204 protein-coding genes, 2 tRNA genes, 1 other RNA gene, 4 pseudogenes, 2 riboswitches and 1 other annotated feature (1 of these 214 running past the window's edge) are annotated in these 226,175 nt (G+C 69.3%); of the genes and pseudogenes, 116 read left to right on the forward strand and 95 right to left on the reverse strand.

Annotated elements, in window-relative coordinates; all coding sequences use genetic code 11:
* Positions 1–189: pseudogene (locus ABIC70_RS18965) on the forward strand (methyl-accepting chemotaxis protein); the annotation flags it as partial.
* Positions 190–643: 454 nt separating this feature from the next.
* Here ABIC70_RS18965 and ABIC70_RS18970 read toward each other — a convergent pair.
* Positions 644–1,594, reverse strand: a complete 951-nt coding sequence (locus tag ABIC70_RS18970; RefSeq protein ID WP_354440583.1) for an SGNH/GDSL hydrolase family protein — start codon at positions 1,592–1,594, stop codon at positions 644–646.
* 261 nt (positions 1,595–1,855) lie between these two features.
* Between ABIC70_RS18970 and ABIC70_RS18975 the strand changes: the two genes are divergently transcribed.
* From ABIC70_RS18975 to ABIC70_RS18985, 3 genes are all read left to right on the forward strand, one after another.
* A complete protein-coding gene (locus ABIC70_RS18975; RefSeq protein ID WP_354440587.1) occupies positions 1,856–3,133 on the forward strand; it encodes a lipase family protein in 1,278 nt (425 codons plus the stop codon).
* A 147-nt stretch (positions 3,134–3,280) separates the two neighbouring features.
* Positions 3,281–4,708, forward strand: coding sequence for a hypothetical protein (locus ABIC70_RS18980; protein ID WP_354440589.1), 1,428 nt, complete (start codon positions 3,281–3,283; stop codon positions 4,706–4,708).
* A gap of 259 nt (positions 4,709–4,967) precedes the next feature.
* Entirely contained in the window at positions 4,968–6,185 is a 1,218-nt protein-coding gene (locus ABIC70_RS18985; protein WP_043346491.1) for a flagellin N-terminal helical domain-containing protein, read from the forward strand.
* A gap of 554 nt (positions 6,186–6,739) precedes the next feature.
* On the opposite strand, the gene ABIC70_RS18990 is transcribed toward ABIC70_RS18985, so the two are convergent.
* Positions 6,740–7,816: a hypothetical protein gene (locus ABIC70_RS18990; RefSeq protein WP_354440591.1), complete on the reverse strand. Its 1,077-nt coding sequence runs from the start codon at positions 7,814–7,816 to the stop codon at positions 6,740–6,742.
* A gap of 638 nt (positions 7,817–8,454) precedes the next feature.
* On the opposite strand from ABIC70_RS18990, the gene ABIC70_RS18995 reads away from it, so the two are divergent.
* The 6 genes from ABIC70_RS18995 to ABIC70_RS19020 all read left to right on the forward strand — a co-directional run bounded on the left by ABIC70_RS18995 (position 8,455) and on the right by ABIC70_RS19020 (position 14,563).
* Positions 8,455–8,826, forward strand: coding sequence for a hypothetical protein (locus ABIC70_RS18995; protein WP_354440593.1), 372 nt, complete (start codon positions 8,455–8,457; stop codon positions 8,824–8,826).
* Between the two features lie 986 nt (positions 8,827–9,812).
* A complete protein-coding gene (locus tag ABIC70_RS19000; RefSeq protein ID WP_246410595.1) occupies positions 9,813–10,010 on the forward strand; it encodes a hypothetical protein in 198 nt (65 codons plus the stop codon).
* A 329-nt stretch (positions 10,011–10,339) separates the two neighbouring features.
* Entirely contained in the window at positions 10,340–10,564 is a 225-nt protein-coding gene (locus ABIC70_RS19005) for a ribosome modulation factor (RefSeq protein ID WP_043346489.1), read from the forward strand.
* Positions 10,565–10,728: 164 nt separating this feature from the next.
* Entirely contained in the window at positions 10,729–12,807 is a 2,079-nt protein-coding gene (locus tag ABIC70_RS19010) for a sensor histidine kinase (RefSeq protein WP_354440596.1), read from the forward strand.
* A gap of 13 nt (positions 12,808–12,820) precedes the next feature.
* Entirely contained in the window at positions 12,821–13,486 is a 666-nt protein-coding gene (locus tag ABIC70_RS19015; protein WP_043346486.1) for a response regulator, read from the forward strand.
* 84 nt (positions 13,487–13,570) lie between these two features.
* Positions 13,571–14,563, forward strand: coding sequence for a DUF808 domain-containing protein (locus ABIC70_RS19020; protein WP_354440598.1), 993 nt, complete (start codon positions 13,571–13,573; stop codon positions 14,561–14,563).
* Positions 14,564–14,731: 168 nt separating this feature from the next.
* Here ABIC70_RS19020 and ABIC70_RS19025 read toward each other — a convergent pair.
* The 3 genes from ABIC70_RS19025 to ABIC70_RS19035 all read right to left on the reverse strand — a co-directional run bounded on the left by ABIC70_RS19025 (position 14,732) and on the right by ABIC70_RS19035 (position 16,088).
* Positions 14,732–14,806: transfer RNA gene (locus tag ABIC70_RS19025), tRNA-Gly, on the reverse strand.
* 108 nt (positions 14,807–14,914) lie between these two features.
* On the reverse strand, positions 14,915–15,379 hold the full coding sequence (locus ABIC70_RS19030; RefSeq protein WP_043378448.1) for an NUDIX domain-containing protein: 465 nt from the start codon (positions 15,377–15,379) through the stop codon (positions 14,915–14,917).
* A 13-nt stretch (positions 15,380–15,392) separates the two neighbouring features.
* Positions 15,393–16,088, reverse strand: coding sequence for a fumarylacetoacetate hydrolase family protein (locus ABIC70_RS19035; RefSeq protein WP_043758285.1), 696 nt, complete (start codon positions 16,086–16,088; stop codon positions 15,393–15,395).
* A 137-nt stretch (positions 16,089–16,225) separates the two neighbouring features.
* Here ABIC70_RS19035 and ABIC70_RS19040 point away from each other — a divergent pair, with 137 nt between their 5' ends.
* From ABIC70_RS19040 to ABIC70_RS19050, 3 genes are all read left to right on the forward strand, one after another.
* Positions 16,226–17,674 (forward strand): FAD-binding oxidoreductase, encoded by a 1,449-nt coding sequence (locus ABIC70_RS19040; protein WP_354440601.1) that lies wholly within the window; start codon positions 16,226–16,228, stop codon positions 17,672–17,674.
* 258 nt (positions 17,675–17,932) lie between these two features.
* Positions 17,933–18,226 carry a DUF2218 domain-containing protein gene (locus ABIC70_RS19045; RefSeq protein ID WP_043352813.1) on the forward strand — a complete coding sequence of 98 codons (294 nt, stop codon included), beginning with the start codon at positions 17,933–17,935 and terminating at the stop codon, positions 18,224–18,226.
* A gap of 162 nt (positions 18,227–18,388) precedes the next feature.
* The gene (locus tag ABIC70_RS19050; RefSeq protein ID WP_354440603.1) at positions 18,389–19,981 is read left to right on the forward strand and encodes an ABC transporter substrate-binding protein; all 1,593 of its coding nucleotides are present in this window, start codon (positions 18,389–18,391) and stop codon (positions 19,979–19,981) included.
* A 16-nt stretch (positions 19,982–19,997) separates the two neighbouring features.
* Here the strand turns inward: ABIC70_RS19050 and putA are convergent, their stop codons facing one another.
* A complete protein-coding gene (gene putA / locus ABIC70_RS19055; protein ID WP_354440605.1) occupies positions 19,998–23,684 on the reverse strand; it encodes a trifunctional transcriptional regulator/proline dehydrogenase/L-glutamate gamma-semialdehyde dehydrogenase in 3,687 nt (1,228 codons plus the stop codon).
* 404 nt (positions 23,685–24,088) lie between these two features.
* Between putA and ABIC70_RS19060 the strand changes: the two genes are divergently transcribed.
* Positions 24,089–26,008: a hypothetical protein gene (locus tag ABIC70_RS19060; protein WP_354440607.1), complete on the forward strand. Its 1,920-nt coding sequence runs from the start codon at positions 24,089–24,091 to the stop codon at positions 26,006–26,008.
* A 37-nt stretch (positions 26,009–26,045) separates the two neighbouring features.
* Here ABIC70_RS19060 and ABIC70_RS19065 read toward each other — a convergent pair whose 3' ends face one another.
* Positions 26,046–26,858: a polysaccharide deacetylase family protein gene (locus tag ABIC70_RS19065; RefSeq protein WP_354440609.1), complete on the reverse strand. Its 813-nt coding sequence runs from the start codon at positions 26,856–26,858 to the stop codon at positions 26,046–26,048.
* Positions 26,859–26,999: 141 nt separating this feature from the next.
* Between ABIC70_RS19065 and ABIC70_RS19070 the strand changes: the two genes are divergently transcribed.
* A complete protein-coding gene (locus tag ABIC70_RS19070; RefSeq protein ID WP_354440611.1) occupies positions 27,000–28,046 on the forward strand; it encodes a saccharopine dehydrogenase family protein in 1,047 nt (348 codons plus the stop codon).
* 51 nt (positions 28,047–28,097) lie between these two features.
* On the opposite strand, the gene ABIC70_RS19075 is transcribed toward ABIC70_RS19070, so the two are convergent.
* The 5 genes from ABIC70_RS19075 to ABIC70_RS19095 all read right to left on the reverse strand — a co-directional run bounded on the left by ABIC70_RS19075 (position 28,098) and on the right by ABIC70_RS19095 (position 34,523).
* On the reverse strand, positions 28,098–29,621 hold the full coding sequence (locus ABIC70_RS19075) for a UxaA family hydrolase (protein WP_354440613.1): 1,524 nt from the start codon (positions 29,619–29,621) through the stop codon (positions 28,098–28,100).
* A 35-nt stretch (positions 29,622–29,656) separates the two neighbouring features.
* Entirely contained in the window at positions 29,657–30,967 is a 1,311-nt protein-coding gene (locus ABIC70_RS19080) for an MFS transporter (protein ID WP_043352792.1), read from the reverse strand.
* A 107-nt stretch (positions 30,968–31,074) separates the two neighbouring features.
* Positions 31,075–32,145 carry a malate/lactate/ureidoglycolate dehydrogenase gene (locus tag ABIC70_RS19085; protein ID WP_354440615.1) on the reverse strand — a complete coding sequence of 357 codons (1,071 nt, stop codon included), beginning with the start codon at positions 32,143–32,145 and terminating at the stop codon, positions 31,075–31,077.
* Between the two features lie 120 nt (positions 32,146–32,265).
* The gene (locus tag ABIC70_RS19090; RefSeq protein ID WP_354440617.1) at positions 32,266–33,774 is read right to left on the reverse strand and encodes a M81 family metallopeptidase; all 1,509 of its coding nucleotides are present in this window, start codon (positions 33,772–33,774) and stop codon (positions 32,266–32,268) included.
* Between the two features lie 32 nt (positions 33,775–33,806).
* Positions 33,807–34,523 carry a DUF1194 domain-containing protein gene (locus ABIC70_RS19095; RefSeq protein ID WP_043352785.1) on the reverse strand — a complete coding sequence of 239 codons (717 nt, stop codon included), beginning with the start codon at positions 34,521–34,523 and terminating at the stop codon, positions 33,807–33,809.
* 243 nt (positions 34,524–34,766) lie between these two features.
* Between ABIC70_RS19095 and ABIC70_RS19100 the strand changes: the two genes are divergently transcribed.
* Positions 34,767–34,988, forward strand: coding sequence for a hypothetical protein (locus ABIC70_RS19100; RefSeq protein ID WP_043758316.1), 222 nt, complete (start codon positions 34,767–34,769; stop codon positions 34,986–34,988).
* A gap of 20 nt (positions 34,989–35,008) precedes the next feature.
* Here ABIC70_RS19100 and ABIC70_RS19105 read toward each other — a convergent pair whose 3' ends face one another.
* The 9 genes from ABIC70_RS19105 to ABIC70_RS19145 form a co-directional block, all read right to left on the reverse strand.
* Positions 35,009–35,776 carry a DUF1223 domain-containing protein gene (locus ABIC70_RS19105; protein ID WP_051975901.1) on the reverse strand — a complete coding sequence of 256 codons (768 nt, stop codon included), beginning with the start codon at positions 35,774–35,776 and terminating at the stop codon, positions 35,009–35,011.
* 7 nt (positions 35,777–35,783) lie between these two features.
* Positions 35,784–36,800: a lipid A biosynthesis lauroyl acyltransferase gene (locus ABIC70_RS19110; RefSeq protein WP_354440620.1), complete on the reverse strand. Its 1,017-nt coding sequence runs from the start codon at positions 36,798–36,800 to the stop codon at positions 35,784–35,786.
* A gap of 139 nt (positions 36,801–36,939) precedes the next feature.
* Positions 36,940–37,962, reverse strand: coding sequence for a zinc-binding dehydrogenase (locus ABIC70_RS19115; RefSeq protein WP_043352778.1), 1,023 nt, complete (start codon positions 37,960–37,962; stop codon positions 36,940–36,942).
* 11 nt (positions 37,963–37,973) lie between these two features.
* Entirely contained in the window at positions 37,974–38,291 is a 318-nt protein-coding gene (locus ABIC70_RS19120) for an SH3 domain-containing protein (protein ID WP_078947411.1), read from the reverse strand.
* 3 nt (positions 38,292–38,294) lie between these two features.
* Positions 38,295–39,062 (reverse strand): SDR family oxidoreductase, encoded by a 768-nt coding sequence (locus ABIC70_RS19125; RefSeq protein WP_354440622.1) that lies wholly within the window; start codon positions 39,060–39,062, stop codon positions 38,295–38,297.
* The gene (locus ABIC70_RS19130; RefSeq protein ID WP_043378480.1) at positions 39,059–40,342 is read right to left on the reverse strand and encodes a beta-ketoacyl-ACP synthase; all 1,284 of its coding nucleotides are present in this window, start codon (positions 40,340–40,342) and stop codon (positions 39,059–39,061) included. The genes ABIC70_RS19125 and ABIC70_RS19130 overlap by 4 nt, the downstream gene beginning before the upstream one ends.
* Before the next feature lie 187 nt (positions 40,343–40,529).
* Complete coding sequence (locus ABIC70_RS19135) at positions 40,530–41,795, reverse strand: Zn-dependent hydrolase (protein WP_354440624.1); 1,266 nt, start codon at positions 41,793–41,795, stop codon at positions 40,530–40,532.
* A gap of 107 nt (positions 41,796–41,902) precedes the next feature.
* A complete protein-coding gene (locus ABIC70_RS19140; RefSeq protein ID WP_043351693.1) occupies positions 41,903–42,364 on the reverse strand; it encodes a tellurite resistance TerB family protein in 462 nt (153 codons plus the stop codon).
* 667 nt (positions 42,365–43,031) lie between these two features.
* Positions 43,032–44,549, reverse strand: coding sequence for a CYTH and CHAD domain-containing protein (locus ABIC70_RS19145; RefSeq protein ID WP_354440627.1), 1,518 nt, complete (start codon positions 44,547–44,549; stop codon positions 43,032–43,034).
* A 360-nt stretch (positions 44,550–44,909) separates the two neighbouring features.
* Here ABIC70_RS19145 and selB point away from each other — a divergent pair, with 360 nt between their 5' ends.
* Positions 44,910–46,847: a selenocysteine-specific translation elongation factor gene (gene selB, locus ABIC70_RS19150; RefSeq protein ID WP_354440800.1), complete on the forward strand. Its 1,938-nt coding sequence runs from the start codon at positions 44,910–44,912 to the stop codon at positions 46,845–46,847.
* Positions 46,848–46,891: 44 nt separating this feature from the next.
* Here the strand turns inward: selB and ABIC70_RS19155 are convergent, their stop codons facing one another.
* The 3 genes from ABIC70_RS19155 to ABIC70_RS19165 all read right to left on the reverse strand — a co-directional run bounded on the left by ABIC70_RS19155 (position 46,892) and on the right by ABIC70_RS19165 (position 48,857).
* Entirely contained in the window at positions 46,892–47,191 is a 300-nt protein-coding gene (locus ABIC70_RS19155; protein WP_354440629.1) for a hypothetical protein, read from the reverse strand.
* A gap of 156 nt (positions 47,192–47,347) precedes the next feature.
* Positions 47,348–47,626 carry an MSMEG_0570 family nitrogen starvation response protein gene (locus ABIC70_RS19160; RefSeq protein WP_043351680.1) on the reverse strand — a complete coding sequence of 93 codons (279 nt, stop codon included), beginning with the start codon at positions 47,624–47,626 and terminating at the stop codon, positions 47,348–47,350.
* Entirely contained in the window at positions 47,619–48,857 is a 1,239-nt protein-coding gene (locus ABIC70_RS19165) for an MSMEG_0565 family glycosyltransferase (protein ID WP_043351689.1), read from the reverse strand. Before ABIC70_RS19165 ends, ABIC70_RS19160 begins: the two co-directional genes overlap by 8 nt.
* Positions 48,858–49,146: 289 nt before the next feature.
* Between ABIC70_RS19165 and ABIC70_RS19170 the strand changes: the two genes are divergently transcribed.
* The 6 genes from ABIC70_RS19170 to hslU all read left to right on the forward strand — a co-directional run bounded on the left by ABIC70_RS19170 (position 49,147) and on the right by hslU (position 57,695).
* On the forward strand, positions 49,147–49,956 hold the full coding sequence (locus ABIC70_RS19170; RefSeq protein ID WP_043758336.1) for an SGNH/GDSL hydrolase family protein: 810 nt from the start codon (positions 49,147–49,149) through the stop codon (positions 49,954–49,956).
* 128 nt (positions 49,957–50,084) lie between these two features.
* Positions 50,085–50,612: an ATP-dependent protease subunit HslV gene (gene hslV, locus ABIC70_RS19175; protein ID WP_043351688.1), complete on the forward strand. Its 528-nt coding sequence runs from the start codon at positions 50,085–50,087 to the stop codon at positions 50,610–50,612.
* A 496-nt stretch (positions 50,613–51,108) separates the two neighbouring features.
* Positions 51,109–52,797 (forward strand): methyl-accepting chemotaxis protein, encoded by a 1,689-nt coding sequence (locus ABIC70_RS19180; RefSeq protein WP_354440632.1) that lies wholly within the window; start codon positions 51,109–51,111, stop codon positions 52,795–52,797.
* 135 nt (positions 52,798–52,932) lie between these two features.
* A complete protein-coding gene (locus ABIC70_RS19185) occupies positions 52,933–54,603 on the forward strand; it encodes a methyl-accepting chemotaxis protein (protein WP_354440634.1) in 1,671 nt (556 codons plus the stop codon).
* A 64-nt stretch (positions 54,604–54,667) separates the two neighbouring features.
* Positions 54,668–54,723, forward strand: a sequence feature (sul1 is cis-regulatory element that is thought to sense ions involved in sulfur or methionine metabolism; They are found in Alphaproteobacteria).
* A gap of 60 nt (positions 54,724–54,783) precedes the next feature.
* Positions 54,784–56,280 (forward strand): SulP family inorganic anion transporter, encoded by a 1,497-nt coding sequence (locus tag ABIC70_RS19190; RefSeq protein WP_354440636.1) that lies wholly within the window; start codon positions 54,784–54,786, stop codon positions 56,278–56,280.
* A 101-nt stretch (positions 56,281–56,381) separates the two neighbouring features.
* Complete coding sequence (gene hslU / locus ABIC70_RS19195) at positions 56,382–57,695, forward strand: ATP-dependent protease ATPase subunit HslU (protein WP_354440638.1); 1,314 nt, start codon at positions 56,382–56,384, stop codon at positions 57,693–57,695.
* A 6-nt stretch (positions 57,696–57,701) separates the two neighbouring features.
* Here the strand turns inward: hslU and ABIC70_RS19200 are convergent, their stop codons facing one another.
* Positions 57,702–59,396: an RNA-directed DNA polymerase gene (locus tag ABIC70_RS19200; RefSeq protein WP_354440640.1), complete on the reverse strand. Its 1,695-nt coding sequence runs from the start codon at positions 59,394–59,396 to the stop codon at positions 57,702–57,704.
* A 125-nt stretch (positions 59,397–59,521) separates the two neighbouring features.
* Here ABIC70_RS19200 and ABIC70_RS19205 point away from each other — a divergent pair, with 125 nt between their 5' ends.
* Entirely contained in the window at positions 59,522–60,409 is an 888-nt protein-coding gene (locus ABIC70_RS19205) for an EamA family transporter (RefSeq protein ID WP_354440642.1), read from the forward strand.
* A gap of 9 nt (positions 60,410–60,418) precedes the next feature.
* On the opposite strand, the gene ABIC70_RS19210 is transcribed toward ABIC70_RS19205, so the two are convergent.
* The 4 genes from ABIC70_RS19210 to ABIC70_RS19225 all read right to left on the reverse strand — a co-directional run bounded on the left by ABIC70_RS19210 (position 60,419) and on the right by ABIC70_RS19225 (position 63,972).
* On the reverse strand, positions 60,419–60,820 hold the full coding sequence (locus ABIC70_RS19210) for a PTS sugar transporter subunit IIA (RefSeq protein WP_043351658.1): 402 nt from the start codon (positions 60,818–60,820) through the stop codon (positions 60,419–60,421).
* Positions 60,821–60,995: 175 nt separating this feature from the next.
* A complete protein-coding gene (locus tag ABIC70_RS19215; protein ID WP_354440644.1) occupies positions 60,996–61,436 on the reverse strand; it encodes an HPr kinase/phosphorylase in 441 nt (146 codons plus the stop codon).
* The gene (locus tag ABIC70_RS19220) at positions 61,436–63,190 is read right to left on the reverse strand and encodes a sensor histidine kinase (RefSeq protein WP_354440803.1); all 1,755 of its coding nucleotides are present in this window, start codon (positions 63,188–63,190) and stop codon (positions 61,436–61,438) included. Before ABIC70_RS19220 ends, ABIC70_RS19215 begins: the two co-directional genes overlap by 1 nt.
* A 71-nt stretch (positions 63,191–63,261) precedes the next feature.
* Positions 63,262–63,972: a response regulator transcription factor gene (locus ABIC70_RS19225; protein ID WP_020094607.1), complete on the reverse strand. Its 711-nt coding sequence runs from the start codon at positions 63,970–63,972 to the stop codon at positions 63,262–63,264.
* Between the two features lie 304 nt (positions 63,973–64,276).
* Here ABIC70_RS19225 and ABIC70_RS19230 point away from each other — a divergent pair, with 304 nt between their 5' ends.
* The 3 genes from ABIC70_RS19230 (at position 64,277) to lepA (ending at position 67,500) form a co-directional block, all read left to right on the forward strand.
* Positions 64,277–65,062 (forward strand): HugZ family pyridoxamine 5'-phosphate oxidase, encoded by a 786-nt coding sequence (locus ABIC70_RS19230; RefSeq protein ID WP_051044813.1) that lies wholly within the window; start codon positions 64,277–64,279, stop codon positions 65,060–65,062.
* Between the two features lie 25 nt (positions 65,063–65,087).
* Complete coding sequence (locus tag ABIC70_RS19235) at positions 65,088–65,324, forward strand: hypothetical protein (RefSeq protein WP_236952957.1); 237 nt, start codon at positions 65,088–65,090, stop codon at positions 65,322–65,324.
* Positions 65,325–65,697: 373 nt separating this feature from the next.
* Entirely contained in the window at positions 65,698–67,500 is a 1,803-nt protein-coding gene (gene lepA, locus ABIC70_RS19240) for a translation elongation factor 4 (protein ID WP_043761264.1), read from the forward strand.
* A gap of 158 nt (positions 67,501–67,658) precedes the next feature.
* Here the strand turns inward: lepA and ABIC70_RS19245 are convergent, their stop codons facing one another.
* The 3 genes from ABIC70_RS19245 to ABIC70_RS19255 all read right to left on the reverse strand — a co-directional run bounded on the left by ABIC70_RS19245 (position 67,659) and on the right by ABIC70_RS19255 (position 71,099).
* Positions 67,659–67,976, reverse strand: coding sequence for a c-type cytochrome (locus tag ABIC70_RS19245; RefSeq protein WP_043351655.1), 318 nt, complete (start codon positions 67,974–67,976; stop codon positions 67,659–67,661).
* A 222-nt stretch (positions 67,977–68,198) separates the two neighbouring features.
* The gene (locus ABIC70_RS19250; RefSeq protein WP_043351653.1) at positions 68,199–69,482 is read right to left on the reverse strand and encodes a PQQ-dependent sugar dehydrogenase; all 1,284 of its coding nucleotides are present in this window, start codon (positions 69,480–69,482) and stop codon (positions 68,199–68,201) included.
* Positions 69,483–69,596: 114 nt separating this feature from the next.
* Entirely contained in the window at positions 69,597–71,099 is a 1,503-nt protein-coding gene (locus ABIC70_RS19255; RefSeq protein WP_354440648.1) for an NAD(P)/FAD-dependent oxidoreductase, read from the reverse strand.
* A gap of 191 nt (positions 71,100–71,290) precedes the next feature.
* On the opposite strand from ABIC70_RS19255, the gene ABIC70_RS19260 reads away from it, so the two are divergent.
* Positions 71,291–73,078 carry a hypothetical protein gene (locus tag ABIC70_RS19260; RefSeq protein ID WP_354440650.1) on the forward strand — a complete coding sequence of 596 codons (1,788 nt, stop codon included), beginning with the start codon at positions 71,291–71,293 and terminating at the stop codon, positions 73,076–73,078.
* 3 nt (positions 73,079–73,081) lie between these two features.
* Here ABIC70_RS19260 and ABIC70_RS19265 read toward each other — a convergent pair whose 3' ends face one another.
* The 7 genes from ABIC70_RS19265 to ABIC70_RS19295 all read right to left on the reverse strand — a co-directional run bounded on the left by ABIC70_RS19265 (position 73,082) and on the right by ABIC70_RS19295 (position 80,913).
* On the reverse strand, positions 73,082–74,311 hold the full coding sequence (locus ABIC70_RS19265) for a molybdopterin molybdotransferase MoeA (protein ID WP_354440652.1): 1,230 nt from the start codon (positions 74,309–74,311) through the stop codon (positions 73,082–73,084).
* Positions 74,308–74,799, reverse strand: a complete 492-nt coding sequence (gene moaC / locus ABIC70_RS19270; protein ID WP_043351646.1) for a cyclic pyranopterin monophosphate synthase MoaC — start codon at positions 74,797–74,799, stop codon at positions 74,308–74,310. Before moaC ends, ABIC70_RS19265 begins: the two co-directional genes overlap by 4 nt.
* 3 nt (positions 74,800–74,802) lie before the next feature.
* The gene (gene trpC, locus ABIC70_RS19275; RefSeq protein ID WP_043378522.1) at positions 74,803–75,690 is read right to left on the reverse strand and encodes an indole-3-glycerol phosphate synthase TrpC; all 888 of its coding nucleotides are present in this window, start codon (positions 75,688–75,690) and stop codon (positions 74,803–74,805) included.
* A complete protein-coding gene (gene trpD / locus ABIC70_RS19280) occupies positions 75,687–76,724 on the reverse strand; it encodes an anthranilate phosphoribosyltransferase (RefSeq protein WP_043351643.1) in 1,038 nt (345 codons plus the stop codon). Before trpD ends, trpC begins: the two co-directional genes overlap by 4 nt.
* A gap of 35 nt (positions 76,725–76,759) precedes the next feature.
* Positions 76,760–77,374: an anthranilate synthase component II gene (locus tag ABIC70_RS19285; RefSeq protein WP_043761266.1), complete on the reverse strand. Its 615-nt coding sequence runs from the start codon at positions 77,372–77,374 to the stop codon at positions 76,760–76,762.
* 110 nt (positions 77,375–77,484) lie between these two features.
* Positions 77,485–79,008, reverse strand: coding sequence for an anthranilate synthase component I (trpE, locus tag ABIC70_RS19290; protein ID WP_354440654.1), 1,524 nt, complete (start codon positions 79,006–79,008; stop codon positions 77,485–77,487).
* 3 nt (positions 79,009–79,011) lie between these two features.
* The gene (locus ABIC70_RS19295) at positions 79,012–80,913 is read right to left on the reverse strand and encodes a peptidylprolyl isomerase (protein WP_354440656.1); all 1,902 of its coding nucleotides are present in this window, start codon (positions 80,911–80,913) and stop codon (positions 79,012–79,014) included.
* 187 nt (positions 80,914–81,100) lie between these two features.
* On the opposite strand from ABIC70_RS19295, the gene tpiA reads away from it, so the two are divergent.
* Complete coding sequence (tpiA, locus tag ABIC70_RS19300) at positions 81,101–81,862, forward strand: triose-phosphate isomerase (protein ID WP_043348827.1); 762 nt, start codon at positions 81,101–81,103, stop codon at positions 81,860–81,862.
* A 144-nt stretch (positions 81,863–82,006) separates the two neighbouring features.
* Here tpiA and ABIC70_RS19305 read toward each other — a convergent pair whose 3' ends face one another.
* Positions 82,007–82,453 (reverse strand): nuclear transport factor 2 family protein, encoded by a 447-nt coding sequence (locus ABIC70_RS19305; RefSeq protein WP_354440658.1) that lies wholly within the window; start codon positions 82,451–82,453, stop codon positions 82,007–82,009.
* Between the two features lie 308 nt (positions 82,454–82,761).
* Here ABIC70_RS19305 and secG point away from each other — a divergent pair, with 308 nt between their 5' ends.
* From secG to ABIC70_RS19325, 4 genes are all read left to right on the forward strand, one after another.
* Positions 82,762–83,181, forward strand: coding sequence for a preprotein translocase subunit SecG (secG, locus tag ABIC70_RS19310; RefSeq protein WP_043348833.1), 420 nt, complete (start codon positions 82,762–82,764; stop codon positions 83,179–83,181).
* Positions 83,182–83,337: 156 nt separating this feature from the next.
* A complete protein-coding gene (gene pyrG, locus ABIC70_RS19315; RefSeq protein ID WP_043348836.1) occupies positions 83,338–84,966 on the forward strand; it encodes a CTP synthase in 1,629 nt (542 codons plus the stop codon).
* Positions 84,967–85,023: 57 nt separating this feature from the next.
* A complete protein-coding gene (locus ABIC70_RS19320) occupies positions 85,024–85,476 on the forward strand; it encodes a DNA polymerase III subunit chi (protein WP_043758368.1) in 453 nt (150 codons plus the stop codon).
* On the forward strand, positions 85,476–87,071 hold the full coding sequence (locus ABIC70_RS19325) for a S10 family peptidase (RefSeq protein ID WP_354440661.1): 1,596 nt from the start codon (positions 85,476–85,478) through the stop codon (positions 87,069–87,071). Before ABIC70_RS19320 ends, ABIC70_RS19325 begins: the two co-directional genes overlap by 1 nt.
* Positions 87,072–87,134: 63 nt before the next feature.
* On the opposite strand, the gene ABIC70_RS19330 is transcribed toward ABIC70_RS19325, so the two are convergent.
* Positions 87,135–88,493 (reverse strand): discoidin domain-containing protein, encoded by a 1,359-nt coding sequence (locus ABIC70_RS19330; protein ID WP_354440663.1) that lies wholly within the window; start codon positions 88,491–88,493, stop codon positions 87,135–87,137.
* A 166-nt stretch (positions 88,494–88,659) separates the two neighbouring features.
* Positions 88,660–88,852, forward strand: a riboswitch (cobalamin riboswitch).
* Positions 88,853–88,888: 36 nt separating this feature from the next.
* On the opposite strand from ABIC70_RS19330, the gene ABIC70_RS19335 reads away from it, so the two are divergent.
* From ABIC70_RS19335 to cobJ, 9 genes are all read left to right on the forward strand, one after another.
* A complete protein-coding gene (locus ABIC70_RS19335; RefSeq protein WP_043348844.1) occupies positions 88,889–89,071 on the forward strand; it encodes a CbtB domain-containing protein in 183 nt (60 codons plus the stop codon).
* 16 nt (positions 89,072–89,087) lie between these two features.
* On the forward strand, positions 89,088–89,825 hold the full coding sequence (locus ABIC70_RS19340) for a CbtA family protein (protein WP_354440665.1): 738 nt from the start codon (positions 89,088–89,090) through the stop codon (positions 89,823–89,825).
* On the forward strand, positions 89,818–90,219 hold the full coding sequence (locus tag ABIC70_RS19345) for a DUF1636 domain-containing protein (RefSeq protein ID WP_043348849.1): 402 nt from the start codon (positions 89,818–89,820) through the stop codon (positions 90,217–90,219). The genes ABIC70_RS19340 and ABIC70_RS19345 overlap by 8 nt, the downstream gene beginning before the upstream one ends.
* Positions 90,216–91,250: a cobalamin biosynthesis protein CobW gene (gene cobW / locus ABIC70_RS19350; RefSeq protein ID WP_354440667.1), complete on the forward strand. Its 1,035-nt coding sequence runs from the start codon at positions 90,216–90,218 to the stop codon at positions 91,248–91,250. The genes ABIC70_RS19345 and cobW overlap by 4 nt, the downstream gene beginning before the upstream one ends.
* Before the next feature lie 71 nt (positions 91,251–91,321).
* Positions 91,322–94,714, forward strand: a complete 3,393-nt coding sequence (gene cobN, locus ABIC70_RS19355; protein WP_354440669.1) for a cobaltochelatase subunit CobN — start codon at positions 91,322–91,324, stop codon at positions 94,712–94,714.
* A complete protein-coding gene (gene cobG, locus ABIC70_RS19360; RefSeq protein WP_053611470.1) occupies positions 94,711–96,051 on the forward strand; it encodes a precorrin-3B synthase in 1,341 nt (446 codons plus the stop codon). The genes cobN and cobG overlap by 4 nt, the downstream gene beginning before the upstream one ends.
* A complete protein-coding gene (locus ABIC70_RS19365) occupies positions 96,048–96,740 on the forward strand; it encodes a precorrin-8X methylmutase (protein ID WP_257787421.1) in 693 nt (230 codons plus the stop codon). The genes cobG and ABIC70_RS19365 overlap by 4 nt, the downstream gene beginning before the upstream one ends.
* Positions 96,740–97,519 carry a precorrin-2 C(20)-methyltransferase gene (locus ABIC70_RS19370; protein ID WP_043378562.1) on the forward strand — a complete coding sequence of 260 codons (780 nt, stop codon included), beginning with the start codon at positions 96,740–96,742 and terminating at the stop codon, positions 97,517–97,519. Before ABIC70_RS19365 ends, ABIC70_RS19370 begins: the two co-directional genes overlap by 1 nt.
* Complete coding sequence (cobJ, locus tag ABIC70_RS19375; RefSeq protein WP_043345289.1) at positions 97,516–98,277, forward strand: precorrin-3B C(17)-methyltransferase; 762 nt, start codon at positions 97,516–97,518, stop codon at positions 98,275–98,277. The genes ABIC70_RS19370 and cobJ overlap by 4 nt, the downstream gene beginning before the upstream one ends.
* Here cobJ and ABIC70_RS19380 read toward each other — a convergent pair.
* Entirely contained in the window at positions 98,244–99,041 is a 798-nt protein-coding gene (locus ABIC70_RS19380; protein ID WP_342140901.1) for a cobalt-precorrin-6A reductase, read from the reverse strand. The genes cobJ and ABIC70_RS19380 overlap by 34 nt on opposite strands.
* Here ABIC70_RS19380 and cbiE point away from each other — a divergent pair.
* From cbiE to ABIC70_RS19400, 4 genes are read left to right on the forward strand one after another with little or no spacing between them, the layout of a single operon-like run.
* Entirely contained in the window at positions 99,040–100,275 is a 1,236-nt protein-coding gene (gene cbiE, locus ABIC70_RS19385; protein WP_354440673.1) for a precorrin-6y C5,15-methyltransferase (decarboxylating) subunit CbiE, read from the forward strand. The genes ABIC70_RS19380 and cbiE overlap by 2 nt on opposite strands.
* A complete protein-coding gene (locus ABIC70_RS19390; RefSeq protein WP_043345283.1) occupies positions 100,254–100,676 on the forward strand; it encodes a cobalamin biosynthesis protein in 423 nt (140 codons plus the stop codon). The genes cbiE and ABIC70_RS19390 overlap by 22 nt, the downstream gene beginning before the upstream one ends.
* Positions 100,673–101,449 (forward strand): precorrin-4 C(11)-methyltransferase, encoded by a 777-nt coding sequence (cobM, locus tag ABIC70_RS19395; RefSeq protein ID WP_354440675.1) that lies wholly within the window; start codon positions 100,673–100,675, stop codon positions 101,447–101,449. Before ABIC70_RS19390 ends, cobM begins: the two co-directional genes overlap by 4 nt.
* A complete protein-coding gene (locus ABIC70_RS19400; RefSeq protein WP_354440677.1) occupies positions 101,446–102,765 on the forward strand; it encodes a cobyrinic acid a,c-diamide synthase CobB in 1,320 nt (439 codons plus the stop codon). Before cobM ends, ABIC70_RS19400 begins: the two co-directional genes overlap by 4 nt.
* A gap of 59 nt (positions 102,766–102,824) precedes the next feature.
* Here ABIC70_RS19400 and ABIC70_RS19405 read toward each other — a convergent pair whose 3' ends face one another.
* On the reverse strand, positions 102,825–103,259 hold the full coding sequence (locus tag ABIC70_RS19405; protein ID WP_078947404.1) for a helix-turn-helix domain-containing protein: 435 nt from the start codon (positions 103,257–103,259) through the stop codon (positions 102,825–102,827).
* Between the two features lie 356 nt (positions 103,260–103,615).
* On the opposite strand from ABIC70_RS19405, the gene hmuQ reads away from it, so the two are divergent.
* Positions 103,616–103,954 (forward strand): heme-degrading protein HmuQ, encoded by a 339-nt coding sequence (gene hmuQ, locus ABIC70_RS19410; protein ID WP_043758394.1) that lies wholly within the window; start codon positions 103,616–103,618, stop codon positions 103,952–103,954.
* 334 nt (positions 103,955–104,288) lie between these two features.
* On the forward strand, positions 104,289–105,794 hold the full coding sequence (locus ABIC70_RS19415) for an undecaprenyl-phosphate glucose phosphotransferase (protein WP_354440680.1): 1,506 nt from the start codon (positions 104,289–104,291) through the stop codon (positions 105,792–105,794).
* Between the two features lie 112 nt (positions 105,795–105,906).
* Here ABIC70_RS19415 and ABIC70_RS19420 read toward each other — a convergent pair whose 3' ends face one another.
* Entirely contained in the window at positions 105,907–106,392 is a 486-nt protein-coding gene (locus ABIC70_RS19420) for a Fur family transcriptional regulator (protein WP_043347562.1), read from the reverse strand.
* Positions 106,393–106,516: 124 nt separating this feature from the next.
* Here ABIC70_RS19420 and ABIC70_RS19425 point away from each other — a divergent pair, with 124 nt between their 5' ends.
* From ABIC70_RS19425 to ABIC70_RS19435, 3 genes are read left to right on the forward strand one after another with little or no spacing between them, the layout of a single operon-like run.
* Positions 106,517–106,651, forward strand: coding sequence for a hypothetical protein (locus ABIC70_RS19425; protein ID WP_257787422.1), 135 nt, complete (start codon positions 106,517–106,519; stop codon positions 106,649–106,651).
* Positions 106,648–107,448: a metal ABC transporter ATP-binding protein gene (locus ABIC70_RS19430; RefSeq protein WP_354440682.1), complete on the forward strand. Its 801-nt coding sequence runs from the start codon at positions 106,648–106,650 to the stop codon at positions 107,446–107,448. Before ABIC70_RS19425 ends, ABIC70_RS19430 begins: the two co-directional genes overlap by 4 nt.
* A 47-nt stretch (positions 107,449–107,495) precedes the next feature.
* Positions 107,496–108,320 (forward strand): metal ABC transporter permease, encoded by an 825-nt coding sequence (locus tag ABIC70_RS19435; RefSeq protein ID WP_051044682.1) that lies wholly within the window; start codon positions 107,496–107,498, stop codon positions 108,318–108,320.
* On the opposite strand, the gene ABIC70_RS19440 is transcribed toward ABIC70_RS19435, so the two are convergent.
* From ABIC70_RS19440 to ABIC70_RS19450, 3 genes are read right to left on the reverse strand one after another with little or no spacing between them, the layout of a single operon-like run.
* Complete coding sequence (locus tag ABIC70_RS19440; RefSeq protein WP_354440684.1) at positions 108,321–109,184, reverse strand: SDR family oxidoreductase; 864 nt, start codon at positions 109,182–109,184, stop codon at positions 108,321–108,323.
* On the reverse strand, positions 109,181–110,359 hold the full coding sequence (gene queG / locus ABIC70_RS19445) for a tRNA epoxyqueuosine(34) reductase QueG (RefSeq protein WP_100794098.1): 1,179 nt from the start codon (positions 110,357–110,359) through the stop codon (positions 109,181–109,183). Before queG ends, ABIC70_RS19440 begins: the two co-directional genes overlap by 4 nt.
* On the reverse strand, positions 110,356–111,048 hold the full coding sequence (locus ABIC70_RS19450; protein WP_043347569.1) for a glutathione S-transferase family protein: 693 nt from the start codon (positions 111,046–111,048) through the stop codon (positions 110,356–110,358). Before ABIC70_RS19450 ends, queG begins: the two co-directional genes overlap by 4 nt.
* Before the next feature lie 253 nt (positions 111,049–111,301).
* Between ABIC70_RS19450 and ABIC70_RS19455 the strand changes: the two genes are divergently transcribed.
* The 5 genes from ABIC70_RS19455 (at position 111,302) to ABIC70_RS19475 (ending at position 116,065) form a co-directional block, all read left to right on the forward strand.
* A complete protein-coding gene (locus ABIC70_RS19455) occupies positions 111,302–112,105 on the forward strand; it encodes an undecaprenyl-diphosphate phosphatase (protein ID WP_354440686.1) in 804 nt (267 codons plus the stop codon).
* A gap of 303 nt (positions 112,106–112,408) precedes the next feature.
* On the forward strand, positions 112,409–114,298 hold the full coding sequence (locus ABIC70_RS19460) for a methylmalonyl-CoA mutase family protein (protein WP_354440688.1): 1,890 nt from the start codon (positions 112,409–112,411) through the stop codon (positions 114,296–114,298).
* Positions 114,299–114,338: 40 nt separating this feature from the next.
* Positions 114,339–114,713, forward strand: coding sequence for a hypothetical protein (locus tag ABIC70_RS19465; RefSeq protein WP_043378588.1), 375 nt, complete (start codon positions 114,339–114,341; stop codon positions 114,711–114,713).
* 135 nt (positions 114,714–114,848) lie between these two features.
* Positions 114,849–115,298, forward strand: coding sequence for a hypothetical protein (locus ABIC70_RS19470; RefSeq protein WP_354440690.1), 450 nt, complete (start codon positions 114,849–114,851; stop codon positions 115,296–115,298).
* A 47-nt stretch (positions 115,299–115,345) separates the two neighbouring features.
* Positions 115,346–116,065, forward strand: a complete 720-nt coding sequence (locus ABIC70_RS19475) for a glutathione S-transferase (RefSeq protein ID WP_354440692.1) — start codon at positions 115,346–115,348, stop codon at positions 116,063–116,065.
* 10 nt (positions 116,066–116,075) lie between these two features.
* On the opposite strand, the gene ABIC70_RS19480 is transcribed toward ABIC70_RS19475, so the two are convergent.
* Both ABIC70_RS19480 and ABIC70_RS19485 read right to left on the reverse strand, forming a co-directional pair.
* Positions 116,076–117,833 (reverse strand): bifunctional protein-serine/threonine kinase/phosphatase, encoded by a 1,758-nt coding sequence (locus ABIC70_RS19480; RefSeq protein ID WP_354440694.1) that lies wholly within the window; start codon positions 117,831–117,833, stop codon positions 116,076–116,078.
* Complete coding sequence (locus ABIC70_RS19485; protein ID WP_354440806.1) at positions 117,830–119,368, reverse strand: YifB family Mg chelatase-like AAA ATPase; 1,539 nt, start codon at positions 119,366–119,368, stop codon at positions 117,830–117,832. Before ABIC70_RS19485 ends, ABIC70_RS19480 begins: the two co-directional genes overlap by 4 nt.
* Before the next feature lie 146 nt (positions 119,369–119,514).
* Between ABIC70_RS19485 and ABIC70_RS19490 the strand changes: the two genes are divergently transcribed.
* The 4 genes from ABIC70_RS19490 (at position 119,515) to ABIC70_RS19505 (ending at position 122,213) form a co-directional block, all read left to right on the forward strand.
* A complete protein-coding gene (locus ABIC70_RS19490) occupies positions 119,515–119,775 on the forward strand; it encodes a PepSY domain-containing protein (RefSeq protein WP_043347585.1) in 261 nt (86 codons plus the stop codon).
* A 41-nt stretch (positions 119,776–119,816) separates the two neighbouring features.
* An RNA gene (gene ffs, locus ABIC70_RS19495) (signal recognition particle sRNA small type) lies at positions 119,817–119,915 on the forward strand.
* Between the two features lie 35 nt (positions 119,916–119,950).
* Complete coding sequence (locus tag ABIC70_RS19500) at positions 119,951–121,816, forward strand: DNA polymerase III subunit gamma/tau (RefSeq protein WP_043378603.1); 1,866 nt, start codon at positions 119,951–119,953, stop codon at positions 121,814–121,816.
* A 73-nt stretch (positions 121,817–121,889) separates the two neighbouring features.
* Positions 121,890–122,213: a YbaB/EbfC family nucleoid-associated protein gene (locus tag ABIC70_RS19505; protein ID WP_043347589.1), complete on the forward strand. Its 324-nt coding sequence runs from the start codon at positions 121,890–121,892 to the stop codon at positions 122,211–122,213.
* A gap of 214 nt (positions 122,214–122,427) precedes the next feature.
* Here ABIC70_RS19505 and ABIC70_RS19510 read toward each other — a convergent pair whose 3' ends face one another.
* Positions 122,428–124,047 carry a phosphoenolpyruvate carboxykinase gene (locus ABIC70_RS19510; protein WP_043378606.1) on the reverse strand — a complete coding sequence of 540 codons (1,620 nt, stop codon included), beginning with the start codon at positions 124,045–124,047 and terminating at the stop codon, positions 122,428–122,430.
* A gap of 403 nt (positions 124,048–124,450) precedes the next feature.
* On the opposite strand from ABIC70_RS19510, the gene recR reads away from it, so the two are divergent.
* From recR to truA, 4 genes are all read left to right on the forward strand, one after another.
* Positions 124,451–125,056, forward strand: a complete 606-nt coding sequence (gene recR / locus ABIC70_RS19515) for a recombination mediator RecR (protein ID WP_053611458.1) — start codon at positions 124,451–124,453, stop codon at positions 125,054–125,056.
* Between the two features lie 104 nt (positions 125,057–125,160).
* The gene (gene def / locus ABIC70_RS19520) at positions 125,161–125,676 is read left to right on the forward strand and encodes a peptide deformylase (RefSeq protein WP_043347596.1); all 516 of its coding nucleotides are present in this window, start codon (positions 125,161–125,163) and stop codon (positions 125,674–125,676) included.
* 7 nt (positions 125,677–125,683) lie between these two features.
* Complete coding sequence (gene fmt, locus ABIC70_RS19525) at positions 125,684–126,613, forward strand: methionyl-tRNA formyltransferase (RefSeq protein WP_354440698.1); 930 nt, start codon at positions 125,684–125,686, stop codon at positions 126,611–126,613.
* Entirely contained in the window at positions 126,613–127,374 is a 762-nt protein-coding gene (gene truA / locus ABIC70_RS19530) for a tRNA pseudouridine(38-40) synthase TruA (RefSeq protein WP_287091277.1), read from the forward strand. The genes fmt and truA overlap by 1 nt, the downstream gene beginning before the upstream one ends.
* On the opposite strand, the gene dapE is transcribed toward truA, so the two are convergent.
* From dapE to ABIC70_RS19545, 3 genes are all read right to left on the reverse strand, one after another.
* Positions 127,356–128,534: a succinyl-diaminopimelate desuccinylase gene (gene dapE / locus ABIC70_RS19535; protein WP_354440700.1), complete on the reverse strand. Its 1,179-nt coding sequence runs from the start codon at positions 128,532–128,534 to the stop codon at positions 127,356–127,358. The two genes, truA and dapE, sit on opposite strands and share 19 nt — an antisense overlap.
* 82 nt (positions 128,535–128,616) lie before the next feature.
* The gene (locus tag ABIC70_RS19540; RefSeq protein WP_354440702.1) at positions 128,617–130,962 is read right to left on the reverse strand and encodes an amylo-alpha-1,6-glucosidase; all 2,346 of its coding nucleotides are present in this window, start codon (positions 130,960–130,962) and stop codon (positions 128,617–128,619) included.
* A gap of 148 nt (positions 130,963–131,110) precedes the next feature.
* Positions 131,111–132,241 (reverse strand): glycosyltransferase family 4 protein, encoded by a 1,131-nt coding sequence (locus ABIC70_RS19545; RefSeq protein ID WP_182591706.1) that lies wholly within the window; start codon positions 132,239–132,241, stop codon positions 131,111–131,113.
* Positions 132,242–132,888: 647 nt separating this feature from the next.
* Here ABIC70_RS19545 and rpmI point away from each other — a divergent pair.
* The 5 genes from rpmI (at position 132,889) to ABIC70_RS19570 (ending at position 138,170) form a co-directional block, all read left to right on the forward strand.
* Positions 132,889–133,092, forward strand: a complete 204-nt coding sequence (gene rpmI, locus ABIC70_RS19550) for a 50S ribosomal protein L35 (RefSeq protein WP_007561407.1) — start codon at positions 132,889–132,891, stop codon at positions 133,090–133,092.
* Between the two features lie 51 nt (positions 133,093–133,143).
* Positions 133,144–133,521 carry a 50S ribosomal protein L20 gene (gene rplT / locus ABIC70_RS19555; protein ID WP_043355811.1) on the forward strand — a complete coding sequence of 126 codons (378 nt, stop codon included), beginning with the start codon at positions 133,144–133,146 and terminating at the stop codon, positions 133,519–133,521.
* A 156-nt stretch (positions 133,522–133,677) separates the two neighbouring features.
* Positions 133,678–134,760, forward strand: a complete 1,083-nt coding sequence (gene pheS, locus ABIC70_RS19560; RefSeq protein WP_043378630.1) for a phenylalanine--tRNA ligase subunit alpha — start codon at positions 133,678–133,680, stop codon at positions 134,758–134,760.
* A 98-nt stretch (positions 134,761–134,858) separates the two neighbouring features.
* Entirely contained in the window at positions 134,859–137,279 is a 2,421-nt protein-coding gene (pheT, locus tag ABIC70_RS19565) for a phenylalanine--tRNA ligase subunit beta (RefSeq protein ID WP_354440705.1), read from the forward strand.
* Between the two features lie 9 nt (positions 137,280–137,288).
* Entirely contained in the window at positions 137,289–138,170 is an 882-nt protein-coding gene (locus tag ABIC70_RS19570; RefSeq protein ID WP_043758428.1) for a DUF1186 domain-containing protein, read from the forward strand.
* Here ABIC70_RS19570 and ABIC70_RS19575 read toward each other — a convergent pair.
* From ABIC70_RS19575 to ABIC70_RS19585, 3 genes are all read right to left on the reverse strand, one after another.
* Complete coding sequence (locus ABIC70_RS19575; RefSeq protein WP_354440707.1) at positions 138,159–138,944, reverse strand: HesA/MoeB/ThiF family protein; 786 nt, start codon at positions 138,942–138,944, stop codon at positions 138,159–138,161. The two genes, ABIC70_RS19570 and ABIC70_RS19575, sit on opposite strands and share 12 nt — an antisense overlap.
* Positions 138,945–139,047: 103 nt before the next feature.
* Positions 139,048–139,569: a translation initiation factor IF-3 gene (gene infC, locus ABIC70_RS19580; RefSeq protein ID WP_020092802.1), complete on the reverse strand. Its 522-nt coding sequence runs from the start codon at positions 139,567–139,569 to the stop codon at positions 139,048–139,050.
* A 208-nt stretch (positions 139,570–139,777) separates the two neighbouring features.
* Positions 139,778–141,064 carry a glycosyltransferase family 4 protein gene (locus tag ABIC70_RS19585; protein WP_236961350.1) on the reverse strand — a complete coding sequence of 429 codons (1,287 nt, stop codon included), beginning with the start codon at positions 141,062–141,064 and terminating at the stop codon, positions 139,778–139,780.
* A gap of 107 nt (positions 141,065–141,171) precedes the next feature.
* Here ABIC70_RS19585 and ABIC70_RS19590 point away from each other — a divergent pair, with 107 nt between their 5' ends.
* A complete protein-coding gene (locus ABIC70_RS19590; protein WP_354440710.1) occupies positions 141,172–141,939 on the forward strand; it encodes an alpha/beta hydrolase in 768 nt (255 codons plus the stop codon).
* A gap of 21 nt (positions 141,940–141,960) precedes the next feature.
* On the opposite strand, the gene ABIC70_RS19595 is transcribed toward ABIC70_RS19590, so the two are convergent.
* Together ABIC70_RS19595 and ABIC70_RS19600 are read right to left on the reverse strand one after the other, a co-directional pair.
* Positions 141,961–142,245: a BQ00720 family protein gene (locus tag ABIC70_RS19595; RefSeq protein WP_043354930.1), complete on the reverse strand. Its 285-nt coding sequence runs from the start codon at positions 142,243–142,245 to the stop codon at positions 141,961–141,963.
* Between the two features lie 98 nt (positions 142,246–142,343).
* Entirely contained in the window at positions 142,344–142,772 is a 429-nt protein-coding gene (locus ABIC70_RS19600) for an Hsp20 family protein (RefSeq protein WP_012320108.1), read from the reverse strand.
* Between the two features lie 407 nt (positions 142,773–143,179).
* Here ABIC70_RS19600 and ABIC70_RS19605 point away from each other — a divergent pair, with 407 nt between their 5' ends.
* From ABIC70_RS19605 to ABIC70_RS19635, 7 genes are all read left to right on the forward strand, one after another.
* Positions 143,180–143,671 carry a hypothetical protein gene (locus tag ABIC70_RS19605; protein ID WP_170861845.1) on the forward strand — a complete coding sequence of 164 codons (492 nt, stop codon included), beginning with the start codon at positions 143,180–143,182 and terminating at the stop codon, positions 143,669–143,671.
* 73 nt (positions 143,672–143,744) lie between these two features.
* The gene (locus tag ABIC70_RS19610) at positions 143,745–144,218 is read left to right on the forward strand and encodes a hypothetical protein (RefSeq protein ID WP_043354914.1); all 474 of its coding nucleotides are present in this window, start codon (positions 143,745–143,747) and stop codon (positions 144,216–144,218) included.
* A gap of 132 nt (positions 144,219–144,350) precedes the next feature.
* On the forward strand, positions 144,351–145,040 hold the full coding sequence (locus ABIC70_RS19615; RefSeq protein WP_043354911.1) for a MotA/TolQ/ExbB proton channel family protein: 690 nt from the start codon (positions 144,351–144,353) through the stop codon (positions 145,038–145,040).
* A 53-nt stretch (positions 145,041–145,093) separates the two neighbouring features.
* A complete protein-coding gene (locus tag ABIC70_RS19620) occupies positions 145,094–145,576 on the forward strand; it encodes an ExbD/TolR family protein (RefSeq protein ID WP_043354910.1) in 483 nt (160 codons plus the stop codon).
* Between the two features lie 4 nt (positions 145,577–145,580).
* Positions 145,581–146,576 carry an energy transducer TonB family protein gene (locus ABIC70_RS19625; protein ID WP_043354908.1) on the forward strand — a complete coding sequence of 332 codons (996 nt, stop codon included), beginning with the start codon at positions 145,581–145,583 and terminating at the stop codon, positions 146,574–146,576.
* A 299-nt stretch (positions 146,577–146,875) separates the two neighbouring features.
* Positions 146,876–147,205 (forward strand): hypothetical protein, encoded by a 330-nt coding sequence (locus ABIC70_RS19630; RefSeq protein ID WP_052083634.1) that lies wholly within the window; start codon positions 146,876–146,878, stop codon positions 147,203–147,205.
* 6 nt (positions 147,206–147,211) lie between these two features.
* Positions 147,212–147,472, forward strand: coding sequence for a BrnA antitoxin family protein (locus ABIC70_RS19635; RefSeq protein WP_043378655.1), 261 nt, complete (start codon positions 147,212–147,214; stop codon positions 147,470–147,472).
* Positions 147,473–147,503: 31 nt separating this feature from the next.
* Here ABIC70_RS19635 and ABIC70_RS19640 read toward each other — a convergent pair whose 3' ends face one another.
* Genes ABIC70_RS19640 through ABIC70_RS19650 form a run of 3 tightly spaced genes read right to left on the reverse strand, consistent with a single transcriptional unit; the run spans position 147,504 to position 149,283 of the window.
* Positions 147,504–148,010: a YaiI/YqxD family protein gene (locus ABIC70_RS19640; protein WP_043354907.1), complete on the reverse strand. Its 507-nt coding sequence runs from the start codon at positions 148,008–148,010 to the stop codon at positions 147,504–147,506.
* On the reverse strand, positions 148,007–148,210 hold the full coding sequence (locus ABIC70_RS19645) for a hypothetical protein (RefSeq protein ID WP_179696931.1): 204 nt from the start codon (positions 148,208–148,210) through the stop codon (positions 148,007–148,009). Before ABIC70_RS19645 ends, ABIC70_RS19640 begins: the two co-directional genes overlap by 4 nt.
* On the reverse strand, positions 148,210–149,283 hold the full coding sequence (locus ABIC70_RS19650; RefSeq protein ID WP_075380534.1) for an adenylate/guanylate cyclase domain-containing protein: 1,074 nt from the start codon (positions 149,281–149,283) through the stop codon (positions 148,210–148,212). The genes ABIC70_RS19645 and ABIC70_RS19650 overlap by 1 nt, the downstream gene beginning before the upstream one ends.
* Before the next feature lie 281 nt (positions 149,284–149,564).
* Between ABIC70_RS19650 and ABIC70_RS19655 the strand changes: the two genes are divergently transcribed.
* On the forward strand, positions 149,565–150,404 hold the full coding sequence (locus ABIC70_RS19655) for an aldo/keto reductase (RefSeq protein WP_279899212.1): 840 nt from the start codon (positions 149,565–149,567) through the stop codon (positions 150,402–150,404).
* Positions 150,405–150,417: 13 nt separating this feature from the next.
* Here the strand turns inward: ABIC70_RS19655 and ABIC70_RS19660 are convergent, their stop codons facing one another.
* The 3 genes from ABIC70_RS19660 to ABIC70_RS19670 all read right to left on the reverse strand — a co-directional run bounded on the left by ABIC70_RS19660 (position 150,418) and on the right by ABIC70_RS19670 (position 154,937).
* Positions 150,418–151,968, reverse strand: a complete 1,551-nt coding sequence (locus ABIC70_RS19660) for a diguanylate cyclase (protein WP_354440715.1) — start codon at positions 151,966–151,968, stop codon at positions 150,418–150,420.
* Positions 151,969–152,220: 252 nt separating this feature from the next.
* A complete protein-coding gene (locus ABIC70_RS19665; RefSeq protein WP_354440717.1) occupies positions 152,221–154,413 on the reverse strand; it encodes a transglycosylase domain-containing protein in 2,193 nt (730 codons plus the stop codon).
* Positions 154,414–154,553: 140 nt separating this feature from the next.
* The gene (locus tag ABIC70_RS19670; protein WP_354440719.1) at positions 154,554–154,937 is read right to left on the reverse strand and encodes an ATP-dependent helicase; all 384 of its coding nucleotides are present in this window, start codon (positions 154,935–154,937) and stop codon (positions 154,554–154,556) included.
* Positions 154,938–155,121: 184 nt separating this feature from the next.
* Between ABIC70_RS19670 and ABIC70_RS19675 the strand changes: the two genes are divergently transcribed.
* Complete coding sequence (locus tag ABIC70_RS19675) at positions 155,122–155,619, forward strand: hypothetical protein (RefSeq protein ID WP_354440721.1); 498 nt, start codon at positions 155,122–155,124, stop codon at positions 155,617–155,619.
* Between the two features lie 115 nt (positions 155,620–155,734).
* Positions 155,735–155,980 carry a hypothetical protein gene (locus tag ABIC70_RS19680; protein ID WP_043352457.1) on the forward strand — a complete coding sequence of 82 codons (246 nt, stop codon included), beginning with the start codon at positions 155,735–155,737 and terminating at the stop codon, positions 155,978–155,980.
* Positions 155,981–155,991: 11 nt separating this feature from the next.
* Here ABIC70_RS19680 and ABIC70_RS19685 read toward each other — a convergent pair whose 3' ends face one another.
* The 3 genes from ABIC70_RS19685 to ABIC70_RS19695 all read right to left on the reverse strand — a co-directional run bounded on the left by ABIC70_RS19685 (position 155,992) and on the right by ABIC70_RS19695 (position 158,388).
* The gene (locus tag ABIC70_RS19685) at positions 155,992–157,062 is read right to left on the reverse strand and encodes an acyltransferase family protein (RefSeq protein ID WP_274927013.1); all 1,071 of its coding nucleotides are present in this window, start codon (positions 157,060–157,062) and stop codon (positions 155,992–155,994) included.
* A gap of 113 nt (positions 157,063–157,175) precedes the next feature.
* Positions 157,176–157,544: an HNH endonuclease family protein gene (locus ABIC70_RS19690; protein ID WP_274927012.1), complete on the reverse strand. Its 369-nt coding sequence runs from the start codon at positions 157,542–157,544 to the stop codon at positions 157,176–157,178.
* 13 nt (positions 157,545–157,557) lie between these two features.
* Positions 157,558–158,388, reverse strand: coding sequence for an alpha/beta hydrolase (locus ABIC70_RS19695; RefSeq protein WP_274927011.1), 831 nt, complete (start codon positions 158,386–158,388; stop codon positions 157,558–157,560).
* A gap of 119 nt (positions 158,389–158,507) precedes the next feature.
* Positions 158,508–158,613: riboswitch (TPP riboswitch) on the forward strand.
* 71 nt (positions 158,614–158,684) lie between these two features.
* On the opposite strand from ABIC70_RS19695, the gene thiC reads away from it, so the two are divergent.
* From thiC to ABIC70_RS19710, 3 genes are all read left to right on the forward strand, one after another.
* Positions 158,685–160,571 (forward strand): phosphomethylpyrimidine synthase ThiC, encoded by a 1,887-nt coding sequence (thiC, locus tag ABIC70_RS19700; protein WP_043352437.1) that lies wholly within the window; start codon positions 158,685–158,687, stop codon positions 160,569–160,571.
* A gap of 764 nt (positions 160,572–161,335) precedes the next feature.
* Positions 161,336–161,677 carry a hypothetical protein gene (locus tag ABIC70_RS19705; RefSeq protein ID WP_354440724.1) on the forward strand — a complete coding sequence of 114 codons (342 nt, stop codon included), beginning with the start codon at positions 161,336–161,338 and terminating at the stop codon, positions 161,675–161,677.
* Positions 161,678–162,204: 527 nt separating this feature from the next.
* Positions 162,205–162,279 (forward strand) — tRNA-Gly (locus ABIC70_RS19710).
* A gap of 829 nt (positions 162,280–163,108) precedes the next feature.
* Here ABIC70_RS19710 and ABIC70_RS19715 read toward each other — a convergent pair.
* Both ABIC70_RS19715 and ABIC70_RS19720 read right to left on the reverse strand, forming a co-directional pair.
* Positions 163,109–163,255, reverse strand: a pseudogene (locus ABIC70_RS19715) (IS3 family transposase); the annotation flags it as partial.
* Positions 163,256–163,348: 93 nt separating this feature from the next.
* Positions 163,349–164,788: an aminotransferase-like domain-containing protein gene (locus ABIC70_RS19720; RefSeq protein ID WP_354440726.1), complete on the reverse strand. Its 1,440-nt coding sequence runs from the start codon at positions 164,786–164,788 to the stop codon at positions 163,349–163,351.
* Between the two features lie 356 nt (positions 164,789–165,144).
* Here ABIC70_RS19720 and ABIC70_RS19725 point away from each other — a divergent pair, with 356 nt between their 5' ends.
* From ABIC70_RS19725 to ABIC70_RS19765, 9 genes are all read left to right on the forward strand, one after another.
* Positions 165,145–165,627, forward strand: a complete 483-nt coding sequence (locus tag ABIC70_RS19725; RefSeq protein WP_012317268.1) for an MSMEG_0572/Sll0783 family nitrogen starvation response protein — start codon at positions 165,145–165,147, stop codon at positions 165,625–165,627.
* Between the two features lie 82 nt (positions 165,628–165,709).
* A complete protein-coding gene (locus ABIC70_RS19730; RefSeq protein WP_354440728.1) occupies positions 165,710–166,786 on the forward strand; it encodes a Nit6803 family nitrilase in 1,077 nt (358 codons plus the stop codon).
* On the forward strand, positions 166,740–167,843 hold the full coding sequence (locus ABIC70_RS19735) for an MSMEG_0568 family radical SAM protein (RefSeq protein WP_182591719.1): 1,104 nt from the start codon (positions 166,740–166,742) through the stop codon (positions 167,841–167,843). The genes ABIC70_RS19730 and ABIC70_RS19735 overlap by 47 nt, the downstream gene beginning before the upstream one ends.
* Positions 167,840–168,385, forward strand: coding sequence for an MSMEG_0567/Sll0786 family nitrogen starvation N-acetyltransferase (locus tag ABIC70_RS19740; protein ID WP_354440730.1), 546 nt, complete (start codon positions 167,840–167,842; stop codon positions 168,383–168,385). The genes ABIC70_RS19735 and ABIC70_RS19740 overlap by 4 nt, the downstream gene beginning before the upstream one ends.
* Positions 168,385–169,380, forward strand: a complete 996-nt coding sequence (locus ABIC70_RS19745) for a sll0787 family AIR synthase-like protein (protein ID WP_287090415.1) — start codon at positions 168,385–168,387, stop codon at positions 169,378–169,380. The genes ABIC70_RS19740 and ABIC70_RS19745 overlap by 1 nt, the downstream gene beginning before the upstream one ends.
* Entirely contained in the window at positions 169,377–170,552 is a 1,176-nt protein-coding gene (locus ABIC70_RS19750) for an MSMEG_0565 family glycosyltransferase (protein WP_354440733.1), read from the forward strand. The genes ABIC70_RS19745 and ABIC70_RS19750 overlap by 4 nt, the downstream gene beginning before the upstream one ends.
* On the forward strand, positions 170,545–170,826 hold the full coding sequence (locus tag ABIC70_RS19755) for an MSMEG_0570 family nitrogen starvation response protein (protein ID WP_287090413.1): 282 nt from the start codon (positions 170,545–170,547) through the stop codon (positions 170,824–170,826). Before ABIC70_RS19750 ends, ABIC70_RS19755 begins: the two co-directional genes overlap by 8 nt.
* A 37-nt stretch (positions 170,827–170,863) precedes the next feature.
* Positions 170,864–172,132, forward strand: a complete 1,269-nt coding sequence (locus ABIC70_RS19760) for an MSMEG_0569 family flavin-dependent oxidoreductase (protein ID WP_354440735.1) — start codon at positions 170,864–170,866, stop codon at positions 172,130–172,132.
* 399 nt (positions 172,133–172,531) lie between these two features.
* The gene (locus ABIC70_RS19765; RefSeq protein ID WP_502916027.1) at positions 172,532–173,545 is read left to right on the forward strand and encodes a SphA family protein; all 1,014 of its coding nucleotides are present in this window, start codon (positions 172,532–172,534) and stop codon (positions 173,543–173,545) included.
* 467 nt (positions 173,546–174,012) lie between these two features.
* On the opposite strand, the gene ABIC70_RS19770 is transcribed toward ABIC70_RS19765, so the two are convergent.
* Together ABIC70_RS19770 and ABIC70_RS19775 are read right to left on the reverse strand one after the other, a co-directional pair.
* Positions 174,013–176,544 (reverse strand): arylsulfatase, encoded by a 2,532-nt coding sequence (locus ABIC70_RS19770; protein WP_354440739.1) that lies wholly within the window; start codon positions 176,542–176,544, stop codon positions 174,013–174,015.
* The gene (locus ABIC70_RS19775) at positions 176,541–177,548 is read right to left on the reverse strand and encodes a formylglycine-generating enzyme family protein (RefSeq protein WP_502916028.1); all 1,008 of its coding nucleotides are present in this window, start codon (positions 177,546–177,548) and stop codon (positions 176,541–176,543) included. Before ABIC70_RS19775 ends, ABIC70_RS19770 begins: the two co-directional genes overlap by 4 nt.
* 456 nt (positions 177,549–178,004) lie before the next feature.
* Here ABIC70_RS19775 and ABIC70_RS19780 point away from each other — a divergent pair, with 456 nt between their 5' ends.
* Both ABIC70_RS19780 and ABIC70_RS19785 read left to right on the forward strand, forming a co-directional pair.
* Positions 178,005–178,640: a DUF938 domain-containing protein gene (locus tag ABIC70_RS19780; RefSeq protein WP_354440743.1), complete on the forward strand. Its 636-nt coding sequence runs from the start codon at positions 178,005–178,007 to the stop codon at positions 178,638–178,640.
* The gene (locus ABIC70_RS19785; protein ID WP_354440745.1) at positions 178,637–179,365 is read left to right on the forward strand and encodes an SDR family NAD(P)-dependent oxidoreductase; all 729 of its coding nucleotides are present in this window, start codon (positions 178,637–178,639) and stop codon (positions 179,363–179,365) included. Before ABIC70_RS19780 ends, ABIC70_RS19785 begins: the two co-directional genes overlap by 4 nt.
* Before the next feature lie 252 nt (positions 179,366–179,617).
* Here ABIC70_RS19785 and ABIC70_RS19790 read toward each other — a convergent pair whose 3' ends face one another.
* On the reverse strand, positions 179,618–181,048 hold the full coding sequence (locus ABIC70_RS19790) for an 8'-apo-carotenoid 13,14-cleaving dioxygenase (protein WP_354440747.1): 1,431 nt from the start codon (positions 181,046–181,048) through the stop codon (positions 179,618–179,620).
* 99 nt (positions 181,049–181,147) lie between these two features.
* On the reverse strand, positions 181,148–181,783 hold the full coding sequence (locus ABIC70_RS19795; RefSeq protein WP_182591727.1) for an NAD(P)-dependent oxidoreductase: 636 nt from the start codon (positions 181,781–181,783) through the stop codon (positions 181,148–181,150).
* Between the two features lie 213 nt (positions 181,784–181,996).
* Here ABIC70_RS19795 and ABIC70_RS19800 point away from each other — a divergent pair.
* The 4 genes and pseudogenes from ABIC70_RS19800 to ABIC70_RS19815 form a co-directional block, all read left to right on the forward strand.
* Positions 181,997–182,314, forward strand: a pseudogene (locus ABIC70_RS19800) (pirin family protein); the annotation flags it as partial.
* 349 nt (positions 182,315–182,663) lie between these two features.
* Positions 182,664–183,965 carry an oxalate/formate MFS antiporter gene (gene oxlT, locus ABIC70_RS19805; RefSeq protein WP_354440749.1) on the forward strand — a complete coding sequence of 434 codons (1,302 nt, stop codon included), beginning with the start codon at positions 182,664–182,666 and terminating at the stop codon, positions 183,963–183,965.
* A gap of 287 nt (positions 183,966–184,252) precedes the next feature.
* Positions 184,253–184,954: a GntR family transcriptional regulator gene (locus tag ABIC70_RS19810; protein WP_354440751.1), complete on the forward strand. Its 702-nt coding sequence runs from the start codon at positions 184,253–184,255 to the stop codon at positions 184,952–184,954.
* Between the two features lie 27 nt (positions 184,955–184,981).
* Positions 184,982–185,164, forward strand: a complete 183-nt coding sequence (locus ABIC70_RS19815; RefSeq protein ID WP_043347259.1) for a hypothetical protein — start codon at positions 184,982–184,984, stop codon at positions 185,162–185,164.
* Between the two features lie 395 nt (positions 185,165–185,559).
* Here ABIC70_RS19815 and ABIC70_RS19820 read toward each other — a convergent pair whose 3' ends face one another.
* From ABIC70_RS19820 to ABIC70_RS19845, 6 genes are all read right to left on the reverse strand, one after another.
* Positions 185,560–185,697 (reverse strand): hypothetical protein, encoded by a 138-nt coding sequence (locus ABIC70_RS19820; RefSeq protein WP_354440753.1) that lies wholly within the window; start codon positions 185,695–185,697, stop codon positions 185,560–185,562.
* Between the two features lie 543 nt (positions 185,698–186,240).
* Positions 186,241–187,407 (reverse strand): M24 family metallopeptidase, encoded by a 1,167-nt coding sequence (locus tag ABIC70_RS19825; protein ID WP_354440755.1) that lies wholly within the window; start codon positions 187,405–187,407, stop codon positions 186,241–186,243.
* A gap of 37 nt (positions 187,408–187,444) precedes the next feature.
* On the reverse strand, positions 187,445–188,125 hold the full coding sequence (locus ABIC70_RS19830; protein WP_075380619.1) for a GntR family transcriptional regulator: 681 nt from the start codon (positions 188,123–188,125) through the stop codon (positions 187,445–187,447).
* Between the two features lie 71 nt (positions 188,126–188,196).
* Positions 188,197–188,994, reverse strand: a complete 798-nt coding sequence (locus ABIC70_RS19835; RefSeq protein ID WP_053610066.1) for a transporter substrate-binding domain-containing protein — start codon at positions 188,992–188,994, stop codon at positions 188,197–188,199.
* A gap of 66 nt (positions 188,995–189,060) precedes the next feature.
* Positions 189,061–189,744, reverse strand: coding sequence for an amino acid ABC transporter permease (locus ABIC70_RS19840; RefSeq protein WP_354440758.1), 684 nt, complete (start codon positions 189,742–189,744; stop codon positions 189,061–189,063).
* 34 nt (positions 189,745–189,778) lie between these two features.
* Entirely contained in the window at positions 189,779–190,585 is an 807-nt protein-coding gene (locus tag ABIC70_RS19845) for an amino acid ABC transporter ATP-binding protein (RefSeq protein ID WP_043357597.1), read from the reverse strand.
* 428 nt (positions 190,586–191,013) lie between these two features.
* Between ABIC70_RS19845 and ABIC70_RS19850 the strand changes: the two genes are divergently transcribed.
* Genes ABIC70_RS19850 through ABIC70_RS19870 form a run of 5 tightly spaced genes read left to right on the forward strand, consistent with a single transcriptional unit; the run spans position 191,014 to position 195,277 of the window.
* Entirely contained in the window at positions 191,014–192,270 is a 1,257-nt protein-coding gene (locus tag ABIC70_RS19850; protein WP_287089132.1) for a Zn-dependent hydrolase, read from the forward strand.
* Between the two features lie 27 nt (positions 192,271–192,297).
* Positions 192,298–193,071, forward strand: a complete 774-nt coding sequence (locus ABIC70_RS19855) for a LamB/YcsF family protein (protein WP_354440760.1) — start codon at positions 192,298–192,300, stop codon at positions 193,069–193,071.
* Positions 193,064–193,798 carry a 5-oxoprolinase subunit PxpB gene (gene pxpB, locus ABIC70_RS19860; protein WP_043357609.1) on the forward strand — a complete coding sequence of 245 codons (735 nt, stop codon included), beginning with the start codon at positions 193,064–193,066 and terminating at the stop codon, positions 193,796–193,798. Before ABIC70_RS19855 ends, pxpB begins: the two co-directional genes overlap by 8 nt.
* Positions 193,791–194,825 carry a 5-oxoprolinase subunit C family protein gene (locus ABIC70_RS19865; protein ID WP_354440762.1) on the forward strand — a complete coding sequence of 345 codons (1,035 nt, stop codon included), beginning with the start codon at positions 193,791–193,793 and terminating at the stop codon, positions 194,823–194,825. Before pxpB ends, ABIC70_RS19865 begins: the two co-directional genes overlap by 8 nt.
* A 38-nt stretch (positions 194,826–194,863) precedes the next feature.
* Positions 194,864–195,277, forward strand: a complete 414-nt coding sequence (locus tag ABIC70_RS19870) for a VOC family protein (RefSeq protein ID WP_043357614.1) — start codon at positions 194,864–194,866, stop codon at positions 195,275–195,277.
* 71 nt (positions 195,278–195,348) lie between these two features.
* Here ABIC70_RS19870 and ABIC70_RS19875 read toward each other — a convergent pair whose 3' ends face one another.
* The 10 genes from ABIC70_RS19875 to ABIC70_RS19920 all read right to left on the reverse strand — a co-directional run bounded on the left by ABIC70_RS19875 (position 195,349) and on the right by ABIC70_RS19920 (position 205,182).
* Positions 195,349–196,944: an ABC transporter substrate-binding protein gene (locus ABIC70_RS19875; RefSeq protein ID WP_354440765.1), complete on the reverse strand. Its 1,596-nt coding sequence runs from the start codon at positions 196,942–196,944 to the stop codon at positions 195,349–195,351.
* 131 nt (positions 196,945–197,075) lie between these two features.
* Positions 197,076–198,599, reverse strand: a complete 1,524-nt coding sequence (locus tag ABIC70_RS19880) for a class I adenylate-forming enzyme family protein (protein ID WP_354440767.1) — start codon at positions 198,597–198,599, stop codon at positions 197,076–197,078.
* A complete protein-coding gene (locus ABIC70_RS19885; protein ID WP_179696956.1) occupies positions 198,596–199,408 on the reverse strand; it encodes a VOC family protein in 813 nt (270 codons plus the stop codon). Before ABIC70_RS19885 ends, ABIC70_RS19880 begins: the two co-directional genes overlap by 4 nt.
* A complete protein-coding gene (locus ABIC70_RS19890; RefSeq protein WP_043354697.1) occupies positions 199,405–199,824 on the reverse strand; it encodes a PaaI family thioesterase in 420 nt (139 codons plus the stop codon). The genes ABIC70_RS19885 and ABIC70_RS19890 overlap by 4 nt, the downstream gene beginning before the upstream one ends.
* 65 nt (positions 199,825–199,889) lie before the next feature.
* Positions 199,890–200,894, reverse strand: a complete 1,005-nt coding sequence (locus tag ABIC70_RS19895; RefSeq protein WP_502916029.1) for a quinone oxidoreductase family protein — start codon at positions 200,892–200,894, stop codon at positions 199,890–199,892.
* 43 nt (positions 200,895–200,937) lie between these two features.
* A complete protein-coding gene (locus ABIC70_RS19900; RefSeq protein WP_043354698.1) occupies positions 200,938–201,918 on the reverse strand; it encodes an ABC transporter substrate-binding protein in 981 nt (326 codons plus the stop codon).
* A gap of 64 nt (positions 201,919–201,982) precedes the next feature.
* Positions 201,983–202,798: an ABC transporter permease gene (locus ABIC70_RS19905; RefSeq protein ID WP_053610078.1), complete on the reverse strand. Its 816-nt coding sequence runs from the start codon at positions 202,796–202,798 to the stop codon at positions 201,983–201,985.
* Positions 202,789–203,559 (reverse strand): ABC transporter ATP-binding protein, encoded by a 771-nt coding sequence (locus ABIC70_RS19910; RefSeq protein WP_354440772.1) that lies wholly within the window; start codon positions 203,557–203,559, stop codon positions 202,789–202,791. Before ABIC70_RS19910 ends, ABIC70_RS19905 begins: the two co-directional genes overlap by 10 nt.
* On the reverse strand, positions 203,556–204,281 hold the full coding sequence (locus tag ABIC70_RS19915) for a GntR family transcriptional regulator (RefSeq protein ID WP_075380627.1): 726 nt from the start codon (positions 204,279–204,281) through the stop codon (positions 203,556–203,558). The genes ABIC70_RS19910 and ABIC70_RS19915 overlap by 4 nt, the downstream gene beginning before the upstream one ends.
* Positions 204,282–204,663: 382 nt before the next feature.
* Positions 204,664–205,182, reverse strand: coding sequence for a MarR family winged helix-turn-helix transcriptional regulator (locus ABIC70_RS19920; RefSeq protein ID WP_043354708.1), 519 nt, complete (start codon positions 205,180–205,182; stop codon positions 204,664–204,666).
* Positions 205,183–205,303: 121 nt separating this feature from the next.
* Between ABIC70_RS19920 and ABIC70_RS19925 the strand changes: the two genes are divergently transcribed.
* The 11 genes from ABIC70_RS19925 (at position 205,304) to ABIC70_RS19975 (ending at position 217,192) form a co-directional block, all read left to right on the forward strand.
* Entirely contained in the window at positions 205,304–206,587 is a 1,284-nt protein-coding gene (locus ABIC70_RS19925) for an amidohydrolase/deacetylase family metallohydrolase (protein WP_354440774.1), read from the forward strand.
* Positions 206,588–206,597: 10 nt separating this feature from the next.
* The gene (locus ABIC70_RS19930; RefSeq protein WP_354440776.1) at positions 206,598–207,467 is read left to right on the forward strand and encodes an alpha/beta hydrolase; all 870 of its coding nucleotides are present in this window, start codon (positions 206,598–206,600) and stop codon (positions 207,465–207,467) included.
* On the forward strand, positions 207,464–209,818 hold the full coding sequence (locus tag ABIC70_RS19935; protein WP_354440778.1) for a xanthine dehydrogenase family protein molybdopterin-binding subunit: 2,355 nt from the start codon (positions 207,464–207,466) through the stop codon (positions 209,816–209,818). Before ABIC70_RS19930 ends, ABIC70_RS19935 begins: the two co-directional genes overlap by 4 nt.
* Positions 209,815–210,684 carry an FAD binding domain-containing protein gene (locus tag ABIC70_RS19940; protein WP_043354720.1) on the forward strand — a complete coding sequence of 290 codons (870 nt, stop codon included), beginning with the start codon at positions 209,815–209,817 and terminating at the stop codon, positions 210,682–210,684. Before ABIC70_RS19935 ends, ABIC70_RS19940 begins: the two co-directional genes overlap by 4 nt.
* Positions 210,681–211,880, forward strand: coding sequence for a xanthine dehydrogenase family Fe-S subunit (locus ABIC70_RS19945; RefSeq protein ID WP_354440780.1), 1,200 nt, complete (start codon positions 210,681–210,683; stop codon positions 211,878–211,880). Before ABIC70_RS19940 ends, ABIC70_RS19945 begins: the two co-directional genes overlap by 4 nt.
* A gap of 34 nt (positions 211,881–211,914) precedes the next feature.
* On the forward strand, positions 211,915–213,063 hold the full coding sequence (locus ABIC70_RS19950; RefSeq protein WP_354440782.1) for an ABC transporter substrate-binding protein: 1,149 nt from the start codon (positions 211,915–211,917) through the stop codon (positions 213,061–213,063).
* Between the two features lie 397 nt (positions 213,064–213,460).
* On the forward strand, positions 213,461–214,333 hold the full coding sequence (locus tag ABIC70_RS19955) for a branched-chain amino acid ABC transporter permease (protein WP_043387761.1): 873 nt from the start codon (positions 213,461–213,463) through the stop codon (positions 214,331–214,333).
* Positions 214,330–215,364, forward strand: a complete 1,035-nt coding sequence (locus ABIC70_RS19960) for a branched-chain amino acid ABC transporter permease (protein WP_075380633.1) — start codon at positions 214,330–214,332, stop codon at positions 215,362–215,364. Before ABIC70_RS19955 ends, ABIC70_RS19960 begins: the two co-directional genes overlap by 4 nt.
* Entirely contained in the window at positions 215,361–216,176 is an 816-nt protein-coding gene (locus ABIC70_RS19965; protein WP_043347347.1) for an ABC transporter ATP-binding protein, read from the forward strand. The genes ABIC70_RS19960 and ABIC70_RS19965 overlap by 4 nt, the downstream gene beginning before the upstream one ends.
* Positions 216,169–216,873 (forward strand): ABC transporter ATP-binding protein, encoded by a 705-nt coding sequence (locus tag ABIC70_RS19970; RefSeq protein ID WP_043387758.1) that lies wholly within the window; start codon positions 216,169–216,171, stop codon positions 216,871–216,873. The genes ABIC70_RS19965 and ABIC70_RS19970 overlap by 8 nt, the downstream gene beginning before the upstream one ends.
* Positions 216,866–217,192 carry a Rieske (2Fe-2S) protein gene (locus ABIC70_RS19975; protein WP_081948780.1) on the forward strand — a complete coding sequence of 109 codons (327 nt, stop codon included), beginning with the start codon at positions 216,866–216,868 and terminating at the stop codon, positions 217,190–217,192. The genes ABIC70_RS19970 and ABIC70_RS19975 overlap by 8 nt, the downstream gene beginning before the upstream one ends.
* A 13-nt stretch (positions 217,193–217,205) precedes the next feature.
* Here ABIC70_RS19975 and ABIC70_RS19980 read toward each other — a convergent pair.
* Both ABIC70_RS19980 and ABIC70_RS19985 read right to left on the reverse strand, forming a co-directional pair.
* A pseudogene (locus tag ABIC70_RS19980) lies at positions 217,206–217,409 on the reverse strand (IS3 family transposase); the annotation flags it as partial.
* A 236-nt stretch (positions 217,410–217,645) separates the two neighbouring features.
* Positions 217,646–218,932, reverse strand: coding sequence for a polysaccharide biosynthesis protein (locus ABIC70_RS19985; protein ID WP_139231643.1), 1,287 nt, complete (start codon positions 218,930–218,932; stop codon positions 217,646–217,648).
* 290 nt (positions 218,933–219,222) lie between these two features.
* Between ABIC70_RS19985 and ABIC70_RS19990 the strand changes: the two genes are divergently transcribed.
* Positions 219,223–220,740: a GumC family protein gene (locus tag ABIC70_RS19990; RefSeq protein ID WP_075380635.1), complete on the forward strand. Its 1,518-nt coding sequence runs from the start codon at positions 219,223–219,225 to the stop codon at positions 220,738–220,740.
* A gap of 351 nt (positions 220,741–221,091) precedes the next feature.
* On the opposite strand, the gene ABIC70_RS19995 is transcribed toward ABIC70_RS19990, so the two are convergent.
* Entirely contained in the window at positions 221,092–222,249 is a 1,158-nt protein-coding gene (locus ABIC70_RS19995; protein ID WP_354440786.1) for a DegT/DnrJ/EryC1/StrS family aminotransferase, read from the reverse strand.
* A gap of 623 nt (positions 222,250–222,872) precedes the next feature.
* Here ABIC70_RS19995 and ABIC70_RS20000 point away from each other — a divergent pair.
* A complete protein-coding gene (locus ABIC70_RS20000; protein WP_159020337.1) occupies positions 222,873–223,034 on the forward strand; it encodes a hypothetical protein in 162 nt (53 codons plus the stop codon).
* Between the two features lie 429 nt (positions 223,035–223,463).
* On the opposite strand, the gene ABIC70_RS20005 is transcribed toward ABIC70_RS20000, so the two are convergent.
* From ABIC70_RS20005 to ABIC70_RS20015, 3 genes are all read right to left on the reverse strand, one after another.
* Positions 223,464–223,886, reverse strand: a complete 423-nt coding sequence (locus ABIC70_RS20005) for a GtrA family protein (protein WP_354440788.1) — start codon at positions 223,884–223,886, stop codon at positions 223,464–223,466.
* Position 223,887: 1 nt separating this feature from the next.
* Positions 223,888–225,459, reverse strand: a complete 1,572-nt coding sequence (locus ABIC70_RS20010; RefSeq protein ID WP_354440790.1) for a UbiA family prenyltransferase — start codon at positions 225,457–225,459, stop codon at positions 223,888–223,890.
* Positions 225,460–225,652: 193 nt separating this feature from the next.
* Positions 225,653–226,175, reverse strand: partial view of a WD40/YVTN/BNR-like repeat-containing protein gene (locus tag ABIC70_RS20015; RefSeq protein ID WP_354440792.1) — the 3' portion only. It continues 1,781 nt past the right edge of the window; only the last 523 of its 2,304 coding nucleotides appear in the window; its start codon lies off the right edge, out of view — the gene reads right to left on this strand; its stop codon occupies positions 225,653–225,655.

Below are 226,175 nucleotides of genomic sequence, written 5' to 3' on the forward strand. Positions count from 1 at the left end.
TTCCAGCAGATCGTCGCCTCGACCAACCAGCAGCAGCTCGGCATCGAGCAGGTGATGGGCGCGCTCCAGAACATCCGCCAGGCCAGCCAGCAGACTGCGGCCGGCACCCGGCAGGTCGAGGCCGCCTCCGCCAACCTCACCGAACTCGCCCAGGCCCTCATGGCCCTCGCCGAACGCTACCGGAACTGAGGCGGCGCGCCCCTTGGCCGGATCGTCCAGTCCCGGTTCTGCCGACCCGGCCCTCCGCTTCGTACGGACCGAGTGGGACCGAGTGTCGGGCCCGGGGCGGTTCAGCTGCGACGGGCGGAGCGATGGGCCGGCCGGCGGGCGCCGGCATCCGCACGCCGGCGTGCGGCCCGGACGCGCTCGATGTCGGTTATCCCGACCGGACTGGGCGGCGCGTCGTGGGTGAACGGCATGCGACTGCGGACATCGCCGTAATAGTCCGACCCCCCCATTCCGAAACTGCCCGCAATCACGGCTCCGTCCAGGCGCGTATCGCCGGCTGCTGCGCCCGTGGCGATGAGGACGAGGACAGGGGCGGCGAGGAGGAGGCGCATGGAAGCATTTGGCCGCCAATCTGCGGCAGCTTTGCGACGGTTGCCGTCACGAGCGCGTCCCGGGCTGTCGGGCCGTCTTCGGTTCAGGCTTCCGGGTCGCCGTGGGGGGAGCGGGTCGGACGCGGGTGCGGCTTCTGCCAACCCGTCCGACCTTGCGCGAAGCCGACTTCAAGAAAGTGGATCAGCGGATTGACGCCTGCGGCGCGGACATCGGCGTTGGCTTCGAGATAGCCGTCGGTGCTGAACTGTCCGCTCGGGTCTCGCCCCTCGCGCCATCCCAGATCGAGGTAGTGCCGCGCCAACCCGTGGGGATACCGACACGTGTCGGCGTACCAGCTCCTGTAATATTCTTCATCGAAACCCGGGAGCGCGCTGTCCAGGTAGGGCTCGGATTTGAAGTGCGTCCGGACTTGGCTGGCGATGCGGGCGGCGACGGCCGTGTAATCCCGCAGGTAGGTGCCATCGACGAAGGCGTCATCCTCGGCCAAGCCGAAACGGGCGCCGCGCAATCCCGCAAACGGATCGAAGAACGAGACGCCGCGGCGCACACACACAGCGCGGAGGCACTCCGAATAGACTTCGACCGCGGCAGGGTCGCGTTCCGATGCCTTCGCGGCAGGGGTCGGCGGCAACGCCGCCACGAGCGTATCGAGGGTCCAGGCCTGGAGGCGATCGACGATCCGGTCTGTCTGCTCGAAGAAGTCGTCGGTCGCCGCCTTCGACAGCGCCGAGCGGGCGCGGATGTCGTTGGTCCCGATGATCAGGACGGCGAGCAGAGCCGGCAGGGGCGCGCGCAACAGATCGAGGGCGCGGCCACAGGAGCGCGCCGTCGCTCCGGCGATGCCCGCGTTCAGGACGGGGCGCGGAACGATCGGTCGCGGCATGAGCGCCGCATGCACGTCCCCGACCAGAACGATGCAGCCGCTCGGCGCAGCATCGAAGCCAGCCTGGATGTGGCCGAGCCCGTGACGTCGGAGGGCGCCGGTGCGAAACGCTCTCAAGGCCCCCGAAAAGCGCATGCGAATCTTGAACACTGCCCCCGCGTCCCGCACCGTAGGAGGTTCAGTTTTCACAAGTCCAGTCTTTCTCCAGCCTGCCAGCGCCTTTTGACCTCGCCCCCCTTGTCATGGGAGGGAGATCCGCAGGACGTCCGGATGATGACTGATGGCTCGCGGCGGAACCGTCTTCGCCGGCGGGCTGTTGAGGAGCCCGCTCGGTCGTGCAATGGAGCGCGCGCCCATCGGCGCCGTCGACCGCCACAATGCTTTCGCGTGCTCAGGTCCTTGTCCGATCCTATGGTCCGCGGCTACTTATCGTTCACCCCATTCAAGTTGAGAGACCTTCATCCGGCACTGGTCGGGCGACGGCACGTTTTCTTCATTCACGGCTTCGACGCCCGCAGCGGGATCCGGTTTCCTGCGTTCTTCAAACGGGAACTCGGCCGGCATACGGCCCGGTTCGGAACCATGCCACGCGCGGTCTCAGAGATCCGGACCAGCGCCGACGGTCTCAGCCGGACCTGGACGGTCGGCCCGCCGGCCGATGGCGACGGCGCCGCCGTCTGTTGCGAGACCTTGATCTGGAGCGACATCGTCCACGCGGATCTCTCCCGGCCCGTGCTCCGCCAGCTGGCGCTGCTGGCAAGAAGCGTCGTTTCGGGGCTCGCACAGGGGTTGTTTTTCAAGACGGCGCGCTTCGGATGGCCCTACACCCTGCTGAGCGCTTTTCCGTTCTTCGTCGTCTTCGTCGTCCCGGCCCTGCTGATCTCGGCCGGCACGGCGCTCTTCGCCGTCCTGAAACCGTTATCGCCGATGGAAACGGTCGGGGCGGCGCTGATCTGCGCCGTGGCCGCGGGCACGGGTCTCTACGCCATCCGCAAGGCGCTGGGCCGGCTGTTCTTCTGGCATATCCTGAGCATACGCATCTTCTTCTGGCAGCATGCCACGGGCCGGCGACCGGATTACGAGGCGCGAATCGCGCTCTTCAGCGAGCGAATCCTGACGGAACTGGCACAATGGCGTGCGCATCCGGCGGAGGCGCCCGATGAGGTCATGATCGTCGGTCATTCCCTCGGTGCTGCCATGGCCGTGGAGGTCGCTGCCCGGATCCTCGCGCGCCTCGGTACGGACGATCGGCCCCTACCCCGCCTGTCCCTGGTCACGCTGGGCTCGGGGCTTCCCTTCGTCGCGTTGCCGAAGGAAGCCGTGGGGATCCGCGCACGCATCGCGTCGCTCGTCTACAGCGACCGCATCGTCTGGTGCGACTATCAGGCGCCGCAGGATTGGCTCAACTGCTACGGGTTCAACCCCATTTTCGACATCGGTCTCGAGAGACCGGCCTTTCTCGCCCACAATCCATTGATACGATCGGCTGGGGTCAAGGACCGGATACCGGAATGTGACTACAAGCGCTTGCGTCTTCGGCCGTTTCACATGCACTTCCAGTTCCTGAAAGCCAATTTCAGGCCCGGAGAATACGATTTCTTCGAGATGATCCTGGGCCGGCAATCGCTCCTGGGTCGCGCCCTCCGTCCGAACTGCCGGCGCCCCGTCGCCCCTGCGCAGGACCCGTAGGGTCGGCCCCGGTCGGATGCCGACCCACGCGCGATCCAGGCGTTCAGGCCGTCGGCAGCAGGGCCGCCTTATTCAGGTCGCCAGTCTCGGGACAGGTGCTCCGGCCGGCGTTGAAACGGACGGCGCGCATCGCGGGAGATCGTGAGAGTGAAGCCCGGTTCTGCCCTGCTCATCGGCGCCCTTTTCGCCCTGGTGCTGGCGTCGCTCGCCCTTCCGGCCCGGGTCGAGGCCGACTGGAAGGGACCCGACGCGCAGCCCCTCTTCGTCAACGAGGCGAATCCGGCCGGCTACAATTACGCGCCCAGCATCATCTCGGAGAACGGCGTCACCGATTTCTGGTGGTGCGGTCAGGGCCAGACCGATGTCATCTTCCATCGATCCTACGACCCGCAGACCGGCTTCTCGCCGGCCCGGATCGTGTTCAAGCCGACGCCCGGCTCCTGGAACCGCCAATACGTCTGTGATCCCAGCGTGATCCGGGGCCGCTTCGTCAACCCCGGGGACGGCCAGACCTACACCTATGCGATGTACTATTCGGGCGCGGACAACCAGCCTGGGAACAACAATCAGACCGGTCTCGCATTCTCGAACGACAAGGTGACGTGGGTCGACTATCCTGAACCGGTCATCAGGCCGCTTAACCCGGCGGTGGCGCAGGGCAATTACGGCACCGGTCAGCCGGCGTCGTTCACGGACGGCAAGTCCGGTCTCTTCGTTTTCACGACGGACCTCACCGGACCACAGGGCGTTGCCGGCTTCGGCGATCTCTACGTCCGTCACACCGCGGACGGCATCCATTTCGGGGCGCCGGTGCGAATCCCCAACGGGACGACCGATGGAGCGACCATCAATCCGAACTCCGATTTCGCGTACGATGCCAAGACGGGAGACGTCTACGTCATCACCGGGCTTCCGGGTCGCGTGTGCCATCAGGTGGCCTGCAAGGATCCGGCCCGCAACCCCGACCGCGAAACCTACCAGATGGGCCTGTTCAAGATGCCCTTGAAGGTCCTGTTGAGCGGGTCACCGGCACGTTGGACGCCGCTCGGCTATCTGAACTCCGACGTGACCGGCTTCTATCTCAATCACAGTCCGGGCTTCCGGCGGGACGGTACGGGGAGCCTCACGCCCTTCCTGCCTGACATCACCGTCTTCTTCTCGGGCGGCGACCCTTACCCGGGCACGTGGCGGATCGCCGAGGCGCGCGCGACCCGCGGTGCCGACCGTTTGCCCTTGCGGCGCGCCATTGGTCCCGCCGGACATTGGGTCACGACGGGCTATGTCGCGCCCGCCTACAGGGCCGAGGGCAGCGTCGGCAGCGTGCTGACGCTTTCGGCCCCCGGGACCGCAAGACTGATGAGTTGCGTGGCGGGACAGGATCACTTCCTCAGCCGGGACGTGCGCTGCGAGGGGCAGACCCCGCTGGGGCAGACCGGCTACGTCTACGAGGCCCCCAGGCCCGGCAGCCACCCCATCTACCGCTGCAATGCCGGCGGTCGCGATCACTTCGTATCGACCCTCGCGGGCTGTGAAGGGCATACGACCGAGGGCCTGCTCGGCTACGCACTCGATTGATTTTTCTTCGCGCGGCTCGCCGTACCGGTCCGACCACTGAGATATCAGGCGGCATGAGCGACCGCGCGTGATCAAGTCTCCAATCGGCCGATACCGGCCTGTGCTGCAGCGGGCAGATGAGCCTAGCGCCGGCACAGGGTTTCGGAAGGAGCGGCGGGGCGCTGAAAATACTCGCGCAGTTAATCCGTATTTAACCTTAAGCGGTATTCTTAAGCGATCCCCGAGAATCGGGTTGCTCCGGTTGGAAAGTTAGCGATCCATGTCTTCCATCACCCTGTCGGCCGCGACACGCCAGAACCTGCTCTCCCTGCAGGATACCGCCCAGCTGATGGCGACCACGCAAAACCGCCTCGCCACCGGCAAGACGGTCAACTCCGCCCTCGACAACCCGACCAACTTCTTCACCTCCCAGTCCCTCGACGCCCGGTCCTCGAACCTGAACACCCTGCTCGACGGCATCTCCAACGGCGTCCAGACGATCCAGGCCGCCAACCAGGGCATCACCTCGATCCAGAAGCTGGTCGATCAGGCCAAGTCCATCGCCAACCAGGCCCTCTCGACCCAGCTCTCCACCACCGGAACCGCCGCCAACGCCTACAGCGCCAGCACCGCCTCCCAGACGGTGCTCCTGACCATCAACGGCACCTCCGTGTCGGCCACCATCGCCGCCTCGTCGAGCATCAGCGCCACCGTCGCGGCCCTGAACGCCGCCGTCAGCTCGGCGTCGACCTCGTCCAGCGGCTCGTTCGGCGCAGGCGCGATTTTCTCGGCTGACAGCACCGGCACGAAGATCGTCCTGAACGCCCAGGCCGATGTGGAGTTTCAGAACTCCGGCAGCCAGACGGCGCTCGGCTTCACCGGATCGAGCACCACCGCCTCGACCTACGGCACCGCCGCCACCACCGTCGTCTCCAGCGACCTCTCGATCTCCGGCGTGTCGCAGCGCGCCTCTCTGGCGAGCCAGTACAACAACCTGCTCAACCAGATCACGCAGCTCGCCGGCGATGCCAGCTACAACGGCGTCAACCTCATTGCCGGCAAGGGCAATGACATGAACATCAAGTTCAACGACACCGGCAGCTCGAACCTGAACGTCGCCTCGGTGGATGCCACGTCCAGCGGCCTGGGCCTGTCGTCGATCACCAACTCGAACAGCACGTCCAGCCAGAACGGCCTCGGCAACTTCCTGTTGAACTCGGACGTCAACAAGACCCTGTCGACCCTGACGAGCGCCGGCAACACGCTGAACTCCGCGGCGAGCGCGCTCGGCTCGAACCTGTCGGTCGTGCAGAACCGCCAGGACTTCTCCAAGCAGCTGATCAACGTGCTGCAGACCGGCTCGGCCAACCTGACCAACGCCGATCTGAACCAGGAAGCGGCCAACTCCCAGGCGCTGTCGACCCGGCAGTCGATGGGCATCTCCGCCCTGTCCCTGGCCAACTCCGCGCAGCAGGGCGTCCTCCAGCTCCTGCGCTAATCCTGCGCTAAGCCTTCGTCACATCATCGCCATGACGGCCGGAGCGACGCTCCGGCCGTTTGCATGAAAAGCGTCGGACAACGACGGATTCCTCTCGAACGCCGATGGCATCGCGGGCCGCAGCCGATACGGCGTGAGAGGCTGCGCCACGCCCCGAATACCGACGCGCTTCGGCAAGCGCGTCGTCGAAACCATTCGACAGCCCGCCAGCCTGGACCGGGGCGGATCCATGGGTGCGGTCCCCGAGGATGCGGGAACCGTGTCGATTACGCTTTCAGCGGCAGGGACCCGATCGTCTCCAGGATGCATTGCGGCTTAGAGATCGGACAACCCGACGGATTTCTCGTCCGTCGGCTCGCACGGCTTCGAACAAGCCCTGTGACTGGGGCGCAGAGAAGGGATCATCTTCCCTACGGCGGGCAGGCGAGGTCGCCGCCCGGCCACCTGATCTGCGCGGCCAAGTCCTGAAGACGCTGGCGCGTCAAAGCGATCTTGCATGCCCCGGAAAGCATCGGGGCGAGGCTGCCGTTGTGCCCGGGCGTCGTGGTGTCGGCTCACGGTTGGTCGGCGTCCGGGACCGCGCCGCGGGCGCGGAAGCCGTAATATCCGCGGTCGGCGTCGAACAGGACATCGAAACCGTTCAGGACGTGCAGCCCCGTATTGACGAAGGGTTGCGGGCGCGTGGTGTTCAGAACGATGCGCTCCGGTGCGAGTCCCGTGGCGTGGTCGCCGACGGTGACCGTGTAAGCGGCGGCGGCGCCGAAGCGAAAACGCAGTCGCGTTCCGGGAAGGAGCGCACTGTGACCGGTCGCGTCGGTCTGAAGGCTGGTGGCCACCTCCGAGGGCGGCAGGGTCAGGAACATGGCGGTGACGCCGGTGTCGAGCAGTGCCCGGCCGCAGGCGCCCGGCTCCTGACCGTCGACGGAAATGCACACGGGCACGCCCAGCCAGTCGCCCGGCACGCGCGGGTGGGGATCGAGCTTGACGAAGCGGTAGCGGCCGTGGGTGTTTGCGCGCGTCAGGCCGACATGGACGCCTCGGGCGGTGAGCACGTAGCCGCGCCGGATCTCACCGGGGCCGGACGGCTCTGCATTGAGCAGGGGATTGGTGTCGGGCGTGCTCTGGCTCTGGCTGTCGTCCTCGCGGCCGAATCCGATGCCCAGCATGGCCACGTGCTCCGGCGCCTCTTCCGGGGTGCAGTGGCGGGCCTGCGCGGTGCAGGCGATGCGGTCGACCGCGAGGACCGGGATCGGTCGCGTCGCCACGCTCTCGCCGACGCGGCCCCACAGGATTACCGGGACGCGTATCCAGCGGCCGATCATGATGCGGCCGGAGCTCGTGTAGGTGATGCGCCCAGGCTGGCTGGGCAGCGTCGCGTTGTCGGGGATGCGGCTGGCCGAGACCACGATGCCGGTCGAGCCGGTATCCACCAATACGGGCCGGACCGCGCCGCCGAAGGAGAGCCCGAGCCGCGGCGACTGCGCGATGGCCTCGCCGGGTTGCGGTGCATTCAGGAAAGGCAGGAACACGCCACGCCGGTCCTCCAGATAGCTCGGGCCGTCCTCGGCGTTCGCGAACTTAGCCGGTCCGAGGAGCCCGGCCACAGCGAAACCCGCGCTCAGGACAGCCAAACCCGATCTTGCGCCGTGACGGCGCGCCTGAGCGTTGCCGCGGGGACGTTGCAAAGCCTGCCGCATGCCGGTCCTCCGCGGGACGATATCTAAGCGATCCCGCTCACATGCTCGGCCCTTCCGGGCAACGCTTCAATCCACGCGCCGTCAATGGGCGGCGAGCCAGCGCCGGCTGAACGGCAGCGCCAATCCGTGCATCCACGGTGTGACATTGTGTCCTGATCCCGCGGCGGATAACCCTGTCGTGCGCCCGAACCGGTTGCACCCCGTGTCGAGGATCATGAGCTCGGGCCGCGACCCGGGGCAGGAGGACGTTCTTGCCGAGAGCCGACCGGGATCTGCCCGGACGTCCGCCGCCCGCACCGCGATCACTCCGTTCGGCCTGATCGGCCAGAGCCGAATACGACCAGCCCGGGCAGCACCCGATCCGGCGGCCTTGGCCGAGACCGCCCACGGCGCAGCTGTGGTGATCGGCAAGAACAGCGTGAGGCAGACTACGACGGTCGGCGAAATCCTGGCGCTGCCCGTCACGGCCGGCGCGACGACCCGCCACCGCCGCGGCCACGGGAACTCGCATGGGGCGCGACCGGTGCAGGCGGGCACCGACCGATCCGCCCCCGCCCGAAGGAGGAGGTCCGATGAGCGCCCTTGAGACTGGACGGCCGGACCGGTCCCGCCGGCGTCTGCGCGTCATCCTGATCCTGATGGTCGTCGCGTGGCTGCCGGCTTTGCCCTTCGCCGCCGGTGCCGCGCTGACCAGCCTCACCGGCTGTCAAGTCAACGAGGCAAACACGTATCCCTGCCCGATCGCCGGTCACGATATCGGCGAGCTGCTGTACGGACTGATGATGACGGGCTGGGTGTTGATCGCCTTCCTGCCTTTCATGGCCCTGACCCTGCTGCTCGCCGCCGTGCAGGGCTTGCTGATGCTGGTCGGGGCGTGGCGGCGGAGAGGAGAGACGCGTCACGAGACGCACGATCGGCCGCGCCATGATCTTCGTGGAGGATAAAGGCGTCAGCGCGATTGGTCGAGGCGCCGGCTTCGCGGAGGCCGCGGGTCTCCGACGTCGGCCCGGCCGCGCCGCCGCACATGGGGTTACGAGGTCGTCCGGCGGCCGAGCACGCGGGGCATCCGCCTCGGTGACGGCTCTCCCTGGGTTCCGGCCATCCGCAGGCTTCTCCCAATTCTAAACGCCCGGCTACGCCCAGGGTCCGTTGGCCTGAGGCCAGTCCAGGCCGTGCCACCGTCTCTCGGTCCAGACCGGACTGTGCGCGCGCGGGACCTCGGAGAGATCGGACGCGAGCAGGCCGCCTCCGAATCGCGCCCAGTCCTCTAGCGTACGCGTCCGGCCGGCCTGCGGACCGTGCCGCTCCCGCGTGATCTTCAGCGGGGATCCCACGCGCCCACAACGCCGATACCAGTTCCGCGCGCGCCGCACGGGCAGGCCCACCGCCAACTTCATGCCGTTCCCCCTGGCGCGACCATGCGGCGAGGCGCCCGCAGCCCCGTCGACCGGGGCTCCCTACCGCCAAGCTAAGCCAGGCCTTCAGCGCAAGCATGTCGGGCCGACCCTGACACGTCTGCCGATCTCTCCGACTGCTGATCGGTGCAGCGGACCACAGATGGGACGGCGGGACAGTGGCGGGAGATTTCGATCTTCGTCCGCCGCCTTCGGGGCACGCGGCCGCATTCGACGGCGGCGAAGGCTCGGTTCCCCGTCCGACCGTGGCCGCACGGTCGTCCTTCCTCTTCCGTGGAGTTCAGCCCATGAAACGTCTTGCGATCACCCTCACGGCGCTCTCGAGCCTCGTTCTGTTTGCGCCGTCGAGCGAAGCGCGGCCCTACGGTCATGGCCCCGGCCTCCATCACGGGCACCACCATCTGGGCCATGGCGCCTGGAGAGGGCGACGCCACGGATTGCACCATCACCGCCTCCACCGGCACCACATCCACCGGTTCCGCCCACACCACAGGCGGTATCGTGGATATCGGGGTGTGACCTTCCGCCCCTCCGCCTATGGCTACCGGCCGCACGCCTACGGCTACAGCGGTCCCCGTGGGTACCGCGGGCCGGGTTTCGCCACCGGCCTCGGCCTTGCGGCGGCGGCTGCCGGGCCGAACCTCTATCGGCCGGTCTACAGCCGTCCCTACGGCTACCGTTACGCGCCGGCCGGCTACGGCTGCGGCTTCTAGGAAGCCCCTCAGGATCCGGGAAGCCGACGTGCGGCAGCCTCCCGGATCCGCGGGCCATGAAGGCTGTCCGGGTGCCCCCTGCGCAGGAACCGGCAAGGAACCGCGGGCGTCCCGACAGGCGTCGACGCTCAATGACCGCATGATTTGCCGCTTGGGTGCCGCTTTCGCGCAATGGTCAACGGATGATCGTCTGCACAGCGTGTCGGGATAAACCCGACACGCGTCGGTGAGAGCAGCATCGCGATCTGAAACAGCTTGCTCGACCGTTCGAACTGCGCGCTTCTCACGGTGCGGGACATCATCCCGAGCAGCCGGAGAGATCAGCGCCCATGCTCATGGACATCGTCAAACAGGGGGCCCGCGCGCGTTCCGTCGGTCGGCCCCGCGATGCCTGTCCGTATCCCGGCGAGTCGCGCGAGCGCCGCGCGTGGTTCGAAGGCTATGACGGCTCCTCCTGGGCCGTTGCGACGCGGATGCCGCATCCGGCCCGGATGCTGCCCGGATCGGCGCTGTGCGACACCACCCTCGCTTCGGACGCACTCCCGCCGGCTTGATCGCGGGGCGACTTTTCCGCGACAGAGCGCGTGGCACACGGGCCGGGACGGGGACTCGGGAGGCAGGTGGCGATGCGCTCGGGACGGCGAGACAGGAAGGCCGAGCCGCCTGAGCGATGGAGGTCTGATTCGCCTTGGCGCGCTGCGTGCCCGCGCCCGGGCCCATGAACATCCGGCCCCGCGACGCCGCCATCCACGGGTCTGAGCCCCCGCTGAGCCGCGGCAGCCGCCGGACCTTCATCGCCCTCGCCCTCGCGGCGGCCATACCGGTCCTGCTGCTGAGCGGCTGGGTCGCCACGCTCATGGCGCAGCAGCAGCGCGACCTCGCCCGGAGCGCTGCGGTCGCCAGCGCGACCCGTGTGGCCGAGCGCGTCGCCTCGGACATTGCGGCCCAGATCGCGGTTCTCGAAGCGGAGGCCGCCTCCGCCACCCTCGACCGACCGGATCTCGCGGCCTTCTACGCCGAGGCCGAGCGGCTGAGGCAGGCGCATCCGCTCTGGGAGACGGTGGAACTTGCCGGTCCGGACGGCGCTCAGATCGTCAACCTGCTCCGCTCCCTCGAAGAGGAACTGGGACCGACTTCGGACCGGCAGAGCTTCGACGCCGTGGTGCAGACGCGTCAGCCGGTGATCGGCGGCATCGGTCCGGCCGGCCTGATCTCCGGCAAGCGCCTCGTCGCCCTTCGCGTCCCGGTCATCCGCGACGGGATCCTGCGCTACGTGCTGTCGGTCCGGCTTGCCACCAACGCGGTGAGCTCGATCCTGCGGGATGCCGGTGCCCCCGAGGGCTGGGTCGGTACCATCGTGGATGCGGACGGGAACACCATCGCCCGGACCCGGGCCGAGGTCGAGGAACTCGGCCACCCGGCGAATCCCGCCTTGCAGGCGGCGATCCGGCACGCGCCCAACGGATTCTACACCGGCCCGACGCTGGAGGGCGCGAATGTCGAGGTGGTCTACCGGACGCTGAAGCACACCGGCGGCTGGTCGGTGCATTTCGGGATGCCGGTCGCCACCCTCAACGCCCCGGTGTCACGGTCGTATGTCGTGCTGGGCGGCGGCAGCTTCGTCAGCATCGGCCTCGCCCTGGCGCTGGTCGGATTGGTGGGCCGCGACATGGCACAGCGCCGTGCGGGCGAGCAGGCCCGGTTCTCCCTCGCCCTCCGGTCCAGCGAGGAGCAGGGCGCCGTCGCCGCCGAGGCCGCGGAACTCGGCACGTTGCGCTGGGACACCGTCGCGCGCCGGGTGACGGGTTCTGCGCGCGCGGCCGAGCTTCTGGGGTGGCGGGCGGCCGCGGAAGGGCGCGACAGCGCCGTGGACGCCGATACCGTCCTGCAGGCGGTCGAGCCGGAGGATCGCGGGCGCCTGAGCGAAGCCCTGCGCCGGAGCCTCGCGGAGGGTACGCCGCTCGACGTCGAGTTCCGCGTGAACCGGCTCGATCGGGAACCGCGCTGGGTCCGCGTGGCCGGTCGCGTGCCACAGCTTCACGAGGACACCCCGGATGGGCTGATCTACGGCGTGGTCTCGGATATCGAGCCGCGCAAGCGCGCCGAGGCCGAACGGTCCGCGCTGCTCCGCCGCCTCGGCGAGGCGCAGGAGAACGAGCAGCGCCGGATCGCGCGGGAACTCCACGATCAGGTCGGCCAGACGGTGACCGGCCTGTCGCTGGGCCTCAAGAGCATGGAGCGGCTCCTGGCCCGCGGTGCCACAGCCGAAGCCGGAAGGCAGATGGAGTGGCTGCAAGCGCTCGCCGGGGAGATCGGACGCGACATCCATCGGGCTGCCGTCGACCTGAGGCCGACCGCCCTCGACGATCTCGGCCTGCGCGAGGCGCTCGCGACCCTGCTGCGCGACTGGAGCCAGCGGCACGGGATCCGCGCCGATCTGGAATGCCTGAACGAGGCGACCCGTCTGCCGGCCGCCATCGAGACGGCCGTCTACCGGATCGTGCAGGAGGCCCTCACCAACGTACTCAAGCATGCCCGCGCCGCGAGCGTCAGCGTGTCGGTGGAGAAGCGCACCGCCGAGATGCGGGTCGTCATCGAGGATGACGGCGTCGGCTTCAACGCCGAGGACCTCCGAGACCGTTCCGGCAGCGATGGACAGGCCAAGCTGCGGCTGGGACTGTCCGGGATCCGAGAGCGCCTGTCCCTTCTCGGCGGGACGCTCACGCTGGAATCGTCCCCGGATGTCGGCACAACCCTGTTCGTGACCATTCCCGTACCGCACCATCCCGAACCCTGAGGAGAAGCGCCCGATGGATCGCATCCGCGTCGCCCTGGCCGACGACCACCCCATCGTCCTCGCCGGGATCCGGACGCTCCTGAACGCCGACCCCGAGATCGAGCTGGTGGGCGAGGCGACGAACGGCAGCGAGGCGCTGCCGATGATCCATGCAGCCGACCCCGACGTCGCCGTGGTCGATGTTTCGATGCCCGGTCTCAACGGGCTCGAGCTCACCGAGCGCGTGGCGGATGCGTGCCCGCGAACGCGCGTGCTGGTTCTGACGGTCCATGAGGATGCGGCCTACGTCCAGCCGCTGCTCAAGGCCGGCGCCCGGGGATACCTGCTCAAACGCTCGGCTGCGGAGGATCTGCTCCGCGCGGTCCGCGCCGTCGCCGCAGGCGGCGTCTATCTCGACCCCTCGGTGGCGAGCCATGCCCTGGCGCATCCTGCGGCAGACTCCCGGATCTCGGTGGCCGAGCCTGCCGCAGACGCGCTGAGCCCGCGCGAGACGGACGTCCTTCGCCTGATCGCCCAGGGCTTCAGCAACAAGGAGATCGCGCGCCGCTTCGATCTCAGCGTCAAGTCCGTGGAGACCTACAAGGCGCGGGCCGCCGAAAAGCTCGGCCTGCGCACGCGTGCGGAGATCATCCGTTACGCGGCCGCGCACGGATGGCTCGATGCCCTGGCCCTGCGCTAGGAGCCGCGATTCTTTGAGCGCGACGGATCAAATCGCGGCGCGGTTCGTCTGTCTGGCGGACCGAATACGGATGAGGGGAGACGTGTGAGCGTCGGATTGATTGCCCTGCTGGACGATGTCGCCTTCATGGTCAGGAGTGCGGCGGCGTCCCTCGACGACGTGGCAGGCCAGGCCGCGAAAGCCGGAACCAAAGCGGCCGGTGTCGTCATCGACGATGCGGCGGTCACGCCCCGCTACGTCGTCGGCTTCGCGGCGGAGCGCGAGCTGCCCATCGTCGGCAAGATCGCCCTCGGATCGCTCCGCAACAAGCTCCTGTTCCTGCTCCCGGGCGCCCTGGCGCTGAGCGCCTTCGCGCCCTGGGCGATCACGCCGCTCCTGATGCTGGGCGGTGCGTATCTCTGCTACGAAGGCACCGAGAAGGTCTACGAGGGCCTCTTTCCCCATCGCGCCCACGGCGACGCGGCGGACCACGCGGACGGCGCCGGTGGCGCTGCGGCCGGAGAAGAGCGCCGCGTGGCGAGCGCCATCAAGACCGACTTCATCCTCTCGGCCGAGATCATGGCCATCACCCTCGCGGCCTTGCCGGAGGGCAGCTTCTGGATGCGGGCGGCCGTCCTGGCCATCGTTGCTCTGGGCATCACCGTGGGCGTCTACGGCGTGGTCGCTGTGATCGTGAAGGCTGACGACGCGGGCTTGGCTCTGGCCCGCAGCACGGCCGGGCCGCCGCTCGGAAGCCTCGTCCGCGGGCTCGGCCGCGGCGTCGTTAAAGGCATGCCGATCCTGCTCGGTCTCCTGGCCGTCGTCGGTACGGCGGCCATGATCTGGGTCGGCGGCGGGATCCTGATGCACGGCCTGGAGACCTACGGCCTGGCATGGCCTGCGCACGCCGCCCACGATGCGGCGACGGCAGCGTCCGCGCGCCTGCCGTTCGCCAAGGGCTTCGTCGAATGGCTGGTCACAGCCCTCGCGTCGGGCCTGATCGGGCTGGTGGTCGGCGGCCTGCTGATTCCGCTGACGAGCTTCGTGCTGGCGCCGACGTGGCACGCCCTGTCGGCCCTGCGGAAGCAGACTGCCTGATCCGAGAAACGTCGAGGCCGAGCGGTACGGTGGTCCCGACGGTCACCGTATTGCTCGGCCTCCTCCGGAGCCCCATGGCCCGGCGGTCAAGGATGCTTCTGCAGGACCCAGAAACGACAAAGGCCGCAGAGCTGCGGCCTTGTAAGTCGATCGTATGGTTGGGAAAACTGGAGCGGGCGAAGGGATTCGAACCCTCGACCCCAACCTTGGCAAGGTTGTGCTCTACCCCTGAGCTACACCCGCTCACTAGTGCCGCGCCGCCTGGACTTTCGTGCCGGCGGCCCCCGGCGCGGCTCTCTAAACACCATTCCTGCGGACGACGCAAGCGCCCTTTTCGCGAACCGTGACGATTTACCAATTCGGGTCCGGCGGGAGGCCTTCGTGGATCTCGCGGAGCCGGGCGCGGGTCCCCCGGGTGGTGCCCTCGGGCAATGCGTCCAGCGCGAAGAAGGCGCATTCGGCGACCTCCCGGTCCGGCGCCTTGGGACGCAGCACCGTGAAGGCCGGCAGGACGAACAATGCGACGTGATCGCGGGGGGCGGCCACCACATTCCGGTAGAGGGCATGCAGGCGCGGCTCCCCCTGGGGCACGATCTCGGCCTCCTCGCGGAATTCCCGCACCATCGCGTCGCGCACGGCCTCGCCGCGCTCCACACCGCCGCCGGGCAGGTGCCAGCCGCTGACATAGGTGTGGCGCACGAGGGCTACACGTCCCGCCCCGTCCAGGGCGACGCCGCGCACGCCGAGGGTCATGCCCCGGGACGCGAGAGCCCCGAGGTGGAACAGGCGCCGCAGGAGCGGCCGGTCGAGGAGCATGCGGGTGCGCGGCTCAGACGACGTCGAGGGTGATCTCGCCGAGCCCGGCGATCGCCGCGACCATGCGCTGACCGCGCTGGACCGGGCCGACGCCGGCGGGCGTGCCGGTGAAGATCAGGTCGCCCGGTTGCAGGGCGAAGTAACCCGACAGGTAGGCGATCTGCTCGGCGACGGACCAGATCATGTCGGCCAGGTCGCCCTTCTGACGAATCTCGCCGTCCACCGACAGCGTGATCGCGCCCCGCGCCGGATGGCCGAAAACGGAGACCGGATGCAGCGCGCCGATCGGGCCGGACCCGTCGGCCGCCTTGGCGGTGTCCCAGGGCCGCGACATCTTCTTGGCCTCGTCCTGGACGTCGCGCCGGGTCATGTCGAGGCCGACCGCGTAGCCGTAGACGTGGTCGAGGGCGGTCTCCGCCGGGATGTCGCTGCCGCCGCTGGCGAGGGCCGCCACCATCTCGACCTCGAAATGGTAGTTGCCGGTCTTCGGGGGGTAGGCGTGAGGCGTCGGCTCGGAACCGACGATCTGCAGGGCGTCCGCGGGCTTCATGAAGAAGAACGGCGGCTCCCGGTCGGGGTCCGCCCCCATCTCGCGGGCATGGGCGGCGTAGTTGCGGCCGACGCAATAGACGCGGCGCACGGGAAACAGGTCGCTGCTGCCCACGATGGGGAGCGCGATGCGTTGCGGGTTCTGGATGACGGAGAGCATCTCTGCCTCTGCGGTGGATCGTCCGGACGGCCCGGCGCGACGACGCCCGGGCCCTACATCATCGTTGTAAGGTCCGCACCGGCGCGCGCCATACCGGAGCTTGCGTACCCCCGCCTCTGGCCTACAGAATCTTTGCGATGACCCCGACAGCCGCCCTCGACACCCTGCTGACCGCCCTGCGGGACGGGCTCGGCGCGCGGCACGTGCTGACCGATCCGGACGCCCTGGCGCCCTACCTGACCGAGAGCCGGCGCCTGTTCACCGGATCGGCCCTCGCCGTGCTGCGGCCCGGGAGCACCGAGGAGGTCGCCTTCGCGGTCCGCGCCTGCACGCAGGCCGGCATCGCGGTCGTGCCGCTCGGCGGCAATACCGGCCTGACGGGCGCCGGGGTGCCGCAAGGAGGCGTGGTGCTGTCCCTGGAGCGCATGACCCGGCTGCGGGCGGTCGATTCGGTGGATGCCACCATCACGGTGGAGGCCGGGATGATCCTGCAGGACGTGCAGGACGCGGCCGAGGCGGCCGGCATGCTGTTTCCGCTCTCCTATGCGTCCCGGGGCTCGGCCCGGATCGGCGGCGGCGTCAGCACCAATGCCGGCGGGATCGCGGTCCTCGCCTACGGCAACGCCCGCGACCTCGTCCTGGGGCTCGAGGTCGTGCTCGCGGACGGACGGGTCTGGAACGGGCTCAAGTCCCTGCGCAAGGACAATGCCGGCTATGACCTGAAGCAGCTCTTCATCGGCTCCGAAGGCACGCTGGGCATCGTCACCGCGGCCGTGCTGAAGCTGTTCCCGCGGCCGCGCTCCACAAGCGTCGCTTTCGTGGGGCTCGATTCGGCCAGGGCCGCCCTCGACCTGTTCGTGTTCCTGCGGGCGCGGATGGACCGCGACCTGACGGCCTTCGAATACCTGCCGCCGTTCGCCCTGGAGATCGTGCTGCGCCACGTCCCGGGAACGGTGCGGCCGCTGGACGGCGCGCACGGCGCCTACGCGCTGATCGAGGTCGCGTCCGCGCGCCCGGATGCCGACACGCAGGCCGAGCTGGAATCCGCCCTCGGGCAGGCCCTGGCGGACGGGGTGATCGCGGACGCCACGATCGGCACCAGCGGCGCCCAGAACGCCGCGCTCTGGCGTCTGCGAGAGGGCGTTCCCGAAGCGCAGACCCGCGAAGGCGCGTCGATCAAGCACGACGTGTCGGTACCGCTGTCGCGGCTCCCCACGTTCTTGGAGCAGGCAGGCGCGGCCTGCACGGCGGAGATGCCCGGCCTGCGACCCTGCGGATTCGGCCATTTCGGCGACGGCAACATCCATTTCAACCTGTCCCAGCCGCCCGGCATGGCGGCGGCGGACTTCCTGGCCGAATGGGGCCGGTTCAACCGGATCGTTCACGACATCGTGCACGACCTCGGCGGTTCCATCGCCGCCGAGCACGGGGTCGGCCTGATCAAGCGCGAGGAACTCGCCCGCTACGGCGATCCGGTCGGGCTCGACCTCATGCGGCGCCTCAAGGCCGCCCTCGACCCCGAGGACCTGCTCAACCCCGGCAAGGTCCTCATCCGGGACGACCGCGACGCTTCGACGGCGCGCTGAGGAATTTTGTGCATCGCGCCATAATTCGGCGCGGAGCGGGGTGCAGGACGGCAACGCCGCGCCGTCATCCGCCGGGGTGGCCCGCTGCGTTAAGCCGCTGCTAACGCTTCGGACAGACCTTCACCGTAGACGACAAAGACGGGTCCTTCGGCGCCAGGCATGGCAATTGCTCAGAGGCCTTCCTATCTCGCAGATGCGAGATCGAGCGACGAACCGTCACCGACAGGCTGTTTTCATATCTCTTTGGAGACCGACGGAATGCCCACCTCTCAGGCCCGCGTGCAGACCAACGAGGCGAGCCGCTACCTGCAGCAGCTCTGCCGGCACTGGAGCCACAAGTTCAAGGTCGAGGCGACGCCCGTGCACGGCACCGTGCCGTTCGGCGAGGACCGCGTCTGCACCTTCGATGCCGAGCCCGACGCCCTGGTGATGCGCATCGACAGCTCCGACCCGGTGAACCTCACCCGGCTCGAGAACGTCGTGGCCGACCACCTCGCCCGCTTCGCCTTCCGCGAGAGCCTCGGCGACATCCGCTGGTCGCGCGCCGCCTGACGGCCCGCGCAGCGCGGTCACGTTCGACCCGTCCGGCCCCTGGCCCGGGCGGGATCTCGCGATCCGGAACGGCCCGCGGCGGTGGCGCACCAGGTGGCGCACCACTTGCACGCGAGTTCGGCTTGCGGCCAGATCGGTCGCCGCCGAGACCGGGATCGATCCATGAAGCGACGTACCCTGCTGACAGGCGCCGGAGCGCTGGTGGCCGGGACGCTCGCCCGTCCGGCCCTGGTGCGGGCGGCCTCCGCGACGACGCTGCGCTTCGTGCCCTACGCGGATCTGGCGCTTCTCGACCCGATCATCACCACGAACTACGTCACGCGCACCCATGCGCTGATGGTGTTCGATACACTCTACAGCCTGGATGCCGCCTACCGGGCCCAGCCGCAGATGGTCGCGGGCCACGAGGTCACCGCCGACGGCCTCACCTGGCGCCTGACCCTGCGGGACGGCCTGCGCTTTCATGACGGCACGCCGGTCCTCGGCCGCGACGTTGTGGCGAGCCTCAAACGCTGGTCGCAGCGGGACGCCTACGGTGGGGCGCTGTTCGACACGGTGGACGACCTCTCGGCGCCCTCCGACACCATGGTGCAGTTCCGCCTGAAACGGCCCTTCCCGCTCCTGCCGGACGCCCTCGCCAAGCCGACCTCCTATGTCCCGGTGATCATGCCGGAGCGCCTGAGCGCGACGCCGGCGACGCAGGCGGTGCCGGAGATCGTCGGCAGCGGCCCGTATCGGTTCATCGCCGCCGAGCGGGTTCCGGGCTCGCTCAACGTCTACCGCCGGTTCGAGGAGTACCGACCCCGTCCGGACGGGACGGCGAGCTTCACCGCCGGGCCGCGGATCGCGCATTTCGACCGCATCGAGTGGCGCACGATCCCCGACGGCGCGACCGCGGCCGGCGCCCTGCGCTCGGGCGAGATCGACTGGTGGGAGCAGCCCCTCGTCGATCTCGTGCCCGACCTGATGCGTCAGCCGGCCGTGCGGGTGGATCTGGTGGAGACCGCCGGGCTGATCGGACAGATCCGCCTCAACCACACCCTGCCGCCCTTCGACAATCCCGCGATCAGCCGCGCGCTGCTCTCGGCCGTCGACCAGACCGAGATGATGGATGCGGTCGCCGGCAGCGACCCGGCGATCCGCCGCGGGCCCGTCGGGATCTTCACCGCGGGTGGTCCGATGGCGTCGTCGGCCGGCATGGCGGTGCTCACCGGCCCTCGCGACCTCGCCGCCGCGAGGCGGGCGCTCGCCGAGGCGGGCTACAAGGGCGAGCGGGTGGTGCTGCTCTCCGGGACCGACGTGCCGCGGATCAACGCGATCTGCGAGGTGATGGCCGATGCCTGCCGCAAGCTCGGGATGAACCTCGACGTCGTCGCCACCGATTGGGGGACCGTGAACCAGCGGATCCTGAACGCGAAGCCCCTGGACCAGGGCGGCTGGTCGATGTTTGGGATCTTCTCCGGCGGGCTGGACCATCTCTCGCCGGCCTACCATCTGGCCGCCCGCGGGAACGGCCGCGCGGGCGTCCCGAGCTGGCTCACGGACGCCCCCCTGGAGGAGATGCGCAGCGCGTGGTTCGCCGCGCCGGACCTCGCCGCCCAAAAGGCCCTCGCGGCGCGGATTCAGGCGCGCGCCCTGGAGGTTGGCGCCTATCTCCCCTGCGGCCAGTATTTCCAGCCGACCGCTTACCGGCGCGACCTCGAAGGCATGCTGACCGGGCTGCCGCTGTTCTGGAACCTGCGCCGGTCGGCCTGAGCGCGCAGCCGCCGGGTCACCCGACGCTCATCAGGCTGGCATTGCCGCCGGCCGCTGCGGTGTTGATCGCTGTGGAGATTTCTTCGACCAAGCCCGCGGGATCGTAGAGATCGCCGGCCGCCAGCGCCTCCGGCTCGCGGGCCTGGAGCGGCAGGATGGCTCCGTCGCGGGCCGCGATGGCGGCGTTGAGATCCCGCAGGGCCGTCGCATCGCCCGCGAACAGGACGCCCTGGACGTCGCCCGCGCGGTCGAGATCCGGAGCCCAGGCGATCCGGGCCGCGCACACCGCCGGCAGACCGTCCAGGGCCGCATCGCTGCCGCCGGCGGCGACGATGACCGCCGCGTTGCCGGTGCCGAGGATCGCCCCGAGCTGGAGCAGGAGCGCCGTCTCCGTCGCCGCGATGGCGGCGACGCGCCCGCGCGGACGCAGGGCGTACAGATTGCGCTCACCCACCGGTCCGGCCAGCGCGATCGGGGCGGATCCGGGATAGCGGACGGTCTCCAGCCTCTCCGCGAGGTCGTGGCGATGGCGCGACCGCAGCCACGCCACGTAGGGGCGCAGCGCCGCCTCGTCGGCGGGCAGCCCGTCGCGGGCGGCGGCGGGCGGTCTCCGCATCAGCCGGCCGAGGGCCAGCGGGCCCCCGGCCTTGGGGCCCGTCCCCGACAGGCCCGAGCCGCCGAAGGGCTGCACGCCCACCACCGCGCCGATGATGTTGCGGTTCACGTAACGGTTGCCGGCCCGCACGCGGCCGAGGACGTGGTCGATGGTCTCGTCGACGCGGCTGTGCAGCCCGAAGGTCAGCCCGTAGCCGGTGGCATCGATCGCCGCGAGGAGCCTGTCGAGGGTATCCCGACGGTAGCGCAGCACATGCAGCACCGGGCCGAACACCTCCTGCTCGACATCGGCGACCGCCCCGATCTCGATCAGCGTCGGCGGTACGAAGGTCCCGGCGCCGGCCTCGGGCGGCAGGGGCAACTGCTCCACGGGAAACCCCCGCGCGCGCAGGCTCGCCACATGATCGACGAGGCGGGCGGCGGCGTCGGCGGTGATGACCGGTCCGACATTGACGGCGAGGCGCCGCGGGTCGCCGACCTGCAGCTCCCGCAGGGCGCCCTTGAGCATGTGCAGCGTCCGGTCGGCGATCTCCTCCTGCAGGCACAGGATCCGCAGCGCCGAGCAGCGCTGGCCCGCGGAATCGAAGGCCGAGGCGATCACGTCGGCCACCACCTGCTCGGCGAGCGCGGAGGAATCGACCACGAGGGCGTTCTGGCCGCCGGTCTCGGCGACGAAGGGCACCGGCTCGCCGAAGCGGTTCAGCCGCCCCGCGAGTGCGCGCTGGATGGCCTTGGCCACCGCGGTCGAGCCGGTGAACATCACGCCCTGCACGCGCGCATCCGCGACCAGGGCGGCGCCGACACGGCCGTCCCCCGGCAGCAGGTGAAGGGCATCCGCCGGGATCCCGGCCGCGTGGAGCACGCGGATCGCCGCGGCGGCGATCAGGGGCGTCTCCTCCGCGGGCTTGGCCAGGACCGTGTTCCCCGCCGCGAGGGCGGCCGCGGCCTGCCCGACGAAGATCGCCAGGGGGAAATTCCACGGCGCGATGCAGGCGACCGGGCCGAGCGGCGCGTGCGCGTCGCCGAGGATTCGCTCGGCCTCGGTGGCGTCGTAGCGCAGGAAATCGACCGCCTCGCGGATCTCCGCCACGGCGTTCGCGTAGGTCTTGCCCGCCTCCCGCACGATGAGCCCGATCAGCGCCGGCATCTGCGCCTCGAAGGCGTCGGCGGCCCGCCGCAGGCAGACGGCGCGCGCGGCCGCCGGCGTCGCCGCCCAGCCGGCGGCGGCCGCTTCCGCCCGGGCCACGGCGCCTACGATCGCCGCAGCTGTCGCCGCCCGGCCGAAGCCGACGACGTCCCGGTGGTCGGCGGGATTGCGCACGGGCTCGTCGGCCGCCGCGTCGTCCTCGCCCGACGGCACCGCCCGCCAGACGGTGCGCTCGCTCGCCAGCAACCCCTCCGAGAGATCGGCGAGGGCGGCCTCGTCGGCGAGGTCGAGACCGGCGGCGTTCATGCGGTGCGAACCGTACAGATCCCGGGGAGCCGCGATCCGCGGATGCGGCGCTCCGGGACACGGCATGGCCTCCACGGCGGTGACGGGGTCGGCGATCAACGCCGCGATCGGCACGGCCGCGTCGGCGACTTGATTGACGAAGGAGGTGTTCGCCCCGTTCTCCAGAAGCCGCCGGACGAGATAGGCGAGCAGGGTCTCGTGCGTACCCACCGGCGCGTAGATCCGGCACGGCCGGCGCAGGCGCTCTCCGGCGACCACGGCCTCGTAGAGCGGCTCGCCCATGCCGTGCAGGCACTGAAACTCGTACTGGCCGGACCGAAAATCCGGACCGCCCATCTCGACGATGCTCGCCAGGGTCTGGGCGTTGTGGGTGGCGAATTGCGGGAAGACCGCGTCCGGAGCCGCGAGGAGCCGACGCGCGCAGGCGAGATACGAGACGTCGGTGTGAAGCTTCCGGGTGAAGACCGGGAAATCCGCCAGACCGTCCACCTGCGCCCGCTTGATCTCGCTGTCCCAATAGGCGCCCTTGACCAGACGCACCATCAGCCGCCGACGGCTTCGGCGGGCGAGATCGATCAGCACGTCGATGACGAAGGGACACCGCTTGCCGTAAGCCTGGACCACGAAGCCGAGCCCGTCCCAGCCGGCGAGGTCCGGATCGAGGGCGAGCCGCTCCAGGATATCGAGAGACAGGTCGAGGCGATCGGCCTCCTCGGCGTCGATGTTCAGGCCCATCCCGTAGCCCTTGGCGAGGCGGGCGAGGTCCCGCGCACGGGGATGGAGTTCGGCCAGAACACGGTCGCGCTGCGACCGCACGTAGCGGGGATGGAGCGCCGACAGCTTGATCGAGATGCCGGGTCCGAGGAGCACGCCGCGGCCGGCGGAGGCCGCCCCGATCGCCCGGATCGCCTCCGCGTAGGCGCGCCGGTAGCGTTCCGCATCCTCGGCGGTCACGGCAGCCTCGCCGAGCATGTCGTACGAGTAGGTGAAGCCCTTGGCCTCGCGCCGCCCGGCATGCCGCAGGGCCTCGGCGATCGTCCGCCCGGCCACGAATTGCTCGCCCATCATCCGCATGCAGAGATCGACGCCGGTGCGGATCACCGGCTCACCGCCGCGGGCGATCAGGCGGGTGAGCGCGGCGGACAGACCGGCCTCGTCCCGGGTCGCGGCGAGCTTGCCGGTGACGAGCAGGCCCCAGGTCGCCGCGTTCACGAAAGGCGACGGGCTGTGCCCGAGATGGGCCGCCCAGTCGCCGCCCGCGATCTTGTCGCGGATCAGCGCGTCCCGCGTCGCCGTGTCGGGGATACGCAGCAGCGCCTCGGCGAGGCACATCAGCGCCACGCCCTCCTGGCTCGACAGCGCATATTCGTGGATCAGCCCTTCGACGCCGCCGCGGTGCCCCTGCCGACGCAGGGTTTCAACCAGGTGTCCCGCATGTTCGGCGACGCGCCGGGCGGCCTCGGGCGACAGGCGGGCCTGATCGAGGAGCGCCGCCACACACTCGCTCTCGGGCCGCCGACAGGCCGCGGTCACGGCCTGCCTCAGGGGTGACCGGTCCGGCAGGCCGGCGGCGAGCCGGCGGGAGGCAGCGCTCGCCCCGACGGCCGCAGCTTCGACGACGCCGGTCCCGGACATGATCCGTCCCTCCGACACGGCACGATGCCGCGCCGTTGCGACCTCAGGCTACACAATCCGGGCGCCGCGTCGAAGCCGGGGTGCCGACGGAAAGGCTTGGACCGACCGGCCCGTCCCGGGCGGTCACGGTCACGCGGCCTCACCTTTCAGGAGCGAAGCCTGCGCCTGCGCGAGATCGGATCCCGTATGCAGGGATGCCCCGGCGATGAACTAGGTCAATCCATAGGCTTCCGCCCACATAAGGTCTTGTCGTATGTTTTGGCCGTCTATTGGTCCGCTAGCCGCGAATTACATTAGACTATATTGAGATATATTAGGGCATTCAATCGTTTTGCACATTCGGATTGTCCGCCCTCGGTTGCGGACCGCTCAGGTCAGAGCCCACGTCTCGATGAGGACGCCGCATGCCGCGTTTGGAGATCACCGGCACCGAACGACGCTACAACACGGTCGCTGCCATCGAAGACGACTGTGCGTGGCAGATGGTCATGCCCTTTCCGCGGGCTTCGATCCGCGCCGCCGCCCTTGTCGGCGATGAGAGGCTGATCTGCCTGTCCGAAGACGGGGAACTCTGCCTGATCGCGTGGCGCTCGCGCCGGGATGTCGTGCGGCGGCGCCTGCCGCGCGGGGATTCCTGTGCCCGTAGGCTGTTCGTCACGCGCGATGCCGAGCTGATCGCAGCCTATGTGAGCCATGTTCCGAGCGACGAGACCCAATACCTCCACCGCCTCGTCGTCCTGCGGGCGGCGGATCTCGAAATCCTGCTGGATGGGCGGGGGATCACCTGGCCGTCCGACGGTCCGATCGGACGTCTTTCCGCCGAGGAGGCTTATCCGCCGCGACCGGGTGGACCGGCCATCCTGACGATTCACGGCGATCTGTTCGAGGATCCGGAGGGAAGGCTGGCCTTCATCGGCCTCCGATGTGGGCCGGGCGGGTCGTCCTACGGGCTTTGCCGCCTGGAGCGAACCGACGGGTCGGTGCGCTACGATCCGCTTCCGGACGCGGTGAAACCGTATTGGTTCAGCCCGAGCGGCCGCTACGCAGTCACACCGCGCCTCGATCCTTCGCCCAGGGAATCCGAAGCGGCAGCGGATGCGGTGGGGGACGATCCCCGACACCGCGCACAGGCCGTCGAACTCTGGACGACCGAACCCGTCGCCCACGTCGCGACCCTCGTCGCGCGCCCGGGCCCCGAGCCGCACCGCGTCATGACAGAGGTGGCCTGGGAACCGGACGAGCGGGCGCTCTGGGTCAAGTACGGGTTCTTCTGGGATCAGAAAACAGAGTTCCAGTGCATCGGCCTGGACGGCGCCCGCTCGCCCGTCTTCGCGTTCGGCCGCTATGCGGGCGCCAAGGCCGTTTCCACATTCGGCGACGTGGCCGATGCCGAGAGGGTCGAGATCCGCTTCTACAGCGACGCCGTCTTCATTCCGCGACCCTGGTGCGCCGATTCGGGGCCCGCGCGGCTGATCGCGCAGGACGAGGACGGGTATCGCCCTCAGGCGTCGGCGGGGCCGAGCGCGTCTGCGGTCGGGCGGTTCCTGGCGCGCTCGCTACCGGTGGTCACCGTGGCGGATTTCTCGGTTGCGGCCATCGCGGAATCGTTGGGCTGGCTCACAGGCCAGATCCGGGCGGATCTCGCCGCTCTTCTGCGGAGCGACGCCCTGGCGCTGACCTTCAGGGTCGGCGGGAAGGCACTGACGGAACCGGCCTTCTTCGCGCGGATCGCGCGCGAGCGCATCGCGGTGGCGCCCGTGCTGCGTGAGCTCCTGACAACCTATCTCGAAGTCCAGCCCGCACTCGTGGCCGCCAGGAACCTGTACCGGCAGATCTGGGGGCCCGATGACAACCAGGGAGCGCTGGCGCCGGCGATGCAGGCGCTGCTCCATCTCGATCCGGCGGCCCACGACGTGTTTCGCGACTATCTCGCCCAGCGCGACGGGGAGCACGAGGACTACTCCACCACGGTGATGATGCAGACCTACATCGCCGCGACGGGCTGGCGGGACAGGGCCATGATCGGGTTCGGCGTCTATTTTGCGCTGATCCGGTACAGGGACGGCGTGATCAGCCTGGGCGGAGGCTTCCTCGAGGAACACGGTGTCCTCGATGCCGCCGAGGGGTTGCTGGATCCCGCCGACTTCGCCGTGCTCATCCGCGAGGAACTCGACGGGTTCGCAGCGCGGCCCGATCTCGATTGCCGCCTCGGCCCGGACGCCCTGTCTCGCGAACTCCGAGCCAGCCTCGCGACCACCGCCTATGGCCGGCGGGTCCTGGCGGCGCTCGCGGACCGGCCGGCCGCACCGCCCGGCCCGACCTGAGGCCGCGGGACGCGAAACGGTCCGTCGCGCGATCCCGTTACTTCATGGCTTGGGCGTGGGCGGCCTCGATCGCCTCGGTGAGGAGGGGCTGGGCGCCCTTGCGGCGCAGGGTGGCGGTGGGGATCACCACCGGATCGGCGCAGGCCTGGACGACGTGCGCCAGGTCGAACTGCACCGCGAGGCCTCCGGCCTTGGCGTCGAGCCACGCCATCATGGCCGGGGGCTGGCCGTCGTAGGTCTCGGTGACCGCCTCGCGGCATTCCTTGTCCGCGTCGACGGACTTCGGATCGCCCGTCCTCTGCCGATAGCCCGCGAGGTAGAGTTCGTGCAGCGTCTTGGAGGCGAGCGTCACCATCTTGGTGCCGCCCGCGCCCTCGGCGAGGGCAAGCGTGCCGGTCAGGGATGCGGGCAGCAGGGTGGTCCAATCCACGGGGGCGCCGGTCGTGAGGTCGTAGACGATCGACATCGTGCTGGAGTTCGGATGCGCACCTCCGCAATACATGCTGTCGGAGATCACGAAGCTCAGGAAACGCGGGCCGCGCATCGGGGTCTCGACGGTCCGCTCCCAGGAGCCGTTCTTCCCATCCTGCGCCTTGCAGTCCCGCGCCGCCGCGAGGGCCTTCGTGTCGAGGCGCTTCACCGCCGCGTTGATCCGCCGCTCGGCGTCGTCGGCCGGCGCAGCGATCTGCGGCATGGCCGCGAGGCCGGGAATCAGGTCGGCCGGCGCCTTCAGGACCACGGGTCCGTCGGCGGCCCAGGCGGGTGTGGTCAAAGCCAGGAGAACCGCGGTCCAACCCGCAGCCCTGCCGCAGGCTCGCCGTGCGCTCGGCCGGACGGTTCGCTTGAACATGGTGCCGCTTCTCCCGATGGCGGCGGGTCCGACATCCGGGGCCGCCCGCCGTGTCGCGCTTCGATGCGTCCGTCCCTACCATCGGCGAACGCCGTGCGGCGCGCGCTTTGACACCTGCGGAAGCGGTGGCAGAAGCCCCGCATGACCGCGATCCTGATCTACGGCGCCACCGGCTATACCGGCCAGCTTCTGGCCGCGCATGCCGTCGGGCAGGGCCTGCATCCGATCCTGGCGGGGCGCGACGCGCGCACGCTGCGGCCGCTTGCGTCCCGGCTCGGTCTGGAGATGCGGGTCGCACGCCTCGACGATGCCGACGGCCTGCGCGCCGCGCTCGCAGGTGTGGCGGCGGTGATCCACGCGGCGGGCCCGTTCTCGAAGACGGCGCGGCCGATGGTGGAAGCCTGCCTCGCCGCGGGCGCGCATTACGTCGACATCACCGGCGAGATCGCGGTGCTGGAGGCGCTCGCCGCGCAGGATGCGGCGGCGAAGGCGGCCGGCCTTGTCCTCCTGCCGGCCGCCGGCTTCGATGTGGTGCCGAGCGATTGCCTTGCTGCCCACGTGGCCGGGCGCCTGCCCGGCGCGACGCATCTGCGCATCTCCATCGGCGGGTTCGGCGGCTTCAGCCGCGGCACCGCCCGCACCATGGTGGAGGGCATCGCCTGGGGGACGCGGGTGCGCCGGGACGGACGCATCGTCGAGCTGCCGAGCCCGCCCCGCGGCACCGCCGATTTCGGCGCCGGCCCGCGCCGGACCGTGGGGCTCGGCTGGGGCGACGTGTCCAGCGCGTGGTACTCGACCGGGGTGCCGAACATCGACGTCTACTTCGAGGCCTTCCCCGCCATGGCGGCGGCGGCCGGTCTGCCCGCCGGAATCCGGCGGATCATCGCAGGCGAAACCGCGCAGCGCCTGATCAACCGCGGCATCGACCGGCTGCCCGCCGGCCCGTCCGCCGCCGCGCGGGAAAAAGCCCGCAGCACCTTCCTGGCGGAAGCCTGGGACGGCGCCGGCCGCCGCGCGGCGAGCCGGATGGAGACCGCCGAGGGCTACACGCTGACGGTCTGGACCGCCCTGGAGATCGCCCGGCGCGTCGCCGCGGGACAGGTCGCGCCGGGCTTCCACACGCCCGTCACCGCCTTCGGCGCCGACTTCATCCTGGGCTTTCCGCATGTGACGCGGACGGATCTCTGACCGGCGCTCCGGACTGGCGCAGCGCTCGATCCGATGCGAGCGGCCCAGGGCTCACACGGTCGCGCCGATCTGCCAGGGGGCGAATTCCGAGGAGCCGAAATCGAACTGCTCGCTCTTCGTCCGCTCCCCGCTCGCGACCCGGAGGATCAGGTCGAAGATCCGGCGCCCGGCCTGCTCCACGCTCTCTTCGCCGTCGAGGATCGTGCCGCAATTGACGTCCATGTCCTCCTCGAGCCGCCGGTACATGGCCGAGTTCGTGGCGATCTTGATCGACGGCGACGGCTTGCAGCCGAATACGCTGCCGCGCCCGGTGGTGAAGCAGACGAGATTCGCCCCGCCCGCCACCTGCCCGGTGGCCGAGACCGGATCGTAGCCGGGCGTGTCCATGAACACGAAGCCCTTGGCGGTGACGGGATCGGCGTAGCGCAGCACGTCGACGAGGTTGGTGCTGCCGGCCTTCGCCATGGCGCCCAGCGACTTCTCCAGGATCGTGGTCAGGCCGCCGGCCTTGTTGCCCGGCGACGGGTTCGCGTCGATCTCCGATCCCTCCTTGCGGGTGTAATCCTCCCACCAGTGCATCAGGTCGACGAGCTTCTGGCCCACCTCCGGGCTGACGGCACGGCGGGTGAACAGGTGCTCGGCCCCGTAGGTCTCGGTGGTCTCCGACAGGATCACCGTGCCGCCGTTCTGCACCACGAGGTCGCTGGCGATCCCCAGAGCCGGATTCGCCGAGACGCCGGAATACCCGTCCGAGCCGCCGCATTGCAGGGCGACGATCAGTTCGCTCGCCGGCACCGGCTCACGGCGGACCACGTTCGCCTCGGCCAGGATACCCTTCACGAAGTCGATGCCGGCCTCGACGGTCTTCCGCGTGCCCCCGAGGCTCTGGATGTTCATGCTGCGGATCCGGTCGCCGAGCCCCTGCTCCTCCAGGAACGTGCCGATCTGGTTCACCTCGCAGCCGAGCCCGATCATCACGATGTGCGAGAAGTTGACGTGCCGCGCGTAGCCCGCGAGCGTCCGCCGCAGGAGCCGCAGCGGCTCGCCCATCGCCATGCCGCAGCCGGTCTTGTGGGTCAGCGCCACGACCCCGTCGACGTTGGGATAGGGGGCGAGCGGGTCGAGGCCGAGGATCGGGTGGCGGCGGAACGCGTCGGCGATCAGGTCGGCCACGTGCGCGCTGCAATTCACCGAGGTGAGGATGCCGACGTAGTTGCGGGTGGCGACGCGCCCGTCGGGGCGGCGGATGCCCTGAAAGGTCGACGCCGGCGTGACGAGCCGCGTCGGCTGGGCGTCGACGCCGAACGCGTAGTCCCGGGCGAATTCCCCCATCCCGAGATTGTGGACGTGGACGTGCCGGCCGGCCGCGATGTCCTCCTTCGCGAAGCCGATGATCTGGCCGTACTTGGTCACCGGCTCGCCGCTGCGGTGCTCCCTGACCGCGACCTTGTGGCCGGCCGGGATCCGCTCCGCGGCCGTCACGCCGTCGGCGACCGGGGTGCCCGGCTCGATGGCGCCGCGCGCCACGGCCACGCCGTCGGCCGGCCGGAGGGTGATCACGGGATAGGTGGACATCGGTCTCTCCTGGGATTCGGTGGGGCCGGTCGCCGTCACCGCGCCGCCTCGGGGCGCAGGGCCGGGACGCGGGAGTCGCGGACCGGAAGCGGCGCGATCTCGCCGACCACGAACAGGTAGATGAAGGCGCCCAGCAGGCAGAACCCGCCGGCGACGATGAGGGGGATCACGAACGAGCCCTGGGTGACGGTCAGCATGATGCCCGTGAAGGTCGTGGTCACGATCCCCGCGACGTTCGAGGCGAAGTTCTGGATGCCCCCGATCGAGGCCACGTGGGCCGGGGTCGGCGCCACGTCGCCGGGCAGCGCCCAGATCGACGCCGCCGTGAAGGCGAGGCTGCCATAGGCGACCGCGAAGCACAGCAGAGCCACGTAGACGTTCGGGGCGATGATCGACAGCGTGATCACCGACGACATCAGCATGCCGCCGACGAGGCAGGTCTTGCGGGCCGCGGTGAGGCTCCAGCCGCGGCGGTAGAGCGCGTCCGACGCGAAGCCGCCGAGCCAGCCCGCGGGGATCGACGCCAGGGCCGGCAGGCTGCCCAGCGTGCCGAGTTCGGCCAGTGAGAAGCCGCGCGCCTTGACCAGATAGGTCGGAAACCACGTGATGAAGAAGTAGATCACGAAGTTCAGGCAGAAGAATCCTGCCATCATCCCCCAGACGGTGCGGTACCGGAACAGCGACAGCCACGGCACCTGATTCTGGGCGTCGGCGGCATCGACGGTCTTCGGCCGGTCCTGCGCGGCTCGGAGCCGGGCCAGTTCCTCCGGCGAGACCTTCGGGTGGTTCTCCGGCTCGCGGTAGAGCCACATCCAGAACACCGCCCAGACGAAGCCCAGCACGCCGGTGACGATGAAGGATTCCCGCCAGCCGAGCGTCGCGATCACCCAGGAGACCAGCGGGATCGCCAGCGCCGAGCCTACCCGGGAGCCGCTGTCGAAGATGCTGCTGGCGAAGCTGCGCTCGCCGCGGGGAAACCACGAGGCCGCGACCTTGGCGAAGGACGGATAGGCCCCGGCCTCGCCGATGCCGAGCAGCATGCGCAGGCCGAGCAGCGACAGGAAGCCCCGTCCGGCCGCGGTCAGCGCCGTGCAGGCCGACCACCAGACCACCGCGACCACCAGCGAGAGCCGGGCGCCGACCCGGTCGGCCACGTAGCCGAAGGGCAGCTGCATGATCGCGTAGGTCCAGAAGAAGCCCGACAGGATCAGGCCCATATCGGTGGCGTCGAGCCCCAGTTCCTTGGACATGGACGGCGCCGCGACCGCGAGATTGGCGCGGTCGATGTAATTGATGGCGTTGGCGGCCATGCAGAGGCCGATCATGAGCCAGCGCAAACGAGGCATCGCGTTCTCCTCCCGAATGCCGGGGATGGCGTCCCCGGGCCGTGCGGCGCCCCCGTTTTGGCCGTGGGTCGCCGCCGATCGTGGTGTCGCGCCGGGCCTTGTCCGGCTCAGTCGCGGTAGGCGTTCCCGTCGAGGCCGTGCGGCCGGCCGGCGGCCAGGAGGGTTTCCCACACGGGCTCGGGCAGCGGCACGCCCTCGGCGAGGCGTTCGGCGCGCATCCGCCGCTCCGGCTCGCCCGGCAGCAGAACCTCGGCGCCGGGCATCGGCTTGGCGCTCTTGAAGAAATCGAGATAGGCCCGTGTCTCGGCGGCGAGCACATCCTCGGTGCCGAGGGCGGCGGGCGTGACGTAGATCGACAGCATGCCGTTGCAGATCCGCCGCTGCCCGGGGCCGGCGGTTCCGGAGCCGGTGAGCGCGCCGGCGAGCAGCTCGCACATCAGCGCGAGGCCGGATCCCTTGTGCTCGCCGAAGGCCCGGATCGCCCCGGCGCCGCGCTGGTTGTCGCGCTCGACGCCCTCCAGCGGTCCGAACAGCGTCGCCGGATCGGCGCTCAGGCGGCCGTCGGGCTCGATCAGCGCGCCCTCCGGCAGCGGCTTGCCGCCCCGGGACGCGACGAGCACCTTGCCCTCGGCCACCAGCGAGGTGGCGAAGTCGAGGATGATCGGCTCGGAATCCGGAACCGGGAAGCCGGCGGCGAACGGCGCTGTCGAGAACCGGCGCTCCACCGAGCCGAAAGGCGCCACGAGGAGGCTGCCCGCCACGTTGACGAAATGCACCGAGACGAGCCCCGCGGCCGCCGCCCGCTCGGCCCACTCGCCGATCCGGCCGATATGCCCGGCATGCCGCAGGGCAATGATCGCGACACCGTTCTCCCGCGCCTTGGCGATCCCGAGATCGACGGCGACGGGGCCGGCCGTCTGGCCGAATCCGTAATGGGCGTCCACGAGGGCGAAGTTCGGCGCGTCGGTGACGATCTCGGGCGTGCGGCCGGCCTCGACCTCGCCCGCGCGCAGCCATTCGACGTAGCGGGCTACCCGGACGACCCCGTGGCTGTCGTGGCCGGTGAGGTTGGCCGCCACCAGGAACCGGCCGATCCGTTCGGCCTCCGGCTCGGCGCAGCCCTCGCGCACGAAGATGTCCCGCACATAGGCGGACAGCCTGTCGGCCGAAATCCGCATTCCGTCCCTCCCTCGCCGCGCTTCACCGAGCGCGTGCGGGATGAACCTAGCGGTCTCGGACGTGCAGGGCGAGCACCCGGGGGTGACGGGAGACGCCACCTGTCGTCCCCGAGGGCTCGGTCAACGATCGGACGGGACCGGGCCGGGCGGATCGCCGTAGGGATAGAAGTGGGCCGCTTGCATCTGCGCGTAGGGGAGATGATCGAGCCGCACCGTCCCGAGGAACGGCTCCGGGGGCTCCACCAGCAGGATCGTGCGGGCGTAGCCGCTGTCGTCGAAGCCGCGCCGGAAATGCACCCGCGACTTGATCGCCACGACGTCGAAATCGGCCGGCTCCAGGCCGAGACGCCACAGCTCCTCCGGGTCGACGATCTGCGCGAGCTGCGGGCTCAGGACGAGCACGTTGCCGCCTCCGAAGGCGACGCAGATCCAGGTTCCGCCGCCACCGCCGCTGCCGGCGACACCGGGCTCCGGTGCCGCGACGACGCGCAGCACGGTTCCGGTGATCCGCACCGGATCGCCCGCGGACGGGTCGCCGCCGCCGCCGACCGGTGCGTCGAACGGGTCGCCCACCGCGATCTCCCGCGCCGCCGCCAGGACCGCGGGCGATGCGACGGTGGCGACCAGGGTGCGGGTGAGACCTTGCCGGAGGATCTCGCCCAGCAGCCAGGTCGCCCGGCCGGACCGGTCGCTGTGGTCGGCGAGGACGACCGGAACGGCGCCCTCCGCGATCGCCGCCCGGGCGAGGCGCACGCCGTCGGCGATCGTATGGATCCGCGTCGCCTCGAGCAGCGAACGCCGCTGCCGCCACGCGAAATCCGCGACGTCCCGCGCCGCGCGGTCGGCGAGGTCCGGATCGCCGTTGGTGATCGCCTGCACGGTCATCCCGCCATCCGGAGCATCGCCCCACGGGAAGCCGAAGAAGACGTTGACGAACACGTCCGGCTCGCGCGCCTCCCAGACGAGGGCGCGCTGCACGAGGTCGGCCCAGGGCGTGGCACCGGTCCATTGGACCACGGTGGGTGACAGGATCGGCACCTTGAGGGTCCGATGCGCCGGCCGGTAATCGCCGCGCACGGCGCGGACCAGCATCCGGGCGGCCCGCTGGCCCTGGAGGTGGCCGTCGTAATGCGGGAAATACTTCACCGCGAAGGCCAGGTCGGCATGGTCGAGGAAGGCCTGATCCTCGTTCCCGTGCAGATCGAAGGTCCCGACGAGAACCGCCGCGTCGCCCACCGCCGCGCGGACCTGCCGGGCGATGTCGGCCTCGGGCCGGGGAACGCCGCGCACCGCCATCGCGCCGTGCAGCGCGAGGTAGACGCCGTCGAACGGACCCGTCTCCCGCAACTCCGAGATCATCCGTCCGAGGAAATGCGCGTAGGCGTCCGCAGTGATCCAGCCGGAGGCGGTGCCGGTGCGCGGCCAGAGCGGCGAGGTGATGCCGACCAGCGCGACGCCGTCGTATTCCCGCGCCACCTGCACGAAGCCGCCCATGTAGCCCTTGGGATCGGTGGCGAGCAGCGCGTCTCCGGCGGCCGGCGAACCGGGATAGATGAAGTCGTCCCGGGTCGTGTCGTTCGGCAGGAACGTCACGGTCTCGTGCGTGAACTGGAGGACGGCGAGGCGCATCGATGGTGGGTCCTCTGGGATCCGGGTGACGATCAGGCGATCTCGCGCACGAGCTTGGCGATGAGCGCGCGGCCGAAGGCCGCGAAGCTCTCGGCGGTCATCACGAAGGCGCCCTCGCCGCCGATGACGACGGCCCGGTAATACGCCGCCAGACCGCCCGACGGGTTGGTGTGTTCCTTCAGAAAGTCCGGCATCCCCTCGGGATCGCTGAGGATCACGATGCCGTTCACCGTGATGCCGGATGCCACGGCGGCGTCCCGGGCCTCCGCGATGGAGCGCCCGGCATTGCCGGTGCCGTCGCCCGAGATGTCGATCACCCGCCGGTCGGCGCGGAACGGCGCCCGCGCCAGCAGATCGGTGGCGAAGGCGATCGCCGAGCCGATGGCGGTGCGGCCATAGAACGGGCGCGGTACGGTCAGCAGACGGGCGGCGAAGGCGGCCGCATCGCCGGCCGAGCCGATCACCATCCAGTCGACCGCCACCTGCTGCTCGCCGGGGCCGGCCCAGTCGAACAGGGCGACGCCGATGCGGCCGGTCGGGCCCTCGCCGATGGCGCGGAGCACGCGCGGATCCGCGAAGGCCTCCGCGTAGCCCCTGCGCTCGAGTTCGAACCGGGCCGCGCTGATGCTGAGCGACACGTCCGCCGCCAGGACGAGGAGGAGGTCCACCCCTGGATCGGCCGCATGGGCGCGGCGACCGGCCAGCGACAGGGCGGCAAGCATCCCGGACAGGAACGGGCGTCGCCGCATGGTCGACCCTCGATGGCAAGCGCCTGTGCGGAACGGCGGACGCTCACACCTCTGCAACGAGCCTGCCACCCCGCCGGTTCAGGCCGTCCGGCCGCACTGCGCAAATGGGGGCCGCGTCGCGGAAAAGTTCCGCACCCGGCACGCGGATCTACGCCGCTTTCCGCCGCATCACGCTCTCAACGCGCTGCCCTACCTGCCGCGGACCGAGGCGCTGATGGCGCCGCCTTTCCAGAGTCCGTCGACATGAAGCTTGTTCGCCGAATCGGTCGCGCCATCGAGAGCGGGATCGTCGGAGCCGTCACCGGTACCGTCGCGCTCGTCAGCCGGACGATCGACGGCGCGATCGGGCTGGTGGGCCGCCTGTCCGACCGGCTCGACGGCCGGCTCGCGGCGCTGGCGCGCGAGTCCCGGGCGCGCCACGAGCGCGAGGGCCGCCGACAGATCGACCCGATCTCGCTGAAATAGGCGTAGCCGGCACCCGGGCGCTACAGCCCGGGTCCCTTCGCGGCGCCGAAGATGCGGCCCGGCCTGCCATCGGCCGCGCCCTGCAGGAGGACGACCCAGCTGTCCGCGTCGGCGATGTGGGCCTGGGCATCGGGCACCTCGAAACTGATTGGCTGGCCCGTCCAGTGGCCGAGGCGCTGCATGCCCCGCACGACGTTCACGTAGGTCGCCGTCCGGCCGCCATTCTCCCCGGCCTGGATCGCGATGGCGCGGCTGCGCAGCACCGGCACGAGCCAGACATCGCCGCGGATCTCGGTCTTGGCCTCCGGGGCCGCCCCGACCTCCACCAGGATCCGGTCGCCCTTCATCTCGCCCCGCACCGGGACCGGCAGCCCGCCGTGCTGGCAGGCCTCGCGGATCAGCCGGTCCAGGGCCGGCCGGTCGGAGCCCACGGCGAATCCGTTGCCGTCAACCACCACTTGCGGTGTGAAGACCTGCCGCGCCCCCCGGCCCCGGGCGTAGGCCCGCTGGCGTTCGGTCAATGGCCGCAGCGCCAGCGTGTCCTTCCAGCCGAGATAGTCCCAGTAGGTCACCGGCAGGGTCAGGGCGACGACGCCGGGCTTGCGGGCCAGATCGCGCAGAACCGGATCCGCGGCCCGGCAGGCGCCGCATCCCTGGCTGGTGAACAATTCCACCACGGCGCGGACCGGCTCGGCCCGCGCCGGCATGGCGGCGAGCGCCGCGCAGGCCAACACGGCGGCGCGGAGCGCGCGGCGGTCGCGGATCGGGGCGCGGGGCCGGGGCGTCATCGATCCATCAGACCGTCTGGGAGGCCGAAGGTGAAATCACGTTGGCTTGAGAAGCCTCTACCGTCGGTTGAGATAGCGCCGACGTCACTCTTGTCCTCGGCAGCATGTCGGGCCGCCAGCGGCGATGCATCCACAGCCACTGTCCGGGATTTTCGCGCACCCAGCCCTCCACGACGGCTGTCATCGCCTGCATGGCGCCGGCCACGTCGATGGTCCCGTCGGCGGCCCGGGGCAGGTCGAGGGGCGGGGTCAGGTCGAGGCGGAAGCGGCCCTCCGGCAGGCGCACGACGCGCACGCCATGGACCGGACAGTCGTAATGGCGGGCGAGCTTGGCGAGCAGCGGGTTGGCGAGGCACGGCCGGCCGAGGAAGTTCACCACGACGCCGCGGGTGAAATGCTGATCGATGAGCTGGCCCAGATGGCCGCCATTCTCGACCACGTCGCGCATGGCGAAGACGGCCCCCGGCGTGGATGCGGCCAAGCCGCCCATCGTCTTGCGCCGAACCTCCTGGACCAGGCGCGCCGCGGCCGGATTGTTGGGCGGGCGGAAGACCGCGGTGGCGTCCAGGCCGAACCGGGCCGCGCAGATCGCCGGCAGCTCCCAATTCGCCAGATGCGCCGAGAAGATGAGACCCGGCTCGCCGTCGTCGCGCAGGGCGTAGAAGTGCTCGATACCCGACACCTCGGTCCGCGTCGGGCCCGTCGCGGCGGGATCGTAATCGAACAGGGTGTCGAGATGGGCGTACTCGGCCCCCGTCCGCCCGAGATTGTCCCAGGCCTCCAGGGCGATCCGTCTCCGCTCCGCGTCCGGCATGTCGGGGAACGCCGCCCGCAGATTCGCCATCGCGGTGCGGTGCGCCGGCAGGAGCGGTCCGAGGGTGCGCAGCAGCAGCGCCGCGAATGCCGTGGACCGCACCGGCCCGAGGAGGCGCGCCAGAAGGACCAGGGCCCGGATCACCGGGACCATGGCGAAGCCCGCGAGGCGCGGGTACGATCGTTTCAGCAGGAGGGCGAGACGCAGCACAATCGATTCCAGGGATACGGTCCGGGCGGCCCCCCAGCGACCCGTACGGCGACGTTTACGCCAAGTCTCTCGCGGCGCGAAATGCTGATCGCGACACCCGGAGACATTGCAGCGCCCGACGGGCGCGCCGCCGTCGGCGCTACAGGCTGACGAGGATCTTGCCGAACACCCGGCGCGATTCGAGCCGCTCCAGACCCTGCGCGAAATCGGCGAGCGGGTACACCGTGTCGACGACCGGCCGGATGCCGGCTTCCATCTTCGCGAGCGACTGACCGATATTGGCGAGCGAGCAGCCGAAGGAGCCGGTGATGCGGTATTGCTGCTGAAACAGCTGCATCAGGTTCATGGTGGTCGAGACACCCGAGGTCGATCCGCAGGTCACGAGGCGGCCGCCGCGCTTCAGACAGAGCAGGGAGCCGTTCCAGGTGTCGGCGCCGACATGCTCGAACACCACGTCGACGCCCTTGCGCTTCGTCAGCCGGCGGACCTCGCCCTCGAAGCGCTCGGTGCGGTAGTTGATGACGTGGTCGGCGCCGAGTTCCGCGGCCTTGCGGCCCTTCTCGTCGTCACCGACGGTCGTGTAGACGGTGCAGCCGATCGCCTTGGCCATGCGGATCGCCCCGGTGCCGATGCCCGAGCCGCCGGCATGGACCAGCACGCTCTCGCCGGGCTCCAGCCGGGCATTGTCGAACAGCATGTGCTGGACCGTGCCGAAGGCGATGCCCGCACAGGCGGCGTCGGTGTCGCTGACCCCGTCCGGCACCTTCACGACGAGGCGGGCCGGCAGGGTGACCAACTCCCGGGCGAAGCCGTCGAGATGGAAGCCCATCACCCCGGACACGTCCTCGCAGAGGTTGTCGCGCCCCTCGCGGCAGGCCCGGCATCGGCCGCAGGTCATGGCCCCGTAGGGCACGACCCGGTCCCCGGCCGCGAGGCCGGTGACCCCCGCTCCGACCGACTCGACGATCCCGGCCGCTTCCGCGCCGACGATCAGCGGCATCTTCCGCTTGGCGAAGGCCATGCCGCGGAAGCCCCAGACATCGATGAAATTGAGGCCGACGGCGCGGATGCGGATCCGGACCTCGTCGGCGCCCGGTGCGGGCGGCGGCTCGATCTCGGTCAGGCGCAGGTCGCGGTCGCCGAACAGCTGCAGGGCTTTCATCGTCTCTCTCGTCACTCCGGCGCCAGATATCGCCGCCGCGCCCAGCCCAGGACCCGTCCGGCCTTCACCCGGCACCACGTGGTGCGGCTCGGCGTGTCGTTGGTGCAGCCGAAGACCAGGGCACGCGTGCGGATCTCGCCGATCTGCTCGGCGGACGGATCCGGCTCGGCGCGGATGCTGAGCGGCTCGCCCGGCGGCAGGCCGGAGATCCGGTAGACCTGCGGCTCCGCCCGGGCGTGGCCCGGGATCAGGACGGCCGCACAGCAGAAGGCGGCGGATAGGGCGAAGCTGGCGCGCATCGTCAGGATGGTCCGGTTCGGCGGGGCCACCGGTCAGGACCGGTGGACACCCATCATGGCGGTCAGGCCGCCATCGACGGGCAGCACGGTCCCCGTGATGTAGGCGGCCCCCTCGCCCATCAAAAAGGCCGTCAGCGCCGCGACATCCTCGGGCCGCCCGAACCGGCCGGCGGGAATCTGGCGCTCCATCCCGTCCCGGTAGGCGGCGTAGCGCTCCATCATGGCGGTGTCGACGAAGCCCGGGGCGATCACGTTGACGGTCACACCGCGCTTGGCGGTTTCGATCGCCAGCGTGCGGCAATAGGCGATGAGCGCGCCCTTGGTGGCCGCGTAGGCCGCGTTGCCGGCATTCGCCCGCAAGGCGGCGACGGACCCGATCGCCACGATGCGGCCCGACCGCGCCCGGGTCATCTCCCGGACGAGCGACTTGGCGAGCCGCGTCAACGAGAAGAAGTTGACCTGCATGGCCGCCTCGGCACGCTCCTGATCGAGCATCGCCGCGAGGGCGTCACAGGACTGGCCGGCATTGTGGACGAGGCCGTAATAGCCCGCGGCTTCCGCGATCTCGCAGAACGCCTCCAGCGCCCCCCGATCGCCGAGATCGACGGAATGGGCCGTGAAAGCCCGGTCCGGATGCGCCGCACGCAGGTCGGCCAGCAAGGCCTGCGCGGCCTCGGCGGAGGCGCGATAGGTGAAGTCGACGCTCAGCCCGGCCTCGGCCAGGGCGCGGACGATCGCGGCGCCGATTCCGGACGCGCCGCCGGTCACGAGGACGCGGCTCTGGGCAGGTGCGGCGCTCACGCGGGCTCCGCGCCGAAGACCAGGCAGGTGTTCTGGCCGCCGAAGCCGAACGAGTTCGACAGCACCGTGCGCACCGGCAGGTCGCGGGCGGTCTCGACGATGTCGAGGGCGATGGTGGGGTCCGGCACCCGGTGGTTGATGGTCGGCGGGATACGGCCGTGGCGGATGGTCAGGAGCGAGACCGCGGCCTCGATGGCGCCCGCCGCCGTGAGGGTGTGGCCGATCATCGACTTGTTCGAGGTCACCGGCAGGCTGGCCGCGCGGGCGCCGAACACGGCCCCCAGGCCCAGGGCCTCCATCTTGTCGTTCTCCGGCGTCGAGGTGCCGTGCGCGTTCACCGTGTCGATCGCCTCGGCCGCGACGCCGGCATCCTCCAGGCTGGCCCGGATCGCCGCGATGATCGGCGCGCCGTCGGGACTGGAGCGGGTGCGATGGAAGCCGTCGCCCTTCTCGCCGCAGCCGAGGACGTAGCCGAGGATCGCGGCGCCCCGGGCGATCGCGGCCTCGGCGTCCTCAAGAACCAGAGCGGCCGCGCCCTCGCCCATCACGAAGCCGTCCCGGTCCTTCGAGAACGGCTTCGAAGCCGCTTCCGGCGCATCGTTGCGGGTGGACAGCGCCGAGAGCAGCGAGAAGCGGATCAGCGATTCCGGGTTCACCGACCCGTCGGTGCCGATGCAGAGCGCCGCCGCGGTCTCGCCGCGCCGGATCGCCTCGACGCCGAGCTGGATCGCCGTGGCCCCCGACGAGCAGGCGGTGGAGAGCGAGATCGGCGAGCCCTTGGTGCCGAAACGGTCGGCGATGCGGTCGGCGACCGTGCCGAAGATGAACAGGTCGTGCCAGGGATCGAAGCGGCGCGTCGCGGCAGCCCGCAGCAGGCCGGCATAGTCGACCGGACCGTCGCCGCCCGCGGCCTCGGCCAGCGCCTGCCGCTGGGGCCATTCCATCTCCACCGGCGGGACCGCGATGAACAGCGCGCCCGGGAAATCGCCGCTGGTGCCGATCCCGGCCTGCGCCACCGCTTCCTCGGCGGCGACGGCGGCGAACCGCTCCGACAGGAGCGGCGCGACGAGGGGATCGGTGTCGAGGAAGTCCACCGTCCCGGCGATGCGCGTGCGCAGACCGTCGGTGGGAAACCGCGCGATGGCATGGATGCCGGACCGGCCCTCGGTCATGGCCGTCCAGGTATCGGCCTGTCCCCGACCGAGGGAGGAAACGACGCCGATGCCGGTCACCGCGACGAGCGGCCGGCCCTTGGCGTCGCGGTAGGATCGCGCGCTCATGGAGCGGTCCTTACGGGATTTTCCGCCGCGGTACACCTCCGGACCGAGGGGCTTGCGGCTGCGCTGCCATCATTCCGAGGCGCCGGAGGCGAGCCCGGGACGACGGCAACGCGGTCTCGGATCGGCGACGTCCGAGACTCGGCGCGCCGCTTCTCCTGTGCGGCCGGAACCACCAAGCTGCAGGTTTCTAGGTGCGCGGGGCGTTGGCGAGACGGAGCACGGTCTGCAGCAGCACGTCGGCGCCGGCCGCGCAGTCGGCCTGTGTGGCGGATTCGGCCTCGTTGTGGCTGATCCCGTCCTTGCACGGCACGAAGATCATCGCGGCGGGCACCTTGGCGGCGAGGTTGCAGGCATCGTGGCCGGCGCCCGAAATAATTCGGCGCCGCGCATGCCCCAGGCTCTCGGCGGCCGCATCGATCGCCGCCACGATGGCGGGATCGAACGGCACCGGCTCCTTCCGCCAGATCCGCGTCAGCGCGATCTCCAGGCGACGGCGTCCAGCGATCTCGGCGGCCGCCTCGGCCAGGTCCGCCTCCATGGCGTCGAGGGTCGCTGAGCGCGGGTCACGCACATCCACCGTGAAGGCGACCCGGCCCGGCACGACGTTGCGGGACGGCGCCAGGATCGCGGCCTCGCCGATCGTGGCCACGGCAGAGGGCGCGTGCGCCAGGGCGATCCGCTCGGCCGCGAGGGCGAACTCGGAGAGGGCGAGCAGCGCGTCCCGGCGGCGCGGCATCGGCGTGGTGCCGGCATGGCTCTCGAAGCCGGTGATGACGCCGTCGAACCACATGATGCCCTGGCCGCCCTCGACCACGCCGATGGTCTTGCCCTCGGCTTCCAGGATCGGGCCCTGCTCGATATGCAGTTCCACGAAAGCGCCGATCTCCCGCGTGCCGACGGCCTCGACCCCGCGATAGCCGATGGCATCGAGGGCTTCCGCCACCGTCGTGCCGGCGGCGTCGCGCTTGGCCAGGATCTCGTCGGTGGTGAAGTCTCCCGCATAGGCCGCCGAGGCCATCATGGCGGGGGCGAAGCGCGAGCCTTCCTCATTGGTCCAGTTGACCACGAGCAGCGGCGCGTCGGTCTCGATCCCGGCATCGTTCAGGCTGCGCATCACCTCGAGGCCCGCCAGGACGCCGAGGACGCCGTCGAACTTGCCGCCGGTGGGCTGGGTGTCGAGATGCGAGCCGAAGGCGATCGGCTTGCGGGCCATGTCCCGGCCCGGCCGCAGGGCGTATTGGGTGCCCAGCGCATCGACCGACACCGTCAGCCCGGCCGCCTCGCAGGCCTCCCGGAACCAGTCGCGGACCTGGCCGTCCTCGGCCGAGAGCGTCAGGCGGTTGATGCCGCCGGCCGGCGTGCCGCCGAACGCCGCGGTCTCCAGGATCGTCGCCCAGAGTCGCGCACCATCGGCGCGCAGGTTGTGGGTCTTGCTGAGGCTTTTCTCGGCCATGCCGGTTCCTTTCACGGCGGGTCGCCGTGCGACGGGGTCTTTATAGGCGGGCGCGGCCGGCTGGGCAGCGCGTCCGCGCCGAGCAACCGCGATGCCAACCGGATCTGTCAGACCGGCGGGCGTCGGACCGGATTCGCGCGGAGCAGTCCGATCGCGTCGACCCGCAGGGCTACGGCGATCTCGCCGAGGGCGCTCGCCTCGATGTTGCTGATCCCGTCCTGATCGGCGACGTCCGCGGCGATCAGGAAGACGTTCTCGCGCTGGTTCGCGGGGCGCTCGGCGACCGCCGCCACATGGCGCAGATTTTCGGCCCGGCCGAGCCGGGTCCGCGCCCGGGCGATGCCCTCGTAGAGTTCGGTCTCCAGCATCAAAGCGTCGTAGCCCTTCATCAGGACCGGGTCGGCCTTCAGGCCGAGCAGAGCCGCGTCGAATTCCGGACCGGCGACTTCGCCGTCGGCGACGATGACGTTGGCCGCGGCCGAGACCGCCGCGAGCATCAGCGCCTTGTCACCGGCATAGGCCGTCACGGTACGGCCGACATGGCCGAAGAGGTCGCGCAAAAGGCTCATTCGGGACTGTCGGCGGCAAGGTCGGACGTCGGGAGTGATCGGGAGGGATAGCAGACGGCGGCGCGGAGGAAACCCATCCCCGAAGGTCAGCCCATAAAAGGGGGCGGATCCCGAGACCAGACATCCTTCGGCAACATGGCCATGCGAGTTTTTCGGTCGACCGCGTTCCAAAGCGCGGCCGGCGAAATGCGGCTTCAGCGATTCCCCCTCCGCGGAAGCCGTGCACGTCGTCACGCCGCCGGAACGACGTTCGGGTGCCCCCCAGGCCCGCGCTTCGAGCCGGCGGCGGTCTCCCCCGGGCAATACTCCGCCGCTATCGACCGGGCCGGCGGGCGCCGGATCTGTATCCCGCGCCGATAAACGCCCCGGGTCGGTCGGCGCTCCGTCCGTCAAAAAGCGCGTTCCGTGGCTCGGCGCGACGCGGATCGACCCGTTCGGCCTCCGGTACGGTTCGGGCGCTCGCCCCGTCGACGCGGGTCGCCGTTGCGGCGCCGGGCTCCCCCGACGGTCAGAGTTCTCGACGATCCCGAATCCGCCTCTCCGGATCAGACGCCCCCCGGAGACGACGAGATGCCGGGCGCGCAGGGCAGGATGGCCTGCGCGGCACCGCCCTCACGAGGGGCGCCGCGCAGACCCGGCTCCGGCCCGCAGGGCGGCCCGGATCGCGTCAGCGCCAGAACGGCTTGACGTCGAGGAGGTCGGACCGGGCCTCTGCGGCGGCGTCGAGCAGCTTCTGCGCCCCGGGGTCGTCCGGTCCCGGCATCGGCGGGCCGGACAGGCTCTCGGTCATCGACCGGGCCGTCTCCAGATCGTTGAGTGCGCCGAGATGGTCCTGCAGGTCCGAGAGCGCGGCGCCGAACTTCTCCTGCCGGCGGACCGCCTTCTTCTTTCGGTAGAGATCGGCGAAGAACTCGGCACCGTAGCGCAGCTTCTTGGCGGCGATCCGGGCCCGATGGCGGGTATGCGGGTCGAGGTGTCGGAGACCGCGCCCGCGCTTCTTCAGCCGCGACCGCGCCTTGTCGAGCACCTGCGCCGCGAAGTGCCGCCCGTCGACGGCGGCGTCGGGCCCGTCGGCCCAGGACCCCGCCTCGACCCAGCCGGCCAAGTCGATGATGAGCGCGCGCCATCGCGGGCTTTCCAGGGTCGCCATCACGGCCTCGTAGGCGACGGCGCGCTCCGCTTCGGCCCGCTGGCGCAGCGCGTCGAGGCCGGGCTCGTCGGGCCGCTGCTTCGCGAGATCCGGAAGCGTGTCGCTGAGGAACACGTCGAGGTTGCGGGCGTGACCGAATGGCTCGGTGACCTGCTTGATCGAATCGTTGAAGCCCGCGGCCCGGGGATCGGCCTGCAGCATCGGGCCGAACAGCGACAGCGCCGAGCGCAGGCGCCGCAGGGAGACGCGGATCTGGTGCAGGGCCTCGGGCGGGCGCCCCCCCTCCAGGAAAGCGGTCTCGTTGAGGCGCATGTGGCGCAGGCAGGCGCGCGCCACGTGACGGAAGACGTCCCCGGCACTCGCTCCCTCCGGCAGGTCCACCGGCTCGGCCTTAACCACCGCCGGGCCGCGCCCGTCGAGCAGGGCGTAGCCGACCGCGCTCTTCGCGCGCACGCCGAGGCGCAGCGGCACGGTCTCGGCGAGGGACTGGGCCAGGACGAACAGATCGGCCGGGTCGCCGTCCTGAAGTTCCAGCTCGACTTCGCAGAGCGGCGCACGGCCCCGCGCAGTCTCGACCTGGCCCTCGTCCAGGGTGACGAGAATCCGGGACGTGCCCTCCTCCACCGGGATCTCCCGGCGCATCACGACGGTGGAGAAGACCCGCTCGAGAGGGGCGTCGGCCTTGCGCAGGATCCGCTCCGCCGCCGTGTCGGCCCAGGCGGCCGGGTCCGGCGCTTCCCCGGCGATCTCGGTTTCCCACTCGGCCCGGTCGAACAGGCCGACGCCGCCGCTCCCGGCCTTCACGGTCTGGACGTGCCGGCCGCCCTTGGCGCGCACCCGGAGGGTCAAGCCGGCCTCGCGAAGCGCGCCGTCGGGGGTGTCGTAATAGGTGGTGACCAACCGTTCGGGCTCGGCTGTCGCCGCGTGCTTCAGCCGGGGGTGGGACGCGAGCGCCGTCAGGTCCGCACCGGCGCAGTCGAGCTTCAACTCGACCTCGCGGGGTTCCTCGGCGGCGTGGCTCTCGGTGTCGCTCATACGCTCCTCTTGATGACCTGCCTCGCCTAACGATGCACAGATGCCCCTGGGTTGCATCGGCCCCCGAGGCATCGGCATCGGGGCGTGACCGTCCGACGCACCCAATCCACCAAAGGCGGCGGGCCTCCCGGCGTCAAGCAGAGAGCGCGGCACTCCGGCACGGAAGCCCCATGCTGCACTGCGTTAAAAACGCGCTTTCCCGGAACGGCACGACGTGGCAAGACAAATTGTCCACAATCCATCTGCCGCGTACGCCCCCGCCCCGACCGTCCGGCGGCCAACGGCGCCGCAACGCGCCGGCGCGGCGGATTCTCCTTTCGCGCGAGCGGTGCGCCCCGAGTGGACGGCGGCACCGCGGAGATGGTCCGGTCGGTGACTGCATTGAAGACACTCCTCGTCGGCGTGATCGGGCACGTCGATCACGGCAAGACGGCCCTCGTCCGGGCGCTCACGGGCGTCGAGACCGACCGGCTGAAGGAGGAGCGCGCCCGAGGCGTATCCATCGTGCCGGGCTTCGCGCTGCTGGCGTCCGATCGCGGTGAGATCGACCTCGTGGATCTGCCGGGCCACGAGCGGTTCGTCCGCGCCATGATTTCCGGCGCCACCGGCATGCGGGCCGTCCTGCTGGCGGTGGACGCGCACGAGGGCATCAAGCCGCAGACGGTGGAGCATCTGGAGATCGCCCGCCTCATCGGCGTGCGCCGCGGTGTGCTGGCGCTGACCAAGGCGGACCTGGCGACACCCGAGACCGTGGCGGCCCGCGCGGCCGAGATCGCCGCCGCCGCCGCCCGCGCGGGGATCGCGGCCGGTCCGGTCATCGCCACGTCGACCGTCACCGGCGCCGGCCTGCCGGAGCTGTCGGCCGCCCTGTCGGGGCTGCTGGACGAGACGGAGCCCGGCCGCGACGACGGCTTCCCGTATCTTCCGGTGGACCGGGTCTTCTCCCGGCCGGGATTCGGCACCGTCGTCACCGGGACGCTGCGGCGCGGACCGCTCGCGGTCGGCGACACGGTGGAGATCGCGCCCGGCGGCCGCACGGCGGTGGTGCGTGGCCTCCAGATTCACGGACGTGCGGTGGAGCGCGCCCAGCCCGGGCGCCGCACCGCCGTCGCCCTGCGCGGGATCGACCTCGACGAGGTCGCCCGCGGGCAGGCTTTGTCGCCGCCGGGCCTGCTCGCCCCGAGCGCGTGGCTCGACGTGGCGATCACCGCGGCGGCCGGTGCGGACGCCCTGGCGGGCGGCTCGGCCTGTCGCCTTCTGTTCGGGACCACCGAGGTCGAGGCGCGGCTGCGCCTGCTCGACCGTGATGCCCTGGAGCCCGGCGCCAGCACCCAGGCCCAACTCCATCTCGGCGAACCGGTCGCCGTGCCGGCACGGGAGCCTTTCGTGCTGCGGCTCGACTCGCCCTCCGTCACGGTGGCGGGCGGGCGGATCCTCGATCCGGCGAGCCGCCGCCGTCGGCGCCACGACCCGCGGGTCATGGCGGACCTGGCCGCACTCGCGGCAGGCCATGCCGGAGAGGCGATCACGGTCCGCCTCGGTCAGCTGGGCGCGGCCGGGGCACCCCTCACCGAACTCGCCCGGATCGCCGGCATCGCGCCGGAGCGCGCCCGGCAGATTCTCTCCGAAGCGGGCGCCCGCGCGATCGGCGACCGCTACATCGGCGCCGCAGCCTTCGCGGCCCTGCGCAGCGGCACGCTGGCGGCCCTCGCCCACCATCACCGCGACAACCCGATGGATCACGGGATCGCCCTGGAGCGGCTCGCCCGTGCCCTGGCGCTGCCCGAGACGGTGACCGGTGCGGTGCTGCGCGACCTCGCGGCCGCGGGCGCTGTCGCCCAGGCGGGCGCCCTGTGGCGGCGAGCCGAGTTCGACCCGGCCCGCAACGAGAGCGAGGCCGCCCGCCGGCTGGAACAGGTCTTCCGCCGCGCCGGACTCAGCCCGCCCGACGAGGCGGAGGCCATCGGACGCGACGTGCGGCGGCGCGAAGCGCTCACCTACCTCGTGGGCGCCGGCACGGTGATCCGCGCCGTCGACCGGGTCCAGCGCCGCGCCGTCCTGTTCCACCGGGAGGCGGTCGCCACCGCCAAGACCCGCCTCGTGGAGGCCTTCCCCGAGGCCGGGACGCCCGACATGGGCTTCCTGGCCCGGGAAGCGGGCGCCACGCTGGGAATCTCGCGCAAGTTCTCGATCCCCCTGCTGGAGCACCTCGACGCGACGGGCTTCACCCGCCGGGCGGGGGATCGCCGGGTGATCGTGGCCCTCGAACCCGCGCGCGCCGCACCGGACGCGGGCTGACGGCCGCCGGGGCGCTCCAACGACGCCGCGGACCAGTAAGCGGACTAATAATCAGCGCCGAACCAGTCGCCGGCCCCCGGCTCGTAGCAGGTGTAGCCGATCAGGCAGTTCGGGTTGTCGCAGGTCGGACGGAAGGCGCGCTTGGCGATCTCGGTGGGCTCGCAGAACGACCGGTCGCGGACGAACCGGTCGTAGGTCATGCCGCCGGTCCCCAGGACCAGGGCGCCCCGGGCCTGAACGAGGCGGATCGTCTGCTGGCAGGTCATGGCCGTGCTGGACGGCCGCGTCTGCGCCGCGGCGGGTGACGCGGCCAGGACCAGGGCCGCCGCAATCCGGGTCATCATCGCCGACGCCTGTCCTCGTCCCATCGATCCTGCGGACAACCCGCCGGGGACGCTCACCCGTCCTGCGTCGCCTCGCCGCAAGGTCGTTCGTCGCGGACGGCGCTCCCGTCCCCCTGGGGTCCGAAGCCCCGCGGCCGGGCCGATCGAAGCCCGGCGTCAGACCTCGAAGGATTCGACGTGCACGGTTCCCGGCGCCTGCCGGCGCGCGGTTTCCTCGATCCGGGCGAGCTGCGCCTCGGCGCGGCCGCAGGGAAACCCGTAGCGGGCGCGGACGCGCGCGCTGGCGATGCCCAGGGCAAGGCGGCTCAGGGCGACGAATTCCGCGACGGGATAGTCCTGCCCGACCGCGAGGTGCTCCTTGATCACCAGCGAGGGCGCGTAGCAGGCCTCGCGGGTGCCATCCGGCCAGCGGATATGGAAACGCATCTCAGGCATCGCGGGGGATCCGAAGGGTGTTCCAGGCCGCCGCCCCCGTCGCGGCCGGCAGCACCGGCGCGTCCCGGGGCGCCAGTTCCGCGTAGGTCGGCAGGTGGCGCGCGGCGCAGGCGTCCCAGACATGGGCCCGGGCGACCTCCCGGCCGGCATTGCGCAGGCGCCCCCGCCGGCCCGGTTCGAGACTCGCCTCCATGGCCGCCGCGATGGCGCCCGTGTCTTCCGGGTTCACCGACAGGGCCTCGCCGGGGGCGAGATACTCGGTGAAGGGCGGACGGGCGGAGACGATCACCGGCGTGCCGCAGGCCATGGCCTCCAGGACGCACAGGCCGTAGCCTTCCATGAGCGAGGGAAACACCAGGGTATCGGCGATCCGGTAGAGGCTCGGCATGTCTGCCTGGTCCACCGGGCCGGTGCGGATCACCGGACGGCCGGTGCCGACCGCGAGCCCCTCGCGCTCGAGGGCGGCGCAGCAGCGGGCCTCGTATCCCGCATGGTCGAGCAGCGAGGCGCCGCCGGCCACGACGAGCTGCGCGCCGGGATGGGCGCGACGCAGGGCCGCGAAGGCCTCGATCACCGCCAACGTGTTCTTGCGCGCCTCGAACCCGCCGACGCTGAGGAAGACCGGGCCGCCGCCGAGACCGAGGCTTCGACGGAGAGCCTCGTCCTCCGGTCCGGGATCGGGCGTGTAGGTCGCGCTATCCACGCCGGTGCCGACCACCTCGGCCCGGGCGCCGTATTCCACGGCCAGCGTCGCCGCCCAGGTCCGGCTGAGGCAGAGCAGGCGCCCGGCATCGAGGATCGCCCGCTCCTCCCACTGCGCAAGCTGCGCATCCGTAGACGCGTCGATGTGGTGGACGGTGCGCACGAAGCCCGGGATGAGGCGGCGGCGGGTCAACGTGGCGAGGGCGTTGCCGCTGATGCAGCATTGAGCGTGAAACACATCGAAGTCGCAGGCGGCGGGGGTGGAGAAATGGGCGAGGTAGTCGGCGATCCGGGCACCGACCAGCGCGGCAGCCGATCCGCCCACCGGCTTAGCCGCGACCGAGATCGCCGGACATCGCGCCGCGCGGAAGAAGCCGCGTCCGGTCGGATCGGGGGCGTGGACGACCGCCTCGTGGCCGAGCCGGCACAGGGCCTCTCCGAGAGCCAGAGCGTGGGCCACGCCGCCGCGCGGATGGGTCGAGTGCGTGAGGATCGCGATGCGCAAGCGGCCGACCGGGGGACGGTTCATGGAGGCCTCAAGCCGGTCGGGGATCGCGCCCGAAACCCTGACCACGCGCTCCGCCGCCCTCACGGAGATGCGCCCAGCACCGGTCGCATGGTTCATGCCGGATGCGGCAGCATCCTGCCGAAACGTCGCGTCGGCGCCGTTTCGGGGGCCGGCCGGTCGCCAGCCCCAAAAGCCGCCTAATTTTGCGTTACGAATTCAGTGTGTTTTCAAGGTCGGCACGGAACCGCTCTTTTCAGCACCGTGTGTCAGACTGTATCTAACGCTCACGTGAGCCGGAGCCGTCGGTCCCGTGTCCAAGTCGCTGAACACTGCCTTCCCCGCCCGCAAACTGCTGCGCCGTCTGGGCTTGCTCAGCGCCTTGCTGGTCCTGCCGACGGCGGTTCTGGCCTATGCGGACCTCCTGCCCGAATCGCTCGACATGCTGGGTCTCGACCTGCGTGAGAGCCCAGACCTGCCGCACGTCGCCCGTCAGATCGCCATCGGCGCACCGCTGAAGATCGTGGCCTTCGGCTCGTCTTCGACGCAGGGTATCGGCGCGTCGACCCCGGCCAACGCCTACCCGGCCCGCCTCCAGATCGACCTGCGCAAGAAGCTGCACGGAATCGACGTCGCGGTCATCAATCGCGGGATCGGCGGCGAGCACGTCGACGACATGCTGGCGCGGCTCGACCGGGACGTTATCGCGGCCGAACCGCAGCTCGTGATCTGGCAGACGGGCAGCAACGACCCGCTGCGCGGGGTCTCGGTCGAACATTTCCGCGAGGCCACCGTGTCGGCCATCCGCCGGATCCGCGAGGCCGGGATCGACGTGGTGCTGATGGAGCCGCAATGGTGCCCGAAGCTGGAAGCCACGCCGGGCGCCTCCCGCTTCCGTGACGCGGTCCGCAGCATCGGCGACGACCTCGACGTTCCGGTGATCCGCCGTGCCGATCTCATGCACGGCTGGGTGCGCGAGGGTAAGCTGACCACCAAGCAGCTCTTCGCCGCTGACGGGCTGCACATGGCCGATCGCGGCTACGCCCTCCTGGCCGAGGCCGCGGCGCAATCGATCCTGCAGGATGCGGGTCCTGTGCGGAGCTTCGAGCCTGTGGCCGAATAGAGGGCGCCCCACCGCCCCTTCCGGCTGGACTCGGCCGGCGAAGCTCCCCATCTCGGCGCGATCGAGAGCGGAGCCGAACCTTGAGCCAGGATGCATTCAGGTATGAAGACCGGGGCGCGGTGCCCCAGATGCACGCGACCACGATCCTGATGGTGCGCAAGGGCGGCCGTGTCGTCATCGGCGGCGACGGTCAGGTCAGCCTGGGCCAGACCATCGTGAAGGGGAATGCCCGCAAGGTCCGGCGCCTGGCCAAGGGCGCGGTGATCGGGGGCTTCGCCGGCGCCACGGCGGACGCCTTCACCCTGTTCGAACGCCTCGAAGCCAAGCTTGAGCAATATCCCGGTCAGCTGACGCGGGCCTGCGTCGAACTCACCAAGGATTGGCGGACGGATCGCTACCTCCGCCGCCTCGAGGCGATGATGCTGGTTGCCGACCGCGATGTCAGCCTGCTTCTGTCGGGCTCGGGCGACGTTCTGGAACCGGAAAGCGGCGTCATGGCCATCGGCTCGGGCGGCAATTACGCCCTGGCGGCCGCCCGCGCGCTGGAAGACGGAGACCTCGATGCAGAGGCGATCGTCCGGCGCGCCATGGGGATCGCCGCGGAGATCTGCGTCTACACGAACGGCAATCTGGTGATCGAGACCCTCGAAGCCTGATCTCCCGCGGCTGCGGCCTGAGCCGGCGTCGACACCGTACGATCGACGCCGCTTCTCGCACCGTGGCCGCCCGCATCCGGATCGTCGGGGCGCTCATGCCCCGCCGGGGCGGGCTAAGCGGTGCATCCCCATCGCACCCGCAGCGGGCTCTGCCCTGCAGGTCGTATTCGCGTGCAATGAGGAAAAGAAGCGGCTCCAGCCGACTTCATGAGATCCTCTCAATCCTAAATTTTACAATGAAAATTCGACGATCAATCAATTTATTGATGTAAAAACGGTCATATTAGCTAAAATTCGTGCGCTTGATCTACTGCGTTCGAGAGCTTCCGGATCCATCACTGAAATTTGAGCGCCGGGTCCGCCATCTCGCGGCACAGCTCCAGCCGAGATTTACGACGACGACTGCATCGGTAAGGGAATTTTCACGCTGTAAAGTGCATAGTCGGCCCATAATAAGCAAAATTCGTCGCGCAACATGCGCGCTGAGGGCTGAACTATGCGATTGATTAATGACGTCCGCATCGTGACGAAACTGACCGCGGCCTTCGGTAGCTTAGCGGCGGTCACTGTTGGGATCAGTGCGATCGGATACAGTCATCTAACGTCGATCGAGCGGGTCAATCATCTTACGGAGCATACCTACCAGGTCATCTCTGCGCTCGACGGCGTGACGCAGTCGATGCTGAACCAGGAAACGGGGCTCCGCGGCTACCTGCTCTCGGGCGATCCGAAATTTCTGGAGCCGTTCCGCAACGGTCAGAAGGCGTACAAGACGGCGCTGGAGACCGCGCAGACGCTCACGGTGGACAACGCGGCGCAGCAGGCGCGCCTGGCGGCCGTGAACAGCTTGGCCGCGACTTGGTCGAACGACATCGCCCGGAACGAGATCGCCCTCGTCGAGGCGGGCCAGCTCGACGCGGCGCGCCAGATCGAGGCGAGCGGCGCCGGGAAGGCGTCCATGGACGCCCTGCGCGCGAAGCTTGCCGACGCGGACCAAGCCGAGCGGGAGCTTCTCGCGGCCCGCAGCGACGAACAGGGGCGCTCGTTCAGCGCGGCCTATCTGGCCAGTCTTCTCGGCAGCGTGGCCAGCGTCGTCATTGCAGTGCTCCTGGCGTTCCTGGTCTTCGCGATGCTGACCCGCCCGCTCGGCCGGCTCGTCGCGGTGCTCCAGCGGATGGCCCGGGGTGAGATCGAGGCCGAGATCGCGGAGGCCCGACGCGGCGACGAGATCGGCGCGGTCGGGCGGGCCGTGGAGGGAATCAAGACCATGGTCGCCAGGAAGGCGGCCGAGGATGCCGAGATCAAGCGGATCGCCGACACGGCGGCGGCGGCCGAGCGGCGCCGGACCATGATCGAGCTGGCCGACAGCTTCGATCGCGCCGTGGGCGGGATCGTCGGGATGGTGTCGTCCTCGGCCACGGAGCTGCAGGCGACCGCGCGGACCATGTCGGCGACCGCCTCCGAGACGTCGAGCCAGTCGACCACGGTGGCGGCAGCCGCCGAAGAGGCGGCCACCAACGTGAACACGGTGGCGGCGGCGGCCGAGCAGCTGGGCTCCTCGGTCCAGGAAATCGGCCGGCAGGTGGACGGTTCGGCCCATCTGGCGCAGCGCGCCGTCTCGGACGCCGACCAGACCGGCGCCCTGGTCCAGGAGCTGAGCAATTCCGTATCGCGGATCGGCGACGTGGTCGGCCTGATCTCGAACATCGCCGGCCAGACCAACCTGCTGGCGCTGAACGCCACCATCGAGGCCGCCCGCGCCGGTGCCGCCGGCAAGGGCTTCGCCGTCGTCGCCGCCGAGGTGAAGGCGCTGGCCGAGCAGACCGCGAAGGCGACCCACGAGATTTCCGGCCAGATCGCGCAGATCCAGGCGGTGACCGGTCAGGCCGTGACGTCGATCGGCGGCATCACCGAGCGGATCCGGGAGATCAGTGGCGTCGCCACCTCGATCGCCGCCGCAGTCGAGCAACAGGGCGCGGCCACGCAGGAGATCGTCCGGAATGTCGCGCAGGCGGCGGTCGGCGCCGGCGAGGTGACGAGCAACATCTCGGGTGTCGCGGGCGCCGCCGAGGAGACCGGCATGGCGGCCGGCCAGGTGCTCGACGCGGCGTCCGAGCTTTCGCGGCAATCGGAGAAGCTGACCGCCGAGGTCGACCGGTTCCTCGTGAGCGTCCGCGCGGCTTGAGCGGTGCCGCGCAGCGGGCTTCCGGCGACGGAGGCCCGTTCGTCAAAACAAATAATGCCGACGGCGATTAGTTTACGCGGCTTTGACGAATAACCGGCATTTTAGCGCCAATCGAGCCTCTGCGGTTGGATCTCAATGAAAATCGGCGGAAAACTTCTGGGCTTCGTCGGCGCGTGCAGCCTGACGACGCTGATCGTGGCCGGGGTCAGCGTCGCGACGCTGAGAAGCTTCGAGCATTCCCTCACGAGCGTCGAGAACGCCTCGATCCGGGCGCTCGACGCCGCCAACTTCAACCGCCTCGCCGCCGAAGTGACCATGGATTCGCGGGGCGTCTACGCCTCCGCCGACCGGACGGAGGCGGCCAAGTACACCGTCGGCATCCGCAAGGGTCTGGCCGAGATGGACGCGCTCCGGGCGGACTGGGCGCCGCGGGTGACCGAGGCCGAGCGCCCGCTCTTCGACGCCATGGTGCGCAATGCCGAGGCGTTCCGGACCCTGCGCAGCGCCCTCGCGGAGGCTGGCGACACGACCGGCCCCAAGGCGGCCGCCGAACTCGGCTTCAACGACGCCAACCGCGCCAACCGCAAGGTCTTCCAGGCGAGCATCGATGCCCTGGTGAAGCAGGGCCGGACCGAGATGGCGGCGATCAAGTCGGACACCCAGGCGCTGTTCCAGGCGCGGACTCTGCTCCTCCTCGGCCTCGCGCTGGCCGGAACCGCGATCTGCTGCGCTCTGGGCCTGCTCATCGGGCAGCGGCAGATCGCCCGGCCGCTGCGGGCGGTCTCGGAGGCGATCCAGCGCCTCTCGCGCGGCGACCTGACCCTGCCCGCGATCAAGCCGGGGCGCGACGAGATCGGGGCGATCTGGACCAGCATGCAGGTCTTCAGCGACACGATGCGCGAGGCCGAGACCCTCCGGCACGAGCACGAGCGGATGCGGGTCGATACGGCGGCGCGCAAGCGTTCCGAGATGGCCGGGCTCGCCGATCAGTTCCAAAGCAACCTCGGCGGGCTGGTCGATCACCTGGCCGGAGCGGCAGCCGGCTTGGAACGCGCCGCCGCCACCATGGCGGGCAACGCCGATCACGCCGGCACGCAGTCCCAGGCTGTGACCCGCGCCGCCGAGACCACTGCCTACAACGTCGAGGCCGTCGCCGCCGCCACCGAGGAACTCGCCGCGACGGCGAGCGAGATCGGCGTTCAGGTCACGCAGACCTCCACCGCGGCCGAGGGAGCCGTCGAAGCGACGCGGCGGACCCGGACGAGCGTCCAGGCCCTCGCCCGCAGCGCCGAGGGCATCGGGCAGGTCGTCTCCCTCATCTCCACGATTGCCGGCCAGACCAACCTGCTGGCGCTCAACGCGACGATCGAGGCCGCCCGCGCCGGCGAGGCCGGGCGCGGCTTCGCGGTCGTCGCCACCGAGGTCAAGGATCTGGCCACACAGACCGCCAAGGCCACCGAAGAGATCGCCGGGCAGATCGCCGCCATGCGGGCGGCGACCCACGAGGCCGTCGCCGCGATCGAGGAGATCGGCGGCACGATCGAGCAGGTCCACGGCATCGCCCTCGGTGTGGCCGCGGCCGTCGAGGAGCAGCAATTGGCCACGCAGGAAATCGCCCGCAGCGTCTCGGAGGCCGCGAGCGGCACCCGCTCCGTCACCGAGACCATGGCGCTGGTCCTGGGTGCAGCCCGCGAGACCGGCGCGAGCGCCGCGGAGGTGCTGGCGGCCGCCGCCGACATCGCCCGCCGCTCCAACGGGCTGGGGAGCGAGGTGGCGGGCTTCGTGGCGCAGGTCCGGGCGGCCTGACGGTCCCGCCGCCGCGCGCGGATGTTGCATTGCAGCGCGCAGGCCCCTAGGGTCCGCGCATTCGCAAGGACCCGGTGAAAGCCCGGGTGGCTCTTCCGGCCGCCGATCCGCCGGACCACGCATTCGAGACGCGCCATGACCCGCCAGCGACGCGGGCACGCCGCTCGTGCGGAATCAAGCATGTCACTCAGCTCACCCGGACAGACTGGGTTTCTCCGGTCGTGGACATCCAACATCCGCGGCGACACCCTCTCGGGGATCGTCGTCGCCCTCGCGCTGATCCCTGAGGCCATCGGCTTTTCGGTCATCGCCGGCGTCGACCCGAAGGTCGGCCTCTACGCCTCCGTGGTCATCGCCTGCACCATCGCCTTCGCGGGCGGCCGCCCCGCCATGATCTCGGCCGCCACCGCCGCCACCGCCGTCGTGATGGTCGAGCTCGTGCGCGACCACGGGGTGCAGTACCTCTTCGCCGCCACCATCCTGATGGGCGTGATCCAGATCCTGGCCGGCCTCCTCCGGTTGGGCCGGCTGATGCGGTTCGTCTCGCAGTCGGTGATGACCGGCTTCGTCAACGCCCTGGCGATCCTGATCTTCCTGGCGCAGATGCCCGAACTGACCGGCGTCACGCCGGCGACCTACGGGCTCATCGCCCTGGGCTTGGCGATCATCTACGGCGTGCCGCGGATCACCCGCGCGATCCCCGCCCCGCTCATCGCCATCGCGGTGCTGACGGCGATCACCGCGATCTTCCACCTCGACGTCCGCACGGTCGCCCATCTCGGCGCCCTGCCCTCGGCGCTGCCGAGCTTCGCCCTGCCGGACGTGCCCCTCACCTTCGAGACCCTGCGGATACTGCTGCCCTACGCGGCGACGTTGGCCGCGGTCGGCCTGCTAGAGAGCCTGCTCACCGCGCAGATCGTCGATGACCTGACCGACACGGGCAGCGACAAGAACCGCGAATGCATGGGCCAGGGCGTGGCCAACATGGCCTCCGCGGTGTTCGGCGGCATGGGCGGCTGCGCGATGATCGGCCAGTCGGTGATCAACGTCTCCTCGGGCGCCCGCGGCCGCCTCTCGACGCTGGTGGCCGGCGCCTTCCTGCTGCTGCTCCTCGTGGCGCTGCAGGATCTGCTCGCCGTGGTGCCCGTGGCGGCCCTGACCGCCGTGATGATCATGGTCTCGATCAACACCTTCTCCTGGCGTTCCCTGGCCCGCCTGCGGACCAACCCGCTGCCATCCTCCGCGGTGATGCTGGCCACCGTCCTGGTCGTCGTGGCCACGAAGGATCTTGCCATCGGCGTGCTGGTCGGCGTGCTGCTCTCGGGCGTGTTCTTCGCCGGCAAGGTCTCCCGTCTCAACCGGATCACCTCCAGCCTCTCGGCCGATGGCCGGACCCGCACCTACTGCATCACCGGGCAGGTGTTCTTCGCCTCCGCCGGCACGTTCTCCGAGGCGATCGACGTGCTGGAGCCGGTCGAGCGTCTCGTGATCGACGTCAACGAGGCGCATTTCTGGGACATCTCGGCCGTCGCAGCCCTCGACCGGGTGGTGCTGAAGGCCCGCGCCCGCGGGCGCCTCGTTGAGGTCGTCGGCCTCAACGCCGCCAGCTCGACCCTGGTCGAGCGGTTCGGCCAGCACGACAAGCCCGACGTCGCAGCGGTGCCGGCAGCGCATTGAGGCGGCTATCGGCCCACGCGGCGCCCCCTTGCGCGGGGCCGCGCGGGACCCCATTCCCGGCGCGGGGCCGATTTCGGGCCGGGAACAGGGATGGCACAGCGGTGACGACGTTCTCTCCGCGCGAGATCGTGTCCGAACTCGATCGCTTCATCGTCGGGCAACACGACGCCAAGCGCGCCGTGGCGATCGCGCTGCGCAATCGCTGGCGACGCCAGCAGCTGATCGGTCCGCTCCGCGAGGAGGTCGCGCCCAAGAACATCCTGATGATCGGGCCGACCGGGTGCGGAAAGACCGAGATCGCCCGCCGCCTCGCCCGGCTCGCCAACGCCCCGTTCCTCAAGGTCGAGGCCACCAAGTTCACCGAGGTCGGCTATGTCGGCCGCGATGTCGAGCAGATCATCCGTGATCTCGTCGAAGTGGCGATCGGCCTGACCCGGCAGGTGAAGCGCGAGGGCGTGAAGGCCAAGGCCGAAGCCGCGGCCGAGAACCGCCTCCTCGACGCCCTCGTCGGGCCGACCGCCAGCCAGGCCACCCGTGACAGCTTCCGGCGCAAGCTCCGCAACAGCGAGCTCGACGACAAGGAGGTGGAGCTGGAGCTGACCTCCGGCGCCCCCACGGGTATGCCGATGTTCGAGATTCCCGGTGTACCGGGGGCCTCCATGGGCGCGATCAACATCGGCGACATGCTCGGCAAGGCACTTGGAGGCCAGCGCGGCAAGCCGCGCCGGATCCTGGTCCGGGACGCCTATGCGCCCCTGATGGCCGAAGAATCCGATAAGCTCGTCGACGACGAGGCGCTGGTCCGCGAGGCGATCGGCGAGGTCGAGAACAACGGCATCGTGTTCCTCGACGAGATCGACAAGATCTGCGCCCGCGAGGGCCGGTCCTCCGGCGACGTGTCCCGCGAGGGCGTACAGCGCGACCTTCTGCCGTTGATCGAAGGCACCACGGTCGCCACCAAGCACGGCCCGGTGAAGACGGACCACATCCTGTTCATCGCCTCGGGCGCCTTCCACGTCTCGAAGCCGTCCGACCTCCTGCCCGAGCTGCAGGGCCGCCTGCCGATCCGCGTGGAATTGCAGCCGCTGACGGTGGACGACTTCAAACAGATTCTCACCGCGACCGAGGCGAGCCTGATCAAGCAGACGGTGGCGCTGATGGAAACGGAGGGTGTGACCCTGTCCTTCACGGACGACGCGGTGGACGCGCTCGCCCGGGTCGCGGTCGAGGTGAATTCCTCGGTGGAGAACATCGGTGCCCGCCGGCTCCAGACGGTTCTCGAACGGGTGATCGACGAGATCTCCTTCACCGCGACAGACCGTTCCGGCGAGACGGTGCCGATCGACGCAGCCTATGTGCGCGAGCGGGTTCAGGATCTGGCGTCCAACGCCGATCTGAGCCGGTTCATTTTGTAAAGTGCGTTAGTAATCGTCGGCGGACATTTCTCGGATCTTTCTCAAAAAGGTTGAGACCTCCGCCGACGCGATCTTCCGTTGTCTAACGTTATTTTTGATCACACTGCGTGAGTTTCTGACGTTTTTTGTCTGATCATAAAAATATACATTATGGTTGCTCATTTCTCTAAAAAATGGCTCGTTCATCAATGCCTTTCGATCTTGGATCCAACCTAGGCGTATGCCTTCATACATAAGCAGCCAAGACCAGCTTGTTAAAATATCTTGCTTGTCGTGTCGGCTGATCCACTCGTCCTTCGGTAAGGCACGCGCACACAAGCCCTTACTTTGCATATCCAATAAAATGAGCGCGACTACACTAGATGCATAATTCTCAATGTGATCGACAATAATCCTTGAATTTAACCTAATTCTCAATCCGCGCAAAGTATATAAAAGCCAGATAGCCTCGTAGGTGCTACCATTCACCATCGCTATTTCTGCTAAACGCTCGAATCTTTTTCCTATCCGAGAGGTTGACACATTATGAGACGTAAATTGCAGATTTATGATAATTCTGCAAATCCTGTCCATTGAGATCGGCGAAATTACGGCGGCTTTTAGCAGAAATGCTTCCACGATTTCGACATCGGCAGAAAATATTCTCTGCGACTCTATGATCGTTAGAGTGTAGCTCGTAACAGATTCATATGGATATTTTGCCTGGAGCCTGAGCGTCAGCGATAGGAATTCACGGAGACGCGAACCTTTGATCGCACCAGATCTATGAGATAAAAACGCGTTAATTTCTGAGATCCATTCCCCTCCACTTATAGCAATCATTCGATTTACAGTGGTTTTGCTTCCGTTTATTTCAAGACCAAATTCTCTATAAACTTTTGTTATAACTGACAATACGTTTTCTGCCTGCTCGAAGGTATCTGCGCCGACGAGCCAATCATCCTGCAATCTATCAACTCGACCCTCTTCGACACCAGAAACGAGCGAGCCAAAATTGTCATCAATCCGCGAAGAAATGATTTCCGAAATAACACGTGATGTCTCTGGACCAACCGGAATTCCTACCGTTTGATTTCGATTGCTGGCTCTCACTAATGCATCTAATCTGTCGGCCAAGGATCCTTGATACATTCTCAGATTTGACTTGACGCTTTCCTTCCCATAGGCCGCCCACGGAATTGAATGAGTGTATATAGTGGAATAGAAGCGAGATATATCTGTCTTAACAATCCAGTTAGATACTGCCTCGATGTGCCCCTTCTTCGCAAGGTGCACACTGTACTGAATGCCTTTTATTGACCGAGGATAATTTTCAGAAACTTTAATTTTGTCTATCGAGAATTTTTGCCGCCCGAGCCATTTCTGAATGGATCGCCAATTATTTGCGATCTCGTATGTTAGCAACGCCTGAGGAATTGGATGCGTTAAATGTATATCCCGACGCTCATAACCGCGCTTAGGTTTAGATATGACTTCCATATCGGCGTGAGCTAATTCATAGTTAAATGATGAGCTCTTTTTTTTGGCTGTACCAGGCACCTTTCCGGCCGGCTTCGTTTGAAAAACCTCACTCGTTCGCCACGCTTCAATTATAGAAAAAGCGTTTTGACCAAAACTCTCTGAAGTAAATGCTTGCGGCAATTCTTTTGGGAAATATCCCTTTGACAGCATTGACGATAGAATATTATTGAAAGCATTCATATTGTACTCGCAGCCGAGTTGAAATATTAAAAATCAACCACCCTCGTCGATCATTACCTATGCTAAACCTAGAGTGTTAATTAAGTAAGACAGAAAACCTCATCGATATGGATACCGATAGGTAAATGCCCAAGGTAGAGCCACCGATTTTCCATTCCATTTTACCGGTCGCCGCGCTGGTGACCGGCATGGTCTCCCTCCAGAGCGGCGCGACCTTCGCCAAGAGCCTGTTTCCGGCGGTCGGTGCATCCGGGACGTCCGCCCTGCGGGTCGGCTTCTCGGCCCTGATCCTCGTCGCCGTCTGGCGGCCCTGGCGGCGCAGCCTCCCGGCGCGCGAGGCCGGCTGGATCGCCCTCTACGGGACGGCCCTCGGGCTGATGAACCTCCTGTTCTATCTCGCACTGGCACGGCTGCCCCTCGGACCGGCCGTGGCCATCGAGTTCGTCGGGCCGCTGGCCGTCGCTCTGATCGCGTCGCGCCGCCGGTCGGATTTCCTGTGGATCGGCGTGGCGGTCACCGGACTCGCGCTGCTCCTGCCGATCTCCGGTCAGGACGGACTCGATCCGATCGGCATCCTGCTCGATCTCGGCGCGGCCCTGTGCTGGGCGCTCTACATCCTGTTCGGACAGCGCGCGGGGCGGATCGACGGCGGCCAGGCCGTGTCCCTCGGCATGTTCACGGCGGCCATCGTGGTGGCGCCCTTCGGCCTGTCGGAGGCCGGACCGGCCCTGCTCAACCCCGGCATCCTGGCCGCAGGCCTTGGCGTGGCGGTGATGTCGAGTGCCCTGCCCTATTCCCTGGAGATGTTCGCGCTGCGCCGGCTCGACCGGAAGAGCTTCGGCGTCCTGATGAGCCTGGAACCCGCCGTGGCGGCCTGCGCCGGCCTCGTTCTCCTGGGGGAGCGAATCAGTCCCATCCAATGGCTGGCGATCGGATTGGTGATCGCGGCCTCCGTGGGAATCACCGTGAGCACGCGGCGGACGGCCCCGACCGCGGCCGTACTGGAAGCCTGATCGTGAAGACTACTTCCCCGCCAGAACCCGCGAGGCGACGTTGATGTATTTGCGGCCCGCTTCCTGGGCATGAAGCACGGCGTCGCCGAGCTTCTCCTCGTCGCGGACGCTGGCCAGCTTGATCAGCATCGGCAGGTTGATGCCCGCCACGACCTCCACCGAGCCGCCGTTCATGCAGGACAGGGCGAGGTTCGACGGCGTGCCGCCGAACATGTCGGTGAGCACGACCACGCCCTCACCGGTATTCACCCGACAGACCGCGGACATGATGTCCCGCCGTCGCAATTCCATATCGTCTTCCGGCCCGATCGTGATCGTCTCGATCTGATCCTGCGGGCCGACCACGTGCTCCAGAGCGGCCTTGAACTCGGTCGCCAGTAGCCCGTGAGTTACGAGCACCATGCCAATCATCGACACGTGTTCCAACGTCCTGTGAATGCCGCCATGTTGTGCATCGCACAGCCCCCCACAAGGCGAACGCGACTTTTATGCCCGGACATTTCCGCGATCATGCCACGGCCGCAGCGGCTGCGCCATGGGGGTATACCAGTCTTAGGCGAATCGAACCGCCTGTGCGGCTGCGAAGTCACGGCCGATGCTTTCGCAGTGCCGCACGGATGAGCAGCGGCGCGAGGCCGGCGGCGCGCACGCCCCGGTCGAGAACGAGGCGCGGCAGGGTCAGGCCGAGGAGCGCCGCCGCCTCGGGGGGCTCCGGCAGGCGCGGTGCCGTCTCCACGAGATCGACGGCGAGGTCCAGAACCACCTCCGGGCGGAACGGGATGCCGAGCTCGGCCATGGGCAGGATCCCCTGCCCCCGGATCTCGACTCGTCCGGCGAGGCTCGGATGGGGACAGGCCACGAGTCGCCCTTCGCGCACCGTACAGACGACGCGGTCGTCGGCCACGAAGGCCCCGTCGGCCGCGTTGGCGAGCAGGAGCGCGAGACTGGATTTGCCGGCGCCCGACGGGCCGCGAATCAGGATCCCGGTCTCGCACAGCGCGATACAGGCGCCGTGAAGGGTGACCATCAGGCGTGGAGTTGCCGCGGGGCCGCCGGCAGGCGGACCACGAAGCGGGCGCCACGCACGGTGGGCTCGCCATCCTCATCCGGGGCGCCGGGCCGGTTCTCGGCGCGGATCGTGCCGCGATGGGCCTGGACGATCTGGCGGGAGATCGACAGGCCGAGCCCTGAATTCTGGCCGAAGCCCTGCTCGGGCCGGTCGGTGTAGAAGCGCTCGAAGATCCGCTCCAGGGCATGCTCCGGGATGCCCGGACCCTCGTCCTCGCAGATCATCTCCACCTCACCGCGCACCCGGCGCAGCACCACCCGGACCTTCGCGTCGCTCGGCGAGAACGACCGAGCGTTGTCGAGGAGGTTGTTGACCACCTGGCCGAGCCGGCTGTCGTGGCCGATGATCGTGAAGGGCGCGTCCTGCTCCGATCCGATCGATTCGATGTCGAGCTGGATCAGGCAGTCCTTCGGGCGCCGCCGCTCGTTGGCCACGGAGACGACGGTGGTGAGAAGCCGCCGGAGATCCACGCGCCGGGCTTCGGCGCGCGCGAGTTCCGCATCGAGCCGCGAGGCGTCCGCGATGTCGCTGATCAGCCGGTCGAGGCGCTTCACGTCGTGCTGGATGATCGCCATCAGGCGGCCGCGGGATTCGTCGGTCTTGGCGAGGGGCAGGGTCTCCACCGCGCTGCGCAGCGACGTGAGCGGATTTTTCAGCTCGTGGCTGACATCGGCCGCGAAGCTCTCGATGGCGTCGATCCGCCGGTAGAGCGCCTGGGTCATGTCGCGCAGGGCGCCGGACAGATGGCCGATCTCGTCGGTCCGCTCGGTGAAATCGGGGATCTCCTCGCGGGTCTTGATGCCCATCCGGACCTTCTCGGCGGCCTCGGCGAGGCGGCGCACCGGCCCCGCGATGGCGCCGGCCAGCAGGAACGACAGCACCACCATCACCGCCGAGGCGACGAGGAAGACCTGGAGCAGGCCGAACCGCTCCGAGGCGATGACCCGGTCGATGGCGTCGCCCTGGGTCGAGATCAGCAGGGCGCCGCGGACCGAGCCGGCCCGGTGGATCGGCACCGCCACCGACACGGTGGTCTCGCCGAGCTTGTTGCGGCGCACGAGGCTGCCGCGGTTGCCGCCGAGCGCCGCCTGGACCTCCCGGAGGGAGTGGCCGTTCACCGGCCCGGTCTCCTCGGCGGTCTCGGTCCGGCTGCGGAACAGGCCGCCGAGCTTCGCCTGGATCGTCTCGAAGGCGGATTCGAGCATCCCGGGCTTGTGGGGCTTGGGCTCCAGCGGATCGGGCCGGCTGGCGTCGCCGCGCTTGAACAGGGTGCGGGTGTCGAACAGGAGGCCGCCCTCCTGATCGTAGACCCGGGCGCGGTTGCCCGTCGGCGTCACGAGGCGCGACAGGAGCGGCGCCACCTTCTCGGGGTTGAGCGAGAAGGCGAGCGGCTGCGATTCCTCCTCCGCCGCCTCGCCGGCCTGCTGCTGGAGCAGCTTGTCGGGATCGATGCGGATCGTGTCGGTGTCCACCGACGCCGAGGCGGCGATCGCCCCCGCGATGATCTCGCCCTGAATGGCGAGGCTCTGGATCCGGGCCTGGATCAGGCCCTGGCGGAACTGGTTCAGGTAGAGGAACCCGACGAGCAGCGCGATCAGCCCGACGAGGTTGAGGACGACGATGCGGCGCGTCAGGCTCGACGAGGCGCGCTGGCCGATCGCGTCCCACACGGCGCGGGGCAAGCCGAGCGGTCGGGACAGAATCTGGGCCAGGGAGGCGCGGGGCGGGGCATCCTCGGTCTGGGGCTGGGTGGTCCGGGCGGTCACGGGGCGGATCCTGGAGATCACGCCTCCTTGAAGCGGTAGCCGACGCCGTAGAGCGTCTCGATCATGTCGAAGCTCTGGTCGGTAACCTTAAACTTCTTGCGCAGCCGCTTGATGTGGCTGTCGATGGTCCGGTCATCGACATAGACCTGATCGTCATAGGCCGCGTCCATCAGGGCGTTGCGGCTCTTCACCACGCCGGGGCGCTGCGCGAGCGCCTGCAGAATCAGGAACTCCGTGACCGTCAGGGTCACCGGCTCGCCCTTCCACGTGCAGGTGTGGCGCTCGGGATCCATCATCAGCGCGCCGCGCTCCAGCGACCGGGCGGCCACCTCGGCCTCGCCCCGGGGCGTGCTGCCGGGGGCCTCCTTGGCGAAGCGCCGGAGCACCGCCTTGACCCGCTCCACGAGGAGCCGCTGCGAGAACGGCTTATGGATGAAGTCGTCCGCGCCCATCTTAAGGCCGAACAGTTCGTCGATCTCCTCGTCCTTCGAGGTCAGGAAGATCACGGGAAGGTCGGATTTCTGCCGCAGGCGTCGGAGAAGCTCCATCCCGTCCATGCGCGGCATCTTGATGTCGAAGATCGCGAGATCGGGCGGCGAATGGCGCAGACCGTCCAGGGCGGAGGCGCCGTCCGTGTAGGTCTGGATGCGGTAACCTTCGGTCTCCAGCGCGATCGACACAGAGGTGAGGATGTTCCGGTCGTCGTCGACGAGGGCGATGGTCGGCATGCGCGGTCCCTGACTGAACGGGCTCAGGCGCGGTCCCGGCTCTACGCACAGGCCGCGCCGCATCCCGGCCCACGAGGGGCAGACGAAAACGCGAACCGGGCAGTTTCGGCGCAGCCCGGCACACGCAAAGGGACAGGTGCTTTAGTACGACCGATCGGAAAAAGCGAGCGGCGGTCATAGCTTGGCCGTAACAGCGGCACGCCGCGGCCCATCTGACGCGGTTCGGACGCCTCGCGCGCGCTGCAGCAAATCGCTAACATGGCGGCGGAATGCGGCGGCAATTCGGACCGGGGAGGAATCGCGGATGGGCGAGACGATGGACACGGGTCCGGGTCCCGGCGGACCGGCCCGTCCGCTGCCCGCCGAAGCGGCGCCGTTCGACGCGATCGGCCTGTCGCGGATGCTCCTGCGCAGCATCCGTTCGGGTGCCCTCGCGACCCTGGATCCGGACGGCACGCCCTTCGCGTCCCTCGTCACCATCGCCACCGACGCGGACGGCACGCCGCTGATGCTGCTGTCGCGGCTGTCGGCCCATACCCGCAACCTGCTCGCCGAGCCGCGCTGCTCGCTGCTGTTCGCGCAGGGCGGCAAGGGCGATCCCCTCGCCCATCCCCGGCTGACGGTGGTCGGCCGCGCCGTCCAGACACCTGAGGCGCGGGCACGCGAGCGGTTCCTGGCCCGCCACCCGAAGGCCAAGCTCTACGCCGATTTCCCCGATTTCGGCTTCTTCGCCCTCACGCCGGATGCCGGCCATCTCAACGGCGGCTTCGCGAAAGCCGCGACGCTGACCCGGGACCAGCTTCTCCTCGATCTCTCGGATGCGCAGCCGATCGTGGCCGGCGAGCGCGGCGCCGTGGAGCATATGAACGCCGACCATGCGGACGCGTTGGCGCTCTACGCCACGGGCGCGGGCGGCGAGGCCGGGCTGCCCTGGCGGCTCACCGGCCTCGACCCCGAGGGCATGGACCTGATGGCGGGCGATCGCACCGTCCGGGCCCCCTATCCGGAGCGCGTCACCGACATGGGTGCGCTGCGCAAAAGTCTCGTTGCCATGGCCGCGCGGGCGCGCGCGACCGGTGCGGACGCGTGAACGCGCAAGGACTTCACGATCAGGCATGGCGAAAAGTCGCTGCGTGCCCCATATCGGGGCGATGAGCGATACCCAGACTGATACCTACCCCTTCAGCCTCGATGTGGAGCCGGTCGGCGAGAGCGGCTCCCTGTTCCAGTGGAGCATCCGCAAGCACGGCAAGCTGCACCAGCGCTCGGACCGGAAACATCCGACCGAGGCCAAGGCGCGCTCCCATGGCGAGGCCGAGATCGAGCGCCTGATCCGCGACCGCGGTCGCTGATCCGACGGACGATCGTCGGCGACAGTCCCGTCGTTCACCCGGGGGCCGGCACGTTCCGGCCCCCGTCGTTTGTCCGTGGACCGGACGACCGGGTCCATGCCCTCCGTCATCCCGGGACCGCGACGCGCAGCCCGCGACCGGGACACCCAGCGGGATCCGACGGCGCCAGCCGGTGCGGTTCTGGTATTCGGACCTTTCTGCGCCCGCTCGAAATGACGGGACGGGACCCTCATCGCGTCGGCGCCGGTCCTCAGGCGCTTAGGCCGCGCTTGGCGCCTTCCCGCGGCGCTGCTATCTCGCGCGGGAGCCGATCTTTTCGAATACGTCCCGACGTCAGAGGGTGCGCGCCAGCGTGCGCCCGAACGGAATGCCGATGACAGCCCCGATCGAATCCATCCGCAATTTCTCGATCGTCGCACATATCGACCACGGCAAATCGACCTTGGCCGACCGGCTGATCCAGGCCACCGGCACCGTCGCGCTCCGCGACATGAGCGAGCAGATGCTCGACTCGATGGATATCGAGAAGGAGCGCGGCATCACCATCAAGGCGCAGACCGTGCGCCTGGAATACAAGGCGCAGGACGGCAAGGATTACGTCCTGAACCTGATGGACACGCCCGGCCACGTGGACTTCGCCTACGAGGTGTCGCGCTCGCTCGCCGCCTGCGAGGGGTCCCTCCTCGTGGTCGACGCCTCGCAGGGCGTGGAGGCGCAGACCCTCGCCAACGTCTATCAGGCGCTCGACGCCAACCACGAGATCGTGCCCGTCCTCAACAAGGTCGACCTGCCGGCGGCCGAGCCGGACCGGGTGAAGGAGCAGATCGAGGAGGTGATCGGCCTCGATGCCTCCGACGCGGTGCCGATCTCGGCCAAGACCGGGCTGAACATCGAGGCGGTGCTGGAGGCGATCGTCACCCGCCTGCCGCCGCCGAAGGGCAAGAGCGACGCGCCGCTGAAGGCGCTCCTCGTGGACAGCTGGTACGACGCCTATCTCGGCGTCGTCGTGCTGGTGCGGATCATCGACGGCACCCTCAAGAAGGGCATGACCATCCGCATGATGGGTGCCGACGCGGTCTACGGCGTCGACCGGATCGGCGTGTTCCGGCCGAAGATGGCCGATATCGACGCCCTCGGCCCGGGCGAGGTCGGCTTCTTCACCGGCTCGATCAAGGAAGTGGCCGACACCCGCGTCGGCGACACCATCACCGAGGACAAGCGCCAGACCACCGAGATGCTGCCGGGCTTCAAGGAAGTCCAGGCGGTGGTGTTCTGCGGCCTGTTCCCGGTGGACGCGGCCGAGTTCGAGAACCTCCGCTCGGCCATGGGCCGGCTGCGGCTCAACGACGCCTCCTTCTCCTACGAGATGGAGTCTTCGGCCGCCCTCGGCTTCGGGTTCCGCTGCGGCTTCCTCGGGCTCCTGCACCTGGAGATCATCCAGGAGCGACTTGAGCGCGAGTTCAACCTCGACCTGATCTCGACCGCGCCCTCGGTGGTCTACCGCCTCAAGATGCGCGACGGGGAGGTGAAGGAACTCCACAACCCGGCCGACATGCCGGACATCATGAAGATCGAATTGATCGAGGAGCCCTGGATCCGCGCCACGATCCTGACGCCCGACGAGTATCTCGGCGGCGTGCTGAAGCTCTGCCAGGACCGTCGGGGCGTCCAGATCGACCTCAACTACGTCGGCAAGCGCGCCATGGTGGTCTACGACCTGCCCCTGAACGAGGTGGTGTTCGATTTCTACGACCGGCTGAAGTCGATCTCGAAGGGCTACGCCTCCTTCGATTACCACGTCTCGGATTACCGCGAGGGCGACCTCGTGAAGATGTCGATCCTGGTGAATGCCGAGCCGGTGGACGCCCTGTCGATGCTGGTCCACCGCACCCGCGCCGAATCGCGCGGCCGGGCCATGTGCGAGAAGCTCAAGGACCTGATTCCCCGCCACCTGTTCCAGATCCCCGTCCAGGCGGCGATCGGCGGCAAGATCATCGCCCGTGAGACGATCAAGGCTCTGTCCAAGGACGTCACCGCCAAGTGCTACGGCGGCGACATCTCGCGCAAGCGCAAGCTTCTGGACAAGCAGAAGGAAGGCAAGAAGAAGATGCGCCAGTTCGGGCGCGTCGAGATCCCGCAGGAAGCGTTCATCGCGGCGCTGAAGATGGACGATTGAGGCGCCGCGTTGGTGAGGCGCTTTCCGTCATCTGTCACGAGGAAGACGCGAGAGCCGATCTTGTTTTTGCGTTCGAACGTGATGGCCGGTTCTGAAATGGGAACCGGCCTTTTCCGTCGTTGCGAGCGCAGCGACGATGCGGGGCGCAAAAAGAGCGTCTACCCCGGCGGCAGCACGTCGATCTGGATCCCCGCATAATACGCCGCCAGATTGGCGATATCCGCGTCCGACAGCTCCTTTGCGACCACGTTCATGATCTCGTTCTGCCGCTTGCCGTCGCGGTACTCGGTGAGCGCCTTCACGAGGTAGGGCTCGACCTGACCCGCGAGGTTCGGCGCCTCCGGCAGCTTCGAGAGCCCGTCCATCCCGTGGCAGGTCTGGCAGGCGGTCGCGCGCTTCTTGCCCGCAGCAGCGTCGCCGGCCTCGGCCGAGAGCGGGACGAGCGTGGCGGCAAGGAGGAGAAGCAAGCGGATCATCGGGGCGGGCTCGAACTCTCGGACCGGTGGAGACTAACCCCGCGCTTCCGGACGGGGCGCGAGTCCCCTCTCCCGTGCGGGAGAGGGACAGGGTGAGGGATCGGATCTTTCCGGAAACGGCGCACCCCTCACCCCGACCCTCTCCCGGACGGGAGAGGGGGTGCGTCGCGCCCGTTCGCGACGGGGCGTCCCTCTCGGTGAGGGGCGCCCCGTCACAAGACACTACTTCTCGTAGGAGATCCGATAGATCGCCCCGGCGGAATCGTCTGAGACCAGCAGCGAGCCGTCGAGCATCACCGCCACGTCCACCGGGCGGCCGAGATACTCGCCGTCGCCGGTGAGCCAGCCCTCGGCGAAGGGCTTCACCGATTCCACCTTCCCGTCGGCGCCGAGCTTGGCGAACATCACCCGGGCGCCCACCGGCTCGGTGCGGTTCCAGGACCCGTGCTCGGCGATGAAGATCCCGCCCTTGTAGGAGGCCGGGAACTGCTTGCCGTTGTAGAAGGTCATGCCGAGATCGGCCGCGTGCGGGGGCAGTTCGGCCTGCGGCGCGACGGCGTCGGCCGGCGGGGTCTGGTCCTTGTACTCCACCGTGCGGACCGCGCCGCCGCCGAACCACGGGAACCCGAAATTCTCGCCGGCCTTGGTGGCGCGGTTGAGTTCGCCCGGCGGCTTGTCGTCGCCCATGCCGTCCACTTGGTTGTCGGTGAACCAGAGGGACTTGTCGGTGTTGAAGTCCATCCCCACCGAATTGCGGATGCCGGTGGCGTAGACCTCGCGGTTCTTGCCGTCGGCGTCGATGCGGATGATGCCGCCGATGCCGGTCTTCTTGTAGAGATCCATCTTCTCGGGCGGCGGCACGTTGTAGGGCTGGCCCAGCGCGATGTAGGTCTTGCCGTCCGGCCCGACCCGGCAGACCCGGGCGGTGTGGTTGAAGCTCTCCTCGGAGGCCGGGATCAGCGCGCCCTGCTTGACCAGCACGCCGGCGGCGACGTCCGGATTCTCGTAGAAGAACTCGGCGGCCGGGAAGGCAAGGACGCGGTTCTGCTCCACCACGGTGAGCACGCCGTCCTTCGAGAAGCAGACGCCGTTGGGGATCTTGAACGCGATGCCCGGCGCGAAGGGCCGGACCTCGTCGGCGACCCGGTCCTTGTCGCGGTCGGTGACCGTGAAGATCTTGCTCTTGCGCGTGCCGACGAACAGCACACCGGCATTCGGGCCGACCGCGATGGCGCGGGCATCCGGCACCACGGCATAGAGATCGATCTTGAAGCCGTCCGGCAGCTTGATCTTCGACAGGTTCTTGCGGATCGCGTCGGCGCGCCGGCCGGTCTGCGGGATTTCGGCGGCGGCCTGCGTGTCCGTGCTATGGAAGCCCTCGAGCTTCTCCAGATCGTCGGTCTTGGCCTTGGTCTCGGCAGGGGCGGCGCCCTGCGCCAGGGCGGGCAGAACCGCCGCCGGCATGGCCACGCCCGCGACGAGCGCGGCGAGAAGCAGAGATCGCATCGAAACAAATCCTCCCGGCGGCCCTCGGTTCAGGGCATTACCGGAAGGGAACGATAGGGGCGCGGGAGAGACCGGCAAGCCGCTTCGGTGACGCGGGCCCGGTGCTGTTGCGCGTCAGGCGACCTTCCGCGGCACGAGACGCTCGTTGCCCAGCGCCGCCTCGGCCCCCGACACGCCAGCCTCGGTGTACTCGGCATCCTCGTTGACCCGCCAGACGTCGTGCCGGCGCCGGCCGCAGAGGATGTTTTCCACGGTCAGCATCGCGGTCATCATCGCATGGTCCTGGTTGTTGTACTTGTGCATGCCGTTGCGGCCGACGAGGTGCAGGGTCGGGAAATCCCGCTCCAGCTCCCGCCGCACGGTGACGACGTGGCCGGCATACTCCTCGTCGTAGACCGGGTAGGCCTTCGGCTGGCGGACCACGCAGGCATCGACCACGTCGGCCGGGTCGATCAGGCCGATCTGACCGATCTCGCGCTTGGCGAGCTCCACCAGCTCGGCATCGTCGGCGTTCCAGAGGCCGTCGCCCTCGAAGCAGAAATATTCGAGGCCCAGGCAGGTATGGTCCGCGTCCGGCACCATCTCGGGGGACCACGAGCGGAAGTTCTGCACCCGGCCGACCTTCACCGACGGGTCGTGGATGTAGATCCAGTTGTCCGGGAAGTTCTTGTCGGACTTGGCGATGAGCGCCACCGTCAGGAAATCGCGGTACTTCAGCGCCCGGGCGTTGAAGGTGCTGAGCGGCCGCGGGCGGATCGCGTCGACCAGCTCACGGACCGGCGCGGACGAGATGACGTTGCGGGCCGTGAAGGTCTCGCGGCTGCCGTCGGCGCGGCGGGCCGCCACCGTCCAGATGCCGGTCCCGGCATCGTAGCTGAGGGAATCGACGCTGCGGTCGAGGCGCAGGTGGCCGCCCTGGGCCTCGATCTTGGCGGCGGCGGCCTCCCACATCATGCCGGGTCCCCGGCGCGGATAGCGGAACGACTCGATCAGCGTCTTGATGACGGGACCGCCGGCCGGGGCCCGCTTGCGCAGGCCCAGGGAGCGCTTGATGCCGTCGCGGATCGCCGCGCCGAGGTCGAGCCCCTTGATGCGCTGCGCCGCCCAGTCGGCCGAGATCGCGTCGCAGGACATGCCCCACACCTTCTCGGTGTAGGTCTTGAAGAAGATCGCGAACAGGCGCTCGCCGAACTGGTTGCGCACCCAGGCGTGGAAGGTCTTCGGCTCCTCGACCGGCCGCAGGCGGGCATAGAGGTAGGAGGCGACGCAGGCCGCACTGGTGAAGACGCCGAGGTTGCGGAGTGCCTCGAAGGCCTTGAGCGGGTAGGCGTAGTACCGGCCGCGATAGTAGATCCGGGACAGGCGCGGCCGCTCGATGAAGTCGTTGGGAAGGATCTCGTCCCAGAGATCGACCACGGCCTGCGACTTCGAGAAGAAGCGGTGGCCGCCGATATCGAACAGGTAGCCGTTGTGGGAAACGGTTCGCGAGATCCCGCCGACCTGCGCCGGATCCCGCTCCAGGACGGTGACGGAGCGCCCCTTCTTCGACAGCAGGTAGGCGGCGGTCAGACCCGCGGGCCCCGCGCCGATCACCAGCGTCTCGGTGTGGTGGCTCATCCCATGCTCCGGCGATTGGTGCGGCGCGCGACGCGCAGGACGCCGACCGGACGGCAGGATGCCGGGTCGTGGTTAAGGAATCGCTGGCGCGGCGGCGGGAACGCGCGGCCGATGTCCCTTGACCGCGCGTTAAGCCGAACCGCGCCAGCATGACGGCGAGGGCATCGACCGCCCGCCCGGGTGATCCAACCATGCCGGCTCCGGCGCCCCTGCCCTCCCGACCGCGCCGGCGGATCGAGACCCGCACGCTCCTGTGGGTGCTCGCCGCCCTCTGCATCGCGACGATGAACGCGCCTGACGCGGTGTGGGAGACGATCCGGCACCTGCGGGTTCCGGATACCGACGACGCCATGCGCCTCGTGGAAGTCCGCGACCTGCTGGCCGGACAGGGCTGGTTCGACAACGTCCAGTACCGGTTCCTGGCCCCGGCCGGCACGCCCAGCCACTGGTCGCGCCTCGTGGACGCACCCATCGCGGCGATGATCCTGGGACTCACGCCCCTGACAGGTCGCGCGCTGGCGGAAGGCCTCACAGCCGCCTTCTGGCCCATGGTGCTGTTCGGGCTCTACGGCTGGGTTCTGTATCGCGGCGTCCGGCACAGCTTCGGGAGCCGGGCCGCGCTCCTGGCCCTGGTGGCGGCGACGCAGACCTTCGGTGTCACGATCCAGTTCCAGGCAGGCCGGGTCGATCATCACAATCTGCAGATCATCGCGATCCTCGGCCTCGCCTTCTGCATGATCGGCGGCGATCTGAAGCGGGGCGTGATCGGTGGGATCCTGGCCGCCGTCTCCCTGGCGATCGGGCTTGAGGGGCTGCCCTTCGTGGCGCTGGCCGCCCTGTATCTCACGGGCGACTGGTGCCTGCGCGGAGCGCCCGCCCGTGCCCCGCTGGCGGGCTTTGGCCTCGGGCTCGGGGCCGCCGCGCCCGCATTGTTCGCCGTGCAGACAGCGCCTTCCCTCTGGGGTGTCTCGCATTGCGACGCGCTCTCGCCACCGTGGCTCTGGCTGACCGTGGGCGGCCTCGTCTTCGCCACCGGAGTCGCCGTCGCGGGAGAGCGCCTCGCGACGATCCGCGCCCGGCTCGCCCTCGCAGGCTTGGCCGGATGCGTCCTTCTGGTCGGGTTCGTCGCCGCCTTCCCGGCCTGCCTCGGCGGCCCCTTCCCGGACATGCCGCCTCTCGTGCGGATCCATTGGCTGCTGACCGTCAACGAGATGGCGCCGCTGACGAAATTCGTGGCGCGCGGCCAGTGGGAGGCGCTGGTCTTCTATCCCGTCGTGATCCTCGCGACCTTCACCGCATCCGGGATGGCCTGGTGCGGGCCGGAGCGTCGGGCTTGGTCGGTGATGGCGCTATTCCTGTGGCCCGGGCTGATCCTCGGCATCGTTCAGTTCCGCGGCCTCTACATCGCTTCCGGCTTCGTGCCGCTGGTGGCGGGCATCATCCTTGATCGGGCGCTGGCGCGCGCCGCAGGCCCGCCTGCCGATGGCCCACGCTGGCAGATCGCGCTCCTCGGCGCCGGAATGATCAGTTGCCTCTGGATGATCCCGGCGCTCCTGTTCGGAGCGTTGGCGCCGGACCTGCGCACCGCGCCGGATGCGGCCGAGGTCACAGCCTGCCTCAGCGATGCCGCCGTCAGCCCTCTCGCGGCCCTGCCGGAGGGCACCGTGCTGGCGCCGATCGTCCTGGGACCGTCGATCCTGTTGCGGACACCGCATAAGATCGTGGCCGCGCCGTATCACCGGGCGATTCCCGGACTAACGGCCGCAATCGAAGGGCTGGGCGGTACCGAGGCCGACCTCGACCGGGTGCTGACGGAGTTCGGCGTTCAATACCTCGTCGCCTGCCCGGCCCGGCCGGCCGACGATCTTCAGGCCGAGACGGCCTTCGCCACGCGACTCGCCCAGGGCAAGGTCCGGAGCGCCCGTCTGATGCCGCTGGACATGCCCGGCCCTCTCAAGGCGTGGCGCGTGATGCCCTGAGCGTCAGAACAGGCGACGATCGAGACGGATGATCCGGCAAAGATCGCCGGCGGTCGCGGCCGGCGCGTGCGGCGCGCGGATGAGCAGGGCCTCCGAGCGTCCGAGAACGCCCAGCATGGAGGAATCCTGGCGCTGCTCGGCGGTCGCGATGGGCAGCTGGCCAGGTTCCACGGTGAGGCTCGCGCGCATGTAGTCGGCGCGGCCGTCATTCGCCGAAAGGTCGCGGCCGAGCCTCGCCGGCTCGCTGCGGTCGGCGCCCGCCTGCGGATCCCCCTGGAGCGCACGGATGGCCGGGACCGCGAACAGCAGCCCGCAGACGATCGACGAGACCGGATTGCCCGGCAATCCGATCACCAGCATGTCGCCGAGGCGGCCGTGCATCAGCGGCTTGCCCGGCCGGAGGGCGACCCGCCAGAACCCGAGTGCCAGACCCTCCTTGGCGAGCGCGCTCTGAACCAGATCGTGGTCGCCGACGGAGGCGCCCCCGAGGGTCACGAGCAGGTCGGCCCGGGCCTCGCGGGCCCGACGGAACGCATCCGCCAGGGCGGCGTGGTCGTCGGCCGCGATGCCGAGATCGATGATATCGGCACCCGCCTCCGCCGCGAGGGCCGCGAGCGCGAGGCTGTTCGAAGCGACGATCTGGTCCCAGCCGGGCGTCGCCCCGGGCTCCACCAACTCATCACCGGTGGCGAGGATCGCAACCCGCGGCCTCCGCCGCACGGAGAGGCGCGGATGGCCAGCCGCCGCGGCCAGCGCCAAGCGCCGGGCGTCGAGGCTCATGCCGGCCGGGATCAGGGTTTCGCCCGCGGTGAAATCGAGGCCCGCCCGACGGATGAACCGCATCGGCTCGACTGGCTCGAGGACGCGCACCGTCCCATCCTCCGCGGACGCATTCTCCTGGATCAGGATCGCATCCGCACCCTCCGGAACCGGCGCGCCGGTGAAGATCCGCACCGTCTCGCCTGCGCCGATGCGTCCCGAGAAGCCGTGTCCGGCCGCACTGGTGCCGATCATCCGCAGGGATGCCCCCACCTCTGAGGCGTCGGCGCTGCGCACGGCGTAGCCGTCCATGGCCGAGGCCGGGAACGGCGGCTGTGTGCGGGAGGCGCCGACATCCGCGGCGAGCGTCCGGCCGGCAGCCTGCGCCAGCGGCACGGTTTCGGGTTCGACCGGACCGGCGACGCTCGCGAGAACGCGCGCCAGAGCCTCGGCGACCGGGATCAGGTCGCTCATTCCTGCGGGGCCCGATACGCGCCCGAGCGACCGCCGTCCTTTGCGATGAGGCGTATGCCCTCGATGCGCATGCCGCGATCGACCGCTTTCACCATGTCGTAGACCGTCAGGCAAGCCACCGAGACCGCGGTCAGGGCCTCCATCTCGACACCCGTCGGACCCTGCACCCGGACTTCCGCGGCGATGCGCAGGCCCGGCAACGCCGCGTCGGGCTCACACTCGACCCGGACCTTCGACAGCAGCAGCGGGTGACAGAGGGGGATCAACTCGTGGGTGCGCTTGGCCGCCATGATGCCGGCGAGTCGCGCCGTGCCGATCACGTCCCCCTTCTTGGCGTCGCCCTCGCGGATCAGCGCCAGGGTCTCGGGCCTCATCACGATCTGGCCTTCCGCCCGGGCGGTCCGGTCGGTGGCGGGCTTGTCGGTGACGTCGACCATGTTGGCCGCGCCGCTGGTGTCGAGATGGGTCAGCGTCGAGCCCGGCTCCATCGCTTAAGCCTTCTTCCGCGGCTTGCCGCCCTTGGTCTCCGCATCGCCGAACAGCAGGGTACGGGCCGCCTTCGCGACGTCCGGCTGCCGCATCAGGCTCTCGCCGACCAGCACCACGCCGAGGCCGTTGTCCCGGAGACGCACCACGTCGGCATGGTCGCCGATCCCGCTCTCGGCCACGGCGATGCGATCGGCCGGTATGCCCGGCGCGAGCCCGATCGCGGTCTCGAACGAGACCTCGAAGGTCTTGAGATTGCGGTTGTTGATGCCGATCAGGGCCGTACCGAGGGGGATCGCGCGGGTCAGCTCGGCCGCGTCATGCACCTCGACCAGGACATCCATGCCAAGGAGATTCGCCGTCTCCACCAGGGCCACGGCCTCGTCGTCGTCGAGGCAGGCCATGATGACCAGAATGCAGTCGGCGCCCCAGGCCCGCGCTTCGTAGACCTGATAGGGCTCGAACAGGAAGTCCTTGCGCAGCACCGGCAGCCCGCAGGCTTCGCGCGCCGCCGTCAGGTATTCGGGCCGGCCCTGGAACGAGGGCTCGTCGGTGAGCACCGACAGGCAGGTCGCGCCGCCGGCCTCGTAGGCGGCGGCCAGGGTGGCCGGATCGAAATCGGCGCGGATCAGGCCCTTGGAAGGCGAGGCCTTCTTCACCTCGGCGATGAGCGCCGGGCGGTCCTCGGCGAGGTGGGCGCGGATCGCCGCCGCGAAACCGCGCACCGGTTCCGCCTGCGCGACCCGCCGTTCCAGCTTGGCGAGCGGCACGCGCAGCTTCGCTTCGGCGATCTCGCGGCGCTTGTAGGCCTCGATCCGCGCGAGGACGTTCGGCCGCTCGGGCGGCGCCTCGGCGCCGGTCTGCTGGGTCGCGTCGTGCGTCAGCGAGCTCATCGGCCCTCCTCCCCGTTGGAGTGGTCGTTCGAAGCCCGGACAAGGCGGGCGAGCGTCGCCCGGGCCGCCCCGGAATCGACGGCATCCTGCGCCCGCGCGACGCCGTCCGCCAGGGCCTGCGCGGCACCCGCGACGACGAGGGCAGCCCCCGCATTGAGAACCGCGATATCCCGGTAGGCGTTCTGGGCGCCGGCCAGGACGGCCTCGAGCGCCCGGGCATTGTCGGCCGGATCGCCGCCGCGCAGTTCCTCGGGCGCGCGCAGCGCCAGCCCGAATTCCCGCGGGTCGATGGTGAAGCGAGACAGCCTGCCGTGATCGAGGGCCACCACCCGCGTCGGACCCGTGACGGTGATCTCGTCGAGCCCGTCGGACCCGTGGACGGTCCAGACCCGGCGGCTGCCGAGTTCCGAAAGGACGCGCGTCAGCGGCTCGGCCAGCGCCTCCTGGGCGACGCCGAAGAGCTGATAGCCGACGCCGGCCGGGTTGCTGAGCGGGCCCAGCAGATTAAAGATCGTCCGGACAGGCAGTTCGGAGCGAACCGCCGCCACGTGTCGCATCGCCGGGTGATGGGCCTGGGCGAACAGGAAGCAAAGGCCGGCCTCGTCGAGGCAGCGCACCTGCCCGGCCGGATCGAGGCCCAGACGGACGCCCAAAGCCGCGAGCACGTCGGCCGCGCCCGACCGGGAGGTCGCGGCGCGATTCCCGTGCTTGGCCACCGGCACGCCGCAAGCGGCCACCAGGATGGCGGCCAGCGTCGAGACGTTCACGCTGCCGGAATGGTCGCCGCCGGTGCCGACGACGTCGATAGCGTTTGCGGGCGCCGCGACGCGCGTCATGCGTTGCCGCATGGCCTCGGCGGCGCCGACGATCTCGTCGACGGTTTCGCCGCGCACCTTGAGGGCGGTGAGGAAGGCGCCGGCCTGGACCGGCGTCACCTCGCCCGACAACAGGTCGTCGAAGGCGGCACGGGCCTCGGCACGGTCGAGGGCGAGGCCCCCGGCGACCTTCGCGAGATGGGGTCTGAAACGATCCATGGCTTCTGACGGAGGGCCGCCCCGGCCTCCCGGCGTCAATGCACGTCGGCACGCGTCCTGTCACGCGCCGTATTCCAGGCCGTGGCAAGATCGAGGAAGTTCTTCACGATCTCCGTGCCGTGCTGCGACCGGATGCTCTCGGGATGGAACTGGACGCCATGGAGCGGACGCTCGGCATGCTCGAGCCCCATGATCAGGCCGTCCGCCTCCGCGGTGACCCGCAACGCGGCCGGGCAGGTCGCACGATCGACCACGAGGGAGTGGTAGCGGGTCGCCTCGAAGCTGTCGTTCAGGCCGCGGAACAGGCCGCGGGCGCCGTGCCGGATCGTCGATACCTTGCCGTGGAGCGGCAGGGGCGCCCGCACGACATCGCCGCCGAACGCTTGTCCGATGGCCTGGAGACCCAGGCACACGCCGAAAATCGGGATCTCCTCGGACAGATCACGGACCACGTCGAGGCAGATACCCGCCTCCGTGGGCGTGCATGGCCCGGGCGACAGCACGATCGCGTCCGGCGCCCTGGCGCGGATGTCGGGGATCGTGAGCGCGTCGTTGCGCACGACATCGACGGTCCCGCAGAGCGGACCGATCAGGTGCACGAGATTCCAGGTGAAGGAATCGTAGTTGTCGATGACGAGGACGTTGGGCATCGCGGCGGCACGCTCGGGCATGCAGGCGATGTGACCGCTCGCATTCGCGCGGTCAACCATCCGCGTCGTTCGGCAATCGGATCGGGCGCGGAACCGGTTCGCGGCCCCGCCTACTGCCCCCGTTTCGCCTGCGCGGCGAACCGCACCGCCTCCTCGGCGGCGCGGAACAGCGCCTTGGCCTTGTTGACGCATTCCTGCTGCTCGGAGGCAGGATCCGAATCGTACACGATCCCTGCCCCGGCCTGGACGTGCATCTGACCATCCTTCACCACCGCGGTGCGCAGGACGATGCAGGTGTCCATCTCGCCCCGGGCACCGAAATAGCCGATGCAGCCCGCATACGGCCCGCGCTTCTCGCGCTCCAGCTCGTCGATGATTTCCATGGCCCGCACCTTCGGCGCCCCCGAGACCGTCCCGGCCGGGAAGCCCGCCGCCAGCGCGTCGAGGGGATCGTGGCGTGGATCGAGGTCGCCCTCGACATTCGACACGATGTGCATGACCTGGCTGTAGCGCTCGATGAAGAACGAGTCGGTTACCCGGACGCTGCCGATCCGCGAGACCCGGCCGGCATCGTTGCGGCCGAGATCGAGCAGCATGAGGTGCTCGGCCCGCTCCTTCGGATCGGCAAGGAGTTCCTCGGCGAGCGCGGCATCCTCGGCCGGGGTTGCGCCGCGGCGGCGGGTTCCGGCGATCGGGCGAACCGTGACGGTCCCCTCGCGCACCCGGACGAGGATCTCCGGCGACGAGCAGACGATCTGGAACGTCTCGAAATCGAGATAGCACAGGAACGGCGCCGGATTCGTGCGCCGGAGGGAGCGGTACAGGCTGAAGGCCGGCAGGGTGAACGGCGCCGAGAAGCGCTGGGACAGCACCACCTGGAACACGTCGCCCGCGACGATGTACTCCTTGGCGCGCGCCACCATGGCGGCGAACGCGTCCGGCGACGTGTTGGAGACCGGCTCGGGATGGGCGACCGCCGACAGGTCCACCCGCGCCTCGATCGGCAAGGGACCTTCCAGGGCAGCGGCGACCCGGTCGAGACGCTGAAGCGCCTCCTCATAGGCGGCCCGGGCCGTCGTCCCGGCCGTGGGCCTCACCGGCGACACGACGGTGATCAGGTCGCGGATGGAATCGAAAACCACCATGACCCGCGGACGCATCAGGATGGCGTCCGGCACGCCGAGGGGATCCGGGTTCGGCTCCGGCAGCCGCTCCATGGCGCGGACCATGTCGTAGCCGAGATAGCCGAATAGACCGGCCGCCATCGGCGGCAGATCCTGGCCGTCGGCTTCTTCGCCGATGGCGCTCTCGGCGATCAGCGCCCGCAGGCTCGCCAGCGGTGCCCGGTCATCCGGCTCAAACCGGGTGAGGTCGGCAACGCGCGCGATCGCGGGCGCGCCATCCCGGCAGCGCCAGATCAGGTCCGGGTCGAGGCCGATCATGGAGTATCGGCCGCGCACGGCACCACCCTCGACCGATTCGAGGAGGAAGGCCGGACCGGAATGGCCGGCGCGCAGCTTGAGGAACGCCGCGACCGGCGTCTCCAGATCCGCGACGAGGCTGACCGCGACGAGGCTCGGCTGCCTGGCCTCGTAGCGCGCCGCGAAGGCCGCATAATCGGGCGCTTCGGCCATGCCTCAATACTCGCCGCCGATGGCGCGGCGCAGGGCCGCCGGATCGACCTTGACGCCCGCGTTCTTCTGAACCTCGCTGATGTACTGAGACAGGACGTCGTCGGCGAGGGCGGCCTGGAAGCTCTGCGTGATCTGCTTGTCGCTGGGGCTGTCGGCAACGAAGGCCGGAACCGTCGCCGCCGTGACCTTGAACACCGCGCGCGAATCTCCGGCCGCCGCCGTACCGGCCTTGCCGACCGGGGTCGCGAAGATCAGGTTCACGTCATCCGGCTTGAGCATGTCCTTGGCTTGATTGCGTGCGAGATCGTGGGCCTCCTGCAGGTTGACGCCGACCTCCTGCGCTGCAGCCTCCATGGTCTCGCCCTTGTTGATCTTCTCGACCAGCTCGCGGCCCTTGGCCTGAAGGCGCTTGGCGATCTCGGTCGCGGTCCAGCCGGCCTTCACGCCGTCCTTGACCTCGTCGAGGGGCTTGTCGTGGGCGGCATCGATTCCGGTGACGTCGTACCAGACATAGCCGCCGGTCTTGGTGCGCAGAGGCTCATTGTCGCCGCCGATCTCGGCGCGGAACAGGGCCGGCACAGTGGTGTCCGGATCGGGGATGTCGGCGACCCGTTGCCCGTCCGGTCCCTTGCCGTTCACGTCCACGGCCTTGACGCTGACGATCTTGAGACCACGCTCCGCCGCGATGTCGGCGAGGGGCTTTGCACCGGCCCGCTGATCCTCGATCGCGTCGCGGGTGGTCTCCATCGCGTCGCGGGCGCGGGCCAGGGCGAGGCCCTTGCGGATCTCACCCTCCACGGCCTCGAAGGGCTTCACCGTCCCGGGCTCGATCTTGGTGACCCGCAGCAACACCGTGCCGAAGCGGCCCTGGACGGGCTGGCTCACACCGCCCTCCGGCAGCGCGAAGGCCGCGTCGGCCACCGCCTTGTCGAACAGCTCGCTCTTCGTCAGCGTTCCGAGGGTCAGGTCCTTGTCGTCGGTGCCGCGCTCCGTCGCCACCGCCTCGAACGTCTTGGCGCCGTCGGTGATCGCCTTGCGGGCCGCCTCGGCGGCGGCCGGGTCTGGGAAGACGATCTGCTGGATGGTGCGTTTCTCGGGCGCGCCGTAACGATCCTTGTTGAGCGCGTAGGCGGCGCGGGCGTCGGCCTCGGTGATCGCGTCCGGCTTCGCCATCGCCTCGGGTTCGACCACAAGGAGGTTGACCGCGCGGAATTCCGGAGCCCGGAAACCGGACTTGTTGGCCTCGTACCAGGTCTTCAGCTCGTCGTCGGTCGGCTCGGGGATCTGCCCGGCGACCGAGGGCGTCAGCATCAGGTAGGCGGCGGCGCGGCGCTCGGTGGTGTAGCGGTGGACCGCCTCCCGCATGGCGACCGGCACATGCAGGTCCGACGACACCGCCTCGGCGAGTTGCAGACGGGCGATCACGGAGCGCTGCTCGCGCACGAACATGCCCTCGTTGAGACCCGCCCGCTGCAGGGTCTGGTAGAAGAGCTGCGGCTCGAACTGGCCCTGCGTGTTCTGGAAGCTCTTCTCCTCGTGGATCGCCTTGATCACCGCGGAATCCGGCACGACGAGGCCGAGATCGTGGGTCTTCTGATCGAGGGCGGCCTCGGTGATCAGCTGGGACATCACCTGCCGGTCGAGGCCGAGCATCCGCGCCTGATCGGGCGTGAGGGGACGCTTCAACTGCGTCTGATAGCGCTGCAGCTGGTTCTGATAGGCTTGGCGCACCTGCTCGGCGGTGATCGGCGTGCTGCCAACGGTCGCCACCTTGTTGCTCGCGCCGCCGCGGAAGAACTCCTCGACGCCGAAGATCCCGACGCCGGCGATCAGCAGCGTGAAGATGATCGTCAAGACGATCTTGCCGAGCCAGTGCTGGCTGGCGTTGCGGATGCCCTGAAGCATGGTCTGTGATCGAGTACCTTCGGCAGCCGTCCCGTCGCCGGGCCGGCGCTGTTCCTGAGAGCCGACCGCGATAGACCATTCGCGTCCACAGGCAAAGACTCAGGCGCTTCGGCGCGTTTGCGCGCTCAAGCTCGCTCTGGTAGGCCCCGGCAACTTCGGGAAACGCCGCGGCGGAGCGAGGGCAGGAATGACGCAATCGGGGCGCAGGCCGCTTGTCGCCGGCAACTGGAAGATGAACGGGACCCGGGCATCCATCCAGGTGGTCGAAGCGATTCGCGACGGGCTCTCGCCCGACCTCGCGGCCCGCATCGACGTGCTGATCTGCCCGCCCGCGACTCTGATCGGCTCCTGCGTGGCGGCGGCCGCCGGCTCGCCCATCGCCATCGGCGGCCAGAACCTCCATGCCCGCCCCAGCGGCGCCTTCACCGGCTCGATCTCGGCCGAGATGCTCGCCGATCTCGGCGCGCAATACGTGATCGTCGGTCATTCCGAGCGCCGGGCCTACCACCACGAGACCGATGACGGCGTCCACGCCAAGGCGCTGGGTGCCCGGCGTGCCGGCCTGTGCGGCATCATCTGCGTCGGCGAGACCATCGAGGAGCGCGAGCAGGGCCGCGCCCTCGACATCGTCCGCGCGCAGCTCGCCATCGGCCTGCCGAAGGGCGCCACGGCGGCCGATACGGTGATCGCCTACGAGCCGGTCTGGGCGATCGGCTCGGGCCGGACACCGACGCCGCGCGACATCGCTGAAGTCCACGCATCCCTGCGCGAGATGCTCGACAAGCTCGTGGGCGACGAGGCGCACAAGATCCGCATCCTCTATGGCGGCTCGGTGAAGCCCGGAAATGCCCGCGAACTTCTGTCGGTGGACAACGTCGACGGCGCCTTGGTGGGCGGCGCGAGTCTCGTGGCCGCGGATTTCCTGGGGATCTGCGCCGCCTACGCCTGAGCGCGCCTCCGGCGGTTCGATGCGCTCGCGGCGCTTGCCGTCGTCAAGCGTTGCAAAGAGACTTCAGTCTTTGCAGGGCCTGAGTGGGGCGGCACCGGACTGCTCCGCCGGCGCGGGCGGAGCGGCGATCGCACGGAGGCGCTGTCAGATCTTGAAGGCCTGACGCGCGAGCAGCCGCCAGCGGCCGTGATCCCGGTGCCAGACCTGCATCACGCCGATATGCACGGGCGCCGTCTTGCCGCCCGAGACGACTTCGCCCGTGAAGACATGTCGGGCGACGGCGTCGTCGCCGACCACCGAGACGGAGCGGTCCGAAAGAGTGATGCTCGGGAAGGCCGAGCGCTTGCTGGTGAGCGTTTCGACGAACGCCGTCTTGTCCTGCACCTGACCGCTGGAATGTCCGTAGCTCAGACCGTCGAGGACCAGGGCGTCGAGGGCAGGCCCGTCCGCGGCTAGCAGGGCTTGGGTCAGAGCGTCGACGGCCTGCTCCACGGCGGCGGCGTCGGGCCCGGCGGCCGTGCCGGGGACGGCGCGGATCAGAACGGGCGCAGCGATGGCGGCAACGAGCGCCACCCGGCGTGACAGGGACATGGTTGGCCTCCCGGACGGGGCGGCGCGTTCGGTCGGCCGCTCTCTCCCGTGCAGAAACCACGCGGCGCGGCCGAAGGCGAGGGGCGCCGCCGACAGCCGGCCGCGCGCGTCAGGTTGGCGGCGGGCGGCCGGTGGTGTATGCCGTCGCCCAATTCCGGCCGGTCCGCCCGCAAAGTCGCCCACGAGGCTTCCGCTGCACGCATGCGTGCCGGGGAGCACCGGAAGCGGCGGCGGGCTCCGGCCCTCGTGCGTTCGTCTCCCGGTGCCCGCTGCCGGCGCGCGGCGCTGAAGAAGATCCCGGAACACCGATGCAGACCGTCCTGATCGTCGTCCACCTCATCATCGTCCTCGCGCTGATCGGCGTCGTGCTGCTTCAGCGCTCCGAGGGCGGCCTCGGGCTCGGCGGCGGGGGCGGCGGCGGCGTCGCGGGGTTCATGACCGGCCGTGGCCAGGCCAACGCGCTGACCCGGGCCACGGCGATCCTGGCGGCCCTGTTCTTCACCACCAGCCTGGCGCTCGCCATCCTGTCGCATCGCTCCGCGGCGCCGAAATCGATCCTCGATACCGGCGCGCCGCAGACGTCGGGCCAGCCCGCCAAGCAGCCGACCGGCGCCGACAACCTGCTCGACACGCTCCGCCAGCAACAGGACCGGGTGCCCGCCACGGCGCCGGCCCAGCCGGCCGCGCCCGCCCAGCCGGCGGTCCCGGACGCGCCGCAATCCCGCTGACGGGCTGCGCCCGGAACGGCGCAGCGTCTCATTCCATCTCCGACGGGCCGGCACTCAGCCGGTCCGTGCCATGCGTTCCATGATCCCCAGCCCATGCGCGGGCCGGGGCACGGGTCGTTTGGCAAACGGCAGCAGCTTCTTTATGGACCGAGGCCCATGACGCGGTACGTTTTCATCACCGGCGGCGTGGTCTCCTCCCTCGGCAAGGGGCTCGCCTCCGCAGCCCTGGCGGCGGTGCTGCAGGCCCGCGGCTACCGGGTCCGGATGCGCAAGCTCGACCCCTATCTGAACGTCGATCCGGGAACGATGAGCCCGACTCAGCACGGCGAGGTGTTCGTCACCGACGACGGCGCCGAGACCGATCTCGACCTCGGGCATTACGAGCGCTTCACCGGGGTCCCGGCGAGCCGGGCCGACAACATCACCACGGGCCGGATCTACCAGGACATCATCGCCAAGGAACGCCGCGGCGACTATCTCGGCGCCACGATCCAGGTGATTCCGCACGTCACCAACGCGATCAAGGACTTCGTCCTCGACGGCAACGACGCGTTCGATTTCGTGCTCGTCGAGATCGGCGGCACCGTGGGCGACATCGAAGGGCTGCCGTTCTTCGAGGCGATCCGCCAGCTCGGCCAGGAACTGCCCCGCGGCACCTGCTGCTACGTCCACCTGACGCTCTTGCCCTACATCCCGTCCGCGGGCGAGCTGAAGACCAAGCCGACGCAGCATTCCGTGAAGGAGCTGCGCTCCATCGGCATCCAGCCCGACATCCTGCTCTGCCGCTGCGACCGGGACATCCCGGTCGATGAGCGCCGCAAGCTCGCGCTGTTCTGCAACGTCCGCGAGACCGCGGTGATCGAGGCGCGGGACGTGGCGTCGATCTACGAGGTGCCGCTCTCCTACCGGACAGCGGGCCTCGACCGCGAGGTGCTCGGCCATTTCGGCCTGGAGCACGGCGAGGAGCCGGATCTCGGCCGCTGGCGGACGATCTCCGAGCGCGTGCGCAACCCCGAGGGCGAGGTCTCCATCGCCATCGTTGGCAAGTACACGGGGCTCAAGGACGCCTACAAGTCGCTGACCGAGGCGCTGACCCACGGTGGCATCAGCCATCGGGTCAAGGTCAACCTCGAATGGATCGAGGCCGAGGTGTTCGAGCGCGAGGATCCCGCGCCGTTCCTGGAGGGCTTGAACGGAATCCTGGTGCCGGGCGGGTTCGGCCAGCGCGGCGCCGAGGGCAAGATCCGCGCGGCCCGCTACGCTCGCGAGAAGCGCATCCCCTATCTCGGGATCTGCTTCGGGATGCAGATGGCCGTCATCGAGGCCGCTCGCTCGCTCGCGGGAATGCCGGACGCCAATTCCACGGAGTTCGGCGAGACGTCCGAGCCGGTGGTCGGCCTGCTCACCGAGTGGCTGCGCGGTAACGAGCTGGAGCGGCGGGCTGCGGCCGGCGATCTCGGCGGCACGATGCGGCTCGGTGCCTATGAGGCGAAGCTCGATCCCACATCCAAGATCGCCCAGATCTACGGGTCCGAGCAGATCTCGGAGCGCCACCGCCACCGCTACGAGGTCAACATGGCCTATCGCGAGCGGCTGGAGGCCAAGGGCCTGCGCTTCTCCGGCGTCTCCCCCGACGGCCTCCTCCCCGAGACCGTGGAGCATGTCGGGCACCCGTGGTTCATCGGCGTGCAGTTCCACCCGGAGCTGAAGTCGCGCCCCTTCGAGCCGCACCCGCTGTTCAAGGGCTTCGTCGGCGCCGCGATCGAACAGAGCCGGCTGGTCTGAGCCGCGGCGGCGCGCCGCTGCTCGCGCGGCGGGCCGGAGCCCTATATCCTCGGCATCGTGACCGAGATCCTCTTCTACCATATGCAGCGGCAGCCCCTGGAACGGGTGCTGCCGAGCCTCGTCGAGCGCTCGCTGGACCGCGGCTGGCAGGCCGCGATCCAGGCCGCCAGCGAGGAGCGTCTGCAGGCGCTGGACGACCACCTCTGGACCTATTCCGACGAGAGCTTCCTGCCGCACGGGACCGATCGCGAGCCCGACGCGGCGAGCCAGCCGGTGGTGCTGACACTTCGGGACGTGAACCCGAACGCGGCCTCGATCCGCTTCCTCGTCGAGGGCGCCGACCTGCCGCCCGATGCCGGCGCGTATGAGCGGATCTGTATCCTGTTCGACGGGACCGATCAGGACGCCCTTCTGAGGGCGCGCGAGCAGTGGAAGCAGGCCAAGGAGGCGGGCCACACGGTCGCCTACTGGCAGCAGGACGATTCCGGACGCTGGAACAAGAAGGCGTGATGGTGGCCCTCAACAGACGTCTCGCGCGCGCCGCGCTCGCCTTCGGCATGCTCATCGCCCTGCCCTCCGCCGGCTGGGCAGAGGAGGCGCCGCACGGACATCCGCCCGCGGAGAGCAAGCCGGCACCGCGCGGGCCGGACGGACGACGCCTGCCCCCGGATTCCGTCACGAAGCAGAGCGTCACGCTGCCTGACGGCAGGGTCCTCGACTTCACCGCCACGGCCGGCAGCCTGCCGCTCGTCGACGAGGCCGGCAAGCTGCAGGCCGAGATCGCCTTCGTGGCCTACACGGTGGCGTCCAAGGACGGCCAGGAGCGCCCGGTGACCTTCGCGGTCAATGGCGGCCCGGGCGCCGCGTCGGCCTACCTCAACATCGGGGCGATCGGCCCCTGGCGGCTGCCCGTCGGCGGCGACAGCATCAGCCCGTCGCAGCCGGTCACGCTCACGCCCAACGACGGGACGTGGCTCGGCTTCACCGATCTCGTCTTCATCGACCCCGTCGGCACCGGCTACAGCCGGGCCGCGGACGGCAACGGCAAGGCCTACTGGTCGATCGAGTCCGACGCCGCGACCCTCTCGGCAGCCATCGCCCGCTACCTGCGCAACGACGATCGTCTAGCGAGCCCGAAGTTCTTCGTCGGCGAGAGCTATGGCGGGTTCCGCGGCCCGCTGATCACGGAGAAGCTCCAGGAAGAGATCGGCGTCGGCCTGTCGGGCATGGTGCTGCTCTCGCCGGTGCTCGACTTCGGGTGGCTGGAGACCCCGCGGGCCAATCCCTGGGGCTACGTGCTGAAGTTGCCGTCGCTGGCGGCCGGCGCGCTGGAGCGGGCCGGGACGGTACCCACGCCGGCCTTGCTGGGGGATGCCGAAGCTTACGCATCCGGTGCCTATCTAACGGATCTCCTGAAGGGGCCGAGCGATTCCGCGGCGGTTGCGCGGATGACCGAGAAGGTCGCCCCGCTGGTCGGGCTCGATCCCGCCCTGGTCCGCGCACAGGCGGCGCGCCTCTCGACCCGAAGCGTCCAGCGGGAGATCGATCGTGCCGAAGGTCGCGTGACGAGCGCCTACGATACCGGCATCACCGGCTGGGACCCGAATCCGGCCGCCGCGCAATCGAGCTTCGAGGATCCGCAGCTCACCGCGCTCCAGGCGCCGCTGACCAGCGCGATGCTCGATCTCTACGCGCGCACGCTGAAATGGCCCGTGGCCAACATGCGCTACGAGCTCCTGAACAATGCGGTCAATCGGGGCTGGAGCTGGGGCTCGGGACGACAGGCACCGGAGGTGCTCTCGAACCTTCAGGGCACCCTGGCCCTCGACGGGCACCTGCGTGTCCTCGTGGCGCACGGATTCACCGATCTCGTAACCCCGTATTTCGCCTCGAAGCTCCTGCTGGCGCAGGTCCCGGCCTACAGTGCCGGTCGCCTGAGCCTCGCAGTCTATCCCGGCGGCCACATGTTCTACACGCGTCCGGATTCCCGCGCCGCCTTCAAGGCGGATGTCGAACGGATGTACATGGACGCTCTGAAGGTCCGCGATGGCGGCTCGGCGCGTTCGGCCGGCGCACCCGCGGAACGTCTCAGGACCGCACCGTGACGTGTTCGGCCGGGATGCAGGCAGCGGGGTCGTCGCCGGTCGGATCGTGACCGGCGCGACCGATCAGACATCGTCGAAGGCGAGAGCTTCGGCCGGGTACTCCACCATGCTCCGGCGCTGAGCGTCGGTATTCTGCCACTCGCCGACCTTCATGTACCGGCCTTCGCGATCGCGAACCTCGACCACTTTCCCGATCGTGGGAATCGACTGGAAGCCCTGCGGCCAATTGGACGCGAAGTAGAACACCTGCTCGACGCGCTCCGAGAGGTGGCAGATCGCCGGCCCGAAGGTTCCGAGCCCGAAGACGAGGTAGCGGCCGTTCACCAGAGCGGCGACGTCGGAGATCAGCGATTCGCTCTGGATCTCTACGGGCAGGCCGCGCTGCGCCGCATAGGCCTCCACTTCTGCAATGACCGGGTTGAGACGGTTCTCGAAGACGAGCTTGACGGAACGAATGCGGCCCTCGGCCTGCAGCCGGTCGATGACCATCCGGTAGAAGGCGAAGGGCGGCTGCGGATAGTGCGGGTCGACCCAGGTGCTGAAGATGTCGCCCGACCGGATATGGATCAGGAGCTGATCGTCGGGCTTGGCCGCAAATGTCCGCGGCAGGCCGTTGAACAGGGGCCGGATCACATCCTGAACGATCGCGCGCGAGTCGATCGGGCCCTGCAGCGCCGTCACCCGCTCGAACTGCGTCGGATCGAAATACAGCCCGGACAGGAAGTAACCGTCCGGCGGAAGCGGCTCGTCCGGCGGAATGAACGTGATGCCGTCGCAGGTCAGCCTCTCGGTCAGAAAGATCACCTTGCTGCGGTCGACCTTCGGGACCTTGACGTATTTCAGGTTGAGCGCCTTCGCGATCGAGACCGCGATAATATACTGCACGAGGCAGTTGCCGAAGGCGCCGTTCTCGAACAGCGACAGGCCGACGAGGTTGCGGCTTGCCCGGCCAGGCGCGGATTCGAGATTGTAGGTGACGTAGACGTTAGCGCCGGGCTTCTCGTTCAGGAGCGTTATGTCGAGCCCGAGCAGCGCCCGCAGGGCGATGAGGTCGATGGCGGCTTCATCGGCGCGGATGTCGACGCCTGCGACGAGCGCCGGATCCGGCACCGCGATCCGCACGAGACGCGCCCAGGCCCGCTCGTCGGCTCCGATGGCGGCCACGAGGGCGCCCGGCTTGGCGGTCCAGCCGACGATGTCGGGCGCGGACCACGTGACGCCGTCCTGCGAGACCTCGACGGCCACATCGCCGACCTCGGGCGCGACAGCATCCTGTACGGGTCGCAGCGCGACCGCGCGGATCGGAAAGCGACCGCCCAGATCGATCTCGAGCCAGGCGGTGCCTTCATCCTGTACGATCCGGGGGGCGCGGCCGGTGGCGAGATCGACGAGGACCGGGCTCGGATCGTCTGCGAGGGCCATCGGGTCTCCGAGAACTGAGCGGAGGTGCCCATGCCGGGCCGGCCGGGCATCCGGTGCGGCGGTGCCCGCATCGGGGCGCGGACGTCAAGCCCGGCCACCTGCGAAGGGACGCACGGGAATCCGAACGGATCTGGCGCCGCTCCGTTGTGTCGTCGCCGGCATGCGTCTACAACGTGCCGGTGACGGTGCCCTGGCAACGGGGTGAAAAGGGAATGCGGTGAGGGGTTTCGCCCCGATTCCGCGGCTGCCCCCGCAACTGTGAGCGGCGAGCGCCTGCCAAGCGCCACCGGAGCGATCCGGGAAGGCGGTGGGCGCGCCGAGCCGCGAGCCAGGAGACCTGCCGTCGCAACAGGATCCCGCAATGCCGCCGGTGGGGCGGCTGGAGACACTCGACGATGACCGCTCAGACCCTCGCCCCCGTCGCCGCCGGTACCCGCTCGTCGGAGCGTCCGGTCGCCGTCGCGCTCGCGGCCATGCTGGGCCTCGGCCTGCTGTTCATGGCGGGTTTCTCGCCGGCGATCGCGTTCCACAACGCGGCGCACGACTTCCGCCATACCCAGAACTTCCCCTGTCACTGACGCCCTCGGCGCAGGGATGATCATTCGGCTTCTGTCGGCGGCCCTGGCCGCCGGCTTCTTCGCGGCTGCCGTTGTGACGGGCCTCGAACTCACGCTGACCTCGCCGCTGATCGTCGCGGCCGAGCGCTACGAGCAGCAGGAACCCTCGCATCAGGCCGCGAAGGCCCTTCCGATCGTGCTCGCCCATGCCGGGCACGACCATGCCGCGCCCGACGCGGCACCGGAATGGCAGCCCGGCCCCGGCCTGCCGCGGATGGCCTTCACCGGTCTTGCGACCCTCGTCGGCGGCGTCGGCTACGCCCTGCTGCTCGGCGCGGTGATGATCGCCTGCGGCCGCGAGCCGACGCCACAGGTCGGTCTCGCCTTCGCGGTGGCGGGCTTCGCCAGCGTCGCCCTCGCGCCGGGCCTCGGCCTGCCGCCGGAACTGCCCGGCAGCGCCGCTGCACCGCTGGCCGCGCGGCAGGCCTGGTGGGTGATGACCGCGGCGGCGACCGGAATGGGACTCTACCTGATCACGATCCACCGTGCTCTGATCACGATCCTGGGTGGCCTCGTCCTGATCATAACCCCCCACGTCGTCGGCGCCCCGCAGGCACCGGAGGGCGCGTCGGAGCTTCCGGCCGCGCTGGCCGCACAGTTCGCCGCCCGGTCGCTGGCGATCAGCTTCGTCTTCTGGATCCTGATCGGGTTGGGGCTCGGCTGGGCGTGGCAGGCGTTTTCCCGCGACACGCAACGGGGAACGGCCCGTGCCTGAGACCGTCCTGTACGTCTGCACGACCTGCCGCCGTCCGGACGACGATCCGGATGGACCGCGCGCCGGAGCACGCCTTCTGGAGGCGCTGCAGGCCGGGAGCGCCGGCACCCCGGACCTGCGGGTCGAGGCGGTGGAATGCCTGTCGGTCTGCAAGCGGCCCTGCACCGTGGCGGTCGCCTCGGCGGACCGCTGGACCTACGTCTACGGCGACATGGATCCGGCCGCCTCGGCGGAGACCATCCTCGCCGGGCTCGCGGCCTATGCGGCGACCTCGGACGGCATCGTGCCCTGGCGCGAGCGTCCGGAGGCTTTCCGCAAGGGCGTGATCGCCCGCATCCCCCCGTTCCCTGAACCCCGCCCGCTCCCCGCCGGCACCCTGGAGGCCGCGGAATGACCATCGTGAACAAGATCCCCTGCACCATCGTCACGGGCTTCCTCGGAGCCGGCAAGACGACGCTGGTCCGCCACGTGGTCGAGAACGCCAGGGGGCGCCGCCTCGCCATCCTGGTCAACGAGTTCGGCGACGTCGGCTTCGACAAGTCCTTCCTCGCCGCCTGCGGGGTCGAAGGCTGCACCGAAGAGGCTATCGTCGAGCTGCCGAATGGCTGCATTTGCTGCACGGTCGCGGACGATTTCGTTCCGGCGCTGGAGACTCTCCTCGGCCGCGCCGAGCCGCCGGAGCACATCCTGATCGAGACCTCGGGCCTCGCGCTGCCGAAGCCGTTGGTTCAGGCGTTCCAGTGGCCGGCGATCCGCTCGCGGGTCACCGTCGACGGGGTCGTCGCAGTGGTCGACGGCCCGGCCGTCGCCGCCGGCGTCTTCGCGGACGATCCGGAGGCACTGGCCGCCCAGCAGGCCGCGGACCAATCCGTCGATCACGACAATCCGCTGGAAGAGGTCTTCGAGGACCAACTCCTCTGCGCCGACCTCGTGGTCCTCAACAAGGCCGACCTCATCGATGCCCCGACCCGCGCTCGGGTGCGTGCCGAGGTGGAAGGCCACCTGCCCCGGGCCGTGAAGGTGGTGGAGACCGAGAACGGCGTCATCGACCCGCGGGTGCTGCTCGGCCTCGCGGCGGCCGCCGAGGACGATCTCGATTCCCGCCCGTCGCATCACGGCGAGGGCGAGGATCACGACCACGACGACTTCGAGACCGTGGCGCTGCCCGTCCGCCCCGCGATCACGGCGGGCGATCTGGCGGCCCGGGTCGAGAAGGCAGCCGAGATCCCGGGCGTCCTGCGGATCAAGGGTTTCGCCGAGGTCGAGGGCAAGGCGATGCGCCTCGTGGTGCAGGGGGTCGGCCGGCGCGTGGCCCACCATTTCGACCGGCCGTGGAAGTCTGGGGAGGCCCGGGACGGCAACCTCGTGGTGATCGGCCTCAAGGGGTTCGACCAGCGCGCCGTCGCTGCGGCCCTCGCGGGATGACGGCCGCCGCGCGCGCCTGCGCGGCTGACGGCGGCGCGCCGGTGCGCGCGGCCGCGGTTTAGGGGCCGTCGATGCATCTCGTGCGCATCGATACCGTCTCGCTCGACGAGGGTGAGGCGGCGGTGGATCTCGGGCAAGAGCCCGGCGATCTGGTTGTGCTGTCGTTCACCGACAGCGACCTCGCGGCGGTCGGTCAGGCCCACGCCGCAGAGCCCGGTCTGCCGAGTCTCCGGCTCGCGAAGCTCGCCAAACTGCGGCATCCGCTGTCGGTCGATCTCTACGTCGAACGCGTCGTGGCGCACGCCAAGGTCGTGGTGATCCGTTGCCTGGGCGGACTGGATTACTGGCGCTACGGGATCGAGCGCTGCGCCGAAACCGCGCGGGCGCACGGCGTCGTGCTCGCGGTCCTGCCGGGCGACGACCGGCCCGACCCCCGCCTCGCGCCGTTCTCCACCGATCCCGACCTCGCCGGGGAACTCGACGCCTATTTCCGTGCCGGTGGTCCCGGCAATCTCCGGCGGATGCTGCGATCCCTGGCCATCCGGCTAGGCGCCGAGGGGGCGGTCGAGCCTCCGCAGCCCCTGCCCCGCGGCTTTCCCTGGTGTCCGGGTTGCGGCGCTCTCCCCCTCGAAACAGCCATTGCCGCGGCTGAAACGGCGACCCCGCTCGACGGCGCGCCGTCGCCCGCCCATCCGCTGGCCCTGCTGCTGATCTATCGCTCCGCCGTGCTCGGCGGCGACACCGAGCCGTTCGTCGCACTCTCAGCCGCCCTGCGCGCCCGCGGGATCGGGGCGCTGCCGATGGTCGTGTCGAGCCTGAAGGAGCCCGAGGCCGCGGCCGCGGTCGCCGATGCGGTGCGGGCGCGCAGACCCGACCTCGTCATCGCAGCCACGGCGTTCTCCGCGCGTGAGGACGGCACCGACTTCGTTCTCGACGGCGCCGGCTGCCCGGTCATTCAGGCGTTTACGGTAGGGTCACCGCGCGCGGCCTGGGAGGCGTCGGCTCGCGGTCTCGGCGCATCCGATCTCGCCATGCAGATCGCGCTGCCGGAATTCGACGGCCGGCTCTCGGGCTTTCCGATCTCCTTCAAGGAGGAAAGCCCGGAGGTCGCCGGCTTCACCCAGCGGCGGGCGGTGCCCTACCCCGCAGGCATTGCCGCCCTGGCGGACCGGGCCGCGGGATGGCTGCGGCTGGCCGCCCTGCCCCGGCCGGCGCGCCGCGTGGCCCTGGTCCTGTCCGACTATCCGGCCCGGGGCGGCCGGGCCGGTTTCGCCGTCGGTCTCGATACGCCCGAGAGCGCCCGCGCCATCGCCGCCGACCTCGCCGCCGCGGGCTACGCGACGGGGGCGCTTCCGGAATCCAACACGCTGATGGCGGATCTCACGGAGGGTCCGGCCGCGTTCCGCGTGCCCCTCCCCGCCTATCAAGCCTGGTGGAACACCCTTCCCGAAGAGACCCGCGCCTCGATCACCGCCGTCTGGGGCGAGGCCGAATCCGATCCGGCCTGCGTCGACGGCACCTTCCGGTTCCGGATGCTGACGGGCACGGCCGCAACCGATCGGAGCGCCGCTCCGGATCGCACCGGGGACGAGGCGATCCGTGACCGCGGTCGGCTCGCCGTCTTCCTTCAACCGGACCGCGGGCGCGATCCCGATCGCAAGGCCGGCTACCACGATCTCGACCGGGCTCCGACCCATGCCTATCTGGCATTCCATCTCGGCCTGCAGCAGCACTTCGACGTTCTGGTGCAGCTCGGTACGCACGGGACAACCGAGTGGCTGCCCGGCAAAGCCGTGGCCCTGTCTCCCACCTGCTTGCCGGCGCTGTGCGTCGGCGGCCTGCCGGTGGTCTATCCCTTCATCGTCGATGATCCGGGCGAGGCCGCGCCGGTCAAGCGACGCCTCGGCGGCGTCGCGCTCGGTCACCTGACGCCGGACGTCGCCGTCCACGCGCTGAAGCCGGAGGCCGCACGCCTGCGCGAGTTGGTGGAGGAATACGCCGCCGCGAGCGTGCTCGATCCCCGCCGCGCCGAACTGGTGGCCCGCGCCATCCTCGAGGAGGCCGAGGCCGCCGGATTGCTGGACGGCGCCGGCATCGGCGCGGACACGCCGATGGACGAGGCGCTGACCCGGCTGGACGCGCATCTCTGCGACCTCGGCGAGACCGTCTTCCGCGACGGTCTCCACGTCTTCGCCCGAGCCCCGGGCGAGGCCGCGGAGGCGGTGCTGGCAAGCGCCGCCGCCGAGCGGACCGGGCTGCTCGCAGCCCTCGACGCCCGATTCGTCCGGCCGGGGCCCTCCGGCTCGCCGTCCCGCGGGCGCAGCGACGTGCTCCCCACCGGACGCAACCTCGCAACCCTGGACCCACGGGCCATCCCGAGCCGCGCCGCCGCGCTCCTCGGTGAGAGGGCCGCCGCCGCCGTGGTGACCCGCTACCTTCAGGACGAGGGTGCCTATCCGGCCCGGATCGTCATGGATCTCTGGGCCTCGCCGACACTGCGCACCGGCGGCGAGGATGTGGCGCATGCCCTCGCCCTCATGGGCGTGCGGCCGGTCTGGGACCATGCCAGCACTCGCGTCACCGGTTTCGAGATCCTTCCGCTGGCCATGCTCGACCGGCCCCGGATCGACGTCACCGTGCGGGTCTCCGGGGCGTTCCGCGACACATTCCCGGAGACCCTGGCGCTGCTCGACCGGGCGACCCGCGCCGTAGCCGACAGGGACGAGGCCGACGACGAGAACCCGCTGGCGGCGGCCCGCCGACGGGGCGAGACGGCCGTGCGGGTCTACGGCGCCGCGCCGGGCCGCTACGGCGCCGGTACCGCCGCAACGGCCCTCGACGGCACGTGGGATGGCCGCGCCGATCTCGGTCGCGCCTATCTTGCGGCCAGCACGCACGCCTATGGCGACCGCGAGGCGCCGGATGCGGATTTCTCCGCCCGGGTGGCGGGAGCCGACGCCTATCTCCACGCCTTCGACGTGGCCGAGCGCGATCTGTTCGACGGGGATGCCGCTGTGGACGCGATGGGCGGCTTCGCGGCCGCCGCTGCCCTGGAGGGGGCGAGCCCCGCGCTCTACAGCCTCGACGTCTCGCAGCCGGAGCGACCGAAAGCCCGAACTGCCCGGGAGGACGCGGCCCGCCTGATCCGAGGCCGCCTCGCCGATCCCCGCTGGATCGCCGCCCAGCTCCGTCACGGCTATCGCGGCGCGCAGGAGCTGGCTCAGGGGCTCGACGCGGTTTTCGTGCTCGCCGCCGCCAGCGATGCGGTGTCCGATGCCGGCTTCGAGACGCTGTACGCCGCCTGGATCGCCGATACCGAGGTGTTCGAGCGCCTGCGGGCTGCCAACCCCGCGGCCACCCGGGCGATCCTGGAACGGTTCGACGCCGCCCGGGACCGGGGACTCTGGCACAGCCGGCGCAACGCTCTTCCGGCCGACGCCTTGCTGCACGAGGCCGCCGAATGAGCGTCGCTCCGCGCCCGCATGGACGTACGCTGCCCGAGGCGGCCAGCCGTCGGGGCTGGTGCCCCGGCCTGACCCGGCCGATGCCCACGGGCGACGGCTTGCTCGCCAGGGTACACCCGCCCCTGGGCGTCCTGACGCTTGGTCAGGCCCGCGCCGTGGCGGAAGGCGCCCGACGCTTCGGGAACGGGCACCTGGATCTCACCGCGCGGGCCAATCTCCAGATCCGGGGCGTCACCGAGGCGACGCAGGCTTCCCTTGCCGCGTGGCTCTCGGCTCAGGGCCTCGGCGACGTGCGGGCCGATGGCGGGCCTCAGCGCTTGACACTCACGAGCCCGCTGGCGGGCTGCGATCCGGAGGAGGCCATCGACGTGCCGGGACTGGCCCGTGCCGTCGAAGCGGCGGGGCTGACGATTCCCGGCCTGCCGGCCAAGACCCTGGTCGTGATCGAGGGACGCGTCGATCGGGCGACCGCGGAGGCCGATTGCGCCGTGATCGCTAACGGACCCGGCCGCGTTGCGATCACGATCGCTTGCGGCGAGGGGCGGCAGGATCTTCTGACCTGCGGGGAACGGGAAGCGCCCGACGTGGTGGCCGCCGTGCTCAACGCCTTCGCGCGGACCGGCCGGCGCCGGATGCGCGATCTGTTGGAAGACGAAAGGGCGACGCTGACGGAGGCGCTGCGGACCGGAGAGCGACCACGCGTCGCAGCGCGGGGAGGCGAAAGCGTATGGCCCGGCCAAGCCCGGCAGCCACGAGGCGGACAGGACCTTCAGATCCTCGCCATCGATGCGCCCTTCGGTCGCTGTACGGCCGACGCCCTCGACCGGCTCGCGGATGCCGCGGTCACGCTCGGCGCGGACGAGCTTCGACTGTCGCCGACCCGCGGCTTCATGCTCCTGGGCCCCCCGGACGTCCCGGCAGCGGCGGTGCGAGAGGCCCTGTCGGTGGACTTCATCGTTGCCGCCGACGACCCGCGGCGGGCGATCGATGCCTGCACGGGTGCCCCGGGCTGCGCCTCCGGGTCGACCCGGACCCTCACCGATGCGGCGCGCCTCGCGGCGGCGTTCGCTCCCCTGGCGGCGTCGGGCCGCGCCGCGCACGTCTCGGGATGTGCCAAGGGATGCGCCCGACCGGGCCCGGCCGACCTGACCCTCGTCGGTCGCGATGGTCTGTACGGCGTGGTGATCGGCGGTGCCCCCGCCGATGAGCCGGCGATGCATCTCCCTATCGAGGCCGTGCTGGAGCGGTTAGGAAGAGCCAAGATCGTCGGGCTGTCCGCCGCCTTCGCGCCGGAGACGACCTGGACGGACAGCGGGAGGACCAGGAGACCGGCATGAGCGCGAGCCAGAACGCCCTGCGCCAGACAGGATCGGAGCCGGCCGCGGCCCACGAATCCCCGTCCCGCTATGAGTATATCCGCGACGGCGGCGCGATCTACGCGCGCTCCTTCGCGATGATCCGCGCCGAGGCGGATCTCGGACGCTGGTCGGGCGCCGCCGAGCGCGTCGTCGTGCGCATGATCCACGCCTGCGGGATGACCGACCTGCCGACCGACGTGGAGATGTCGCCGGGCTTCGCGGAAGCGGGCGTCGCGGCCCTGAAGGCCGGCGCGCCGATCCTGTGCGATGTCCGCATGGTCGCCGACGGCGTCACCCGGGCACGGCTGCCCGCCGATAACGACGTGGTCTGCACGCTCGGCGATCCCCGCGTGCCGGAGCTCGCCCGGAGCCTCGGCACAACGCGGTCCGCAGCCGCCATGGAGCTGTGGCGCGAACGCCTGCCGGGCAGCGTCGTGGCGGTGGGCAACGCGCCGACCGCCCTGTTCCGCCTTCTGGAGCTGCTCGACGCCGGCGTCGCGCCTCCGGCCGCGGTGATCGGCATCCCGGTGGGTTTCGTCGGCGCGGCCGAATCGAAGGAGGCGCTGGCCCGGGACGGCCGCGTGCCGTTCGTGGTCGTGCACGGGCGGCGCGGCGGCAGCGCCATGACGGCCGCCGCTATCAACGCGCTCGCCAGCGAGGTCGAGTGATGGACGGTTTCGAACGCCTCGACGGCCCGACCGAGGAGCTGTCCGCGGCGGCGATGACGGGAACGCTCTACGGGGTCGGCATGGGCCCGGGCGATCCGGATCTGCTGACCGTGAAGGCGCAGCGCATCCTGATGCGCGCGCCGGTGCTGGTGCATTTCTGCAAGCGCGGCCGGCGGGGCAACGCCCGCACCATCGCGGACGCGATCCTGCGCGATCCGGCCCGCGAGATGGCACTGGCCTATCCCTACACCACCGAGATTCATCCCGAGCATCCGGAATACGTCACCGCGCTGGCGAGCTTCTACGACGAGGCAGCCGGAAAACTCGCCGACCACCTCGGCGCCGGGCGCGACGTCGCGATCCTGTCGGAGGGCGACCCGTTCTTCTACGGCTCGTTCATGCACCTGTGGCGGCGCCTGAAGGACCGCTTCCCCGTGGAGGTGATTCCGGGCGTCACCGGGATGTCGGGTTGCTGGACTCGGGCCGGCACGCCGATCACCTGGGGCGACGACGTCCTGACCGTCCTGCCGGCGACCCTCTCGCTCGAGGCCCTGACGGAGCGCCTGCGCGGCACCGACGCCGCCGTCGTGATGAAGCTTGGGCGCCATCTGCCGAAGGTGCGCGCCGCTCTGTCGGCCGCCGGGCTGCTCGCCCGTGCGGTCTACGTGGAGCGCGGTACCATGGCGGGCGAGCGGGTGGTGATGCTGGCCGACAAGGCCGACGACGACGCACCCTACTTCTCCATGGTCCTTCTGCCCGGAGAGGGACGGCGGCCGTGAGCGGAAGCCTTGCCGTCGTCGGCCTCGGCCCGGGCGACGCCGCGTTGCTGACCGAGTCCGCCCGCCGGGCGCTGGATGCGGCGGAGGATGTCGTCGGCTACTTCCCCTATGTCGCCCGTGTGCCCGAGCGACCCGGCCTGGTCCGGCATGCCAGCGACAATCGGGTGGAGGTCGACCGGGCGCGCCACGCGCTGCAGCTCGCCGCCTCCGGACGACGGGTCGCGGTCGTCTCCGGCGGCGATCCGGGGGTCTTCGCCATGGCGGCGGCGGTGTTCGAGGCGGTGGAGCAGGGCGAGCCCGACTGGCGCGACCTCGCGATCACCGTGGAGCCGGGCGTCACCGCCATGCTGGCCGCCGCTGCCCGGCTGGGCGCGCCCCTCGGCGGCGATTTCTGCGCGCTGTCGCTCTCGGACAACCTGAAGCCCTGGCCGGTGGTGACCGCGCGGCTGGAGGCGGTGCTGCGCGCCGACTTCGTGATCGCGCTCTACAATCCGATCTCCGCCGCCAGGCCCTGGCAGCTCGGGGCGGCTCTGGAGATCGCGTCCGGGATCCGCGCGCCCCACACGCCGGTGATGTTCGCCCGCGCCATCAGCCGGCCGGACGAGGCGATCCGGGTCGCGACCCTCGCCGAGGCGCGCGACGTGCCGGCCGACATGGCCACGATGGTCATCCTGGGCGCCTCGACGACGCGGCTGATCCCGCGCGCCGGCCGGACACCCTTCGTCTACACGGCCCGCAAGGTTGAGGAACCGGCGTGATCGCCCGCCTCCAGCCAGCGGAGGGCGCCCGCAGCGTCCGGGACGCTCGGCACGTCGGGCTTGCCCGGCCGGCGCACCATGACGACGGGGATTCCGAGGGTGCGCGCCGCCGCGATCTTGCCGTAGGTCGCCGCCCCGCCGGCATTCTTGCTGACGAGAATCTCGATGCCGCTCGTGCGCATGAGCGCAGCCTCCGACGCGACATCGAAGGGCCCGCGGGCTTCCAGGGCGGTGAGGTGCGGCACCGGCAGGATCCCGCCCAACGGCTCGACCGTGCGCGCCAGATAGGTGTGCTGGGGGGCCGCCGCGAAGACCCCGGCCTCCTGCCGGCCGATCGTCAGGAACACGCGCCGCGGCGCGGATCCGAGGGCGGCGACCGCCTCATCCATCCGGTCGACCTCGATCCAGAGGTCGCCGGGCTCGCGCATCCAGGCGGGTCTGCGGATCGCGAGGATCGGCACCGCCGTCAGGGCGGCTGCGCAAGCCGCATGGTGCGACATCGTCGCGGCGAAGGGATGGGTCGCGTCGATCAGGCAATCGATCGCGTCGGCTTTCAGGTAGTCGGCGAGGCCCTCGATCCCGCCGAATCCGCCGATCCGGGTCGGCACGGGCTCGGGCTTCGGCGCGGCCGTCCGGCCGGCCAGCGAGAGCGTCACGGACAGATCCGCCCGACCAGCGAGCGACCGGACCAGGGCGCTCGCCTCGCCGGTCCCGCCGAGGATCAGAATCCGCATCGTGCCGCTCGTCGGGAACGCCGTGTCCATGGACGCCTTGTCCATGAGCCCTGAGGCGCTGTCGAGCTCACCCTGGCTGTCGATCGTCGGCATCGGCGAGGACGGGCGGGCCGGATTGACGCCGGCCGCCGCCGCCGCGCTCGATGCCGCCCGCGTGGTCTATGGCGGCCGACGCCATCTCGCCCTCGCGGGTCCGCTCGTCGCGGAGACGCGGCCCTGGCCGAGCCCGATCCACGAGGCCTATCCGGAGATTCTCGCGCGGCGGGGGCAGCCGACCTGCCTCCTCGCTACCGGCGACCCCTTCCACTATGGCATCGGCGCCGAGATCGCCCGGATGGTGCCGGCGGCCGAGATCCGCGCCTTCCCGCAGCCCTCGGCCTTCAGCCTCGCCTGTGCGCGGCTCGGCTGGCCGCTGGCCGAATGCGCGCTGGTCACGCTCCATGGCCGCGCGCTGACCCGGATCGTGCCGCATCTCCAGCCGGGGGCGCGGGTGCTCGTGCTGTCCTGGGACGGCACGACCCCCGGCGCGCTCGCCGCATTGCTTTGCGCGCGGGGCTTCGGCGCGTCGACGCTGACGGTGCTGGAAGCGATGGGCGGCCCGAATGAACGGGTCGGTACGACCCGCGCGGACGCGTTCGACCGCGCCGACATCGACGCGCTGAACACGGTGGCGATCGCGGTGGCGGGGCCCGGTCACGCCCTTCCCCTCGCCCCGGGCCTCGACGACGGCCTGTTCGAGAATGACGGCCAGCTCACCAAGGCCGAGATCCGGGCTCTGACCCTATCGGCGCTCCGTCCGCATCCGGGCCTGCATCTCTGGGATGTCGGCGCCGGCGCAGGCTCGATCGCGATCGAGTGGATGCTCCGTCACTGGAGCCTGCGCGCCACGGCGATCGAGGGACGCCCGGACCGGGCCGAGCGCATCCGTCGCAACGCCGTCGCCCTGGGGACGCCGGACCTCTCCGTCGTCGTCGGCACCGCCCCCGGGGCACTCGAGGGCCTGCCGACGCCGGATGCGGTGTTCATCGGTGGCGGCGTCTCCGAGCCCGGGGTCCTGCCTGCGGTGCTTGCGGCCCTCCGGAGCGGTGGTCGCTGCGTGGCCAATGCCGTCACCCTCGAAGGCGAGGCCGCGCTGCTTGCGGCCTTCGCGGCGCAGGGCGGAAGCCTCCGTCGCTACGGTGTCGAGCGGGCGAGCCCGGTCGGCGGGATGCATGGCTGGCGCACCGCCATGCCGGTGACCCAATGGGCCTGGACCAAGCCGTGACCGGATTGCTGGTCGCCGGGATCGGCTTCCGTCGGGGGACCGACGCCGACGAGATCGCGGCGCTGATCGAGCGCGCGCTCGCGGCGCTCGGTGCCGACCGGTCGAGCCTGACGGCCGTCGCCACGGCGGCCGACCGGGCCGCAGAGCCGGCGATCCGTGCCGCGACGGCACGGTTCGGCCTGTCGCCCCAGCCCGTGGCAGCCGCCGCGCTGCAGGCGCGCGACGCCGAGATCGTCACCCGCTCGGCGCGGATCGAACAGCTGCGCGGCGTCGGCTCGCTGGCCGAAGCGACGGCCCTGGCCGGCGCCGGGCCGCAGAGCCGCCTCGCCCTGCCGCGGATCACGAGCGCCGGCGCCACTTGCGCCCTGGCCGTCCGATGCGACACGACACGGGACACATGACCGTTCATTTCATCGGCGCCGGACCCGGCGCGGCCGACCTGATCACGGTGCGCGGGCGCGACCGCATCGCGGCCTGTCCCGTCTGCCTCTACGCCGGATCGCTCGTGGCCCCCGAGATCCTGGGCTGGTGTCCGCCCGGCGCCCGGATCGTCGACACGGCCCCCCTCGACCTCGACGCCATCATGGCGGAGATCCGGACGGCGCACACGGCCGGACAGGACGTGGCACGCCTCCATTCCGGGGACCTATCGATCTGGAGCGCGCTGGCCGAGCAGATGCGCCGGCTCGACGCGTTGGCGATTCCCTACACGGTAACGCCGGGCGTCCCGGCCTTCGCCGCCGCAGCCGCTCTGCTGCGCCGCGAATTGACGGTCCCCGGCGTAGCGCAGACCGTGGTCCTGACCCGGACCTCAGGCCGCGCGAGCGCCATGCCCGAGGGGGAAACCCTGTCGGCCTATGCGGCCACCGGGGCGACCCTGGCGATCCACCTGTCGATTCATGTGGTCGAGGCGGTCGCGGCGGAACTGATCCCGTTCTACGGGCCGTCCTGCCCGGCGGCGGCTGTGTTCCGGGCCTCCTGGCCCGACGAGCGGGCGCTGGTCGGCGATCTCGCTACGTTGCCCGGCCTCGTCGCGGCGGCCGGCCTGGAGCGCACCGCCCTGATCCTGGTTGGGCCCGCCCTCAGCGCCGCGGGCTTCCGCGAGAGCGCGCTCTACGCGCCCGATTACGACCGGCGATACCGGCCCGGCGGCACCGTGGGCCAGCCGTCGTGAGCGCCCCCGGCCTCCTCGTCGCGGCGCCGCGCTCCAGCTCCGGCAAAACGACCGTGACCCTCGCCCTGATGCGCGCCCTCACCCGGCGCGGCCTGCGGGTCCGCGGCGCGAAATGCGGTCCGGACTACATCGACCCGGCCTTTCACCAAGCCGCCACCGGCCATCCGAGCTTCAACCTCGACAGCTTCGCCATGGCGACGCCCCTCCTCGACACGCTCGCGGGCGAGACGGCGGCGGCGGCGGATCTGGTGATCGCCGAGGGCTCCATGGGCCTGTTCGACGGCGTCCGGGCAGCCGAGAACCGGACCGGGGCGAATGCCGACATCGCGGCGCGCTACGGCTGGCCGGTCGTGCTCGTGGTGGACGTGTCGGGCGCGGCGCAATCGGCGGCTGCCGTAGCGCTGGGCTGCACGCTCTACGATCCCCGCGTGCGGATCGCCGGGGTCATCCTCAACAAGGTGGCGAGCGACCGCCATCGTCGCCTCGTCGAAGCCGGCATGGAGCGCGCTGGATTGCCGGTGCTCGGCGCCCTGATGCGCGACGCGCAGCTGGTCCTGCCCGAACGCCATCTCGGGCTCGTCCAGGCCGGCGAGACCGCGGATCTCACCGCCCGCCTCGACCGGCTGGCCGACCTCGCGGAAGCCGGTATCGACCTCGACGCCGTCACGGCCAGTGCGGGCGGCACCGTGCCGGCCTCCGGCGGCCGGCTGCCGCGGCCGCCCGGACAACGCGTGGCGGTCGCTCGGGACGCGGCGTTCAGCTTCCTCTATCCGCATCTCGCGACCGGCTGGCGGTTGGCCGGTGCCGAACTCATCCCCTTCTCACCCCTCGCCGACGAAGGCCCACCGGAGGATTGCGACGTCTGCTGGCTGCCGGGGGGCTATCCCGAACTCCATGCGGGCCGGATCGCCGTCGCCACCCGTTTCCTGGACGGGCTGCGCGACTTCGCCAGGACACGCCCCGTCCACGGAGAGTGCGGCGGCTACATGGTCCTCGGGCAGACGCTTCAGGACGCCGACGGCACCACCCATCCCATGGCGGGCCTCCTCCCGGTGGCGACGTCCTATCACCGCCGCAAGTTGCATCTCGGCTATCGCGTCGCGCGGCTCTGCGGATCCGGCATGCTCGGAGAAGACGGGGCGCGCCTCATCGGCCACGAGTTCCACTACGCCACCGAGCTCTCGCCGATCGCACCGGAGGCATCAGCGCTCGCCCGCGTTTCGGATGCGGAGGGTGTGGACCTGGGGTTTGCCGGACATCGGGTCGGCCCCGTCACCGGCAGCTTCTTCCATCTGATCGCGGCTGACGCACCCTGAAACCGTCCCGGATGCAGCCGCCTCCGGGCCGCGCCGGGCGAGGCCCGCCAGCCCGCCTGTCAGGCCGGATCCGCCGCCGGCGCCGCCGTGCGGTTCTGCGCCAGGCGCGCGGCGCTGCGGACCAGCGCCAGCACATCGCGGCGCATCTGCTCATCCTCGATCTGGGCGTAGGCGCGCAGAAGCTCGATGGCACCGTGGGCGCTGAGGAAGCCGAACACGTCCTCCTGGGCGTTCTCGCGGGGCTCGGTCTCCTCGAAGAACGCGGAAACCGGAACTTCGAGAAGGCGCGCGATCTCCCGCAACCGGCCGGCGCCGACCCGGTTCTGACCCTTCTCGTATTTCTGGACCTGCTGAAAGGTCACCCCAACCGCATTGCCGAGAGCGGTCTGGCTCATGCCCCGCGCCTTGCGCAGGGCTGTGATGCGAATCCCGACGAGACGATCGACGTCGGTGGTCTGCTTCGGCATCGTTTGCCCAGGGGAATCCTTCTCCATGGAGTGGGATGCATCCTCCTGCGAATGCGGTGTTTTCGCCTCGCTATCGCGCCGCTTCACCGCCCGCCCCTAAGTCGCATGTCGTGCACGCCGTGTGGCCGGTCATCCCTGCCGCTCATGCGGCTATAGCCCTGATCCCGACACAGGTGGCGTGCACCGCAGTTGGACACCAAGTTGTCAAGCTTCGCAAGTCAAAGGTTACAGCTTCTAGTTTAAGTACACACATCTTTGCAACATTGTTGCGGAAATGTCGATGGCGATGATTGGGCAGCTTAAGTGGTGCGCCTTGTCGCCGCGCAGGTGTTCCCCTTAGGACCGCCGATGCTTGTAGGATTGGTAGCGCGCAGGAGAGACGCATGTTCATCGCGATGAATCGCTTCAAGGTCGTCAAGGACGCGACGGCCGACTTCGAGGCCGTCTGGCTCGGCCGCGACAGCCATCTCGGCGAGATGCCCGGCTTCGTGGAATTCCACCTCCTGCGCGGCCCCGAGCACGAAGACCACGTCCTGTACGCCTCGCACACGATCTGGCGGTCGCACGCGGATTTCGAAGCTTGGACCCGATCCGAGCAGTTCCGCAAGGCGCACGGTCGCGTGCCTTCGACCAAACCCCTGTATCTCGGTCATCCCCAGTTCGAGGGTTTCGAGACGATCCAGACCGTCGCCAGACCCGCCGACGCCGAGGCGACGTCTTAAAGCTCAACCGAGAGTCCTCGCCCGTTCCGCATGCGGGGCGGGCGCAGGGCCGGTTGAAACTTCGGACGAAGAAACGCGCTTGAATTGAAACGACGCGTTCGATGACGGCCGAACTCCAACATTGGCGGCCGCCGCATGCGTCATGCCGGCGCTCAGCATTAATCATGTATTGCAACGGCTGGGCGCGCGCTCTAGGTCGCAGCCTCCCTCCGTGACAGCGAATGCGACCCTGCCGGGCCCGCGGCTTGCTCCGTCACCGTCACCAGGCGGCGCCGAAACCTTTCGTGTCTCAGACTGGTACAGAGTCCGACTAAGACGGGACGTTGCGGGTCAGATGTTTCACGATCGGCTTCCGGAGACGTTTCAGGCGCTGCCCACCTCGGCGGAGCGCCGACGCAACGTATGGTCGGCGCTGCTGCCCCGGCGCGGTCGTGCCCTGGCGCGGATCGCCCTGTCGACGACGCTCGCCGCGACCGATCTCGCGGCGATCGTGATGGTGGCCCTGGGCGTCGAGTTCGCCTACCACGCCCTCGCCCAGGACAGCGCATTCTGGGCGAGCAGCGTTCGCGGCCTGCGCCTGTCGGCGCTGCTGGGACTGGTGATCATCGCCGCGAACGTCCTGCGCGAGGAGTACAGCCTCGAGAACGTCATGGCGCAGAAGCCGGGCGTTCAACGCGTGGCCTCCCTCTGGCTGGTCGCCTGGGCCGCCGTGCTGGTCGTGAGCTTCATGACCAAGACGACCAACGATTATTCGCGCCTGATCTCGTTCGGGACGTTCGCCGTGGGCCTTCCGGTCCTGATCGCGGCCCGGGCATCGGTGCGGCGCCTCGTGCGGGCGCGGCTCAGTGCCGGCTCGGCCACGGCCAGCCGGATCCACCTCGTCGGCTACGAAGAGGACATCGCGCGCTTCTACGCCGGCAAGGAAGCCGATCATCTCGGCTCGCGGATCATCGGGACCAGCTACCTGCGACGGGTCGATCCCGGCGCCGACGTGGCCACCCGATACGACCAGCTGCAGGAGGATCTCGACCTCGCGGTGTCGGTGGTGCGATTCCTCCGGCCGGACGACGTCTTCGTGCTCGTGCCGTGGGCCGACACTGCGGAGGTCGAGCGGTGCATCGACGCGTTCCTGCGGGTGCCCTCGGCCCTGCATCTGCGCCCCGGCGCCGTCCTCGATCGCTTTCCCGATCTGCAGGTCGCCCGGGTCGGCGGAGTCTCGGGGATCAATATCGGTCGTCGGCCGCTCAATCTGGGCGAGGTGATGCTGAAGCGCCTCCTCGATCTGACCTTGGCGACCATCGCCCTGGTTTCACTGTCCCCGTTGCTGGCGGCCATCGCCGTTGCGATCAAGCTCGACAGCCCCGGCCCGGTCTTCTTCCGGCAGAAGCGCTACGGTTTCAATCAGCAGCCGTTCGGCGTCTTCAAGTTCCGGTCGATGCGCACGGATGCGAATGCCGCCTTCCGGCAGGCGACCCGCAACGACAGTCGGATCACCCGGGTCGGCGCGATCCTGCGCCGGACCAATCTCGACGAGCTGCCCCAGCTGATCAACGTCCTGCGCGGGGAGATGTCGCTGGTGGGTCCCCGCCCGCATGCGCTGGCCCACGACCGGAGCTTCGAGCGGCGGATCGCCCTCTATGCACGCCGCCACAACGTGAAGCCTGGGATCACGGGTTGGGCTCAGGTCAACGGCTACCGGGGGGAGACCCAGACCGACCTCGCCATGGAGCAGCGCGTCGCCTGCGATCTGCACTACATCGACAACTGGTCGATCTGGTTCGATATCCAGATCATGATCCAGACGGTCATTTCGCGCCGCGCATACCAGAACGCGTTCTAAGGCGCGGGCGCGAGGCGGTCGGGAGGCGCCATGCCCGCAGGCGTGGCACGCTCGTGGATTGCTCCCCGCCGTCAGCGCGGACGGGCTGGACCAGGCAACTCGGTCTCGCGGCTCAGGGTGCCAGCTTCCGCTGACGACAGGTGCCGCAATCGCCCTCGACCTCCAGGATGCTGTGGGTCGGCGTGAATCCGGCCCGCTCCAGAGTGCGCCCGAGGCTGCCCTCGACCTCCTCCGACGAGGCCTCGTCGACGCCGCCGCAGGTCCGGCAGATCAAAAAAATCACCCCCTCCCCGGGCGCGTGGCCGTGCGCGCAGGGGATGAAGGCGTTGCGGCTCGCGATCCGATGGACCAGCCCCTGATCCATCAGGAAATCGAGGGCGCGGTAGACCGAGACCGGGGCCACACGCTTGCCCGGCGCGCTCAGCCGCTCGGCGATGTCGTAGGCGCCCTGAGCCTTCCCGGCCTCGGCCACGGCCTCCAGCACCTCGCGGCGCAGGGGCGTGAACTGCAGACCGCGCTCGCGACAGAGGGCCTCGGCCCGCGCGAGAATGTCACCGGTGCCGGCGTGGCACGCGTCGTGACCCTCGTGACGGTGCATGATTGCTCCAAACATGATCCGCAGGTTGTCCCGCGGGTTTGTTACAGTGTATCACCGCGGCCCAGGACCGCACCAGTAGCTCCGCGTGGTGCCCGCGCCGGTGTCAGTGCGCGACGAGGATTCCTTGCCGACCATTCCCAGCCCGAGACGCGCGGCCCGACGATCGCTGTTCCAGAGCGGGATCGGCCTGCGGCTGGCGCTCGCCGCGACGCTCGCGGCGCTGGTCTGGCTGACCATCGCCTGGGCGCTTTCGGCATGAGCAGCCGGAATCCGGATCCGATCCGCCTCGTCGGCCTCACCCTCGGTTACGACCGGCATCCAGCGGTCCACCACCTCGACGGGACCGTGCGAGCGGGCGACCTGCTCGCGCTGGTCGGACCGAACGGCGCCGGCAAGTCGACGCTGCTGAAGGGCATGGCCGGAGAGATACGCTGCCTCGACGGCCGCATCGAACGTGCGGGCGCCCTGGCCTACATGCCGCAGGCGGACGAGATCGACCGGAGCTTTCCGCTCACCGTCATGGATCTCGCCGGGATGGGTCTCTGGCGGCAGGCGGGAGCGTGGCGCAGCCTCGTCCGGCGGCGGCCGGCCATCGACGCCGCGCTGGCGGCGGTCGGTCTTGAGGGCTTCGCGGCGCGGCCGATCGGCACCCTGTCGGGTGGTCAGTTCCGGCGCGCGCTGTTCGCCCGGCTGATCCTGCAGGATTGCCCCGTCGTGCTCCTCGACGAGCCGTTCACCGGGATCGATGCGCGGACGGTCGACGATCTGCTGGTGCTGATTGCGACCTGGCACAAGGAGGGGCGGACCGTGATCGCCGCCCTGCACGACCTCGCGCAGGTCCGCGCGCATTTCCCGACGACGCTGCTGCTCGCCCGGGAGCCCGTGGCCTGGGGGCCGACCGCGCGGGTCCTGACCGCCGAGAATCTGGCCCGCGCCCGCAACCTGTCCGAGGCCTGGGACGAGGGCGCGGCGATCTGTGAAGGACCGCGGAATCCCGCGGAGCCGGCGCACGATCACGGCCGGGCAGCGCATCACCATCACGAGGACGCCGCGTGACCGATCCGTTCGGGTCTCTGTTTGCGCCGTTCGTCGAATTCGGCTTCATGCGCCGGGCGCTGGCGGGTTGCCTCGCCCTGTCGGTGTCGGCACCGCCCATCGGCGTCTTCCTGACGCTGCGCCGCATGAGCCTCATGAGCGACGCGATGAGCCACGCGATCCTGCCGGGGGCTGCGGTCGGCTTCCTGGTCGCCGGCCTGTCCCTGCCGGCGATGACGCTGGGCGGCCTCGTCGCCGGCCTCGCGGTGGCCCTGCTCGCGGGCGCCGTCACCCGGGCGACCACGATCCGGGAGGACGCCAACCTCGCGGCCTTCTACCTCATCTCGCTCGCCGCCGGCGTGCTGCTGGTCTCCCTGCGCGGATCGCAGATCGACCTCATGCACTTCCTGTTCGGCTCGGTCCTGGCCCTGGACGATTCCGCCCTCTGGCTGCTCGGCGGCATCAGCACGCTGACCCTGCTGGCGCTCGCCGTGATCTACCGGCCGCTCGTGATGGAATGCGTCGACCCGCTGTTCCTGCGGAGTGTCAGCCGCAGCGGGGGTCCCGTGCACCTCGCGTTCCTGGCGCTCGTGGTGGTCAACCTCGTTGGCGGGTTCCAGGCCCTCGGGACCCTGCTGGCGGTCGGCCTGATGCTGCTGCCCGCAGTGGCGGCCCGGTTCTGGGCCCGCGACCTGGCCGGACTGATCCCGGTCTCGATGCTGATCGCCGCCCTCGCGAGCGTCTCGGGGCTCAGCCTGTCGTACCAGTACGACCTGCCGAGCGGCCCGGCCATCGTTCTCGCGGCTGGGGCCCTCTATGTCGCCTCGATGATGGTGGGGCCGCGCGGCGGCCTGCTGCGCCGCCTCGTGCGGCCGCGTCACCTCGAAGCCTGATCAGGGCTGGTCCTTCAGGGCCGCGAGACCTTCGCGGTAGGTCGGATAAGCGAGGGCCACACCGAGCTCCTCGCGGATCAGCCGGTTCCGCACGCGCTTGTTCTCGCCGTAGAAGCTGCGCGCCATCGGCGACAGGTCGGCGGTCTCGAAATCGATCTCGGGCGGCAGCGGCAGGCCGGTGAGGGAGGCGGCGTGCTCGGTCACCGTCTGGGGCGCGGTCGGCTCGTCGTCCGTGACGTTGTAGATCGCCCCCGGCCGCGGGCGGTCGATGGAGGCCAGCAGCGTCGTGGCGATGTCGTCGACATGGATGCGGTTGAAGACCTGCCCGGCCTTCACGATGCGCTGCGAACGACCCTCGCGCAGTTTCACGATCGGGTTGCGCCCGGGGCCGTAGATGCCCGAGAGCCGGAAGACCTGCACGGCCTTCCCGGTCTCGACGCCGAGTGCGAGCCACGCCGCCTCGGCCTCAAGGCGCACCTTCGACCGGGCGCTGCGTGGCGCCGCGGGTGTCGCCTCGTCGATCCACGCGCCACCCTGGTCTCCGTAGACGCCGATCGTCGAGAGATAGCCGATCCAGCCGATCCGGCTCGCCGCGATGGCGTCCCCGTAGCGGGCGAGAACCGGGTCGCCGGCCTCGCCGGGGGGGGCCGAGGCCAGCAGCACGTCCGTGTCGGCGAGATCCGCGGCGATCCGGGGATCGTCGGCCTCCGGCCCGAAGGCGCGCATGGCGAACCCGATCTCCGCCGCGACGCGGTCGGCGGCCGCGGGATCCGTGACGCTGGCGCGGACGGTCCCGAAACGCGCTCGCGCCCGTTCGGCGAAACGGCGGCCGGTGAAACCGAGCCCGAAGACAAAGAGATTCATGGGGCGGATGTCTCGCCCACGGGCGATTCCGTCAAGGCGGCGGCGGCCGTCCACTCGTCGCGGACATGGGTGTCGGTCTCGTGGTCGCCATGAAGGCGGCAGAGCGCGTGCACGGCATCCGGCGCGAGCAGCCGGCCGCAGGCCCAGACCGCCATGCCGCGCACCAGGGGAGACGCGTCATCGAGCGCCGCGACAGCCGCGCCCGCCAGATCGGGATCGCCGGAATTGCCGATCGCGATCATGACGTTGCGCAGGAAGCGGTCGCGCCCCGTGCGCTTCACCGGCGTGCCGGCGAAGAACGACCGGAACGCCGCATCGTCGAGACCGGCGAGATCCGCCAGCGCCGGGGCCGCCAGATCCGCGCGCGCGGCGAGCCGGTTCTCCGCCGCCGTACGGGCGAACTTGTTCCAGGGACAGACGGCGAGGCAGTCGTCGCAACCGAAGACCCGGTTTCCGATCGCCGGCCGGAACGCGGCAGGGATCGGACCGGCATGCTCGATCGTGAGATACGAGATGCACCGGCGGGCATCGAGCCTGTAGGGGGCCGGAAAGGCGTCGGTCGGGCAGATGTCCAGGCAGGCGCGGCAGGAGCCGCAATGGTCGCGCTCCGGCGGATCGGGCTCGAATTCCGCGCTCGTGTAGATCGCCCCGAGGAGCAGCCAGTTGCCGTGCCCGCGGGAGATCAGCACCGTGTGCTTGCCCTGCCAGCCGAGGCCGGCCGCCTCGGCGAGGGTCTTTTCCATGACGGGGGCGGTGTCGCAGAAAACCTTCACGCGCACGTCGCCCTTGGCGGAGAGATACCCCCCCAATTCTTTCAGACGACCCTTCAAAACCTCGTGATAATCCCGCCGCTGTGCATAAGCGGCGATGGCCCCGCGATCCGGCCGGGCCACGAGGTCCAGGGGATCGTGCTCGGGCCGGTAGCTCATCGCGAGCACCAGGATGCTGCGCAGGCCGGGCCACAAGTCCACCGGGCTCGCCCGCTGGTCGGCCCGCTCCGCCATCCACTCCATGGTGCCGTGCGCGCCCTCGGCGAGCCAGGTCGACAGGCGGCCCGGAAGGTCCGGGAGCCTGTCGGGACGGGTGACGCGCAGGCCGCAGAAGCCGAGCGCCCGGGCCCGGGTCTCGACGAGGCGGCGGAGATCGGCGCCGAAATAGGTTCGTCGGGCGGTCAGAAATCCAGATCCGCGTAATGGGCGGCCGGTGCCATGCCGGGCACGCGGTCGGCGAGCAAAGCGCGGAACGAGGGCCGCGACTTGACCCGTGCGTACCAGTTCCGGGCCATCTCGTCCTCGTCCCAGGGCACGTCGCCCAGGTAGTCGACGCAGGAGAGATGGGCGGCCGCCGCCAGATCGGCATAGGTCAGGTTGTCGCCGGCGATCCATCGCCGCCTGGCGATCAGGTAGCCGATGTACTTGAGGTGGTAGCGCACGTTGGAGCGCGCGGCGCGGATCGCGTTCATGTCGGGCGGGCCGCCGCCCTCATGGGCCGACATGAAGCGCTTCGAGATCTTCTCGTTCACGAGGTAGGCCGTCACCTCGGACTCGAACTTGACCAGGAACCAGTCGAGCAGGCGCCGGACTTCGACGCGCTCGACGGTGTCCTCCGGCAGCATGCGCCGCCCCGAGAGCCCGAGGCCGCGGGTCTCGTCGAGATACTCGGCGATGACGCCGGCGCCGGGGACGACGAGCCCGTTCTGCTCCAGCAGCACGGGTGTGACGCCCGCCGGATTGATCAGCAGGAAGTCGTCGCGCCGTTCCCAGGGCCGTTCCTCGAACAGCGTCGGCTCCATGCCCATCTCGGCGAGTACGAGACGGATGAACCGGGAATTCGCGCAGAAGGGGAAGTGGTAGAGGGTTGCCATCGAGGCCGTGGAGGACGTTCGGTCTGCCAACGCGGCCTGTCCCGCGCTCGTCGAGGGCCCTGATGCGCAGGTGTTCGGCGCGCAGGACTTCGGACCGAGCGTTATTGCCCGACCGTTTCCGAGCCCTTAACACGCCCGGCCCGGCCCGGTAACCGCTCGTCAACCCTAATGGGCGAAGCCTCGGGTTCAACCATTTCGCGTGGCAGGCGGCGGCTCGACGGGGGCCGCAGCGCCCACGGCACAAGGCGCTACGATGGATCCGGCAAGCATCGGCAAGGCAGTGCTGCTCGCCCTTGTGGAGGGGGCGACCGAATTCATCCCGGTCTCGTCGACCGGCCACCAGTTGCTGGTCGGCCACTTCATCGGCTTCCACTCGCCCAACAACACCTTTGAGGTGCTGATCCAGCTCGGCGCGATCCTGGCGATCCTGCTGGTGTATTTCCGCCGCCTGCTGGCGATCGCCACGGCGGTGCCGTCCGATCCGAAGGCGCGCCGGTTCGTGCTCGGCATCCTGGTGGCGTTCCTGCCGGCGGCGATCATCGGCGGCCTCTTCTCCAAGCTGATCAAAGCCTACCTGTTCAATCCGTGGATCGTGTGCGCGACCCTGGTGGCCGGCGGCCTGGTGCTGCTCGTCATCGACGACACCGACCTCGAGGTGAAGAAGAAAGACGTCTACGACTTCACCCTGCCGATGGACCTGAAGATCGGCATCTTCCAGTGCCTCGCCATGATCCCCGGCGTGTCGCGCTCGGGCGCCACCATCGTGGGCGCGATGCTGATGGGCGCCGACAAACGCTCGGCCACCGAGTTCTCGTTCTACCTGGCGATGCCGACGATGGCGGGCGCCTTCGCCAAAGACCTGCTCGACAATTACAAGTACCTTTCGAGCGACGATGTCGGCCTGATCGTGATCGGCTTCGTCGTGTCGTTCATCTCGGCGCTGTTCGTGGTGCGGGTGCTTCTCGACTACGTCTCCCGCCACGGCTTCTGGCTGTTCGCGTGGTGGCGGATCATCGTCGGCGCCCTCGGCTTCGCCGGCCTGATCATCCTGGGCTGACGGGCCGGTCCCTCTCGGGCCCGGACGACCGGATCGGCGGATCCGCCTCGGCGGCGTGATCCGTCCGGTCGTCGGTCCGGGCGCCGTAGACGGGCCCGCAATCCGGAAATGCTGGCTTTGCCGAAGCCTGCCGGGTCGGCATGTCCGATTTCCGGGCTCCCCGTCGCGCCGCTGGGACCATCAAAAATCGGTGATGGGCGGCTTCAGCTTTCCTCAACCATCGGGCGATTGCCAGCGGCGGAGCGGCGTGCGAGGCAAACGCATGGAAGCGGTGCAGAAGACGCCGCGCTCTGGGACGTTCCGATGGAAGACACACCGCTCGCCGACCTCTTCGAGCCCGCAGACCGAGCGCGCTGGCTCGGCCTCGTCGAAGGCGTCCTCAAGGGCGCCGATTTCGAGAAGCGGCTGGTGTCGCACACGGCCGACGGCCTGCGGATCGAACCCCTCTACGGACCCGCCGCCCCGGCGGCCCAGCCGGTGCGTGAGCCGGGCCCCTGGCGCATCGCGCAACGGGTCGATCACCCCGATCTCGCCGCCGCCAACGCACAGGCGCTCATCGACCTCGAAGGCGGGGCCGACGCCCTCGTCCTGGCCTTTGCGGGCGCCGCGGGCGCTCGCGGCTACGGCCTGACCGCCGCGAGCGTCGAAGACCTCGACGCGGCGCTGAAGGGCGTGATGCTGCCCCTGATCGCCCTGCGGATCGACGCCGGCGGGCGCGGCCTCGAAGTGGCCCGGCTGGTGAGCGCGCTGGCGCAGCGCCGGGGCGAGGATCTCTCGACCTGCGACCTCGATCTCGGCATCGATCCGGTCGGCGTTCTGGCGGCGACCGGAAGCCTCGGAGCGGTCTGGAAGGACATCGCCCCCGGTCTCGCCGAGACCGTCGCGGAGCTGGAAGCGGCGGGTTTCACCGGCCGAGCCTTCCTGGCCGACGGACGGCCCTATCACGAGGGCGGTGCCGGAGAGGCGGCGGAACTCGGTGCTGTGCTCGCCACCGCCGTTGCCTATCTGCGCGCCCTGGAGGATGCCGGTCACGACCTCTCCACAGCCCGTGACCGCGTCGCGATGCTTCTGACGGCCGATGCCGACGAGTTCGTCACGGTCGCGAAATTCCGCGCGATGCGACGCCTCTGGGCCCGGGTCGAGCAGGCCTGCGGGCTCGATCCCAAGCCGCTACGGCTCCATGCCGAGACCGCGTGGCGGATGATGACCAAGCGCGATCCCTTCGTGAACATCCTCCGCACCGGCATGGCGGCCGCCTCGGCCGGCATGGGCGGCGCGGACAGCGTCGCGGTGCTGCCCTACACCCAGGCCCTCGGATTGCCGGACGCCTTCGCCCGGCGCGTCGCGCGCAACAGCCAGATCGTGCTCATCGAGGAATCGCATCTCGCGCGCGTCAGCGACCCCGCGGCCGGCGCCGGGGGATTCGAGGCCCTGACCGCCGAACTCGCCGAGGCGGGCTGGGCGGCGTTCCAGGCGATCGAGGCGGAGGGCGGCATCGTCGCCTCGCTCAGCGTCGGCAAGCTGCAGCGGCGGATCGAGCTGACCCGCGAGGCCCGGGCCAAGGCCGTAGCGAACCGCCGTGAACCGCTCACGGGCGCGAGCGAATTCCCCAACCTCTCTGAGAAGCCCGCGGCCGTCCTCGACGTGCCGCCCGTGGCCGGGCCGCGCGGGTCCAATTTCGGCGCGGGTTCGGCCGTCGCCTGCGACGCGCTGCCGTCCCTGCGCCTCGCGGAGCCCTACGAGGCCCTGCGGGACGCCTCGGATGCCTGTCTCGCCAAGACGGGCCGCCGGCCGGCGGTGTTCCTCGCTAATCTCGGCCCTGTGGCGTCGTTCAACGCCCGTGCGACATTCGCGGCCAACGCCTTCGCGGCGGGCGGGATCGAGGCGCTGTCGAACGAGGGCTTTTCCGACGCCGAGGCGGCGGCGGCGGCGTTCCGGGATTCCGGTGCCAGCTTGGCCTGCATCTGCTCCACCGACGCGATCTACGCCGAGCACGCCGTCGCGACGGCGGAAGCCCTGGCGAAGGCCGGCGCCGGTCCGATCTACCTCGCGGGCAAGCCGACGGACCTCGCCGAGCCGCTGAAGCAGGCGGGCGTGGCCGCCTTCCTGCATGTCGGCTGCGACCTGCTCGCCCTCCTCAACGCGGCCTTGCGCGCGGCCATGCGGGGTCCTGCGCCGCAGACCCCACGCTGAAAGGCGCCAATCCTCGCGAACCCGCCTCGTCCCGGATCCGATGACGTCTCGCTTCGCTCTCGCCCTGTTCCTCGCCGGCATGAGTCCCGCCGCCGCCGCGCCGCGCCAAGCGGCCCCGCCCGACCGGTTCGACGGCACCTGGAGCGTCGAGATCATCACCGAGACCGGGAGCTGCGACCGCGCCTATCGCTATCCGGTGCGGATCGAGAACGGACGGGCGCGCTTCATCGGGACCGCCTTCGTGGTCGAGGGCGGGGTGACCCGGAACGGGGCGATCCGGGGATCCATCTCGAACGGGGCCGCCACTGCCGACGTGCGGGGGCGGCTTGACCGGAACGGATTCGGAACCGGCACCTGGGTCGCGTCCGGCGCCCTCTCCTGCCGCGGTCACTGGAACGCCGAGCGGCGCGGCTGAGGCCGCGTGTGGCCGTCGCGAAACAGTCCGGATCTCGCCCTGAATCGGGCAGCTCGACCGTGCCGAAAGCCCCGATCCCGACGCAATCATGAGCGAGACCTGAACACCGTTCGGACACCCGACGAGGCCGCCCGCATGAAGACTTCGATCCTCGCCACCTTCGCTGTCCTCGCTCTCGTCTCGGGGGCCGAGGCGCGTCCTCACCGACTTCCGGCTGCGTCGAAAGTGAACACGGCGGAGGCCGAGAAGGTGCTGGCGCCGCTGCGGCAGGCCGCCACCGAATGCTTCGCCGACACGGTGCTGTCGAACCCGAAGGCGACCGCCGAGGCGCGGGCGGGCCGCTGGTACGAGGCCGTCGGCATCACCGGCTTCCTCTGCCGTCCGGAAGTCGCCGCGATGATCCAGGCTCATGACCGCCTGTACGGCGCGAAGACCGGCGAGCGTTATTTCAAGGGCGCGTACGTCAGGCATCTCGACCAGCAACTCGCCGAGCGGCTCCAGCCGATGTTCGCCCACAAGGCCGTCGCCAGCGCCGAGCCGCCGGTGGAGAAGGCCTCGGCAGAGGACTCGGCCGAGGGCAACTGAGCGGGAACCGTCCGGGCGTCCGTGTCTTCCCCGAGGCGGAGACGGCGATGCCTTACGAACTGCATTACTGGCCGATGATCCAGGGGCGCGGCGAGTTCGTCCGCCTCGCCCTCGAGGAAGCCGGCGCCGACTACATCGACGTCACCCGCCAGGATGACGAGGATGGCGGGATCGGTCCCATGCTCGATCGCCTGTCCGATCCCGGCAACCCGCGGCCGCCCCTGGCGCCGCCCTTCCTGCGCGATGGTGACACCGTCATCGGGCAGAGTGCCGCGATCCTGCTCTATCTCGGGCCGCGGCTCGGCCTCGTCAGCGCGTCGGAGCGCGACCGGATCTGGACCCATCAGCTCCAGCTCACCATCGCGGACGCGGTCGACGAGGCGCACGACACGCACCATCCCTTGGGTGTCGGCCTGTATTACGCGGATCAGAAGCCCGAGGCCCTGCGCCGGGCCGCGGAATTCCGCACCGAGCGCATCCCGAAATTCTTCGGCTATTTCGAGCGCGTTCTGGCGGGGAATGGCGGCGGCCGGCTCGTCGGCGCGGATCTGTCCTACGCGGACCTGTCGCTGTTCCAGCTCGTCGACGGCCTGCGCTACGCCTTTCCCAAAGCCACCGCCGCAGCCCTGCGCCCCAACCCGAACGTGGCGCGGCTCCACGAGACCGTGGCCCGGCGACCGCGGATCGCCGCCTATCTCGCCAGCGACCGCCGGATCCCGTTCAACGAGGACGGCATCTTCCGACGCTATCCCGAACTCGATCCCTGAGGCGCAGGCCTCACCGCCGCGGCCCGGCGATCAGGATCGCCGCGAGCGTCAGCGCGATGAGCCCCAGCACCAGCGACAGCAGGCGCCAGAACAGCAGCGGATCGCGCTCCAGCAGAGACGCCCGCCGTCCGTCCGTGAAGGCCGGATTGGGATGCCGCAGGTCGTGGACGAAGGCGGACACGGCCGTGTAGCGCCGCAGCGGATCGGGATGAACGGCCTTGCGAAGCGCCTCGTCGACCCAGACGGGAAGCAGCGGACGCACCGTGAGAGCCGACGTGTAGCGAAGCCGCCGTTGCGCCGCGCGCGTGCGCGCCCGCGGAATGGCGTCGCCGTACGGCAGCCGTCCCGTCAACATCTGGTAGGTGATGACGCCGACCGCGAAGATGTCGGACCCGGCATTGGCCGGCGCGCCGAGGAAGCATTCGGGCGCCGTGTACTGGACCGTGCCGAGGATCTCCGCAGGATCGATCCGCGGATCGCCCTCGACGACGCCCGCGACCGTCGTGGCCCCGAAATCGATGATCTGGATGGTCCCCGCGGTATTGATCAGGACGTTATCGGGCCGTAGATCCTGATGGACCATCTCCCGCCGGTGAAACGCCTGCACGCCCCGGGCGAGCTGCTCGACGAGGCCGCGCACCGTTTCCAGATCGGGGGTCGCGTGGTCTCGCATCCACTGGGTCAGGGTCTGGCCCTCCACGTAGCGCATGACCGTGTAGAGGTGGCTGCGGCGGCCGGCCCGGGGATGCGCCTTGAGCACGTGAGGATTGTCGATCCGCCGCGCGATCCACTCCTCCATCACGAACCGCATCCGCTGGGCCGGGTCGTCCCGCAGGTCCAGGGACAGCACCTTCAGGGCGGCCTGGGCACCCGTCTCCGCCTCGACGGCGAGATAGACGCGGCTGCGGGGGCCGGAATGGAGGATCCGCACGAGACGGAAGCCGTCGAGTTCGGCGGGCGGGTCGAGGAGGGGCGCGGGGTCCAGCCCCTCGGCCTCCCCGAGGAGATCCGCCGGCGCGCCGGCCGGTACGCTCTCGACCCGCACGATCTGGATCGTCAGGTTGTCCTGACTGCCGGCGGCCAGAGCTGCCTCGACGATCGCCCGCGCCGCCGCGTCGAGGGTCGCGGCTCGCGCGATCGCCGCAACCACGTCGCGGGGCCGGACATGCTCGTGGACGCCGTCCGTCGTCAGCACGAAGGTGTCGCCGGCCTCGATGCCGACGACGTGGTAGTCGATCTCCACACGGGCATTCGCCCCGAGGGCGCGGCCGAGATAGGATTCCGCTGCGGAGACGACGACGCGGTGGTCCTCGGTGAGCTGTTCGAGGGACCGGCCGGACACGCGCCAGATCCGGGCATCACCCACGTGGAAGAGGTGGGCCATGCGCGATTTCAGGACGAGGGCGTCGAAAGTGGTGACGTAGCCCCGGTCGGCATCGTTCGGATCGGCGCCGCGCCGGGTCTGGGCGTAGAGCCACGAATTGGCCGCCGCGATCACGCGCTGGGCCGAGGTCTTCACCGACCACGTGTCCGGCGTGGCGTAATAGTCGCTCAGGAAGCTCTTGACCGCGGTCTCGCTCGCCGCCGCGCCCACCGCGCTGCTGCTGATCCCGTCGGCGAGCGCCACCGCGATCCCCTTCAGACCCAGAGCGGGTTGAACCGGCACCAATATGCCGTTGAAGTCCTGGTTGGCCGCCTTGCGGCCGGCGCTGCTGTACTGGCCGATCGTGACCGTCAGATCGCCGGAGACGTCCGATCCGGTGCTCAAGCGGCGGCTGCCGCGCCCGCGCCGCGCCCGCGGTACGAGAGGGCCTCCGCGAGATGGAGCCGGCGCACCTGTGTCTCGCCGTCGAGATCGGCCAGGGTCCGGGCGACACGCAGCGTGCGGTGAAAGCCGCGTGCGGAGAGGCGCATGGTCTCGGCCGCCTGCCGGATCAGCGCCGTGCCGTCCGCGTCGGGGCTCGCGACCTCTTCGATGAGGTTGGCCGGACAGGTCGCGTTGGTGGTGGAATCCGGCAGGCCCCGCGCGGCATAGCGGCTCCCCTGCAGCGCGCGGGCCGCCGAGACCCGGGCCGCGGCCTCGCGGGAGCCCTCGGCCGGGGCCGGCAGGATCAAGTCGGCGGCCGTGACCGCCGGCACTTCGATGCGCAGGTCGATGCGGTCCAGCAACGGGCCGGAGATCCGCGCCTGATACTGCGCCATGCAGCGCTCGTTCGGGCCGCGGCGGCAGGCGTAGCCCGGCTCGAGGCCCTGGCCGCAGCGACAGGGATTCATTGCGGCGACGAGTTGGAAGCGCGCCGGGTAGGTGACCCGGTGGTTGGCGCGGGCGATCATGACCGCGCCGGATTCCATCGGCTGACGCAGGCTGTCGAGAACCTGGGGCGAGAATTCGGGCAGCTCGTCCAGGAACAGGACTCCCCCATGGGCGAGGGATACCTCCCCCGGCCGCGCCCCAAGCCCGCCGCCCACCAGTGCCGCCATCGAGGCGGAATGGTGCGGCTGCCGGAACGGCCGTCGATTCGACAGGGCCCCATCCTTCAGCTCGCCCGCCACCGACTGAACCATGGAGATGTCGAGGAGTTCGCGCGGACTGAGCGGCGGCAGAATCGAGGGCAGGCGCGCCGCCAGCATGGATTTGCCCGAGCCGGGGGGCCCGTTCATCAAGAGGTTGTGGCCGCCGGCCGCCGCGATCTCCAGGGCACGCTTGGCGCCCTCCTGGCCCTTGATGTCGGCGAGATCCGGGAGCGGTCCCGCCAGCGCGGCGACGGCAGGCTCCGGCCGGGCCATGACCTGGCTGCCCTTGAAGTGATTGGCGAGCTGGATGAGCGAGCGCGGCGCGAGCACATCCAGCTCGCCTCCGGCCCAGGCCGCCTCCGGACCGGTGGAGGCCGGGCAGATCAGCCCGAGCCCCCGCTCCCCCGCCGCCATGGCGGCCGGCAGCACGCCGCTGACCGCCGTGATGCTGCCGTCGAGGGCGAGTTCGCCGAGCACGCAGTAGCCGGCGAGCGCGTCGGCCGGGATCGCGCCGATCGCCGCCATGACGCCGAGCGCGATCGGCAGGTCGTAGTGCGAGCCCTCCTTGGGCAGGTCGGCGGGCGCGAGATTGACGGTGATGCGCTTGGCGGGCAGCGCCAGTCCGGAGGCGATGAGCGCGCCGCGAACCCGCTCGCGGGACTCCGCCACCGCCTTGTCGGGCAGGCCCACGATGGTGAACACCACCGAGCCCGGGATGATCTGGATCTGCACGTCCACCGCCCGCGCCTCGATGCCCTCGAAGGCGACGGTGGCGACGCGGGTGACCATCGATGCACTGCCCTCGCCGCCATATTCCGGTGCGGCCAAGATGTGCGGCAGATTCGGGAGCGGCTCAAGGGGACCGCCACCGCGACGGAACTCCGGTGCCGCATTCCTGTTCAAAGCCGGAAACCCTCGACGGACTGGAGAAAGCCATGCGTCTGACCACGCCCCTCCTCGCCCTGACCCTGATCGCCGGCACCGGCCTCGCAGCCCACGCCGACGAGAAACTTCCTCCCGACCAGCAGGCCAAGGTCGAGGCGATGCTGAAGCAGGAGGGCTTCACCAAGTGGAAGGAGATCGAGCTCGACGACGGCATGATCGAGGTCGACGATGCGATTGACGCGAACGGCAAGCAGTTCGATCTGCATCTCGATCCGAAGACCCTGGCCATCGTGAAGCGCAAGGCCGAGTAGGCGGCGCTTGCGTTCGGCGAACGGCACGGCCATATAGCCGTCGGGGGGTTGGCGAGGGACGTTTCACTCGCCAACCGGGTCAGGTCCGGAAGGAAGCAGCCCTAACGAGACCGAGCGGGTCTTCGTCCAGCCTCCCACCTCATTCCCGCGCGCGGAAGCTCGATCCCGACACGGCATGGACGCTACGACCGGCACGCCTGACGACGAGCCGGGCCTGCCCGGGTTTCCAGCGCCCGCCGTCGCGGCGACGCCCTACCGGGTGCTCGCGCGCAAGTACCGCCCCACCAATTTCGGCGACCTGATCGGCCAGGATGCCATGGTGCGCACCCTCGCCAACGGGTTCGCGGCCAACCGCATCCCGCAGGCCTGGATGCTCACCGGCGTCCGCGGCGTCGGCAAGACCACCACGGCCCGCATCTTGGCCCGCGGCCTCAACTATGCCCGCGCCGGCCAGCCCGACACCGGCCCGACCGTGTCGATGCCGGAACTCGGCCTCCACTGCGCGGCGATCATGGAATCCCGGCACATGGACGTGCTGGAGATGGATGCCGCCTCGCATACCGGCATCGACGACGTGCGGGCGATCATCGACGGCATCCGCTACGGGCCGGTCTCGGCGCGCTACAAGGTCTACATCGTCGACGAGGTCCACATGCTCTCCGAGAAGGCGTTCAACGCCTTCCTGAAGACGCTGGAGGAGCCGCCGCCCCACGCCAAGTTCGTGTTCGCCACCACGGAGATCCGCAAGGTTCCGGTGACGATCCTGTCCCGCTGCCAGCGGTTCGACCTGCGCCGGGTCGAGGCGCCGACCCTGCATGCGCATCTCGCGAAGGTCTGCGCGGCCGAGGGCGTCTCCGTCGAGGACGAGGCTCTCGGCGCCATCGTCCGCGCCGCGGAAGGCTCCGTGCGCGACGCGCTCTCGCTCCTCGACCAGGCCATCGCCCACGGCGCAGGCACGATCACCGCGCAGAGCGTGCGCGACATGCTGGGCCTCGCCGATCGCGCCCGGATCCTCGACCTGTTCGAGGCGGTGATGCGCGGCTCGGTCCCGGCCGCCTTTGCGGAATTGCGGGCGCAGTACGATTCCGGCGCGGACCCGTCGGTGGTCCTCTCCGATCTCGCGGCGTTCACGCATCTCGTCACCCGGCTCAAGGTGGTTCCGGAGACGGCCGCCGACCCCACGCTCAGCGAGACGGAGCGCGTCCGCGGGGCGGAATTCGCCGAGAAGCTCTCGATCCGCGCCCTGTCGCGGGCGTGGCAGATCCTGCTGAAGGCGATCCCCGAGGTTCAGGCCGCACCCCGGCCCCTCGCGGCGGCCGAGATGGCGATCGTGCGCCTCGCCTACGCGGCCGACCTGCCCACCCCCGACGAGGCCTTGCGCCAGCTCAAGGCCGAGGCAGCCGCTGCGCCCGCGCACGAGCCCCCTCCCGTGCCGGCGCGGCCGCCGCTGCCGCCGATCCCCGACCTGCGTGGCGGCGGCTCCGCGGCGCTGGCCGCCGCACCCCGGACGGCGACGGCGGTGCCGGCGCCTATGACAGCGCCGACCGCCATGAGCGTGCCGTCTCCGAGACCGGTGCCCGCAGCCCCCCCGGCGCCGCGTCTTGGGCGATTCGAAGACCTGATCGCTCTGGCCGACGCCAATCGGGACATCCTGCTGCGCACCGCGCTGGAGCGCGACGTGCATCTGGTGCGCTTCGAGGAAGGTCGGATCGAGTTCCGCCTCGCCCCGGGCGGCCGCCCGAGCCTCGCCACCGATATCGCCGCCGCCATCGACCGATGGACCGGGCGGCGCTGGTCGGTGGCCCTGTCGAAGGAAGAGGGCGCGCCGACCCTCGATGCAGCCGCCCGGGCGGCGACTGAGACGCGCCGCGAGAACGCCGCCGCCGACCCCTTCGTGCGCGAGGTGCTGACACGCTTTCCCGGGGCTGAGATCGTCGATGTGCGCGAGACCGCGCCCGAGGCCCTGCCCTCCGCCGAGCCGGACGTTCTCGCGGACGGCGATGCCGCGCCGGTCGGCGAGGCCGAGGATGACGACGCCTGACGCGCGCCCGACCGACGGTGGCGCCGGAGCCGCATCATACCCAGATCAGACGGGGAAACGGAAAGAGAGCCGCATGCGCGACCTGATGGGCATCATGAAGCAGGCTCAGGCCATGCAGGAGAAGATGGCCAACCTGCAGTCCGAGATGGACGGGATCGAGGTTACCGGCGCCTCCGGCGGGGGATCTGTCCGGGTGACGATGACGGCCAAGGGCCAGATGACGGGCGTCAGCATCGACCCGTCCCTGATGGTGGCGGACGAGCGCGAGATCCTCGAGGATCTGATCGTGGCGGCCTGCAACGACGCCCGCGGCAAGGCCGAGGCGACCATGCAGCAGCGCATGGCGGAACTGACCAAGGATCTGCCCCTGCCGCCCGGGATGAAACTGCCGTTCTAGGTCGGTCTATTGCCGTTCATCCCGTCCCCGATCCGCATCCGGCGGTGCGGCCGCGCCATCGCGGAGACTTTCGGGGCTCGCGCGGCCGGCTGAAGGTCTCTTCGGCGGCCTCCGCGACCTTGCGGCACCTCGCGAGGCTGGCGCGGTTCGGACATGCGTGGGTCGCTCCGGCCCGATGAAGGCGGGCGGCCCCTCGGGCCGCCCGATCGCGTTTTCAGGCCGCGATCGCCTGAGCGGACGGCCCTGCGGCACGCACGTCGGCATCGACATGGGTCTCGAACCGCTTGAAGTTGTCGTCGAACATCTTCACCAGACGCGCCGCCGTCTCGACGAAGGCCCCCTTGTTGGCCCAGGTCTTCACCGGGGTCAGGATGTGCGGCTCGACGCCCGGCACGGAGACCGGCACCGCGAAGCCGAAATACGGGTCGCGGCGGAACTCGGCCTGGGCCAGGGAGCCGTCCAGCGCCGCACTCAGCAGACGGCGCGTGACCCGGATCGGCATGCGCCGGCCGGTACCGACGCCGCCACCGGTCCAGCCCGTGTTGACGAGCCAGCAATCGACACTGTGCTTGGCGATCAGGTCGCGCAGCAGGTTGCCGTAGGTGCTCGGGTGCCGCGGCATGAACGGCGCACCGAAGCAGGTCGAGAAGGTCGCCTCCGGCCCGGTCAGGCCGCGCTCGGTGCCGGCCACCTTGGCGGTGTAGCCCGAGAGGAAGTGGTACATCGCCTCGGCGCCGGTGAGCTTGGCGATCGGCGGCATCACCCCGAAGGCGTCGCAGGTGAGCATCACGATGTTCTTGGGATGCCCGGCCCGGCCGGTGGCGCTGGCATTCGCGATGAAATCGAGGGGATAGGCGCAGCGGGTGTTCTCGGTGAGCGAGGAATCGTCGAAATCCGGCGCGCGGGTGGCAGGATCGATCACGACATTCTCCATCACCGTGCCGAAGCGTTCGGTGGTGGCGTAGATCTCCGGCTCGGCGTTGCGCGAGAGGCGGATGGTCTTGGCGTAGCAGCCGCCTTCGAAGTTGAAGATGCCGGAATTCGACCAGCCGTGCTCGTCGTCACCCAGGAGCTGGCGGGAGGAATCGTTCGACAGCGTCGTCTTGCCGGTGCCCGAGAGGCCGAAGAAGATCGCCGAGCCGCCCTCCGCGTCGAGGGCCGCGTTGGCCGAGCAATGCATCGGCATCACGCCCTGGCCGGGCAGGATGTAGTTCAGATAGGTGAAGACCGACTTCTTCATCTCGCCCGCGTAGGCGGAGCCGCCGATCAGGACGAGCTTCTTCGAGAAGTCGATGGCGATCACGGTCTTCGACCGGCAGCCGTGCCGGGCGGGATCCGCCTGGAAGCTCGGCAGGTCGATGATCGTCATGTCGGGCACGTAGGACGCGATCTCGGAGCGGTCCGGCCGGATCAGCAGGTTACGGATGAACAGCGAGTGCCACGCGAACTCGGTGAACACCCGGGCCTTGACCCGGTAGGCCGGATCGGCGCCGCCGTAGAGGTCCTGGGCGAACAGCTCCTTACCCTCGGCGTGCTTCAGGAAATCCTGGCGCAGGGTCTCGAACTGCTCGGGCGTGATGGCACCGTTGTTGTCCCACCAGACTTCGCTCTCGGTCCCGGCGTCCCGGACCACGAACTTGTCCTTGGGCGAGCGGCCGGTGTGGCTGCCGGTGGTCGCCACGAGGGCGCCGCCGCGGGCGAGCTGGGCCTCCTTGCGGGCCAGCGCCTCCTCGTAGAGACGCGGCGCCTCGAAATTCCAGTGGACGGCCTTGAGGTCGCGGAAGCCGGTCGCCTCGGCGCCGTGGGCCGCGTTGTGATCACCGATGTTGGTCAAGATCGTATCTCCCGGGCCCCTGTTCGACCGTCGACGCGATTGTGCCGGACGGCTCCGCCGTCCGGGTTTGCCCGGGAGACGTCCGTGCGGTCGTACAGGACCGCCGCACGCAGGATCTCCGTTCCCGGCTGCTTCCCGTCTCTCCATCGAGTAGGCGGCGAAGCTTCGCTGTCATTATGGGCTCCGCCAGGGGCCCGCAACGTGGACAAACAGATTAGAGCACAGTTGTGGACTCAGGAACCCAAGTCTGTAAGCAGTTCCGTTCATCGCACAGCGTAACGCTAACGGCGGAGCGGCTCTGGAATACCCATATGCCGGACACGCACGCGTACACCCTTGCGCGCTGCCCGGCGGCGTCTATGCCCATCCGGACCTGACAGCCCCTTCCTCATCAAGAGGCACGATGCCCCAAGCCGTCGCCGGCCCCGAGATCGAACGCCTGATCCAGCTGCTGGCCCGCATGCCCGGCCTCGGACCGCGCTCGGCGCGGCGGGCCGCCCTCCAGCTCATCAAGAAGCGCGACACGCTGCTCGGCCCCCTCGCCGACGCCATGCGGGTGGCGGCCGACCGCATCATCGTGTGCTCGAGCTGCGGCAACGTCGATACGTCCGACCCCTGCACGATCTGCCGCGACGCGGAGCGCGACCCGACGACGCTCGTGGTGGTGGAAGATGTCTCCGATCTCTGGGCCCTGGAGCGCTCGGGCGCCGTGAAGGCGCGCTACCACGTGCTCGGCGGCGTCCTCTCGGCGCTGGACGGCGTGCGGCCGGAGCACCTGAACCTCGCGAGCCTCGTGGAGCGCGTGGCCCGGCCCGAGGTGACGGAGGTCATCCTGGCTCTCAACGCCACCGTCGACGGCCAGACCACCGCCCACTACGTCACCGAGTCGATCCGGCACTGCGACGTGAAGGTCACGCGCCTCGCGCACGGTGTACCGGTCGGCGGCGAACTCGACTATCTCGACGAGGGCACCCTGTCGGCGGCGATCCGCAGCCGCACGGCCTTCTGAAGGGCGATCACGCGGATCGAGCCGGTATTTGACCGGTCTTCGGCCGCATCCTATTCGACGCTGAGCCTGGACCCGTCCCGGCGCCTTCCCTGCCGGTTTCCGCCATGACCATCCGCCCGCTCGTCATCCTCCCCGATCCCGTCCTGCGCCTGGGTTCCGAACCGGTCGGCCCGATCACCGGCGAGATCCGCACCCTCGTCGCCGACATGTTCGAGACGATGTACGATGCCCCCGGCGTCGGGCTGGCCGCGATCCAGATCGGCGTGGCCAAGCGCGTGGTCACGATCGACACGTCGAAGGAGGAGGGCGTCCGCGACGCCCGGGTCTTCATCAACCCCGAGATCGTCTGGTCCTCTGAGGAAAGGCGGGTCTACGACGAGGGCTGCCTGTCGATCCCGGACTATTACGCCGAAGTCGAGCGTCCGGACCGGGTGCGCGTGAAGTTCCGCGACATCGACGGCAACGAGCAGGAGATCGAGGCCGACGGCCTGCTCTCCACCTGCATCCAGCACGAGATCGACCATCTGAACGGCGTGCTGTTCATCGACCATCTGTCGAAGCTGAAGCGCGACCGGGTGATCAAGAAGTTCACCAAGGCGGCCAAGCGCGACGCGGCCTGACCCGGCCATGCGCGTCGTCTTCATGGGCACGCCGGACTTCGCTGTGCCGACGCTCGCGCGGCTCGCGCAGGACGGGCACGACATCGTGGCGGTCTATACCCGTGCGCCGGCGAAGGCGGGCCGCGGCATGAGCCTGCGCCCCTCCCCGGTCCACGCCCTCGCCGAGACCCTCGGCGTGCCGGTTCTGACGCCCGCGACGCTGCGCACGCCCGAAGCGGCCGAGACCTTCGCGGCGCACCGGGCCGACGTCGCCGTCGTGGTGGCCTATGGGATGCTCCTGCCGCAGGCGATCCTCGACGCACCGAAGCACGGCTGCCTGAATCTGCACGGCTCCTTGCTGCCGCGCTGGCGCGGCGCGGCGCCGATCCAGCGCGCCGTGATGGCGGGCGATGCCGAGAGCGGCGTCGGCGTGATGCGGATGGAGGCGGGCCTCGACACCGGCCCCGTGGCCCTGGAGGCGAGAATACCCATCGCGCCAGGCATGATTGCGGGCGAGCTGCACGACGCGTTGATGCCCCTCGGCGCCGACCTGATGGCGCAGGCCCTCGTCCGGCTCGATGCGTGCACGCTGACGTTCACACCCCAGCCGGAGGACGGCGTCGTCTACGCGCACAAGATCACCAACGACGAGGCGCGGATCGACTGGTCCCGGTCGGCCGGTGAAATCGCCAATCGGATCAACGGGCTGTCGCCCTTCCCCGGCGCCTTCTTCGAGGTCGATCTCGGCAAGGGACCCGAGCGCGTGAAGGTGCTGCGAGCCGCCCCGGCAGAGGGTGCAGGCACACCCGGCACGCTGTGCGACACCGATTGCACCGTCGCGTGCGGCGACGGCGCCGTGCAGCTCATGGAGCTGCGACGCGCCGGGAAGGGCGGCAGCGCGAGCGGGGCCGAGTTCGTCCGCGGCGCCCGCCTGACGCCCGGCGCCCGCCTCGGCTGATGCCCCGCTACAAGCTCGTCATCGAGTACGACGGCAGCCCGTTCTGCGGCTGGCAGCGGCAGGCCGACGACCTCACTGTCCAGGGCGCGATCGAGACGGCGGTCACGCGCTTCTCGGGAGAGCATGTCCGACTCACCTGCGCGGGCCGGACCGATGCCGGCGTGCATGCCATTCATCAAGTCGCCCATCTCGACCTCGCCAAGGACTGGCGGACCGACACGGTACGGGACGCGCTGAACGCGCATCTCCGGCCACAGCCGGTGGCGGTGCTGTCCGCGGAGATCGTGCCGGAAAGCTTCGATGCCCGCCACTCGGCGATCCGCCGGCACTACCGCTACCGCATCCTCAACCGGCGCAGCCCCGCGGCGCTGACGCGGGCCCATGTCTGGCACGTGCCGTGGCCCCTCGATGTCGGTCTCATGCACGCCGCCGCCCAGCGCCTCGTCGGCCGCCACGACTTCTCGGCCTTCCGGGCCGCCGAGTGCCAGGCGAACAGCCCGATCCGCACGCTGGAGCAGCTCGACGTCGCCCGGGCTCCGATGGCGTTGCACGACGAGATCGTGGTGGCGACCGCGGCGCGCTCCTTCCTGCACCATCAGGTGCGGGCGATGGTGGGCACGCTGATGCTCGCGGGCTGTGGACGCCTCTCGGCGGACGACGTGGCCGACATCCTCGCTTCGGGCGAGAAGCGCCGGTGTGGACCGCTCGCTCCAGCCGCAGGGCTGACCTTCGTGGGCGTCGACTACGCGTTCGGGAAATAAGCCTCGAGCACCCGCTCGTAGATCGCCGTGAGCCGCTCCAGATCGGCGACAGCCACGCATTCGTCGATCTGGTGCATGGTCTCACCGACGAGCCCGAACTCGATCACCGGGCAGGCATCCTTGATGAACCGCGCATCCGAGGTGCCGCCGGTGGTCGAGAGCGTGGGCGTCAAACCGGTCTCCGCCCGGATCGCCTCGGAGATGAGATCCACGAAGGCGTCCGGCCGGGTGAGGAAGGCCGGGGCGTTCGAAGGCTGAAGGTCGAGGCTGAAGCGCACCGCGTTCCCGGCCGCCTGCTCCAGGCGCCTGCGGATCTCGGCCCCGAGAGTCTCGGCCGTCCAGTCGTCGTTGAAGCGGACGTTGAAGGTCGCCCGCGCGGTCGCCGGGATGACGTTGCTGGCCGGGTTGCCCACGTCGATCGTGGTGAATTCCAGGTTCGAAGCATCGAAATGCGCGGTCCCACGATCCAGCGGCTCGCCGACCAGCGCCGAGGCGAGGCGCAGCAGGCCCGGGATCGGGTTCTCGGCCTTATGGGGGTAGGCGACGTGGCCCTGCCGCCCCATCACGGTGAGCTTGCCGGTCAGCGACCCGCGCCGGCCGATCTTCATCATTTCTCCGAGCCGGCCAGGATTGGTCGGTTCCCCGAGCACGCAATGGTCGAACCGCTCGCCCCGCGCGCGCGCCCAGTCGAGCAGCTTCACGGTGCCGTTGACCGCAGGCCCCTCCTCGTCGCCGGTGATCAGGAAGGCGATGGATCCGGCGAAGCCGTCGCCCCGCCGCTCCAGGAAGGCGAGCGTCGCCGCCAGCATGCAGGCGACGCCGCCCTTCATGTCGGCGGCGCCCCGGCCGTACAGCATCCCGTCGGCCACCTCACCCGCGTAGGGTCCGTGGCGCCACGCGCCCTCGCCTTCCGGAACGACATCGGTATGGCCGGCAAAGACGAGGCAGGGACCGTCCCGTCCGATGCGCGCGTAGAGATTCGGCGTGTCGGGATAGCCGGGCTCCGAGAAGACCGGCCGCTCGACGGCGAAGCCGGCAGGCCGGAGCGCGTCGGCGACAACGTCGAGGGCGCCCCGGTCCTCCGGCGTCACGGACGGGCACCGGATCAAAGCCTGTGCAAGGCGCAGGGCCGCGTCGGGGGCGTGATGATCAGCCGGCATGAACCCGTCCTCGGCGGCGTGACGTGCCGCGCGGCCCGCTTACCCCGAAGCGGGCCGCCCCGGAACTCCCGTGTGCCCGGCCCTACTTGGTCACCACCACCTGCACGTCGCCGTGGCGACGCTGCACCGAGACGGTGACATCGTCGTCGTAGCGCTGAAAGCGGAGATCCAGGCGCGAACCGCCGAGCTTGACGTTGTAGAGCGTCACACCGTCGAGGAACGCCGGGAGGATCGGGTTCTTAAGCCGGACGCGGTTGCGCTCGTGGTCGAGTTCGAGACCGAGGCAGGCCGCCAGGAAGGCGAAGGGCGCCGCCGCCGCCCAGGCCTGCGGGCTGCAGGCCACCGGATAGGAGACCGGCCCGCGCTGCTTGCGGCGCATGAAGCCGCAGAACAGTTCCGGCAGGCGCTTCTGGTCCTGGTAGAGCGAGGTGTCGAACATGCCCTGGAAGATGCGGGCGGCCTCGTGCTTGCGGTCGTAGCGCGCCAGACCCATCGCGATCAGCGCGTTGTCGTGCGGCCAGATCGAGCCATTGTGGTAGGACATCGGATTGTAGCGCGCCTCGCCCTTAGCGATGGTGCGCACCCCCCAGCCGTTGAAGCCGTCCTTGCCGAGCAGGGTCTCGGCGACCCGTGACGCCCTCTCGGGATTGGCGATGCCGGTGAACAGGGCGTGGCCCGCGTTGGACGAGCGCACCGCGCATTGCTTCTTCGCGCCGTCCAGGGCCAGGGCGTAGGTGCCGATCTCCTCGTTCCAGAACGCCGCGTCGAAGTTCTCGCGAAGCGCCACGGCTTCCTGCGTGAGACGCTCGGCCATCGGGTCGTGCCCCAGCAGAGCCGAGAGCTTCGCCATTCCGTTCTTGGCCGCGTAGACGTAGCCCTGCACCTCGCAAAGGGCGATCGGGCCCTTGGCCAGGTGACCGTCGGTGTGGAAGATCGAATCGTGGCTGTCCTTCCAGCCCTGATTCTCCAGGCCCTTGTCGGTGTCGCGGGCGTACTCGACGAAGCCGTCGCCGTCCCGGTCGCCGTAACGGTCCATCCATTCCAGGGCGAGTTCCAGCGCGGGCCAGATCGCCCGAACGGTGTCGAGATCGCCCGTGACGGCGTAGTACTCCCAGGCCAGCATCACGAAGAGCGGGGTGCCGTCGATGGTGCCGTAATAGTGCCGGAACGGCACCTCGCCGAGCATCGCCATCTCGCCGCGCCGGGTCTCGTGCAGCACCTTGCCGGGCTGGGCGTCGGCGGCCGGATCGACCGCCTTGGCCTGCGTCGAGGCGAGGTAGCGCAGCACGCCCCGGGCGAATTTCGGGTCGATCCAGAGCGCCATCATCGCCGTGATGATGCCGTCGCGGCCGAACACCGTGGAGTACCAGGGGATGCCGGCGAAGGGGTAGATGCCCTCCGGGGTGCGGCTCGCCAGCATGTAGAGGTCGGCCGTGGCCCGGCACAGGCCCTCGTTGAACTGGTCGTTCGACGAGATGATCGTGGTGATCCCGGCGGTGAGGCTCCGGAGATCGCGCCGCGAGTCGCGATACGCGCGGGCGAAGATTGTGCCCTCGGCGAGGTCCTTCGGCTCGCGCCGGGCGCCTCCGGCATTGGCCGCGAGCGTCAGTTTGGCGGCCGCGTCCTCCCCGACCATCGTGTCGGTCGGCGGCTTGGTGAAGGCCCGGTGCGCCTCGAAGGTCACGCGGATGAACAGCGAGGCCCGGCCCTCCGGCGGGAGCGAGACATCAAAAACCACCTTGCCGGGTTCGATCGAGTTGGGCTTCGGGCCGAAATGCAGCGCCGTCGTCCGGACGATCTCGTCCAGGCCGACATAGCGGAACTGCACCTCCCGATCGCTTGCCACCAGGACGCCGCGCTTGCCGCGCTCCTGGCGGTCGGTCCCGCGGACTTCGAACAGGTCGCGAAAATCCGCGTCGAACGTCACGACGATGCGCAGGCGGCGGTGCTTCGAATCGTAGGAGCGCAGACCGATCCGGTCGTAGCAGGCCCCGCGGAACAGGAACTTGGTGCGCTCGATGGCGATCGTCTCGCGCGGGATCGAGGTCTCGTCATGGGCATCGAGACGGATGTCGGGCGTCGTCATGTCGACGCTGAGCGCGCCGTTGTCGTCCTGCATCACCGAGGAGAGCATCAGCGGGCGCTGACCCTCCACCGTCACTTCCAGACGCGACAGGTAACGCGTGTCCTGGAAATACAGGCCCTCCGGGCCGGGCTGGACGCCGATATCTCCGTAGGAATCGAGAACGCCGAAGGCCTCGCCGAACTTCAGCGAGCGGAGTGGCCGCTCCACAAGCGAGGTGTGCGCCTCGATGTGATAGGTCGGCAGGACGTCGTCCGCGTCCTGGAAACCGTGCGCCACGCTTCCGGCGCTCTCCGCGGTCCGGGCCTTCGCATCGTGGGCCGCTGCCGTGTTGTCCGCCGCCATGCAGGGCATCTCCGGGTGCAAGTGAGAGGTGCGAATCGAGAGGGCTGCCGCATCCATTCGATGCGGCAGCCCCTGTTCATCCTACGGATGAGTCGCCTTTAAGACGCTAGGCCGAGCCGGACCTGCCTCGCAAGCCCGGGGCCGGATTTCAGGCCGGCATCGCGGCGACCGGGATCGCCGGCCGTGCGGAGCCGTTCACCTCGCCGTATTGCGCCTTGTAGCCGGACTTCGGCAGCTTGATCACGTCGGCGCCACGGCCGAGCAGGTCCTCGTAGGCAGCGACGTACTTCTTCACCATGCACTCGGCGGTGAAGGCGCTCTCGAAGTGGCGGCGCACGCCGGCGCGGCTCATGGTCTTGACCTTGGCGACGGCCGCGACGGCATCGTCCATGTTCTCGCAGAGAACGCCGCCGACGCCGTCCTTGATCACCTCCGGCACGGAGCCGTTGCGGAAGGCGATCACCGGGGTGCCGGCCGACATGGCCTCGATCATCACGAGGCCGAAGGGCTCCGGCCAGTCGATCGGGAAGGCGAGCGCCAGGGCGTTGCCGAGGAATTCCTTCTTCTGCTCCTCGTTGATCTCGCCGATATACTCCACGAGCGGGTGATGGATCATCGGCTCGATGACCTCGTCCCAGTAATCCTGGTCCGCCTTGTCGACCTTGGCGGCGATCTTGAGGGGCGTGCCGGAGCGGATCGCCATCTCGATCGCGCGGTCGGGGCGCTTCTCGGGCGAGATGCGGCCGAGGAAGGCGAGGTAGCCGCCCTTGGCGTCCGGGTAATACGGGCAGTTCTCGGCCGGCAGGCCGTGATGGATCGTCGCCAGCCAGTTGGAGGTCGGCGGCATGGGCAGGCGCTGGTTGTCGGAGATCGAGACCAGCGGCATGCCCGTGAAGGTGCGGTAGACCGGCATGAAGTCCGGCACGTCGAGGCGACCGTGCATCGTGGTGATGCACTTGTGGTTCAGATCCTCGAACATCGGATACTGAAGCAGGTCGATGTGGAAGTGCAGGATGTCGAATTCGTGCGCGCGGCGGTGCACCTGATGCAGCATCGCCAGGTGGCTGGCGGTGTGATCCCGGTAGCCGAGCAGGCGCAGGCCCTCAGGCGTGCAGGCTGCGAGCTTGGCAGACGTCTCGGAGTCACCGCTGGCGAAGAGCGTGACTTCGTGACCCTGGCGGACCAGTTCCTCTGTAATCCAGCTGACGACGCGCTCGGTGCCGCCGTAGAACTTCGGAGGGACGGCCTCCGACAACGGAGCGATCTGGGCAATGCGCACGAAGTGTCTCCTGGTTGGCCGAATTTGACGGGGGGTCTAACCCTGCCGGCCTGAGCGGGACATGAATGAAACGGACGGCCAAGGTTATGGTTCCTGGCGACCCCCGTTGTCGCTCACCGTTTTGTGCAGCGCGCTCGCTGTCCCCGAATTCCTCCGAATCAGCGGCCGCGACATGGTCACCGGCGCCCAATCCGCTGCTCGCGGGGCAGTCGCGCGGAGCCGGCCCGTCTCCGGTCCGGACACGCGCATCGCCTCCATGCGCCTCAGGATCACGAACGCCGGCTATCGGGATCAGGTTGCGCCCGGACCCGACAAACCCGTACTCCGGGACGGCGCAGCAGATCCCGGACCTGGATACGGACCGGGCGCCCGAAACGGCTGTGTCGGCGCTTCTGGATCCCGGGCTCGCCCGCTGCGCCCCGGACCGGCGACGCGGATGTCCAGGGCCCTCCGCCCCCTCGGCCCGCGTCCCGCCTCACGGACGTTGCCGCCGCGTCAGCTTTCTGTCATAAGCCGCACCGCGTCGAACCGCCCGGCCGATAGGGCTGCCGTGGCGGCTCGTGCTGCTCCACCAGAAGCATCAGCGCGCGAACCCCATCCGACCCTTGCGGGGCGGTCCGGGATCATTTCGCGCAACGGAGAGCCAAATGCCCAAGTTGAAGACGAAATCGGGCGCGAAGAAGCGCTTCAAGATCACCGGCACCGGCAAGGTGATGTACGCCCAGGCCGGCAAGCGCCACGGGATGATCAAGCGGACGACCAAGCAGATCCGCAACCTGCGCGGCACCACGACCCTGTTCGAGGGCGATGCCGCCAACGTGAAGAAGTACTTCCTGCCGAACGCGCGGTAAGTCCTTCAACACCCGTTGCCACTGTCTTTCGTCGAATCCAGGAGATAACCGATGGCCCGCGTCAAGCGCGGCGTGACCAGTCACGCGAAGCACAAGAAAGTTCTGAAGGCCGCCAAGGGCTATTACGGCCGGCGCAAGAATACGATCCGGATCGCCAAGCAGGCGGTCGAGAAGGGCATGCAGTATGCCTACCGCGACCGCAAGAACAAGAAGCGCACGTTCCGCGCCCTCTGGATCCAGCGTCTCAACGCGGCGGTCCGCGAGCACGGCCTGACCTACTCGCGCTTCATCGACGGTCTGGCGAAGTCCGGCATCGTCGTCGACCGCAAGGCCCTGTCGGAGCTCGCGATCCACGAGCCGGCGAGCTTCGCCGCCGTCGTCGAGAAGGCGAAGGCCGCACTGCCGCAGACCACCGCCAAGGCCGCCTGATCCAGGCCTGAGGCGAGACGTACGGAAGGCGCGGTTCCCCGGGGAGCCGCGCCTTCGTCGTTTACGAGGTCCCCTGCCCCGCGCTTGCGTGCGGGCGCACAACGCGCGAGAGCACGGCCCGACGGCCGACTCCGCCAACCCTGCTCGAAGACAGCGATGACCGATCTCGATACCCTCGAACGCGATCTCCTGGCCCAGGTGAGCGCGGCGTCCGACGAGGCGGCCCTCGACGCGGTCCGCGTCGCCGCGCTCGGCAAGAAGGGCAGTGTCTCGGATCTGCTGAAGACCCTCGGTGCGATGACGCCGGAGGAGCGCAAGGAGCGCGGCCCGCTGATCAACGGCCTGCGCGACCGGGTCCAGGGCGCCGTCACCGCGCGCAAGACCGCCCTCGCCGAGGCCGCCCTGGAGGCCCGCCTCGCCTCCGAGCGGGTCGACGTGACGCTGCCGGTCCGCGAGGCCCCCGAGGTGCGCGGCCGGATCCATCCGATCTCCCAGGTGATCGACGAGATCACCGCGATCTTCGCCGATATGGGCTTCGCGGTGGCCGAGGGTCCGGACATCGAGACGGACGATCTGAACTTCACCGCGCTCAACTTCCCGCCCGGGCACCCGGCCCGCGAGATGCACGACACCTTCTTCCTGGCGCCGGACCGCGACGGGAAGCGCAAGGTGCTGCGCACCCACACCTCGCCGGTCCAGATCCGCACCATGCGGGCGCAGACCCCGCCGATCCGGGTGATCATCCCGGGCCGGACCTACCGGCACGATTCCGATCAGACCCACACGCCGATGTTCCATCAGGTCGAAGGGCTGGTGATCGACAAGGCGGCCAACATCGCCAACCTGAAATGGGTGCTGGAGGAGTTCTGCAAGGCGTTCTTCGAGGTGGAGGGCGTGAAGATGCGCTTCCGCCCGTCCTTCTTCCCCTTCACCGAGCCCTCCGCGGAGGTCGACATCCAGTGCTCGCGCAAGGGCGGCGAGATCCGCTTCGGCGAGGGCGACGACTGGCTGGAGATCCTGGGCTGCGGGATGGTGCATCCGAACGTGCTGCGCAATTGCGGGCTCGACCCGGATGCCGTGCAGGGCTTCGCCTTCGGTGTCGGCATCGACCGAATCGCCATGCTGAAATACGGCATGCCGGACCTGCGGCCGTTCTTCGAGGCCGACGTCCGCTGGCTGGATCATTACGGCTTCCGCCCGCTCGACGTTCCGAGCCTCGTGGGCGGCCTCACGGGCTGAGCCGCACCGGCCTCACCGGGGCCCTCCGGCTCCGGTGACGGCCCCGCCATCCTGTTCCTCCGACGGTCGAGCCGATATCGGGCTCTCGAAGGTCCATCATGAAATTCACCCTCTCCTGGCTCAAGGACCACCTCGACACCGAGGCCACCCTCGACACCGTCGCCGAGACGCTGACGCGGATCGGCCTGGAGGTGGAGGGCATCGAGGACAAGGCCGCCGCGCTGAAGCCCTACGTGATCGCGAAGATCCTGACGGCCGAGCAGCACCCGAACGCCGACCGGCTGCGGGTCTGCTCCGTCGAGACGGGCGCGGGCGCGCCCGTGCAGGTGGTCTGCGGAGCGCCGAACGCCCGGGCCGGTCTCGTCTCGGTCTTCGCGCCGCCGGGCACCTACGTCCCGGGCAAGAACATCACCCTGTCGGTGGGCACGATCCGCGGTGTGGAGAGCCGCGGCATGCTGTGCTCGGGCGCCGAGCTCGGCCTCGGCGACGACCATGACGGCATCATGGAGCTCCCGACCGACGCACCGATCGGCCAGGCCTACGCCCTCTATGCCGGGCTCGACGATCCGGTCATCGAGATCAACCTGACGCCGAACCGGTCGGACTGCACCTCGGTCCACGGCATCGCCCGCGATCTCGCGGCCGCCGGCCTCGGCACGCTCAAGCGCGAGACGCTGCCGGGCGTGCGCGGCGAGGGCCCCTGCCCGGTCGCGGTGGAGCTGGCCTTCGAGCCGGCCGACCGGCACCTCGCCCCGCTCTTCGCCCTGCGGCTCGTCCGCGGGGTCACGAACGGGCCGTCGCCGGGCTGGATGCAGGCCCGGCTGCGGGCCATCGGCCTGCGCCCGATCAATGCGCTCGTCGACATCACCAACTACGTGACCTTCGATCGCGGTCGCCCGCTCCACGTCTTCGATGCCGCCAAGGTCGCCGGGCCGCTCACCGTGCGCCGTGCGCGCGAGGGCGAAAGCCTGCTCGCCCTCGACGGCCGGACCCACGCGCTCACCGACGACATGGTGGTGATCGCAGACCGGAACGGCGTCGAATCCGTCGCCGGCATCATGGGCGGCCAGGACTCCGGCTGCGACGCCGGCACCACGGATGTGCTGATCGAATCGGCGCTCTGGGACCCGGCCAACATCGCCCAGACGGGCCGCCGCCTCGGCCTCATCACCGACGCGCGCTACCGGTTCGAGCGGGGTGTCGATCCGGCTTTCACGCTGCCGGGCCTCGATCTCGCGACGCGCTTGGTGGTGGACCTGTGCGGCGGCACGCCGACCGAGGCGCACATCGTCGGCGAGCCTCCCGAATCCGAGCGGATCATCGACTTCCCGTGGACCGAGGTCCGCCGCCTGGCCGGCCTCGACGTGCCGCGTGTCGAGATGAAGCTGATCCTGGAGACTTTGGGCTTCCACATCTCGGGGACCGGCGACCGGGTGAAGGTGCTGACGCCGTCCTGGCGGCCCGATGTCGAAGGCACGGCCGACCTCGTCGAGGAGGTCGTGCGCATCGCCGGGCTGGACCGGATCGAGGCCAAGCCGCTGCCCCCGCTCGAAGGAATCGGCCGTCCGCTGCTGACGGTGATGCAGAAGCGGACCCGCACCGCGAAGCGGGCCCTGGCGAGCCGGGGCCTCATGGAGGCGGTCACGTGGTCGTTCGTCCCGCATGGCGATGCCGAACTGTTCGGCGGCGGCGGTGCCGATCTGGTCCTGGCCAATCCCATTGCCGCGGAACTGTCGGACATGCGGCCGAGCCTGCTGCCGGGGCTCCTGCGGGCTGCGCAGCGCAATGCCGATCGGGGTTATCCGGACGCGGCCCTGTTCGAGGTCGGCCAGTGCTTCGCCTCCGATGCGCCGGAGGGCCAGACCATCCGGGCGGCGGCGGTCCGGCGCGGCAGTGCCGGTCTGTCAGGCGCCGGGCGCCACTGGCACGGCACGGCCGGGACCGTCGACGCCTTCGACGCCAAGGCCGACGCCCTGGCCCTGCTGGGCAGCCTCGGCGTTCCGACCGGCGGCCTCCAGATCACCGCCGGCGGCCCGTCCTGGCTTCATCCCGGCCGCTCGGGCACCCTGCGCTTCGGTCCGAAGACCGAGATCGGCTGGTTCGGCGAGGTGCATCCGCGGACGCTCCAGGCCCTCGACCTGAAGGGCACCCTCGTGGCCTTCGAGATCGTCATCGACGCCCTGCCCCTGCCCAAGCACAAGCCGACCAAGGCCAAGGCCGCCCTGGTGCTGTCGGAGCTCCAGCCGCTGTCGCGGGACTTCGCCTTCGTGGTCGGCCGCGACGTGCCGGCGGGTGACCTCGTGAAGGCCGCACAGAACGCCGAGCGCAAGCTCGTCACCGGCGTCGACGTGTTCGATCTTTACGAGGGACCCGGCGTGCCGGACGGCGCGAAGTCGGTGGCGATCGCGGTGCGCCTGCAGCCCGTCGAGCGGACCCTCACCGACGCGGAGATCGAAGCGGTGAGCGCCAGAATCGTCGCCGAGGTGTCCCGCAAAACCGGCGCGACCCTTCGGACCTGAGGCGCCGCCATGGACCGGATCGCCCTGCTGATCGAAGACCTCGCGGCGGCCGAATACCGGCCGAAGGCGGCGTTGCGGGAAGCGCTCAAACATCCCTCCGCCGTCGCGGAGGCGACGCTGCCGCTGCTGGAGGGCGCGGCCGACGGACGCGAGCTGACGCCGGAGGAGACGAACCTTCTCTTCTGGGGGCTGCACGTCCTGGCCCATGCCCGGGATACGCGCGCTCTGGCACCGCTTCTGAGGCTGCTCCGGCACGACGAGGAAACCCTCGACGCCCTCCTCGGCGATGCCGTCACGGCGACCCTTGCCAAGGTGTTGGCGAGCCTGTTCGACGGCGATCCGCAGCCGCTGTTCCGCCTGATCCTGGACAGCACGGTGGACGATTACGTGCGCATGGCGCTGCTCAGCGCCTGCACCTTCCTGACCCTGGAGGGTCGGATCGACCGGGCCGCGATGCACGACCTGCTGGTCCGGTTCGACGACGCCCAGGCGGCCGTGGAAGAGGCGCCGGCCTGGGTCGGTTGGGAGGAGACGATCGCCCATCTCGGCTTCCGGGACCTCGCGCCCCGGGCGGCTGCGGCCCGTGCCGACGGACGCCTCACCGACGAGATCAGCGACGCCGGATGGTTCAAGGACGCTCTGCGCAAGGCCGAGGCCAATCCGGACGACCGCGACCGGCTCGGCCCCTACCAGTACGGCTACCTCGACGAGCCGGTGGAAGCCCTCGACTGGGCCGAGGAGGGCGCGGGGGAGCCGCAGCGCAATCCGCTCAAGGACGTCGGCCGCAACGATCCGTGTCCCTGCGGCTCCGGGAAGAAGTTCAAGAAGTGCTGCCTCGGTGCCGAGACCGTCGAGGGCCCGTGGATGCCGCCGGGTTCCCTAGGCCGCTGAGGCAGCGGTACCGCTGAGCGGGTTGTCGGGATCCCAGCCGTAGCTCAGCGTCTCGAACCGCATGGCGCGGGCATCGACCATCAGGAGGCGCCCGACCAGGGGCTCTCCGAAGCCCGCCACCGCGCGGAGCAACTCCATGGCCATCAGCGAGCCCATCACCCCGGCCAGGGCTCCCAGTACGCCGGCCTCCGCGCAGGCCGGCACGCTGCCGGGCGGGGGCGGGTTCGGGAAGAGGCAGCGATAGGTTGGGTTCGGCGTCCCGTCCGGCCCGGTCTCGTGGGCGCGGATCGTGGTCAGCGTCCCGTCGAAGCGGCCGAGCGCCGCCGTCACCAGCGGGCGGCGCGCGCGGAAACAGGCATCCGACACCGCGTAGCGCGTGGCGAAATTGTCGGATCCGTCGGCCACGAGGTCGTAGCCGGTGATCAGGTCGACGGCGTTGTCCGGATCGATCCGGACCGGATGCGGGACGACGGTCACGTGCGGGTTAAGCCGCGCCACCGCGTCGGCGGCGCTCTCGACCTTCGGCCGGCCGAGATCCGGCGTGCCGTGGATCACCTGCCGCTGGAGGTTCGAAAGGGAAACCGCGTCGTCGTCGACGATTCCGATCGTCCCGATTCCGGCGGCGGCGAGATACTGGATCAGCGGCGCGCCGAGCCCCCCGGCCCCGACGACCAGGATCCGGGCGGCCTTGATCCGGGCCTGGCCGGGGCCGCCGACCTCGGCGAGGACGAGATGGCGGGCGTAGCGTTCGATCTCTTCGGGAGCGAGGGCCATGGCTGCCCCTTAATCCGCGGCGCCGCCAATCGGAAGCGCTGAAAAGACAACGCCGCCCCGGTGAGGAGGCGGCGCGGGTCTCGCGTCTCGGGATCGGTGCCGCTCAGCGCGGCGCCAGGATCATGATCATCTGGCGGCCTTCGAGCATCGGCTCGCTCTCGACCTTGGCGATCTCCGCCGTCTCGCTCTTCACGCGCTCCAGGAGGCGCAGACCGATATCTTGGTGAGCCATCTCACGACCGCGGAAGCGCAGGGTCACCTTGACCTTGTCGCCTTCCTCGAAGAAGCGGTGCACCGACTTCATCTTGGTGTCGTAGTCGTGCTTGTCGATGCCGGGGCGGAGCTTGATCTCCTTCACCTCGACGGTCTTCTGGCGCTTGCGGGCCTCGTTCTGCTTCTTCTGCTCGTTGAAGCGGAAGCGCCCGTAATCGAGCAGCTTGCAGACGGGCGGCACGGAGTTCGGCGCGATCTCCACGAGATCGAGACCGGCTTCCTCAGCCAGATTGAGGGCGTCGAAGAAGGGGACGACGCCGCGGTTCTGCCCGGTATCGTCGATCAGCTGCACTTCCCGCACACCGCGAATGTCGCGGTTGGCGCGCGGCCCGTCCTTCTGCGGGGCCGGCATGGCTCTCATCGGTCTACGAATGGCTTAGGTCTCCTGCTGCAACGGCGAAACGGCGGTTCCCAGAAGGATCTCCTGGCCGCCTGCCGCCCCGGTCTCTTCCGGACGTACAACGTTGGTGGAACCGCGACCAGAGTCAACCGCCTGAAGCCGCGGTGCCGAAAATAATCGGCCACGGCGTCTCGGTCCGCTTTCCGGGTCAGCCGGCCGCTCAGGGCAAGCGGCCGAGCAGCCCCGCATAGACCGCCAACGTGTCGCCGACCATGCGCTCGAGGGAGAAATGCGCCGCGACATGCGCACGGCTCCGCCGTCCGAGGGCGTCGCGGGCGCTGGCGCCGAGGGAAAGGGCCTCGGTCAGGGATGCAGCGAGCGCGGCCGCGTCGCCGGCCGGGACGCGCCATCCGGTGCGCTGGCCCGCTGGCGTCTCCGGCGGCGCCAGTACGGTTTCCGGTACGGCCCCGAGATCGGACACCACCACCGGTGTACCGAGCGCCTGCGCCTCCACGGCCGAACGGCCGAAGGCCTCCGGCTCGACGGACGGCACCGCCACCACCGAGGCGGCCCGGAAGGCGGCCGGCATGTCGGTGCAGTGACCGACCCGCCGGACGATACCCTCGAGCCCGCGCGCGGCGATCAGCGCATCGAGTTCGCGCTCGTAGGAGGCGCGTCCCTGAGGGTCTCCCGCCAGGACCACGGCCAGATCGGGAACGCCGCGGTCGCGCATCTGCGCGGCCGCCTCGATCAGCACCCGATGGCCCTTCCAGGCCGTGAGGCGGGCGGCCAGCAGGATCACGCGCTCGTGCGGCGCGACGTTCCAGCTCCGGCGCAGCGCCTCGACCCGTACGGCGCCGACGGCGACCGGGTTGAACACGCCGAGATCCGTGCCGCGGTGGATGACCCGCACGCGGTCGCCAGCCTGCTCGGCATGCAGCCGGTGGATCAGGTCTGCGGTGTAGTGCGAGTTGGCGATGACCACGTCGCCGCGGGCCATCACCGAATTGTACAGCACCTTGACGTTGGTCCGGCCGGAATAGCTGCCGTGATAGGTGGTGACGAACGGCAGGCCGAGCCGGCGCGCCGCTCCGAGGGCGACCCAAGCGGGCGCACGGGAGCGGGCATGGATGATCTGCACCTGCTCGCGGCGGCAGAGGGCCATGAGCCGCAGGACGTTCACGGCCATCAGCGCCGGATTCTTCGCGGCGGCCGGGAAGCGAAGCCAGTGGCCGCCCTTGGCCTGCAATTCCCCGACGAGCCGCCCCCCCTCCGTCGCCACCAGCGCGCGGGCGCCCACGGCCGCGAGGCCGCCCGCGACATCGACGGTCGTGCGCTCGGCGCCCCCGGCGTCGAGTTCGGGAATGATCTGCAGGACGCGAGCGCCCGCGAGGGCCCCGACTTCCGCGGGAAAACCCGACAAGGCGTGTGTACCTTCGCCCGTCCGCGGTCCATCGGCGAGGACGCGCAGGCCCCCGACCGGTATCTGCCAAATGCTCGCTACCATTGATCCAGCATCGCCGCCGGGCTTTACGGTCCGGTAAACGAGAGTTGAAGCCGAACCGTTCAGGTCCGGACTTCTTCCACGTCGAGACAGGGATATCGGAGAGAACGATGTCGGATATGGCCCCCGAGTTCCTCACCGTCGGCACGGGCGAGGCCGCCCGGCGCATCGCCGTGCGGGTGCGTCAGGGGGGCGGTCCACCGGTCGTCTGGCTCGGCGGATTCCGCTCCGACATGACGGCCACCAAGGCGACGGCGCTGGATGCCTGGGCCTCGCAGAGGGGCCGCACGCTCATCCGCTTCGATTATGCCGCGCATGGGGCCTCGAGCGGCACCTTCACGGAATGCACGATCTCTTCGTGGCTCGAGGACGCGCAGGCCGTCCTGGCCGCCTACGCCGCGGAGGCGCCGATTCTCGTCGGCTCGTCGATGGGGGGATGGATCGCCTGCCTGGCCGCCCGCGACCGGGCGAACGGAGGTCAGGCGACCGCCGGTCTCGTGCTCATCGCCCCGGCCCTGGATTTCACCGAAGAGCTGATCTGGAACCGCCTCGGCGAGGCGGCCCGTGCCATGCTGATCCGGGACGGCATCCTGCGAAGGCCCAGCGACTACGGGTCGGAACCGGACCCGATCACCCGGAACCTCATCGACGACGGGCGGCGCCATTGCATGCTCGGCGACACGGTGGATCCGGCCTGCCCGGTCCACATCCTCCAGGGCATGCGGGACACCGATGTGCCTTACACCCACGCCCTGAAGATCCTCGGCCGGCTGCCGGCCGAGGGCACCGTGCTGACGCTCATCGCCGACGGGGATCACCGCCTGTCGCGGCCGCAGGACATCGCGCGCCTGATCGCCGCAGTGGACGAGATCGCCTGACCGGTTCGTCGGCCGGAGCGGTCAGTGGAGGCTGACCGGCTGCAGGTCCTGCGCGACCGCATTCGCCAGGACGACGTCCCGCGAATCGGCGAGCATGATCGGTGCGCCACTCGCCGAGAGGAGGGCAAACAGATCGAGGCCGGGCAACAGCTCGGGCGCCTGTGGGAAGAAACGGCGGACCTCGTCGGACCGGATGGGCCGGACATAGGCGATGTGACCCTCGCCCAAGGCCGCGAGATCGGCGGGCGCGAAATCGGCCGGGTCGAGATCGGCCGGGGTCAACGGAGACGGGTTCAGATTGGTCATCAAAGCCCTCCTGGGGTGGCAGAGCGTGCGCCGCCGATCCTGAAGGCTTCGGCGGCTCCCCACTGATGTGGGGATCCGCGCCGTCCAATCAATCGGTCTCAGCCGCGGGCGCCGATATCGATCTTGCGCACGATGCGATCCGGTTCCGGACGGACCAGATCGATCGACAGCAGGCCGTTGGCGAGGTCGGCCCCGAGGACCTCCATGCCGTCGGCGAGGAGGAAGGCCCGCTGGAACTGGCGCGCTGCAATGCCGCGGTGAAGAAAGTGCCTCTCGCGCTCGTCGACCTGGCGACCGCGCACGACGAGCTGGCTCTCCTCCAGCATGACGTCCAACTGGTCGCGGGTGAAGCCGGCGACCGCCAGCGTGATGCGCAGGCGCTCGGGCTCGCTCTCGGTGCGGGGCAGCCGCTCGATGTTGTAGGGTGGATAGCCGTCATTGGCGGCCTTTGAGACCCGATCGAGAGCCTGTTCGATCTCGTCGAAGCCGAGCAGGAACGGGTGCCCGAAGGGCGAAGATCGGGTCATCGCGGCCATCATCCAGAAAGCGAGGCCTCCGACCCCGGGATCCGCCGCAATCCCGGGATGCCTGAGCACCTCGTCGACAGGGAGCCCACCGAAGTAGCGCTCCGCCGGACGAGACGTCGCCGGCAACAACAAGATATGGCCAAGGCCGTCCGGGCCATCAAGGGAGGCCGCGGGTTTCGTCCGGACGGCGAGGTCCGATCCAATCCAGGATAATTAGGCAAAAATTACCGGGATGCATAGGCAAAGACGTGAACGGCCACGCTTTCCTCTAACAGTTTGGAACTGCTCTGATTTTCTCGCTGGGCCTTGATCCGGGCGGCCGGCCTGGATACTGCCGCGAAAGAAGATGATCCGACCATGACGGCCGGTCTATGCAAGTTGTCCTGCGACGCGAGGCACCGCAGTCCATGAGCGCGCCCCTGACCCGGACTGATCATGCGGCGATGCGGCGCGTCGCCGATATTTGCGGCGATGAGGCTGATATCCTGGCCCTGTCGGTGGCTCGTTTCGTGGCCGCCGGCTACATGACCAGCGACGTCGCCTGCTGGAACGCGGCCTTCGACGGCGCCGAGCAGCTGCTCGGGCCGACCGAAGGCTGCCGCTTCGTCGCCTGTGTGGTCGCGATCATCCGGGCACTGCGGGCGGAGCGCGACGGCGACTGGTCGTTCATGCCGGCGAGTTGCTGCCGCGTGACCGGTCACGAATGCGCCCTGGTGACGCTGATCAACCGGGGGCGTCAGCGCCTCTGGACGGATCTGGAGGCGGCTGCCGCCGAGATCACCGGACGGGAGGCGGCGCCCCGCCTCGTGGCGGCGGTCCGCGCGGCCGTCGGGCCGCTGGATGCGGCGGCCCAACGCCTCGCCCCGGCCTCCTGCCCCGCAGGCGCGGTGCTTCACTGATCCGGCCCCAACCCGCCCGGCCGGCGCGGCGCGAAACGCCGGCCGGCACACACTTGAAAAGGACTTGGTCACGGTGATTGCCCTGCGCGCCCCCCTGTACCGTCGGCGGATCGGGCGTATCGCCCTCGACACGGCGGCCTGCTTCGCGCTCTCGGCGCTCCTCGTGGTATCGGCCCTGGCGCAGGATGCCGCGGAGAAGTCCGCTCCGATCAAGCTGCAGCTCAACAAGGTCGAGACTGCGGGCGAGGCTTGCCGGATCACCATGGTGATCGACAACAAGGGGCCCGGCCTGAAATCCTACAAGGTGGATCTCTTCGCCTTCGACCCGGAGGGCGTCGCGCAGAAGCGTGTCGCGGTCGAGCTCGGTCCGCTGCCGCCGAAGAAGACCACCGTCAAGATCTTCGACTTCCCCGGCATCGCCTGCAACAAGGTCGGGCGCGTCCTGTTGAACGACGTCCTGGCCTGCGACGGCGGTGATTCCGCGCGCGAGGCCTGCCTCGAGCGGACCGAGACCGACAGCAAGGCCGGCCTCCCGTTCGACCGCTGATGCGGATGGTTTGACGGTCGATCAGACCAAACCGCCCGGCGGCGAGGGTCGCCGGGCGGCCTGCGGCTTTCGCCGCACCCCGAGATGACGGCGGCGCAAGGCCGCGTGAGACCAAGACGCCAGGAGCCCGCGATGGACCCGACACAAGCGCCGATCGAGGCGGCCCACGACTTCTCCTTCCTCGGTCTGTTCCTGCAGGCCGACCCGATCGTGAAGGGCGTGATGATCCTGCTGGTGATCGCCTCGATCGCCTGCTGGACGGTGGTGTTCGAGAAGATCATCCGGCTGGCCGCCGCCCGGCGTCAGGCCAAGGCCTTCGCCACGCTGGTCCGCTCCGGGGGCAGCCTCGACGGCGAGCATCGCGGCATCGCCGGCCACGTGGTGAAGGCGGCCATCGACGCGTGGCGCGATCAGGATTCCTCCGAGACCCGGGCCGAGCGCCGCGACCGGATCGAGCGGGCGATGAAGGGCGCCCTCACCCTCGAAGTGAAGCGCCTGCGCACCGGCCTGTCGCTGCTGGCGACTTCGGGCTCCACGGCCCCGTTCGTCGGGCTGTTCGGCACCGTCTGGGGCATCATGAACTCGTTCTCGTCCATCGCCCGCAGCCAGGACACGTCGCTGGCCGTGGTGGCCCCGGGCATCGCGGAGGCGCTCTTCGCCACGGCGATCGGTCTCGTCGTCGCGATCCCGGCGGTGATGGCCTACAACAAGCTGTCGAGCGACGTGAGCGGCATCCAGAGCACCTTCTCATCCTACATTTCGGTTCTGGGCAATCGTCTCGCGCGCGACCGCGCCGGCGCCCATCGGGCGGCTGCCGAATAGAGCCGCCGCGCCCGCCCGCACAGAACCGAACGTAACGGTACCGGAGACGCCCCATGGCGATGGGATCCCTTCGCGCGAACGACGACGACGACCTCGACGACATGCCGATGTCCGACATCAACGTCACGCCGATGGTCGACGTGATGCTCGTGCTCCTGATCATCTTCATGGTCGCCGCACCGCTGATGACCACCGGCGTGCCGGTCCAGCTGCCGAAGACGGCGGCCCCCAAAGTCGCGCAGTCGAAGAAGCCCGCGGAGGTGACGGTCGACAAGGACGGCAACCCGTCCATCGCCAAGGAGGTGTTCACGATGGACAGCATCGTGCCGCGCCTGCGCGAGATGGCGGCTGCCGACAAGGATCAGGTCATCCTCGTGCGCGGCGACCGTGACGTGCCCTACGGCAAGGTGATGGAGGTGATGGGCCTCGTCGGCCAGGCCGGCTTCACCAAGGTGTCGCTGATCGCGCAGTCGCCCGGCGGCGCCGCTCCGGCAGCGGCCGCCGCTCCGGCCGCCTCCGCAGGGACCGCGCGCTGAACCGATGAGCACCTTCACGTCGACGGATCTGCCGGTCGGGGCCGGCGAGCGCCGCCCGTCCGGGCTGGTCGCCGCCTTCCTGGTCGCCCTCGGGCTGCATGCGCTTGCGTTGGCCGCGATGATGTTCCTGCGGCTGGCCCCGCCCGCGCCGCCCGGCGAGCAGCAGATCACCGTCGACCTCGCGCCGCTCATGACGGATGCGACCACCGAAGCTCCGGCGGAGCAGCAGATGAGCCAGGAGGCCCCGCCGGAGACGAAGCCGGTGGACGCGCCGCCCGACGAGGCCGTCCAGCCCCCGCCGCCGACCGAGATGACCGAGGTCAAGCCGGAGGACACCCAGCCGGTCGAAGCGCCGGCGGAGGCGCAGCCGGTCGAGGCGCAGAACCAAGTGATCACCTCCACGTCGGAGGCGGCCGAGCCGCTGGCGGCGCCGCCCACCGAGGTCGCCAAGACCGAGGAACCGCCGAAGCCCACACCGGACCCCGCCAAGCTCAAGGCGGAACGGGAGGCCAAGCTGCGGAAGATCCGCGAGGAGAAGCTCCGCGAGCAGAAGCGCGAAGAGGCGCGTCAGGAGCGCCTGGAGGAGATCCGCGAGGCGAAAGCCAAGGCCGCGCGCGAGGCGAAGGCGCGTGAGGCCAAGGCCCGGGCGGGCGCCGAGCGGAGTTCGGCCTCGGCCTCGCGTCAGAATGCGGTCGGCCGGGCCGCCGCAGGCAACGATCCGAGCGCCATGCGGCAATGGCAGGGCGCGATCAGCGCAGCGATCCACAGCCGGATGAACGTGAACGCGGCCGTCGGAACCGGGGGCGGGACCGCGGTGGTGCGCTTCACCGTGATGCGCTCGGGCCAGGTGACGGGCGCCGGCCTGGCCCGCTCCAGCGGGATCGGCCAGATCGACAGCGCCGCCCTCGCGGCGGTGCGCGGCAGCATGCCGGCGGCGCCGCCCGGTGTCACGCTGTCGAACCTGACGGTCTCCATCCCGCTTCGGTTCGGCGTGCGCTGATCGAACGACGATCGGGGCCGATATCTCTCGTCAGAACGCGGACCCGGGCCGCATGGACAGGTCGACCCGCACGAAGGGTGTGCGCGGTCAGTCCCGACCGTCGATCCGGATTCGCCATCGGCGTCGCGGGCATGCTAAAGCCTTCGCGAAGCTGCTCTCCTTGCGCGCCTGACGGCGGTGCGGGAGGGCGAATGATCCGGCCTTGCCCTCCGCCCGTCGAACAGGCCGGACCCGCTCAGACACCGTCTCGCGCAGGATGCGTCGGGTCGGATCCGTCGAGCCGGGGTGAAAGGGACAGGATGAGCGACGAGACTGAGTTTGACCTCGACGAGGTAAATGCCGTCCGCGACGCGGAAGCGGAAGCGAAGACGCGTGCCGAGAATCGCGCTGAGCGTGCGGAACGTGCGGAGCGCATGGCGCGCGAAGGCGCCCAGGCCATGGCGGAGCATCACGCGGCCATCAAGGCTGTGGATGAGCGGACGCTTCGGCTGCGCTCGCTGCGCCTCGCCAAGGAGGCCGCAGACGCGCAGGCCAAGGCGGCCGAGAAGGAAGCCAAGGCGGCCGCCAAAGGCTCCGCGAAGAAGGCCGTGAAGAAGGCGGCACCGAAGAAGACGACCGCGAAGGATTAGGGGTCGATGGCCGAGGACCGCAACCGCCGCCGCTTCACCGATCCGCGCGCGACCGCCGAGGCGGCTTTCCGGGCCGCGACGACCCCGAAGCCGGCTGCCCCGCCGCCGCAACCGGCCGCACGGCCGACGACGATCCCCGGCTCGCGGGAGGTGGTGAGCTTGCGTCTCGACAGCGCCGTGCTCGCGCATTTCCAGAAGGACGGGCCGGGCTGGCAGGACCGCATCAACGAAGCGCTCAGAAGCCTCGTCCCGGCGGACGACGCCTGAATCGTCCATTTGATCGGAGGGCGGCCAGGTCTCAGCCCGGCTTCGGCCGGTCACGCAGGATCCGGTTCACCGCCCGGTCAAGGGCGGACAGAAAGGCCGATCGGTCTGCGCGCGAGAACGGCTTCGGCCCGCCCGTGATGGTTCCGGCTTCGCGCAACGATTGCATCAGGTCGCGTGTGGCGAGCGCGAGGCCGATCCCGGACTCGCTGAAAGGCTTACCGGTGAAGGCCAGAACCGTGGCGCCGGCTTTCACACAGCGCGCAGCCAGTGGAACATCGGCGGTGAGCACGATGCTCCCGGGTCCGGCCCGCGCGGCGATCCAGTCATCGGCGGCGTCGAGTTCCGAACCGACCACCACGCGCTCGATCCAGGGCTCGCGCGGGAGATTCAGCACGCTGTTGGCGACGACGTGGACGGTGAGGCCGTAGCGTGCGGCCACCCGGTAGGTCTCGTCCTTCACCGGGCATGCATCGGCGTCGAGATAGATCGCCGGGCCGGTCGGGGTGGCACGCGTCGGGTCGCTCGTGGCAGCGCTCATGACCGGGGCACGACCTTCGAGATGAAGCCCGCCAAAATCAGAAGCACACCCAGGCCGAACTGCCAGCGCTCGATATCGCCGCCCACCGACAGCACGATGGCGCGGCCGAAGACCACGACCCCGATCAGCGGCAGGCCAAAACGGAGCGCCATCTTGACGGCAGTCAAGGTATTGGCGCGGGCGGCGCTGACACGGGCCATCAGCGGGCGACCGCAGCGCGGCGCGGCGCCAGATCCGCCACGGCGGCACTCTCGACAGGACCACGCTCCAGCGTCGCCACGGACAACGGCGCGCCGCGGCCGCGGAGGGCATGGGCGCCGAGAGAGCGCGCCCGGACGCCGGCTGGCAGGCGCGGAAGACGGCCGAGGAGATCCTGCGAGATCAGGATGCCGACCCCGAGCGGGCGGCACAGGGCCTCGATCCGCGACGTCACGTTCACGGCGTCGCCGAAATACGCGATCTTGTGGCGGTCGACTCCGACTTCGGCCGTGACCACCGAGCCGCCATGCAGCGCCGCCCGCAGCCGCGGCACCGTCCCGAATCGGGTGGTCCAGGCCGCGGCATCCGCCTCGATCCGGTCGAGCACGTCGAACAGGCAGGTGATGCAGCGCGCGTCCTTGAGGCCGCGGGCCATCGGCCAGGTCACCATGGCGAGATCGCCGACATAGTCGTCCACGGATCCGCCGTTGCGCCGCACCGGCTCGGCCAGCGTCGCGAACACGGCCCCGAGATACTCCTGGGCGCGCAGGTCCCCGTGCGCCTCCGCGAAGGCGGTGGAGCCGACGACGTCGAGGAACAGGAAGATCCGCTCCTCCGCCACCGGCTTGTGGTAGCGGCCGATCATGAAGTTCACGAACACCTCGCCGCCGATCAGATCGCGCATCCGGATCACGAAGACGAGGAGGCCGGACACGGCCAAGGCGTAGGCGAGGACCCGCGCGGTCATCCGGGTCGCGGTCGTCAGATCGTCCGGTGTCAGGGCGAAGGCCCAGACGACCAAGCCGCCGAGGGCGTTGCCCGCCATGATCATCAGGACGTAGGCGAGTTCCGCGGCCAGCACGTAGAGCCACGCCGGCAGGCGGCGGATCCGCGTCTGCAGGCCGGCCAGGATCAGCCCGCGGTCGAAAGCCAGCACCGTGGCACCCATGCAGAGGCCGTAGGTGAATCCGGCGAGGGGAGAGGCGCCAGCCGCGAAGATGATGTTGTAGAGCAACCCCGCGCCGGCCGCCGCCAGCAGGATCAGACCCCAGAATATCCGATGGGCCGGCAGCATCGACACATCTCCAGCATGGCCACTGACGGACCGGGTGTCGCGTGGCCGGGCGCGGCGGCGCCCTGCGGGAGGCGCAGGCTCGGCATACCCGCGCAGCCTGACCTCGAGCCTGGGCCTAAAGTTTAGCGTCGCGGAAGGCCGCCAGCCATTGCTCAACGCCCCAAGATGGCGCGAGTAAGGCGTGCCGGGGAGTTGAACGGCGGACCCATGACACGTCGGCGGCCCGATCCCGACCGGATCGCCGTCAGCAACCCCTGTGACAGCGAAAAGGGAGCGCTGCCATGTATGCCAGGAGCTTCGGCGCGATGCGCGTCTCGGTCCCGGTCATCGGCCAGGGCACGTGGCACATCGACAGTTCGGACCGGACGGATGCGATCCGCGCGTTGCGGGCCGGAATCGACGCCGGCATGACCCATATCGACACTGCGGAGATGTACGGCGACGCGGAGGCAATCGTCGCCGCCGCCATCGCGGATTGCCGCGAGGAGGTCTTCCTCGTTTCGAAGGTGGTCCCTGGCAATGCGACGCGCCGCGGCGTGGCGCGGGCCTGCGAGGCTTCGCTCCGACGCCTGCGGACGGATCGGCTGGACAGCTATCTGCTGCACTGGCCGGGCCAGCACCCGCTCGAGGAGACGATCGCGGGCTTCGAGGATCTGCGCCGGGCGGGCAAGATCCTGTCCTGGGGTGTCAGCAATTTCGACGTCGAGGATCTCGACCGCGCCCTCGCCATTGCGGGGCCGGACCGGATCGCCTGCAATCAGGTCCTCTACCATCTGAACGAGCGGGCCATCGAGCATGCCGTGCTGCCCTGGTGCGAGAAGCACGGCGTCGCGATGGTCGGCTACTCGCCCTTCGGCAGCGGCGACTTTCCCGATCCGGCCAGTGCTGGCGGCCGCGTCCTGGCGGGCATCGCGCGGAGCCATGGGACGACGCCCTACGCCGTGGCCCTCGCCTTCCTGACCCGGCTGCCCGGCACCTTCACGATTCCGAAGACCGGTCGCCCGGACCGGGCCATCGAGAATGCCGGCGCGGCGGACCTGCATCTGGGTGCGGCCGAGATTGCCCTGATCGACGCGCATTTCCCTCGGGGGCCACGCCCCCGGATCCTGCCCATGCTCTGAGCCGCGGGCCGGCTCAGGCCCGCATCGCGAGGGTCGGGGGTGCGCGCGGCGGTGCGGCCCGCACCCGATTGCGGCCGGCCTTCTTGGCGGCATAGAGGGCCGCGTCCGCCGCCGTGAAGAGGCCATCGGGCGGATCCCCGCTGGCCGGATCGGCGGAGGCCACGCCGATGCTGACCGTGGCGCTGCCGCCGACGTCCGGAGCATGGGGGATCCCGAGGCTCACCACCGCGCGGCGGATGCGCTCCGCCGCCGCCCCCGCCGCCGTCGCATCGAGTCCCGGCAGCAGCGCGACGAATTCCTCGCCGCCGATCCGGAAACTCAGCCCGCCGGTATCGAGCGTCTGCTGCAGACACAGCGCCACCGCCTTGAGCACCTCGTCGCCGCGTTGGTGGCCGAAGCGGTCGTTGAACTGCTTGAAGTGGTCGGCATCGACGATCAACAGGGCCAACGGAGTCCGCAGTCGCGCGGCACGGGTCCACTCCACGGCGAAGTGTTCGTCGTAGCTGCGCCGGTTCGGCAGCCCGGTTAAGCCGTCGGTCCGGGCGAGCACCGCGAGTGCAGCATTCGCTTCGCGCGTGGAGGCCTCCGCGGCCGCCCGGCGACCCACCTCCCGGTGGAGCAGAATTGTCAGCCCAAAGGTGAGGACGCAGAGACTGAGGATCAGGATACCGACGATCGCCGCCTTATAGATCCAGACCTCGCGGATGCTGTCGACATCCGTAGCCACCGTCACGATCAGCGGCAGGTCGTCGAGATTCGCGAAGCTGTAGACCCGGTCTACGCCGTCCAAGGCCGACCGTCCCTGAAACTCGCCGCGGGCATGCGCCTGATAGAACGTGTGGGCCGGACTTGCACGGATGCTCTGCCCGAGCAATTGCGGCCGGGCCGGCGCGCGGATCAGGAGCGTCCCGTCCCGATGGAACACGTTCAGGGCGATACCGTCATCGAAGCGCAGCCGGTCGAAGAGCGCCCGAAAATGCGCGAGTCTGATCGATCCGTACACGATCCCCGCGAAGGAGCCGTCTGCCGTCTGGATCCGCCGGGTCATGCGGATAATGCGCTCCCCGGTGAGACCGGACTGAGTCGGTCCAGTAAGGATCAGACCCGCATCGGGATTGGACTTGTGGATCTGGAATTCCGGCAGCGTGCTCAGGTTGGGCCGGTTCCGCAGGTTGGGATCGCTCGTCAGTTGGACATCACCCGCCGCATCCGTGACGGTGATCGGGCCGAGACCGGAGCCCGCGACGGCGGTGTCGAACACGGCCAAGCGTCTGAGTTCCGGGTCCAGAATTATGATATCCGCGCGGTGCGCCAAGCGTGCGGAACTCTGCAGGGAGAGATCGTAAACCCGCAGGCTGTGGCCGACCCCCTCCTCGATCACGGCCAGGAGGTTCGCGGCGTTGCGGCGCGCATTGTGCCAAGCGACATCGCGGAGATCAAGGCAGAGATAGACCCCGAGCAGCGTCAGGCAGAGCAGCAGGCACGTGCCCCCCAGCGCGATCAGACGCGAGGCGCGATCGGCGAGGTGGACTCGGATCGCTGTGGCAGTCGCGCGCGGGACCATGGGCTCGATCGGGTTGCCGCCAGCCCCGGCAACCGGGGAGCGGACTTGCTATCGACCCGAATTCTGAGTCCCGAATATTGAAAAAGGCGTTATTCTAGGGATTAAGAAGCGTCCGATTTGCGCCAATATAGATCAATCGGCACCGGGCCTATCAGTGCTGCCGCGTCAAGTCCGCGGTCAGCCGGATTTCGAGCACCGTCGATCAGGCCCGCGATGGGGTGGCGAGTTCCGGGCCGTCACCGATCGGCGGCGTCAGTCGCCGATCCCGAACAACTTTTCGATGAAGTTGCGGTCATCCTTCTGAGCGCGCCGTGCCGGGGCGGACTGGCGCGGCGCGGGTGCCTCCGGTTCGCCCAGAATCTGCCCGAGGAGCCCGCCCGGTGCAGGCGGCGCGGCACTCGCCACCGTGGCGGTCGTCTCCGGCTGCCTGCGCCAGCGGTTCAAGCCGGGAAGCGGGACCGGAGTCTGCCCCTTCAGCGCCTGGGTCATATACGACTTCCAGATCTCCGCCGGCAGATTGCCGCCGGTGACCTTCTTGGTCAGCTCGCCGTCGTCGTTGCCGAGCCAGACCCCGGTGACGAGGCTGCCCGAGAAGCCGATAAACCAAGCATCGCGGTAGTCCTGCGTGGTGCCGCTCTTGCCCGCCAGGTCCCAGCCCGGGATGTCCGCCTTCTTGCCGGTGCCGCTGACGAAGACCTCGTGCATCATCGCATTCATCATGCCGTCGGCGTTGGCATCGATGACCCGGCCGAGACCGTTGTCGGAGCGCTTGTACAGGACCTTGCCGCCCTGGCTCTTCACGGCGGTCACCACGTAGGGGATCACGCCGGTGCCGCCGTTGGCGAAGGCCCCGTAGGCGCCGACCATCTCCAGCAGCGTCACTTCGGACGTGCCCAGGGCGATGGAGCCGTTGGCCTGGAGCGGCGAGGTGATGCCGAGCCGCTGGGCGGTCTGCACCACGGTCTTCGGGCCGACCTCCTGGCCGAGCCGCACCGCGACGGTATTGAGCGAATGGGCGAGCGCCGTCCGCAGGGTGACAGGCCCCTCGTACCGGTGCGAGTAGTTCTCCGGGGCCCAGTTGCCGATCCGGACCGGCGCGTCCTCGCGGACCGTGTCGGGCGTGGCGCCGTGCTCCACGGCAGCGAGGTACACGAAGGGCTTGAACGAGGAGCCGGGCTGGCGCTTCGCGGTCGTGGCACGGTTGAACTGGCTCTGGGCGTAGTCGCGCCCACCGATCAGCGCCCGGATCGCGCCGTCGGGCCGCATCGAGACCAGCGCGCCCTGGCCGACATTGAAGCGCGCGCCCTTGGCGTTGAGCTCGTCGGTGAGCACCTTCTCGGCGGCGGCCTGGAGGACGGGATCGACGGTCGTCTGGACCGTGATGTCGGTGTCGAACTTGCCGACGTAGTCGTCGAGCACGTCCATCACGAGGTCTGCGACGTAATTGGCCGAACCGCCGCCGCGGGCATTGGTGGGCTTCGCCGGCTGGGCGAGCGCCACCTTCACGTCCTGCGGCGCGGCGAAGCCGAGTTCCTGCATCGCGGCGAGCACCTGGGCGGCGCGGGCCTGGGCGGCCGGGAGGTTGCGGTTCGGAGCGAGCCGCGACGGCGCCTGAACGAGGCCGCCGAGCATCGCGGCCTGCGCAAGGCTCACCTCCTTGGCGGGCTTGCCGAAATAGCGCTGCGCGGCCGCCTCGACGCCGTAGGCGCCAGCGCCGAAATAGACACGGTTCAGGTAGAGCTCGAGGATCTCGTCCTTGGTGTACTTGTGCTCCAGCCAGAGTGCGAGGATCGCCTCCTGGATCTTGCGCGAGGCGGTCCGCTCTTGCGTCAGGAACAGATTCTTGGCGAGCTGCTGCGTCAGGGTCGAGCCGCCCTGCGCGACGCCGCGCCGGGTCAGGTTCTGACCGATGGCGCGCAGGATGCCGACCGGATCGACGCCGAAATGCTGGTAGAAGCGCCGATCCTCGATCGCCACGAAGGCGCGCGGCAGGTAGGGCGGCAATTCCTTGATCGAGACCACCCGGCCGCCGGTCTCGCCGCGATTGGCGAGCAGCGAGCCGTCGCTCGCCAGGATGGCGATGTTGGGAGGCCGCTTCGGCACCGCGAGCTGGTCGATCGGCGGCAATTGCGACGCGTGGTAGGCGATGAGCCCGGCAAGCCCGATCACCCCCCAGAGACCGAGGACGACGGTGCCGTAGACGATGCGGCCGAGCCAGGACCGCCGGCGTCGGCCGCGACCCGAGGCCTTCGCCCGCCCGGTGGTCCGCGCCGGCGCCTTGTTCGGCTGCCGCGCTCCTCCGCCGCCCGATCGCTTCGCCACGCCGTCTCCTGCCCCCCCGGGACGGTCCTCCCGGGACAGGCGCAGATCGAGTTCGCCGCGATCCCGGACACGCCCCTCGGGCACGTCGAAGTTCGGCTCAATCCTGCCCCGACCCTTGGCCATGCATCCCGTCTACGAATGTTCCGCCGCAGCGCGTCTGTCCGGCCCGCCGCAGGACGGTTTCCGCACGCTAAATGCGGCGGTTTAAGGGGCCGTTATCGAAGCGTTCGGCGCCCGTTCCCCATCCCGCGCGCCGATACGCCCTAGCGTTGGGCAGGGGGCTGGACGGCCGGCGCGCCGAGCACCCGTCGGGCCTCCGTGAGCAGCACGGAATGGCGGGCCGATTGCGGACCTGAATCCGGCGTCTCACGGCCCAGCCGGGCGATGCGCGACCGGAACAGGCGTCGGCGCAGGCCGAACCAGCCGATGCTCATCAGCAGCGCCTGAAGCACCAGACGGACGGCCTCCGTCCGCTCGCGCTCCTCGGCGACCACAGCCGAGAGCTCCGCCTCGCGGCGAAGGGCAGCCTCCAGCTCCTCCCGGACGGCGGCGCGGGCCGCCTCGTCCTTGCGCGCCGCGTCGAGCTGGATCCGGCATTCCTGCAGCGCGCTGAGCAACAGAAGCTCCTGCGCGGACGCATCCCTCATCAAGGCCTCCTGGGGCGCCCTATCCCGTTCGACCACGGGTGGCTCCGCCCGATCATCGTCATGGCGGTGCCAAAACAGCCCGCACGGATCCGTGCGCGACGCCATAGCGAGCGCGGCCGCTGGCCGGAAGCCGCCGACCGGATTATTCGGCACGCGGACCGCGACGCAATGGGGAATCGGGGACGTGCAGATTCGGATCGCTCTGGCCTTCGGAGCCATCACGCTGGGAGCCGGCACGGTTATGCCCGCGCCGGCCCGGGCCTATCAGCTCGACACGGTGAATCTGGTCGGCTGCGCCCAGGAAGGCGGCGTCTGCCGGATGCCCTACGCGACCAACGTCTATTACGGCGTGCCCGGCCGGACCAACGGTCGGCCGTTTCCTCAGGGCGGCGCCGTGCCCTGCAACAGCCAGACCTTCGGCGATCCCGCACCGGGCCAGGCGAAGAGCTGCTGGTACGCACCGCGCATCACTGCGGGCGGCTCTGGCGGTGGCGGCTACGGCGGTGGCGGATACGGCGGTGGCGGATACGGCGGTGGCGGGTACCGGAGCGACGATTACGACGACCGGCGCGACGCCTATCGCTATGGCCGCGACTACGACCGGCCGCGCGCACGCCGCCCGTACGACGACGATTATGGGCCTGGGCCGCGCCGCTACAGGGATGATCCGGACGACTATTGATCTCGATCTGAGAGCGCAGGCAAGGGATCGTATTTGCCCTGTTAACCCCCATCCGGCATCGTCCCGGACCGCGGAGATCGTCTCCGCGGACCCGCGGGTGCGGATGGGGGAGTCGATGAGGGAGAATCGCCGCGGCGTCTTCCGGAAGAACGCCTTCACCTTCGGCGCGGTCCTGCTCGACGGCGGCGAAGTCAGTTGCCTGGTCTGGGACGCGACCGAGGTCGGCGCCCAGATCGAGGTCGACGGCGATCATGTGGTGCCGGACCGCTTCCCGCTCCGCGTGAGCGCCGGCGCCGAGCCGCGCGCGGCGGCCGTTGCATGGCGGCGCAGCCGCCGGATCGGCATCGCCTTCGAGGGCTGAAGCCGCCCGTCTCAGGTCGCCTGCAGGACCGGGCGGGTCCGGGACTCCGACCCCACGAGCCGGCACCAGCGCGGCCGCACGAACAGCAGATCGAGCGCCGTGCCGCGAACCAGCCGCTCCAGGACCAGCGGCAGCAGCACCGCCACGGTCATGACGATGAGGCTTGCAAGTCCGATATCGGCGATGGCTCCGGTGCGCACGAGGATCTCCCGGGTCGCCGCCATGGGTAGCGAAAAGGCAAGATAGATCACGATCGAGCGCTGCCCGCAGGTTCGGACCGCCTCGGCGATCGGGCCCCCGACGCGGCCGAGGAGCGACGCCGCCACCACGATCGCGAGCGCACCGGCGGCGCCGAGGGCGAGGCTCACCAGCGGCAGGCTGGCGAGGGTCGGGTGATTCGGAAGGCCCGACGGAGTCAGCGCGAGCCAACCTTCCACGAACGCCCATGCGGCGAGGCCGCACAGGGCGAGCCGGACCCGGTGCCGGGCCGCGTCCGCGAGGGCGAAGATGCGGCCGGCGAACAGATAGCCGGCGACGAAGAAGACATATCGGGCGCAGAACTCCTCGATGAGGGTCGACTCGCTGCGGATGTCGGCAATCTGCAGCACGGCGGCACCGGCGAGCAGCACGGCGTCGGGCACGCGGCGCAGAGCCTTGGTGACGACCGAGAACACCGCGAGCAGATAGATGAACCACAGCGTCGAGTAGGGTTCGATCAGGGCATGGGCGAGATGCGCCGCGAAGGCCGTGGGGCCGTCATCGCCGACGATCTTGCCGTATCTGGCGGCCGACTGGATCACGAGCCAGAGCAGGTAGAAATAGGCGAAATGGACCACCCGGCGGTCGGAGAACAGGCGCCAGTCGCGGTCGATCACCCGCCCCATGAACAGGCCGGACAGAAGGAAGAAGTCCGGAATCCGGAACGGCTTCGCGAAGGCCACGACCGGATGGAGGAAACCTTCCCCGCCCATGGCGTCGCCGGTGCCCGTGACGGAATGCATCATGACCACCAGGAGGATGCAGATCCCCTTGGCGATATCGACCCAGGCGAGCCGATCACCCGTATCCCCGACCCCGGCCATCGTCCCACCCTCGCGATCGGAGGGATCCTGGACCGGTTTGGGTTGACGGCGATGAACGCGATCGCCGCAACCTGCGGATGTGACGAACGGTCGGTAAACGCCGGCGGTCAGACCTAGCGCCGCGCCGACCGCCGCGCGCGGGTCATACGCGTCGCGGCGTGAAAATCGTCCGGCCGGCCGCGCACCCAGGCGAGGAAGCGGGCTATCTCCGGATCGGTCCGCAGGGCTTCGAGATCGGCCAGGCGCTTGGCGATCTCGGCCTCACTGTAGCGTGCATGGATCGCCGAGTGGCAGATCTGGTGCAGGCGGACGGTACCGCGATGGGTTCCGCCCTTGAGCTTCGGGGTGAGGTGATGGAGGCTGGAGCGAGCGCGATGCGGAATCGGGCGCTCACAGAGCGGGCAGACCGGCTCGGGCCGGCCCTGCGCACCCGGTGCGTCCGGATCCTCGGCGCTCCAGCGCTGCGAGCGCCGTCCGACCACGCGCCCCCCGCTCCTATCCTTGCTGATCGGCCGGCTGCGGGCAGGTCGGACCGACACGCTCTCTGAACATCGCCTCGGCCTCTCGGTCCCGCCCCCCCAGGATGGACGTGTGGTCGCCCGGGATCACGGCGATCCGCGCCCGCGGGCCGGCTGCTGCGGCGAGGCCTTGCGCCAACTTGAGCGGCACCACCGTGTCGTCACGTCCCTGCACGATCAGAACCGGCGCAGTTCCGCCACGGATGCGCGTGTCCGAGCGGTATGTGTCGCGCAGGAGCCAGATGGGGACTAGCGGGACATGCAGCCGCACGGTGTGGATCATCGAGTCGAACGGGGCCTCCAGGTAAAGCCCGATCGTCGGCACCCGTTCGGCGACTGCGACCGCAACGGCCGCCCCCAGCGAATGGCCGTGCAGCAGGATCGGCGCATCGGGCGCCTGTGCCCGCGCGGCGTTCACGGCCGCCAGGCCGTCGCGGATCAGGCCGTCTTCGCTGGGGCTGCCGGTCGAGCCGGGATAGCCGCGATAGGCCACGGTCAGCAGACCCCAGCCGCGCGCCCGCCACGGCTCCGCGGCGAAGCGCTCCGCGTGCGGTTCCGGGCGGGATCCATTGCCGTGGAAACTGACGATGACGCCGCAGCCCGGCCGCGGCGGCCGCCACAGTCCGTGCAGGGTCTCGCCATCCGAGGTCGCGACCGTGATCGTCGCGACCCCGGGCGGCACCGGCCAGGGTGTCGGCGCGCTGAAGGCGCCCGGATAGAGGAAGCGGCGCTGTCCGAGGGCGAGCGCGGCGCAGGCCAACCCGCAGAGCAGGAGCACGGCGAGCAGGAGGCCGGCGAGGAGACGCATGCGATGCGGGGGAGGCCGTGGGGTTGAGAAGCGGATGCGTTCGATCGAACGGTTTTCGGGATGTGTTTTCTAGGGCGCCCGGTCAGCATTGACAAAGCCGTCCGCGCGCCTGAGTCTGGAACCGTTCCGAGGGGAGCCCCGCAGGGGGCTGAGATTGGGCACGCTGCCCTGACCCTTGAACCTGATCCGGCTCATACCGGCGGAGGGACGGGAACCTGCGGTCGCATGTCGCGCGGCCCCATCTCATCTCGGCCATCGCGTGGACCGGACTGCTCCAGCACGAGGAGAGGCCCACGATGAACGCACCCGTTCTCCCCAAGGATGTGAAAGGCAGCCCGGAGACCGTGACCACGGGTCCGGTGACCGGATCGCGCAAGGCCTATGCGAGCCCGGCCGGACGGCCGGACATCCGCGTCCCCTACCGCGAGATCGTCCTCTCCGATCCGAAGGAGGAACCGGTGCGGGTCTACGACCCGTCGGGCCCCTACACCGAGACCGACGCGCGGATCGACCTCAATGCCGGCCTCCCCGGCGTGCGCGAGCCCTGGATCGCGGCTCGCGGCTACGCGGCCGTCGCCCCGCGGGCGGTGAAGCCCGAGGATAACGGCTTCGCGGGCGACAAGCTCGTGGCCCCCTGCCCCGCCGAGCGGACCATCCGCAAGGCGGCCCCGGGCCAGAGGGTGACCCAGTACGAGTTCGCCCGCGCGGGGATCATCACCGAGGAGATGATCTACGTCGCCCATCGCGAGAACGTCTGCCGCGAGAAGATGCTCGCGGGCGCCGAGGCCGCACTCGCCGACGGCCAGAGCTTCGGGGCCTCGGTCCCGCCCTTCATCACCCCCGAATTCGTGCGCGACGAGATCGCCCGCGGCCGGGCGATCATCCCGGCCAACATCAACCACACCGAGCTGGAGCCGATGGCGATCGGCCGGAACTTCTTGGTCAAGATCAACGCCAATATCGGCAACTCGGCCGTGACCTCCTCGGCCGCCGACGAGGTCGAGAAGCTCGTCTGGTCGATCCGCTGGGGCGCCGACACGGTCATGGACCTGTCCACCGGCCGCAACATCCACAACATCCGCTCGTGGATCATCCGGAATAGCCCGGTCCCGATCGGCACGGTGCCGATCTATCAGGCGCTGGAGAAGGTCGGCGGCGACCCGCTCAAGCTCGACTGGGAGGTCTTCAAGGACACGCTGATCGAGCAGGCCGAGCAGGGCATCGACTACTTCACCATCCATGCCGGGGTGCGTCTCGCCCACGTGCCGCTGACCGCCCGGCGCGTCACCGGCATCGTCTCCCGCGGTGGCTCGATCATGGCGCGCTGGTGCCTGGCCGGACACCGCGAATCGTTCCTCTACGAGCGGTTCGACGAGATCTGCGACATCATGCGGGCCTACGACGTGTCGTTCTCGCTGGGCGACGGCCTGCGCCCGGGCTCGATCGCCGACGCCAACGACGCCGCCCAGTTCGGCGAGCTGGAGACGCTGGGCGAGCTGACGAAGGTCGCCTGGGACAAGGGCTGCCAGGTGATGATCGAGGGCCCCGGCCACGTGCCGATGCACAAGATCAAGGTCAACATGGAGAAGCAGCTGAAGGAGTGCGGCGAGGCGCCGTTCTACACCCTCGGGCCGCTGACCACCGACATCGCCCCCGGCTACGACCATATCACCTCGGGCATCGGCGCCGCGATGATCGGCTGGTTCGGCACCGCGATGCTCTGCTACGTCACCCCGAAGGAGCATCTCGGCCTGCCCGACCGGGACGACGTGAAGACCGGCGTGATCACCTACAAGATCGCTGCCCACGCCGCCGACCTCGCCAAGGGCCACCCGGCCGCGCAGCTGCGCGACGACGCGCTCAGCCGCGCCCGGTTCGACTTCCGCTGGGAGGACCAGTTCAACCTGGGCCTCGATCCCGATACGGCCCGCCGCTACCACGACGAGACCCTGCCGAAGGACGCCCACAAGGTCGCGCATTTCTGCTCGATGTGCGGGCCGAAATTCTGCTCGATGAAGATCACCCAGGATCTGCGCGCCGAGGTGCTGGCGATGGAGGAAGCCGGCGAAGTCGTGGGCGCGTCGCCCGCGATGTCCAAGGCCGAGGCCGAAGCCGGCATGCGGGCCAAGTCGGAGGAGTTCCTGGCCGAGGGCGGCAAGCTCTACGTCGACGCCGCCGAGTGAGGCCAAGGCACGCCCGGTCCGATCCGGATGCGGGCGTGCCGCCGTTCCGCCCCGGCGTTCCACCGCACGGGGCCTCGATGTCGAGGACCGCTCCGGGTCGGGCGCCATTGGTACCGCGCATCGCCGCACGCATCTGATCCGCGGCGATGCCGACGGCCCGCGGGGTGCCCAGTTCGATGATCGGGGCGCAAATCCTTCTCTGATCCGCCTGGACAGAGCGGAGCGTTTCCAGTCGCAGGCGCTTCCTGTCAGGTGCCCCGTAGCCGCCCGACGCGGCCTTGCTGAGCAAGCGGGTATCCCGATCCTGAAAATGGGCACCGGATGCAGCACTTCGGCTGCGCATGCGATCACGATGATGCAGGCGCGTCCGACATCGACCGGTCCGCGCCCGAAGATGGCATTGAGCCGCGCAACGATCTTGCAGCGAGGCCTGCGGACAAACGGGTCACGCTTCCCCGATCGTCTCCAGTCTCCTGCACGGCGAGCGCGCGCATCGCGATGGCGAACATCGGAAAATATCTGCCCCGACCGCCCTCCGGACAACACGGAATGGCCCGGGGTACGGTCGCGGGTGAACGGATCAGATGCGCGACGAGCCGCCTCTCGGGGAGAAAGCCGCACGGATTTGTGTCGCAACGCTAACGGGATGTTCATCGCATCTCGGACCGCGAGCCACCATCCGGTGGATCGCCTGCTGCCGTTAACCGCTGGTTAGGCAGCCGCCCGTCTCAATCCTTCGATCACAGGATCGCAGGAGACCGGCCATGGAGATCCGTCCGCTGACACCCCCGACGTCGGGGCCGCAGGGCCTCGACGCCCTCGGCGCGACGGCCGCCGCCGCCGTGACGCAGGAGGCCCCCGTGCCCCAAAGCACATCCGCGCCCCTCGAACCCGCGGTGAAGCTCGACATCGGCGCAACCGGCGGTAAGGCGCGCTACATTCAGGACCCGGACACGAGCACGATCGTCTTCCAGGTGGTTGATCCCGCGTCCGGCAACGTGATCGATCAACTCCCCAGCGAAACCGCTCTGCGCAATCGCGCCTACGATTCCGCACGCGGCACGCAGGGGGCACAGACCACCGGCAGCCTCTCCCGCGTCGCCTGAACGCCGTCGGTCAGACGCGTAGCCAGCGGCCCGACGCAGCGGGCGGGGCCCGGGCTGAACCGCGCCAGGGACAGGAGAGCCACCAGAGCAAGCCGCCACGCGACGAGGAGGCTGTTCTCGACAGGCGGCGCCGGGGCCGGGATTCCGATCGACCGGCTTCGAGACGACGAGCTCACTGCCGTCCAGGGCACACAGAAATCGCGCTGATTCGCGCGCACGGCCATGCAGGGGTCGGATGCCGGGCCGCGAAATCGGGGATCCAGGTCAGCGCCTCCACCGGATCGCAAGGCGTATCCGAACCCATCGCGCCTTCGCCGGGCAGCACAAGGAAGATCGCCCTCGGAACCGTGATCCTTTTATGTGCCGCGGACAGTTCGCGTGAGATTTTTCGGGCCTCGGAGCCGCTCTGAGAGGTTCCCATGCGTTTGACGCCATCACCGTCGAACTGCTAGACGGTTGGCGCACATGAAGGCCTGGGACCGGACGGATCGACCGTCGTCAACGCCGGATCCGGACCAGTCATGTGGGCGGGCGTAGTTCAGTGGTAGAACGTCAGCTTCCCAAGCTGAATGTCGTCGGTTCGATCCCGATCGCCCGCTCCAAAGACTTTTTCACTTGTCCAAGGTATCAGGCAGCATCGTCGTTCGCTGCTCATCAGCCGGCGACTGTTCTCGTACGACGATTGGACAATAGACCCAGCCTCTCCAGTGCGGCATTTCGTCTGGGGTAGCTGCTAATGTTCGGCGGCTGCAAGGCACGTCCCGCGAAGGAATAACCATCGTCCGATGGGCCTGAGGGACCACCGGGCTCAAAGGAGCCGCGCGAGGGCCGTGGCTGATCGTCTGACCGGACGCGAGGCTGCAACAATCCCCTCCCCTCAACTGCCAGCCCGTTCCTTCAAAGCATTCGGTCATCCTGACTTCGTACCTTCGTTCGTTCCGCAGGAAGGCTGGCGCCATTGTTTCGAGCCGGAAGTAGGAAAGCTGGCCCGGAAGGTTCCGCACGCCGGAGAATGGGACGGCAGGCCTTCCTGCCGGAACGAAGGCTTGGTTGAAAGTCGAGACGACCAAGTCAGTTCTTAGATTTTATTCGCGATTCCGATTGTTTATCGATACGAACGAAGTACAGCGACCAGGTTTTCATCGCGCTCGTGGGCCGATGTCGGCAATAGGCGATCTTTTGGATCACCTGCCGCCTATCCGAAAGATGATGGTCAGTTTCGATCGACCATCAACTCCGTATTTCCTGACCAGGTGCGCTGGACTGTCAGCGTCGGGCGGAACAAGTTCGGCAAGCCAATCATCGTCCGGGTGATCGCGCCAACGATGCTTGCGGAGCGCGACGTCGAAGCAAGCCGGATCCCGGAAAGCCGATGGCGCCACACCCATCGGCGCTCGACGAGGGCCGCAGCCAGTTTCTTGAGACGTCTCACTCCTTGCGCCAGCAGTTATCACTCTGCGCGGAGATCTCCGCCTCCTCGCACGCCGGCGCCAAGCTCTTGCCTTGGGCTATCCGCACCTCGATCTGGCGCAGCTTCAGCACCACCTGTCGCGCACCCGTCTTCCGGCCTCGCCGCATGTCCGACTCCTCCGGTCCTGGCTGATCCCCTCAATCAGCCCGGCCCAAAGCCGGCCGGTCAGGTCACTTCGACCTGTGCGCGGCTCGGACGGGTCAGATATAGGCGGAGGCCAGGGCCGGCGAGCCTTCGAGCGCGTGGGCGAGCACTTCCAATCCGTGCGTGATCTGCTGCCGGGTCGAGGGGCCGCCGAGACAGAGACGCACCGCCTCCGGCGGCGTCCCCGCGATGCAAAACGGGTCGCTGCCGATGACGCCGAGCCCGGCCGACCGACCTTGGCTGGCGAAGGCCGAGCGCGTCCAGCCCTCCGGCAGCGTGATCCAAACGTGGAAGGCATGCGGGTCGGCAGTATAGGTCCCGGCCGGAAGCATCGCGGCCGCGATGCGCTGGCGCGCGGCCGATTCCTCGCGAACGAACTGGACGATGGCCTCCGCCGTGCCATCCATGATCCAGCGCGTCGCCAAGGCCGTCGCGATCGGCGAGGCCATCACGGTCGCGGCTCGGAGTGCGCCACCGAGCGGCAGGGCGGAACGGGCGCTCGGGGCGACCAGGAAGGCGAGGCGAAGTCCAGCGCCCAGGCACTTGGCGAGACCCGCCACGTAGTAGGTGATCTCCGGAGCAAGCTCCGCAAAACTCGGTGGCGGAGTCGGGCAGATGCGCGCGTAGGCGTCGTCCTCGATGATGGTGACGGCGTATCGCCGCGCAACCGCGATAATGGCCTCGCGCCGCGCCCTGGGCAGGGTCGCGGTGGTGGGGTTCTGCAGCAACGGATTCAGGTAGATGGCCTTCGGTGCGACTTTGGTGCAGGCGGCGGCAAAAGCATCCGGGTCGACCCCGAATCGGTCCATGGGCAGATCGACGAGGCGCAACCGCAAATGCGCGGCGAGCGCGCGGATGCCTGGATAGGTAATCCGCTCCGCGCAGATCGTATCGCCCGCCTGGGCGACCTGACCCAGTATGCTGAACAGGGCGCTGTGCGCACCGGGGCAGATCAGCAGACGCTCCCGGGGCGGGACGATTCCGCGGCCTTTCAGCCAGCGCAGAGCCGCTTCCTTATCCTCCTCGGTGCCGCCGAAGCCCTGGTAGCGCAGCAGGCTGGTGAGATCGCCGGACAGGTCCACGAACGCGGCTTGCATGCGGGCTTGCAGGGCCGGCGCGTCGGGCTCTGGGGGCAGGTTCATGGTGAAGTCGACCGGCCCGATCCGACGCGCTGCCGCCGCACCGCTCGAACGGGGCGGACGCGCCGGATCGATCACGAAGGTCCCCTGGCCGACGCGCCCCTCGATCAGCCCGCGCTTGTGGGCCTCGACGTAGCCGCGCGAAATCGTCGTGAAGTTCAGGTCGAGCGCCTCGGCGAGTGCGCGCTGGGTCGGGAGGCGCGTCCCCGCCGTCAGACGCCCGGTCCGGATGTCATTGGCCAACGCCTCTGCAATGGCGAGGTAACGAGGCTTACCCCACCGCTTCAGATCCGGCACCCAGAGTCCGACCCCATCCGTCTGCGGGTTGGGTCGTGCGTCTCGCTCCGGCGAAGTCATGCGTGGCGGCCCAGATCATGATGCGATCAATGCGTGATTGTATGGCTAGCAATAGCCATACCGCGGCCATACCTCGAACATTCCCTGGGTGATTTCCATACAATCCATATAATTGCAGATCCGCGAATGCGCACGCGTTGGCGATTTTTTGTCCACGTCACGCCCATCTGGTAGGCCCCGGATACAGATCCAGCGAACCTAAGCCGTGATTATTGATCGCATTATTGTATGAATATAACACCCACGCTTTATATGGCCCATTGATCGAAGCCCTCTGGCACACCGCTTGCCCTGAATGGACTGCGACCGCTCGAAGATCAGTCTGCCGCGGTTCAATTCATCGAGGAGAACGATCAATGCCTGCTGTGAACCGCGAGCCTCACAAAAAGGGCGATGTCCTGGTCGATTACGAGGAGAAGGTCTTCGAGGACGTCAAAGCCGAGCCGGGCCAGAAGGCGCTTGTCACCTTCCACACCGTCGCGTTCGAGGGCTCCATCGGCCTCGTCAACCTGCTTCAGGCGACGCGCCTGCAGCGCAAGGGCTTCGAGACGTCCATCCTTCTCTACGGCCCGGGCATTACGCTGGGCGTCCAGCGCGGCTTCCCGAGGCTCGGCGACGAGGCCTTTCCAGGTCACCTCAACTTCAACAACCAGCTTGAGAAGTTCATGGCCGAGGGCGGCAAGGTCTATGCCTGCCGGTTCTCGACCCAGGCGCTCTACGGACACGGCGAGGCCGCCTTCATCGAGGGCATCCGCATGATCAATCCCCTCGACGTGCTCGACTGCATCCTCCTGCACAAGCGCGACAACGCCGTGATCATCGACACCTGGACCGTCTGACCGGGCCCTCGGCCCCCAATCCGGGACGTCGCATCCGGCGGCCATGCGGGACGTGGCCGCCGTCACAGCCGGAGGTTCAACCATGTCAGAGAACCGGATCGTGCGGGCTGCCGCCGTCCAGATCGCGCCGGATCTCGACCGGCCGGAGGGGACCCTGGAGCGGGTGCTGAACGCCATCGACGAGGCCGCCGCGAAGGGCGCGCGCTTCATGGTCTTCCCCGAGACCTTCGTCCCCTACTACCCCTACTTCTCCTTCGTGCTGCCGCCCGCGCTGCAGGGCGCCGAGCACCTCCGCCTCTACGAGCGCGCGGTGGCCGTGCCGGGACCCGTGACGCAGGCCGTCTCGGCCGCCGCGCGCCGCCACGGCGCCGTGATCGTGCTGGGGGTCAACGAGCGCGACCACGGCTCGCTCTACAATGCGCAGCTGATTTTCGATGCGGACGGCTCCCTGAAGCTCAAGCGCCGCAAGATCACCCCGACCTACCACGAGCGCATGATCTGGGGTCAGGGCGACGGCGCCGGGCTCACCGTGGTCGAGACGGCGGTCGGCCGCGTCGGCGCGCTGGCGTGCTGGGAGCACTACAACCCCCTTGCCCGCTACGCCCTCATGGCGCGCCACGAGGAAATCCACGCGGCGCAGTTCCCGGGCTCGCTCGTGGGCCAGATCTTCGCCGATCAGATGGAGGTGACGATCCGCCACCACGCGCTGGAGGCGGCCTGCTTCGTGGTCAACGCCACCGGATGGCTCACCGACGCGCAGGTGGCACAGGTGTGCCCGGACGAGCGCCTGCGCGGCGCCTGCCGGGGAGGCAATTGCACCGCCATCGTCTCGCCGGAGGGCAAGCACCTCGCGGATCCCCTCGGGCCCGGCGAAGGCATCCTCGTCGCCGACATGGACCTCGCGCTGGTGACCAAGCGCAAGCGGATGATGGACGCAGTCGGCCACTACGCGAGGCCCGAACTGCTCAGCCTCCTCCACGACGACCGTCCGGCCTCGTTCGTGCACCAGCCGATCCATTCCCAGACCGATTTCCGGAGCCTCGACCATGAGCCGTTCTCCGCTTCCGACGAGCCGTCCCGCGTGTCCGCCGGTGGTAGCGGGCCTGGTCGGGATGCCGACGGAGCGCCTGATCAACGCGTTGCAGTCCTACGGCGTTAGGCTCGCCGACACCCGCGCCGGGGCGCCGAGCCGTCGGGGCGGGGCCGGACCGTCGGACCACAAGGCCATGACCATCGCGGGCCGCACCGTGATGGTGCCGGTCCACACCGAGGCCGCCTTCGACTCGCCCTTCCTGGTCCGTCACCCGGACGCCAACGGGGTCTCGGCGATCGAGCATGACGGCGTGGTGATCGGGCAGGCGACCTTCCCGGGCAAGCCGCGCTTCTACGCGCTCTCGACCCTCGACGGCGTGCCTTACGCGAAGATCGCCGTTCTGCACGGGCGGGACGTGCTCGCCACCACCGTGCTCCAGACCTGTATCCGCTACGCCAGCCGCACGAAGACCTGCCAGTTCTGCTCCATCGGCCAGTCCCTCGCCGCCGGTCGCACCGTCGCGCACAAGACACCCGAACAGCTCGCCGAGGTCGCCCGCGCGGCCGTGCTCCTCGACGGCGTCAAGCACATGGTCATGACCACAGGCACCCCGAACGCGACCGACCGGGGCGCCGCCGTCCTCTGCGCGAGCGCCTTCGCCGTCAAAGCTGCGGTCGACCTGCCGATCCAGGCGCAATGCGAGCCGCCGGATGACGACCGCTGGTTCGAGCGCATGAAGGCCTCGGGCATCGACGCCCTCGGCATGCACCTGGAGGCGGTCACGCCCGAGGTCCGGGCCCGGATCATGCCCGGCAAGGCGAGCGTGCCACTGGAGCGGTACTATACGGCCTTCGAGGCGGCCGTTCCGGTCTTCGGGCGGGGCCAGGTCTCGACCTACATCCTGGCCGGCCTCGGCGACGCGCCGGAGGCGATCCTGGAGATGGCCGAGCGCCTCATCGGGATGGGCGTCTACCCGTTCGTGGTGCCGTTCGTGCCGATCTCCGGCACGCCGCTGGAGAGCCACCCGGCGCCCGGCCCCGAATTCATGCACGGCATCCTCAAACCCCTCGCGGACATGCTGGTCGGCGCGAATCTCCGCGCAACCGACATCAAGGCCGGCTGCGGTCGCTGCGGCGCCTGCTCGGCGCTTTCCACCTACGAGCGCGCGAGGGCGACCTCATGATCCTCGAACCCGTACCGCCGTACTGGCCAAGCCACTTCCGCATCAAGTTCGCCACGAGTGCGTGGGAGCGGCGCGCCTGCGAGGCGCTGCGCCGCCAAGTCTTCTGCGCGGAGCAGCGCATCTTCACCGAAGACGACCGGGACGCCGTCGACGCGCACGCCATCCCGATCTGTGCCCTCTCGACGCTCGGCGGCGACGCCGATGCCGTCGTCGGCACCGTTCGCATCCACCACGGATCGGAGCGTCCCGGCGAGTGGTGGGGCTCGCGCCTGGCCGTCGCCGGACCGTTCCGCGGCACCGCCGCGCTGGGCGCCGGGCTCATCCAGGTCGCGGTCGCCTCGGCCCATGCGCGGGGCTGCACGCGGTTCCTGGCCCATGTGCAGGACCGGAACGTCCCGTTGTTCCGGGCCCTGAACTGGACGAGCCTTGAGGAAGTCGCCTTGCACGGGCGAGCCCATCACCTGATGCAGGCGGACCTCGCGGCCTACCCGCCGATGCACGATCCGGAGCACGGGCTCGTCATGTTCCGCAAGGCCGCGTGATGACGGCGGGCTTCGACCTCCAGGCCCTGGCCGGCCAGATCCGTGACGCGCGCGGCGTCGCCCATAAGCGCGACATCGATGCCGTGGTCGCGCGGCTCGGCCTGACCAGCCGGCGCGCCGCGGTGCCAGTCGGTGACGATTGTGCCGCCATACCGGACGGCGACGGCCACCTGCTGTTCGCCATCGAAGGCTTCCTCGACAGCTTCGTCGCGGCCGATCCGTATTTCGCCGGCTATTGCGGCGTCATGGTCAACCTCAGCGACATCGCCGCCATGGGTGGGCGGCCGCTCGCCGTGGTCGACGCGCTGTGGAGCCGGGATGCCGCGGCGGCGGACCCGATCCTGGCAGGCCTGTCCGACGCTGCAACGCTCTACGGGGTCCCGATCGTCGGCGGTCACACCAACACGCGCGCCCAGGCGAGCAACCTGGCGGTCGCCGTGCTCGGCCGGGCCGGGCCGCGCCTGCTCACGAGCTTCGACGCGGCGCCCGGCGACGACCTCGTCGCGGCGATCGACCTGCGCGGACGCTTCCGCGAACCCTACCCGTACTGGGACGCCTCGACCGGCACGGCGGGCGAGCGCCTGCGCGGTGATCTCGCGTTGCTGCCGGGCCTCGCGGAGGACGGGTTCTGCCGGGCGGCCAAGGACATCAGCATGGCGGGCGTCGTCGGCACCGCCCTGATGCTGCTGGAATGCTCGAAGGTCGGCGGTGTCATCGACCTCGACGCGATCCCGCGGCCTGCGGATATACCGCTCGCCCGCTGGCTCAACGCCTTTCCGAGCTTCGGCTACCTCCTGAGCGTTCGCCCTGAGCGCACGGCCGCCGTGTGCGCGCGGTTCGCCGAACGGGGCATCGCGGTCGCCACGGTGGGTCAGCTCGATGCAAGCCGGGTCGCCCGAGTGCGCGATGCCTCCGGCGAGGAAGCCGTGGTCTGGGACTTCGCAGTCGGCCCGCTGATCGGCTGCGGCCAGGACGACAAGGATGCCGTCCGATGACGGCCCTGCGCATCGCCGTCCTGACGCATTCCACCAATCCGCGGGGCGGGGTCGCGCATTGCCTCGCCCTGGCCGAGGCCCTGTGCGCGCTCGGGCATGAGGGCGTGGTCCACGCGCCCGATCCATCCGGGCGCGGCTTCTTTCGCCCTGCCGCCTGCCCGATGGTCTCAGTGGCGGCAAAGCCGGTCGCCGGCACGACGGTCGACCTCGTCCGGGCTCGGATCGACGATTACCTGCGCCACTTCGCGTCCCCCGCCGCCTGCGACTTCGACGTCTTTCACGCCCATTGCGGCATCGGCGGCAATGCCCTCGCGACGCTCAAGCACCGCCGCTTGATCCCCGGCTTCGTCCGCACGGTCCATCACCTCGACAGCTTCTCCGACCCGGTGCTGGCGGATTGGCAGGATCGCTCGATTCGTGAGGCCACGCGCCTGCTGTGCGTCAGCCGCGCCTGGGCGGACCGGATCGCGGGCGATCTCGGTACGGAGATCCCCGTCGTCGGGAACGGGGTGGACCTGTCGATCTACCGAGCGATGCCGACCGAAGCCGACGCGATCGTGCGGGCGCGCTGGGGCCTCGGTGGCGGGCCGATCGTTCTGAGCGTCGGCGGCTTCGAGGAGCGCAAGAACACCGCCGGGATCATCGAGGCCTTCGCGCTCCTGCGCAGTCGCCACCCGCAGGCGCAGCTCGTGGTCGTGGGCGGCGCATCGCTCCTCGATCATGCGTCCTACGGCGCCCGATGCCGCGCCGCGCTCAGCGCCCACGGACTTGTGGTCGGGCGCGGCGAGGCAGTCATCGAGACCGGGCCGGTCTCTCAGGCGGAGATGCCGGCCTTCTATCGGACGGCGGACGTTCTCGCCTTTCCCTCCTGGACGGAGGGCTTCGGCCTCTGCGTGCTGGAGGCGATGGCCTGCGGCCTTCCGGCGATCGTCTCCCGCCGGCCGCCCTTCACCGAGTATCTCCGGAGCGACGACGCCCTCTTCGTCGATCCTGGCGATCCCCGGGACATCGCCGACGCCATGACGGCCGCCCTGGCCCCGATGACCCGCGCCGGCCTGCACGCTGCCGGGTCGGCCCGGGCCGCCACCCACTCCTGGCGCGCCTGCGCCGAGCGACACCTCACGACCTACGCGGCCTGCGCCCGCGTCGAACGGGAGCCGATCCATGCCTGAGATGCATTTCCACATCCGCTGGCCCGATGGCCGGCGCGAGGCCTGCTACTCGCCCTCCCTCGTCGTGAAGGACTTCCTCGCCCCAGGCGAGAGCTATGCCCTCGACGACTTCGTCGAGAAGAGCCGCACGGCCCTCAACATCGCGAGCGAACGGGTGCGCGAGAAGTACGGCTTCGCCTGCTCGTCGGCGATGGCCCAACTCGCCCGGATCGAGGCCGCGGCGAAGCGGCAGGCCCCGGGCGGCCTCGTCACGGTCGAGACCTTCGAGCCCTGAACCAGAGCGTCCTTAGGAACATCCCGGAGTCAGAGCCATGACGTCCACGTCCCGTCACGTCCCTGTCGCCATCGTCGGTGGCGGCCAAGCCGGCCTCTCGGTCAGCTACCACCTGAAGCAGCGCGGCATCGAGCACCTCGTGTTCGAGAAGGAATCCGCGGCGCATACATGGTCCTCGCAGCGCTGGGACACGTTCTGCCTGGTCACGCCGAACTGGCAGTGTGACCTGCCGGGGCACCCCTACGATGGGCCGGATCCTCACGGGTTCATGAAGAAGGACGAGATCGTCGCCTACCTGAAGGGCTTCGTCGCCAAGGTGAACCCGCCGATCCGCGAGGGTGTCGCGGTCACACGGGTCGAACGCCGCGAAGACGGTCTTTTCTCGGTCCGGACCTCGGACGGCGACTACACGGCGAGCGAGGTCGTGGTCGCGTCGGGCGGATATCATACGCCGATCATCCCGCGTATGGCCGAGAAGCTGCCGGGTTCGGTCACGCAGATCCACTCGAACCAGTACCGCAACCCGGCGCAACTGCCCGCGGGCGCGGTTCTGGTGGTCGGCTCGGGCCAGTCCGGCGCCCAGATCGCCGAAGACCTTCATCTCGCCGGCCGCACGGTCCATCTCGCGGTCGGCGACGCGCCGCGCTGCGCCCGGTTCTACCGGGGCCGCGACGTCGTCACGTGGCTCGCCGACATGGGCTACTACGAGATGACGGTCGACAATCACCCGCTGCGCGACGGCGTCCGCGACAACACCAACCACTACGTGACCGGCCGCGACGGCGGGCGCGACATCGACCTGCGCCGCTTCGCCCGCGAGGGCATGAAGCTCTACGGCGCGTTGGACGACTACCACGACGGTACGCTGCGCTTCCGCAACAACCTCAAGCGCTCACTCGACGGGGCAGACCGGACGTACAACGGCATCAACGCGGCCATCGACAAGTACATCGCCGAGAACGACATCCAGGCTCCGGTTCAGGAGCCCTACACACCCGTTTGGGAGCCGGGTGAGCCCGTGACCAGCCTCACCCTTGCGGGCTCCGGCATCACGTCGATCATCTGGTGCATCGGCTTCACGCCGGATTTCCGGTGGCTCGATGCGTCCGTCTTCAACGGCGCAGGAAGCCCCAAGCACAAGCGCGGGGTGACGAAGGAGGACGGTGTCTACTTCATCGGCCTGCCCTGGTTGCACACCTGGGGCTCGGGCCGCTTCGGCGCGGTCGGCCGCGATGCCGAGTTCGTCGCGCAAGCCATCCAGAAGCGCCTCGGTACCGAGCGGTTCGCTCTGAAATTCGCCGTGTAGCCATCCACCCCATCCACTTTCCGACAGTCGGTGCGATGACGCGCGGACATTGCTGCATCCCGGCTTGTAAGTCTTAGTCGCGCCACTTCCCGAGATTTATCTTGAATTCGCCTGCCGGGTTTCGCGTAGGCGGCTCGAAGGAAAGACGTTTCACGTCGGTGGATGCCTGTGTTCCTGCAAACGAAGCATCCTGGCCCGATCGGCCACCCGGATCCGAATCGCGCACATCGGGCGATCATTTTATATCGACCTGCGGGATGATAGATTTTGCATCCGTCTCGCCCCAGGAAAATAAATAATGTCGCGACGAGCGGGGCGCCAGCATCCTAGCTTGGCCATTGCCACTGCATTCGATTTGTGAGACCCTTCAGCAACGTCGAATATACCGAGAGCGTTGCGATGCGCAGGGCTTGGCGAATATTTTATTTGGCCATCGCCTGCGCCGCGGGGCTCGTTGCTTCGCCGGATGCACAGGCGGCGGAATATGCGCAAGGCATCTACGTTCTCGGCAACCGCGGCCCCCTCGCGGGCGTGACACCGCCGCCGGGCTTCTACTTCGAGAGCGAGACATACTACTATTCCGGCAATTTCGGCGGAAACCGCCTCTTCCAGGGCGGCGGCGTCATCGCCGCCAACATCAAGAACGACACGAGCGCGAACTTCGTTACGCCGATCTGGGTCACGCCGTTCGAGATCCTGGGCGGCAATCTCGGCTTTTCCATCACTATTCCGTTCGGCACGCCCAACGTCAGTGCCGGGGCCGTCCTCGCTTCGCCGCGCATTGACCGCATCATTGCCGGCCGCGAGCGGGATGCCAACTTTACCGTCGGAGACATCTATCTCGCCTCATTCGTAGGCTGGCATTCCGGCAACTTCCACTGGAGCGGCACGCTCCTCGGCGTCGTCCCGTCCGGCAGTTTCGAGAACGGCCAGCTCTCCAATATCGCGCTCAATCGCCCGGCGATCGATCTCAGCGCCGCGCTCACTTACCTCGATCCGCTTCTCGGCTACGAGCTCTCGGTCGTGCCGGGCATCACATTCAATTGGATCAATCCAGCGACGCAATACCTCACTGGCACGGAGTTCCATCTGGAATGGTCGGCGTCGAAGTACTTGAGCAAGGAACTGTCGGTCGGTCTCGTTGGCTACTATTACAACCAGCTCACCGGCGACAGCGGTTCGGGCGACAGGATCGGCTCGTTCAAAGGTCGAGTCACGGCACTCGGTGCCCAGATTGGCTACACCTTCAAGCTGGGCGAAATCCCGGTCTCGACGAATGTACGCTTCTTCCGCGAGTTCGATGTCAAGAACCGCTTCGCCGGCACGGCAACGTACCTGACGATCTCTGCGCCACTCTGGGTCGCTCCGGCACAGCAGCCGGCGGACAATAAGCCGCTCGTGACGAAGCTTTGACGTCAGATACGGATTATCTCTGCCCAAGAACGCGGCCACACGGGCTAGCCTCACATCCGAGGTCGATTTGGCCAGGTGGGACGGTGAGGGATCAGACACCGGGCGTCGTCATCAGCCGGTAGTGAGAACCCGGATATGCGATGCAAACCGGCTTGTTCTCCAAGCATGCAGTCTGCTTGGCGCCTCCCGGACCGCGCCAGAACACGACCGGTGACAAGCCAAAGCTGCGTGGACGCCTGCAGCCTACGGACTTCGAGCGTGGGAGCAGCGTGCATCGCTGGTCACTGCGCTGAAGGACAACGTCCCCGAACGCCGATCTAAGCCAGGCCTCCACCTGCGCCAATCGCGTCCGGGGAGGAATGACCCATGCCCTGCAAGGCCGCATCACGGGCTTCTTCAAGGGCGGGCAGATTGGGAGAAGGCCTGCAGCGCGTTTGATGCCGCCGCAGGCAGAGCTTGCAGATCGTTCATCCGCGCTTTTGCGCCTGCGATTGAAAATCGCGGAGCGCTTCAGGTGTCACGCTCGACTCCCCGAGATCCACAATGATCCGATTCAGCTTGCCGGTGAAGTTGAACGGAACCTGATAGTCAGAGTCATCGACAGGCGTACCGGTATCGAGACCGACATCCAGGGTTTCATCCCAGGCAAAGGTGAAGGGCAGCGTACGCGGCAGGGCTCGCCGTGCCACTTCCTGACCATCGACGGAAAGCGTACCCGACCCGCCTCGCGAGAACGGGCCGCCGTTCGCGTCCATCTGCCAGTCGAAGATAAGGGTGTGCCGACCGGGCGACAGCGCGACCGCGGCTTCCCATTTCGGTCGCTCCATGCCCAGCAGGTTCATTGTAAACACAGGCTTGCCCTCGCGCAGGTACAGGCCCCAGCCGGCAAAGCGGCCGCCTTGGGTAATCAGCATCCCGTTGGCCCCGCCCTGCGGCACCTCGATGTCGGCCGAAATGCGATATGAACGATTGAGGATATTGGGCGCCGAATTCGCCTGAATGCCGAAGACCGGCGCCGTGTAGATGAATTGCTTGCGGCCGGCGGCCGGGCCCGGTCGTGGCGTGATCATACCCGTGATCACCGAATTGTTTACAGGAAGCACTTGATAGCGGGTCGCTTCCACAAGCCAGAGCTCCTGCATGACACGCAGTCGCTCAGGCTCCTGTTTCGCAAGGTCGTTCAACTCTGTGGGATCCTGCGCGAGATTGTACAGCTCCCAATTGTAGCCGTTGATCGCATCATCGGGAACCGGGGCGCCCGGATTCCACGGCGTGGCTATGGGTGTCGTGCACGCGACCCATCCGTCGTGGTAGATCGCGCGGTTGCCGAAGATTTCGAAATACTGGGTCTTGCGATGGGACGGCGCATCCGCGTTGGGCTTGTCCCAGGTGTACACAACACTGGTGCCTTCCACCGGCGCTTGTGCAATCCCGTTCACCATGGTGGGAGGTGGAATGCCGATCGCTTCGAGCAGCGTTGGCACAATATCAATCACATGATGGAACTGCATTCGTATTCCGCCCTTATCGGCGATACGCTTTGGCCAGGAGATTGCCATACCATTGCGTGTGCCGCCGAAGTGCGACGCCACCTGTTTGGTCCAGCGATAAGGCGTATTGAATGCGAACGTCCATGGCACGGCCATGTGATTATAGGTGCGGTCGCTGCCCCAGGCTTCGATCAACGGCAACTGCTGCTCGACCGTGAATGACTGAAGATTGAAATAGGCGACCTCATTCGGCGTGCCGTTCATAGATCCTTCAGCACTGCTGCCATTATCGCCGCTGATGTAGATGATCAGCGTATTGTCGAACTGTCCGAGATCTTCGACCGCCTGGATGACGCGACCGATCTCGTGGTCGGTGTAGGCGAGATAGGCCGCATAGACCTCCACCTGCCGCGTGAAGAGCCTCTTCTCGTCGATCGACAGGCTATCCCACCGCTTCAGAAAATCCGGCCACGGCGGCAATTGCGCGTTCGCCGGAATCACGCCCAGCGTCTTCTGATTGTCGAAGATCTGACGGGCAAGCGTTTCCCAACCGGCGTCGAACTTGCCCTTGAACGTCTCGATCCAGTCTTTCGGCGGCTGGTGCGGCGCGTGCGTGCCGCCTGGCGCGTAGTGGATGAACCAGGGACGGTTGGGCGTGACCGCCGCAAGCGTCCTGATGTGGCTGATGGCATCGTCGGCCATCGCGGTCCCGAGATTCCAATCCTTCCGTCCGACGTAAGGATGGATCGGTGTTGTGTTGCGGAAGAGGTTGCCCGGCTGCCATTGGCTCGTATCGCCGCCGACGAACCCGAAGAAATAGTCGAAGCCCATGCCGACAGGCCAATTGCCGAACGGGCCGACGGGATTGGCTTCCCACGCAGGGATATTGTGGTTCTTTCCGAACCAGGCGGTGGAATAACCGTTCAGACGCAGCGTCTGCGCCACCGTGGCTTTCTCCGGCGGAATAATCGAGTTGTATCCGGGAAAGCCCGAAGACATTTCCGAGATATTTCCGGTCCCTGCCGAGTGATGGTTGCGGCCCGTGAGCATGGCTGCACGCGTGGGCGAGCAAAGAGCCGTGGTGTGGAAGGCCGTGTATCGAAGACCGGCCGCAGCGATCTTGTCGAGCGCGGGGGTCGGGATGAGGCCGCCGAAGGTCGACGGCGCGCCGAAACCGACGTCGTCGGTCAGGATCAGAAGTACATTGGGCGCGCCCTCCGGGGCAGCAACCGCGGGCGGCCAAGCGGCTACGCTATCCTTTGCCGTCGGCATGATCGTGCCGCTGAATTGCGGCGTTGGCGTCGGCAACACACGGCTGTTCGGGAACTCGACGGCATTCGGCGCGCCTGGGCTTCCGCGGAGCTGCGCGTGCACAGCGGTTCCTGTCACAGCCAGAGCGGCCGTTCCGGAGAGCAGGGCACGGCGGGTTGGACGGAACGTTGCGCCTTCGGGGGGCGTCGGCAAATCAATATTCGGCGCTGTCTCAGAGGGCTCGCTTTTCTTGATCATCGCAGTCCTCCTGCTGAGGCCGATCGCGTTCGATGCCCGGATCTGACGACGCAACGAAAGCCAAGATGGCTCGTCGAAGTGTCGACTGCCTCGGCATGTCGCGCCGCCGGACGGTAGCGTTGGCAGTAGTTCGGCGAGCACAAGTGTGAACCGCCCTTGATCACCTTCCGGGGAATGTTGATCTCCGACTGACCAGGGTCGTAGCTGCCTTCCACGCATCCGCCGCGCGGATTCTTCGGGATACAGCAAGCCTTGGGCGCATCGCCCTCATGCCTTGGCGCGTACCAGTCGGTCGTCCACTCCCAGACATTGCCGATCATGTCGTGCAGGCCGTAGCCGTTGGGCGGGAACGCGGTCACCGGCGAGGTGCGCTCGTAGCCGTCTAGGGCGAGATTCTCGTGCGGGAAGGCGCCTTGCCAGGTATTGGCCATGTGCCGGCCGCCCGGCGTGAGCTTGTCGCCCCAGGCGAACTCGGCCCCGTCGAGACCGCCGCGCGCGGCGTATTCCCACTCAGCCTCGGTCGGGAGGACCTTGCCCGCCCAGGCTGCGTAGGCATCAGCGTCGGCGTAGGCGACGTGCACCACCGGGTGATCGTCAAGGCCGGCGATCGAGGAGCCCGGCCCGTAGGGCCGCCGCCAATGCACGCCGAATCTAAAGCGCCACCATGCGCTCCAATCGTGCAGTTCGACCGCGCCCCTGGGCGGTTTAAACACGAGCGAGCCGGGCTTCAGCATGTGCGGCAACGCGCCGGGGTAGTCCTTCGGGTCGGGCCGGCGCTCGGCCATCGTCACGTAGCCGGTGGCGCGCACGAAGGTCCGGAAATCGGCATTGGTGACCGGCGTGCGGTCGATCCAGAAGCCGTCTATGCAGACTCGATGGACCGGGGCCTCTTCCGGATAGTGCCGGTCCGAACCCATCCGGAACGTCCCTCCAGGCACAAAGACCATGTCCGGCGAGGGATCTGACGACATGGCGAACCGGTGGAGGATGGGAGCTCTCGGCATCGCGCGCGCCTCAACGCGGACCAACGAGAATGCCTGCTGAAGGCGTGCAGCAACGTATCAAGTCTGCGCACGGCAGCTTGACCGAATGGGACAGGGGATCGGTTTCGGCTCGGAAGCGCACTGTCCCATCCGGCTAGATCTGATGGAAGTTTCCCTGAGCCTGCGTGCCACGGTCCGCACCCGTAGGCCGAGATACCGGATCTCCGGATACTCTTCGCTTCAGCCCCGATCGAAAGAGCCCCTTTCGACGGCCCGTTCAGGGGCGGCACAGGCCGATATGGGACGTCTGTCTAGCCCGCTGGGGCGCCCAAAAGCCGCCGTTCGGATCTCGGCCCAATCCGGCGGGCTGCCTCGTGTTACGATAGCGGTTTCGGGTGCCGCGCGTGATCGGCGGAGAACGGGCGCGCCGTGCGGGTAAGCCGTGCGGCCCTTACGGAAAGGCGCTAAAGGCGCTCCATGTCAGACGCTCTGTTTTCGCCGGCCGTGGCTCGCAACGCCGGACCCATCGTCGAAGTCCTGAAGCGCGTCATGCCGCCCGACGGCCTCGTTCTCGAGATCGCAAGCGGGTCTGGTGAGCACGCCGTTCACTTCGCCAATGCGATGCCCGCGCTCGATTGGCAGCCCAGCGATCCAGACGAAGCGGCGCGCCGCAGCATCGGCGCCCATGCGCGGGCCTCGGGCCTGTCCAACATTCGTTCGCCGCTCGCGATCGATGCGGCCCGTCCGCCATGGCCGGTGGCGCGGGCCGATGCGCTCGTCGCGATCAACATGATCCATATCGCGCCCTGGGACGCCACCACCGGGTTGATGGCGGGCGCGGGCGCAACGCTTCCGGTGGGGGGCGTTCTCTATCTCTACGGTCCGTTCCGAGAGAATGGTTCCCACACCGCGCCGAGCAACACAGCGTTCGATGACAGCCTGCGAGCGAGGAACGCGTCCTGGGGTGTGCGTGACATCGAGGCCGTCGCGGCTGCCGCCGGGGCGCAGGGGCTACACCTTTTCGAGCGCGTCGCGATGCCGGCCAACAATCTGAGCCTGATCTTCCGTAAGACAGGCCAATCCCCAGCGCCTGTCCGGGAGGCATCGCTATGACCTCATCGAGCTCGACCAGCGCGGTCGTGATCGGCGCTTCCGGCGGCATCGGCCAAGCCCTGGTCTCCCGACTCGCCGCAAGTGAGGCCTATGCGCCGATCTTCGCGCTCTCCCGCTCGCAGCCATCAGTCCCGCGCGGCGTCCGCACCCACCCGATCGACCTGGGCGACGAGGCGTCGATCGCCGCGGCCGCGGCCAAGGTCGGTGAGGCCGGATCAGCCGGTCTGATCATCGTCGCGACCGGCATCCTTCATCAGGAGGGCGTCTTGCCCGAGAAGGCGCTCAAGGCGCTCGATCCCGCCGCCATGGCCACCGTCCTTTCGATCAACACGATCGGCCCTGCGCGCGTCGCCAAGCATTTCGTGCCGTTGCTGGCGCGGGAGGGACGGTGCGTGTTCGCGGCGTTGTCGGCGCGGGTCGGATCCATCGAAGATAATCGGCTCGGTGGCTGGTACGCCTATCGCGCCTCGAAGGCGGCTTTGAACCAGATCCTACGGACCCTCTCGATCGAGGTGGCCCGCAGCCGACCGGACGCAATCGTCGTCGGCCTGCATCCGGGCACAGTCGCCTCCAACCTGTCGCGGCCCTTCCGGCCCGACCCGAGTGCCGAGGGTGTCTTTCAGCCCGATGAGAGTGCGGCTCATCTCCTGCGCGTGCTCGGCGACCTCGAAGTGAAGGATACCGGAGGCGTCTTCGCCTGGGACGGCACGCGTATCCCAGCCTAGGCGCGGCACCCGCTGACGCGCGTCATACGGTTTATGCCGGAGTGATAGCAGACGCCGAAGTCTGGTCTTCGTGTTGCCAGCATATTCGCCTCCAGAATGCGCCCAGTTCGGTTTTGTGAGGCGAAGTCCTTCGTACCCTGAAGCGGCCGGGGTCCCTCGGTTGTCGTCGGCACTGTCTCGTCGGGTGACATCGACGCTGGCTCGCGCCGTTGGTCGGACCTGCAAGCCTTGCCTGTGTGCGGCCTGTCCGGCTCAGGGCGTCGGAAACCAGTTTCCGTGGAAACCTGGCGGGATCCGATGCCCGAGCCGGACAATCGCCAAGGGGGGCGCCTCGAACGAGCGAGCATCGAGGATCGCAAAGTCCGTCGTTTCATGCGCCGTGTCGATCACGAAGCCCATCAGCCAGCCTTCGTCCTCACCAGCATCTTCGCTTGCAGGCACGAACACGAACTCGCCCGGGACGTGATGCTCGCCGAACGCGTGCACGCGGCGCTCACCCGTCTCAAGATCATGCTTGTAGAGCGTCGTCGCGCCGGCAAGCTGCGGATTGCCGTCTGCGGGTACGGACACCGTGTAGGCATACCGATATCTCTGCCCGAAGCGGCGCTCGTCGATGCGGGGAAACTCCTGCGCGGCCTGGTCGATCACGCGACGCTCGACGCGTTGCGTCGTGGGGTCCAGGGTCCAGCGCTCAAGCCGACCCAGCGTGTCGAGTTCGCCGCCCTCCGAGGCGAACATCGTCGGATAGGCGATCACATCGAGGATCACGCGCCCATCCTCACCGTCGAAGGCGTTGACGGCATGGAAGACGAAGCACGGCTCGACGTCGCACCACACGATGTCGGTGGCGCCCCCGTGACGAGGAAGCAGCCCGACCCGGGCGCGGTGAGCGCTGTTCCAGCGAAACGGGAAGCGGTGGCCGGCGAGCACCGCCCGCATCGAGAAGGTGACGGGAAGGTCAAGCACGATCACGAAGCGTGCCGTGATCGCGCAGTCGTGGACGCAGGGACCGTGCTGGACCGCGATCGGTACGTCGCGGACCACCTTGCCGGTCGCCGAGACAACGACGTGGCGGATGGCGTCCCAGACACGCCCGTCATAGGCGATCGCGTGGGTCTCGCCGGTGATCGGATCGCGGTGCGGATGACCGGTGAAGGATCCAGCGAGCGTGCCCTCGAACGGATTGTAGCGTTGCGTCTCCAGGGTGTCGGAGAGTTCGACAGGGAAGCTGCCTGCTTCGACGACCGCGAAGGCGCGGCCCCCGATATCGACGACGTTGGTGTTGACGGTGTCGTTTGCGCCCCGACGCGGGCCGGGTGCGGCGGGCCGACCGAGGGCGGCGGCGGCCGTGCGCGAGCCGATCCACCGATTGCGGTACCACAAGGCTTTGCCATCCTTGATGGCGAGACCGTGCACCATGCCGTCGCCGAGAAACCAGTTGTGACCGCCCGACGCGGGCCGCACGGGGTTCGCGCCCATCTTGAGGTACCGACCGTCGAGCTGGGACGGTATCGAGCCGATCACGGCGAGATCCTGCAGCGTCAGTTCCTCCCGCATCGGCTCGTGGATGCCGATCACGAAGGGGTTCGGGGTCTTTGGCAGCCGCGCCCGGTTGTAGGCAGCCACCAGTTCGACGCCCCCTTCGAGGACAGCGCGGACGGCGGATCGAATGGGATTTGGCATCGGGAGCAATCCCTTGGGTGCGTCATGGGCAGAGATGCCCTCATGTCGAGGGCGACCCGGCTCCGACGATGCGGAGCGGGCAAGTCTGCGACCTCCGGCCTACCGGACCAGGACGACGGCTTTCCGCTCGTGGGACGGATGGTCGATCTGGGCGACGATGTACCCTGCCACGTCGGCTCGAGAGATCAGGCCGTTTCGCCAGGACGCGGGCTCGGTCAGGACCTTGTAGCGGCCTGTCGCGGCGCCGGGCGTCAGGACGCCGGGCCTGACGAGCGTCCAATCGAGGCTGCTCCTGCGGATGCGCATCTCCTGCGCGTCCTTGTCGTCGTAGGCGCGTCCGAACACCAAACGGAATGGCAGTTGCTGGAGAAGTCCGATCGCATCCCGGCTGTCGCCCGCACCGAAACCGGTGACGGCGATCAGCCGTTTCACCCCGGCGGTCTCCATTGCGGGCACGAGAAGGTTGGTCGCTTCCGAGAACAAGCGGACGGGCCTGATGAGATCCCTGGTCGGTACGCCCAGCGCCTGCACGACGACATCCATGCCATCGAGGGCGGCGGCGACATCGGCCGCATTCACCGCGTCGCCCGTAAACCGTTCCAAGCTCGGATCCGACAGACCGATGCCGGCTGCGGACCGCGCGAAGGCGCGAACACGGTGCCCGGCCGCCAGAGCCGCCTTTGTGGTCTCCAGGCCGATGCCCTTGCTAGCGCCTATGACGAGAACATGTGCCATGCTTGGTTCCTCACCACCGTGGTGTTCGACAAGACCGCATGGCGGGAAGCCGCGCTATGTGGCCCCTTGACCGGGGCCTGTCGGGTCTGAGTGGCCCGAAGGGGGATCGCGCTTGTTCACAGGCCTTTGGCAACGATCGTGGGCGGCCGAACCAGACCGAGAGTATGACGCCATGAGCGGGAGCAAGCTCTGGAACCGCGTTGCCACAATGGGGTGGGCGTCGACGCGACCGAGACGCTCATCAGTCTCCGTGCAAGGGATCGCGGCGGCTTCGAGATTCGACGCGCCGTGCCGGCACCGGATCGCCGGACGGTTCGGGCATGCCGTGTCTTCCACCAAGCCGGCCCCGCCGCACGTCTGACGGGCCAGGGTATCGATGTCTGGCCGCATCCGCAGATCGGTCTCGCCACCGTGACCGGCCTCTGCCGCGGCGACGTCCATCGCCGGACCCGCCCCGGGGCCGATCGAGTCATCCGTCCGGGCGCAGTGGACTGGATGGTCGCGGGCCGCGGAGTCGCCCATTCGGAGCACATTACGGCGACGGCGCGCGGCGGGCCGAACAGCCTGTTCAGGATCCAGACTGGGTTCGCTCTGCCGGTGAGCCACGAGGACGCGGCGTCGACCTTCGCGGATCACGGTGACGGGTCGCGATCTCCGATCGGGATGCACGCGCAGAACCGACTTTTCATCCCGCGCTGTCGACAACAAAAAATGAATTATTTCGCTTGCCATATGATCCTGGCACACAGAATAATGCATGCCGCCAAGTCAATCTCGGAACCCGCGAGATGGTTCCGGCACGGGCAAGCAACCCGCCGACGTGGACGCCAATACTACAGCACGTCGCCGAATGTCAGCGCAGGGACGAGGGAGGAAGCTCATGGCCATGCCAGATGCCGTGCCGGGTACGGCAACGCCCAATACCAATCGATGGCTACAAATTGTGCTTGGCGTGATCTGCATGGTTGCAGCGGCCAACATCCAGTATGCGTGGACGCTGTTCGTCCCCGAGATTCAGAAGACCTTCAACTGGGACCGCGCCGCGATCCAGGTCGCCTTCACGATCTTCGTCGTCGTCCAGACCTGGCTGACCCCGATCGAGGGGTACTTCATCGACAAGTACGGTCCCAGCCGCGTCGTCATGTTCGGCGGTCTGATGACGGGCCTGGCCTGGGTCATCAACTCCTACGCCACGAGCTTGAGCGGCTTCTATCTCGGCTCCGTGGCCGGCGGTATCGGCGTCGGCTGCGTCTACGCCACCTGCGTCAACAACGCGCTCAAGTGGTTCCCCGACAAGCGCGGCCTGGCGGTCGGCCTCACGGCGGGCGGCTACGGCGCCGGTTCCGCACTCACCATCCTGCCGATCGCCAAGATGATCGACGGCGGCAATTACGCCCAGGCCTTCTTCATCTTCGGTCTGATCCAGGGCGCGATCATCATGGCCGCCGCCATCGCCATGCGCGCGCCACTCAAGAACCAGGTGCCATTCTCCACCAAGGTCCTGCAGTCGCGGCGCGACTACACGCTGGCCGAGGCGCTGCGCACCCCCGTCTTCTGGGTGATGCTGCTGATGTTCACCTGCACGGTGACGGGCGGCCTGATGGCGGTGGCCCAGCTCGGCGTGATCGCGCAGGATCTCGGGGTGAAGAACTTCCAGGTCAACCTGTACTTCTTTGCCATGGCGGCGCTGCCCTTTGCGCTGATGCTCGACCGGATCATGAACGGCATCTCGCGCCCGCTCTTCGGCTTCATCTCGGACCGGATCGGACGGGAGAAGACCATGTTCATCGCGTTCGCGATGGAGGGTATCGGCATCGTGGCACTGGGCTATTTCGGTTCCAATCCGTGGGCCTTCGTCATCCTGTCCGGGGTGGTGTTCCTGGCCTGGGGCGAGGTCTACTCGCTGTTCAGCGCCACCGCTGCCGACACGTTCGGCTCCAAGCACATCGGCAAAATCTACGGCGTGCTCTACTGCGCCAAAGGCTTTGCGGCGCTGTTCGTGCCGGTGGGCAACCTGATCATGCAGGCGACCGGCACCTGGGCCACGGTCCTGTATACGGTGGCGAGCATGGACCTGATCGCCGCCTTGCTGGCGATCGCGGTGCTGCGGCCGATGCTCAAGCAGCACCACAAGGCGAACAACGACGCGGCAGCTCCCAAGCTGGCGCTGGCTCACGCCTGAGCGTCGGGCTCGGCCACGGCGCGGCCCGGCGAAAGCCGCAAGGCCCCGGCTCCGGAATTCCGGAGCCGGGGTCGTGCTGACCGGCCAAGTTGCGACATCCGCATGCTATCGCATCTCCGGGACGCATGCGCGTCGCAGACAGCCCGGAACACTCGGGCCTCCAGCCACCATCGCTTCAGGCACCGCTTTCCAGGTCCCCCATTTTCAAGCGGCCTCCCAGGTGCGCTCCGGCGCGTTCCTCGGATTTGATGCCAAGATCGATTTTTCGGCGCTCTCGGAGCTCGACTGTGCTGCAGCCACCTGAGACCTCTTTGGGTCTAATCTCGATCGGACAGACTGTGAGCCTGCGTGAGCAGGCCTACGACCGCATCAAGCGATCGATCCTCGCGATGGATCTCTACGACGGATCGGCACAGATCCGGCTGAACGAACACCAGATTGCGCAAGATCTCGGCATCAGCCGAACGCCAGTCCGAGAAGCCCTAACGCTTCTGGAACGGGAGGGCTTCGTAAGCACGGTGCCACGCCGCGGACTCTTCGTGACGCGCAAGACCAAGCGCGAAGTCATCGAGATGATCAGGGTCTGGGCCGCGCTGGAGGGCTCGGCAGCTCATGCCGCCGCCACGCACGCCACGGACGCCGATCTCCGCGACCTGAGCAAAGTCTTCCAGGATTTCGATCCCTCGGCATTGCCTGTTCATTTGACCGCTTATGAGGAAGCCAACCTCGATTTTCACCAGATGATCATCCGTCTCGGCGGCTGTGGATTGATGGTCGAGATGACGACCAACCTGTTCATCCACATGCGGGCGGTTCGATCGGCCTTCCTCCATCGGTCGGGGCGGTATGAAGTCTCGATGCGCGAGCATGCCGCCATCATCACCGCGCTGCAGGAACGCGACGCCGATCAGACTGCGGTCCTCGTTCGCGATCATGCACTTGGTTTGATCGCCCACGTCGAAGCACATTGGGCGTGGCCAGAAGAATAAGGGACATCTCTGACGGAGGATCGACCCATGCTACCGTCCGTTCAGACCACCGACCTGCTCGGCCTCGGCTTCCTGATCATCGGACTCGTCGGAGCGGGCGTTGCCAGCGCAAGCCGGTCGCCGCGTTTTGCAGAAGAGCCGCGTGAGGAACTCGCGGGCGGAGCGGTGCTTGTGGCGATCCTCGGCCTCGCCTTCGTGCTCGCCGAATGACAGACACACCGCAAGCAGGACCGGCCTCTTCACGTGCGGCAGCGAACCAGCCCAGTGCCACCGACGGTCGATCGGTCCGCTCCCGATGCGTCTGAAGGGCCTTCCGGCGTCTTCGAGTGAAATGTCCGTCACATCGCTTCCGGGGCAGACATGCCCTGAAACGGACGGCGTCTCCGCGCCTCCTGTGGAGACCAACGGTGCTTCGTCGGGGACAAACGCGAACGGCCAGGATCGAGGCGGCTTCCGTGCACGGACAGCCTCTCGTCCGTTGACGCCCCGGGCATTCGCTGAGGTGGTCACGCAGGCGGGCGAATGAATCCCGGAGCCTCACCTGCCGGCCGAACCGAACTCCGGGACATCCTCAAGCGAGGCCGCGTGACGCGGCCCGTCATGGCTCAAGCCAGGGTCGGGACCGGGCCGGTGAAGCCCGCGGCCGCTTTGTCGCCGTCGAAGTGATTGGCGAGCGCCACCACGACTGCGAAGTTGGCGATGGCGGCAACGGGGAGGAAAGCGAGAGCGGCGAGCAGGGTCATCGGCGGCGTCCTGTTGTGCGGTGCGCAAGAAGCGATATCGCACCGCACGCACCTTCTGGTATGCCACATACCTCAAGCCCGATATGCAGAGAGCGCATGAGCAGATCGGGATGACAGGTGTCTGCCGAGTGACTTCATGCGAAGCGTCAAGTCGGGGTGACGCTAAGGCGGCCTGTCGAGGCGACAACAGGAGCTCTATTCGACTTGCGATAATCCGATCATCTGCTTTCATTCCCGCCTCACTTGGCGGTCAGTCGCATCACTGTGAAAGTATAACACGCGGGCTTTTCGTACCAATCTACCCCAAGTCGACGTTGCGGAACGGCCGACGGACAGCCGATTTCGGGATCTGTTCGCGGTAGTCTGCGCGGCCGGCATGGATTGATAGGAGGTTGCCCGCCTTTTCGACCGGTCTTCTCCGAAGCGGCCGTTACACGTTCGGCCAGCCTACGCCATGCTGGATCAGGGTCAGTTCGGTCGCTGACGCTGCAGACGGTCCGACCTCACGTTATGCCCTAACAGAAAGCGATGATGGGGTGAGCCTCACCGCAGCGACAGGGTGCGGGGGAGGTCGGACAGGGGCTCGACCCCGTTGGCGGTGACGATCACCGTCTCCGAGGCGCCGACCGTCCAGGCGCCATAAGAGCGCAGGGTCGCCGGCAGGTGGAAAACCATGCCGGGCTCGATGGGCCGGTCCTGTCCGGTGAAGAGCGAGAGCAGGCCGCCCTCCCCCCAGTCCGGGGCGAAGGCGACACCCATGGAGTAGCCGATCCGCTTGCGAAAGGCCGGGCCGTAGCCCGCCGCATCGATGATGGCCTGTGCCGCCGCGTGCGGGGCGGCGCAGGGATGGCCCGGGCGGATCGCCGCGAGCGCCGCGTCGAGGGCGCGCAGGGCGCAATCCATCATCCGCAACGCCTCGGCCGGCGGCGGACCGATCCAGACGCTGCGCATAAGCGCTGCGTGGTACCGGGCGTGACTGCCGGCGAGTTCGAGGAAGACGGCGTCGCCCGGCTCCAGCCGGCGGCGCCGCCACGTCATGTGCGGCAGCCCGCTGCGCGGGCCCGACGCGACCAGGGGCTCCATCGCCACGGCTTCGGACCCGGCTGCGATCGCGGCCCCCAGCATGGCGGCGGCGACGGCATTCTCGTCGGTGCCCGCCGCGCAGGCGTCGAGTCCTGCGGCGAGCCCGGCCTGCGCGTATCGAGCGGCGGCCCGGATCGCCTCCAGCTCGGCCGCCGACTTCACCGCCCGCAAGGGGGCGAGGAGGCCGGAGCCGTCGGGCAGCGGCCCGCTTCCGAGCGCGGCGTCGATCCGCCCCGCGAGCGCCGGCGAGACGAACCAGCCGTCCCGCTCCAGGGCCGGCCGGGTGAGCCCGCGCCCGCGCACGAGGGCCGCCAGGGCCTCGGCCGGGTCGGCGCCGTCCGGATAGGCCTGGATATCGTCGAGCCAAGTGTTGGCGGCCGCGCCCGGCAGTTCGAGCTGCCGGACCAGGAGGGCCGGGTTCCCCTCCACCGGTACGAGGAGGGCCTGGAAGGCGAAATAGCCCGCCGTCTGGCGGCCGGTCAGCCAGTAGATCGTCTCCGGGCCGGTCACCACAAGGGCGTCGTGGCCGGCCGCCGCGATGGCGGCCCGGGCCGCCGCCTGCCGGGCGGCGAACTCCGCCTCCGGGAAGGCCGCCTCGCGGCCGCGCAGGCCTGTGAATCCGTGCATCGCGCCGCCCTCGCCCCAAACTCCGCTCAGGCTCCGCTCAGACTTCGCTCAGGCGACGGATGATGCCCTGCTTGAAATTCTCGAGATGGGCCGCGATGGCGTCCGCCGCCGCCGCCGCGTCCTTCGCCCGCAGGGCGGCAACCACCGCGAGATGTTCGCGATGGACCGCCTCGAACCGCTCAGGCATCCGGCTCAGGTTGAACATCTGCGTCTTGAGCCGCAGATCCTTGATCGTCTTGGCGAGGATCGCGTTGTGGCTGTGATCCGCGATCAGGTCGTGGAAGCGCCGGTCGACCTCCCAGTTGCCCGGCGCGTCCGGGTCGCCCGCCGCCAGCAGCGCCTCCATCTGCCGCTGCAGATCCGCCAGCACCGCGTCGGCGATCCGGCCGGTGGCCAGCATGACGCTCTCCCGCTCCAGCAGACGGCGGACATGCAGGATCTCCACCAGTTCGCGCAGGGAGAATTCCTTGACCACGAGCATCCCCCCGGGCTGCCGTTCGATCAGCCCCTCGGTCTCCAGCCGTGACATCGCCTCGCGGGTCGGGGTCCGGGAGATGTCGAGCATCTCGGCGAGGCGGCGCTCGTGCAGCACGGTGCCGGCCGGAAGGTCGCGGCGGACGAGCATGTCGAGCAGCCGGTCGTAGGCCATCTGGCCGAGGCTCTGCTCGCGCCGGGCATTGAGCGCCGTCGTGTACGACGCGGCGTCGAGGGTTTTCATCGCGTCCTCCCGGAGCAGCCGGCCAGGCTGCTCCCCGTTTTCTTCTTCTCCGGCGCCGGCCTCGCGCCCGCCTACATGGCGGGCGTGCGGATCGGCGCCTTCGGGGCCGGGTCATAGCCGATCAACGGCGTGATGAGTTTGGCGTAGGTACCGTCGGCGACCATCTCGGCCAGGGCCTTGTTGACCGCGGCGTGCAGGTTCGGCTTGCCCTTCTTGATGGCGAAGCCCTTCTGGACCGTGCTGAGCGGGGTCTCAATCATCACCAGGGGGAGCTTGCGCGCCTTGATGGCGTAGTTGCCGGCCACCGCATCGTTGATCACCGCGTCGATGTTGCCGCCGACGAGGTCCTGCATGGCGTCCGCGGCAGTCTTGTAGCTCTTCAGGGTGGCGCCGTGCTCCTCGGCGAGCTTGCCGAAGGTCGAGGCCGAGAGCGCGCCGACATTGCGGCCCTTGAGATCCTCCGGCCCCTTGATGCCGGTATCCTTGCGGGTGACGATCCGCGCGCCGGATTCGAGCCAGCCGTCCGCGAAGGCGACCTGCTTCTGCCGGGTGGGAGTGATGTCCATCGATTCGCTGGTGATGTCGTACTGATCGGCCATCAGGCCCACCAGCAGGGCATCGAACTTGATGTTGACCGGACTGTACGCGAGCCCGAGCCGGCGGCAGACCTCGCGCATCACCCGGACTTCCAGCCCGTCGAGCTCGCCGCTCGGCGTGCGCATGCTGAACGGCGCGAAGGTGCTGTCCGTCGCCACGATCAGCTTGCCGGGCTCGATCAGCTCCAGCTTGCCTTCGGCCGCGCAGGTCACGGGGGCGGCGAGAAGTCCCGCGCAGAGGGCGGCGAGGGCGAGAACGTGGCGACGGTTCATGGTGATCTCCGGTCTCGAGACGGGGCGGGAAGTGTCGGCCGCGGCCCGTCCCGCGGCGGGGGAGGCTCAGGAGAGGCGGGCGTAGCGCCGCTCGAAATAGGCCGAGAGCTGCGACAGGATCGACGTGAGGCCGAGGTAGATCAGCGCCGCCGCGATGTAGAAGTCGAACGGCCGGAAGGTCGTGGCAATCATGAGCTGCGCGTAGAGCGTGAGCTCCACGACCGTGATCGTCGACAGGAGCGAGGTGTTCTTGACCGCCGAGATCGCCTCGTTGGTCAGCGACGGCAGGATCATGCGGAACACCTGCGGCAGGACGATCCGCACCATCATGATCCGCGGGTTCATGCCCAGGGCGAGCGCCGACTCGACCTGACCCCGGGGAATCGCCGCGAGCCCGGCCCGGATCGTCTCGGCCACGTAGGCGCCGCTGCTGACCCCCAGCGCGATGATGCCGGCCGTGATCGGCGAGAGCTTCACCCCTATCTGCGGCATGCCGAAATAGACGATGAAGATCTGGATCAGGGTCGGCGTGCCGCGAATGAACCAGACGTAGAAGCTCGCGAGCGCTCGGAAGGGCGCGAAGGACGAGCGCTTGCCCAGCGCACCGAGCAGGCCGCAGACCCAGCTCACCAGGATGCTCGCCACCGTGACGCCGAGCACCACCAGGGTCGCCGAGAGGAAGCCGGGGCCGTAGGTGACGACCTCGTCCGAGAGGGTGAGCCACCATTCCTGCAACGTCGCGACGCTCATCGCTGTCCGATCTCCCCGGTGATGGGCCGGCGGCTCACGCTGTCTGTCCGAGCGCGGCGGGCTGGTGCAGCACGCGCCGGAGGAACTGGCGCAGCCGCTCGCTCCGGGGCGCGCCGATGATGTCGTCGGGCGGCCCGTCCTCGGCGATCACGCCGCCGTCGAAGAACAGGGTGCGGGTGCCGACATCCCGGGCGAAGGCCATCTCGTGGGTGACGAGCAGCATCGTCATTCCGTCCGCCGCGAGGGAGCTGATCAGCGCCAGCACCTCGCCCACCAGCTCCGGATCGAGGGCCGAGGTGACCTCGTCGAACAGCATCACCTTGGGCGCCATCGCCAGGGCGCGCACGATCGCCACGCGCTGCTGCTGCCCGCCGGAGAGCTTCGACGGGTAGGCGTGCCGCTTCTCGTAGAGGCCGATGCGCTGGAGCAGCGCCTCCGCCTCCGCGACGGCCTGACGGCGCGGCATCCGCCGCACCCGGATCGGCGCCTCGATGACGTTCTCCAGCACGGTCATGTGCGGCCAGAGATTGTAGCTCTGAAAGACCATGCCGATCCGAGTGCGCAATTCGCAGAGCTGCTGCGGCGTCGGCTGGCGGCGGGCGCCCTGCTCGTAGTCGAAGGCGAAGCGCTCGAAATCCATGAAGCCGGATGTCGGCGTCTCCATGAGGTTCAGGCAGCGCAGGAACGTGCTCTTGCCCGAGCCGCTCGCGCCGATGATCGACACGACCTCACCCTCGTGGATGTCGAGGGAGATGCCCTTTAGGACCTCGTTGGCGCCGTAACTCTTGTGCAGCTTCCTGATCTTCAGGAGCGGGGGCGCGGTCGTCTCGATCTGAGCCATCGTCAAACCTGATGTTATGCGATCATGCGCCGAATGATTGATTATACCTGCGCGTTATTCGCGCTATGATACTACATGTTTGCTCATCAAATCTCTTAATGTGGGGATTTTATTTCGATTTTGGCGCGGTTTTACGTTGCCAAATCCCATACCATGCCTTAGCAGAGCCGGTATACCGCCGGCATTCAAGCGGTATTTTTGAGCATGGCTGCCTCCAACATGGTCATTGAGCCCATGGATCCCGGTATTCCCTGCGCGAGCGCGCCTGGCGCGTGCCTCATTGTTCAGCCGATCGACCGGGTCGGTCCGGCGCCGCGGCGGGCTCCGGCCGCGGAATCCCGGGGCGGCAACGGCCGCGCTCCCGCGATCCGCGCCGAACCCGACGTCGGGGAACGGCGGCAGGACGACGCGCGCACCGGGCAGCCGGCATGACCGGCCTCGCGATCGACCCGGATTTCTGCGCGGCGCTCTTCGCCGAGCTCCTCGGCTTCAGCCAGCACGCACCCGGCGTGACGCGGGCAGCCTACGGCGCTGGCGAGGAGCGCGCACACGCCCTGATGCGGGCCACCGGGCTGGCGCTGGGGCTCACCGCCAAGACCGACGCGGCCGGCAACCTGTTCCTGACGATGGCGGGACGCGACCCGACCCTGGCGCCCTGGATGGTCGGCTCGCACGTCGACACGGTGCCCCACGGGGGCAATTTCGACGGGGCGGCGGGCGTGATCGGCGGCCTCGCGGCCGTGGAAGCCCTGCGCCGGGCGGGCCTCGTGCCGGCGCGTCCGGTGACGGTGGCGGTGTTCAGGGCCGAGGAGAGCGTCTGGTTCCCGGCCTCCTATGTCGGCAGCCGGGCTGCCTTCGGCCTGCTGCCGCCGGAGGTTCTCGACCTGCCCCGCGCCGATACCGGCCGGAGCCTGCGGGACCACATGGCCGACCTCGGCCTGCGTCCGGAGGCGGTGGCGCGGGGCGAGCGGCTCCTCGATCCGGCGCGGATCCACGGCTTCGTGGAGATGCATATCGAGCAGGGACCGGCGCTGGAGGCGGCCGGGAACCCGGTGGGGTTCGTCACGGCGATCAGCGGCAGCTTCCGCTATCGCAAGGCCGCCTGTTTCGGCCGCTACGGCCATTCCGGCGCCGTGGCGCGGAGCGAGCGCAGCGACGCCGTCTTCGCCCTCGCCGATTTGATCACCGGCCTGGATGCCCTCTGGGGAACACTGGAGGCGGAGGGCTGCCCGGTCACGATCACGCTGGGCGAGGTCGCCACCGACCCGGTCCAGCACGCCTTCGCCAAGATCCCCGGCGAGGTCCGCTTCTGCCTCGACGTGCGCAGCACCGAGCCCGTCGTGCTGGACCGGGTCGAGGCGGCGCTCGCCGAGCGCGTCGCCGCCATCGAGGCCGCCCGCGGCGTGCGCTTCGTCCTCGGCGAGCGCACCGGCAGCACCCCGGCGCGGATGAGCGCGGCACTCGTCGAGGCCCTGTCGGGCCACGCGCGCCGGCTCGGGATGCCCTTCCGCACGATGGCCAGCGGGGCCGGGCACGACACCGCGACGCTGGCCGGCCAGGGCGTGCCGAGCACGATGATCTTCATCCGCAACCAGAACGGCAGCCACAACCCCGACGAGGCGATGCGGATCGAGGATCTCTGCGCGGCCGCGACCCTGGTGGCCCACCTCGTCGCGGAAGCCTGAACCCCGCGCGCAAGAAAGGATGCACCGATGATCGTCGATCTGAACTGCGACGTGGGCGAGGGCTTCGGCGTCTACCGCTTGGGCGACGACGCCGAGATGCTGACCGTGGCGACCTCGGCCAACATCGCCTGCGGCTTCCACGCCGGCGACCCTCTGGTGATGCACGAGACCCTGAGCCGCGCGGCCGCGAACGGCGTGCAGGCCGGCGCCCATCCGAGCTTCCTCGACCTCTGGGGCTTCGGCCGGCGGCCGATTCAGGGCGAGCGCCCGGCCGACATCGAGAAGGCGGTCCTTTACCAGGTCGGCGCCCTCCTGGCCCTGGCGCAGGATGCCGGCTGCCCGGTGCGCCACGTGAAGACCCACGGGGCGATGGGCAACATGGCCAACGAGGATGCCGACCTCGCCCTGGCGGTGGCCCGGGCGATCCGCACCCTCGACCGCGACCTGATCTTCGTGGTCATGCCCGGCCTGGAGACCGAGAAAGCCGGCGAGAAGCTCGGGCTGCCGATCGCGCGGGAGATCTACGCCGACCGGGCATACGCGGATGACGGCACCCTGGTGTCGCGCAAGCTCCCGGGCGCGGTGCTGCACGATCCCGATTCCGTGTCGGAGCGCGTGGCGCGGATGCTAGAGGACGGGGCGATCATCTGCCTGTCCGGGCGGCGCATCCCGACGCGGATCGACACGGTCTGCGTCCACGGCGACACGCCCGGCGCCGTCGCCATGGCGCACCGCCTGCGCGACGACTGCGCCGCCAAGGGGATCGCCCTGCGGCCGATGGCCGAGGTGCTCGGTGTCTGAGCCCGGCTACCGCCTCCTCGATAGCGGCGACCGGGCGCTCACGGTGGAGCTCGGCCGCGCGGTCGACCCCGCGATCAACGCGCAGGTCATCGCCCTCGACGCGGCGCTCCGCGGTGCCGGGCGCCCGGGGCTCCTGGAGACCGTGCCGACCTACCGCTCGCTCCTCGTCCTCTACGATCCGGACCTGCTACCCCGGGCCGATCTCGCGGCGCTGATCGCCGCGCACTGGCCGCCCCCGGACGGGGCGACGGGATCGCTGCGCCGCTGGCGGGTGCCGGTCCATTACGGCGGCGCGCACGGCGCCGACCTCGCCGACCTCGCCGCCGGGGCCGGGCTCACCCCGGAGGCGGTGATCGCCCTCCATGCCGGCCGCGACTACCGCGTCTACATGATCGGGTTCGCCCCCGGCTTCGCCTATCTGGGCGGCCTCGATCCCCGGCTCCACGCGAGCCGGCGCACCGATCCGCGGCCCAGGACCCCGGCGGGCAGCGTCTCGATCGGCGGCAACCAGACCGGCGTCTCGCCGCCCCTGGAGCTGCCGAGCGGCTGGCAGCTCATCGGCCGCACGCCCGCGCGCTCCTACGATCCGGCCCGGGCCGAACCGTTCCTGTTCGCGGCCGGCGACCTGATCCGGTTCGAGCCGATCGACCGCGCCGCGTTCGACGCCCTCAGCGAGGCCGCCCGCGCCGGCGAGACCGTCGCGACCCTGGAGCGGATCGATGCCTGAGGGACTGCACGTCATCGCCCCCGGTGTTTCCGCGACCCTGCAGGATGACGGGCGGCCGGACTACCTGCGCTATGGCATCTCGGGGTCCGGGGCGATGGATCCAGACCTTCTGGCGCTCGCCAACGGCCTCGTCGGCAACCCGCTCGACGCCGCGGTAATAGAAATGGCGATGGTCGGTCCGACCCTCGTCTGCGAGACGGAGGTCTGCCGCGTCGCCCTCGCCGGGGCACCCTTCGCGATGAGCCTGAACGGCCGCGCCCTCGATCCGTTCACCGCTCACGACCTGCGGCGGGGGGATCGACTCAGCCTCGGCGCCCCGCGGGAGGGCCTGCGCGCCTGCCTGGCGGTTGCCGGGGGCTTCGCCGTCGCGCCGATGCTCGGCAGCGTCGCGACGCACACCCGCACCCGTCTCGGCGGCCTCGACGGCAACCCCCTAGCCGCAGGCGACCTGCTGCCCCTCGCGGCGCCCGCGCCCCGCGACCGCCCGCTGACCCTGCCGCCGGCTCACCGGCCGACCTTCGGCGGCCCGATCCGTGTGGTGCTCGGGCCGCAGGCCGACGGCTTCACCGATGAGGGCCTGCGGACCTTCCTGTCCGAACCCTACACCCTCACGGCGCGGGCGGACCGGATGGGCTGCCACCTCGACGGGCCGCCGATCGCCCACGCGGACGGCTTCAACATCGTCTCGGACGGGATCGTGAACGGCTCCATCCAGGTACCCGGCCACGGGCGGCCGCTGATCCTGCTCGCCGACCGGCACACCACCGGCGGCTACCCGAAGATCGCCACGGTGATCTCGGCGGATCTCGGTCGCCTCGCGCAGGTGCGGCCGGGCGAGACGATCCGGTTCGCGGCCGTCGCCGTCGCGGAGGCCCAGGCCATCGCCCGCGCGGCGCGGCGCAGCCTGGACGCGCGGCTGGCGGCGCTGGTGCCGGCCGGCGGCGGCGCTCTCGACAGCGCGTTCCTGCTGTCCTGCAACCTCGTCGGCGGCGTCGTCTCGGCGCGCGCCCCGGATCCGGCGCCCTGACAGCGCCACCCCCTCCCCTGCGAAGCAAGAGACCGTCGATGCTCACGCCGTTCCATCTCGCCTACCACGTCACCGATCTCGACGCGGCCCGCCGCTTCTACGGCGGCGTCCTCGGCTGCCAGGAGGGCCGCAGCACCGAGACCTGGGTCGATTTCGACTTCTTCGGCCATCAGCTCTCGCTGCATCTGGGCGAGCCCTTCACCACCACCCGGAGCGGTAAGGTCGGCAATCACACCGTGATGATGCCGCATCTGGGCGTCGTGCTGCCGCTCGAGGCCTGGGAGGCACTCGCCGGCCGCATCGAGGCGGCCGGCATCGCCTTCGACATCCCGCCGGTCGTCCGCTTCGCCGGGGAGCCCGGCGAGCAGCGCACGATGTTCTTCTTCGACCCGAGCGGCAATCCCATCGAGATCAAGGGCTTTCGGGATCTGGCCGCCGTCTTCGCGCACTGAGGCTCAAGCGCCCTCCCCGTGGCAACGGCCCGTCGCCGGAGCGGCGACGGGCGGCCGGGGCGCGCCGCCCGTCAGACGCGGCGGGCGTTCCAGAAGACGAACTGGCCGTCGACCACATCCCGGAGATCGCGCCGGAAGGCCGTCCGGTAGAAATACTGGCCGGTCGGCAGGTACGGCACGTCGCGCATCGCCAGCGTCTGCATCCGGGCCGCGATCGTCTTCCGCGCCGCCTGATCCGGCGCCTCGATCCAGGCCTCGCGCAGGCTCTCCAGCTCGGTCAGGTCCGGCCAGCCGAAGAAGCCCTTGGGGCCTCCGCAGCGCAGGACCTGCTCCACGACCGGGTTGGCCATGTCGAGGCCGGTCCAGGTCGTGTTGAAGATGTTCCAGCCGCCCTGGTCCGGGGGCGCCTTGCTGGCGCGGCGCGTGACCAGCGTGCCCCAGTCGGACACGACGTATTGCACGTTCATCCCGAGCCGCTGGAGCAGGTCGTGCATGATCTCGCCGAGGGCGCTGAGCACGGGATTCTCGCTCGTCGACATGAGCACGACGCGCTCGCCCGTGTAGCCGGCGGCCACGAGGTCGCGCTTGGCCTTGGCGAGATCGCGCGGCCGGGTGAGCACGTCGAGCCCGGCATCGGTGGCCATGGCGGTCCCCGGCGTGAACAGGCCGACATCCTTGCGCCACAACTTGGGATCGTCACCGGCCGCCGCCGCCATGAAGTCCGCCTGCGACAGGGCCTCGAGGACCACGCGACGGACCGCGGGCTTGTCGAAGGGCGGATAGAGGTGGTTCATGACGCCGGTGCCGAGATTTCCGAGCGGCGAGGCGAGCTGCGTGGCGATCTGCGGGCTGGCCTGGAGCGTCGGCACGAGATCGCTGATCGGGTTCTCCCACCAGTCGACCTCGCCGTTCTGGAGGGCGGCGGCCGCGGTTCCGGGATCCGGCATGACCTGCCACTCGACCCGCTCGAAATGGACCCGCTTCGGCCCCGCCACCCAGGACACCGGACCGTCGTCGCGGGGCCGGTAATCCGGGTTGCGGTCGTAGACCACGCGGGCGCCGACCAGCCGCTCCTTGGTGTTGAACCGGAACGGCCCGGAGCCGATCAGCTCGGGGATCTGCTGGGCCGGGTCGGTGGCAGCGAGACGCTCGGGCATGATGACGAGGACCGGTGGACCGAGCTTCGCCAGGGTCTCGAGCATCAGCCCATAGGGGCGCTTCAGGCGAATGACGAAGGTCCGGTCGTCCGGGGCCTCCAGGGCGTCGGTGCGGGCCATCAGGGCCTGCCCGAGGCTGTCGCGCTGCGCCCAGCGCCGGATCGACGCGATGCAGTCACGGCCCCGCACCGGCTCGCCGTCGTGGAACTTCAGTCCTTCGCGCAGCCGGAAAATCCAGCGCCGCCCGTCATCCTCGACCGTGTGCCCCTCCACCATCTGCGGCTGCGGCGTGAACTGCGCGTCGAGGCCGTAGAGCTGGTCGAACACCATGAGCGCGTGGTTGCGGGTGACGTAGGCGGTGGTCGTCACCGGATCGACGATGGTCAGGTCGGATTGTGGCACGAAGCGCAGGACGCTCGCCCGGCCGCCCTGGGCCAGGGCCGGGCGTGCCGGCAGGAAGGGGGCGGCGGCCGCGGCGGCGGCACCGCCGAGGAAGGTTCGTCGCAGCATGGAGGTCACTTCTGGCTTTCCGGGTCAGGCGGGCGGGGACGGTTGCGCCGGGCGGCGCTTCGCGAGGCAGCCTTCTGCGGGCGCGCATGCCGCGGGAACACAACCTGCAAGCGCCGTTCCGCCGGGGCCGGTCACGGGGCGCGGACGGCCTCTTCGGCGCGCCGGCGCAGGGCCGCGCGATCGATCTTATTGGTCGAGGCGAGGGGAAGCGCTTCGACGAACCAGACCCGGCGCGGGTGCTGGTAGGCCGGCGCGTGGGCGAGCGCGTGCGCCTTGAGGGCGGCCTCGTCGACGGTGGCGCCGGGCCGGCGGACCACGAAGGCGACGGGCTTGGTACCCTTGATGGAATCCTCCACAGGCACCACGCAGGCCTGAAGCACGTCGGGGTGGCGCTCCAGCACCAGCTCGACCTCGCCGGGGAAGATGTTCTCGCCGCCCGAGACGAACATGTCGTCGGTGCGTCCGAGGAAATAAAAGAAACCGTCGGCGTCGCGGCGGAACACGTCGCCGGTGTCGTAGAATCCGTCCGCGGTGATCGGAACGGGCACGTCCGGCCGGTTGTGGTAGCCGAGCATGATCGCGGGGCTGCGCATCTGCAGAACGCCGGTCGCCGGCCCGTCTGGCCCGACGAGGCGCACCGAGACCTGGGGATGCGCCGCGCCGACCGACGCGACCGGCGTCGGCAGGCCGTCCGGATGGTCGCCGAACACGACCGGGCCGCCCTCGGTGGTCCCGTAGGCGTTGAGGATGCGGGCGTTCGGCAGGAGTGCGCGGATCTGCCGGGCCAGGGCGTCGTTGACGGGCGCCGAGCCCATCCGCACCGTCCGCACGCCGGTGAGGTCAGCCTCCGCCAGGAGATCCGGCTCCCGCAGCATCATGGCGATCATCGGCGGCACGGCGGTGAGCCACGTGCAGCGATGGCGATCGATCGCCGCAATGTAGGCCCGCGCCTCGAATTGCGGCAGCAGCACCATCGTGGCGCCAGCCGCGCAGACGAGGAGCGCCAGGGCCAGCGCGTTCATGTGGTAGAGCGGGGCCGCGACGAGCAGCCGGTCGTCGCGCAGGTTCGTCTCCGCGGCGCGGGTCCGCGCCACCCAGAGGTGGCTCGCATGGCTCAGCCGCACGCCCTTCGGCCGGCCCGTGGAGCCGGACGTGTAGAGGAACAGGGCCGCCTCGCCGGGCTCCGGCACGATCGGCACGAAGGGTCCGGGATCGAGCCAGGCCGCAAAACCCTCCGGCCCGTCATCGTCGAAACCGGCGATCCGGATATCGGGGTCGAGCCCCGCCAGCATCGCCCGGCGCGGGCGGTCGCAGAGCACGAGCCGCGCCCCGCAATCGGCGAGCACGGCCGCGATCGTGGCCGGCGGGAACTTGTGATTGACCGGGACCGGGACCACGCCGGCCCGCATCGCGCCGAGCAGCGCCGCGACGGTGTCGGGCCGGTTGGCCGAGAGGATCGCGACCCGCGCGCCGCGGGAGATCCCGCCGCGTACGAGGCCGCGGGCGAAGGCGTCGGCCCTGGCATCGAGGCCGGCGCGGGTCATCACCTCGGGCCCGCCCTCGGGGGCGACGCCGATGATGAGTGGCCGGTCCGGCGGCCCGGACCGGTCGACGAGGTCGCCGAGATTGGTCGCACCCGTGGTCGCGCACGTCATAGGGCCGCCCGGCACGCGAGATGGAGGTCGAAGGCCGGCAGCGTCAGATCGGCCGCGTCCGGCCCGTGCCGGACCCAAGTCGCCTCCGGGAGGACGGCCGAGCGGGCTTCGAGGGCGTCGAGGCCGCGAAAGTGCAGGCCGAGGGCGGCGAAACGGGCGGCCGGCCCCGGCACGATTACGATCCGCGTCTCCCCGACCCGGATGGTGAAGCCGGCGCCCGCGGCCTCGGCCGGAGCGCCGATCGCGGCCGCGTAGAGGGAAGCGTCGGCCTCCGGCGCCGGGCTCTCGATCGTCAGCGCGTCGATCCCCGAAAAGCCGTTCGGATGGTCGAGCCATTCGGGGCGCCAGACGAGATCCGGGGTCAGGTGCTCGCAATGGTAGAGGCGACCCGCCGGAAACAGGTGTGCCGGCACCCGCACCGTGCGGAACTGGGCCTGTTCCGTGCGGCCGTCGACGGTCACCGGGCGCGAGAAGGCGACGGGCGGACTGGCCGCGAGCCCCGCTGCCGCCAGCCGCGCATGGGTCGCGTCGGCGTCCCGGCTCGCCACCACGAGCCCGTTCAGGCCGAACGGGCTGTCCAGAACGTCCTGCCGCTGCGGCCCCATTTCGGGCACGCCGACAAGCTCCAGGTAGGGGCCTGCCGTCATCATCAGGTGGTTGATCGAGCCCAGCGAGTGGTGGCCGCGGGGTGTCAGCGAGAAGCCGAGGGCGGCGAACAGGTCCGCCGCCTCGTCCATCCGCCGCAGCACGTTGATCACGACGTGGTCGAGGGCCCCGTCCGCCGGGGCGCCGGGGGGCGGCCCCGTCATTTCGCCGGCGCCGTCATGTAGACGCCGCGGCCGCTCGCGAGCAGGCGTCCCGCATCGTCGAGGATCTGCGCCTCGGCGACCGAGAGCTGGTTGCCGAACTTCACCACCGTGCCGCGGCAGGTGAGATCGCCCTGCATCGCGGCGCGGTGATAATCGACCCGCAGGTCCACCGTGGGGACGCCCCGGCCGGTCTTGGAGACCAGCGCCCAGTCGGCAGTGAGGTCGACGAGCGTCGCCAGGATGCCGCCGTGGACGTAGCCGCGCTCGGCGTTGACGACCCATTCGGGCCGCCACGTCGCCTTCAGCTCGATCGTGCCCTCGCCGACGGCGACGACGGAGAGGCCGAGCCACTGGTGGAACGGGCCGCGCAGCAGCAGCGCCTCGACCTGCTCCTTGCTGAGGGGGGTGTCGGACATGGCTTCGGGATCTCCTCGGGCGGGGCTGGGGGCGACGACGCGCGGCGGACCGGCCTCAGACGGTGTCAGGGGGTGACGACGATCTTGCCCATGACCTCGCGGTCGCGGATCATCCGCAGGCCCTCGGCGGCCTCTTCGAGGGGCAGGAGCTTGTCGATGGTCGGCTTCAGCGTGCCGGCCTGGATCATGTCCATCAGCGCCGACAGGTCGTCATCGTAGAAGCTGTTCGAGCCGATCACCTTGAGCTCGAAGCTCCAGATGTAGCGGAGATCCTCCTTGGGATCGTGTCCCGCGGTCGCCCCGCAGACGAGCAGCGTGCCGCCGCGCTTCAGGCACTTGAGCGAGGGCACCCAGGTGTCACCGCCGGTGAAGTTGATCACCACGTCGACCCCGCCCTCGTAGGTCCGGCGCTGCGGCTTGCCGTACTGCTGGATCGCCCATTTGGAGAAGTCGGTCTCGCGGTAGTTGACGACGTGGTCGGCGCCGAGCGCCGTCAGCGCCGCCATCTTCTCCGCGCTGCCCGCGCAGGCGATCACCTCGGCGCCGAGCTGCTTGGCCAGCATCACGCAGCCGGTGCCGACGCCGCCGCTGGCGCCCAGGATCAGGACCTTGTCGCCGGCCTTCACGGTGTTGTGGGTGATCAGCATGCGGTGGGCCGTTCCGTAGGCCACCGGCAGGGAGGCGGCGTCCGCGTAGCTCACGTCCGGCGGCATCGCGATCAGCTGGCCCGTCGAGACCCGGCAATACTCGGCCATGCCGCCGTCGAGCATCTCGCCCATCAGGCCCTTGGCCTTGTTGAGCGGGTTGACCAGCACCCGGTCGCCGACGCGCCACTCCGCGACGCCCTCGCCGAGCTCGACGATCTGTCCGGCCATGTCGAGGCCGATCACCACCGGCATCGGCACCTTGATGCCGGGCATGCCCTTCACGGTGAATACGTCGTGGTAGTTGAATGAGGACGCGCCGACGCGGATCAGAACCTCGCCCGGGCCGGGGGACGGCTTCGGATAGTCGTTCACCACCTTCAGCGTGTCGATGTCGCCGTGCGCCTCCAGCACGAGCGCCTTCATCATCTCAGCCATCGGGAAAACCCTCTTCTGCAGGTCGGAAAGGCTACGGGATCGTCTTCGACCGCTCGTAGGGGCCGGGAACCAGGGCGGTGTCGGGCAGGCTGCCCTGGACGGCGCCGACCGCCTTGAACACGTCGAATTCGCGCTTCAGCGAGGCGATGTCGGCAGGCTCCAGGCTGACCGTGTAGATGCCGTCCCAGAGACCCGCGTAGGCCGCGGCGTCGGCATCGCTCAGGTTCGCGGCGGCCTTCAGGATCTTGGCCACCCCGGGCTTGTCGGCTTGGCCGAACGCATAGGCCTTGCGCATCGCGGCCACGACCTTGGCGGGCGCGTCCGGATTCTGGGTCATCCAGGCGTTGCGCATCAGGCCGACGCCGAGGACCGGCGGCGCGTCCTGCTGGGTGAGGCGCTTCCACTCCTCCCGGAAGGTGCCCAGACGGCGCAGCTTGACGTCCGGCAGGAGCGCGAGGGTCACGGTGCGCAGGGCCGCCGCGTCGATGTCCTTCTGGACGAGGAATTGCGCCAGCCGAGAATCGTTGCCGGGCACGGCCTGGTAATCGGCGGGCTTTAGGCCGTGATTGGTCTCCAGGATCGCCGCCGCGATGGCGGCGGTGCCGCTGCCCGCGGGCGAGGTGCCGATCTTCTTGGCCCTAAGGTCGGCCATCGTCTTGATCGGCGAGTCCTCAAGGACGACGAAGTCGAGGTCGGCCACCTGCGTCGCCAGGACGATGCTCATCGGCAGGCCGTCGGCGGTCACGCTCAGCGCCGTTCCCGCGCTCGCCGCGATCGCGAAATCGATCGCCCCGGCGGCCATGGCCTTGGTGGGCGCGTTCACGTCCGGAAACTTGACGTATTCGGCCGTCAGCCCCTCCTTCTCCATGAACTTGCCGGCCTCCAGCACGGCGCCGAAGCCGAGGCTGATGCCGGAGCTCCAGTAGCCGATGCGCACCGTCTCGGCGCGCGCGAGGGCGGGCAGGCCGACCGCGCAGAGCGCGGCGACGGCGAGGACGCGGATCCGTTTCAAGGCGTTCTCCAGGGGGTGCAAAGAGAGGACGTGCGACGGGCGTTTCCCCGCGTGGCTTCGGCCGTCACGGCTGCGCCACCTTCTTCCAGGCGAACAGGCGCTGCTCGGCCGGCTTCAGGACGAGCGTCTCGAGCCCGATCATCAGGGCGACCAGGGTGAGGGTCCAGGCGAAGACCTGATCGGTCTGGACGAGGTCCGCCGCCTGCCGCAGGCGGTAGCCGATGCCGCTGCTCGCCCCCAGCGACTCCGCCACGAGCACGACCCGCGCCCCGAAGCCGATGGCGAGGCGCGCGCCCGAGAAGAAGGCGGGCAGGATCGTCGGCAGGTAGATTTTGGTCAGCACCTTGTGGCGCGGCATGCGAAAGGTGCGGGCGAGTTCGAGATGCTCGGCGCTGACCGTGCGCGTGCCCTGCCAGACGTTGGTCAGGATCAACGGCATCGCGGTCATGAACACCACGAAGATCGTGGTCCAGTTCGACAGACCGAACCAGATCAGCGCGAAGATCGCCCAGATCGCCGACGAGACGGTGTTGGTCACCGTCAGCACCGGCTCGAAGAACCGGCCGAGGCGAGGGCTCGCGCCGAGCAGCAGGCCGAGCGGCAGCCCCACCAGGGCCGCGAAGGCGAGGCCCGCGCCGATCCGGCCCAGCGTGATGCCGAGATCGGCGGCGAAACTCGGCGTGGCGACGAGGCCGAGCCAGGCGTGCCAGACCCGCGCGGGGCTCGGCAGGACGAAGCTCGGCGCGTGCAGCGATCCGAGCTGCCACGCGGCCAGCGCCAGAGCGAGGAGGGCGAGCCTCTGGAGGAGCACGCCCGCCCGGCGTCCGGCGCCGGACGTCCGTGTCTGCCGGATCAGGCGCGGCGGGGTCTTCACGAGCATCGCGCGCTCGCGGCGGAGAGGCTGATGCGCAGGCGCCGGACCTCCTCGGCGACCTCCGCTGAGAGGGGGTCGCGGGGATACGGCAGGTCGATCGCCCGGACCGCACCGATCCGGCCCGGACGCGGGTGCAGAACGACCACCTGGCTCGCCAACACCACCGCCTCCTCAACGTCGTGCGTGACGAAGACCAGGGTCATCGCCCGCAGGTCGGCGATGCGCAGCAGCTCCGCGTGCATCTGCGCGCGGATCTCGGGATCGAGCTTCGAGAACGGCTCGTCGAGGAGCAGGATCCGGGGCTCGGTGACGAGGCTGCGCGCGAGCGCCACCCGGCTGCGCATGCCCCCCGACAGTTCGTGTGGGTAGGCGTCGCGGAAGGCCTCGAGCCCGACGAGCCGCAGGGTCTCGTCGACCCGCCGCGCCCGCTCCGCCCGGCCCATGCGTCCGGCCTCGAGCCCGAAGGCGACATTCTGGGCGGCCGTGCGCCAGGGCAGCAGCCGGTCTTCCTGGAACATGTAGGTCATCGCCCGCCAGTCGCGGAAGGCGTGCGACGGGATGCCGTTCAGGAGGACGGCACCCTGATCGGGCTCGACCAGCCCGGCGATCATGTTCAGGAGGGTGCTCTTGCCGCAGCCCGACGCGCCCAGGATCGCGACGATCGCGTGCTGCGGGATCGCGATGTCGACGGCGTCCAGGACGTGGAGCGGCCCGCCCTCGCGCCGGTCGAACCACTTGCTGACGTGGTCGAGTTCGACGGCGTTCACGGCTCGCCCCCCTCGGCCCGGGACGTCCGCACCGGCGCCACCACGGCAGTGTCGCGCAGGCTGGCGATGACCTTCTCCAGGGTCATGTCGCGGAACGTCTCGACGTGGCGGCGCGCCACCAGGGCGGCGCTGTCGGCATCGCCGGCCACGAGATGCTCGATCATCGCGGTGTGGTCGTTCTCGATGTTCGGCCGCACCCCCTGCACGCCGAAGCCCAGGGCGACGAGGCGGGTCATCTCGTCGAGGAGGCCCGACAGGGTCCGGTACAGCCGTCCGTTCCCGGCCGCGGCGGCGATCGCGAGGTGGAAGCCCCGGTTGGCCTCCAGGAAGAAGTCGATCTGGTTGCCCATCTCCACCGTGATCTTGCGGCGGCAGGCCTGCTCGAGGCGCTCCAGATGCGCCCGGTTCACGCGGCCGGCGGCGCCCCGGGCCGCGAGGGGCTCGAGCTCCATCCGGAGGGCGAAGACCTCGTCGACATCCTTCACGGTCACCGGGCTGACCCGGTAGCCGTGCCGCGGCATCGAGCTGACGAAGCCTTCCTGGGCCAGGCGCTGCAGCGCGATCCGGCAGCTCGCCTTCCCGATCTCGAACCGCTCCATCACCTCGGCCTCGGTGAAGCGCGTGCCGGGCAGGAGGCGGCAGGCGACGATCTCGCGCCGCATCAGGTCGTAGGCCTGATTGCCCTTGCGCGTGGCGTCGGGGACGGCGAGCACCGTCGCCATTGAGCGAGCCGGCCGGGACCTGTCATCGCGCGTCGTCATGGCCCCTCGCTGTTCGGGCATTGAGGCTCCCACAGCATGCTGTGAGCAGCTCACCGCACGCAGAACATGTGCCAACCACGCGTCCGCCCGGCCGCGCCCATTGGGCATTGGTGAGCAGAACGATTGTCGGATGCCGCCATTCGCCCCGGGCTGGGAAGCTCAGATGCGCCGGGTGATCAGCTCAGCACGCCCTGTGGGCATGTCATGCCGTATTTATGCGCAACCGGCGTGCGCTCTGTAAATGAAATACCCGTCCAATTTTCCCGAAGTTATTGAGATAAGGAACCTTTCGAAACTCTTCGACACAGAACAATCTGTGTCTTCTTTGGGCAGGCGCCGCGCCCTACACGATGTCGGGCTGGCCGCGCCGGTGCTCGTGCCCCGCGATGACGCGGCGCAGGAGCCGGGTCAGGGTGTCCTGCTCCGCCGGGGTGAGGGCTTCGACGGTCAGGGCGTGCGCGGCCCGCGCCGCCGGCTCCATCGCGCTGTGGAGCGCGGCCCCCGCTTCCGTCAGCCGACAGACCTGCGCGCGGCGGTCGAGGGGCGAGGTCGAGCGGCTCACCAGGCCGCGCGCCGCGAGACGTTTCAGGGCGCCGGTCGTCGTCGTCCGGTCGAGGGCGACCGCGCTCGCGAGGGTCGTCTGATCGGCCTCCTCCAGGTCCCGCAGCAGCGACAGCAGGCTGTACTGCAGCGGAGTGACGCGAAACGCGGCACAGCTTTCCGCGAAAAGGCTGACGTGGATCTGGTGCATGCGGCGGGCCAGGAAGCCTGGGCGCTCGCCCAGGGGCCAGTGCCGCGTGTCCGTCGCCCCGTTCGCCTTTGCCGACCCCGCCGCGAATCCGGCGTCCAGACCCTCATCCATCGTCCGACTCCGCAGAACGGTTCCAGTCTTGGCACGCCGCGTGCTTCGCCGAAATACGAAGCATGCTTCGCTTTTGGCAAGGGCGAGGCCGGCGCGCGCCGGCCGGGACCACGAGGTCGACATGGACAATCGCCGCTACGATCTGGTTCTGCGGGGCGGGCGGGTCATCTGCCCGGCCTCCGGCATCGACGGCATCCGCGACGTCGCAGTGCAGGACGGGCGCATCGCCGCCGTGGCGGAGACGATCCTGCCCTCGGCCGCCGCCGAGGTCATCGACGTTACGGGCAAGCTCGTCCTGCCCGGCATGATCGACACCCACGCCCACGTCTACCAGTACGTCACCGGCCGGTTCGGCCTGAACCCCGACATGGTCGGCGTGCGCTCGGGCGTCACAACGGTGGTGGACCAGGGCGGCCCGTCCTGCATGACCCTGCCGGGCTTCCGCCACTTCATCGCCGAGCGGTCGCAGACGCAGGTGCTCGCCTTCCTGTCGGCCTACCTCGTCGGTGGCCTGGAGGGGCATTTCTACCCGAACCTCTACAGCCCGGACGGCGTCGACATCGACGCGACGGTGAAGTCGGCCACTGAGAACCGCGACCTCGTGCGCGGCATCAAGGGCCATGCCGAGATCGGCGGCTTCGCCCGCTGGGGCATCAAGGTGATGGAGATGGCCGCCGAGATCAGCCGGCGTGCCGACCTGCCGCTCTACGTGCATTTCGGCCAGCTCTGGGGCCTGCCGGAATCCGGCGCCAACGGCGAAGATGCCGACACCATCGTCGAGCGGGTGATCCCCCTGCTGCGGCCGGGCGACGTGCTGGCCCACCCCTTCACCCGCCACCCGGGCGGCTTCATTAACGAGCAGGGCGAAGTGCACCACATCATCCGCCGGGCCATGGAGGCCGGGCTGAAGGTCGATGTCGGCCACGGCAGCCACTTCTCCTACCGCGTGGCCCGCGCGTCCCTGCCGGCGGGCGTGATCCCCTACACGCTCGGCGCCGACATGCACGGCTACAACACCGAGGTCCCCGAGGTGAAGAAGCCCGCAGGCACCCCGGACGAGCACCACGACGACGAGAACCACCCGTTCCTCGGGCAGGCCCGGTTCAGCCTCACCCAGGCGATGAGCTCGATGATGGCGCTGGGCATCCCGCTGGAGGACGTGGTGCCGATGGTGACGTCGCACCCGGCCGAGATGCTGCGCATGAGCGACAGGATCGGCGCCCTCACGGTCGGCTACACGGCCGACGTCTCGGTGCTGCACGACGACCGCGGCCGCTTCCTGCTGCGCGACAACGAGGACACGCGGGTGATCGCCGACCGCCTGCTGCGCCCGGCCTTCTGCCTGCGCGCGGGGAAGCGCTTCGAGGCCGACTCGCCGATCCTGCCTCAGGCGATCGCGGCCTGAGGTGGCGCCGATGCTCGCCTTCGTCCTCGACGACCCGACCCCGCCGGACCCGCGCCGCCGCTGGGACAGCCTGGACTTCGCGGCCCGGGGCGCCTGCTACGACAACAATGCGGGCGTGCCCGACAGCGCCGCGCAGGTCGCGGCCCGCAACGACGCCTCGGCGACGTACCGCGCCGCGCATCCGGCCGGGCTCGATATCGCGTACGCCGCGGGGGACCGCACTGCCTTCGACCTCTACCCGGCGGCGGACGCGCAGGCCCCCTGCCTCGTCTTCGTCCACGGCGGCTACTGGCAGCGCAACGCCCGGGCCGATTTCGCCTGCTTCGCGGAGGGGATGAACGCCGCCGGCTGGTCGGTGGCGATGCCGGGCTACACCCTGGCGCCAGAGGCGAGCCTCACCGGAATCGTCGCCGAGATCGGGGCCGCCCTCGACTGGCTCGTCGAGCACGGACCGGCGCGCGGGATCGGCGGCCCGATCGTGCTGGCCGGCTGGTCCGCCGGGGCGCACCTGGCCGCGCTCCATCTCGGGCATCCCGCCGTGACCGCGGTCCTGGCGATCTCCGGGGTCTACGACCTCGCGCCGATCCGCGAGACCTACCTGAACGAGAAGCTCGGGCTGACCGAGGTCGAGATCGAGACGCTGTCGCCGCTGCGGCTGCCGATCACATCGAAGCCCATGACGGTCGCCTACGGCAGCCGCGAGCTGCCCGCCCTCATCCGCGACGCGCGCAACCTCCACGCCCTGCGCAGCGCCGCCCACGCGCCGGGCGCCCTGCTGCCGGTGCCGGGCGCCGACCACTTCTCGATCCTCGACGGGTTCCGCCGGCCCGACGGACTCCTGGTCCGGGCCGCGCTCGATCTTCTCGGAGGGACGCGATGAGCCGCGAGGGCGTCGGGGCTTCCCTGCCCCGCAAGGAGGACGACCGCCTGATGCGCGGGCGCGGCCAGTATGTCGGCGACCTGCGGCTGCCGGGTATGCAGGACGTTGCCTTCGTGCGCAGCCCGCTGGCCCATGCCCGGATCCGTGCCGTCCATGTGCCCGAGGCCTATCGCGACCGCGTCTTCACCGCCGCCGACCTCGACGGGGTGCTGCCGATCCGGGCGGTCTCGGGACTGCCCGGCTTCAAGGTCTCCGAGCAGCCGGTGCTCGCCACCGGCAAGGTCCGGCAGGTGGGCGAGTTGGTGGCGCTGTGCGTCGCGCCGACCCGCGCCGAGGCCGAGGACATCGCCGCCGCCGTGGTGCTCGACCTCGAGGAGCTGCCGGCCGTTCACGACATGCTGGCCGCGCGCGAGCCGGGCTCCGCCCTCGTCCACGAGCACTGGGGCGACAACGTCTTCCTGGAGACCCTGGTCGACGTCGGCATCGAGAGTGCCCTCGACGCGCCGATCCGGGTCAGCCGCACCATCTCGACGGGGCGGCAATGCATGGCGCCGATCGAGGGCCGCGGCACCGTGGTGAATCTCGATCACCGCCTCGACCAGCTCGTCGTCCACACCGCGAGCCAGATGCCGCACATCGTGCGCAACGGCCTCTCGGAGTGCCTCGGGATCGAGCAGGGGCGCATTCGCATCGTCTCGCCGGATGTCGGCGGCGGATTCGGCTACAAGGCGATCCTGCTCGCCGAGGATGTGGCGCTGGCCTGGCTCGCGCTCCGCTGCGGCCACCCGGTTCGCTGGCTGGAGGACCGCCGCGAGCACTTGACCGCCAACGCCAATTGCCGCGAGCACCATTACCGCATCACCGCCTACGCGGAGCGGGACGGGACCCTGCGCGGCATCGACTGCGAGGCCACCGTCGATTCCGGCGCCTACTCGGCCTATCCGTTCTCGGCCTGCCTGGAGGCCGCGCAGGTCGCCAGCATCCTGCCGGGGCCCTACGATTTCCCGGCCTATCGCTGCCGCACGTGGTCGGTGGCGACCAACAAGTGCCCGATCCTGCCTTACCGGGGGGTGGCGCGCACCGGCGTCTGCTTCGCCCTGGAGCTCGTCCTCGACGCCGTCGCCCGCGCGGCCGGGATCCCGCCCGAGGCGGTGCGCGAGAAAAACCTCGTGCGGCCCGGGCAGATGCCGTTCGACAACATCACGAAGAAGCACTTCGACAGCGGCGACTACCCGGAGGCCCTGGCCCGGGCGCTGAAGGCCGTCGACGTGGAGGCGGTCCGCGCCCGCCAGCGTCAGGGCGAGCCGGACGGGCGCCGGATCGGCCTCGGCCTCGCGATCTACTGCGAGCAGGCCGCGCACGGCACCTCGGTCTATTCCGGCTGGGGGATCCCGATGGTGCCCGGCCACGAGCAGGCCAGCGCCCGCCTGACCCCGGACGGCGGCCTGGAGCTGCGGATCGGCGCCCATTCCCACGGCCAGGGCCTGGAGACGACCCTCGCCCAGGTCGCCCACGAGATCCTGGGCGTGCCGGTGGCGCGCACCCGCCTCGTCCACGGCGACACGGCGATGACACCCTACTCCACCGGCTCCTGGGGCTCGCGCGTGATGGTGATGGCCGGCGGCGCGGTCGCGGCGGCCTGCGAGGAACTGCGCGCCCGCGCCGTGCGGATCGGCGCCCACCTGCTCCAGGCGCGGCCCGAGGAGTGCCGCTTCGAAGGCGGCCACGTCGTCGGCCCCACGGGCGACGTCCCGCTCGAGGCCATCGCCCGCACCTGGTACCGGCGGCCGCAGGATCTCGCGCCCGACACCGATCCCGGCGGCCTCGAAGTCACCGCCGGCTACAAGCCGGTGCGCGATTCCGGCACCTTCTCGTACGCGGCGCACGCGGCCGTGGTGGCGGTCGATCCCGATCTCGGAGCGGTCGGGATCCTCGACTACGTCATCGTCGAGGACGGCGGCACGCTGGTGAATCCCCTCGTGGTCGACGGCCAGATCTACGGCGGCCTCGCCCAGGGGATCGGCACAGCGCTGTTCGAGGAGGTGCGCTTCGACGGGCGCGGCCAGCCGCTCGCCTCGACCTTCGCCGACTACTTCCTGCCCGGCGCCGCCGACGTGCCGATGGCGCGCATCGACCACATGGAGACGCCCTCGCCCTACACGCGCTTCGGCCAGAAGGGCATCGGCGAGGGCGGCGCCATCGCGCCCCCGGCGGCGCTGGCCAACGCCGTCAACGACGCGCTGGCGCCGCTGGGCGTCGAGATGTTGCATTCCCCCGTCACCCCCCGACGCATCGTGGAGGCCGTGCTCGCCGCCCGCGCGCCCGCCGAGACCGCGCGGGAGGCCGCATGAAGCCCGCACCCTTCGCCTGGGAGCGGCCGGGCAGCCTCGCCGCGCTCTTAGACCGCCTCGCACAGGCCACCTGCAACGTGAAGCTGATCGCGGGAGGGCAGTCCCTCGGGCCGATGCTGAACCTGCGCCTCGTCGAGCCGGATCTCATCCTCGACATCACCGGCATCCCCGAGCTCCGGGAAGCCCGGGTCGAGGGCGACACGCTCGTCCTCGGGGCCTGCGTGACCCATGCCGACATCGAGGACGGGCGCGTTGCCGACGTCACCGGCGGCGCCCTGCAGCGGGTGGCGTCGGCGATCGCCTACCGGCCGGTGCGCAACCGCGGCACGGTCGGCGGCAGCCTCGTCCACGCCGATCCGGCCGCCGACTGGGTCAGCGCCCTGACGGCCCTCGGTGCCGAGGTCGAGATCGCGGGCCGGAACGGCCGCCGCACCCTGCCGGTGGAGCGCTTCGTCACCGGCGCCCTCGAAGTGGCGCTCGGCGCGGGCGAGATCCTCGTCGCCGTGCGCGTGCCGGCTTTGCCGGCGGGCGCCGCCTGGGGCTACGTCAAGCACTGTGCGAAGATCGGCGAGTTCGCCCACGCCATCGGAGCCGTGCGCCTCGAACCCGGCGCGGGCCGGGGCCGGGCCGTGATCGGCGCGGTCGAGGGGCCGCCCGTGCTCCTGGCCGATGCGCGCCCGCTCTTCGGCGGCCGCATCGGCGCCGACTTCGCCGCGCGCTTCGATCCCCGGGTCGCGGATCAGGCCCTGCGGGAGGCCGGGATGGCCGACGCGGTCGAGCGGCACATCCACGTCACCGTCCTCGCCCGCGCGGTGGCGGCGGCCGGGCCCGTTCCCCACGCCAAGCCCCTTCCGGAGGCCGCATGAGCGCCGCGCTGGCCGAACCCGGGGCGTCCCGCATGGCCCTCGCGCTGACGGTGAACGGCCGCGCCGTCCGGGTCGCGGCCGAGCCACGCAGCCATCTCGGCGACGTGCTGCGCGACGGGCTCGACCTCACCGGTACGCATCTGGGCTGCGAGCACGGCGTCTGCGGCGCCTGCACGGTGCTGCTCGACGGCGAGCCCGCCCGCGCCTGCCTGACCTTCGCGGGCGCCTGCGCGGGCGCCGCCGTCACCACGATCGAGGGCCTCGACACGGACGCGATCACGGGCGAGTTGCGGGCCGCCTTCAACCGCGAGCATGCGCTCCAGTGCGGCTACTGCACGCCCGGGATGCTGGTGGCCGCCCGCGACCTGGTCCTGCGGCTGCCCGAGGCCGACGAGCGGCGGATCCGCGTCGGCCTGTCGGGCAATCTCTGCCGCTGCACCGGCTATGCCGGCATCGTCCGGGCCGTGATGGCGGTGATCGCGGACCGGCGCGGGCGCGGCATCCCCCCGGAGACCGGCGCGGCGCGCGCCCTCGGCCCGGTCGGCGCGCGGGTCGGCGAGGCGATGGTCGCGCCCCTGACTCCGCCGGCCAAGCCCCTCGCCCCGGTCGCGCCCGCCGCGGTGGCGGATCTGTCCGACACCTTTGAGCCGGCTCACAGCTTCACGCAGGCGCTCGACCTCGCGCATCCGCCGGAGGCCGTCTTCGCGCTGCTGGGCGATATCGACGCGGTCGCCGCCTGCCTGCCCGGCGCGGTCCTGACGGCGCGGCCCGCGCCTGACGCGGTCGAGGGCGGCCTGCAGGCGCGGATCGGACCGATCGCCGTGACGTTTCGCGGTCGCGCCCGCCTCACGCGGCAGGAGGCGGCGCGGACCGGCTCGGTCCACGGCGCCGGAACCGACGCCGGCGGCCGCTCGGCCACCGAGGGCCGGATCCGCTACCGGGTCGAGGCTGGACCGGCGCCGGGCACCGCCCGGGTCGCGCTCGACGTCGGCTACACCCTGACCGGGCCGCTCGCCCAGTTCGGTCGCCCCGGCCTCGTGCGCGACCTCGCCGGCCGCATCGCGGCGGAGTTCGCCCGCAATCTCGATGCCCGGCTCTCGGGCGTCGCGGCCCCGGCCCCCGCCGGCCTCAAGCCGCTCCGCCTGCTCCTCGGCCTCGCCCGCGCGCGCCTCGCGGCGTGGTTCGGCCGCGCCTGATCCCACCCCGCCTCAACGCACCGGAGACACGCGAATGCCCAGCAGGTTCACCCTCACGACCGCGATCCTGCTGGCGCTGACGGCGACGGGCGCCCGGGCGGACGCGATCCGCATCGGCGTCAACGAGCCCCTGACCGGGCCGTTCGCGGCCTCGGGCACCTACGTGGTGAACGGCGCCAAGATCGCCGCCGACGAGATCAACGCCAAGGGCGGCGTCCTCGGCAAGACGCTGGAACTCGTGATCGAGGACAACAAGAGCAACCCGACCGAAGCCGCCGCGGTCGCCGAGAAGCTGATCACCAGCGACAAGACCCCGGTGATGATGGGCGCCTGGGGCTCCAGCCTGACGCTCGCCGTGATGCCCAAGCTCGCGGATTACGAGACGCCGATGCTGGTCGAGACCTCCTCGTCCGGCAAGATCACGACCTCTGGCAACCCTTACGTGTTCCGGATCTCGCCGCCCTCATCGCTGGAGGCCGAGACCTTCGCGCCGATGGTCGGCCGCCTCGGGCTGAAGAAGGTCGATTTCCTCGTCCTCAACAACGACTTCGGTCGCGGCGCAGCGACCGATTTCGGCAAGATGCTCAAGGACAAGGGCGTCGCGGTCGGCCTCGTCGAGACCATGGACCAGGGCGCGCAGGACATGAGCGCGCAGCTCGCCAAGCTGAAGGCTTCGGATTCCGACACGATCATGATCACGAGCTCGGTCGATCAGCTCGTGCTGCTGTTCAAGCAGATGGCGGCGCTCGGCCTGAAGAAGCGGGTCATCACCACCGGCGGATCGCAGAACCCGGACCAGATCATCGCCCAGGCCGGCGCGGCCGCCGACGGCACGATGCACCTCACGACGTTCCTGCCCTGGTCGCCCGACAGGACGCCGGACCCGAAGGCCACCGAGGCCTTTATCGCCGCGTGGAAGAAGCGCGGCTTCGACTTCGCCGGCGTGACCGAGAGCTTCCGCGGCTACGACGGCATCCGCGCGATCGCCCACGCCATCAAGAAGGCGGGCTCGGCCGATCCGGCCGCGATCACCAAGGCCTTCTGGTCGGTCGACTTCGTCGGGCTCAACGGTCCGATCCGCTTCGCCAAGGCCGGCCCCGCCGGGAAGGAGAGCGGGCAGAGCAAGCCCGACGTCTACCTCGTCGAGATCAAGGACGGGAAGGTGATCGTGCCGGCACTGTAGGGCTGCCGCCGCGCGCCGTCCCTATCCCCTCGGCGGGGGCTTACAGAATCACACATTGGGTTCGGCCACGCGGTTTCAGGACCGAGCGCGGGTCCCCTCTCCCGAGCGGGAGAGGGATAGGGTGAGGGGCGAGAGCTTTCAGAACGAGGCGCGTCCTGTCGCGCATCGATCGCGCGCTCGATCCGAAGAGTTCTCATCCCTCACCCCAACCCTCTCCCGCACGGGAGAGGGGGCCTGTCGCGCTCTGCCGCCCGCGGCGGTGCAAAACGAAGATGTGTGACCATCGTCGCTGCGGGGGAGGGAGACGCGCAGTGCCGGCTCCCGAATTGGCAACCCGCGTGTCCCCGCACGCAGCGAGGCGCCGGTCATCCGGCACGCAACCTGCCAGGAGAAGCCCATGAACGAACTGGTCCAGCACCTCGTCAACGCGCTCATCCTCGGCGGTACCTACGCGCTGCTGGGGATCGGCCTTACGCTGATCTTCGGGATCATGAACGTCGTGAACTTCACCCACGGCGCGCTCTACACCGTCGGCGCCTACGTTATGTACCTCGCGGTCGCGGCGCTGGGGCTGAACTTCTTCCTGGCGCTGCCGGTTGCGATCCTCGGCGGCCTCCTGCTCGGGGCCGCGATCGAGCTGGTGCTGCTGCGGCCGTTCCGGGGCTCGGACATCGACACCACCATGCTGGTGATGATCGGCGCCGGGATCATCCTGCAATCGGGCACGCTCTGGATCTTCGGCGGCGTCGCCAAGGCGATCCCCGCGCCCTTCCCGGAGGCGCCGCTGGAGATCGGCCCGGTCTCGGTGTCGTGGCTGCGGCTGTTCGTGCTCGGCGCGGCGTTGACCCTGATCGCCCTGACCTATGCGCTGATCAACCGGACCAAGCTCGGGCTCGCCATGCGCGCCGCCTTCCAGGATTCCGACACGGCGGCGCTGATGGGCGTCGACGTCCGCCGGATCTACACCGCGACCTTCGCTCTGGGCTCGTCGCTGGCGGCGGCCGCCGGCGCGCTCCTCGGTCCCGTCTATGTGGTGTTCCCGCAGATGGGCGGCCTCGCCGAGCTGAAGGCCTTCGCCATCGTCATCCTGGGCGGGCTCGGCAACGTCACCGGCGCGGCGATCGGCGGCTTCATCCTGGCGCTCGCCGAAGAACTGGGTGCCGGCTACGTCTCCTCCGGCTACCGGGACGCGATGGGCTTCCTGATCATCATCGCGGTCCTGCTCTACAGGCCGACCGGGCTGTTCGCGAAGGCGGAGCGCATCGGATGACCCGGCTTCTCCCCCTCGCCCTGCTCGCCGGCCTCGTCGCCCTGCCCCTGGGTCTCGGCGCCAACCCCTACCTCCTCAACGCGCTGATCGTGACGGGCATCCTGACGATCGGCGCCATGAGCCTGAACCTGCTCCTCGGCTTCACCGGGCAGCTCAGCCTCGGCCACATCGCGTTCTTCGGCATCGGCGCCTATGTCAGCGCGCTGACGAGCCTCGGCTTCGACGTCGATCTCGGGTTCGGCATCCGCGCGGTCCACGAGCCGTGGCCGGCGGTGGCCGGCCTCCTGCTGGCGACGGTGGCGGCGGGCGGCTGCGGCTACCTGATCGGGCGGCTCTCCTTCCGGGTGCGGGGCGCCTACTTCGTGATCGTCACGATCTCGTTCGCCGAGGTCGTGCGGCTCGTGGCCCTCAACTGGGTGGAGCTGACGCAGGGACCGCTGGCGCTGACCAACATCCCGGCCATCACCCTCGGTCTACCGGGCCTCGGGATGTGGACCCTGAAGACCAAGCTCCAGAACTACTACCTCGTGCTGGCCGTCGGCACGCTGTGCTGGCTGATCATCGCCCGCCTGGTCGGCGGGCGCTTCGGCCGGGCGATGCGGGGCCTGAAGGAGAACGAGCCCCTGGCGCTCTCGGTGGGCATCAACGCCACCCGCACGCTGACCGTCGCGGCCGTGATCTCGGCGGCGATGGCCGGCGCGGCCGGCAGCCTCTACGCGCATTACCTGCGGATCATCGATCCCGACGTGTTCCTGTTCGCCACCACGGTCACCATGGTCATCATGGTGGTGGCGGGCGGCAAGGGCAGCCTGATGGGCCCGGTCGTCGGCGGCCTGATCTTCGGCCTGCTGCCAGTGGCGCTCCGCCCGGTCATGGCGCCGGAGGCGCAGTGGATCGTCTACGGCCTCGTGCTGATCGTGATCCTGTTCGTGATGCCGCGGGGCATCGTGCCGGGACTGTCGGCGCTGCTCGGCCGCCGGCAGGTCCGGTCGATCCCGGTCCTCGAAGCCAACCCGGCGGTGCAGCGATGAGCGCGATCCTCTCGGTCGAGCATGTCGGCGTCCGCTTCGGCGGCCTCGTCGCCATCGCCGACCTGCATTTCGACGTCCAGGCCGGCGAGATCGTCAGCCTGATCGGCCCGAACGGGGCTGGCAAGACCACGGCCTTCAACGTGATGACGGGCTTCCTCAAGCCCAGCCAGGGCGATGTCCGCTTCCGCGGCACGTCGCTGAAGGGCCTGCCGCCGCACGCGATCACGCGGCTCGGACTCGCCCGCACCTTCCAGCGCACCAGCGTCTTCCCGGACGACACGGTGTTCGACAACGTGATGATCGGCCTGCACCAGATGGGCGCCGCGGCGGGCCGCGCGCCCGTTCTCGACGCGCTCCTCGGCCGCGCGGGGGCCGGCGAGAGGCAGCTGCGCGCCCGCGCCGCGGCGCTGCTCGACTGGGTCGGGCTCGCCGGCCGGGCGCAGGAGAAGGCCGGCGCCCTGGCCTACGGCGAGCAGCGCCTCGTCGGCGTGGCGCTGGCGCTCGCCACCGAGCCCGCCATGCTGCTCCTCGACGAGCCGGTCTCGGGGATGAACGCCTCCGAGACGCGGGTCTTCGTGCGCCTGATCCGGCAGATCCGGGAGCGCGGCGTCACCATCCTACTCGTCGAGCACGACATGCCGATGGTGATGGAGGTCTCCGACCGCATCGTCGTCCTCAATTACGGCCGCCTGATCGCCGAGGGGCCGCCGGACCGGATCCGCAGCGACCCGGCGGTGATCGAAGCTTATCTCGGCCAGGGCAGCGCGGCCCGGCAGGCCGCCGCTGCCGCGCAGGAGGCGGTCCATGCTTGAGATCCGCGACCTCGTCTGCGGCTACGGCCACGTCACGGCGCTGAAGGGGCTGACGATCGACGTGCGCGAGGGCCAACTCGTGGCCCTCGTCGGCGCGAACGGGGCCGGCAAGTCCACGACGCTCCGGGCGATCTCCGGCCTCGTCGCGCCGCGCTCCGGCGCGATCCGGTTCGCCGGCCGGGACATCGCGGGGGCGGAGCCCCGCCGGATCCTGGCGGCGGGCATCGCCCATTGCCCGGAGGGCCGGCGCGTCTTCCCGCAGATGACGGTCGCCGAGAACCTCGCCATGGGCGCCTATCTCCGCCGCGACCGGGCGGCGGTCGCGGCGGACCTGACGCGCATCTACGGGGAGTTTCCGCGCCTCGCGGAGCGCCGCGATCAGGCGGCCGGCACGCTGTCGGGCGGCGAGCAGCAGATGCTGGCGATCGGCCGCGCGCTGATGGGGCGCCCGAAGCTCGTGCTGTTCGACGAGCCTTCCCTGGGGCTCGCCCCCAACATCGTCGAGCGGATGTTCTCGGTGATCGGGGCGATCCGCGATGCCGGCACGACCGTGCTACTCGTCGAGCAGAATGCGTTCGCGGCCCTCGAATTGTGCGATTACGCCTACCTGCTCGAAACCGGCCGCATCGTACTCGCGGGGCGCGGGCAGGACCTCATCGCCGATCCCCACGTGCGGGACGCTTATCTCGGTGGCTGAGACGGACGGGCCAGAGCGGATTTGCCTCGGCCCGCACGACCTTCTCGCCGGGCGGAACTCGGTGGCGATCACCGTCCGAGGATACCATCTGCTTCTCGTGCGCGATGGCGAGCGGATCGTAGCCGCCGAGCGGGCCTGCCCGCACGAGGGGGCAGACTTGTCTCTCGGCCAGTGCGTCGGTGGACGGCTGCTCTGCCCCCGGCATCTCGCCTCTTTTGATCTCCGAGATGGCTCCGTCTCACCGGGCTGGTCGTTTCGAGCCCTTCGCCTGTTCGAGATCGAGTCGGCTTCGGACGGGCTATGGCTCAGGATGAAATGATGTGTCTCGGGCCGTCCTGACGCTGCACGGCGTTCCCGCGGTGCAGGCGCCTCAGCGCGGCCGCCATGCCCTCCAGCCGGTCTGCGGGTGCCGCGTCCATCTCGCGATCACGCCGGCCGTCGATCCCGTTGCGCACGGTCGGGAGCCTGAAGCCGAGATCGGCGGCCGCCGCGCGGCGAGACCGTCCGCTCGTCTGAGCAAGACGGGCCGCCGCGGCGCCAGACCCAAGTGTGGACGGCTTCCGCGTTCACGGACAGCGCTCTCCGTGTCTTCGAGGTGAGTCCACAGTTCAGTTGCATGCCGCCCTCGGAATGGTGAACCGGGGTCGGGGCAGGCGTCGTGCGGGGCGCGGCGACCGTCAGCGGCGCAGACCGGCGCGACCCGTGCCGCCCGGGCGCGTCTGGCTGGCCACGATGAACCGTCTGCGGCGGTGATCGCGAAGACTGCACGCGTTCACGGCAACTGCACGTGCGGAGACGCCTGCCTGCCCTTCCAGCGCCAGGCGCGCGCGACGCGCCATACAGCCAGCGTGAAGATCGCCTCGCCTGCGAGAACGCCGACCATCGAGTACAGCGGCCCCACCACCCAGACCATGACAACGACGAGGATGACTGAGATCACCGACGAGTAGACGCTTGAGAAAGCCAGCACCCGGAACTGCCCTGCGGCTTGCAGCAAGATACTTTCCGGGGTGCGGACAAGGCGGAGGCCCATGATCGCCAACCAGAGGACAAATGCCTTCTGAACATAAAGCAAATCGTAGTCTTTCGAAAACAGAAGCGAGGGCGCGAAATAGGCGACAATGACGCCGAGACCCAAGGTTGCGAACCAGCCGCTCATGAGAATGAATCGAAACAGGGACAGCGTGCGATCGACGTCGCTCCATCGCTGTTGGGCGACGAGCCGTGCGAGACGCGGTCTCTCGAATTCTCCGAGGGCGTTCATCAGGATGATGGCCGGCCGGATCAGGAGTGCGCTCGCCGCGAGCGCCGCAAAGGCGACGGCACCCGAGATCAGGGTCACGAAATAAGCATGTGCGTTGCCGGTGGCCTCCGTCGTGACCAGTCCGAGCAGCGACCAGCTCGAATGCTCTTTCCAGACGGCACCATAGCGCGACAATTCTTCGAGGCGGGGCAATCGAAGCTGTTCCGCGAGATGACGAGGCCCGAACGCCAGCAGACCGCCGGCTGCACTGAGCATCAGAAATCCGTAAGCGAAGAGGGGGGAAGCGCTGCCCTGCCACGCGATCAACCCGATGCCGACGCCGAGGACGACGCCGGATACGATATCGGACAGGGTGGCACGTTTCGGCAGGCCGATTGCATACGCGTAGGCGCGACCGAACCAGCGCAGCATTGTCAGGCTTGCAAATCCTCCGAATAGGGCCGCAGGTAGAATTTCAATCCCGAGAGCAGCACTGAGCGCAGTAAGCAGTATAAAAACTAACAAGCCGATGATGACATTTACACCAAACAAACACTCGACAGTAGCGGCATCGCCTGTTTTGCCGGCTCTCGCCATCACGACGGGAAGGGGGGCACATAAAAAGGCGCCGGAAAAGCTCATCAGAAATTGTGATGTCACCATAAGGAACGAAAAAGTGCCAAAATCCTTCGGGCTCATCAGATGGACAAGAACGACTGACAGAACGAATTGTGTCGCTGACAGCACCAACGGGCCGGATACGGCAAGCATGTAGGGCGCGATGATTTGCACGGCCTGTGCAACGGCGATCTTCATGGAAAGATTTCGTTTCCAAACGAGCATTCCAGCACCAATTCAAATATAATACGTCTCGCCTCGAAGGGCGAATAAAGAGCGTTGTTGCAATTCAGGCATGAATCCTGCTAAGGTCACGATATCCTTGAGCACTAGCGATTAAGCGCCGACTTTTGAATGAACGCCTAATCGCAGAAAATATCAAGTCCTTAAAATGGAGTAACGCTCGCAGTAATTTGTGCGTTTTTTAGTTTAGCCGTTGAATTCGCGGCTCGAATATAAATAGAGCGCACGCCAGTAGGATGTCGTTGATGCTGCACGATCAAGACATGAAGCCTTCGATAGGCACGGTGTTGCGATGCATGTGGAAACATAAGGCATTGATGGTCCTGGCGGTGGGCGCCGGTATTGCCCTGTTTTTATCTGCTTATTTGTTGATCGCACCGGTCTATGAAGCGTCTACATCGCTTCTTGTCAGTCAAGCTTCGGAAAATATTTCCGATGGCAGCCGGAAGCAGCTTGAGTTGATCACCTCTCAAGCTCGAATCGCGGAAAGCGAGGATGTCGTTCGCGGCGCAATCAATCGCGTCGGGCTCGATAAATTCAAAGGCGTCGGCCAATCCCGCCTTCCCGGATTGGGAGGATGGCTGAGGCAGATCGTCCATGGCCGGCGTGACACAGAGGAGGCAGTCCCGGAGAACGCTGGGGGTAAGGACTCAGGCATCTCCGATATCGATCTGGTCGCCTCCGTCCTGAGCCGACGCCTCACGGTGCGGACTGAACCCAATTCCGAGGTCCTGAAAATCTCGTTTCAATACACGGATCCACGTCTGACGGCGGCGTTCGTGAACGCCGTCGCCGAATCGTTCATCGAGCGCCAGATCCGTCTCGCCGATACGCCGGGCGCCATTGATTTCTTTCGCGAGCAGAAAAAGCGATTCAACGAAGAAGTGGAGATGCGCTCCCGACTGTTGGAGCATTTCTCCCGCCGGGAACGAATGTACTCCGTGGAGGATGAGCGAAGCCTGCTTTTGCATCGGGCCAGCGACATTGCGGCGGCTCTGACGGCGACGCGCAGCTCGCTGGTCGATAAACAGGGTCAAAAGGGGGCGCTTGTCGCACAGCTGCGACTTCTCAAGCCGGTGACACAATCTCCGTTCGTGTCGAATCTGGTCGAAAATCTCGGCGGTGACGAGAAAGGTCGGTCGCCGTCACGCGGCCCTTCAGAGAACACGGCCGGCGCGGGCGACCCGCCTTTGTTGATGGTGCGCGTCTATCAAGACTCGATGGTGGCGCTACTGAAGGTCAATTCCGAGATCGCCGGCCTTCTCGATCTCGTCAAGCAGCAGGAGCAGGAGATCAGCACCGTCAACCGAGACCTGACGACGCTTGTGAGCAAACAGACCGAATTCGAGAGGCTGAAACGCGACGTCGCCCAGGCGACCTTGAATGCTGAACTCTACGCGAAGCGGACCACCGAGGAGCAAATCAATGCCGATCTCAGATCGGCAAAGCTGACGAACATCCGTGTGATTCAGTCGGCTACGACTCCGCTCCGAGCCGTTTTTCCCAACGGGGCTCAATTCCTCGGGCTCGGCGTCGTGTTCGGTCTGATCCTGGGTGCATCGGCGTCCCTGATGCTCGAAATGTACGGCCCGCGACCGGTGTCCGACGCGACGGCCCCGGACGCGCCGGCCGCTCCAGGTCGATTCACCGCCGCACACGCCTCGACACCCGGCGCGCAGGCCAATGAGCTTCTCCGGAAGGCGTCGGCCTATTTCGCGATGGCCGACCTCAAGCGCCGCGCACGGACGCAGTCAGGATCTTAGAGCGCTGCTCAAGCCGGGATGACGCTGTTGCCGTGACGCCGCAGCTCACTCGGGCCTCTCCGCGAAGGTGCCGATGGCCATTCTTGCACGTCGCGCTCCGGGGCACTCGGTCGCGCATACGACGCGACCGCGCGATCTCGGCAGCCTGATCGGACAGGGACGCAACCGGGCCGGAGGAAGAAGCCCGCATCGATCCTGCCGACCGAAAACGCGGGGCGAGCGCCCGTTCAGCGAGGTACGCTGCGGCTTCGCATTGGCCATCGTGCGTGAACGCCCGACTTGTCCCGGCCATCCGACACCGTTGCCGAACAGCTGGAGCACACCCAAGGGATGCGAGACACCGAAGTGTGATCAGAACGCGATCGGTGCAGGCTCGGCGCCCGATAAGCCCGTTGTCGCAATGGAACGCCGCAGGGCCGCGATGACTTCGTCTTGCTCATCCTCACGCAGGCTCGGGTATAGCGGAAGCGAGAGCGTACCTTCGCCCCAGTGCCACGAGATGGGATATCGAAGCTGCGCTTGCGCAGTGCGGTAAAGGCTCAGCGCGGGAACACAGCGATAGTTCACGGTCGCACCGATCCCGGCCTCGCCGAGAGCATTCAAGACGGCATCCCGCGCCCCGCCCGGAACGTGGATCGGGAACAGATGCCGCGCCGAGACAGCGTCGGCGTCGATGGTCGGCCATTTGAAGGGCGTCCCCGCGAGTGCAGCCTCATACCGTCTGCAGAGACGTTCCCGGATCTGCAGTTGCAGGTCGATCTCAGCGATCTGCGGCTCCAGAAGGACCGCGAGCAAATCCGGGAGGTTGGCCTTCGTCCCCAAGCGGGCGATGTCCCAATGGCGGTAGGTGTGCCCCTCGAAACGCCGGGCCGCGCTCGCCGACATGCCGTGTTGAACGGTCTGAGCCAAGGCATCCGCCAGAGCCAAATCGTTTGTGACGACGGCGCCGCCTTCGCCGCAGGTCACATTCTTGGTCGCGTAGAACGAGAAGATCGCCGCATCGCCGAGCTGGCCCGGACGCCGGCCGTCTCGCGTGCCTTCGAAGCAGTGCGCCGCGTCTTCAATGATTTTGACCGACTCGGGGATCACGGCCCTGAGCGACGGTATATCCACCATCTGGCCATACAGGTGAACCGGGATGACGGCTCTGGTCCTCGTGGTCACCGCCTGCCCTGCCTGGGTCAGGTCCATGAGCAACGTTCGCGCATCAACGTCCACGAAAATCGGTGTCGCTCCAACTTGCCGGACGACATTGGCTGTCGCGGCGAATGTCATGGCAGGAACGATGACCTCGTCGCCCGGTCCGATATCGAGGGCGAGCAAAGTTGCGACCGCGCCCTGCGTCCAGCTTGACGTCAGCTTGGCGCTCCCGGCCCCGAAGAAGCGGCGCAGCGTCGTTTCGACCTCCTGGCACCGCGGACCGCTCGTGAGAAAGGGACTCGCGAGAACCGACGCGACACGTTCAGCGTAGCAGGCCGGGAGGGCGTGTCGATAAAATGGGACAGCCATTCAGCTGACCTCGCTGAAGGAGGGTTGTTCGGTATCAGTATACACCGTCCGGGCAGTCGGAATACCGCGCGGTATAACAGATCAAGCCCCCCACGAGACGGCCGTCCGATCGTCTGATCTGCTCTGATGTCTGTCGACGCGACGCGCGTCAGGCTCGCGCGGGCCGACACGACCGAGGCCGCTTTACGCCTTTGGTCCGGTCGCCACGGGTCGCGGCCCCCTGAGCATACGGCGCACCCGCGGCGCAGAGCCCAAACACGCGCCGACTCAATGAAGGTCCCCGTTGCCTGAGCGGTTCCCCGCAGATGCCATCGGGTTTCTCGCGCGACGCGATCGCTGCTGCCTTGCTCATGTCCAAGCTGCGGACAGGAGATCCCGATTGCCGTGCCAGTGGGGACGTCGTTGAGACCGGGGGCCGAGCTCGGCGCCGTCCTCGGTTGCATCGGCTGAGGCGCGACGCGGTCCAGTTCACCGTTCATGAGCGTCGTCGCGATAGGGGTCCGGTGGTCGGCCTTCCCGAGGTGCTGCGCTGGCAAATTACTGTTTACGCTTCTGTAACGATTGACGAGGAGAGTTCGCGATCGGCGTGAGCTGGCGATTGCTCCAAGCGAGGATGCCCAGACATGGTCTTTATCATCGCCTCGGCTTTCGCAGCGGCTCTCGTTGCGTTCATCTCCACGATCGGCAGCGGCTTGGTTTTCTCGATCCTCGCGGTCTTCATCTCTGGCAATTGTGCCGCTCTGCTCGCTGGATGCTGGCTTATGCGCCAGCGGGGCGCGGCTTAACGGGATCGGTTGCTGGCGAACCGACCGCTCGACATCCTGATCGCTCGCGACGCGCAGTACAACCCGGCTGCGCGGCAACGAATCGACCGCCGGTTCCGGGGATAAGCGCGCGGTTCCAGGATCAAGACGACCGCACCAGCCGAAGCCGCTCGGACCACCGTTCGACACGACGTTGCCGACACCTCAGCGATCGCGAAATCGCGGCGTCTGGCTCGGGTGAGCCGCTGCATCCCCGGCCTTCCGGAACGGAGGACTCCAGGCGGCGCGATTCGGCCTAACTGGCGCGGCTTCGGTGGGTCTCGCGCCGCTCCAGCCGACGAACGTGCGCGGCAAGGCTCGAGGGGATGATCCGCGGATGCGCGACAGTCCGTTTTACGCCGCGCGCGGGAAAGCAGCACAGGGGCATGATCAGCGCTCACGAAGGAGCATTCAGGCCGTCCTGAAGGTGACCGACTTGTGTCCAACATAGTTGGCGACGGCACCGGCCATGATACCGATCGCGTGCGCGGCAGGCGCCGCGATCTCTGTAAGGCCGAGCGGCATCAACAGCCCATCGCGTGCGACAATCGCCACCGCCACGGTGACGAGTCCCCCGATCAGATTGACCACGAGGAACCCCCCGAGTTGCGCGGCAAGGGATCGCGACGAGCCCGGGAAGACGAAGCTGCGGTAGATCAGGAAGCCGATCACCATGCCGAGCGCGGTCGCTGTGGCGACCGCAAGCGCGAACGGCATTACGGTGTTGAACAGGAAGCGTGATGCCCAACTCACGCCCGAGGCGAAGCCGCCCGCGAGCAGAAATCGGACGCGCTGATCAAGGCGGATGAGGTCCTGCAGGTAGAGCCGCATCATCTCAGACCGAAAAGCCCGCCCAAGCCAGCACGAAGCACATCGCGAGCGCACTGCCGGCCGTCAACGCCAGCCGGTCCGTCAGCGCGAAGACAACCGGATCATCCTGCAGCGTGCCGCGCTGGCACGCGACCCAGATTCGCCCCAGGATGATCGACAGCGCCAGGGGGAAGCCCCAGAGCCATGCCACATCGCCATAGAAGGTCTGCTTGAACGCGTCGTCGATCACGTAGAACACCAAGATCAGGAGCGCGGACGTGCCCGCGGCGACACCGGCGGCCAGCACGAGGGGCAAATCCACTGCCACGTAGCCGCGTCCGTTGATCTGAGCCGCGCCGCGCGCCGTGGCACGGGCGATCTCTGTGTGGCGCTTCGCCAAGGCCAGTGAGGTGAACAGGAACATCGAGAACACGAACAGCCACGGCGAGGCGATGGCCTCCACAGCGGCGGTGCCCACCGCCAACCGAATCGTGAAGAGGCTGGCGAGCGTCAAGGCGTCAAGCAGGACCACCCGCTTGAGATAGAACGAGTAGGCGAGCGTCAGCCCGGTATAGGCTGCCAGCGTGAGAACCACCTTCGGGCCAGCCAGTGCGCCGAGCAGGAATCCGGCTCCCAGGCCGGCCGGCACGGCGGCGAGGCCGTAGACGATCGGAAACTGGCCGCTGGCGAGAGGACGGTTCTTCTTCGACCAATGCCGACGATCGTCCGCCACGTCCCAGATGTCGTTGAGGATGTAGGTCGCCGAGGCGATCAGGCAGAGCGCCACGAAGCTGATCGCGAGCGACCCGAGGGCGGACGGGTCGAGGAAGCGGTTGGCCAGGACTGCTGGCACGAGAATAAGCGCATTCTTGGCCCATTGATGGGACCGCATGCTCTTGAGGAGCAGGCGACCGTAGGGCGGGCGCCGGAAGACGCCGGCGACGTCGGCCGCTCTGCCGGCCGCGCGCTCCACCCCCGGGGAGGCGCCGACCACGATCGCCTGCCGGGCGGCATGCCACACCGGCAGATCGGCGCGGCTGTCGCCCGCATAGTCGAAGCCGAGCGGGAAACGGCGGGCGAGCTCAGCCGCTTTGGCGGCCCCTTTCAGATTCGTCTGCCCGTCGCTGGCGATGACGCTGCTGATGAACGGGAAGCGGCGGGCGATCTGGGAGGCCGTCACATTGTCGGTGGCGGTCGACATGTGAATCGGCCGGCCTCCCTTGGCCTCGGCCTCTGCGAAGGCGACCAGCTCGGGGTTTTCCGGCAGCGCCTCGATGTCGAGCGTGACAGCCTGAGCCATGCGCCGCTTCAGGTGGGCGCGGCCGCCCATCGCCCAGTAGAGCATGCGCAGGACGTTCAGCGGATCGGCCCGCACCAACGCAAGCGCCTTCTCGTAGAGGACATCCGTCCGCAGGAGCGTTCCGTCGAGATCGAGGATGAGGGGAACCTCGCGAGACCCGAGTTTCGGCCAAGCCGGGTGCCGAACGGCCTCGACCCCCGAAGCGATGTGCCCTGAAAGCACGGATCCGGCTCCCAAGCTCGGAGACCGGCCATACTGAATGCGGCGGGTGATATCGTGCAGAACAGATCGCATCATCACAGACCGAAAGCTCCGCTACCGATTTGAACAGGGCCACCTCAATCACGACTGCTGAATTGCCGTGATCCATATCCGGCTGGTCAGGTCACGACCGAGATGACGATTTCCCAGCCGAAGACTCATTGCCGGAGTCGCCACAGCGCCGTTCTTCGGGGCCCCGCGGCGACCGGAGAGGCCGCCCTCGCGGGTCTCAGCGCAGCGAAAAGCATTCTGCGTCCTCTCCGAATGCGTAGGGCTTCGCTTTGCAGTCGGCCGGTTCCCCGACCAGGAAACCGGACCCCATGTAACCCACGTAGACACGGCCGAAATGATCGGTGTCGGCGCCGAGAACAGTGACCTGATCCAAGCTGCCGACGGGGAAAGCCCCTATCTTCGTCCAATTATCACCTTCATCAATCGATCGCCAGAATCCATATTCGCCATTCAGCCGACCGGATAAGAAAATTGTAGGATAACCTGCCTGATCAGGTCGACCAAAAGCGATATCATCCACTTGGCTGATACCGCGGATCGAGGTCCAGGTTTCCCCGCCGTCGCGGCTGCGCCTCAGGGGCGTCCCCGTTGCGTACGGGATGCCCGACGTGAAGAAGAGCTCGCCCGGTCGACCTGGCACGGCGCGGAGCTTCGCGGCGTACCCGGTGTTCGGCGCGATCTCACCCTTGAAGACTTGGCGCCAAGTCTCGCCACCGTCGCCCGTCCGCCAAAGCCCTTGG

This window comes from Methylobacterium sp. 1973 (assembly GCF_040545035.1).
GTDB lineage: Bacteria > Pseudomonadota > Alphaproteobacteria > Rhizobiales > Beijerinckiaceae > Methylobacterium > Methylobacterium fujisawaense.

Coding starts and splice junctions, on each gene's coding strand:
- ABIC70_RS19045 (WP_043352813.1), top strand. CDS start 17,933: ATGCCCACCTCTCAGGCCCGCGTGCAGACCAACGAGGCGAGCCGCTAC.
- recR (WP_053611458.1), top strand. CDS start 124,451: ATGCCCCAAGCCGTCGCCGGCCCCGAGATCGAACGCCTGATCCAGCTG.
- ABIC70_RS19945 (WP_354440780.1), top strand. CDS start 210,681: ATGAGCGCCGCGCTGGCCGAACCCGGGGCGTCCCGCATGGCCCTCGCG.
- ABIC70_RS19685 (WP_274927013.1), bottom strand. CDS start 157,062: ATGGCCGGGGTCGGGGATACGGGTGATCGGCTCGCCTGGGTCGATATC.
- cobW (WP_354440667.1), top strand. CDS start 90,216: ATGACCATCGTGAACAAGATCCCCTGCACCATCGTCACGGGCTTCCTC.
- ABIC70_RS19080 (WP_043352792.1), bottom strand. CDS start 30,967: ATGCCTCGTTTGCGCTGGCTCATGATCGGCCTCTGCATGGCCGCCAAC.
- cobG (WP_053611470.1), top strand. CDS start 94,711: ATGAGCGTCGCTCCGCGCCCGCATGGACGTACGCTGCCCGAGGCGGCC.
- cbiE (WP_354440673.1), top strand. CDS start 99,040: ATGGACGCCTTGTCCATGAGCCCTGAGGCGCTGTCGAGCTCACCCTGG.
- thiC (WP_043352437.1), top strand. CDS start 158,685: ATGAACGCACCCGTTCTCCCCAAGGATGTGAAAGGCAGCCCGGAGACC.
- ABIC70_RS19585 (WP_236961350.1), bottom strand. CDS start 141,064: ATGGTAGCGAGCATTTGGCAGATACCGGTCGGGGGCCTGCGCGTCCTC.
- ABIC70_RS19465 (WP_043378588.1), top strand. CDS start 114,339: ATGACGTCTCGCTTCGCTCTCGCCCTGTTCCTCGCCGGCATGAGTCCC.
- ABIC70_RS19790 (WP_354440747.1), bottom strand. CDS start 181,048: ATGCCAAATCCCATTCGATCCGCCGTCCGCGCTGTCCTCGAAGGGGGC.
- ABIC70_RS19595 (WP_043354930.1), bottom strand. CDS start 142,245: ATGACCAATCTGAACCCGTCTCCGTTGACCCCGGCCGATCTCGACCCG.
- pheS (WP_043378630.1), top strand. CDS start 133,678: ATGACCGATCTCGATACCCTCGAACGCGATCTCCTGGCCCAGGTGAGC.
- ABIC70_RS19405 (WP_078947404.1), bottom strand. CDS start 103,259: ATGGAGAAGGATTCCCCTGGGCAAACGATGCCGAAGCAGACCACCGAC.
- ABIC70_RS19705 (WP_354440724.1), top strand. CDS start 161,336: ATGGAGATCCGTCCGCTGACACCCCCGACGTCGGGGCCGCAGGGCCTC.
- rplT (WP_043355811.1), top strand. CDS start 133,144: ATGGCCCGCGTCAAGCGCGGCGTGACCAGTCACGCGAAGCACAAGAAA.
- ABIC70_RS18975 (WP_354440587.1), top strand. CDS start 1,856: ATGGTCCGCGGCTACTTATCGTTCACCCCATTCAAGTTGAGAGACCTT.
- ABIC70_RS19415 (WP_354440680.1), top strand. CDS start 104,289: ATGTTTCACGATCGGCTTCCGGAGACGTTTCAGGCGCTGCCCACCTCG.
- ABIC70_RS19070 (WP_354440611.1), top strand. CDS start 27,000: ATGACCGCGATCCTGATCTACGGCGCCACCGGCTATACCGGCCAGCTT.
- ABIC70_RS19455 (WP_354440686.1), top strand. CDS start 111,302: ATGGATCCGGCAAGCATCGGCAAGGCAGTGCTGCTCGCCCTTGTGGAG.
- pyrG (WP_043348836.1), top strand. CDS start 83,338: ATGACGCGGTACGTTTTCATCACCGGCGGCGTGGTCTCCTCCCTCGGC.
- hmuQ (WP_043758394.1), top strand. CDS start 103,616: ATGTTCATCGCGATGAATCGCTTCAAGGTCGTCAAGGACGCGACGGCC.
- ABIC70_RS19750 (WP_354440733.1), top strand. CDS start 169,377: ATGACGGCCCTGCGCATCGCCGTCCTGACGCATTCCACCAATCCGCGG.
- ABIC70_RS19815 (WP_043347259.1), top strand. CDS start 184,982: ATGCTACCGTCCGTTCAGACCACCGACCTGCTCGGCCTCGGCTTCCTG.
- ABIC70_RS19325 (WP_354440661.1), top strand. CDS start 85,476: ATGGTGGCCCTCAACAGACGTCTCGCGCGCGCCGCGCTCGCCTTCGGC.
- ABIC70_RS19655 (WP_279899212.1), top strand. CDS start 149,565: ATGTATGCCAGGAGCTTCGGCGCGATGCGCGTCTCGGTCCCGGTCATC.
- ABIC70_RS20000 (WP_159020337.1), top strand. CDS start 222,873: ATGGTCTTTATCATCGCCTCGGCTTTCGCAGCGGCTCTCGTTGCGTTC.
- ABIC70_RS19215 (WP_354440644.1), bottom strand. CDS start 61,436: ATGGTCACCCTTCACGGCGCCTGTATCGCGCTGTGCGAGACCGGGATC.
- ABIC70_RS19765 (WP_502916027.1), top strand. CDS start 172,532: ATGCGCAGGGCTTGGCGAATATTTTATTTGGCCATCGCCTGCGCCGCG.
- trpC (WP_043378522.1), bottom strand. CDS start 75,690: ATGAGCTCGCTGACGCACGACGCGACCCAGCAGACCGGCGCCGAGGCG.
- ABIC70_RS19015 (WP_043346486.1), top strand. CDS start 12,821: ATGGATCGCATCCGCGTCGCCCTGGCCGACGACCACCCCATCGTCCTC.
- ABIC70_RS19590 (WP_354440710.1), top strand. CDS start 141,172: ATGTCGGATATGGCCCCCGAGTTCCTCACCGTCGGCACGGGCGAGGCC.
- ABIC70_RS19250 (WP_043351653.1), bottom strand. CDS start 69,482: ATGCGATCTCTGCTTCTCGCCGCGCTCGTCGCGGGCGTGGCCATGCCG.
- ABIC70_RS19040 (WP_354440601.1), top strand. CDS start 16,226: ATGACCCCGACAGCCGCCCTCGACACCCTGCTGACCGCCCTGCGGGAC.
- ABIC70_RS19460 (WP_354440688.1), top strand. CDS start 112,409: ATGGAAGACACACCGCTCGCCGACCTCTTCGAGCCCGCAGACCGAGCG.
- ABIC70_RS19640 (WP_043354907.1), bottom strand. CDS start 148,010: ATGAGCGCTGCCACGAGCGACCCGACGCGTGCCACCCCGACCGGCCCG.
- ABIC70_RS19430 (WP_354440682.1), top strand. CDS start 106,648: ATGAGCAGCCGGAATCCGGATCCGATCCGCCTCGTCGGCCTCACCCTC.
- ABIC70_RS19905 (WP_053610078.1), bottom strand. CDS start 202,798: ATGCTCGTGAAGACCCCGCCGCGCCTGATCCGGCAGACACGGACGTCC.
- ABIC70_RS19340 (WP_354440665.1), top strand. CDS start 89,088: ATGATCATTCGGCTTCTGTCGGCGGCCCTGGCCGCCGGCTTCTTCGCG.
- trpE (WP_354440654.1), bottom strand. CDS start 79,008: ATGGCCGAAGCGCCCGATTATGCGGCCTTCGCGGCGCGCTACGAGGCC.
- ABIC70_RS19720 (WP_354440726.1), bottom strand. CDS start 164,788: ATGACTTCGCCGGAGCGAGACGCACGACCCAACCCGCAGACGGATGGG.
- ABIC70_RS19060 (WP_354440607.1), top strand. CDS start 24,089: ATGCCGCGTTTGGAGATCACCGGCACCGAACGACGCTACAACACGGTC.
- ABIC70_RS19630 (WP_052083634.1), top strand. CDS start 146,876: ATGAGCGACGAGACTGAGTTTGACCTCGACGAGGTAAATGCCGTCCGC.
- ABIC70_RS19935 (WP_354440778.1), top strand. CDS start 207,464: ATGAGCCGCGAGGGCGTCGGGGCTTCCCTGCCCCGCAAGGAGGACGAC.
- ABIC70_RS19600 (WP_012320108.1), bottom strand. CDS start 142,772: ATGACCCGATCTTCGCCCTTCGGGCACCCGTTCCTGCTCGGCTTCGAC.
- ABIC70_RS19295 (WP_354440656.1), bottom strand. CDS start 80,913: ATGCTTCAGGGCATCCGCAACGCCAGCCAGCACTGGCTCGGCAAGATC.
- ABIC70_RS19845 (WP_043357597.1), bottom strand. CDS start 190,585: ATGGCTCAGATCGAGACGACCGCGCCCCCGCTCCTGAAGATCAGGAAG.
- ABIC70_RS19625 (WP_043354908.1), top strand. CDS start 145,581: ATGAGCACCTTCACGTCGACGGATCTGCCGGTCGGGGCCGGCGAGCGC.
- ABIC70_RS19930 (WP_354440776.1), top strand. CDS start 206,598: ATGCTCGCCTTCGTCCTCGACGACCCGACCCCGCCGGACCCGCGCCGC.
- oxlT (WP_354440749.1), top strand. CDS start 182,664: ATGGCCATGCCAGATGCCGTGCCGGGTACGGCAACGCCCAATACCAAT.
- lepA (WP_043761264.1), top strand. CDS start 65,698: ATGACAGCCCCGATCGAATCCATCCGCAATTTCTCGATCGTCGCACAT.
- ABIC70_RS19155 (WP_354440629.1), bottom strand. CDS start 47,191: ATGATGACCCGGATTGCGGCGGCCCTGGTCCTGGCCGCGTCACCCGCC.
- ABIC70_RS19035 (WP_043758285.1), bottom strand. CDS start 16,088: ATGCTCTCCGTCATCCAGAACCCGCAACGCATCGCGCTCCCCATCGTG.
- ABIC70_RS19965 (WP_043347347.1), top strand. CDS start 215,361: ATGAGCGCGATCCTCTCGGTCGAGCATGTCGGCGTCCGCTTCGGCGGC.
- ABIC70_RS19210 (WP_043351658.1), bottom strand. CDS start 60,820: ATGATTGGCATGGTGCTCGTAACTCACGGGCTACTGGCGACCGAGTTC.
- tpiA (WP_043348827.1), top strand. CDS start 81,101: ATGACGCAATCGGGGCGCAGGCCGCTTGTCGCCGGCAACTGGAAGATG.
- infC (WP_020092802.1), bottom strand. CDS start 139,569: ATGCCGGCCCCGCAGAAGGACGGGCCGCGCGCCAACCGCGACATTCGC.
- ABIC70_RS19735 (WP_182591719.1), top strand. CDS start 166,740: ATGCCGACGGAGCGCCTGATCAACGCGTTGCAGTCCTACGGCGTTAGG.
- ABIC70_RS19420 (WP_043347562.1), bottom strand. CDS start 106,392: ATGCACCGTCACGAGGGTCACGACGCGTGCCACGCCGGCACCGGTGAC.
- ABIC70_RS19605 (WP_170861845.1), top strand. CDS start 143,180: ATGAGCGCGCCCCTGACCCGGACTGATCATGCGGCGATGCGGCGCGTC.
- ABIC70_RS19135 (WP_354440624.1), bottom strand. CDS start 41,795: ATGGCCGAGAAAAGCCTCAGCAAGACCCACAACCTGCGCGCCGATGGT.
- ABIC70_RS19090 (WP_354440617.1), bottom strand. CDS start 33,774: ATGCGCCTCGCCGTCCTCCAGTTCACGCACGAGACCGTGACGTTCCTG.
- ABIC70_RS19475 (WP_354440692.1), top strand. CDS start 115,346: ATGCCTTACGAACTGCATTACTGGCCGATGATCCAGGGGCGCGGCGAG.
- ABIC70_RS19540 (WP_354440702.1), bottom strand. CDS start 130,962: ATGGCGGCGGACAACACGGCAGCGGCCCACGATGCGAAGGCCCGGACC.
- ABIC70_RS19825 (WP_354440755.1), bottom strand. CDS start 187,407: ATGCACGGATTCACAGGCCTGCGCGGCCGCGAGGCGGCCTTCCCGGAG.
- ABIC70_RS20010 (WP_354440790.1), bottom strand. CDS start 225,459: ATGATGCGATCTGTTCTGCACGATATCACCCGCCGCATTCAGTATGGC.
- ABIC70_RS19855 (WP_354440760.1), top strand. CDS start 192,298: ATGATCGTCGATCTGAACTGCGACGTGGGCGAGGGCTTCGGCGTCTAC.
- ABIC70_RS19760 (WP_354440735.1), top strand. CDS start 170,864: ATGACGTCCACGTCCCGTCACGTCCCTGTCGCCATCGTCGGTGGCGGC.
- ABIC70_RS19105 (WP_051975901.1), bottom strand. CDS start 35,776: ATGACGCCCCGGCCCCGCGCCCCGATCCGCGACCGCCGCGCGCTCCGC.
- ABIC70_RS19450 (WP_043347569.1), bottom strand. CDS start 111,048: ATGGCAACCCTCTACCACTTCCCCTTCTGCGCGAATTCCCGGTTCATC.
- ABIC70_RS19185 (WP_354440634.1), top strand. CDS start 52,933: ATGAAAATCGGCGGAAAACTTCTGGGCTTCGTCGGCGCGTGCAGCCTG.
- ABIC70_RS19850 (WP_287089132.1), top strand. CDS start 191,014: ATGACCGGCCTCGCGATCGACCCGGATTTCTGCGCGGCGCTCTTCGCC.
- ABIC70_RS19285 (WP_043761266.1), bottom strand. CDS start 77,374: ATGCCCAACGTCCTCGTCATCGACAACTACGATTCCTTCACCTGGAAT.
- ABIC70_RS19010 (WP_354440596.1), top strand. CDS start 10,729: ATGAACATCCGGCCCCGCGACGCCGCCATCCACGGGTCTGAGCCCCCG.
- cobM (WP_354440675.1), top strand. CDS start 100,673: ATGACCGTTCATTTCATCGGCGCCGGACCCGGCGCGGCCGACCTGATC.
- ABIC70_RS19650 (WP_075380534.1), bottom strand. CDS start 149,283: ATGCTGCCGGCCCATCGGATATTCTGGGGTCTGATCCTGCTGGCGGCG.
- ABIC70_RS19245 (WP_043351655.1), bottom strand. CDS start 67,976: ATGATCCGCTTGCTTCTCCTCCTTGCCGCCACGCTCGTCCCGCTCTCG.
- ABIC70_RS19615 (WP_043354911.1), top strand. CDS start 144,351: ATGGACCCGACACAAGCGCCGATCGAGGCGGCCCACGACTTCTCCTTC.
- hslV (WP_043351688.1), top strand. CDS start 50,085: ATGCACGCGACCACGATCCTGATGGTGCGCAAGGGCGGCCGTGTCGTC.
- ABIC70_RS19895 (WP_502916029.1), bottom strand. CDS start 200,894: ATGAAGGCGCTCGTGCTGGAGGCGCACGGCGACATCGACACGCTGAAG.
- ABIC70_RS19635 (WP_043378655.1), top strand. CDS start 147,212: ATGGCCGAGGACCGCAACCGCCGCCGCTTCACCGATCCGCGCGCGACC.
- ABIC70_RS19660 (WP_354440715.1), bottom strand. CDS start 151,968: ATGGTCCCGCGCGCGACTGCCACAGCGATCCGAGTCCACCTCGCCGAT.
- ABIC70_RS19265 (WP_354440652.1), bottom strand. CDS start 74,311: ATGAGCGACCTGATCCCGGTCGCCGAGGCTCTGGCGCGCGTTCTCGCG.
- ABIC70_RS19145 (WP_354440627.1), bottom strand. CDS start 44,549: ATGAGCGACACCGAGAGCCACGCCGCCGAGGAACCCCGCGAGGTCGAG.
- ABIC70_RS19165 (WP_043351689.1), bottom strand. CDS start 48,857: ATGAACCGTCCCCCGGTCGGCCGCTTGCGCATCGCGATCCTCACGCAC.
- ABIC70_RS19960 (WP_075380633.1), top strand. CDS start 214,330: ATGACCCGGCTTCTCCCCCTCGCCCTGCTCGCCGGCCTCGTCGCCCTG.
- ABIC70_RS19620 (WP_043354910.1), top strand. CDS start 145,094: ATGGCGATGGGATCCCTTCGCGCGAACGACGACGACGACCTCGACGAC.
- def (WP_043347596.1), top strand. CDS start 125,161: ATGACCATCCGCCCGCTCGTCATCCTCCCCGATCCCGTCCTGCGCCTG.
- ABIC70_RS19725 (WP_012317268.1), top strand. CDS start 165,145: ATGCCTGCTGTGAACCGCGAGCCTCACAAAAAGGGCGATGTCCTGGTC.
- ABIC70_RS19940 (WP_043354720.1), top strand. CDS start 209,815: ATGAAGCCCGCACCCTTCGCCTGGGAGCGGCCGGGCAGCCTCGCCGCG.
- ABIC70_RS19840 (WP_354440758.1), bottom strand. CDS start 189,744: ATGAGCGTCGCGACGTTGCAGGAATGGTGGCTCACCCTCTCGGACGAG.
- ABIC70_RS19670 (WP_354440719.1), bottom strand. CDS start 154,937: ATGAGGGATGCGTCCGCGCAGGAGCTTCTGTTGCTCAGCGCGCTGCAG.
- ABIC70_RS19785 (WP_354440745.1), top strand. CDS start 178,637: ATGACCTCATCGAGCTCGACCAGCGCGGTCGTGATCGGCGCTTCCGGC.
- moaC (WP_043351646.1), bottom strand. CDS start 74,799: ATGGAGCCGGGCTCGACGCTGACCCATCTCGACACCAGCGGCGCGGCC.
- ABIC70_RS19030 (WP_043378448.1), bottom strand. CDS start 15,379: ATGCTCCTCGACCGGCCGCTCCTGCGGCGCCTGTTCCACCTCGGGGCT.
- ABIC70_RS19955 (WP_043387761.1), top strand. CDS start 213,461: ATGAACGAACTGGTCCAGCACCTCGTCAACGCGCTCATCCTCGGCGGT.
- ABIC70_RS19130 (WP_043378480.1), bottom strand. CDS start 40,342: ATGAGCGCGCGATCCTACCGCGACGCCAAGGGCCGGCCGCTCGTCGCG.
- ABIC70_RS18995 (WP_354440593.1), top strand. CDS start 8,455: ATGAGCGCCCTTGAGACTGGACGGCCGGACCGGTCCCGCCGGCGTCTG.
- ABIC70_RS19795 (WP_182591727.1), bottom strand. CDS start 181,783: ATGGCACATGTTCTCGTCATAGGCGCTAGCAAGGGCATCGGCCTGGAG.
- ABIC70_RS19330 (WP_354440663.1), bottom strand. CDS start 88,493: ATGGCCCTCGCAGACGATCCGAGCCCGGTCCTCGTCGATCTCGCCACC.
- ABIC70_RS19680 (WP_043352457.1), top strand. CDS start 155,735: ATGAGGGAGAATCGCCGCGGCGTCTTCCGGAAGAACGCCTTCACCTTC.
- ABIC70_RS19770 (WP_354440739.1), bottom strand. CDS start 176,544: ATGATCAAGAAAAGCGAGCCCTCTGAGACAGCGCCGAATATTGATTTG.
- ABIC70_RS19880 (WP_354440767.1), bottom strand. CDS start 198,599: ATGACGTGCGCGACCACGGGTGCGACCAATCTCGGCGACCTCGTCGAC.
- ABIC70_RS19865 (WP_354440762.1), top strand. CDS start 193,791: ATGCCTGAGGGACTGCACGTCATCGCCCCCGGTGTTTCCGCGACCCTG.
- ABIC70_RS19830 (WP_075380619.1), bottom strand. CDS start 188,125: ATGAAAACCCTCGACGCCGCGTCGTACACGACGGCGCTCAATGCCCGG.
- trpD (WP_043351643.1), bottom strand. CDS start 76,724: ATGGATCGTTTCAGACCCCATCTCGCGAAGGTCGCCGGGGGCCTCGCC.
- ABIC70_RS20005 (WP_354440788.1), bottom strand. CDS start 223,886: ATGATGCGGCTCTACCTGCAGGACCTCATCCGCCTTGATCAGCGCGTC.
- dapE (WP_354440700.1), bottom strand. CDS start 128,534: ATGCCGGCTGATCATCACGCCCCCGACGCGGCCCTGCGCCTTGCACAG.
- ABIC70_RS19335 (WP_043348844.1), top strand. CDS start 88,889: ATGACCGCTCAGACCCTCGCCCCCGTCGCCGCCGGTACCCGCTCGTCG.
- ABIC70_RS19820 (WP_354440753.1), bottom strand. CDS start 185,697: ATGACCCTGCTCGCCGCTCTCGCTTTCCTCCCCGTTGCCGCCATCGCC.
- ABIC70_RS19235 (WP_236952957.1), top strand. CDS start 65,088: ATGGCGAAAAGTCGCTGCGTGCCCCATATCGGGGCGATGAGCGATACC.
- rpmI (WP_007561407.1), top strand. CDS start 132,889: ATGCCCAAGTTGAAGACGAAATCGGGCGCGAAGAAGCGCTTCAAGATC.
- ABIC70_RS19645 (WP_179696931.1), bottom strand. CDS start 148,210: ATGGCCCGTGTCAGCGCCGCCCGCGCCAATACCTTGACTGCCGTCAAG.
- fmt (WP_354440698.1), top strand. CDS start 125,684: ATGCGCGTCGTCTTCATGGGCACGCCGGACTTCGCTGTGCCGACGCTC.
- ABIC70_RS19745 (WP_287090415.1), top strand. CDS start 168,385: ATGACGGCGGGCTTCGACCTCCAGGCCCTGGCCGGCCAGATCCGTGAC.
- ABIC70_RS19205 (WP_354440642.1), top strand. CDS start 59,522: ATGCCCAAGGTAGAGCCACCGATTTTCCATTCCATTTTACCGGTCGCC.
- ABIC70_RS19870 (WP_043357614.1), top strand. CDS start 194,864: ATGCTCACGCCGTTCCATCTCGCCTACCACGTCACCGATCTCGACGCG.
- ABIC70_RS19440 (WP_354440684.1), bottom strand. CDS start 109,184: ATGAATCTCTTTGTCTTCGGGCTCGGTTTCACCGGCCGCCGTTTCGCC.
- ABIC70_RS19890 (WP_043354697.1), bottom strand. CDS start 199,824: ATGTCCGACACCCCCCTCAGCAAGGAGCAGGTCGAGGCGCTGCTGCTG.
- secG (WP_043348833.1), top strand. CDS start 82,762: ATGCAGACCGTCCTGATCGTCGTCCACCTCATCATCGTCCTCGCGCTG.
- ABIC70_RS19050 (WP_354440603.1), top strand. CDS start 18,389: ATGAAGCGACGTACCCTGCTGACAGGCGCCGGAGCGCTGGTGGCCGGG.
- ABIC70_RS19435 (WP_051044682.1), top strand. CDS start 107,496: ATGCGCCGGGCGCTGGCGGGTTGCCTCGCCCTGTCGGTGTCGGCACCG.
- ABIC70_RS19370 (WP_043378562.1), top strand. CDS start 96,740: ATGGACGGTTTCGAACGCCTCGACGGCCCGACCGAGGAGCTGTCCGCG.
- ABIC70_RS19260 (WP_354440650.1), top strand. CDS start 71,291: ATGCCGGCTCCGGCGCCCCTGCCCTCCCGACCGCGCCGGCGGATCGAG.
- ABIC70_RS19005 (WP_043346489.1), top strand. CDS start 10,340: ATGCTCATGGACATCGTCAAACAGGGGGCCCGCGCGCGTTCCGTCGGT.
- ABIC70_RS19775 (WP_502916028.1), bottom strand. CDS start 177,548: ATGCCGAGAGCTCCCATCCTCCACCGGTTCGCCATGTCGTCAGATCCC.
- ABIC70_RS19695 (WP_274927011.1), bottom strand. CDS start 158,388: ATGCGTCTCCTCGCCGGCCTCCTGCTCGCCGTGCTCCTGCTCTGCGGG.
- ABIC70_RS19085 (WP_354440615.1), bottom strand. CDS start 32,145: ATGCGGATTTCGGCCGACAGGCTGTCCGCCTATGTGCGGGACATCTTC.
- ABIC70_RS19390 (WP_043345283.1), top strand. CDS start 100,254: ATGGGCCTGGACCAAGCCGTGACCGGATTGCTGGTCGCCGGGATCGGC.
- cobN (WP_354440669.1), top strand. CDS start 91,322: ATGCATCTCGTGCGCATCGATACCGTCTCGCTCGACGAGGGTGAGGCG.
- ABIC70_RS19575 (WP_354440707.1), bottom strand. CDS start 138,944: ATGGCCCTCGCTCCCGAAGAGATCGAACGCTACGCCCGCCATCTCGTC.
- ABIC70_RS19875 (WP_354440765.1), bottom strand. CDS start 196,944: ATGCTGCGACGAACCTTCCTCGGCGGTGCCGCCGCCGCGGCCGCCGCC.
- ABIC70_RS19365 (WP_257787421.1), top strand. CDS start 96,048: ATGAGCGCGAGCCAGAACGCCCTGCGCCAGACAGGATCGGAGCCGGCC.
- ABIC70_RS19190 (WP_354440636.1), top strand. CDS start 54,784: ATGTCACTCAGCTCACCCGGACAGACTGGGTTTCTCCGGTCGTGGACA.
- ABIC70_RS19160 (WP_043351680.1), bottom strand. CDS start 47,626: ATGCCTGAGATGCGTTTCCATATCCGCTGGCCGGATGGCACCCGCGAG.
- ABIC70_RS19985 (WP_139231643.1), bottom strand. CDS start 218,932: ATGAAGATCGCCGTTGCACAGGCCGTGCAAATCATCGCGCCCTACATG.
- ABIC70_RS19180 (WP_354440632.1), top strand. CDS start 51,109: ATGCGATTGATTAATGACGTCCGCATCGTGACGAAACTGACCGCGGCC.
- ABIC70_RS19920 (WP_043354708.1), bottom strand. CDS start 205,182: ATGGATGAGGGTCTGGACGCCGGATTCGCGGCGGGGTCGGCAAAGGCG.
- ABIC70_RS19200 (WP_354440640.1), bottom strand. CDS start 59,396: ATGAATGCTTTCAATAATATTCTATCGTCAATGCTGTCAAAGGGATAT.
- ABIC70_RS19255 (WP_354440648.1), bottom strand. CDS start 71,099: ATGAGCCACCACACCGAGACGCTGGTGATCGGCGCGGGGCCCGCGGGT.
- ABIC70_RS19065 (WP_354440609.1), bottom strand. CDS start 26,858: ATGTTCAAGCGAACCGTCCGGCCGAGCGCACGGCGAGCCTGCGGCAGG.
- ABIC70_RS19570 (WP_043758428.1), top strand. CDS start 137,289: ATGGACCGGATCGCCCTGCTGATCGAAGACCTCGCGGCGGCCGAATAC.
- ABIC70_RS19995 (WP_354440786.1), bottom strand. CDS start 222,249: ATGGCTGTCCCATTTTATCGACACGCCCTCCCGGCCTGCTACGCTGAA.
- ABIC70_RS19835 (WP_053610066.1), bottom strand. CDS start 188,994: ATGAACCGTCGCCACGTTCTCGCCCTCGCCGCCCTCTGCGCGGGACTT.
- ABIC70_RS19490 (WP_043347585.1), top strand. CDS start 119,515: ATGCGTCTGACCACGCCCCTCCTCGCCCTGACCCTGATCGCCGGCACC.
- selB (WP_354440800.1), top strand. CDS start 44,910: ATGGTCCGGTCGGTGACTGCATTGAAGACACTCCTCGTCGGCGTGATC.
- ABIC70_RS19075 (WP_354440613.1), bottom strand. CDS start 29,621: ATGTCCACCTATCCCGTGATCACCCTCCGGCCGGCCGACGGCGTGGCC.
- ABIC70_RS18985 (WP_043346491.1), top strand. CDS start 4,968: ATGTCTTCCATCACCCTGTCGGCCGCGACACGCCAGAACCTGCTCTCC.
- ABIC70_RS19140 (WP_043351693.1), bottom strand. CDS start 42,364: ATGAGCCTTTTGCGCGACCTCTTCGGCCATGTCGGCCGTACCGTGACG.
- ABIC70_RS19500 (WP_043378603.1), top strand. CDS start 119,951: ATGGACGCTACGACCGGCACGCCTGACGACGAGCCGGGCCTGCCCGGG.
- ABIC70_RS19100 (WP_043758316.1), top strand. CDS start 34,767: ATGAAGCTTGTTCGCCGAATCGGTCGCGCCATCGAGAGCGGGATCGTC.
- putA (WP_354440605.1), bottom strand. CDS start 23,684: ATGTCCGGGACCGGCGTCGTCGAAGCTGCGGCCGTCGGGGCGAGCGCT.
- ABIC70_RS19755 (WP_287090413.1), top strand. CDS start 170,545: ATGCCTGAGATGCATTTCCACATCCGCTGGCCCGATGGCCGGCGCGAG.
- ABIC70_RS19230 (WP_051044813.1), top strand. CDS start 64,277: ATGGGCGAGACGATGGACACGGGTCCGGGTCCCGGCGGACCGGCCCGT.
- ABIC70_RS19970 (WP_043387758.1), top strand. CDS start 216,169: ATGCTTGAGATCCGCGACCTCGTCTGCGGCTACGGCCACGTCACGGCG.
- ABIC70_RS19950 (WP_354440782.1), top strand. CDS start 211,915: ATGCCCAGCAGGTTCACCCTCACGACCGCGATCCTGCTGGCGCTGACG.
- ABIC70_RS19095 (WP_043352785.1), bottom strand. CDS start 34,523: ATGCGGCGACGCCCGTTCCTGTCCGGGATGCTTGCCGCCCTGTCGCTG.
- ABIC70_RS19925 (WP_354440774.1), top strand. CDS start 205,304: ATGGACAATCGCCGCTACGATCTGGTTCTGCGGGGCGGGCGGGTCATC.
- truA (WP_287091277.1), top strand. CDS start 126,613: ATGCCCCGCTACAAGCTCGTCATCGAGTACGACGGCAGCCCGTTCTGC.
- ABIC70_RS19470 (WP_354440690.1), top strand. CDS start 114,849: ATGAAGACTTCGATCCTCGCCACCTTCGCTGTCCTCGCTCTCGTCTCG.
- ABIC70_RS19485 (WP_354440806.1), bottom strand. CDS start 119,368: ATGGTCACCCGCGTCGCCACCGTCGCCTTCGAGGGCATCGAGGCGCGG.
- ABIC70_RS19780 (WP_354440743.1), top strand. CDS start 178,005: ATGTCAGACGCTCTGTTTTCGCCGGCCGTGGCTCGCAACGCCGGACCC.
- ABIC70_RS19990 (WP_075380635.1), top strand. CDS start 219,223: ATGCTGCACGATCAAGACATGAAGCCTTCGATAGGCACGGTGTTGCGA.
- pheT (WP_354440705.1), top strand. CDS start 134,859: ATGAAATTCACCCTCTCCTGGCTCAAGGACCACCTCGACACCGAGGCC.
- ABIC70_RS19885 (WP_179696956.1), bottom strand. CDS start 199,408: ATGACGGGGCCGCCCCCCGGCGCCCCGGCGGACGGGGCCCTCGACCAC.
- ABIC70_RS19115 (WP_043352778.1), bottom strand. CDS start 37,962: ATGAAAGCCCTGCAGCTGTTCGGCGACCGCGACCTGCGCCTGACCGAG.
- ABIC70_RS19505 (WP_043347589.1), top strand. CDS start 121,890: ATGCGCGACCTGATGGGCATCATGAAGCAGGCTCAGGCCATGCAGGAG.
- ABIC70_RS19225 (WP_020094607.1), bottom strand. CDS start 63,972: ATGCCGACCATCGCCCTCGTCGACGACGACCGGAACATCCTCACCTCT.
- ABIC70_RS19730 (WP_354440728.1), top strand. CDS start 165,710: ATGTCAGAGAACCGGATCGTGCGGGCTGCCGCCGTCCAGATCGCGCCG.
- ABIC70_RS19665 (WP_354440717.1), bottom strand. CDS start 154,413: ATGGCCAAGGGTCGGGGCAGGATTGAGCCGAACTTCGACGTGCCCGAG.
- ABIC70_RS19915 (WP_075380627.1), bottom strand. CDS start 204,281: ATGGCGACGGTGCTCGCCGTCCCCGACGCCACGCGCAAGGGCAATCAG.
- ABIC70_RS19305 (WP_354440658.1), bottom strand. CDS start 82,453: ATGTCCCTGTCACGCCGGGTGGCGCTCGTTGCCGCCATCGCTGCGCCC.
- ABIC70_RS19740 (WP_354440730.1), top strand. CDS start 167,840: ATGATCCTCGAACCCGTACCGCCGTACTGGCCAAGCCACTTCCGCATC.
- ABIC70_RS19380 (WP_342140901.1), bottom strand. CDS start 99,041: ATGGACACGGCGTTCCCGACGAGCGGCACGATGCGGATTCTGATCCTC.